Annotated in this window: 203 protein-coding genes, 1 tRNA gene, 2 pseudogenes and 1 riboswitch (1 of these 207 running past the window's edge); of the genes and pseudogenes, 111 read left to right on the top strand and 95 right to left on the bottom strand. The window is 61.4% G+C overall.

All coding sequences use genetic code 11. From position 1 onward, the window contains the following. Positions 1 to 491, top strand: the 3' end of a protein-coding gene (locus tag AD665_RS09465; protein WP_053191851.1) for a TerC family protein. Its footprint begins 1081 nt before the window's first position; the window shows 491 of its 1572 coding nt (coding positions 1082–1572); the start codon falls outside the window, past its left edge; its stop codon occupies positions 489 to 491. Here the strand turns inward: AD665_RS09465 and gcvA are convergent. Further along, positions 373 to 1338, bottom strand: a complete 966-nt coding sequence (gcvA, locus tag AD665_RS26780; RefSeq protein ID WP_024778174.1) for a transcriptional regulator GcvA — start codon at positions 1336 to 1338, stop codon at positions 373 to 375. The two genes, AD665_RS09465 and gcvA, sit on opposite strands and share 119 nt — an antisense overlap. 94 nt (positions 1339 to 1432) lie before the next feature. Here gcvA and AD665_RS09460 point away from each other — a divergent pair, with 94 nt between their 5' ends. The 3 genes from AD665_RS09460 (at position 1433) to AD665_RS09450 (ending at position 3143) form a co-directional block, all read left to right on the top strand. Continuing rightward, the gene (locus AD665_RS09460) at positions 1433 to 2041 is read left to right on the top strand and encodes a LysE family translocator (RefSeq protein WP_053191847.1); all 609 of its coding nucleotides are present in this window, start codon (positions 1433 to 1435) and stop codon (positions 2039 to 2041) included. A 67-nt stretch (positions 2042 to 2108) separates the two neighbouring features. Next, complete coding sequence (locus AD665_RS09455; protein ID WP_080392414.1) at positions 2109 to 2540, top strand: DUF3592 domain-containing protein; 432 nt, start codon at positions 2109 to 2111, stop codon at positions 2538 to 2540. Between the two features lie 15 nt (positions 2541 to 2555). Then, positions 2556 to 3143, top strand: a complete 588-nt coding sequence (locus AD665_RS09450; protein WP_024778171.1) for a hypothetical protein — start codon at positions 2556 to 2558, stop codon at positions 3141 to 3143. A 238-nt stretch (positions 3144 to 3381) separates the two neighbouring features. Here AD665_RS09450 and AD665_RS09445 read toward each other — a convergent pair whose 3' ends face one another. The 4 genes from AD665_RS09445 to AD665_RS09430 form a co-directional block, all read right to left on the bottom strand. Further along, positions 3382 to 3828: a MarR family winged helix-turn-helix transcriptional regulator gene (locus AD665_RS09445; RefSeq protein WP_024778170.1), complete on the bottom strand. Its 447-nt coding sequence runs from the start codon at positions 3826 to 3828 to the stop codon at positions 3382 to 3384. A gap of 134 nt (positions 3829 to 3962) precedes the next feature. Continuing rightward, positions 3963 to 5090, bottom strand: coding sequence for a hypothetical protein (locus AD665_RS09440; protein WP_024778169.1), 1128 nt, complete (start codon positions 5088 to 5090; stop codon positions 3963 to 3965). Beyond that, complete coding sequence (locus AD665_RS09435) at positions 5062 to 6426, bottom strand: cytochrome P450 (protein WP_024778168.1); 1365 nt, start codon at positions 6424 to 6426, stop codon at positions 5062 to 5064. Before AD665_RS09435 ends, AD665_RS09440 begins: the two co-directional genes overlap by 29 nt. Before the next feature lie 22 nt (positions 6427 to 6448). Next, on the bottom strand, positions 6449 to 6946 hold the full coding sequence (locus AD665_RS09430; protein WP_053191843.1) for a DUF1330 domain-containing protein: 498 nt from the start codon (positions 6944 to 6946) through the stop codon (positions 6449 to 6451). A gap of 142 nt (positions 6947 to 7088) precedes the next feature. Between AD665_RS09430 and AD665_RS09425 the strand changes: the two genes are divergently transcribed. From AD665_RS09425 to AD665_RS09380, 10 genes are all read left to right on the top strand, one after another. After that, the gene (locus AD665_RS09425) at positions 7089 to 9419 is read left to right on the top strand and encodes an efflux RND transporter permease subunit (RefSeq protein WP_160321679.1); all 2331 of its coding nucleotides are present in this window, start codon (positions 7089 to 7091) and stop codon (positions 9417 to 9419) included. After that, positions 9367 to 10152 (top strand): outer membrane lipoprotein-sorting protein, encoded by a 786-nt coding sequence (locus AD665_RS09420; RefSeq protein ID WP_033034363.1) that lies wholly within the window; start codon positions 9367 to 9369, stop codon positions 10150 to 10152. The genes AD665_RS09425 and AD665_RS09420 overlap by 53 nt, the downstream gene beginning before the upstream one ends. Before the next feature lie 15 nt (positions 10153 to 10167). Then, a complete protein-coding gene (locus tag AD665_RS09415; protein WP_053191839.1) occupies positions 10168 to 11274 on the top strand; it encodes a DNA alkylation repair protein in 1107 nt (368 codons plus the stop codon). A 30-nt stretch (positions 11275 to 11304) separates the two neighbouring features. After that, complete coding sequence (locus AD665_RS09410; RefSeq protein WP_024778163.1) at positions 11305 to 12333, top strand: methyltransferase; 1029 nt, start codon at positions 11305 to 11307, stop codon at positions 12331 to 12333. A 150-nt stretch (positions 12334 to 12483) separates the two neighbouring features. After that, positions 12484 to 14085: an NAD(P)-binding domain-containing protein gene (locus AD665_RS09405; RefSeq protein WP_053191837.1), complete on the top strand. Its 1602-nt coding sequence runs from the start codon at positions 12484 to 12486 to the stop codon at positions 14083 to 14085. 12 nt (positions 14086 to 14097) lie between these two features. Then, entirely contained in the window at positions 14098 to 14916 is an 819-nt protein-coding gene (locus AD665_RS09400) for an amidohydrolase family protein (protein ID WP_024778161.1), read from the top strand. A gap of 11 nt (positions 14917 to 14927) precedes the next feature. Beyond that, the gene (locus AD665_RS09395; protein WP_053191835.1) at positions 14928 to 16256 is read left to right on the top strand and encodes a coproporphyrinogen-III oxidase family protein; all 1329 of its coding nucleotides are present in this window, start codon (positions 14928 to 14930) and stop codon (positions 16254 to 16256) included. Positions 16257 to 16268: 12 nt separating this feature from the next. Next, complete coding sequence (locus tag AD665_RS09390; protein ID WP_053191833.1) at positions 16269 to 17552, top strand: ATP-grasp domain-containing protein; 1284 nt, start codon at positions 16269 to 16271, stop codon at positions 17550 to 17552. Next, positions 17542 to 18987: a pyridoxal phosphate-dependent decarboxylase family protein gene (locus tag AD665_RS09385; protein ID WP_053191830.1), complete on the top strand. Its 1446-nt coding sequence runs from the start codon at positions 17542 to 17544 to the stop codon at positions 18985 to 18987. The genes AD665_RS09390 and AD665_RS09385 overlap by 11 nt, the downstream gene beginning before the upstream one ends. Further along, a complete protein-coding gene (locus AD665_RS09380) occupies positions 18987 to 20255 on the top strand; it encodes a cation:proton antiporter (protein WP_024778157.1) in 1269 nt (422 codons plus the stop codon). Before AD665_RS09385 ends, AD665_RS09380 begins: the two co-directional genes overlap by 1 nt. Positions 20256 to 20407: 152 nt before the next feature. Here the strand turns inward: AD665_RS09380 and ychF are convergent, their stop codons facing one another. The 8 genes from ychF to AD665_RS09340 all read right to left on the bottom strand — a co-directional run bounded on the left by ychF (position 20408) and on the right by AD665_RS09340 (position 27315). Further along, positions 20408 to 21508 (bottom strand): redox-regulated ATPase YchF, encoded by a 1101-nt coding sequence (gene ychF, locus AD665_RS09375; protein ID WP_024778156.1) that lies wholly within the window; start codon positions 21506 to 21508, stop codon positions 20408 to 20410. 21 nt (positions 21509 to 21529) lie between these two features. Next, on the bottom strand, positions 21530 to 22114 hold the full coding sequence (gene pth / locus AD665_RS09370) for an aminoacyl-tRNA hydrolase (RefSeq protein ID WP_024778155.1): 585 nt from the start codon (positions 22112 to 22114) through the stop codon (positions 21530 to 21532). Between the two features lie 161 nt (positions 22115 to 22275). Then, positions 22276 to 22878 carry a 50S ribosomal protein L25/general stress protein Ctc gene (locus tag AD665_RS09365; protein ID WP_024778154.1) on the bottom strand — a complete coding sequence of 201 codons (603 nt, stop codon included), beginning with the start codon at positions 22876 to 22878 and terminating at the stop codon, positions 22276 to 22278. Between the two features lie 137 nt (positions 22879 to 23015). Further along, entirely contained in the window at positions 23016 to 23957 is a 942-nt protein-coding gene (locus tag AD665_RS09360) for a ribose-phosphate pyrophosphokinase (protein WP_003205529.1), read from the bottom strand. Positions 23958 to 24004: 47 nt separating this feature from the next. Further along, positions 24005 to 24079, bottom strand: a tRNA-Gln gene (locus AD665_RS09355). 37 nt (positions 24080 to 24116) lie between these two features. After that, on the bottom strand, positions 24117 to 24968 hold the full coding sequence (gene ispE / locus AD665_RS09350) for a 4-(cytidine 5'-diphospho)-2-C-methyl-D-erythritol kinase (protein WP_024778153.1): 852 nt from the start codon (positions 24966 to 24968) through the stop codon (positions 24117 to 24119). A 1-nt stretch (position 24969) separates the two neighbouring features. Beyond that, positions 24970 to 25587, bottom strand: coding sequence for a lipoprotein insertase outer membrane protein LolB (gene lolB / locus AD665_RS09345; RefSeq protein WP_024778152.1), 618 nt, complete (start codon positions 25585 to 25587; stop codon positions 24970 to 24972). A 3-nt stretch (positions 25588 to 25590) separates the two neighbouring features. Then, positions 25591 to 27315, bottom strand: coding sequence for a tetratricopeptide repeat protein (locus AD665_RS09340; RefSeq protein ID WP_053191828.1), 1725 nt, complete (start codon positions 27313 to 27315; stop codon positions 25591 to 25593). Between the two features lie 172 nt (positions 27316 to 27487). Here AD665_RS09340 and hemA point away from each other — a divergent pair, with 172 nt between their 5' ends. The 6 genes from hemA to AD665_RS09310 all read left to right on the top strand — a co-directional run bounded on the left by hemA (position 27488) and on the right by AD665_RS09310 (position 32861). Next, positions 27488 to 28777: a glutamyl-tRNA reductase gene (hemA, locus tag AD665_RS09335; protein WP_024778150.1), complete on the top strand. Its 1290-nt coding sequence runs from the start codon at positions 27488 to 27490 to the stop codon at positions 28775 to 28777. Beyond that, the gene (gene prfA / locus AD665_RS09330) at positions 28774 to 29856 is read left to right on the top strand and encodes a peptide chain release factor 1 (RefSeq protein ID WP_053191826.1); all 1083 of its coding nucleotides are present in this window, start codon (positions 28774 to 28776) and stop codon (positions 29854 to 29856) included. The genes hemA and prfA overlap by 4 nt, the downstream gene beginning before the upstream one ends. Before the next feature lie 11 nt (positions 29857 to 29867). Then, positions 29868 to 30698: a peptide chain release factor N(5)-glutamine methyltransferase gene (gene prmC / locus AD665_RS09325; RefSeq protein WP_053191824.1), complete on the top strand. Its 831-nt coding sequence runs from the start codon at positions 29868 to 29870 to the stop codon at positions 30696 to 30698. Next, positions 30692 to 31447: a molybdopterin-synthase adenylyltransferase MoeB gene (locus AD665_RS09320; RefSeq protein WP_053191890.1), complete on the top strand. Its 756-nt coding sequence runs from the start codon at positions 30692 to 30694 to the stop codon at positions 31445 to 31447. The genes prmC and AD665_RS09320 overlap by 7 nt, the downstream gene beginning before the upstream one ends. After that, a complete protein-coding gene (gene murI, locus AD665_RS09315; RefSeq protein WP_024778146.1) occupies positions 31440 to 32231 on the top strand; it encodes a glutamate racemase in 792 nt (263 codons plus the stop codon). The genes AD665_RS09320 and murI overlap by 8 nt, the downstream gene beginning before the upstream one ends. Before the next feature lie 111 nt (positions 32232 to 32342). Then, positions 32343 to 32861 (top strand): acyloxyacyl hydrolase, encoded by a 519-nt coding sequence (locus tag AD665_RS09310; protein WP_024778145.1) that lies wholly within the window; start codon positions 32343 to 32345, stop codon positions 32859 to 32861. A gap of 170 nt (positions 32862 to 33031) precedes the next feature. On the opposite strand, the gene AD665_RS09305 is transcribed toward AD665_RS09310, so the two are convergent. From AD665_RS09305 to AD665_RS09280, 6 genes are all read right to left on the bottom strand, one after another. Further along, on the bottom strand, positions 33032 to 33337 hold the full coding sequence (locus tag AD665_RS09305) for a YkgJ family cysteine cluster protein (protein WP_024778144.1): 306 nt from the start codon (positions 33335 to 33337) through the stop codon (positions 33032 to 33034). Positions 33338 to 33365: 28 nt separating this feature from the next. Further along, the gene (locus AD665_RS09300) at positions 33366 to 34124 is read right to left on the bottom strand and encodes an SDR family NAD(P)-dependent oxidoreductase (protein ID WP_024778143.1); all 759 of its coding nucleotides are present in this window, start codon (positions 34122 to 34124) and stop codon (positions 33366 to 33368) included. Positions 34125 to 34249: 125 nt separating this feature from the next. Continuing rightward, on the bottom strand, positions 34250 to 35704 hold the full coding sequence (gene phrB / locus AD665_RS09295) for a deoxyribodipyrimidine photo-lyase (protein WP_024778142.1): 1455 nt from the start codon (positions 35702 to 35704) through the stop codon (positions 34250 to 34252). 12 nt (positions 35705 to 35716) lie between these two features. Continuing rightward, positions 35717 to 36655 (bottom strand): MerR family transcriptional regulator, encoded by a 939-nt coding sequence (locus AD665_RS09290; protein ID WP_024778141.1) that lies wholly within the window; start codon positions 36653 to 36655, stop codon positions 35717 to 35719. Beyond that, complete coding sequence (locus AD665_RS09285; RefSeq protein WP_024778140.1) at positions 36655 to 37617, bottom strand: YbgA family protein; 963 nt, start codon at positions 37615 to 37617, stop codon at positions 36655 to 36657. Before AD665_RS09285 ends, AD665_RS09290 begins: the two co-directional genes overlap by 1 nt. A gap of 177 nt (positions 37618 to 37794) precedes the next feature. Next, positions 37795 to 38781 (bottom strand): NAD(P)/FAD-dependent oxidoreductase, encoded by a 987-nt coding sequence (locus AD665_RS09280; protein WP_024778139.1) that lies wholly within the window; start codon positions 38779 to 38781, stop codon positions 37795 to 37797. Between the two features lie 196 nt (positions 38782 to 38977). Here AD665_RS09280 and AD665_RS09275 point away from each other — a divergent pair, with 196 nt between their 5' ends. Both AD665_RS09275 and hemH read left to right on the top strand, forming a co-directional pair. Next, positions 38978 to 39877: a TIGR01777 family oxidoreductase gene (locus AD665_RS09275; protein WP_053191822.1), complete on the top strand. Its 900-nt coding sequence runs from the start codon at positions 38978 to 38980 to the stop codon at positions 39875 to 39877. Between the two features lie 13 nt (positions 39878 to 39890). After that, complete coding sequence (hemH, locus tag AD665_RS09270) at positions 39891 to 40916, top strand: ferrochelatase (protein WP_053191820.1); 1026 nt, start codon at positions 39891 to 39893, stop codon at positions 40914 to 40916. A 128-nt stretch (positions 40917 to 41044) separates the two neighbouring features. On the opposite strand, the gene AD665_RS09265 is transcribed toward hemH, so the two are convergent. Next, positions 41045 to 42319, bottom strand: a complete 1275-nt coding sequence (locus AD665_RS09265) for a uracil-xanthine permease family protein (RefSeq protein WP_053191818.1) — start codon at positions 42317 to 42319, stop codon at positions 41045 to 41047. A 2-nt stretch (positions 42320 to 42321) separates the two neighbouring features. Continuing rightward, positions 42322 to 42960: a uracil phosphoribosyltransferase gene (gene upp / locus AD665_RS09260; RefSeq protein ID WP_024778135.1), complete on the bottom strand. Its 639-nt coding sequence runs from the start codon at positions 42958 to 42960 to the stop codon at positions 42322 to 42324. A gap of 162 nt (positions 42961 to 43122) precedes the next feature. Here upp and AD665_RS09255 point away from each other — a divergent pair, with 162 nt between their 5' ends. After that, positions 43123 to 43680: a hypoxanthine-guanine phosphoribosyltransferase gene (locus AD665_RS09255; RefSeq protein ID WP_024778134.1), complete on the top strand. Its 558-nt coding sequence runs from the start codon at positions 43123 to 43125 to the stop codon at positions 43678 to 43680. A gap of 3 nt (positions 43681 to 43683) precedes the next feature. Next, on the top strand, positions 43684 to 44157 hold the full coding sequence (locus AD665_RS09250; RefSeq protein WP_024778133.1) for a WbuC family cupin fold metalloprotein: 474 nt from the start codon (positions 43684 to 43686) through the stop codon (positions 44155 to 44157). 115 nt (positions 44158 to 44272) lie between these two features. Here the strand turns inward: AD665_RS09250 and dauA are convergent, their stop codons facing one another. Continuing rightward, entirely contained in the window at positions 44273 to 46012 is a 1740-nt protein-coding gene (gene dauA, locus AD665_RS09245) for a C4-dicarboxylic acid transporter DauA (protein WP_053191816.1), read from the bottom strand. Between the two features lie 216 nt (positions 46013 to 46228). Between dauA and AD665_RS09240 the strand changes: the two genes are divergently transcribed. From AD665_RS09240 to AD665_RS09230, 3 genes are all read left to right on the top strand, one after another. Then, positions 46229 to 46714, top strand: a complete 486-nt coding sequence (locus AD665_RS09240; RefSeq protein WP_024778131.1) for a hypothetical protein — start codon at positions 46229 to 46231, stop codon at positions 46712 to 46714. A gap of 61 nt (positions 46715 to 46775) precedes the next feature. After that, positions 46776 to 47063: a PA4642 family protein gene (locus AD665_RS09235; protein ID WP_024778130.1), complete on the top strand. Its 288-nt coding sequence runs from the start codon at positions 46776 to 46778 to the stop codon at positions 47061 to 47063. Positions 47064 to 47249: 186 nt separating this feature from the next. Next, positions 47250 to 47711, top strand: coding sequence for a hypothetical protein (locus AD665_RS09230; protein WP_053191814.1), 462 nt, complete (start codon positions 47250 to 47252; stop codon positions 47709 to 47711). Between the two features lie 57 nt (positions 47712 to 47768). Here the strand turns inward: AD665_RS09230 and mqo (AD665_RS09225) are convergent, their stop codons facing one another. Beyond that, entirely contained in the window at positions 47769 to 49274 is a 1506-nt protein-coding gene (mqo, locus tag AD665_RS09225) for a malate dehydrogenase (quinone) (protein WP_053191812.1), read from the bottom strand. Between the two features lie 735 nt (positions 49275 to 50009). Next, on the bottom strand, positions 50010 to 50243 hold the full coding sequence (locus tag AD665_RS09220; RefSeq protein WP_053191810.1) for a hypothetical protein: 234 nt from the start codon (positions 50241 to 50243) through the stop codon (positions 50010 to 50012). Between the two features lie 201 nt (positions 50244 to 50444). On the opposite strand from AD665_RS09220, the gene AD665_RS09215 reads away from it, so the two are divergent. Then, on the top strand, positions 50445 to 51029 hold the full coding sequence (locus tag AD665_RS09215; RefSeq protein ID WP_024778126.1) for a YajG family lipoprotein: 585 nt from the start codon (positions 50445 to 50447) through the stop codon (positions 51027 to 51029). 67 nt (positions 51030 to 51096) lie between these two features. Here AD665_RS09215 and AD665_RS09210 read toward each other — a convergent pair whose 3' ends face one another. Further along, positions 51097 to 51303 (bottom strand): hypothetical protein, encoded by a 207-nt coding sequence (locus tag AD665_RS09210; protein ID WP_024778125.1) that lies wholly within the window; start codon positions 51301 to 51303, stop codon positions 51097 to 51099. 292 nt (positions 51304 to 51595) lie between these two features. On the opposite strand from AD665_RS09210, the gene AD665_RS09205 reads away from it, so the two are divergent. Continuing rightward, entirely contained in the window at positions 51596 to 51880 is a 285-nt protein-coding gene (locus AD665_RS09205; RefSeq protein ID WP_024778124.1) for a hypothetical protein, read from the top strand. A 74-nt stretch (positions 51881 to 51954) separates the two neighbouring features. Here AD665_RS09205 and AD665_RS09200 read toward each other — a convergent pair whose 3' ends face one another. Further along, positions 51955 to 53121, bottom strand: a complete 1167-nt coding sequence (locus AD665_RS09200) for a 1-acyl-sn-glycerol-3-phosphate acyltransferase (RefSeq protein ID WP_053191808.1) — start codon at positions 53119 to 53121, stop codon at positions 51955 to 51957. Between the two features lie 140 nt (positions 53122 to 53261). Here AD665_RS09200 and AD665_RS09195 point away from each other — a divergent pair, with 140 nt between their 5' ends. Genes AD665_RS09195 through AD665_RS09185 form a run of 3 tightly spaced genes read left to right on the top strand, consistent with a single transcriptional unit; the run spans position 53262 to position 54374 of the window. Further along, positions 53262 to 53444, top strand: a complete 183-nt coding sequence (locus AD665_RS09195) for a CPXCG motif-containing cysteine-rich protein (protein ID WP_033034358.1) — start codon at positions 53262 to 53264, stop codon at positions 53442 to 53444. A gap of 10 nt (positions 53445 to 53454) precedes the next feature. Next, the gene (locus tag AD665_RS09190; protein ID WP_024778121.1) at positions 53455 to 53715 is read left to right on the top strand and encodes a putative signal transducing protein; all 261 of its coding nucleotides are present in this window, start codon (positions 53455 to 53457) and stop codon (positions 53713 to 53715) included. A gap of 35 nt (positions 53716 to 53750) precedes the next feature. Beyond that, on the top strand, positions 53751 to 54374 hold the full coding sequence (locus AD665_RS09185; protein ID WP_024778120.1) for an SOS response-associated peptidase: 624 nt from the start codon (positions 53751 to 53753) through the stop codon (positions 54372 to 54374). A 58-nt stretch (positions 54375 to 54432) separates the two neighbouring features. On the opposite strand, the gene AD665_RS28120 is transcribed toward AD665_RS09185, so the two are convergent. Further along, positions 54433 to 55176 (bottom strand): methyl-accepting chemotaxis protein, encoded by a 744-nt coding sequence (locus tag AD665_RS28120; protein ID WP_392397197.1) that lies wholly within the window; start codon positions 55174 to 55176, stop codon positions 54433 to 54435. A gap of 114 nt (positions 55177 to 55290) precedes the next feature. Continuing rightward, a pseudogene (locus AD665_RS28115) lies at positions 55291 to 55485 on the bottom strand (HAMP domain-containing protein); the annotation flags it as partial. Between the two features lie 1303 nt (positions 55486 to 56788). On the opposite strand from AD665_RS28115, the gene AD665_RS09175 reads away from it, so the two are divergent. Then, on the top strand, positions 56789 to 57604 hold the full coding sequence (locus AD665_RS09175) for a M48 family metallopeptidase (protein WP_053191804.1): 816 nt from the start codon (positions 56789 to 56791) through the stop codon (positions 57602 to 57604). Positions 57605 to 57741: 137 nt separating this feature from the next. On the opposite strand, the gene AD665_RS09170 is transcribed toward AD665_RS09175, so the two are convergent. From AD665_RS09170 to AD665_RS09160, 3 genes are all read right to left on the bottom strand, one after another. Further along, complete coding sequence (locus tag AD665_RS09170; protein ID WP_024778117.1) at positions 57742 to 58326, bottom strand: TMEM165/GDT1 family protein; 585 nt, start codon at positions 58324 to 58326, stop codon at positions 57742 to 57744. 89 nt (positions 58327 to 58415) lie between these two features. Then, positions 58416 to 58536, bottom strand: a riboswitch (yybP-ykoY riboswitch). A 50-nt stretch (positions 58537 to 58586) separates the two neighbouring features. After that, complete coding sequence (locus AD665_RS09165; protein WP_024778116.1) at positions 58587 to 59585, bottom strand: methyltransferase; 999 nt, start codon at positions 59583 to 59585, stop codon at positions 58587 to 58589. 33 nt (positions 59586 to 59618) lie between these two features. Then, positions 59619 to 60584, bottom strand: a complete 966-nt coding sequence (locus AD665_RS09160) for a 2-hydroxyacid dehydrogenase (protein WP_024778115.1) — start codon at positions 60582 to 60584, stop codon at positions 59619 to 59621. 126 nt (positions 60585 to 60710) lie between these two features. On the opposite strand from AD665_RS09160, the gene AD665_RS09155 reads away from it, so the two are divergent. Then, positions 60711 to 61340, top strand: a complete 630-nt coding sequence (locus tag AD665_RS09155) for a LysE family translocator (protein WP_024778114.1) — start codon at positions 60711 to 60713, stop codon at positions 61338 to 61340. Positions 61341 to 61380: 40 nt separating this feature from the next. Here AD665_RS09155 and AD665_RS09150 read toward each other — a convergent pair whose 3' ends face one another. Both AD665_RS09150 and AD665_RS09145 read right to left on the bottom strand, forming a co-directional pair. Beyond that, the gene (locus tag AD665_RS09150; RefSeq protein ID WP_024778113.1) at positions 61381 to 61998 is read right to left on the bottom strand and encodes a CatB-related O-acetyltransferase; all 618 of its coding nucleotides are present in this window, start codon (positions 61996 to 61998) and stop codon (positions 61381 to 61383) included. Beyond that, positions 61995 to 62909 carry a glycosyltransferase family 2 protein gene (locus tag AD665_RS09145; protein WP_033034356.1) on the bottom strand — a complete coding sequence of 305 codons (915 nt, stop codon included), beginning with the start codon at positions 62907 to 62909 and terminating at the stop codon, positions 61995 to 61997. The genes AD665_RS09150 and AD665_RS09145 overlap by 4 nt, the downstream gene beginning before the upstream one ends. A 266-nt stretch (positions 62910 to 63175) precedes the next feature. Between AD665_RS09145 and AD665_RS09140 the strand changes: the two genes are divergently transcribed. The 5 genes from AD665_RS09140 to AD665_RS09120 all read left to right on the top strand — a co-directional run bounded on the left by AD665_RS09140 (position 63176) and on the right by AD665_RS09120 (position 72027). Next, complete coding sequence (locus tag AD665_RS09140; RefSeq protein WP_024778111.1) at positions 63176 to 64858, top strand: fatty acid--CoA ligase; 1683 nt, start codon at positions 63176 to 63178, stop codon at positions 64856 to 64858. Between the two features lie 333 nt (positions 64859 to 65191). Next, positions 65192 to 67051: a DUF1302 domain-containing protein gene (locus tag AD665_RS09135; RefSeq protein ID WP_024778110.1), complete on the top strand. Its 1860-nt coding sequence runs from the start codon at positions 65192 to 65194 to the stop codon at positions 67049 to 67051. 24 nt (positions 67052 to 67075) lie between these two features. Beyond that, positions 67076 to 68440 (top strand): DUF1329 domain-containing protein, encoded by a 1365-nt coding sequence (locus AD665_RS09130; RefSeq protein WP_024778109.1) that lies wholly within the window; start codon positions 67076 to 67078, stop codon positions 68438 to 68440. A 295-nt stretch (positions 68441 to 68735) separates the two neighbouring features. Next, positions 68736 to 71471, top strand: coding sequence for a winged helix-turn-helix domain-containing protein (locus AD665_RS09125; RefSeq protein WP_053191801.1), 2736 nt, complete (start codon positions 68736 to 68738; stop codon positions 71469 to 71471). A gap of 55 nt (positions 71472 to 71526) precedes the next feature. Beyond that, positions 71527 to 72027 (top strand): methylated-DNA--[protein]-cysteine S-methyltransferase, encoded by a 501-nt coding sequence (locus tag AD665_RS09120; protein ID WP_024778107.1) that lies wholly within the window; start codon positions 71527 to 71529, stop codon positions 72025 to 72027. 91 nt (positions 72028 to 72118) lie between these two features. Here AD665_RS09120 and AD665_RS09115 read toward each other — a convergent pair whose 3' ends face one another. Then, a complete protein-coding gene (locus AD665_RS09115) occupies positions 72119 to 72553 on the bottom strand; it encodes a Z-ring associated ZapG family protein (RefSeq protein ID WP_024778106.1) in 435 nt (144 codons plus the stop codon). A 148-nt stretch (positions 72554 to 72701) separates the two neighbouring features. On the opposite strand from AD665_RS09115, the gene AD665_RS09110 reads away from it, so the two are divergent. From AD665_RS09110 to zapE, 3 genes are all read left to right on the top strand, one after another. Continuing rightward, on the top strand, positions 72702 to 73331 hold the full coding sequence (locus AD665_RS09110) for an alpha/beta hydrolase (RefSeq protein WP_053191800.1): 630 nt from the start codon (positions 72702 to 72704) through the stop codon (positions 73329 to 73331). A gap of 24 nt (positions 73332 to 73355) precedes the next feature. Then, on the top strand, positions 73356 to 74711 hold the full coding sequence (locus AD665_RS09105; protein WP_053191798.1) for a tryptophan--tRNA ligase: 1356 nt from the start codon (positions 73356 to 73358) through the stop codon (positions 74709 to 74711). 89 nt (positions 74712 to 74800) lie between these two features. Then, positions 74801 to 75895 (top strand): cell division protein ZapE, encoded by a 1095-nt coding sequence (gene zapE / locus AD665_RS09100; protein ID WP_024778103.1) that lies wholly within the window; start codon positions 74801 to 74803, stop codon positions 75893 to 75895. A 180-nt stretch (positions 75896 to 76075) separates the two neighbouring features. On the opposite strand, the gene AD665_RS09095 is transcribed toward zapE, so the two are convergent. Further along, positions 76076 to 76972 carry a GlxA family transcriptional regulator gene (locus AD665_RS09095; RefSeq protein WP_173668656.1) on the bottom strand — a complete coding sequence of 299 codons (897 nt, stop codon included), beginning with the start codon at positions 76970 to 76972 and terminating at the stop codon, positions 76076 to 76078. Between the two features lie 244 nt (positions 76973 to 77216). Here AD665_RS09095 and AD665_RS09090 point away from each other — a divergent pair, with 244 nt between their 5' ends. Then, entirely contained in the window at positions 77217 to 78353 is a 1137-nt protein-coding gene (locus AD665_RS09090; RefSeq protein WP_024778101.1) for an acyl-CoA dehydrogenase family protein, read from the top strand. 176 nt (positions 78354 to 78529) lie between these two features. Here AD665_RS09090 and AD665_RS09085 read toward each other — a convergent pair whose 3' ends face one another. Next, a complete protein-coding gene (locus tag AD665_RS09085; RefSeq protein WP_053191796.1) occupies positions 78530 to 79570 on the bottom strand; it encodes an NADP(H)-dependent aldo-keto reductase in 1041 nt (346 codons plus the stop codon). 245 nt (positions 79571 to 79815) lie between these two features. Between AD665_RS09085 and rplM the strand changes: the two genes are divergently transcribed. The 8 genes from rplM (at position 79816) to AD665_RS09045 (ending at position 86329) form a co-directional block, all read left to right on the top strand. Beyond that, positions 79816 to 80244, top strand: coding sequence for a 50S ribosomal protein L13 (gene rplM, locus AD665_RS09080; protein ID WP_024781110.1), 429 nt, complete (start codon positions 79816 to 79818; stop codon positions 80242 to 80244). Between the two features lie 14 nt (positions 80245 to 80258). Beyond that, positions 80259 to 80651, top strand: a complete 393-nt coding sequence (rpsI, locus tag AD665_RS09075; RefSeq protein ID WP_003228056.1) for a 30S ribosomal protein S9 — start codon at positions 80259 to 80261, stop codon at positions 80649 to 80651. 257 nt (positions 80652 to 80908) lie between these two features. Beyond that, positions 80909 to 81502: a ubiquinol-cytochrome c reductase iron-sulfur subunit gene (gene petA, locus AD665_RS09070; protein ID WP_024781109.1), complete on the top strand. Its 594-nt coding sequence runs from the start codon at positions 80909 to 80911 to the stop codon at positions 81500 to 81502. Then, positions 81502 to 82713: a cytochrome b gene (locus AD665_RS09065; RefSeq protein WP_024781108.1), complete on the top strand. Its 1212-nt coding sequence runs from the start codon at positions 81502 to 81504 to the stop codon at positions 82711 to 82713. The genes petA and AD665_RS09065 overlap by 1 nt, the downstream gene beginning before the upstream one ends. Continuing rightward, the gene (locus AD665_RS09060) at positions 82713 to 83495 is read left to right on the top strand and encodes a cytochrome c1 (RefSeq protein WP_024781107.1); all 783 of its coding nucleotides are present in this window, start codon (positions 82713 to 82715) and stop codon (positions 83493 to 83495) included. Before AD665_RS09065 ends, AD665_RS09060 begins: the two co-directional genes overlap by 1 nt. A 147-nt stretch (positions 83496 to 83642) precedes the next feature. Next, positions 83643 to 84260 (top strand): glutathione S-transferase N-terminal domain-containing protein, encoded by a 618-nt coding sequence (locus AD665_RS09055; RefSeq protein WP_024781106.1) that lies wholly within the window; start codon positions 83643 to 83645, stop codon positions 84258 to 84260. Between the two features lie 16 nt (positions 84261 to 84276). Continuing rightward, complete coding sequence (locus tag AD665_RS09050; protein WP_024781105.1) at positions 84277 to 84690, top strand: ClpXP protease specificity-enhancing factor; 414 nt, start codon at positions 84277 to 84279, stop codon at positions 84688 to 84690. 691 nt (positions 84691 to 85381) lie between these two features. After that, entirely contained in the window at positions 85382 to 86329 is a 948-nt protein-coding gene (locus tag AD665_RS09045; protein WP_053191794.1) for an IS110 family transposase, read from the top strand. A 323-nt stretch (positions 86330 to 86652) separates the two neighbouring features. Here the strand turns inward: AD665_RS09045 and AD665_RS09040 are convergent, their stop codons facing one another. Next, positions 86653 to 87714: a zinc-binding metallopeptidase family protein gene (locus tag AD665_RS09040; protein ID WP_053191792.1), complete on the bottom strand. Its 1062-nt coding sequence runs from the start codon at positions 87712 to 87714 to the stop codon at positions 86653 to 86655. A gap of 259 nt (positions 87715 to 87973) precedes the next feature. Between AD665_RS09040 and AD665_RS09035 the strand changes: the two genes are divergently transcribed. Continuing rightward, the gene (locus AD665_RS09035) at positions 87974 to 88375 is read left to right on the top strand and encodes a hypothetical protein (RefSeq protein ID WP_024777662.1); all 402 of its coding nucleotides are present in this window, start codon (positions 87974 to 87976) and stop codon (positions 88373 to 88375) included. A gap of 59 nt (positions 88376 to 88434) precedes the next feature. Here the strand turns inward: AD665_RS09035 and AD665_RS09030 are convergent, their stop codons facing one another. The 13 genes from AD665_RS09030 to AD665_RS08970 form a co-directional block, all read right to left on the bottom strand. Beyond that, the gene (locus tag AD665_RS09030) at positions 88435 to 89040 is read right to left on the bottom strand and encodes an RraA family protein (protein WP_024777663.1); all 606 of its coding nucleotides are present in this window, start codon (positions 89038 to 89040) and stop codon (positions 88435 to 88437) included. Further along, on the bottom strand, positions 89033 to 89854 hold the full coding sequence (locus AD665_RS09025) for an IucA/IucC family C-terminal-domain containing protein (RefSeq protein WP_414860483.1): 822 nt from the start codon (positions 89852 to 89854) through the stop codon (positions 89033 to 89035). The genes AD665_RS09030 and AD665_RS09025 overlap by 8 nt, the downstream gene beginning before the upstream one ends. Positions 89855 to 89858: 4 nt before the next feature. Continuing rightward, a complete protein-coding gene (locus AD665_RS09020; protein WP_053191790.1) occupies positions 89859 to 91742 on the bottom strand; it encodes an IucA/IucC family protein in 1884 nt (627 codons plus the stop codon). Then, positions 91739 to 92521 (bottom strand): HpcH/HpaI aldolase family protein, encoded by a 783-nt coding sequence (locus tag AD665_RS09015; protein WP_024777666.1) that lies wholly within the window; start codon positions 92519 to 92521, stop codon positions 91739 to 91741. Before AD665_RS09015 ends, AD665_RS09020 begins: the two co-directional genes overlap by 4 nt. Next, positions 92515 to 94371 (bottom strand): IucA/IucC family protein, encoded by a 1857-nt coding sequence (locus AD665_RS09010; RefSeq protein ID WP_053191788.1) that lies wholly within the window; start codon positions 94369 to 94371, stop codon positions 92515 to 92517. Before AD665_RS09010 ends, AD665_RS09015 begins: the two co-directional genes overlap by 7 nt. Before the next feature lie 16 nt (positions 94372 to 94387). Continuing rightward, positions 94388 to 95758, bottom strand: coding sequence for a DHA2 family efflux MFS transporter permease subunit (locus AD665_RS09005; RefSeq protein WP_053191886.1), 1371 nt, complete (start codon positions 95756 to 95758; stop codon positions 94388 to 94390). Between the two features lie 32 nt (positions 95759 to 95790). Continuing rightward, a complete protein-coding gene (locus AD665_RS09000) occupies positions 95791 to 97002 on the bottom strand; it encodes a type III PLP-dependent enzyme (protein WP_024777669.1) in 1212 nt (403 codons plus the stop codon). After that, on the bottom strand, positions 96995 to 98779 hold the full coding sequence (locus AD665_RS08995; RefSeq protein ID WP_053191787.1) for an IucA/IucC family protein: 1785 nt from the start codon (positions 98777 to 98779) through the stop codon (positions 96995 to 96997). Before AD665_RS08995 ends, AD665_RS09000 begins: the two co-directional genes overlap by 8 nt. Positions 98780 to 98949: 170 nt before the next feature. Next, a complete protein-coding gene (locus tag AD665_RS08990) occupies positions 98950 to 100326 on the bottom strand; it encodes a diaminobutyrate--2-oxoglutarate transaminase (RefSeq protein ID WP_053191785.1) in 1377 nt (458 codons plus the stop codon). Between the two features lie 317 nt (positions 100327 to 100643). After that, positions 100644 to 103067 (bottom strand): TonB-dependent receptor, encoded by a 2424-nt coding sequence (locus AD665_RS08985; RefSeq protein ID WP_053191783.1) that lies wholly within the window; start codon positions 103065 to 103067, stop codon positions 100644 to 100646. Positions 103068 to 103134: 67 nt separating this feature from the next. Continuing rightward, the gene (locus tag AD665_RS08980; protein WP_053191781.1) at positions 103135 to 104079 is read right to left on the bottom strand and encodes a FecR domain-containing protein; all 945 of its coding nucleotides are present in this window, start codon (positions 104077 to 104079) and stop codon (positions 103135 to 103137) included. Then, positions 104079 to 104588, bottom strand: a complete 510-nt coding sequence (locus AD665_RS08975) for a sigma-70 family RNA polymerase sigma factor (RefSeq protein WP_024777674.1) — start codon at positions 104586 to 104588, stop codon at positions 104079 to 104081. Before AD665_RS08975 ends, AD665_RS08980 begins: the two co-directional genes overlap by 1 nt. A gap of 467 nt (positions 104589 to 105055) precedes the next feature. Continuing rightward, on the bottom strand, positions 105056 to 105577 hold the full coding sequence (locus AD665_RS08970; RefSeq protein WP_024777675.1) for an SgcJ/EcaC family oxidoreductase: 522 nt from the start codon (positions 105575 to 105577) through the stop codon (positions 105056 to 105058). Positions 105578 to 105762: 185 nt separating this feature from the next. On the opposite strand from AD665_RS08970, the gene AD665_RS08965 reads away from it, so the two are divergent. Genes AD665_RS08965 through AD665_RS08950 form a run of 4 tightly spaced genes read left to right on the top strand, consistent with a single transcriptional unit; the run spans position 105763 to position 110382 of the window. Next, positions 105763 to 106947: a sensor histidine kinase gene (locus tag AD665_RS08965; RefSeq protein ID WP_053191779.1), complete on the top strand. Its 1185-nt coding sequence runs from the start codon at positions 105763 to 105765 to the stop codon at positions 106945 to 106947. After that, the gene (locus tag AD665_RS08960; RefSeq protein WP_053191777.1) at positions 106944 to 107612 is read left to right on the top strand and encodes a response regulator; all 669 of its coding nucleotides are present in this window, start codon (positions 106944 to 106946) and stop codon (positions 107610 to 107612) included. Before AD665_RS08965 ends, AD665_RS08960 begins: the two co-directional genes overlap by 4 nt. Next, positions 107609 to 109921, top strand: coding sequence for an ATP-binding protein (locus AD665_RS08955; protein WP_053191775.1), 2313 nt, complete (start codon positions 107609 to 107611; stop codon positions 109919 to 109921). Before AD665_RS08960 ends, AD665_RS08955 begins: the two co-directional genes overlap by 4 nt. Next, positions 109918 to 110382, top strand: coding sequence for a response regulator (locus tag AD665_RS08950; protein WP_053191774.1), 465 nt, complete (start codon positions 109918 to 109920; stop codon positions 110380 to 110382). The genes AD665_RS08955 and AD665_RS08950 overlap by 4 nt, the downstream gene beginning before the upstream one ends. Positions 110383 to 110579: 197 nt before the next feature. Here the strand turns inward: AD665_RS08950 and AD665_RS08945 are convergent, their stop codons facing one another. From AD665_RS08945 to nirB, 3 genes are all read right to left on the bottom strand, one after another. Then, entirely contained in the window at positions 110580 to 111020 is a 441-nt protein-coding gene (locus AD665_RS08945) for a CBS domain-containing protein (protein ID WP_024777680.1), read from the bottom strand. 179 nt (positions 111021 to 111199) lie between these two features. Further along, positions 111200 to 111580, bottom strand: coding sequence for a nitrite reductase small subunit NirD (gene nirD / locus AD665_RS08940; RefSeq protein WP_024777681.1), 381 nt, complete (start codon positions 111578 to 111580; stop codon positions 111200 to 111202). Further along, positions 111580 to 114141, bottom strand: coding sequence for a nitrite reductase large subunit NirB (gene nirB, locus AD665_RS08935; protein WP_053191772.1), 2562 nt, complete (start codon positions 114139 to 114141; stop codon positions 111580 to 111582). Before nirB ends, nirD begins: the two co-directional genes overlap by 1 nt. On the opposite strand from nirB, the gene AD665_RS27350 reads away from it, so the two are divergent. Then, positions 114131 to 114304 carry a hypothetical protein gene (locus AD665_RS27350; RefSeq protein WP_155254733.1) on the top strand — a complete coding sequence of 58 codons (174 nt, stop codon included), beginning with the start codon at positions 114131 to 114133 and terminating at the stop codon, positions 114302 to 114304. The two genes, nirB and AD665_RS27350, sit on opposite strands and share 11 nt — an antisense overlap. A gap of 324 nt (positions 114305 to 114628) precedes the next feature. Here the strand turns inward: AD665_RS27350 and AD665_RS08930 are convergent, their stop codons facing one another. After that, a complete protein-coding gene (locus AD665_RS08930) occupies positions 114629 to 116200 on the bottom strand; it encodes a L,D-transpeptidase family protein (protein ID WP_024777683.1) in 1572 nt (523 codons plus the stop codon). 177 nt (positions 116201 to 116377) lie between these two features. Between AD665_RS08930 and AD665_RS08925 the strand changes: the two genes are divergently transcribed. Further along, positions 116378 to 117058 (top strand): murein L,D-transpeptidase catalytic domain family protein, encoded by a 681-nt coding sequence (locus AD665_RS08925; RefSeq protein ID WP_053191884.1) that lies wholly within the window; start codon positions 116378 to 116380, stop codon positions 117056 to 117058. 204 nt (positions 117059 to 117262) lie between these two features. Further along, positions 117263 to 118219 (top strand): class I SAM-dependent methyltransferase, encoded by a 957-nt coding sequence (locus tag AD665_RS08920; RefSeq protein ID WP_024777685.1) that lies wholly within the window; start codon positions 117263 to 117265, stop codon positions 118217 to 118219. Here the strand turns inward: AD665_RS08920 and AD665_RS08915 are convergent. The 4 genes from AD665_RS08915 to AD665_RS08900 form a co-directional block, all read right to left on the bottom strand. Beyond that, on the bottom strand, positions 118188 to 123308 hold the full coding sequence (locus AD665_RS08915; RefSeq protein ID WP_053191770.1) for a dermonecrotic toxin domain-containing protein: 5121 nt from the start codon (positions 123306 to 123308) through the stop codon (positions 118188 to 118190). The genes AD665_RS08920 and AD665_RS08915 overlap by 32 nt on opposite strands. Before the next feature lie 147 nt (positions 123309 to 123455). Beyond that, complete coding sequence (locus AD665_RS08910; protein ID WP_024777687.1) at positions 123456 to 124058, bottom strand: LysE family translocator; 603 nt, start codon at positions 124056 to 124058, stop codon at positions 123456 to 123458. Between the two features lie 51 nt (positions 124059 to 124109). Next, positions 124110 to 124946, bottom strand: a complete 837-nt coding sequence (locus AD665_RS08905; protein ID WP_024777688.1) for an AraC family transcriptional regulator — start codon at positions 124944 to 124946, stop codon at positions 124110 to 124112. 220 nt (positions 124947 to 125166) lie between these two features. Then, positions 125167 to 125592, bottom strand: coding sequence for a GlcG/HbpS family heme-binding protein (locus AD665_RS08900; RefSeq protein ID WP_024777689.1), 426 nt, complete (start codon positions 125590 to 125592; stop codon positions 125167 to 125169). Positions 125593 to 125808: 216 nt separating this feature from the next. On the opposite strand from AD665_RS08900, the gene AD665_RS08895 reads away from it, so the two are divergent. Next, positions 125809 to 126894 (top strand): aromatic ring-hydroxylating oxygenase subunit alpha, encoded by a 1086-nt coding sequence (locus AD665_RS08895; RefSeq protein ID WP_053191769.1) that lies wholly within the window; start codon positions 125809 to 125811, stop codon positions 126892 to 126894. Continuing rightward, the gene (locus AD665_RS08890; protein WP_024777691.1) at positions 126891 to 127841 is read left to right on the top strand and encodes a PDR/VanB family oxidoreductase; all 951 of its coding nucleotides are present in this window, start codon (positions 126891 to 126893) and stop codon (positions 127839 to 127841) included. The genes AD665_RS08895 and AD665_RS08890 overlap by 4 nt, the downstream gene beginning before the upstream one ends. 117 nt (positions 127842 to 127958) lie before the next feature. Here the strand turns inward: AD665_RS08890 and AD665_RS08885 are convergent, their stop codons facing one another. From AD665_RS08885 to AD665_RS08870, 4 genes are all read right to left on the bottom strand, one after another. Beyond that, positions 127959 to 128672 (bottom strand): GntR family transcriptional regulator, encoded by a 714-nt coding sequence (locus tag AD665_RS08885; RefSeq protein WP_053191767.1) that lies wholly within the window; start codon positions 128670 to 128672, stop codon positions 127959 to 127961. A 287-nt stretch (positions 128673 to 128959) separates the two neighbouring features. Continuing rightward, positions 128960 to 130834 (bottom strand): feruloyl-CoA synthase, encoded by a 1875-nt coding sequence (locus AD665_RS08880; RefSeq protein WP_024777693.1) that lies wholly within the window; start codon positions 130832 to 130834, stop codon positions 128960 to 128962. 140 nt (positions 130835 to 130974) lie between these two features. Next, positions 130975 to 132423: an aldehyde dehydrogenase gene (locus AD665_RS08875; RefSeq protein WP_024777694.1), complete on the bottom strand. Its 1449-nt coding sequence runs from the start codon at positions 132421 to 132423 to the stop codon at positions 130975 to 130977. Positions 132424 to 132530: 107 nt separating this feature from the next. Further along, positions 132531 to 133361: a p-hydroxycinnamoyl CoA hydratase/lyase gene (locus AD665_RS08870; protein WP_024777695.1), complete on the bottom strand. Its 831-nt coding sequence runs from the start codon at positions 133359 to 133361 to the stop codon at positions 132531 to 132533. 214 nt (positions 133362 to 133575) lie between these two features. Here AD665_RS08870 and AD665_RS08865 point away from each other — a divergent pair, with 214 nt between their 5' ends. Next, positions 133576 to 134061, top strand: a complete 486-nt coding sequence (locus AD665_RS08865; RefSeq protein ID WP_024777696.1) for a MarR family winged helix-turn-helix transcriptional regulator — start codon at positions 133576 to 133578, stop codon at positions 134059 to 134061. A 141-nt stretch (positions 134062 to 134202) separates the two neighbouring features. Here the strand turns inward: AD665_RS08865 and AD665_RS08860 are convergent, their stop codons facing one another. After that, positions 134203 to 135507: an OprD family porin gene (locus AD665_RS08860; RefSeq protein ID WP_053191765.1), complete on the bottom strand. Its 1305-nt coding sequence runs from the start codon at positions 135505 to 135507 to the stop codon at positions 134203 to 134205. A gap of 309 nt (positions 135508 to 135816) precedes the next feature. Between AD665_RS08860 and mhpT the strand changes: the two genes are divergently transcribed. Next, positions 135817 to 137028, top strand: coding sequence for a 3-(3-hydroxy-phenyl)propionate transporter MhpT (gene mhpT / locus AD665_RS08855; protein WP_024777698.1), 1212 nt, complete (start codon positions 135817 to 135819; stop codon positions 137026 to 137028). A 113-nt stretch (positions 137029 to 137141) separates the two neighbouring features. Here mhpT and AD665_RS08850 read toward each other — a convergent pair whose 3' ends face one another. Beyond that, the gene (locus tag AD665_RS08850) at positions 137142 to 137777 is read right to left on the bottom strand and encodes a hypothetical protein (protein ID WP_053191764.1); all 636 of its coding nucleotides are present in this window, start codon (positions 137775 to 137777) and stop codon (positions 137142 to 137144) included. A gap of 238 nt (positions 137778 to 138015) precedes the next feature. Between AD665_RS08850 and AD665_RS08845 the strand changes: the two genes are divergently transcribed. Then, entirely contained in the window at positions 138016 to 138867 is an 852-nt protein-coding gene (locus tag AD665_RS08845) for a CAP domain-containing protein (RefSeq protein ID WP_024777699.1), read from the top strand. A gap of 32 nt (positions 138868 to 138899) precedes the next feature. Here the strand turns inward: AD665_RS08845 and AD665_RS08840 are convergent, their stop codons facing one another. Continuing rightward, positions 138900 to 139793, bottom strand: coding sequence for an NAD(P)/FAD-dependent oxidoreductase (locus tag AD665_RS08840; protein WP_053191762.1), 894 nt, complete (start codon positions 139791 to 139793; stop codon positions 138900 to 138902). A gap of 143 nt (positions 139794 to 139936) precedes the next feature. Here AD665_RS08840 and AD665_RS08835 point away from each other — a divergent pair, with 143 nt between their 5' ends. Next, complete coding sequence (locus AD665_RS08835; protein WP_053191759.1) at positions 139937 to 140386, top strand: Rrf2 family transcriptional regulator; 450 nt, start codon at positions 139937 to 139939, stop codon at positions 140384 to 140386. A 63-nt stretch (positions 140387 to 140449) separates the two neighbouring features. Here the strand turns inward: AD665_RS08835 and mqo (AD665_RS08830) are convergent, their stop codons facing one another. From mqo (AD665_RS08830) to pedF, 10 genes are all read right to left on the bottom strand, one after another. Then, positions 140450 to 142093 carry a malate dehydrogenase (quinone) gene (gene mqo / locus AD665_RS08830; RefSeq protein ID WP_024777702.1) on the bottom strand — a complete coding sequence of 548 codons (1644 nt, stop codon included), beginning with the start codon at positions 142091 to 142093 and terminating at the stop codon, positions 140450 to 140452. 543 nt (positions 142094 to 142636) lie between these two features. Next, entirely contained in the window at positions 142637 to 144007 is a 1371-nt protein-coding gene (locus tag AD665_RS08825) for an ATP-binding response regulator (protein WP_024777703.1), read from the bottom strand. Next, complete coding sequence (ercA, locus tag AD665_RS08820; RefSeq protein ID WP_392396967.1) at positions 143991 to 145148, bottom strand: alcohol dehydrogenase-like regulatory protein ErcA; 1158 nt, start codon at positions 145146 to 145148, stop codon at positions 143991 to 143993. Before ercA ends, AD665_RS08825 begins: the two co-directional genes overlap by 17 nt. Before the next feature lie 131 nt (positions 145149 to 145279). Then, positions 145280 to 145351, bottom strand: a complete 72-nt coding sequence (gene pqqA / locus AD665_RS26770) for a pyrroloquinoline quinone precursor peptide PqqA (RefSeq protein WP_003243383.1) — start codon at positions 145349 to 145351, stop codon at positions 145280 to 145282. Between the two features lie 238 nt (positions 145352 to 145589). Next, positions 145590 to 147110 (bottom strand): acetaldehyde dehydrogenase ExaC, encoded by a 1521-nt coding sequence (gene exaC, locus AD665_RS08815; RefSeq protein WP_053191758.1) that lies wholly within the window; start codon positions 147108 to 147110, stop codon positions 145590 to 145592. Between the two features lie 295 nt (positions 147111 to 147405). Beyond that, positions 147406 to 149181: a PQQ-dependent alcohol dehydrogenase PedH gene (gene pedH, locus AD665_RS08810; RefSeq protein WP_024777706.1), complete on the bottom strand. Its 1776-nt coding sequence runs from the start codon at positions 149179 to 149181 to the stop codon at positions 147406 to 147408. 223 nt (positions 149182 to 149404) lie between these two features. Further along, positions 149405 to 150355, bottom strand: coding sequence for a quinoprotein relay system zinc metallohydrolase 1 (locus tag AD665_RS08805; RefSeq protein ID WP_053191756.1), 951 nt, complete (start codon positions 150353 to 150355; stop codon positions 149405 to 149407). 16 nt (positions 150356 to 150371) lie between these two features. Beyond that, positions 150372 to 151130 carry a quinoprotein dehydrogenase-associated SoxYZ-like carrier gene (locus tag AD665_RS08800; RefSeq protein ID WP_024777708.1) on the bottom strand — a complete coding sequence of 253 codons (759 nt, stop codon included), beginning with the start codon at positions 151128 to 151130 and terminating at the stop codon, positions 150372 to 150374. A 10-nt stretch (positions 151131 to 151140) separates the two neighbouring features. Continuing rightward, positions 151141 to 152016 carry a substrate-binding periplasmic protein gene (locus tag AD665_RS08795; protein ID WP_024777709.1) on the bottom strand — a complete coding sequence of 292 codons (876 nt, stop codon included), beginning with the start codon at positions 152014 to 152016 and terminating at the stop codon, positions 151141 to 151143. A 5-nt stretch (positions 152017 to 152021) separates the two neighbouring features. After that, positions 152022 to 152483: a cytochrome c-550 PedF gene (pedF, locus tag AD665_RS08790; protein ID WP_024777710.1), complete on the bottom strand. Its 462-nt coding sequence runs from the start codon at positions 152481 to 152483 to the stop codon at positions 152022 to 152024. 253 nt (positions 152484 to 152736) lie between these two features. Here pedF and exaA point away from each other — a divergent pair, with 253 nt between their 5' ends. Then, positions 152737 to 154611, top strand: coding sequence for a quinoprotein ethanol dehydrogenase (gene exaA, locus AD665_RS08785; protein WP_053191754.1), 1875 nt, complete (start codon positions 152737 to 152739; stop codon positions 154609 to 154611). Positions 154612 to 154752: 141 nt separating this feature from the next. Continuing rightward, entirely contained in the window at positions 154753 to 155394 is a 642-nt protein-coding gene (locus AD665_RS08780) for a pentapeptide repeat-containing protein (protein ID WP_024777712.1), read from the top strand. Between the two features lie 16 nt (positions 155395 to 155410). Here AD665_RS08780 and AD665_RS08775 read toward each other — a convergent pair whose 3' ends face one another. Beyond that, complete coding sequence (locus tag AD665_RS08775; protein ID WP_024777713.1) at positions 155411 to 156049, bottom strand: response regulator; 639 nt, start codon at positions 156047 to 156049, stop codon at positions 155411 to 155413. Then, positions 156046 to 157305: a HAMP domain-containing sensor histidine kinase gene (locus AD665_RS08770; protein ID WP_024777714.1), complete on the bottom strand. Its 1260-nt coding sequence runs from the start codon at positions 157303 to 157305 to the stop codon at positions 156046 to 156048. Before AD665_RS08770 ends, AD665_RS08775 begins: the two co-directional genes overlap by 4 nt. 374 nt (positions 157306 to 157679) lie before the next feature. On the opposite strand from AD665_RS08770, the gene AD665_RS08765 reads away from it, so the two are divergent. The 6 genes from AD665_RS08765 to AD665_RS08740 all read left to right on the top strand — a co-directional run bounded on the left by AD665_RS08765 (position 157680) and on the right by AD665_RS08740 (position 162899). Further along, positions 157680 to 158846, top strand: coding sequence for an ABC transporter substrate-binding protein (locus AD665_RS08765; RefSeq protein WP_024777715.1), 1167 nt, complete (start codon positions 157680 to 157682; stop codon positions 158844 to 158846). A 27-nt stretch (positions 158847 to 158873) separates the two neighbouring features. Further along, positions 158874 to 159863 carry a YVTN family beta-propeller repeat protein gene (locus AD665_RS08760; RefSeq protein ID WP_024777716.1) on the top strand — a complete coding sequence of 330 codons (990 nt, stop codon included), beginning with the start codon at positions 158874 to 158876 and terminating at the stop codon, positions 159861 to 159863. After that, a complete protein-coding gene (locus AD665_RS08755) occupies positions 159860 to 160591 on the top strand; it encodes an ABC transporter ATP-binding protein (RefSeq protein ID WP_024777717.1) in 732 nt (243 codons plus the stop codon). The genes AD665_RS08760 and AD665_RS08755 overlap by 4 nt, the downstream gene beginning before the upstream one ends. After that, on the top strand, positions 160588 to 161379 hold the full coding sequence (locus AD665_RS08750; protein ID WP_024777718.1) for an ABC transporter permease: 792 nt from the start codon (positions 160588 to 160590) through the stop codon (positions 161377 to 161379). Before AD665_RS08755 ends, AD665_RS08750 begins: the two co-directional genes overlap by 4 nt. A gap of 265 nt (positions 161380 to 161644) precedes the next feature. After that, complete coding sequence (locus AD665_RS08745) at positions 161645 to 162178, top strand: PQQ-dependent catabolism-associated CXXCW motif protein (protein ID WP_053191752.1); 534 nt, start codon at positions 161645 to 161647, stop codon at positions 162176 to 162178. A 55-nt stretch (positions 162179 to 162233) separates the two neighbouring features. Beyond that, entirely contained in the window at positions 162234 to 162899 is a 666-nt protein-coding gene (locus AD665_RS08740) for a response regulator transcription factor (protein ID WP_024777720.1), read from the top strand. A 143-nt stretch (positions 162900 to 163042) separates the two neighbouring features. Here the strand turns inward: AD665_RS08740 and nahK are convergent, their stop codons facing one another. The 4 genes from nahK to AD665_RS08720 form a co-directional block, all read right to left on the bottom strand. Then, positions 163043 to 165685: a hybrid sensor histidine kinase/response regulator NahK/ErcS' gene (gene nahK, locus AD665_RS08735; protein ID WP_231995034.1), complete on the bottom strand. Its 2643-nt coding sequence runs from the start codon at positions 165683 to 165685 to the stop codon at positions 163043 to 163045. Beyond that, entirely contained in the window at positions 165615 to 166775 is a 1161-nt protein-coding gene (gene nosP, locus AD665_RS08730; protein ID WP_053191751.1) for a nitric oxide-sensing protein NosP, read from the bottom strand. Before nosP ends, nahK begins: the two co-directional genes overlap by 71 nt. A gap of 310 nt (positions 166776 to 167085) precedes the next feature. After that, a complete protein-coding gene (locus AD665_RS08725) occupies positions 167086 to 168270 on the bottom strand; it encodes a porin (RefSeq protein WP_024777723.1) in 1185 nt (394 codons plus the stop codon). Positions 168271 to 168637: 367 nt separating this feature from the next. Beyond that, positions 168638 to 169912 (bottom strand): glucarate dehydratase family protein, encoded by a 1275-nt coding sequence (locus AD665_RS08720; protein WP_053191749.1) that lies wholly within the window; start codon positions 169910 to 169912, stop codon positions 168638 to 168640. Positions 169913 to 170229: 317 nt separating this feature from the next. Between AD665_RS08720 and AD665_RS08715 the strand changes: the two genes are divergently transcribed. Both AD665_RS08715 and AD665_RS08710 read left to right on the top strand, forming a co-directional pair. Continuing rightward, complete coding sequence (locus AD665_RS08715) at positions 170230 to 171126, top strand: LysR family transcriptional regulator (protein ID WP_024777725.1); 897 nt, start codon at positions 170230 to 170232, stop codon at positions 171124 to 171126. Between the two features lie 175 nt (positions 171127 to 171301). After that, on the top strand, positions 171302 to 171736 hold the full coding sequence (locus AD665_RS08710; protein ID WP_024777726.1) for a nuclear transport factor 2 family protein: 435 nt from the start codon (positions 171302 to 171304) through the stop codon (positions 171734 to 171736). Between the two features lie 156 nt (positions 171737 to 171892). Here AD665_RS08710 and AD665_RS08705 read toward each other — a convergent pair whose 3' ends face one another. After that, positions 171893 to 172816, bottom strand: coding sequence for a LysR family transcriptional regulator (locus tag AD665_RS08705; protein ID WP_024777727.1), 924 nt, complete (start codon positions 172814 to 172816; stop codon positions 171893 to 171895). Positions 172817 to 172942: 126 nt separating this feature from the next. Between AD665_RS08705 and AD665_RS08700 the strand changes: the two genes are divergently transcribed. Together AD665_RS08700 and AD665_RS08695 are read left to right on the top strand one after the other, a co-directional pair. Continuing rightward, positions 172943 to 173149: a tautomerase family protein gene (locus AD665_RS08700; RefSeq protein ID WP_003202537.1), complete on the top strand. Its 207-nt coding sequence runs from the start codon at positions 172943 to 172945 to the stop codon at positions 173147 to 173149. A 307-nt stretch (positions 173150 to 173456) separates the two neighbouring features. Then, positions 173457 to 174191 (top strand): SDR family NAD(P)-dependent oxidoreductase, encoded by a 735-nt coding sequence (locus tag AD665_RS08695; protein WP_024777728.1) that lies wholly within the window; start codon positions 173457 to 173459, stop codon positions 174189 to 174191. 121 nt (positions 174192 to 174312) lie between these two features. Here the strand turns inward: AD665_RS08695 and AD665_RS08690 are convergent, their stop codons facing one another. Then, positions 174313 to 176460, bottom strand: a complete 2148-nt coding sequence (locus tag AD665_RS08690; RefSeq protein WP_053191747.1) for a TonB-dependent siderophore receptor — start codon at positions 176458 to 176460, stop codon at positions 174313 to 174315. A gap of 419 nt (positions 176461 to 176879) precedes the next feature. Here AD665_RS08690 and pstS point away from each other — a divergent pair, with 419 nt between their 5' ends. The 4 genes from pstS to pstB all read left to right on the top strand — a co-directional run bounded on the left by pstS (position 176880) and on the right by pstB (position 180616). Then, positions 176880 to 177896, top strand: a complete 1017-nt coding sequence (gene pstS, locus AD665_RS08685) for a phosphate ABC transporter substrate-binding protein PstS (RefSeq protein ID WP_024777730.1) — start codon at positions 176880 to 176882, stop codon at positions 177894 to 177896. 103 nt (positions 177897 to 177999) lie between these two features. Then, a complete protein-coding gene (gene pstC / locus AD665_RS08680) occupies positions 178000 to 178968 on the top strand; it encodes a phosphate ABC transporter permease subunit PstC (RefSeq protein WP_033034292.1) in 969 nt (322 codons plus the stop codon). Further along, positions 178965 to 179837 (top strand): phosphate ABC transporter permease PstA, encoded by an 873-nt coding sequence (gene pstA / locus AD665_RS08675; RefSeq protein ID WP_024777732.1) that lies wholly within the window; start codon positions 178965 to 178967, stop codon positions 179835 to 179837. Before pstC ends, pstA begins: the two co-directional genes overlap by 4 nt. Next, positions 179837 to 180616 (top strand): phosphate ABC transporter ATP-binding protein PstB, encoded by a 780-nt coding sequence (gene pstB / locus AD665_RS08670; RefSeq protein WP_024777733.1) that lies wholly within the window; start codon positions 179837 to 179839, stop codon positions 180614 to 180616. The genes pstA and pstB overlap by 1 nt, the downstream gene beginning before the upstream one ends. Positions 180617 to 180821: 205 nt before the next feature. On the opposite strand, the gene AD665_RS08665 is transcribed toward pstB, so the two are convergent. Beyond that, the gene (locus AD665_RS08665) at positions 180822 to 182207 is read right to left on the bottom strand and encodes an aminotransferase-like domain-containing protein (protein WP_024777734.1); all 1386 of its coding nucleotides are present in this window, start codon (positions 182205 to 182207) and stop codon (positions 180822 to 180824) included. A gap of 138 nt (positions 182208 to 182345) precedes the next feature. Between AD665_RS08665 and AD665_RS08660 the strand changes: the two genes are divergently transcribed. From AD665_RS08660 to AD665_RS08585, 16 genes are all read left to right on the top strand, one after another. Continuing rightward, positions 182346 to 183512 carry an MFS transporter gene (locus AD665_RS08660; RefSeq protein ID WP_024777735.1) on the top strand — a complete coding sequence of 389 codons (1167 nt, stop codon included), beginning with the start codon at positions 182346 to 182348 and terminating at the stop codon, positions 183510 to 183512. 136 nt (positions 183513 to 183648) lie between these two features. Next, positions 183649 to 184320: a GntR family transcriptional regulator gene (locus AD665_RS08655; protein ID WP_024777736.1), complete on the top strand. Its 672-nt coding sequence runs from the start codon at positions 183649 to 183651 to the stop codon at positions 184318 to 184320. A 140-nt stretch (positions 184321 to 184460) separates the two neighbouring features. Beyond that, entirely contained in the window at positions 184461 to 185372 is a 912-nt protein-coding gene (locus AD665_RS08650) for a hypothetical protein (RefSeq protein ID WP_053191745.1), read from the top strand. A gap of 115 nt (positions 185373 to 185487) precedes the next feature. Then, on the top strand, positions 185488 to 186420 hold the full coding sequence (locus AD665_RS08645; protein ID WP_053191744.1) for a 4-hydroxyproline epimerase: 933 nt from the start codon (positions 185488 to 185490) through the stop codon (positions 186418 to 186420). Then, complete coding sequence (locus AD665_RS08640; RefSeq protein ID WP_053191742.1) at positions 186417 to 187535, top strand: NAD(P)/FAD-dependent oxidoreductase; 1119 nt, start codon at positions 186417 to 186419, stop codon at positions 187533 to 187535. The genes AD665_RS08645 and AD665_RS08640 overlap by 4 nt, the downstream gene beginning before the upstream one ends. A 128-nt stretch (positions 187536 to 187663) precedes the next feature. After that, the gene (locus AD665_RS08635; RefSeq protein ID WP_024777740.1) at positions 187664 to 187900 is read left to right on the top strand and encodes a 2Fe-2S iron-sulfur cluster-binding protein; all 237 of its coding nucleotides are present in this window, start codon (positions 187664 to 187666) and stop codon (positions 187898 to 187900) included. Continuing rightward, positions 187897 to 189153, top strand: a complete 1257-nt coding sequence (locus AD665_RS08630) for an NAD(P)/FAD-dependent oxidoreductase (protein WP_053191740.1) — start codon at positions 187897 to 187899, stop codon at positions 189151 to 189153. The genes AD665_RS08635 and AD665_RS08630 overlap by 4 nt, the downstream gene beginning before the upstream one ends. A gap of 177 nt (positions 189154 to 189330) precedes the next feature. Further along, positions 189331 to 190080: an AraC family transcriptional regulator gene (locus AD665_RS08625; protein ID WP_024777742.1), complete on the top strand. Its 750-nt coding sequence runs from the start codon at positions 189331 to 189333 to the stop codon at positions 190078 to 190080. Positions 190081 to 190311: 231 nt separating this feature from the next. Then, a complete protein-coding gene (locus AD665_RS08620) occupies positions 190312 to 191130 on the top strand; it encodes an ABC transporter substrate-binding protein (protein ID WP_024777743.1) in 819 nt (272 codons plus the stop codon). A 10-nt stretch (positions 191131 to 191140) separates the two neighbouring features. Next, a complete protein-coding gene (lhpI, locus tag AD665_RS08615; RefSeq protein WP_053191737.1) occupies positions 191141 to 192919 on the top strand; it encodes a cis-3-hydroxy-L-proline dehydratase in 1779 nt (592 codons plus the stop codon). After that, a complete protein-coding gene (locus AD665_RS08610; RefSeq protein ID WP_024777745.1) occupies positions 192912 to 193577 on the top strand; it encodes an amino acid ABC transporter permease in 666 nt (221 codons plus the stop codon). The genes lhpI and AD665_RS08610 overlap by 8 nt, the downstream gene beginning before the upstream one ends. Before the next feature lie 9 nt (positions 193578 to 193586). Continuing rightward, complete coding sequence (locus tag AD665_RS08605) at positions 193587 to 194237, top strand: amino acid ABC transporter permease (protein ID WP_053191735.1); 651 nt, start codon at positions 193587 to 193589, stop codon at positions 194235 to 194237. Next, on the top strand, positions 194230 to 194952 hold the full coding sequence (locus AD665_RS08600; protein WP_024777747.1) for an amino acid ABC transporter ATP-binding protein: 723 nt from the start codon (positions 194230 to 194232) through the stop codon (positions 194950 to 194952). Before AD665_RS08605 ends, AD665_RS08600 begins: the two co-directional genes overlap by 8 nt. Before the next feature lie 106 nt (positions 194953 to 195058). Further along, positions 195059 to 196087, top strand: a complete 1029-nt coding sequence (locus AD665_RS08595) for a trans-3-hydroxy-L-proline dehydratase (RefSeq protein ID WP_053191733.1) — start codon at positions 195059 to 195061, stop codon at positions 196085 to 196087. An 83-nt stretch (positions 196088 to 196170) separates the two neighbouring features. Then, a complete protein-coding gene (locus AD665_RS08590) occupies positions 196171 to 197088 on the top strand; it encodes a dihydrodipicolinate synthase family protein (protein ID WP_053191731.1) in 918 nt (305 codons plus the stop codon). Positions 197089 to 197344: 256 nt separating this feature from the next. Continuing rightward, positions 197345 to 197902: a DinB family protein gene (locus tag AD665_RS08585; protein ID WP_053191729.1), complete on the top strand. Its 558-nt coding sequence runs from the start codon at positions 197345 to 197347 to the stop codon at positions 197900 to 197902. A gap of 63 nt (positions 197903 to 197965) precedes the next feature. On the opposite strand, the gene AD665_RS08580 is transcribed toward AD665_RS08585, so the two are convergent. From AD665_RS08580 to AD665_RS08560, 5 genes are all read right to left on the bottom strand, one after another. After that, positions 197966 to 199030, bottom strand: a complete 1065-nt coding sequence (locus AD665_RS08580; RefSeq protein WP_231995063.1) for a 2,3-butanediol dehydrogenase — start codon at positions 199028 to 199030, stop codon at positions 197966 to 197968. An 81-nt stretch (positions 199031 to 199111) separates the two neighbouring features. Beyond that, positions 199112 to 200224: an acetoin dehydrogenase dihydrolipoyllysine-residue acetyltransferase subunit gene (locus tag AD665_RS08575; RefSeq protein WP_053191725.1), complete on the bottom strand. Its 1113-nt coding sequence runs from the start codon at positions 200222 to 200224 to the stop codon at positions 199112 to 199114. Further along, a complete protein-coding gene (locus tag AD665_RS08570) occupies positions 200224 to 201240 on the bottom strand; it encodes an alpha-ketoacid dehydrogenase subunit beta (RefSeq protein WP_024777753.1) in 1017 nt (338 codons plus the stop codon). Before AD665_RS08570 ends, AD665_RS08575 begins: the two co-directional genes overlap by 1 nt. 36 nt (positions 201241 to 201276) lie before the next feature. After that, positions 201277 to 202254, bottom strand: a complete 978-nt coding sequence (locus AD665_RS08565; RefSeq protein ID WP_024777754.1) for a thiamine pyrophosphate-dependent dehydrogenase E1 component subunit alpha — start codon at positions 202252 to 202254, stop codon at positions 201277 to 201279. Between the two features lie 2 nt (positions 202255 to 202256). Next, positions 202257 to 203339, bottom strand: a complete 1083-nt coding sequence (locus tag AD665_RS08560) for an ATP-NAD kinase family protein (protein WP_053191724.1) — start codon at positions 203337 to 203339, stop codon at positions 202257 to 202259. 347 nt (positions 203340 to 203686) lie between these two features. Here AD665_RS08560 and AD665_RS08555 point away from each other — a divergent pair, with 347 nt between their 5' ends. Then, entirely contained in the window at positions 203687 to 205567 is a 1881-nt protein-coding gene (locus AD665_RS08555) for a sigma-54-dependent Fis family transcriptional regulator (RefSeq protein WP_024777756.1), read from the top strand. A 10-nt stretch (positions 205568 to 205577) separates the two neighbouring features. Here AD665_RS08555 and AD665_RS08550 read toward each other — a convergent pair whose 3' ends face one another. The 3 genes from AD665_RS08550 to AD665_RS08540 form a co-directional block, all read right to left on the bottom strand. Then, complete coding sequence (locus AD665_RS08550; protein ID WP_033034297.1) at positions 205578 to 205895, bottom strand: hypothetical protein; 318 nt, start codon at positions 205893 to 205895, stop codon at positions 205578 to 205580. A gap of 119 nt (positions 205896 to 206014) precedes the next feature. Then, positions 206015 to 207226, bottom strand: coding sequence for a cytochrome c biogenesis protein DipZ (locus AD665_RS08545; RefSeq protein ID WP_053191723.1), 1212 nt, complete (start codon positions 207224 to 207226; stop codon positions 206015 to 206017). 98 nt (positions 207227 to 207324) lie between these two features. After that, positions 207325 to 207588 carry a DUF2790 domain-containing protein gene (locus tag AD665_RS08540; protein WP_024777759.1) on the bottom strand — a complete coding sequence of 88 codons (264 nt, stop codon included), beginning with the start codon at positions 207586 to 207588 and terminating at the stop codon, positions 207325 to 207327. Positions 207589 to 207819: 231 nt separating this feature from the next. Between AD665_RS08540 and AD665_RS08535 the strand changes: the two genes are divergently transcribed. The 3 genes from AD665_RS08535 (at position 207820) to AD665_RS08525 (ending at position 212809) form a co-directional block, all read left to right on the top strand. Beyond that, positions 207820 to 208560, top strand: a complete 741-nt coding sequence (locus AD665_RS08535) for a response regulator (protein WP_024777760.1) — start codon at positions 207820 to 207822, stop codon at positions 208558 to 208560. Then, positions 208557 to 209879, top strand: coding sequence for an ATP-binding protein (locus tag AD665_RS08530; protein WP_053191721.1), 1323 nt, complete (start codon positions 208557 to 208559; stop codon positions 209877 to 209879). Before AD665_RS08535 ends, AD665_RS08530 begins: the two co-directional genes overlap by 4 nt. Positions 209880 to 210235: 356 nt before the next feature. Beyond that, on the top strand, positions 210236 to 212809 hold the full coding sequence (locus tag AD665_RS08525) for a bifunctional diguanylate cyclase/phosphodiesterase (RefSeq protein WP_053191719.1): 2574 nt from the start codon (positions 210236 to 210238) through the stop codon (positions 212807 to 212809). Positions 212810 to 212945: 136 nt separating this feature from the next. Here the strand turns inward: AD665_RS08525 and AD665_RS08520 are convergent, their stop codons facing one another. The 3 genes and pseudogenes from AD665_RS08520 to AD665_RS27345 all read right to left on the bottom strand — a co-directional run bounded on the left by AD665_RS08520 (position 212946) and on the right by AD665_RS27345 (position 214740). Then, positions 212946 to 213992 (bottom strand): class I SAM-dependent methyltransferase, encoded by a 1047-nt coding sequence (locus tag AD665_RS08520; protein ID WP_024777763.1) that lies wholly within the window; start codon positions 213990 to 213992, stop codon positions 212946 to 212948. A gap of 275 nt (positions 213993 to 214267) precedes the next feature. Continuing rightward, positions 214268 to 214627, bottom strand: a pseudogene (locus AD665_RS08515) (dienelactone hydrolase); the annotation flags it as partial. Beyond that, a complete protein-coding gene (locus tag AD665_RS27345) occupies positions 214597 to 214740 on the bottom strand; it encodes a hypothetical protein (RefSeq protein WP_155514780.1) in 144 nt (47 codons plus the stop codon). The pseudogene AD665_RS08515 and the gene AD665_RS27345, both read right to left, overlap by 31 nt. Before the next feature lie 666 nt (positions 214741 to 215406). Between AD665_RS27345 and AD665_RS08510 the strand changes: the two genes are divergently transcribed. From AD665_RS08510 to AD665_RS08465, 10 genes are all read left to right on the top strand, one after another. Then, positions 215407 to 215853: a DUF411 domain-containing protein gene (locus AD665_RS08510; protein ID WP_053191717.1), complete on the top strand. Its 447-nt coding sequence runs from the start codon at positions 215407 to 215409 to the stop codon at positions 215851 to 215853. A 136-nt stretch (positions 215854 to 215989) separates the two neighbouring features. Continuing rightward, entirely contained in the window at positions 215990 to 217021 is a 1032-nt protein-coding gene (locus AD665_RS08505; RefSeq protein ID WP_053191715.1) for an alpha/beta fold hydrolase, read from the top strand. Between the two features lie 11 nt (positions 217022 to 217032). Further along, positions 217033 to 217995: a D-2-hydroxyacid dehydrogenase family protein gene (locus tag AD665_RS08500; protein WP_053191712.1), complete on the top strand. Its 963-nt coding sequence runs from the start codon at positions 217033 to 217035 to the stop codon at positions 217993 to 217995. A gap of 681 nt (positions 217996 to 218676) precedes the next feature. Further along, positions 218677 to 220248, top strand: coding sequence for a glycogen synthase GlgA (gene glgA, locus AD665_RS08495; protein WP_024780026.1), 1572 nt, complete (start codon positions 218677 to 218679; stop codon positions 220246 to 220248). A gap of 8 nt (positions 220249 to 220256) precedes the next feature. Further along, a complete protein-coding gene (treZ, locus tag AD665_RS08490; protein ID WP_024780025.1) occupies positions 220257 to 222059 on the top strand; it encodes a malto-oligosyltrehalose trehalohydrolase in 1803 nt (600 codons plus the stop codon). Continuing rightward, positions 222056 to 224134: a 4-alpha-glucanotransferase gene (gene malQ, locus AD665_RS08485; protein WP_053191710.1), complete on the top strand. Its 2079-nt coding sequence runs from the start codon at positions 222056 to 222058 to the stop codon at positions 224132 to 224134. The genes treZ and malQ overlap by 4 nt, the downstream gene beginning before the upstream one ends. Further along, positions 224131 to 226917, top strand: a complete 2787-nt coding sequence (locus tag AD665_RS08480; protein WP_053191708.1) for a malto-oligosyltrehalose synthase — start codon at positions 224131 to 224133, stop codon at positions 226915 to 226917. Before malQ ends, AD665_RS08480 begins: the two co-directional genes overlap by 4 nt. Positions 226918 to 226937: 20 nt before the next feature. Next, positions 226938 to 227279: a DUF2934 domain-containing protein gene (locus tag AD665_RS08475; RefSeq protein ID WP_024780022.1), complete on the top strand. Its 342-nt coding sequence runs from the start codon at positions 226938 to 226940 to the stop codon at positions 227277 to 227279. A gap of 211 nt (positions 227280 to 227490) precedes the next feature. Then, positions 227491 to 229659 (top strand): glycogen debranching protein GlgX, encoded by a 2169-nt coding sequence (glgX, locus tag AD665_RS08470; RefSeq protein ID WP_024780021.1) that lies wholly within the window; start codon positions 227491 to 227493, stop codon positions 229657 to 229659. Between the two features lie 254 nt (positions 229660 to 229913). Further along, complete coding sequence (locus AD665_RS08465; RefSeq protein WP_024780020.1) at positions 229914 to 230678, top strand: PIG-L deacetylase family protein; 765 nt, start codon at positions 229914 to 229916, stop codon at positions 230676 to 230678. The last annotated feature ends 8 nt before the right edge of the window (positions 230679 to 230686 follow it).

Raw genomic sequence — 230686 nt, 5'->3', positions numbered from 1 at the left:
TGTTGGCGGAGCACGAGCCAGATCTGGAAGCCATGGCCCGCAAGACAATCAACTTGCTGGACAGCTTTACGATTCTCAATGCGCTGGAGCAGATGCGTAAGGAATCGACGCACATCGCTTTTGTGGTAAACGAATTCGGTGATTTCGTGGGGCTGCTCACCATGACCGACATCCTTGAATCCATTGCTGGTGAACTGCCCGATGCCAGTGAAATCGAAGGCCCGAACATCGTGGCCCAGGAGGGTGGCTATCTCATCAACGGTGCACTGAACCTCAGTCATATTCGTGAGCAAACGGGCTTCCAGGCACAAGCCACCGATGACTACCAGACACTCGCAGGACTGGTCATGAGTTTGCTGGATCGCCTGCCGGTCATTGGCGATGAGCTCCATTGGCAGGCGTGGAGCCTACGGGTTGTAGAGGTCCAGGAGCGTCGGGTAACGAGAGTGTTATTGTGTCCTGATGGATATGAGACAGCATCCAGTCGATAAACACCTGGGTTTCGGCCGCTGCGTCTTGGGAGACACCGTAGTAATAACGGATCAGCGGCAGGCGCAAGGAGGGAAACGGGCAGGTCAGTCGCCCTGTGGATAAGTCCCTGCCCAGCAATGAGGTCGGACACAGCGCGACCCCCAGGCCATCGACGGCGGCTTGCAACACCAGGTGCATGTGGTCGAATTGCAAAGTCGGTTGTGTTCGCAACTGAGTGAGGCCCGCCTGCTTGGCCCAGTCCTGCCAGTCGCTGCAGCGGGTCCTGCCGGTCAGCAGCGTGTGCTGGAGCAGATCGGTGGGGCTGTCCAGCGACTGGCTTTGCAGCAGGGACGGGGCGGCTACCAGTATCAGGTCATCTTCCAGCAACGCATGGGGTTGAACGTTGGTGGACCATCCGGACTGTCCCCGGCGAACCACGACGTCGAATGCTTCGCGCGACAGATCCGGTGGCCGGGTGCTGGTGACCACTTCAGGGTGGATATCCGGATACTGCGCCATGAAGTCCGGCAGCCGTGGGATCAGCCAGCGTACCGCGAAGGAGGGCCGCACATTGATCGTCACTTTGCGCCGCGAAGCACTCCGGGTCAGGGCGGTCGCGGCGTGGGCAATCTGTGCAAGGGCCATGCTGACCTGTTCATAGAACGTCTGGCCGGCCGGCGTAAGCACGGATTGACGGATGCGACGCTCGAAAAGCAGCACCCCCAGGTGTTCCTCGAGCAGCTTGATATGCCGACTGACAGCGCTGTGGCTGACGTGCAGCTCTTCGGCCGCGCGGCTGAAACTCTGATGGCGAGCGGCAGCGGCGAAGGCACGAACGGCGTTCAAGGGAGGCAGGTCGGAAATCATGTGTCTGATTTTGTCACATCAGGGGCGCAATTAAAGCGTTTGTCAGCAATGCCCCGTCACACCACTCTGAGCATCACCTGCTTCGGAGTGATTCATGATTAATTACGGACTGTTTCTGATTCTGGCCACCCTGACCGTACTGAGCCCTGGCCCTGGGGTGATGCTGACGATTTCCAACGCCTTGCGCCATGGCTGGAGCGGTGCGTTGCCCGGCATCTTCGGTATCGCGCTGGGGGCATTTGTCGTGGCGGGTATTTCTGCCACCAGTGTCGGTTTGATCCTCGCCACGTCATCCACCGCGTTCAGTGTTCTCAAATATGTCGGTGCACTGTACCTGTTGTACCTGGGGATCAAGATGTGGCGCATGGGGCGTTTCATCCCTGAGCTCAACGTCACGCCGTCGCGTCCGTGGCAACGATTCGTCGCAGCGTTGTCGATCCAGCTATTGAACCCCAAGGCGGGTTTCTTTTTTCTCGCGGTATATCCGCAGTTCATCAAGCCGGGGGACAGCTACTACAGCCAGTTTTTCCTGCTGGTGTCCTCCTATGGCTTGCTTGTCGTACTGGTTCATAGCGGCTATGCGCTCATGGCCAACAGTGTGAGGGGCTGGCTGTCCACGAACCGAGGGGCACAGGTCGTTGGCAAGCTGTCGGGCATAACCTTTTTCTGTTTTGGTGTACTGATGGCTTCTGCCAGCAAATGAGCGGACTCGGATAAAGCTTCTTGCTATCCTGACGCCCCTCTTTCATGGACGAATACTGAGACCTGCCATGGCTAACGACACTTCCTCATCCGTCGGGAAGATATTGCTGGGCTTGCTGTTTGCCCTGATTGGCATCGGACTGTTGTGCATTGCTGTCAATCTCACCCTCGATCGCCGCGAATTTCTCTCCCGCGCGCAGACTGCCAATGGCATCGTCAGCCGCCTGAATGCCGGCGGTTCGCATCCTGAAATCGCCTTCACCAGCGTCAGCGGTGAAGCAATCTCCTATCCCCAGGGCGGAATGATCTTCGGCTATCAGCAAGGGCAGTCGGTACGAGTGCATTACCTGGCCGAACAGCCCGCCGGCAGCGCTGTCATCGATGATGCGGGTGCGCTGTGGGGACCTTCCGGGCTGCTGGGATGCCTCGGTCTGATGTTCGCGTTTGCTGGCTTGTCCAAAACCTGTTTTCGGCATGGTCGACGCGTTTCACTCAAATAAAAGGATTTCGAACGTATGAGCTACAACATCCCGATTCCGGTCAATGAGAGCCGTTGGGCGTACCAGACCGCGAGCGGTGGCGGTCTGACCGTGGCCGTGGTGGCGGGCAGTGGTGGTTCGATCATTCTGCGCTCGCCCCAAGGTGAAGACGTCAGCTACCGCTACGGTGGCGTCGGGGTAGGAGCCGGCTTTGGTGCCCGGCTGCCGCGCTTTGGCAAGGTCAATATCCAGATAAAAGGCAAGAGTGTAGGAGCGGCCGGCGCAGCCGAGGCGTTTCCCAGCTTCGGCAAAGTCTTTGTCAGTGATGCCTTGGCCGGACGCGACCTGACAAGTGATGACATCACCGGCCCCTGCCTCTACACCGAAGTGGGAGGTGGACTGGTAGTCGGTGGTTCTGCCATGGCCTTGTTGTTCGGGCTCGATCCCAAGTTGCTGGCCTTGTCAGTGGCCTTGAGTGCCAGCCCGGCCACATCGATCATTGCTTCCAGCACCGTCAACCGACAACTGATGCAGTCGGCCAAGGGAGCCGTGGTCATGGCGGGTATGAACGCCGGCGCGCAGGCCGGTGGTGGGGCGGCGATCTATATCGGCTATCTGTTCTAGTCAGCCATGGAAACCTGTGGGGAGCGAGCCTGCTCGCGATAGCGGCGCAACAGTCGGCACCGATTTAAACCGTCAGATGTTGCTCCACCAGTAGGTTTCTTTGGTCTGGTGTAAGGTTCCAACGTCGCCGTCATCCTGATCTATCGCACAACGTGGCTCCGGCCCGTATAACCATGCCAGGTGTGTTAGATGCGTGGAGGCGGCTGGAAAACAGGAAGGTTCAGCAGGAGTCCAATGCTTACTCGGCGTCTATAAGATGTCTGATCTGATCGACCACTCTGATCAGCGAAAGCTTGTCCTCTTTCTGAATGGCTTCGGATAACAAACGATCAGCAACCATCATCGACTGATGGACTTCCTTACGCAGCTCTTCCCCCTGATGAGTAAGGAACACTAAGGTTTGACGTCGATTCGAGGGTAGCACTTCTCGTCTGATCAGGCCGCTGCTCTCCATGCGCTTAAGCAATCCGGACACCGCCGAGACGTCAATTTCAAGCTGATGCGCAATGTCTCCCACAAGAATGCCCTCGTCCGTCCTGCAGAGTTCCAGAAGATAACTCTGCTGGGCGGATATGCCCTCGGGCAGGTACTTTCTGTAGAACTCGGAAATGCCTCGCCATCCACGATAGAAGTTGAAGCAGAACAGGTTGCGTAGTACGGGTTCAGCATTGCTATTGCGTGCCACTATTCGTACCTCTGAATGCAGTGGGCGATCGAGCAAAACGCGTTCAGGCTGGCCTCATGCCCTGAAAACCATCCTGTAGTGTGTCGTTGCCACGCGTAAAGCAGGGCAGAGCTAGAAACGAGCTGCCAGCATGATCAAAACGCATAGGATAGCCCAACGGACAGGTACCTTGCTCGGTACATCCCCCCGCTGTTGAGGAGCAGGCTCAGTTGCTCATCAATGCGCCGGCTGCCCTGAACTTTCAGACCCCATAAGCCATTCTGGCGATCCCGCACGGAGGACACCAGCAGGTTGGTGTCCGCGACGTCGTTGGCGATCCACCGGATTCCCAGCATCTCGCCACATGATGCAATGACGCTGTCGCAGCGCGTGTCGGTCAGGTGCTCGTACAGCAGGGATAGGTCACTGGCACCGTTGAAGGCTGAGACCCAGGTATATTCGAAGCCCGAGACACTGGCTCGATCAATCCCGTGTTCACTGTCCTGAAGCAACGCCTCGAGCTTCAGCAGCCAGGCGCCCAGGGTGACTTGAGTGTCGACGGCGAACCTGTTCACCTCGGGGTACGTCGGATCGGAACTGGCGGGGGAATGGCCCGCGTAAGGTTCGCGACTGTGACCCCGAAAGTAGCTGAGGCCAATATCCGCAGGGCCGGCTACCTGGGTGGCACGTACGGCAAAATCGGTCTGTCCGGAGCAGCGCAGTGGCGTGAAGATGGCCTGCTCATAAGCAGGATCCTGCGCGCCATGTTCACCGAAGATCAGCGCGTCCGGCCGCTCGCGATAGCAGGGTAGGGCATATAACGTCACGTTCCGCCCCAGGCCGCGATAGCCCACCGAGGCCATGGGTTGCGAGAGGCGAGCATCGCCATCCGGGTCGAATCTGAGGTCAACCTGATTCACCACATCGACCAGATGCCGGGACTCGGTGACCCCCCAAAACACGCGGCTCAGGCCAACCCCCAACTGCCAGGGCCCCGGTCGGTAGGACAACGAAAGTTCGCGCAAGTCCGCGGCGTCGTATCGGTCCAGTCCCGCCCACTGTAATTCTACCTCCATGTCCAACGACATCTGCTCGAGCAGCGGTTCATGGCGGTCCCACTTGAACTGCAGACCTGGAAAAGATGTGCGTGCCGACTCGTAACCGTTGCCCTGGAGTGTCAGCTTGTACTGCTCCTCCGTGCTGCTTGCGCAAGGGCTTAAGGTGATTGTCAGGCAAGTCAGCAGCAGCCCCAGGCTAAATCGCGACAGCAGTGGATTCGCCATTAGCTACGCGCCTGGTCAGAGAAGTCTTCAGGCCATTGCGAGTCCGTAGAACGAATGCCGGTTCAATTTCAGGCAAGTGCTCCGGGCGCACATTGAGCTCGTAGTGAGTCAGCACCTGCCGGAGCAGCGACTTCAATTGCAAGTGTGCCAAGCCGATGCCAATGCACTTCATCCGCCCGCCGCCAAAGGGGAAGAAGGCGTACTTGGGCCGGCTGGGCGCTGTTGCCGCGAAATGCTCGGGGTGATAGTCCAGGGGCCGCTCCCAGAAGGACGGGTCACGGTGAGTCACCCAAGGACTCATGATGATGTTGGTGCCTCCCGGCACCCGTTGGCCACCGAGTATGCACGGTTGAGCGGCCTTGCGATCGATTAGCCACAGCGGTGGCGACAGGCGCATGGATTCGTTAAAGCACTGTTCCAGCACGGGCGTGTCTTTCAGGTCGAGCCGGCTGCTGGTGGCGACTGAATTCAATTCATCGCGCACCGCCTGCTGCCAGCCCGGGTGTTTGGCCAGATCGCCCAGGGTCCACATCATGGCTGAAGCGACGGTGTCGAAGCCGGCCAGGAACACACCCATGATTTCCCGCAGGATGTGCTGATCGTCGAGGGCCTGGCCTTGTTCATCGCGGTAGTTGATCAAGTCGTCAAGGAAGCCGCCAGCAGATGCGGGGCTACTGCTGCGGTGCTGGGCAATGATTTCCAGCAGGACCGTGGCGATTTGCCCGGCGGCGGTGTGCAGCCGACGGTTGTTCGGCGTTGGCAACCAATCGGGAAGCGGAACCGGCGAGGACAGACGGATATTCATGTAGCGCAGGCTCAGGGTCCAGCCGTGGGAGATGCGCGCAATAGCCTGGGCCCCGATGCGGTGTCCGAAGAGAAAATGGGTCAACACGTCCATGGCGTAATCGACCATTTCGTGCTGCAGATCGATGTCGCCGTTGTGGTCCACGCGATTGGCCCAGTCGGCCACGCGTTCGTGAGCCAGGGCGTCGACATTCTGCGCGAGCGCGCGCAGGCGCGGCAGGGCGAACGACGGGATGACCGCCTTGCGCTGCTCCTTCCACTTCTGGCCGTCGGCGATGATCATGCTGCCACCCGCCAAGGGGCCGAAGGCTGCGGCGATATCGCTGCGACCGAAGTTTTCGCCTTGGAAAATGGTATCGAGATCGGCCGGGTCGAAGGCCAGGCAGAAGGAGGCCCCAAAACCGACGGGCAATCGTACGAGGGTGCCGTAGCGCTGCCGACACTCGTTCAAGAGTGCCAGCGGTTCGTTACGAAACCGCTCAGAACAGCCGAAAAGCATATGCCCGCGAGGGCCGGGCGCAAAAGCGTTCATCCTATCGTCCTTGATTGCAGCTTTAGGCGGCTTGGATCGGGGCCATGGCAAAGGCGCCACCGAATACCGCGCTGGAAGCCGCAGTCCGATTGCGGTAGTCGGGATCTTGCATCAGTTGTCCCACGGTGTCCGCTGACGGGAATTCGATGATCTCGAATCCGTCGAAGGACCACTGTTCACCGCGCTCTGTGACCGCGCTGATTACCACGCGCCCGCCATGTCGGGTCAGGGCTGGTTCGCGATCAGCGACATACCTGGCCAGGGCATCGGCGTTGTCTGAGGCATCAGGGGCCTGGAACTGAAAGGCCACCAGCATGGTGGGGCCCTGGACTTCGGCCCAGCGTGCCAGATCCTGTTTGACTCCGGTCACCTGAACCCCCGGTTGCCCATCCACTGCGGGGGAGAGTTGCAGGCGACGCACGTCCAGCTCTCCAAACATCGGCTGGGAAACCCGACCGTCCAGCACTACAGCCGAAACCGGGCTGGGCTGGTGTGCTTCGCTGATTACGTTCAGCTTCATGTCTTGCTCCTTAATGTGACGCCATATTTGACGTAAAAAAACTACAAGTTAAATGTTTGCACGTCAACTGTTGACGTGAAAGAAGTGTTTCTATAGCTTGCGCACCCATCGATCACATGGCCCTTTTGGAATGGATGTCAAAATGATGAGAACGATAGTGTCAGCGGTAGTGCGCTTGCGATGGGGGTTCCTGCTGCTGTTTCTAGGGCTGGCCTATTTGGCAAGCCTGGGGCAGAGCCGGCTCGGCTTCAGTACCGACTACCGAGTGTATCTTGCCCCGGATAACCCGGAGTTGATGGCGCAAGAGCAGATGCAGGCCACCTTTGACCGGTCGGACAACCTGTTTATTGTTGTGGCGCCGGAGTCGGGCGAGGTATTCAGCCAGTCGTCCCTCGAGGCGCTGCAGTGGATAACCCAGCGCGCCTGGCAGACACCTTATTCGGTGCGGGTGGACTCCCTCAGCAACTTTCAGAATATCGACGCCGACGCGGACAACATCCAGGTCGCCGACCTGGTGCGTGATGCCGCCACCTTGAACGAGCAGCAACGCCAGCGAATCCGCACCATCGCCTTGTCAGAGCCGCAGTTGGTGGGTCGCCTGGTGTCCAAGGCCGGCAATGTCGCCGCGGTCAACGTGGTGTACCACCTGGCCGGGGTTTCTCCTTATGAGAACAGTGAGGTGGTGGGTTTCGCCCGCCAACTGGCTGAGGAGGCGCAAGCCAGATTTCCCGGGATAAAAGTGCATCTGACGGGCATGGCGATGTACAACAATGCCTTTCTGGAAGCTGCCATGGGTGACGCCGCCAACCTGACCCCTTGGGTCTATCTGGTAATCCTGATTGCCGCGTTGATCATGCTGCGCAGTGTGCTGGCCACAGTGGCAGCAGTGGCCGTGGTGTATCTGGCCATGACCAGCGCCGAGGGTATTGCGGGCTGGCTGGGCATGAGCCTGACTTCGCTCTCGGCGTCTGCGCCACTGGTGATTCTGATGATCGCCGTGGCGGACTCGGTGCATGTGCTGTCGGTCACCCTGATGCATCTGCGCAAGGGGGCTACGCGCTTGGATGCATTGCGCGAGGCGCTGCACGAAACCCTCGTACCGGTCACTGTGACCAGCGTGACCACTGCTGTAGCGTTCCTGTCCCTGAACTTCAGCGAGATCCCGCCTTTCCGTGACTTGGGCAACATTGTCTCGATCGGCATCGCCCTGGCCTGGTTGTTCACTCTGTTTCTGCTGCCAGGCCTGGTCGCGCTGCTGCCGCTCAAGGCTGGCGTCAAGGGGGATCCGCTGGAGCATCTGATGACTCGCTTCGGCACCTGGGTGCAGTCACGCTCGCGGCGGTTGATGTGGCTGAGCATCCCTGTGGTAGTGGTGCTGGCCTCGTTGGCCGGGCGTAATGAGCTCAATGATCAGTATCTGCGCTGGTTCAGCCCGGAGACGGCTTTCCGTCAGGCCAATGACTACACCGAGCAGAACCTAACCGGTCTTTACACCATCGAGTATGCGCTCAAGTCCAAATCAAGCAGCGGCGTCAACGACCCGGTCTTCCTGGCTCAGGTGGAGGACTATACCGCTTGGTTGCGCCAACAGCCGGAAGTCGCCCATGTCAGTTCGCTCTCGGACGTGGTAAAGCGAGTCAACCGTAGTCTGACCACTGGCACCGAGGAGGCTTATCGGCTGCCGGAAAGCACCGAGGTGGCGGCGCAGAGTCTGCTGCTGTACGAGCAGTCCTTACCTTATGGACTCGACCTGAATAACCAGATCGATGTCAGTCGCACGGTCACCCGGAGCGTAGTGGCGCTACACGAACTGAGTACCCGGCAAATGCTCGACTTCGAGCGTCGCTCTATGTCGTGGCTGGCCAGCAACACACCGGCAATCGAGGCCAAGGCCGCCAGCACCACATTGATCTTTGCCCACATCGGTCAGCGCAATATCGAAAGCATGATGTGGGGGATCATCGCCTCGGCGGCGGTGGTCGCGGTCCTGCTGATGCTGTTGTTCCGCTCTTGGAAGCTGGGCCTGCTGTCCATGGTGCCGAACGTGATTCCGGCAGCCATGGCTCTAGGGATCTGGTGGATCTGCGTTGGGCAGGTTGGGTTCTCGGTGGCCATCGTCGCCTCCATGACGTTGGGGGTGGTGGTCGATGACACCATCCACTTCATGTACGCGGTGTTGCAGCGGGTCAAGTCCCACGGCCAGACGGTGGGTGAAGCGGTTGTCGAGGCTTTCACCAGCACGGCGCCTGCCTTATTGGTGACCTCGCTGACCTTGACGGCCGGGTTCCTGGTCCTGGCCACATCCGAATTCGCCTTGAACCGGGAAATGGGGCTGGTGACCGCCCTGACATTAGTGATTGCTCTGCTGGCGGATTTTTTCCTGCTGCCGGGGTTGCTTGAACTGACATTGGAGAAGAAGCGTGAAAGGACTGAAGAGCGTGAAGTACTTGGCGATGCTGTTCTGCCTCGTTGATGTGAGCGTGGCCGTGGCCGATGAGAAAGGTCAGGAGATCGCGAGGCAGGCGGACCAGCACAACGTCGGTTGGAAGGACATGTCGGCGGATCTGCAGATGGAGTTGCGTAATGCCTACGGCGCGGTAAGTACCCGTGAGTTGGCGGTGCAGTTCTTTGAAGTACATGCCGATGGCGACAAGAGTCTGGTGCGTTTTCTGAGCCCCGCGGATGTGCGTGGCACCACCTTGCTGACCCACGCCCATAGCCTGACCTCGGATGATCAGTGGCAGTTTTTCCCGTCGCTGCGTCGGGTCAAGCGGATTGCTTCGGAGAACAAGTCAGGCCCGTTCATGGGCAGTGAATTCGCATACGAGGACATGGCCAGCTGGGAGCTCGATAAGTACCAGTACCAGTATCTGGGGGACGAGATAGTTGATGGGTTGGACGCGTACAAGCTGGAAATGACCCCTGCGTACCCGCGCTCCGGCTACACCCGTCAAGTGACCTGGCTCGACAAGCAGTATTACCGGCCGCTCAAGGTGGAATACTACGACCGTAAGAATGCGTTGCTCAAAACCCAGACCTACAGCGGTTATGGTGTTTACCTGGACCGCTACTGGCGGGCCAGCGAGATGCGAATGGTCAACCACCAGACCGGCAAGCAGACCTGGATGCGCTGGAGCAACTACCGCTTTGGCAATGGATATAACGAGCTGACGTTCGATAAGAGCAGCCTCGACGCTCAGCGTTGATTCAAGGGATATGTCATGGACTTCAAGGATTACTTCGATCATCCGCTTGGCGTCGAGTTGGGCGGTCGCGCTGCCGCGCTGCTAGAGGGCTTCGATCAGCAGCGTTATAGCGCCTCGTTGCCGGCGGACCTGGGGCCGCTGGAGATGAAGGCACGAGTGAAGGCCATGGCTAACGCCCTCTGGGAGGGGTTGGGTCTGGAGTTTGTGTCGGCGGCCCAGGTGTTGGTCAGGATGCTTGATCCGATCCCCGGGACCCGCTTTGGTCGCATGACCGGGTTCCCTGTGTGGGTGATCGCGGATATTTTCGAAACCCGCGGTCTAGAGCACTTTGATGCCGCCATGCAAGCGATCAGGAAGGTGACTCAGCACTTCACTGGCGAGTTCGCCATCCGGCCTTATCTGGATGCCTATCCGGAGCCTACATTGCAGGTGCTGGCCGGCTGGGCCAGCGATGACAGCAACGATGTGCGCAGGCTGGTTTCCGAGGGCACGCGTCCGCGCCTGCCGTGGGCCACGCGGGTGCCGAGCCTGTTGGTTGACCCGGCGCCGGTCCTGGCTTTATTGGAGCTTCTGCGCAGCGATCGCAGCGAGTACGTACGTCGCTCAGTGGCAAACAACCTCAATGACATCAGCAAGGATCATCCCGGCGCTGTGCTCGATGTGCTGGAGCGTTGGCAGGTCGAGGCGCGTGGGCCGCACACCGATTGGATCATCCGCCATTCGCTGCGAACCTTGGCGCGTCGCGGTGACAGCCGGGCGCTGGAGCTGCTTGGGTATTCCATGGCCGCGCCGGTGCAGATCAAGCACTTCCAGGTCGGGCCTTCGCAGATCAAATCTGGAGAGCGTATTTCTCTGGACTGCGATATCCAGATCGACAGCACCTGCGAGCATGGGCTGATGATCGACTACGCCATTCTCGCGCCGGGCGCCCGAGGCCAGATCAACCGTCGTGTATTCAAGTGGAGCAAGCGCCAGAAGTTGGTCAAGGGGACGGTGAAGCTGCAGCGCGATCACAGTATCGAAAGCAGTTCGCTGAGAAGTTACTACCCCGGCGCACATGAGGTGCATCTGATCATTAATGGGCAAGTCGTGGCCCAAGGCTCCTTCGAGCTGGGCGTTTAATCACTCCATCAATTGGACAGGGAGGTTGATATGGTAGTACCACCAAGGGGCGAGAAGGTCCTCGATCCCGTAAGCCTGGCGCTCTATGGCTTCATGGGCAGCGCAATTCTGCTGCAGGGGCATCGACTGGGGATTTTCCGGGCGCTTGCCAGCGCTGATGCGGGGCCGGGGGCAGACGCTCTGGCAGACTCACTGGGACTGGACGGCGCCACACTGGAGCGGTTTTTACGCGGCGCGGTTGCCTGGGGGCTGGTCGAGGAGCAGGCAGGCGGCTATCGACTGTCGGCATCCGCCCACGGCGCGTTGGATCCTCAGTCGGCACAGTACCTGGGACCTTTGCTCGAACACTTTGACAGCAACACTCTGCCGCTGTTTCGCCACCTAGGCGATGCCGTGGGCAGCGGCCAGGCGCAATGGGCGAAACTGGCGCAAGACGCGTCGGCCCCCTTCGACTATCTGTTGGCCGAGGACCGTGGCGCTGCATTCCATGATGCAATGTGGAACCTCAGCCGCGAGCCGTCAGCAGAGTTGGTGAAGCTGAGGGTGGTGGACGACGTATCGAGCCTGGTCGACTTGGGGGGCGGCATCGGTACCTTCGCCATCGCTGCCGCGCAACGGCATGCCGAGCTCAGCGCAGTGGTATTCGACCTGCCTGCTGTGGAGCCCCATTGCCTGGCGCGGATCAGTGAGGTGGGGTTGGCTTCCAGGGTCAGCTTTGTGCCGGGTGACTTCTGGTCCGGTGAGTTGCCCCACGCGGATGCCTACTCCTTGGGGTTCATTCTCTCTGACTGGAACGACGAGCAATCTCTACAGCTATTGCGCCGGGTTCGCCAAGCGTTGAATCCCGGAGGACGAGTGCTGGTGCTCGATCGCTTGTTGGAAGCATCAGGCGCCGAGCCGTTTGCGGCAGTGATGCAGGACCTGGCGATGCTCTTGGAGACCGGTGGGCAACACCGCACGGAGACCCAGTTTCAAGCGCTATTACATGAGGCCGGTTTTACTCGCACCCAAGTGATCAGGTCCAGCGGCGAGAAACATGCGGTCATTGGTTATCTATAATTCCAAGCCGGTTCAGCTTTGATGTAAGTCCGTGGCCGTCAGGCCAGTTTTGTTGTTGATCTGAGAAACTAATTTATCCCGCATCGTAATAGCGTGGACGTCTACGTGCGCGCTGTTCCTGGCACTAAGTGAAACATAAGGAGAGTTTAAATGTCCGCTAAGAAGACGTATGGATACCTGGTTATTGGCGCTGGTCCGGGAGGGCTGCAGGCCGGTCATTGCTTGCAGCAACAAGGGCGTGATTATTTGATTGTAGAGAGCGGACGTCGCGCCGGCACTTCATTTGAACGATTTCCACGACACAGGAAGTTGATCTCAATCAATAAAGTCCATACCGGTTATTCCGATCCTGAAATTAACTTGCGTTGGGACTGGAACTCGCTGTTAAGCAGCGAAAGCACTGCGGCTCGGTTCACCGACTACAGCCAACGTTATTTTCCCGATGCCGATGACATGCCGCGTTATCTGGATGGTTTTGCCAAGGAACATCAGCTTAACGTGCGTACCGATAGCGCTGTGGTGAACGTGCGTCGCGATCAGGACTTCATCGTCACCTTGTCCACGGGCGAGGAACTGCGGGCCCGTGTGCTGATTGTCGCGACAGGCGTGCATCTGCCTTGGCTGCCGGACATCGAGGGGATCGAACACGCTGAGCACTATGTTGATATGGACATCGACCCGGTGCCGTTGACCAACAAGAAAGTGCTGATCCTGGGCAAGGGTAACTCTGGCTTCGAGACTGCCGATGCACTGATGGAGCATGCAGCGATGATCCACGTGGCGAGCCCGAATCCATTGCGCATGGCCTGGTCGACCCATTACGTGGGGCATTTGCGCGCGGTCAACAACAACCTGCTCGATACGTACCAGCTTAAATCACAGAACGCGATCCTCGATGTAGAACTGCATCGCATCGAGCGCGACGGCGACAAGTTCAAGGCCTACTTCGGTTACCAGCACGCCGAGGGCGAACAGGAAGTCATCGAATACGATCGCGTGATTGCCTGTACCGGATTTCGCTTCGACGATTCGATGTTTGACGAGTCTTGCCGCCCTGAGTTGTGCTCCCGGGGCCGTCTACCCGCGCAGCGGGCGGATTGGCAGTCACAGAATATTCCCGATCTTTATTTTGCCGGCACCCTGATGCAGTACCTTGACTACAAGAAGTACATGTCGGGGTTCATCCACGGCTTCCGTTACAACGTGCGCACCCTGTGCCAACTGCTGTTGGAGCGCTACGATGGTATCGCCTTACCGCAGGTGACCCATGAGTTGCAGGTGGCGCCGACATGCGAGCGCATAATCGAACGGGTCAACCAGTCTTCGGCACTCTGGCAGCAGCCGGGTTTCCTGCAGGATGTGATGCTGATTGATCGGCAGCAACAACGCTTGAGCTGGCACTTGGAACTGCCCCAGGACTACATCGCGCAACGCTTTGCCGCTGATGAGTATATGACCCTGACCCTGGAGTTTGGCCAGCGCAAGTTTGACAATCCGTTCAATGTTTCGCGCATTGCCAGGGAGAATATCAAGCGCGCTGAAGATTCGAACTTCCTGCACCCGATTGTCCGGCACTACCGCGATGGAAAGTTGTTGGCAGAGCATCACACTATTGAAGACCTGGCCGCTGAGTGGCGTGAGGCAGAACACATCGAGCCGCTGTTGGAGTTCCTGTCGAAGCAATTGCCGGTAGAGCACCGTAGTCCAGCTGTGGACGCTCAGAAACTGTGGAACGTGATTTCGACATTTTAAAGGGAATTAATAATGAACTTCGTAGACTTCCATGTTCACGCCGGAAAGTTCTCGCTGCTGCGTGACGATATTCAGGGCCTGTTGACCAAGTTTCCTTTTGAGGAAGGGGTCGATGTTCGTGAAATATTTTCCAATCCGTCGGCGTTGAAGGCTTATCTTCAAGAGCGCGGTGCGGTGCGTGCGGTGATCCTCGCAGAGTGCGGGCCGGGAACCAATTTTTCCATCGATAGCCAGTTGATTCTGGACTTCTGTGGCAACGATCCATTCTTTGTGCCGTTCGGCAATATCAATCCGTTGCACCACGCTGATCCACTCCAGGAATGGCACAAGGATTTCGAGCGCGGGATCAAGGGCTACAAGTTTTACCCCGCCGACCATGGGTTTGATCCGTACCTCGACTCGATGATGGCGGTTTATGAAATGTGTGCCGAGGTCGGCCAGCCCATCATGTTCCACACCGGCCTTACTGCGCAGCGCGACACCGAGCAGAAGTTCATCCGGCCGGGGGATTTTCGTCGCCTGGTGGAAACTTTCCCGCGACTCAAGGTGATCTTTGCGCATGGCGGCAAGCCCACCTGGTACGACGAGGCGCTGGAAATGGCCGTTCGTTATCCGGGAGTGTATCTGGACACCGCTCTGGTTCCGGCCGAGGTACTGGTGGACTGGCTGCACGAGCGTCCGGCGGTGCATAGCAAAGTGCTGTTTGGTTCCGATCTGCCGGTATGCGGCAGCTACTCGGCGGTGTGCCAGAAGATTCTCGATGCCGGCTTCGATCGCGAACTGTTGCAAGCCGTGCTTAGTGGAAACGCTGATCAAGTGTTGGCGGGATAAGGGGAAACTCCATGTACGAGGCCTATTATCCGCTGACCTATTACTTCTATCCGCTACTGGGGGACGCTGTGCATCAGCGTCTGCCCCAGGTCTTCGAGAGTCCGGTGGCCGCTGGGGTGGAAACCCTGCTCTATGTGCATATTCCGTACTGCCAGGACATGTGCCGGTTCTGTCCGTTTCATGTGCGAGTCGACAAGGACACTACCGTCTATGAGCGCTACACCAACGCCCTGTGCCAGGACATCCGCGCTGAGGCGGCCAGCGCGCGCGGCCGCTCCAGCAAACTGCGGGCCGTGTATTTCGGTGGCGGTTCGCCTTCTGTGCTGTCGCCCGAGCAACTGCAGCGGATTTTCAACGCTATCAGAGAGAGCTTCAGCCTCGACGCCGACGCCGAGATTTCCTTTGAAGGCGAGCCCAAGACCCTGGGCGATCCCTACCGGCTTGAGATTCTCAAGAACGAAGGCGTACAGCGCATCAGCTTCGGCTTGCAGACTTACGATCCGGAGTTGCGCAAGCACTTCAACATCGCCGCCACTCTGGACGATGTAGCCAATGTCCGTGAGCAAGGACGGCGATTCGGCTTCGATGAAATCAATGTCGACATGATGTACAACCTGCCGGGGCAGACCTTGGCTTCTCTGGATCGTGACCTGACACGACTGATCGACGACGGTTTTGACAGCATCGATTACTACAATCTGCACTACTTCGCGTTCCCGCCGAAGTTCAAGCGCCAGATGGAAGAGGGCAGCATTCCAGCCAAGCCTTCGGAGAAAATCATGCTCGCGCTGTTCGAGCAGTTGCGCCACCGCTTGGCCGAGGCTGGCTATGCCAATGTCGCCGACCAGATTTATACCCGTAAGGCAAAGGTCTGTGAGTACTTCCGCCTGCTCTGGGGCGGCGGCAATGGTGAACATCGTGCCGAGACGCTGGCCGTAGGCTCATCGGCCCGGGGTTATGTGGACGGCTTCAGCTACATGAAGCACAGCAACGTCAACAAGTATATGGACGCCATCGAGCAGGGGCTGCCGAGCATCGAGAAAAGCTCGGTAGCGCTGGATCGTCCAGAAAACCGTGGTGCGGTGATGTTTCCCAAGTTCCTGCGCCTGGACAAGGCCAACGAGCGTGCGTTGGCCACGGTCAACCCCGAGCTCATTGCCAATTGGATCGAACATGGCCTGCTCTCGGAGACTGCGGATGCGTTCGAGGTGTCCCAGCGTGGTCGTCTATGGACCAACAACATGACCACCGACTTGTTCGAAGCCACCCAGCGGCAGGTTGGCGGGCAGGTGCTGACGGTACTGGAGCACAAACCGGGTGCACGGACCGGCTCATTCTAAGGAAGGGATATCATGTCAGCACATCGTATTGGCGTTATTCATGCCTATCCCAGCCGGAGATTGCTGGATTGTCTGGGCGCCGCGGGTTATCGGGTAGTGTTGATCGGCAACGGACGGGCTCTGGCTGAACACCCGGCGGTCGAGGCTGTACTGCAGGTGCCGTTGTGGCCGACGGATGCTCTGTTCAGTGCCGCGGCCGAGTACCACGCGGCGCATCCTTTCAGTGCCCTGTTGCCTGTCAATGAGGGCACGGTAGTGGCGACCGCCCAGTTATCCGAGTATCTGGGCCTGCCGGGCATGTCGGTAGCCACGGCTGTCTGCAGTCGCAATAAGTACCTGGCCGCGTTGTTGTGGGAAACGCAGGGCGTACCGGTGCCGGCGACGCTGCCGTTGACCCTGGAAACCCCTTGGGAGCAGGTCTGCCAGCGGCTTGGGTCACGGGTGGTAGTCAAGCTCAGCGACTCGATGAACAGCCAGGGCGTGATTGCAGTCGGTGACGAACATCAGTATCGGCAAGCCCTTGCGACACTGCATGAGCTGATCAAGCAGACGACTGATGTAGATCCCCTCAAGGACCGTAATCGCTTTGCCTACGGTCATAGCAGTCTCCAGTTGATTGCCCAGAGCTTTTGTGAAGGACGGGAAGTCAGCGTCGATCTGTTGTTGCGGCCCGACGGTACGGATCAGGTTCTGGCGGTGTTGGAGAAAGAAGGCGGGCAAGGACCTTACTTTGCTGAATCGGCCTCTGTCTGGCCCACGTCGCTGGGAGCCGAGCAGGAGCATTCGATTGGTCAGCTTGCGGTGCGCGCTGCGCGGGCGCTAGGCCTGACCCAGGGTGCCGCCCACGTCGAAATCCGCTATCAGCATGGCGTGCCCCGGGTACTTGAAGCGGGGTTGCGCCCTGGGGGCGGCTTCACCGCGCAGACCATTGAGCTGTTGAGCGGAGTCGACGTGTATGCCGCTCAGGTTCGCCTGCTTCTGGAACAGATGCCATTGCCCGCAGCGGCGGGGGAGTATGGTGCGGTGTTGTTTGGCGGTGTAGTGATCGAAGCCAGCGGGACGTTGCTCGCTGTCGAAGGCATGCAGATCTTTGAGCAACTGGCGGAGTTGCGTGAGTTGGTGGTACTCGCCCGTCCCGGTGATTGGGTGCAGGCCATGCCGGACTCTGCTCAGCCCCACTACTGTTATTACCTTCTGGCGGGAGAGAGTCGTGAGGCACTGCTGGAGATTCACCAAGGTATTCAGCAGCAGGTTCGGTTGCAGGTTGTGGCGCAGGAGGTAGCTCATGACTGCTGAGCCGCTGGAGTTGGGCGTCAACTCGCACATTCTCGCCGCGGGCAAGCGGGTGTTGGAGTTGTTTGCCAGCGTCCAGGATGCGCCCGAGCAGTTCCCCCTATGGTCCGCAAGCGATTCGGTTGCCGCCCGAATCCAAGATCCAACCGCGATGCCCGAACACGGTCAGTCGCTGGACGATACCCTGGCGCAGGCCGTGGAGCTGATGCAGCAGGGTCTCTGCAACGTCAGCCACCCGTTGTACTTCGGTTATATTTCGCCGCGACCTCACCCTGCTGCGGTGCTGGGGGACTTCCTCGGCAGTGCGCTGAATCAGACCCCCGGGGCCTGGCGTGCAGGGCCATCGGCGACCATGGTCGAGGTCGAGGTGCTGCACGCCCTGCGTTCGCTGTTTGGCCTCGACCCGGTTGTCGGGCGTCTGCCCGGCGGGGTATTCACCGGGGGTGGTACGTTGGCCAATCTGATCGGGCTCAAGTTGGCCCGCGAGCAGATGCACCGCCAGCATCCGCAGACGCATCGGGCCGACGGCCCGGGGGCACGGATCTACATGTCCAGAGAGGGGCACTTCTCCATTGCCAAGGCCCTGGACGTGCTGGGTTTTGCCGCGGATGCGCTGGTGGAAATCGACACCGATGAGCAGGGCGCCTTGCTCCCGGAGCAACTGGAGCAGCGACTGGCCCATGACGTTGCGCTCGGCTACACGCCGATGTGCCTGATCGGCGTCCTGGGTACCACTGCAACCGGGGCGATTGATCCGTTGCGGCGCATCGGCGAGCTGGCTCGCCGCTACAACGCCTGGTTCCACATTGACGGTGCCGCCGGGCTGGCGCTGGCGGCGTTGCCCGAGGCCCGGCGTCACATGCAGGGATTGAACGATGCGGATTCCATCACCTTTGATCCTTGCAAGTGGATGTTCGCCTCCTTCGGCGTCGGGTGCCTGCTGGTGCGTAACGGCGAGATGCTGGGTAGCAGTTTCTGGGCCGGCGGACCTTACTGGGAGGAACGTGGTGAGCTCGACACTTTCAAGATGAACCTCTATGGCACTCGCCAATTTCGTTCATTGGGCGTGTGGTGCCTGCTGCAGCATCTGGGGCTGGAGGGTTATCGGCAGTTGCTGAGGAATATGACCGGCGCAACGGCGCACTTGCGGGCGCTGCTGAGCGCCGATCCAGCTTATTGCTTGATACCCGATCAGCAAATCATGCCGGTGGTCGCTTTTCGGCCTGTGACTGCCAATGCCGAAAGTGTGGCTCGTCTGGTTGTTCTTTGTCAGCAGCGAAACCTGGCTTACCCCAGCGTGCTGGAGTGGAAAGGCGAGGTTTATATCCGCGTTGCCATCAGTAACTATCAAACCTCCACGCTGGACATGGAACGGTTCAAGCGTGCCCTGGACGGGCTGGTGCACGAACTTGGCTTCTCGCTACCTAGGATCTTGTAATGAACAATTCCCACGAAAACTTACTAGTCATTGTGTTGGCGGCGTTGGTCGTCATCATCCTTTGCAGCCAGGTTGCCGGTAAAATCGCTCAGCGCTTTGGTCAACCCCTTGCTGTGGGTGAAATCACTGGCGGCATCGTTCTTGGTGCACTTCTGGGGGGACTGTGGCCGCAGGGCGGCGCGTATCTGCATGCCAACGCCGGACAGGTACTGACGGTCATGTCCCAGTTGGGCATCGTGCTGATGATGTTCCAGATCGGCATGGAGTTCGATTTCGAGCTGCTGCGCGAGCGTCGTCTCAAGCGGGCCCTGGGCTGGATCACCTTACTGGGCATTCCGATCCCTTATCTGACCGGGATGTTCTGCGCCTTCATCTATGCCCACTACTACCCGGTTCCTGATCTGTTGGGGTTGATGCTGATCTGCGGTATCTCCTTCTCCATCACCGCGCTGCCCATCCTTGGTCGCATTCTCCTGGAGCTGAAGATGGAAAACAGCGAGACAGGAGTGACCGCGATTGCCGCGGCTGGGATCAACGACCTGATCGGCTGGATTGCCCTGGGGGCGGTGGTGGTGTTCACCAGCGGTCAAGGCGCGGCGCAGACGCTGCTCAAACTGGCGGCTATTGCGCTGTTCCTGGTGGTGTTCTTCCGCTATGTGCGTCCTTGGCTGATCAAACGCCTGCAGGCTGATACTCAGCATGCCGCCGTGCTGAGCGATACGCACTTTGGCGCGATAATCGGCGGGGTGTTCGTGACCGCAGTCATTACCGCATGGTTGGGGGTGTTCGCCGTTGTTGGTGGCTTTCTGGTGGGCACCGCGTTGTATCAATGCAAAGCCTTGCTTGAGCAGTGGAACCTGCGGATGCGCCCTTTCGTGAACATCGTCCTGGTACCGATTTTCTTCTTCTACACCGGTATGAAAGTTGAAATTGGCTCCATGGTGACTGCTCAGGACATTCTTTGGTGCTTTGTGTGGGTCTTATGCGCTTGCTTGAGCAAGGGGCTCAGTTGCACCTTGGCCGCCAGGCTGGCGGGGTTCTCAATGACCGACTCCTTGAAAATCGGCACGCTGCTGAATACGCGTGCCCTCATGGAGCTAGTGGTGCTGAATATCGCCCACAGCCTTGGCTTGATGCCGCCCCAGCTGTTTTCAATTCTGGTCATCATGGCTCTGGTTTCAACGCTGATCACCTCGCCGTTGCTCAATGCCATCCAGAAGTACAGTGGTCGCTCGGCTTCAGTCCAGCCGGTGGGGCAGTATTCCTAGATCATCCAGGGATGAGGTCTTGCCGCGCCTCCGTTTCGACCTCGATTGCGGTGACTTCGGTATAGAAACGAGAAAGCCCCGAAATTCGGGGCTTTCACGGGTTCTTCAGGAGTCCGAGGTAATCTACGGAATCTCCTTAGGCTATGCGCGGTTCAGACGTTAAAGCGGAAGTGCATCACGTCGCCATCCTTGACGATGTATTCCTTGCCTTCCAGGCGCCATTTACCGGCTTCCTTGGCGCCCGCTTCACCCTTGTACTGAATGAAGTCGTTGTAGGCGATCACTTCGGCACGGATGAAGCCTTTTTCGAAGTCGGTGTGGATCACGCCAGCGGCTTGCGGTGCGGTGGCACCGACACGCACGGTCCAGGCACGGACTTCTTCGACACCGGCGGTGAAGTAGGTCTGCAGGTGAAGCATTTCATAGCCAGCGCGGATCACACGGTTCAGGCCAGGCTCTTCAAGGCCCAGGGCTTCGAGGAACATGTCTTTCTCTTCGCCGTCGTCCAGCTCGGCGATTTCCGCTTCGATCTTGTTGCAGACCGGAACCACTACGGCGCCTTCTTCTTCGGCGATGGCCTTGACCACGTCCAGGTGCGGGTTGTTCTCGAAACCGTCTTCGGCGACGTTGGCGATGTACATGACCGGTTTGGTGGTCAGCAGGTGGAAGCCTTTGATCACCAATTTTTCATCGGTGCTCATGTTCTTCATCAGGCTGCGCGCAGGTTTGCCTTCGGTGAAGTGAGCGATCAATTGCTCCAGCAGGCCTTTCTGGACCACTGCGTCCTTGTCGCCACCCTTGGCGTTGCGGGCGACTTTCTGCAGTTGCTTCTCGCAGCTGTCGAGGTCGGCAAAGATCAGTTCCAGGTCGATGATCTCGATGTCACGCTTCGGGTCGACGCTGTTGGAGACGTGAATCACGTTCTCGTCTTCAAAGCAGCGCACCACGTGGGCAATGGCGTCGGTTTCGCGGATGTTGGCCAGGAACTTGTTGCCCAGGCCTTCACCTTTGGAGGCACCGGCCACGAGGCCCGCGATGTCGACGAACTCCATGGTGGTCGGCAGGATGCGCTTGGGGTTGACGATGGCCGCCAGTGCGTCCAGGCGCGAATCCGGCATCGGCACGATACCGCTGTTCGGCTCGATGGTGCAGAAGGGGAAGTTCTCAGCCGCGATACCGGATTTGGTCAGGGCGTTGAACAGGGTGGACTTGCCGACGTTAGGCAGGCCGACGATGCCGCAATTGAATCCCATGGTGTTTCCCCTCGGTAAGAGTCAGGCCTTCTGGCTGTGCAGGTTTTTCATCGCGCGGTTCCATTCACCGGCGAGGATATCCGGCAGCACGCCGAGGGCAAAGTCGATGCTGGCATCGAGTTTTTCCTGTTCGGCGCGAGGCGCGCGACCCAGGACAAAATTTGAAACCATGCTGGCTACGCCCGGGTGGCCGATGCCAAGCCGCAGGCGGTAAAAGGTATTCTGATTACCCAGCTGCGCGATGATGTCGCGCAACCCATTGTGACCGCCATGGCCGCCGCCCTGCTTGAGCTTGGCAACGCCCGGAGGCAGATCGAGTTCGTCGTGGGCCACCAGGATTTCTTCAGGCTTTATGCGGAAGAAACCGGCCAATGCCGCCACGGCCTGGCCGCTGCGGTTCATGTAGGTGGTGGGAATCAACAGGCGAACATCCTGACCTTGATGCGAGAAACGTCCGGTCAGGCCGAAATACTTGCGATCGGCCGCCAGGCTGACGCCTTGTGCGTGCGCGATGCGCTCAACAAAAAGGGCCCCTGCGTTATGCCGGGTCTGTTCGTATTCGGTGCCTGGATTTCCCAGGCCAACGATCAGTTTGATGGCAGTCACGATAGGGGCCCTTCCTGGAGTGTGGATAACGTCGCGATCAGATGTAGCGACAGTGGACGAACAATGCGGATCTACCGTTAAGTAAACTTCGCGTTACCGCCCGCTGTCTCGCTACGTTCCAGTCCGCGATGTTTTCCGGTCACTCCGGCGACAGAGTGAAATTACTCTGCTGCGCCTTCTTCGGTAGCTTCTGGAGCAACACGTGGAGCGTGGACGTTGGCTACAGCCTTGTCATCACCGTGTGCCAGGGCAACGAACTCAACGCCTTTAGGGGCCTTGAGGTCAGACAGGTGAATGATCGTGCCGACTTCTGCGTCAGCCAGGTCGACTTCGATGAATTCAGGCAGGTCTTTCGGCAGGCAGGAAACTTCCAGCTCGGAAGTCACGTGCGAGATTTCGCCGCCTTTCTTGACCGGAGCAGCTTCGTTGATGAAGTGCACTGGAACGGTAGCGGTCAGTTTCTGGCCAGCCACGACGCGAATGAAGTCGGCGTGCATGATGAACTGCTTGGCCGGGTGACGCTGCATCGCTTTAACGATGACGTTCTGCTTCTTGCCATCAACGTTCAGCTCGATTACGTGGCTGAAAGCAGCCTCGTCTTCGAACAGCTTGGCCACTTCTTTGGCCAGCATGGTGATGGACTCAGGGGCCTTGTCACCACCGTATACAACGGCAGGAACCTGGCTGGCGAGACGACGCAGGCGGCGGCTCGCACCTTTCCCCAGGTCGGTACGCGCTTGGGCGTTCAGGATGAAATCAGTCATTTTGTATCTCCAAAATAGCCATTCCGGGTGACGTCTGCGACCGACGTCAAAGCGGATGGGCAAAAAAGCCCCGCCCCAACATGAGTGTTGGGGCGGGGCGCTTTTCGTCAACGGGATGTCATGTAAGGGCAGGGCCCTTAGCGGAACATCGCGCTGATCGATTCTTCATTGCTGATGCGGCGAACCGCTTCTGCAACCACCGGTGCGATATCCAGTTGACGGATACGTACACAGGCTTGTGCGGCAGCGGACAGCGGAATGGTGTTGGTCACCACCAGCTCGTCCAGCACGGAATTTTCAATGTTCTCGATTGCCCGACCCGACAGCACAGGGTGTGTGCAGTAGGCAAAGACCTTGGCAGCACCATGCTCTTTCAGGGCCTTGGCCGCGTGGCACAGGGTGCCTGCGGTGTCGACCATGTCGTCAACCAGGATACAGGTGCGCCCCTCGACGTCGCCGATGATATGCATCACTTCGGAGTGATTGGCTTTCTCACGGCGTTTGTCGATGATACCCAGATCCACGCCCAGGGATTTGGCAACCGCCCGTGCACGCACGACGCCACCAATGTCCGGGGACACGATCATCAGGTTCTCGAAGCGCTGATCTTCAATGTCATCCACCAGGACCGGGGAGCCGTAGATGTTGTCCACGGGAATATCGAAGAAACCCTGGATCTGGTCAGCATGCAGGTCAACCGTGAGCACACGATCGATGCCGACGACGGTGAGCATGTCAGCCACGACTTTCGCGCTGATAGCCACACGCGCGGAACGCGGACGGCGATCCTGACGGGCATAACCAAAGTAGGGAATAACAGCAGTGATACGAGTAGCCGAGGAACGGCGGAAGGCATCAGCCATCACGACGAGTTCCATCAGGTTATCGTTGGTCGGAGCGCAAGTCGGCTGAATAATGAAGACGTCTTTACCGCGAACGTTTTCATTGATCTCGGCAGTGATTTCGCCGTCGGAGAACTTACCGACAGAAATGTCACCGAGAGGGATATGCAGCTGACGTACGACACGCCGAGCCAGATCGGGGTTGGCGTTCCCCGTAAAGACCATCATCTTGGACACGCGCAGTACCTGAAGGCTGAGGGTATACCTGGATGAGTATAGGAAAATGGCAGGGGCGGCTGGATTCGAACCAACGCATGGCAGGATCAAAACCTGCTGCCTTACCGCTTGGCGACGCCCCTGTATCTGTTGCTGCGAGTGCCCAGCACTCGATTCCTTTTAGAGCAGACTTTGCAGCTTGCGATGCAACATCGAAACGTTGCTTCCTTTCGCTACAAACCCTGTAAGGGTCTCTGTCAGAAGGGCCGAGACTTTATCAGCTTCAGCTTTGCTTGGGAAGCCCCCAAACACACAACTTCCAGTTCCGGTGAGTTTTGCTTCGGTAAATTTACCTAACAAATTCAATGCGTTACGAACATCTGGGTAACGCCTTGCTACCACCGGTAAGCAGTCATTTCGACTGTTTCCCTTGGGAACGGGGCGCACTTTAATGGGAGGAGAGTTACGTGTCAACAGTGGATCTGAAAAAATTTCTGCTGTACTTACAGAGACTTGCGGTACCAGCACCAGGTACCAGGGTTCTTCGGGCTCGACGGGCGTGAGTTTCTCCCCTACGCCTTCGGCAAAAGCCGCGTGGCCACGCACGAAAACCGGCACGTCAGCCCCTAGCGTCAGGCCCAGCGCCGCCAGGCGGTCGACGTCCCAATCGAGCTGCCACAGGTGATTGAGCCCGAGCAGGGTCGTTGCCGCATTCGAGCTGCCGCCACCGATACCGCCGCCCATGGGCAGGATTTTTTCGATCCAGATGTCGATGCCCAACGAACAACCGGATTGCTCCTGGATTTTTTTTGCAGCCTTGACGATCAGGTTGCTGTCGTGGGGAACGCCTTCGAACTCGGTGTGCAGGCGAATGACACCGTCCTCGCGTACTGCGAAGGTGATTTCATCGCCGTAGTCCAGGAACTGGAAGATCGTTTGCAGCTCGTGATATCCGTCCGGACGACGACCCAGGATGTGCAGCATCAGGTTGAGCTTGGCTGGGGAGGGCAGGGTCAGGCGGGCAGCAGTCATGTCATTGCCCCAGCTTGCGCGGCTGCCATTGCTTGATCACCAGCGTGACATCGAGGTCGCTGCCGTGCAGCTTGATCCGCTCGGGCAGCCAGTAGCCGTTCTGCTGGGCATAGCTGAGATATTCGATCTGCCAGTCGTCCTGTTCCAGGTTGGACAGGCGGCTGTCGGCGTCGAGGGTCAGGCGGCTTTTGCTGTCCGGCGCCGGCAGCCCGCGCACCCACCAGGTCAGGTGGGAAACCGGCAATTTCCAGCCCAACTGCTCTTCAAGCAGGGCTTCGGGCGTGGGGGCTTCGTAGCGGCCCTGGTTGGCGACTTCCAGCGAAACCTGCCCCGGTCGACCGGTCAAGCGCGCTGCGCCGCGTCCCAGCGGGCCGGACAGGCGGATGTCGTAGTAGTCCTGGCGCTGCAGCCAGAACAGTGTGCCGCTGCCCGAATCCTTCGGCGCGCGGATGCCGATCTTGCCGTCGATCTGCCAGCCATCGAGGCCGCTCAGCTGTGCCTTGTGTTCACGCCACTGGGCCGGATTTCCATGGCCCTGGACGGATTCGCGGGCGCCGAAGCCCGCACAGCCGGCGAGCAGGGCGATGAAGCTGAAAACGATGAAGTGGCGCAAAAACATGTCTTAAAGGGTCTCTGATCCGGTCAGGCGTTTGATGGTACCGCGCAGGATGGGGCTGTCGGGCTGGTCCTTGAGGAACTTGCTCCAGATCTGCCGGGCCTCACGCTGTTTTCCGGCGGTCCACAGGACCTCGCCCAGGTGAGCGGCGACTTCCTGATCGGGAAAGCGCTCCAGGGCCTGGCGCAGCAGGCGTTCGGCTTCGTCGAGGTTACCCAGGCGGAAATTCACCCAGCCGAGGCTGTCGAGCACCGCCGGGTCTTCCGGGTTGAGCTGGTGGGCCTGCTCGATCAGTACCTTGGCTTCGGCATAGCGGGTGGTGCGGTCCGACAGGGTATAGCCAAGGGCATTCAAGGCCATGGCGTTGTCGGGGTCGCGCTGGATGATCAGGCGCAGGTCTTTTTCCATCTGGGCCAGGTCGTTGCGTTTTTCCGCCAGCATGGCTCGGGTATACAACAGGTTCAGATCGTCCGGGTATTGCTTCAAGGCCTGTTGCAGCACGTTCCAGGCCTTGTCGCTCTGATTGTTGGCCGACAGCGTCTCGGCTTCGATCAGGTACAGCTGAATGCCGTAGTCCGGCTGGGCGTCGCGTTGTACGGCCAGGCGACTCTGGGCCTCGGCAGTCTTGCCATTGCCGATCAGGATATCGGCCTGGCGCAACTGTGCCGGCAGGTAGTCATTGCCCGGGCCGACCTGGGCATACTCGATCAGCGCGCTTTCCGGGTCGTTGCGTTCTTCGGCAATGCGCCCCAGGTTCAGGTGCGCCGAATCGACATGGCTTTCCCGGGCGATCAGGTCTTCCAGATAGCCCCTGGCCTCGTCCCAGGCCTTGGCTTCCAGGCAGACCAGTGCCAGGGAGTAACGCAATTCGTCGTCTTCGGGGTACTGCTGGACCAGGCTGGAGAACTCCACCTTGGCATCGTCCATGCGGTTGTTTTCCACCAGCATGCGGGCGTAGGTGAGGCGCAGGCGCTTGTCGTCCGGATACTTCCTGATGCTTTTTTCCAGCAACGGCAGTGCTTCGTCGCCGCGGTTCAAGCCTTGCAGCAGTCGAGCGCGCAGCAGGATCGGCGCCACCTCGCCGGCTTCCGGCGGGTTGTCTTCCAGCAGGGTGAGGGCGCCCTGGGCATCGCCATCCTGTTGCAGCAACAAGGCCTTGCCGAAAATCAACTGTCCGTTGTTCGGATGGCGTTCCAACAAGCGGTCGAAGCTCTTCATCAGGCCGCCGCGGGTTTCCTGGTCCGTATCGGCAGCCGATAGGGCAAGGAAGTCGAAATGGGTATCACCCTTGCCCTGCAGGACTTTCTCCATATAGGTCATGGAATCGTCGTAACGCCCGGCGCGGGCCAGTTGTACGGCGGCGGCGCGTTGCGCTTCGAGGTCGTCCGGGGCGTTGCGGGCCCAGATCAGCGCGGTATCCAGCGCGGCCTGGTCGGCCCCCAGGTATTCGGCGATGCGGAACGCCCGCTCTGAGATGCCCGGGTCCTGGGTATTGATGGCCTGGGTCACGTAGTTGTCCAGCGCAATGTCGAAGCGATTGCGCTGGCCTGCCAGTTCGGCGCTCAACAGGCTGAAGATGGTTTCTTCGCTGAACGAGCCGTAGACCTTGGGTTTTTCAGGTGCCTGCGTGCTGTCTTCGACCGGCGGCGTACCGTCCGTCGAAACGGGGGCCATGGATTGGCAGCCGCTGAGCAAGGCAAGAGCGAGGAGCAACGCGGAAGATCTATTCATATAGGAAGAGGACGACTAACCTGCGGTCGGATCATCATGACACAAGCCTTCGGTCAAACATAACCGCCCCGTCGATTTACGAAGCGAGGGAGGGCGATAGAGATGCAGTGGTTGTTCTGGATCTGGCGAAGTAGGACAATTGCCGGCTTCACGTCACCATCAGCGACCTTGAATGGCCTTCCTTGCACTTGGTATCAACCACAAGACTGCTTCAGTAGACGTCCGCGAGCGCGTGGCCTTTACGCCTGAGCAGCTGGTGGAGGCCCTGCAGCAGCTCTGCCGGCTTACAGAGAGCCGTGAGGCTGCGATCCTCTCTACCTGCAATCGCAGCGAACTCTATGTAGAACAGGATCATGTTTCGGTCGATGCCGTGCTGCGCTGGCTGGCCGAATATCACAACCTGAGCCTTGAAGAGCTACGCGCCAGTGCCTATGTGCATGAAGACGATGCGGCCGTTCGTCACATGATGCGCGTCGCCTCCGGGCTCGATTCGCTGGTGCTGGGCGAGCCGCAGATCCTCGGCCAGATGAAGTCGGCCTATGCCGTGGCCCGCGAAGCCGGTACGGTCGGCCCGCTGCTCGGGCGGCTGTTCCAGGCCACGTTCAATGCCGCCAAGCAGGTACGTACCGACACCGCCATTGGCGAGAACCCGGTGTCCGTGGCGTTTGCCGCCGTCAGCCTGGCAAAACAGATTTTCAGCGATCTGCAACGCAGCCAGGCGCTGCTGATCGGCGCCGGCGAGACGATCACCCTGGTTGCCCGCCATCTGCACGACCTGGGGGTCAAGCGCATTGTCGTCGCCAACCGGACCCTGGAGCGAGCCAGTACCCTGGCCGAACAGTTCGGCGCCCACGCGGTGCTGCTCTCGGATATCCCGGCCGAGTTGGTACACAGCGACATCGTCATCAGTTCCACCGCCAGCCAGTTGCCGATCCTGGGCAAGGGCGCGGTGGAAAGCGCCCTGAAGCTGCGCAAGCACAAGCCGATCTTCATGGTGGACATTGCCGTACCCCGGGACATCGAGCCGGAAGTCGGCGAGCTGGACGACGTGTACCTCTATAGCGTCGATGACCTGCACGAAGTGGTCGCCGAGAACCTCAAGAGCCGGCAGGGCGCGGCCCAGGCGGCGGAAGAAATGATCACCATCGGCGCCGAGGACTTCATGGTGCGCCTGCGCGAGCTGGCTGCGGTGGATGTGCTCAAGGCCTATCGTCAGCAGAGCGAGCGCTTGCGCGATGAAGAGCTGCAAAAGGCCCAGCGCCTGCTGGCCAACGGCGGCAGCGCCGAAGAGGTGCTGGTGCAACTGGCCCGTGGCCTGACCAATAAATTGCTCCACGCCCCCAGTGTCCAGCTCAAGAAACTGACTGCCGAGGGTCGCCTCGATGCACTGGCCATGGCCCAGGAACTCTTTGCCCTCGGTGAGGGTTCACCGGATAGCTTTTCGGATAAGAAATCGCAATGAAAGCGTCACTGCTCAATAAACTGGACACCCTCCAGGACCGCTTCGAAGAACTGACCGCCTTGCTGGGCGATGGCGAAGTCATTTCCGACCAGAACAAATTCCGCACCTATTCCAAGGAGTACGCGGAAGTCGAGCCGATTGTCGCCACCTATAAACAGTTGCTCAAAGTGCAGGACGACCTCGCCGGTGCCCAGGCGCTGCTCAAGGACAGCGACCCGGACCTGCGGGAAATGGCGGCATTGGAAGTGCGCGAGGCCAAGGAGCAGTTGGTCGAACTTGAAAGCAATCTGCAACGCATGCTGCTGCCCAAGGATCCTAACGACGGGCGGAACGTCTTTCTGGAAATCCGTGCCGGTACCGGCGGCGATGAGGCGGCGATCTTCTCCGGCGACCTGTTTCGCATGTACTCGCGCTACGCCGAGCGGCGTGGCTGGCGCGTGGAGATCCTGTCGGAAAACGAAGGGGAGCATGGCGGCTATAAGGAAGTCATCGCCAGGGTCGAAGGCGACAACGTCTACGGCAAGCTGAAGTTCGAATCAGGCGCCCACCGTGTACAGCGTGTGCCGGCCACCGAATCCCAGGGGCGCATTCATACCTCGGCCTGCACGGTGGCGGTATTGCCCGAGCCGGACGAACAGGAAGCCATCGAGATCAACCCGGCGGACCTGCGGATCGACACCTACCGTTCCTCCGGCGCGGGCGGACAGCATGTCAACAAGACCGACTCGGCGATCCGCATCACCCACTTGCCTTCGGGCATCGTGGTCGAGTGTCAGGAAGAGCGCTCCCAACACAAGAACCGGGCCCGCGCCATGGCCTGGTTGTCGGCCAAGCTCAATGACCAGCAGACCAGCGCCGCGGCCAGTGCCATCGCCAGCGAGCGCAAGTTGCTGGTGGGCTCGGGGGATCGTTCCGAGCGCATCCGCACCTACAACTTTGCCCAGGGCCGGGTCACCGATCACCGGGTCAACCTGACCTTGTATTCCCTGGATGAAATCCTGGCCGGCGGTGTCGATGCGGTGATCGAACCGCTGCTGGCCGAATATCAGGCCGATCAACTGGCCGCGATTGGCGAATAAAAGGTGAACACATGACCATCATCGCCAGTCTGCTACGTGCCGCCGAGTTGCCGGATTCACCCACGCCAAAACTGGATACCGAGTTACTGCTGGCGGCTGCGCTGGGCAAGTCCCGCAGCTTCCTGCACACCTGGCCCGAGCGGATCGTGCCAAGCGAGGCCGCCCTGCTGTTTTCCGAATATCTGCATCGGCGTCGCTCCGGTGAGCCGGTGGCCTATATCCTGGGGCAGCAGGGCTTCTGGAAGCTCGACCTGGAAGTCGCGCCCCATACCCTGATCCCGCGTCCGGACACTGAGTTGCTGGTGGAAACCGCGCTGGCCTTGTTGCCGGCCGCTGCGGCCAGGGTTCTGGATCTGGGCACCGGCAGCGGCGCGATTGCCCTGGCCCTGGCCAGCGAGCGTCAAGCCTGGAAGGTCACGGCGGTCGACCGGGTGCTGGAGGCCGTCGCCTTGGCCGAACGCAATCGCCAGCGCCTGGGCCTGGTCAACGTCACGGTGCTGAGCAGTCACTGGTTCATTGCTTTGGATGGCGAGCGTTTCGAGTTGATCATCAGCAACCCGCCTTATATTGCCGCCGCCGATCCGCACCTGGCCGAAGGCGACGTGCGTTTCGAACCTTCCAGTGCATTGGTCGCGGGCCAGGATGGGCTCGATGATCTGCGCGAAATCATCGCCCAGGCACCGGATCACCTGGCGCCGGGCGGCTGGTTGATGCTCGAGCACGGTTACGATCAGGCCGGTGCGGTGCGGGATCTGTTGCAAATCCAGGGTTTTTCCGAGGTCCACAGTCGCAAGGACCTGGGCGGCCATGAACGCATCAGCCTGGGGTGCCTGCCGTGCTGAACGATCAGGAGTTGTTGCGCTACAGTCGGCAGATACTGCTGCAACAGGTGGACATCGGCGGCCAGTTGCGCCTCAAACAGAGTCGTGCGTTGATCGTCGGTCTTGGTGGCCTCGGTGCGCCGGTGGCGCTCTATCTGGCCGCCGCGGGCGTTGGCGAGCTGCACCTGGCAGACTTCGACACGGTCGACCTGACCAACCTGCAACGCCAGATCATCCACGACACCGACAGCGTCGGCCTGAGCAAGGTCGATTCGGCCATGCGTCGCCTTGCGGCGATCAACCCCGAGGTTCGACTGGTGCCTCATCCGGCGGCCATGGACGAAGACAGCTTGGCCGTGGCTGTGGCGGCGGTGGATCTGGTGCTGGACTGTTCCGATAATTTCTCGACGCGCACGGCGGTCAACGCGGCGTGTGTCGCGGCGGGCAAGCCGCTGGTCAGCGGTGCGGCGATCCGTCTCGAGGGCCAGCTTTCGGTGTTCGATCCCCGTCGTCCCGAAAGCCCTTGCTATCACTGCCTCTACGGCCACGGCAGCGAGGCCGAGTTGACCTGCAGCGAAGCAGGGGTGCTTGGGCCGTTGGTGGGCTTGGTGGGCAGTCTGCAAGCCCTTGAAGCCTTGAAGCTGCTGGCCGGTTTTGGTGAGCCGTTGGTGGGGCGCCTGTTGTTGATCGATGCCTTGGGTACGCGGTTCCGCGAATTGCGGGTCAAGCGTGACCCGGCGTGCAGTGTCTGTGGTGACCCACATGAGTGAGGCGCCGGTCGGCGTGCTCGACTCGGGTGTCGGCGGATTGTCGGTGCTGGGGGAAATTCGTCGGCTGCTGCCGAACGAATCGCTGTTGTACGTCGCTGACTGCGGGCATATTCCCTACGGCGAGAAAACGCCGGAATACATCCGACAGCGCTGCGCGATCATTGCCGATTTTCTCCTCGGCCAGGGTGCCAAGGCGTTGGTGGTGGCTTGCAACACCGCGACGGTCGCTGCGGTGGCTGATTTGCGTCGCGACTTTCCCCACTGGCCTATCGTCGGCATGGAGCCGGCCGTCAAGCCGGCCGCCGCCGCTACCCGCAGTGGCATTGTCGGCGTACTGGCCACCACTGGTACTTTGCAGAGTGCCAAGTTCGCCGCCTTGCTCGACCGTTTCGCCACCGATGTACAGGTCATCACTCAACCGTGTCCCGGGCTGGTGGAGCTGATTGAGGCAGGTGACTTGCAGAGTCCGGCCTTGCATCAGTTGCTGAAACATTACGTTGATCCATTGCTGGCAGCCGGCTGCGATACGCTGATCCTGGGTTGCACGCACTATCCGTTCCTCAGACCGTTGCTCAAGCAAATGATCCCGGATCACATCAGCCTGATCGACACGGGCGCAGCCGTGGCTCGACAACTTCAGCGCCTGCTGGCCGAACGTGGGTTGTTGGCAGAGGGGCCGGCCAGCGAAACTCAATTCTGGAGTAGTGCTGATCCGACACATTTAAGAAATATCCTACCGACGCTATGGCATTCGTCTGGCCTTGTGCGAAGCTTCAATCTGTAAGCAAAATGTGAAAATTCCGTAAATGCTGCTGAACTTCTGTTCTAGCGCGGATTTCTATAGCTTTGCCTGTAACAAAAAACTAACTATGTTCGTCGGAAAAGGATGTTTCTAATGAAGCGCTTATTCTGCTTTGCCGCATTTGCGGCTGCATTGCTGGGGCACACCTACACCGCACAGGCTGCGGGTGTGGAGTTCGGGGTCGGCCAGACCAGCGACTCGACCATGACTTATCGTCTGGGGATGCAATTCGATTGGGACAAGAGTTGGTGGCAAAGCGACGTAGGTCGTCTGACCGGCTACTGGAGCGGTGCCTACACCTACTGGGAAGGGGATAAGACGTCCAGTAACCATAGCCTGTCGTTTTCGCCCGTCTTCGTGTATGAATTTTCCGGTGAGAACGTGAAACCTTACATCGAGGCCGGTGTGGGCGTTGCGCTGTTCGACAAGACCGAGGTGGAAGATAACAAGCTCGGTACCGCTTTCCAGTTCGAAGATCGCATCGGCTTCGGCCTGCGCTTCACTGGCGGACATGAAGTGGGCATTCGCGCCACTCACTATTCCAATGCGGGCATCAAGTCGACCAACGATGGCGTGGAAAGCTACGCCCTGCACTACACGATGCCGCTTTGATACTGATGGAGCCCGCTTGTAACGGCGGTGGGGCATTGGCTGTGATGATGACTGTACCACCGCTATCGCGAGCAGGCTCGCTCCCACATTAGTGTTTCGAGGTGGCTGTCAGATCGATGGTCCCTCCAACCCCTGCTCGCGATAGCAGAGGATCAGTTGGCGCTCGTGCTCTACCGATACGCCGTCGTGATCCCGCGGCGTTCCTCAATGCATTCCGGTGCTCCCATTTCGAACTCCCGACAGATCAGCGGGCGTTTTTCGTAGATGGTGCACTTCATGCTGTCGCGATCCAGCGCAGCGCACCAGCCGTCATCAAGGCGCAGCATGACTTCCCCACCCCAATCGTCCGTGGCGATGAAGCGTTGCGGGACGCCGGTATCGGTGATCAGCAGCACTTCCAGTTGGCAGCAGCACGCCGCGCACGTTGAGCACGTAACGGTCGGTGCAGTGAGGTCAGCGAGAGGGATGGTTTCCATGGCGCGCAGTGTAAGGCAACCGGGCCGCTCACGGTCGACCCTTGATCGGTGACCTGGCGCTTACCTGGCAAGGATCGATGTCCGCCTGTGCGGTCTGGCCCGGTGTTGGTAACGGCCACAGCGCGGTCAGGGCCGTGACAGGGAGGAGCACTTCATGGGGGCGTTCGACCAACTGACTCAGGATGTAGGCGGCCGCTTCGTCTGCCGACCCTGGTGTGGCCGGAAAGTCCGCCAGGCTCCCGAGCGCGTTATCGAAGTCCGGTCGAACGAGCGTTATGTCGATGTTTTCGGAGGCGCGAGCCGATTCGAACAGATAACGCATTGCCCCGTTGCCGCCCTCGGTGTGGGACGGTGACAGGGAGGTTGCCGGGCTGATGATTCCCACCAGCAGGGGCGCGGTGCCGGCACGCAGCAATGGCGAGGCTGTTTCGATGCAAAGGCTTGCGACCATCAGGTTGCTGCGCACAATGTGTTCGATGAGAGACGCGTCGGGGAGCTGACTGTTGACGTACTCGGTAGTGCCGGCGTTCAGGATCAGCGTGTCCAGGGCCCCCCACTGCTGAGCGATTCGATCAGTGATGTCGCGTACCGTCTGGCCGTCGGTCAAGTCGCCGGGCATCGTCAGTACGTGGCCCGGATAACGTGCCGAGAGCGCTTCGCAGGATTGAGCCGAGCTTGAACTGATGGCCAGGTTTGCCCCGGTTTCGAGTATTGCCTGGGCCAAGGAAGCGCCGACTCCGTTACCAGCGCCCGTCAGCCAATACCGTCGTGGTGGTCTCTGACCCATTCCATACTCCTTTTAGTCGGGGCGACACGCCGCGACAGGTAGGGGACGTCTACGGCAGGCAAAGTCCTTCTGCCTGGTCCGACTATATCTCGTCTGGCTGGGCGTGCATCCGGATAGCGATAGTTTCATGTTCGCTGATCGCCCGGCTTTTCAATCATGGCCTGTTGTCGCGTTGGCAGATTCCTGAAAGCCCCCAGCGCACGCTCCCTGGATTGGCTGAGATTGACGATTGGAGCCGGATAGTCCGCCCTGTTAAACAACCCGTCCAAAGGGTTATGGACCTGTTGCTCATCAAGATCGTTCAGCTCAGGTAACCAGCGTTTGATAAACAGGCCCTTACGATCGAATTTTTCAGATTGACTCAATGGGTTGAAGATGCGGAACCAGGGCGCCGCATCGGTGCCGGTGGAGGCGCTCCATTGCCAGCCACCGTTATTGGCGGCCAGGTCTCCGTCGATCAGGTGTTGCATGAAAAAGCGCTCGCCTTCGCGCCAGTCGATAAGCAGATTCTTGGTGAGAAACATCGCGACGACCATCCGTAAGCGGTTGTGCATCCATCCTGTTTCCAGCAACTGGCGCATGGCTGCATCGATAATCGGCAGACCGGTGCGTGCCTGCTTCCAGGCAGTCAGTTCTTCAGGCGCATTGCGCCAAGCCAGGGCTTCGGTTTCCGGGCGGAATGCGCGATGACGGGACACACGGGGAAAGCCCACCAGAATGTGTTTATAGAACTCGCGCCAGAGCAATTCATTGATCCAGGTCACAGCACCGACATTTCCGCTCTCGAATTCACCCTGGTTGGCTTGCAATGCTGCGTGCAGGCACTGGCGCGGCGAGACTACGCCAGCGACCAGGTAAGCTGAAAGCTGGCTGGTACCGGGCCTGGCCGGGAAGTCCCGTTCGCTCTGGTAGAAGTCCAGGTGTTGATCGACAAAGGTGTCGAGGCGTCGCCGGGCTTCGTTTTCACCGGCGGGCCAGAGGGCGCGCAGGGAATCGCCGGGAAGAGCAAAGCCTTCTACCTGAGTCGGCACCGGGTCGCTGTGGATATTGGTTGGTGCCTGCCGGGACGGTGCGCGGATCAGCTTCGGCAGCGAAAGGTGCAGGCGGCTGTAGCAGACTTTGCGAAACTGGCTGAACACTTGGAAATAACTGCCGGTCCGGGTCAGTACGCTGCCGGGCTTGAACAGCAACTGGTCGAGATAGCTGTGAAAGTCGATGCCGTTGGCTTTCAGGCATTGGGCTGCTTCGGCATCGCGCCGGGTTTCATTTACCCCGTATTCTTCGTTCACATGAACGGCATTGATGCTCAGTTCGCGGCACAGGGTGAGCAGTGCCGACGGCGCCTGATCCCAGTGCGGCGCGGGGCGGATCAGCAAGGGGATGTTCAGTTCGGCCAAGGCTGCGCTCAACGAAGCCAGATTGCGAAGCCAGAAATCGATCTTGCACGGTGCGTCATCGTGGACACGCCATTGCCCCGGGCTCGTCAGGTACACCGCCACACAAGGCCCCGCGGCGGCAGCTGCGGCCAGCGCGGTATTGTCGTTCAGGCGCAGGTCGCTGCGCAGCCAGATCAGTTGCATGGGGGTTCCATTTCAAAGGAGTGCTCTGTGACTCAGCTCGCGGTAAGCCGATAGCGGGTCTTCGGCCCAGATGATGTCTTTCATCGAGCCGCCGGCGGGTGATTTGGCGTGATGGATCGAGGCTGCGGTGCCGGCAATGATGATCGGGCAGTCGACTCCATTAAGCAGCCTGGGCAGTTGGGACAGGTTCATGGCGTGGCTGGAATACAGGAGTACGCCGCGGGCCTTGAGGCGTTCGACCGCCAAGGCCAGTTCGCCTGCCGGTATCGGCCCGTCGAAGACCTCCACCGGGCAATCGGCGCTGCTCGCCAGCCAGGCGGTGAGCCACAGGCCGGGTTCCAGGGGAACGTCCGAATGGTTGACCAGCAGCAACGGCGCGCCGCGGAGCTGACGGTTGTTGTGGTAGATCCGACTGCCGAATTTGCTGCGCAGCCAGGAGTACAGGAACACCCGTTCCAACTGTGCGCCGAACTGACCCTGCCAGCGCAATTGCAACTCCTCCAGCAAGGGCAACAGCAATTGTTCGCACACGGTCCAGGGTGGGTACAAGCCCATGGCCTGATTGACCACGTCGTCGACCTGGCGCTCGGCCAGTTGCGTCACAGCCAGGGTGAGGGCGTGACGCTGACTCTGCCAATCGCTGTCCAGTGGCTCGGTGCAGGGTTGTGGAGTATCGAGCAAGGGCTTGATCTTGCTGACCGTCACGCCCCGGTCGATCCAGGTGAGGATGCTCTGGATTCGCTGCACATGTTCGGCGTTGAACAACCGGTGTCCCTTGGGCGTGCGTAACGGCACGATCAGGCCGTAGCGGCGTTCCCAGGCCCGCAACGTCACGGCGTTGACACCGGTTCTCCGCGCCACTTCGCGTATGGGAAGCCAGCCGTCCGCCAGGGCCTGGGCGAAATCGGCGCCAAGGTCTTCACGAGCGCTGGAGTCGGTATCGCCTTTCATCAGATGGCGTTCCGCAAACTGAGATTTTCCGGGTGCGGTTGCAGGTAGACTTGCTGCGCCAGGTAGGGATCGGGATGTTGGCGAAGGTGATGTTTGAGCAGTGTCAGCGGCACTACCAGCGGTACGATGCCGAGGCGGTACTGGGCGATGAGATGCTGAACTTCCTGCTTGTCCTCGGCATCGATGGCGCGCTTGAGATAACCGCTCAGGTGCTGCAACACATTGGTATGGGTGCGACGGGTGGCGCATTTTTTCAGGGCGGCCATCAATGCGCTGAAGTATCGCGGGCCCAGCTCATTGGGGTCGGTCTTGCCCATGCTGCCCAACAGGTTGCCGAGGATCTTGTATTGCACAGGGTTGTGAGCCATCAGCAGGTACTTATAACGCGAGTGGAACTCGATCAGGTCTCGCCGGGTCAGGCCCTTGCGGCGTAGCGGCTGCCAGGCAGCGTAGGCGAATACCCGGGTCAGAAAATTCTCTCGCAGTACCGGATCGTTGAGGCGGCCGTCTTCTTCCACCGGCAGGTCCGGGTGGAGGTCGCAGAATGCCTGGGCGTAGACACCGCGTCCGCCACCTGGCTGTGACACGCCGTTATGGTCATAGACTTTGACCCGCTCCAGTCCGCATGACGGCGATTTCTGCATGAAGATGTAACCACAAATGTCATCGAGTTCCGCAGCCATTTGCCGAGCGTAATCGATCAAAGGGCGGGTCACGTTGAGGTCCTGTGTCACCGTACCGACCACATCGGGTTGCTCGGGATTACCCACCAACCGGATCGGTTCTCTCGGAATGCCCAGGCCGATGGCGACTTCCGGGCAGACCGGCACGAAATCAAAATGCTCCGCGAGGAGACGGCTGCACAGCTGCGATTGCTTGTGCCCGCCATTGAAGCGAACTTCTGCTCCCATCAGACAAGCACTGATGGCAATTTTCGGGCGGATGGCGGTTGAGTCGGGCATGGGGACCTCTGGTGTATAAACTTGTACATAATGTGTTTGTTTGTACAATTTTATTCATCATAGATCCACCGCGGTACAAGTCAACCCGGTTTGCATGACAGGAACGGCCGCTGGCGTTATTTACGGGCAGGCTGCCGTCTCGTTCGACAGCAGCGGGTAGCACGAAGGGGGCGCAATCTACTGGAGGCTGGCGTGCAAGCGTCGCGCGGCTTCCTGGCCGCTGAGCCAGGCGCCTTCGACCCGGCCGGACAGGCACCAGTCGCCACAGACGTACAGACCCAGATCTGCATCGGCCAAGGCACCCCATTCATGGTTGCCGGCAGGGCGGGCATAGAGCCAGCGATGGGCCACGCTGAAACTCGGGGCGGGCATGGCGCTGTGCAGCAGTTCGGCGAAGGCACCGTGCAGATGTTCGATCACCGCTTCCTTGGGCAGGTCGATGTGCTGCCGGCTCCAGTCGCTGGAGGCGTGCAATACCCAGGTATCGAGATCGCTGTCGCGTCCCGGTTTGCTGCGGTTGCGCGCCAGCCAGTCGAGGGGGCTGTCCTGCACGAAGCAGCCTTCCATGGGCGTATCCAGCGCTTGTTCGAAAGCCAGGGCAACGGCCCAGGTGGGGTCCATCTTCACCCCGGCAGCCACCCCGGCCAGTTTCGGGACGGCCGCCAGTAATGCGGTGGCCTGGGGCGCGGGCGTGGCGATGACAACCTGGCCGAAGGGGCCATGGGTGAAGCCTTCCGCGTCCTGCAAGTGCCAGTGTTCCTGGCCGCGATAGACCTCGGTGATCCGGCAGGAGAACTGCACATGCAATTTGCCGAGCAAGGCGCGGGTGATGGCACTCATGCGTGGGGTGCCGACCCAGCGGGTCTGTTCGTCCGGGGAGGGGGTCAGTTGTCCGTCCTGGAAGTTGTAGAGTTGCGGGTTCCACTCCGCGGCCCAGCCGTTGGCTTGCCAACGCTGGACTTCGGTGACGAAGCGGCGATCACGGGCGGTGAAATATTGCGCGCCCATGTCCAGTGTGCCAGCGTCGCTGCGTTTGCTGGACATGCGTCCGCCGCTGCCATGGCTTTTATCGAAGAGTTGAACGATATGCCCGGCCTCCGTCAGGGCCTGGGCGGCTGAGAGTCCGGCGATGCCGGTGCCGATGATTGCGATGGGTACAGTCATGAGGGCCTCGTTTACCTTTCTGTACAGACTACGCCGTCGTTTAAACCTGTACAATTCGGGTTCTTGGTATAAGTTTTACCGTTCGCGTTTGGACAGGTTGACCTATTGTTAAACACAGACCCTGTCCGATACGAAAAATCCCTGCTTATAAAAATAGACTAGTGGGCCGGGTAAAACGCGCTGCGAGGAACATCTCATGCACATATTGCTGACCGGCGGTACTGGTTTGATCGGACGTCAGCTCTGCCGCCTCTGGTCGGAGCAGGGACATCGTTTGACGGTATGGAGCCGCCGAGCCGAAGAGGTGGCCAAAATCTGCGGCGCGCAAGTGCGGGGAATCGCCAAGCTCGATGAGATCGACGAGCCGGTGGACGCGGTGGTCAACCTCGCGGGCGCGCCGATTGCCGATCGGCCCTGGACCCATAAGCGCAAGATGTTGTTGTGGAGCAGTCGCGTCACCCTGACCGAAGTTTTGCTGGCGTGGATGGAGCGCTGCGAACAGAAACCCGCCGTGTTGATTTCAGGTTCTGCGGTGGGCTGGTACGGCGACGGCGGCGAACGGGAATTGACCGAGGAGTCGGGGCCGGTCAGCGAGGATTTCGCCAGCCAACTGTGCATCGCCTGGGAAGAAACCGCGCAACGGGCCGAGGCCATGGGCATACGCGTGGTGCTGATCCGCACCGGCCTGGTGCTGTCCGCCGAGGGCGGCTTTTTGTCGCGGCTGCTATTGCCCTTCAAACTGGCGCTGGGCGGGCGTATCGGTAACGGGCGGCAATGGATGCCATGGATCCACATCGACGATCAAATCGCGCTTATTGATTTTCTTCTGCACCGCGATGGCGCCAGCGGTCCCTATAATGCCTGTGCGCCGAACCCGGTGCGTAACCGCGATTTCGCCAAGGCCTTGGGGCACGTGTTGAATCGGCCCGCCGTGATGCCGATGCCGGAGCTGGTATTGAAAGTCGCACTGGGAGAATTGTCGTCGCTGCTGCTGGGCGGCCAGCGCGCCACGCCGGCACGGTTGCAGGCGGCGGGTTTCACTTTCCGATTCACGGATTTGCCTGCGGCACTGGACGATTTGTCCGGCCGCTTTTGAAATAGGACGTTGCATGACCGATCACGCGTTGCTTCTGGTGAATCTGGGTTCGCCTGCCTCCACTTCGGTGGCCGATGTACGCCGCTACCTCAATCAATTTCTGATGGACCCGTACGTCATCGACCTGCCCTGGGCGGTGCGACGTTTACTGGTGTCGCTGATTCTGATCAAGCGCCCCGAGCAATCGGCCCGTGCCTATGCCTCGATCTGGTGGGAGGAAGGTTCGCCGCTGGTGGTGCTCAGCCGCCGGCTGCAGCAGGCGATGGCTGCCCAGTGGACCCAAGGTCCGGTGGAATTGGCGATGCGTTACGGCGAGCCGTCCATTGAGTCGGCTCTGGTGCGCCTGGCGAATCAGGGGCACAAGAAGATCACGCTGGCGCCGTTGTATCCGCAGTTCGCTGACAGCACCATCACCACTGTGGTCGAAGAGGCCAAGCGGGTCGTGCGGGAAAAGAATCTCGACGTGCAGTTCTCGATTCTCCAGCCGTTCTACGATCAGCCGGAATACCTTGACGCTCTGGTTGCCAGTGCCAAGCCCTATCTGATGCAGAATTACGATCACCTGCTGCTGAGCTTCCATGGCTTGCCGGAACGGCACCTGACCAAGCTGGACCCGACAGGGTTCCATTGCTTCAAGGACGCCGACTGTTGCAAGAATGCGCCGCCGGAGGTCATTGCGACGTGCTACCGCGCCCAGTGCATTCGCACGGCCGAGCTGTTCGCCCGGCAGATGGGGCTCAAGGACGGTCAATGGTCGGTATCGTTCCAGTCCCGACTCGGCCGGGCCAAATGGATCGAGCCCTACACCGAAGCGCGCCTGGAGGAATTGGCCAAAAGCGGGGTCAAGAAGGTAATGGTGATGTGCCCGGCATTCGTGGCCGACTGCATCGAGACCCTGGAGGAGATCGGTGATCGCGGGCAAGAGCAGTTCCGCGAGGCCGGTGGAGAGGAGTTGGTGTTGGTGCCATGTCTCAATGATCAGCCGCAATGGGCCGAGGCGTTGAGCACGTTGTGCGAACGGGCGCCGATCGCGTTGTAACATTCACGGGCCCTATCGCGAGCAGGCTCGCTCCCACATGGGGTGGGTTGTGTACACAGATTTTGTGACCAACCGAGATCCAGTGTGGGAGCGAGCCTGCTCGCGATGGGGCCATGTCAGGCAACATCTCAGAGCAGCGGTTCATCCGCCTTCTTCTGCTTCCAACCATCGTTACCTGGCAGCAGCAGGTTCAGCCCGATCGCCACCACGGCGCACAGCGCAATGCCTTTGAGGCCGAAGTCATCCGGGCCGGTGCCGGTACCCACCAGCACGCCACCGATGCCGAACACCAGCGTCACCGAAACGATCACCAGGTTGCGCGCTTCGCCCAGGTCGATCTTGTGACGGATCAGGGTGTTCATGCCCACCGCCGCAATCGAACCGAACAACAGGCACAGAATCCCGCCCATGACCGGTACCGGAATGCTTTGCAGCAGCGCGCCGAACTTGCCGATGAAGGCCAGGGCGATGGCGAAGATCGCCGCCCAGGTCATGATTTTCGGGTTGTAGTTCTTGGTCAGCATCACCGCGCCGGTGACTTCGGCGTAGGTGGTATTGGGCGGACCGCCAAACAGACCGGCTGCGGTGGTGGCAATGCCGTCACCAAGCAGGGTCCGATGCAGGCCGGGCTTTTTCAGATAGTCGCGACCGGTCACGCTGCCCACGGCAATCACCCCGCCGATGTGCTCGATGGCCGGCGCCAGGGCCACCGGTACGATGAACAGGATCGCCTGCCAGTTGAACGCGGGGGCGGTGAAGGCCGGCAGGGCGAACCACGGTGCGGCAGCGATCTTGGCGGTGTCCACCACGCCGAAGAAAAACGCCATGGCAAAGCCCACCAGCACGCCGGAAATGATCGGCACCAGACGGAAGATACCTTTGCCGAACACCGCGACGATCAGCGTGGTGAGCAGGGCCGGCATCGAGATCATCATCGCGGTCTGGTAGTGAATCAGTTCAGTACCGTCGCCGGCCTTGCCCATCGCCATGTTCGCGGCAATCGGCGCCATCGCCAGGCCGATGGAGATGATCACCGGGCCGATGACCACTGGCGGCAGCATGCGGTCGATGAAGCCGGTGCCCTTGATCTTCACGGCCAGGCCCAGGAAGGTATAGACGAAACCGGCCGCCATCACGCCGCCCATGGTCGCCGCGAGGCCAAACTGGCCCTTGGCGAGAATGATCGGGGTGATGAAGGCAAAGCTCGACGCCAGGAACACCGGCACCTGCCGCCCGGTGACGATCTGGAACAGGATCGTTCCCAGACCTGCGGTAAACAGCGCGACGTTCGGGTCCAGCCCGGTGATCAGCGGCATCAGCACCAGGGCGCCGAAGGCGACGAACAGCATCTGTGCGCCGGACAGTACCTGGCGCCAGAGCGGATCGTTGAACTCGTCCTGCATGCTCAGGCGTCCTTCTGCTTGGTGCCGAAGATCTTGTCGCCGGCATCGCCCAGGCCCGGGATGATGTAGCCATGCTCGTTGAGTTTCTGGTCGATGGAGGCGGTATAGATGGTCACGTCCGGGTGAGCGTCCTGTACGACCTTGATGCCTTCGGGGGCGGCGACCAGGACCATGGCGCGGATATCGCGGCAACCGGCCTTTTTCAGCAGGTCGATGGTGGCGACCATGGAACCGCCGGTGGCGAGCATCGGGTCGATGATCATGGCCAGGCGTTCGTCGATTTCCGGTACCAGTTTTTCCAGGTAGGTGTGGGCCTGCAGTGTTTCTTCATTGCGAGCCACGCCCACGGCGCTGACCTTGGCACCCGGGATCAGGCTCAGCACGCCTTCGAGCATGCCGATGCCGGCGCGCAGGATCGGCACTACGGTGATCTTCTTGCCGGCGATTTTCTCCACCTGGACCGCACCGGCCCAGCCGTCGATCTCGTAGGATTCCAGCGGCAGGTCCTTGGTGGCTTCGTAAGTGAGCAGCGCACCGACTTCCTGGGCGAGCTCGCGGAAGTTCTTCGTGCTGATATCGGCGCGACGCATCAGGCCGAGTTTGTGTCTGATCAGCGGATGGCGGATCTCGAGGATGGGCATGGGGAAGACTCCGGCGGCGGGCAAAAAAACCGGGCTAGATTAATCTATCCCGAAGGCTTGTCCTATAGACAATACAGAACGTTAGTCCACAAACCCTTGATCTGGCCGGGCGGGATGCGTACCTTTGCCCGCTTTTCCGACCTGCCACCCCTGGAGAGCGCCATGTCCGCTGATCTCGAACACATCCGTAAAATCATGGCGGAGGCTGACTGCCTGTACACCGAAGCCGAAGTCGAAGCGGCCATTGCCCGGGTCGGTGCGCAAATCAACGACCAACTGGCCGATTCCAACCCGGTGGTGTTCTGTGTCATGAACGGCGGGCTGATCTTCTCCGGCAAGCTGCTGACCTACCTGAACTTCCCGCTGGAGGCCTCTTACCTGCATGCCACCCGTTATCGCAACGAAACCAGCGGCGGTGACCTGTTCTGGAAAGCCAAGCCGGAAGTCTCGTTCATCGACCGCGACGTGCTGATCATCGACGACATTCTCGACGAGGGACATACGCTGGGTGCGATCATCGACTTCTGCCGGCATGCCGGCGCCCGCGCGGTGCACACCGCCGTGCTGATCGATAAGGAACACGACCGCAAGGCCCGTCCCGATCTGAAAGCCGATTTCGTCGGCCTGCCCTGTATCGACCGTTACATCTTCGGTTATGGCATGGACTACAAAGGTTACTGGCGCAACGCCAACGGTATTTTCGCCGTCAAGGGCATGTGATCGATGACTCGGCCGGGGTTCCTGGATCAAACATTGTTCGATGAGCTGGCCGAGAAAGCCGCGGCCAGCCCTCGTGGGCGGCAGCACCACAACTTCCATCAGATGGACGAACCCTGCCACCGCATGGCGGTGGGGTTGCAACCTTCCACGTACATCCCGCCCCATCGCCACCTCAGTGCCGACAAGGCAGAAACCTTGCTGGTGCTCAGGGGGCGTCTGGGTGTGTTGATCTTTGATGACGCCGGTACGGTGACGGACAAGCGCATTCTACAGGCCGGAGGCGATTGCCTCGGCGTCGACCTGCCAGCGGGCGTGTATCACGGCTTGGTGGTGCTGGAAGCCGACAGCCTGATGTTCGAGTGCAAGGCCGGCCCCTACCGGCCCGTGGGCGAAGGCGAGCTGGCCCACTGGGCTCCCCGGGAAGGCGAGCCGGGCGTGGTTGAATACCACGCCTGGATGCGCGCGCAGTTCGACTGACGCACCGCCCCCCTGTGGCAAGGGGGGTTATCCCCGCGGGAGCGCAGGGCTTTTGTGGGAGCAAAGCTTGCTCGCGAAACAGGCGCCTCGGTTTCGAAGGCAGACCGCGTCAGCTTCATCGCGGGCAAGCCTTGCTCCCACAAGCCGCCAGCCAATGCTCACTCTTGATCCGTGCCTGCTCCAGAGTCTGCACATACGCCAGTTGGCGCTGTTCGCGATGGATGCCGGCGCGGCGTAGCTTCAGGCGCACTCGCGGGGTGGTCGCTACCAGGATCAGGCCGATATCGTGCTTGCGGTAGTCCTTCAGAATATTTTCAAATGCCGCCAGTGCGGTCATATCGAGCATCGGCACGGCGCTCATTTCCACCACCACGACGCGGACCCCCGGATCAAACCTGCGCAGCACATCCAGGGCCTTTTCTGCCGCACCGAAGAACAGTGGGCCGCGAATTTCGTAGCAACGCACATGTTCGGGCATGTCCTGTAAGGCTTGATGAAAGTGCCGCGGCAGCTCGGCGCTGTCGGTCAGCTCGCTCATGCGCTTGATGAACAGCCCGGCCGCCAGCAGCAGGCCGACAGAAACGGCCAGAACCATGTCGAACAGCACCGTCAGGCCGAGACAGGTCAGCAACACCAGTACATCGCTGCGCGGGGCGATGCGCAAGGTGTGCAGCGTATGCCCGGCTTCGCTCATGTTCCAGGCGACCATCACCAGTAGCGCCGCCAGTGCGGCCATCGGCAAATAGCTGAACAGCGGCGCCAACAGCACAATCGCCACCAGCACCACCAGGCTGTGGATGATCGAGGCCAGGGGCGAAAACGCGCCGCTGCGCACATTGGTGGCGCTGCGGGCAATCGCGGCGGTGGCGGTGATGCCGCCGAACAGTGGTGCCACCAGGTTACCCAGGCCCTGGCCCATCAGTTCGGCGTTGGGATCGTGTTTGCTGCCGGTCATGCCGTCTGCCACCACGGCGCATAACAGCGACTCGATGGCACCGAGCATGGCGATGGCGAAGGCGGGGCCCAGCAACTGGCGGATCAGGTCATAGGACAGCACCAATGGACGACCCTGGCCGTCAGGAAGATTCCAGGGCCAGTCGAAGCTCGGCAGGAACGGTGGAATCCCGGGGTGGCTGATGCCATCGACGACATAATTGAAGCGTTCACCCAGCGTCGCCACCGGCCACCCACCGCGTTCCAGCGCCAGCCCCAGCAGCGCCCCGACCAGCAGGGCGACCAGATGGCCTGGCACCCGCGGTACCCAGCGCGGCCAGACGATCAGGACGGTCAGGCACACTGCACCGATGAGACTGTCACCGAGGTGGGCACTGGGTAGGGCCACGATCAGCTCGCCCAGTTGTTCGATGTAGTGCCGGGCCTGACCGGCAGTCGTCAGGCCCAGCAGATCCTTCAACTGCAAGGTGGCGATGACCACGCCGATGCCGGCGGTGAAGCCGAGGATGACGGGGTAGGGGATGTACTGGATCAGCCGTCCGGCACGCATCAGTCCCAGGGCGATCAGAATCAGCCCGGCCAGCATCGTGCACAACAGCAGGCCGCCTGTCCCGTATTGTTGGGTGATGGGCAGCAGGATCACCACGAATGCCGCTGTCGGCCCGCTCACGTTGAAACGCGAGCCGCCGGTCAGGGCGATCAACGGAGCGGCCACGAGCACTGTGTACAAGCCGTGTTGCGGAGGGACGCCGACAGCGATTGCCAGGGCCATGGCCAGGGGGATGGCGATGATCCCGACCGTCAGCCCGGCCACCAGGTCGCCCCGCAGGCGTTCAAGGGTATAACCGGCCCGCCAGCTTTGGCGCCAGGCGGCGAATAGAGGTGGGGTGGAGAAGGACATGGGCACTCCTCAAAAATGAACGGGTAATGCCGAAATCCCGGCAGTACTCCCTGTGGTGAGGGAAATTATCCCCTCACCACAGGGAGTACTGTGTAATGTCAGGCTGATGGCTCTTGGAGTATGCCGTGCTCTTGGCGCGGATGTATTGACCCAGATCGTTTATTTTTGCGGGCCATGCTCATGCTAGAGTGCCGGGCCAAGACTCCGGAGCCTGTCATGACTGTATCGATCCGTCGCCGTGCTGCCTTGCTTCTGATTTCCAGTCTGCCGCTGGTGGCCGTTGCCACGCCGATGCACAGCCAGTTCCTGCCGCCCGATGACCTGGCGGTACGCCAGGAACAGCCTGAGCAGCAGCAATTGTTGCAAGTCACCGAGTACTCGGTGGTACTGGGTAATCAGCGTCAGTCCAACCAGCAACCGATACCGGTGACTTCGCCGTTGCTGGTGCGCCTCAAGGGCAAGCCGTTGAACAAGGGCGCCACCCTCAATCAGGTGATCCTCAGCTTCGATGGCGAAAGCAAGAGCTTGAAGAAACCGGTCTTCGACGAGACCAGCAAGACCCTGACCCTGTCTTATCCACAAACGCATTATCAGGCGGTCATCGATCTGCTGCGCAACGACACCGTGTATGTACAGTTCCTCAGCTACGCCAACGGCCATGTCTGGGCTGACCTACATACTGGAGCGGTACGTCCGCGTTGAGCGTCGGGGCCTGCCAGGGGTAAACTGCCCGCCCCGTGAATTGTGCGAGTTGGAGCCGGCAATGCGTAAAGACAAAAAACAAGTGATTGGTGACGAGATTGGCGATGAGCAGATCAAGCTGTTCCTCAATTTCGAACCGGTCGATGCCACCTCGCCGTCGTTGCACAAACTCATCAAGGGCTACCGTGGCCTGCGGGTCGATGATTTCGAGCGTTTCCTGACCTTCTTCGTCGAAGCTGGCTATGATCTCAATGGCAAGGATGAGCATGGTAACGATTTCGTTGCGTTGATCCAGGATCAGCGTAATGCCGAGGAATACATCGAGTTGTTCAACAAAGCGCGCGGTTGAGCCTGGAACGGGTTAACGTCTTTCGAGGCGTTTGATCGTTTCTCTTGGTTGTTCACATAGTCTTTTAAGAAGTGTCCGAAAGGTTATGTCACCATTCGGACTGTTCTGTTTCAGTTTGATTTCCATTACTTTTGCGTTGAAGCCGAATGGTTTCAATTCAATCGTTTTAATGGAGCTGTATTCATCATGGAAGATAAAAGCAAATGGATCGCCGGGGCGATGTTGGCCTTGCTCGGTTGCCTGGCAAGTTCGGTTTCCAATGCGTTCGATGAGATCGTCAATGTGGAAATATTCAATGCAACGTCGGCAATGATTGTTCCAGGTAGCGACTTCACCTGGACCCAGGACCCGGCCAATGCAGGTCACAGCTTTTCGGTAAGTCCCGGCGCAAGTCAGGAGCTGACCTATTACCTGCCACAATCGCGCGCCGAGCGTGAGTCTTTTACCTATACGCAAGGTCGTCGCAAGTGCCATTTCAGTTTCGGGCACATCGCTAAGGCTCCGGTGAGAGATGAGCAGACAATGCCTTATCGTCGTTGGGTCGATGCACAGCCCAAAGATGTCTGTGTCGCAGAGTTGTTTGAAGTTGATGATGACGACGATTACGTTCGTCACGGCGGAACACGCATCAGGTTCAGCATGAAATAAGCGCGGAAAATAAAAAGCCTCCATCATCGGAGGCTTTTTATTTATAACGAGACAGTGTCAGGCGTAACTTTGAGCCTTGCTGTCTTCAACCAGTTCCAGCGCGATGTTGTTCTGCGCGTTGATCTTGCGATACAGGGCCGCGTCGGTTTCCAGCACTTTTTCCCTGGCCGGGAAAATTTCCGCGAGCTTGGCAGCCCACGCTCCCTTGGCCTTGTCCGGGAAGCAGCGCTCGATCAGGTCCAGCATGATCGAAACGGTCACCGAAGCACCTGGCGATGCGCCAAGCAGGGCGGCAAGGGTGCCGTCCCTGGCTGCCACCAGCTCGGTGCCGAACTGCAGGACGCCACCTTTTTTCGGGTCTTTCTTGATGATCTGCACCCGTTGGCCGGCCACTTCCAGGCGCCAGTCCTCGGCTTTCGCCTCGGGGTAGAAGCGCCGCAGGGACTCCAGGCGCTGCTCCATGGATTGCATCACTTCGCTGATCAGGTACTTGGTCAGGTCCATGTTGTCGCGGGCCACAGCCAGCATCGGGCCGATGTTGCCGGCGCGGACCGACAGCGGCAGGTCCATGATCGAACCGTGTTTGAGAAACTTGGTGGTGAAGCCGGCGTATGGCCCGAACAGCAGGGATTTCTTGCCATCGACCACGCGGGTATCCAGGTGCGGCACTGACATGGGCGGCGAGCCCACCGCAGCCTGGCTGTAGACCTTGGCCTGGTGGTGCTTGACCACTTCCGGGTTGTCGCAACGCAGCCATTGACCGCTGACCGGGAAGCCACCGAAGCCCTTGCTTTCCTCGATGCCCGAGGCTTGCAGCAGCGGCAATGCCGCGCCACCGGCACCCAGGAATACGAATTTGGCATCGACGTCGCGGCTGCTGCCGGAGTTGACGTCCTTGATACTCACGGTCCAGCCGCTGCCGTTGCGCTTGAGGCCGGTGACGCGCTTGCAATATTTGACCTGGGTATCGGGGGCGCTGGTCAAGTGCTTGAGCAGTTGGTTGGTCAGGGCTCCGAAGTTGACGTCGGTACCATTCATGACGCGGGTGGCGGCAACGACTTCATCGGCCGGACGGCCCGGCATCATCAGCGGCATCCACTCGGCCATCTTGCCTTTGTCTTCGGTGTATTCCATGTCGGCGAAGGCATGATGCTGGCTCAGCAGTTCGAAGCGCTTCTTCAGGAAGGACACGCCTTTTTCGCCCTGCACAAAGCTCAGGTGCGGCACCGGGGCGATAAAGGATTTGGAGGAGCCGAACGTGCCTTTCCTGGTCAGGTACGTCCAGAACTGCTTCGACACCTCGAACTGAGTGTTGATGTGCACGGCTTTCTTGATGTCGACACTGCCATCGGCCGCCTGCGGCGTGTAGTTCAGCTCACACAGACCGGCGTGGCCGGTACCGGCGTTGTTCCAGGGGTTGGAACTCTCCGCGGCACCGGAATCCATCAGCTCGACGACTTCCAGCGAAATCGCGGGGTCGAGCTCCTTGAGCAGCACGGCCAGGGTGGCACTCATGATGCCGGCCCCTACCAGAACTACATCGACTGCTTCGTTATGCGCCATTTAACGCGTCTCCAAAATCTGCAGCACCAAATTGTCGGCATAGCGGCCAGGAGTGACGGGGCAGGTCGGTTGTGCCCCAGGTACCCATGGCCAGGATCGCCATGTCCGAATCTTCGCAATTTTTTGCAACTGCTACGGATGCATGCCGCCTGGCCTCAAGAGTCACATGAACTCATTTCAGCGCCGGGCAGGCAATTCGACTTATGGCCGAGACATCCGTTCGTGCAACCAAATCCGTAGTGGACAGGCTTCAGGCGCCGGTTCTTGAGCGATATCCGGTCCTGTGTCGTTGGGCTGTTTCAGACGCCAATGGTGCTTGTTCAGACGCAAAACTTTTCATTTGCTCGCCACACTCTTGTGAAGTTGTGAAAACCCGTTTTTTCACGCTCTTTTGAAGACGTGAACCTCAAAAAAGGGCTGTCCCAGCCAGGCACCGTGTCCGGATTGCTTGCCCCATGCAGTACATGACAGGCAAAACGGTCAGACAGCTCAGTGACCGAGCGTAATGACAGCTCCGCAGATTCGCGAAAAGTGGTGATTGGCCCGGAAACAGCAGGCGCGCCAGCTTCACTCGATCTGTGTGGGCGGCTCTCTGTGGGCGATGCGGGGTGCCGAAACTGGCGTATCAGCGGTGTTGCGAGGCCCGATCAGGAGACGTCCTTATAATCGGGGGGAGATTGTAACGAAGAAACGCAGGAAAATGGTCGTGTTTAATGACTTTTATTAGCCATTCGGTCAGATGGCCAACAACTGGCGACTGCGCGCGCGACTACGAAGCGGCTGTACCCGGGCGCTCGCGGGTAAAGGCTGATTCAGCCAGTTGAGGCGGATTTCCTCGATTTCCACCCAGCCTTCACCCATGGGTTGCAGGCTGCATTGCTTGAACGCCTGGCAGCGGCCGTTGCGATCCAGCAGGGCAAAGCTGCGATGCTGTGGGCGTGGGGTGAACAAAGAGATAAGAAGACGCATGGCCGGATTTCCGTGTCGGGGAGCTTGTGGACAGCCTGACAGCTAGCCATGACATGCCGGTGTAAGGACCGTGACAAAGGGGTGACAGGAACCGGCATTGGCGGCACATGTCAGAAATTTCAGTATTCATTCGGCTGGTTCGCCGCGATGGCGCACCGCTATACTGCGGGTCTGTCAGTGCCCGATTCTGGAGAGAAGAGCATGTTGCAACGCCTGTTGTTCGGTTTGATCGCTGTGACCAGTCTGACCCTTGTCGGCTGCGCCCACAGCCCGCAACAACTTAACCCGGAACCCAGGCTCAACGCCCAGCTGGCGCCTGTGGGGCATGGCCAGCCGGTGGTGGTACGGGTGGTGGACGGTCGACCGTCGCCGACGCTCGGTACCCGCGGCGGGCTGTATCCGGAAACCAGCGTGATCACGGTACAGGGCGCGCAGATCCTGCCCAAGCTGCAAGCCCAGGCTGAAGCCGCAGTGCGTTTGCTGGGCTTCACCCCTACCGCGAACGCTATGAATGCACCACAACTGACCGTAACCCTGGCCGAACTCAAGTATCAATCGCCCAAGGAAGGCATGTACGTGACCGAAGCCACCATTGGTGCGACTTTCCGTTCTGATGTGCAGAACGCCAATCGCCGTTACAGCGGTCGTTATGGGTCTTCGCTGGACCAGCGTTTCGGCATGGCGCCCAACCAGGACACCAACACCAAGCTGGTCAGCGATGTGTTGAGCGACGCCCTGACCCGACTGTTCAAGGACCCGACCATTGGTCAGGTGCTGGCTGAGTAAGATCCGGGGCGGACCCCCACCTGAGGGAGCGAGCAGGCTCGCTCCCTCAGGTTTTTTCGCGACTTTTCTAGGCAGCCTGTGAATACAGTTCCAGCATACTGATGCCCGTCAGCAGGTCAGTCTCCGGCAGGTCGGCATGTTGATGACCGCCGAGGACGCAATACACCAGCCAATGCGGGTCCTGTACGTTGAAGGACAGGCTGCCGACGAGGTTCTGCTGTTCGTCGCTGGGCGTGATGAGGTATAGGCGATCCTGGTTTTCGGCGTGGAGCATGACGGGGTCCGTGCAGGTTTGGAGGGCGACAGGGTGGCTTATCCAGATGACGAAACCGTGACGGTGAACGTGAGTCCGTAGCTCAGCCCCGCAGCAACGAAGCTCTGTGGGAGCAAGGCTTGCCCGCGATGAAGCTGACGCGGTTTACCAAGGATCGAGGCGCCTTCATCGCGGGCAAGCCTTGCTCCCACAGGTCGGAAAAAACAGGGCAGGGCGGTGGGCTTTCGGTAGAATTCGCGCCTTGCTCGCAGGTCCCGGGCGTGTCCCGTTTCGTTTCCCCTTGAGGTTTGTGATGTCGTTGCATCTGCTTTCGTTGTTCGCTCTCCACCCGGCCAAACTGATCAACCTGTTCGCCTTGTTGTTTGCCTGCCCTGGCGGTTGGGTGTTGCATGCGACGCGCCGCCGTGAACAACGGGCGCGAGCGAACCTGCAAGCAGGCAATCGCAATAGTGAAGAACGCTTCGAAGCGCTGCTGGATCTGGCGACCCAGCGCATGAACCGGTTTTTCTACCGGTTCGGTTTTGGCTGCCTGGCGCTGGCGTTGCTGGTGTCGTGGATCAGCACGCAGGTCGGTTGAGATGACCTGACCTGTAGCAAAGTTGCTCCTGTGGCGAGGGGATAAATCCCCTCGCCACAGGGCCCTGCGTCGTCTTACAACCCCAACCCCGCCTTGACCCGATACTGATTACGCACCGGCGTTGCATATTGCAGCACCAGGAATGGGCGGTGTTCCGCCGGGCACGCATCCAGCCGGCGTTGCCACTCTTCCTGGGCCTTGGCCATTTCATCGGCACCGAATACCTCGGCCGCCTTCGGCACCTGCAACTGCGGATCGGCGTCGGCCCATTGGGCGTAAGCCAGGTAATGCACCGGGAACAGGCGATAACCGCCGAGAATCTGCCGATCCATCTCCTGGGCCAACTGCTTGGTGTCCTCGAACAGCTCGGTGATCGGCGCAGCAAAGTTCACATGCACCCGGCCCTTGTAGCCGGTGATGCCCTTGGCAATGCTCACATCATCTTCGCCCGGTGCCTTGGTATAGGTGCCGGTGGTGGCGCGGATGTACAGTTCGCGAGCCTTGGCCTGGTCGCACGGGTCGTATTCGTAGCTGATCGACACCGGGGTGAGGTTCAGCGACTGGATGACCTCGCCGAATGGCTCGTCCTTGCGGCTCATATGGAACATCTTGAGGATGGCCGATTCGGTACGGTCGTCGCCGTCCTTGGCCCGCCCTTCGGCCTGGGCGATCCAGATCGAGGCGCAGTCGTTGCGGATCGAGTGGTTGATATACGCTGACAGCAACTGGTAGGCCGCCATCTTCTCCCGTCGCCCGGTGATGGAGCGGTGCACGATGAAGCTCTTGTTCAGGCGCATCAAGTCGCTGACAAAAGGTTTCTGCAGCAGGTTGTCGCCAATGGCGATGCGCGGGGTCGGCAGGCCGGCGTGATACACCGCATAGTTGACGAAGGCCGGGTCCATCACGATGTCTCGGTGGTTGGCGATGAACAGGTAGGCACTGCCGGACTTGAACTGCTCCACCCCTGTGTAGGTCACGCCGTCTGTGGCGCGCTCGATGGTGTGGTCGACGTAGAACTCCACTTTATCCTGCAAAGTGGCGACCGATGTCACGCTGGCGAACTCACGGCGCAATCTTTGCGCTATAAGAGGTTTGAGTATCCAGCCGAAGGCGCCGGCCAGGCGCGGGAAGCGGAAGTGGGTGAGGATATCTAGAAACGCCTTGTCGCCGAGCAGCCGGGCCAGCACTGCTGGGACTTCGCTGTCGTCGTAAGGTCGGATGGCATCGAATTCGCCCATCATGCTCTCTTGTTGGAAACGGCTAGGGTAAGTTAAAGGTTCGATCGAAAAAACGACGGGGCACGGCCTGGAAGATAAGCCAGACGAAAATAGCCCTGCAAATAGACCGGCGATTATACGCACAAGTCACCTGGGAGACCGCGATGCTGGAAACCGCTCTTTATGATTGTCCGTATTGTGGGGAAGAGGTTGAGACGACCGTGGATCTGTCCGGCGGGGATCAGGTCTATATCGAGGATTGTCAGGTGTGTTGTCGACCGATCAACTTTAACTTGCAGGTGCATGGCGAGGATTGGTTTCTCGAGGTCTCTAGCGAAAACGATTGATGGGGGCGCCATGCAAAGAATCTACGAGCTTGAAAACCTGATGGAGGGCGAGCTGCTGCAAGGCATGCTCGCCAGCGAGGGCATCACGGCGTATCTGGTGGGGCGTGACCTGGTGGGTGGAGCGGGCGAGTTGCCGATGCAGGGCCTGCTGGGGCTGACGGTGGACGACGAGCAGGCGCAATACGCCCGGGAACTGATCGTCGCGTACAATGCGGCGATGCCAGTGCCCGGCGATGAGCCGGAGAGCTATCCCGGCACGTTGGTCTGTTAGGCTGGCGGCCGTTCGATCAAGAGTCGTGTTACCCCATGTGTGGACGTTATGCCCTGTTTCGCTGGAACCCCGCTTTCGCGGCCTTGCCCGGCTTTCCTGCCGACCAGAAGGCCCAATGGAATATTTCGCCCAACGATTCGGTATTGATGCTGCGGGCCGGTGCCGAGGGGCAGCGCGAGTTGGCCCGTGCGCGCTGGGGCCTGACGCCCGCATGGCTGACTGATCTGTCCCGTACCCCGGCTCACGCCAGGGCTGAAACCGTGGCCGAGCAGCCGATGTTCCGTGAAGCCTTGCGCCTGCGTCGCTGCCTGTTGCCGGCCAACGGTTTTTACGAGTGGCGCGGCGGCACGCGCAAGCGCCCCTACTGGCTGACGCCGGGCGAGGGCTCGTCGTTGTGCTTTGCCGCGATCTGGGAAGCGTATCCAGTGCAGGAGCAGGTATGGCTGAGCACGGCGGTCATCACCCAGCCGGCGGCGGGGCAGCGCAGGCCGTTGATCCTGGACGAAGAGGGTCAACGCCTGTGGCTCGATCCCGAAACGCCCCTGTATGCCTTGCAAGGGTTGCTGGCAAGTGAACCGGCGCAACTGCGTGAGCGGGTGCTGGCCAACATGGTCAACGACCCGAAACTCAACGGACCGGAATGCCTGACCCCGGCTTGAGGCCTGTGGCGCCTTTACTGCCGCTATCGCGAGCAGGCTCGCCCACAGGGGTTCTCCGTTAAACCCTGAACTGATTGATCAGCCGCCGCTGCTGCTCTGCCAGTTTGGTCAAGCCAGCACTGGCCGCGCTGGACTCATCCGCGCCGCCCGCCACTTCGTTCGCCACTTGCCCGATGTTGATGACGTTGCGGTTGATGTCATCGGCCACGGCGCTTTGTTCCTCGGCGGCGCTGGCGATCTGGGTGTTCATGTCGTTGATCACCGACACCGCCTGGGTGATGGTTTCCAGGGCCTGGGCCGCTTTTGCCGCATGTTGCACGCTTTCATCGGTGCGGTGCTGGCTGTCTTCCATCACCCGTACCACGTCCCGGGTACCCTGCTGCAATTGCTGGATCATCGACTGGATTTCTTCCGTGGCCTGCTGGGTTTTCTGCGCCAGGTTGCGCACTTCGTCAGCCACCACGGCGAATCCGCGGCCCTGTTCACCGGCCCGGGCGGCTTCGATGGCGGCGTTGAGCGCCAGCAGATTGGTCTGTTCGGCGATGCCACGAATAGCGGTGAGAATTGCGTTGATGTTCTCGCTGTCCTTGGCCAGGGTCTGTACCACGCCCACTGCCTTGCCGATTTCAACGGCCAGGGCGCCGATGGACGTGGATGTATCCCGTACGATCTGCATGCCCTGGCTGGCTGCCTGGTCGGCGTGACTGGCGGCTTGGGCGGCCTGGGTTGCGTTGCGGGCCACATCCTGAGCCGTAGCGGTCATCTCGTGTACGGCGGTGGCGACCTGGTCGATTTCCGACATCTGCTTGTGCACGCCCTGGTTGGTGCGGATCGCGATGTCGGCGGTGTGCTCCGATGAGTCGCTGACGCTCTGCACCGAGGTCACCACCTGGGTGATCATCCCCTGCAGCTTGCTCAGGAACGTGTTGAAGCCCCTGGCAATCGCCCCCAACTCGTCGGCGCGATCGCTCACCAGGCGACGGGTCAGGTCACCTTCACCCTGGGCGATATCATCGAGCATTGCCACCATTTGCTTGAGTGGCCGGGCAATGCCATGGCCCACCAGCCAGATCACCAGCAAGCCGATACCGGCAATCGCCAGGCCCACCATCGCCATGCCGAAAATGTCGGACTGGCGCCGGTCGTTCAGATCTTTCTGCAGCGCTTGCAGGTCGGCCATCACCGCATTCAGCGGCAATTGCAGCATCAGCGTCCAGCGGGCGTTGGTCTCGCCAATGCCGAACGGCATATACACTTCGATGTGCCCGTGCTCTTCATCGATGTCATAACGCACCTCGCCCATACCGAGCTTGCCCAGGTTGTCCAGCTCACTGGCGTCGAGCAGGTCGCTGGCTTTTTCTCCAAGTTTGCCCGGATCCTTCGTGAACGCTACGAACCGGTTGTTGCTGGAGAGCAACGCCAGCTCCCCGGCGCCGTTGTACAGCTTGGCATCGGCGGCCACGAGCATGTCCTGGATGAAGTTCACCGACAGATCCGCGCCGGCGATGCCCTGGAATTTGCCATCGATGAGAATCGGCTCGATGAACGAGGCGAGCATGGTCATGGTGTCGCCGACGCGGTAGGGCGCCGGGTCGATGACGCAGGCTTTCCTGCTGTCTTGGGAGCACAGGTAGTACTCGCTGGCGCGGATACCGGTGGACAGCAACTTCTGATCAGTCACGTCGGCAAGTTTTTCCAGGCCCAGGGTGCCGTCCTGATTGCGGAACCACCACGGCAGGAAACGCCCGTTGGTTTCCATGCCCACGACGGGGCTGTTGACGTAGTTGGCGTCATCGTGGTCGATGGCGTTCGGTTCCCAGGCGATGTAGGCGCCAAGGACTTTGGGATTGCGCACGACGGTTTCGCGCAGCAGGCTGATCATCTGCTCGCGAGCAATCTTCAACTGCGGGTTGCCGTCCGTGCCCTTCATGCCCATCAGCGCGTTCGTGGTGGCAAGCCCCTTGGCGAGCTGCAATGGGGCTTCCAGTTCCCGTTGGATCAGGCTGGCCTGGGTTCGGGCCAGGGCACTGAGGCGTTGTTCAATGAGTTGTTCAAACTGCGCCTTGGTCCGTTGTTGCACCATGTCCTGGGTGCGGGCCCCGGCGAACAATGCGTACAGGACCAGGGCCCCGACCACGCTGAGCACGATGGCCCCGGCCAGGGCGGCCACGGAAAACTGGATCGACTTGAATTTCATAAAGGCTCCGGACGCGGGAATGACGTCTGAAGCTTGTATCGGCGTTCATAGGGCCTGGCATGAGGTGTTGTTCGTCGGGTGACTGTTTTTGAATCGTGAATGTCGCTAATGGAGTGGAGGTGGGGGCTGTCCGAAATAGCTGTAATCCATCGTTGTATATCTGGCGCCGATACAAATCACCGCATAGGATACGACCACGTTTCCAGGGAGCTTTAATATGCACAAGACGTTGATGGCAAGTGTCCTCGGCACGAGCCTGTTGCTTGCCGGTTGCCAATCGGTTAATACCACCAGCGGCGGCGCTGTGGGCGTTGAACGCAAACAGTACATGTTCAGCATGTTGTCGACCGATGAGGTCAACCAGATGTACGCCCAGTCCTATCAGAAGACCGTAGGCGAGGCGAACACCCAGGGTGTGCTGGACAAGACCAGCAAAGAAGCCAGGCGCGTCCAGGCCATTGCCGACCGACTGATTGCCCAGGCCCCGGTGTTCCGCCCGGACTCGGCGCAGTGGAAGTGGGAAGTGAACCTGATCAAGAGCGACGAGCTCAATGCCAACTGCGGTCCCGGCGGCAAGATCATTTTCTACACCGGGCTGATCGACTCGCTGAAGCTGACCGACGATGAAATTGCTGCGGTCATGGGCCATGAAATCGCCCACGCCCTGCGTGAGCATGGTCGTGAAGCAATGTCCAAGGCCTACGGCATCGAGATGGCCAAGCAGGGCGCTGGTGCCTTGTTCGGCCTGAGCCAGGACAGCCTGGCGCTGGCCGATACCGTGGCCAACTACGGCATGACCTTGCCCAACAGCCGTGCCAACGAAAACGAAGCCGACCTGATCGGCCTCGAACTGGCCGCTCGCGCCGGCTACAACCCGAACGCCGCCATCACCTTGTGGAACAAGATGAGCAAGGCCTCGGAAGGCGCACCACCGGAGTTCATGAGCACTCACCCTGCGTCCAGCAGCCGGATCGCTTCGTTGCAGGCGGCGATTCCAAAGGTGATGCCGCTTTACCAGAAGGCCAAGAAGTAACCTTTCTTATGCGGTGAGGCCACTGGCCTCATCGCGAGCAGGCTCGCTCCCACAAGGGATTTGCAGTGACCACATTTTTTGTGGACACCGGCGCCCAATGTGGGAGCGAGCCTGCTCGCGATGAATGATCACACGGTTTAAACCCAGCCACTGCTTTGCATTGCCTTGTACACCGCCACAATCGCCAGGATGAAGAATGCCGAGGCGGCCAGGCGGCGGATCAGGGTGAGCGGCAGCTTATCGGCGGCGAAATTGCCGGCCAGTACCACCGGCACGTTGGCAATCAGCATGCCCACGGTGGTACCGATGATCACCAGCCACAATTGCGGGTACTGCGCGGCGAGCATCACGGTGGCGATCTGGGTCTTGTCGCCGATTTCCGCCAGGAAAAACGCGATCAGCGTGGTCAGGAAGGGGCCGAACTTGCGCGCGGTGCTCGCTTCTTCGTCGTCCAGTTTGTCGGGAACCAGCGTCCACAGCGCGGTGGCGGCGAAGCTCGCTGCCAGGATCCAGTGCAACACCGCATTCGAGAAAATACTGCCCACCCAGGCCCCCACGGCTCCGGCTGCCGCATGGTTGGCCAGGGTCGCGGCGACAATGCCGGCGATGATCGGCCAGGGTTTGCGAAAACGAGCCGCCAGGACGAGCGCAAGCAATTGGGTCTTGTCGCCGATTTCGGCCAGCGCAACGATGGTGGTGGGTACGAGGAAAGAGTCCAGCATCAGGTGATTCCTAGAGGGGCGGGTCAACACGGCTATGACACGTACAGCCTCCCCGCCCCGGGTAAGGTGTGCGTGTCATAGGTCTTGTCAAACCCTGCGACCGGTTCCGGACGCTTGGGCCGCATACGCCATGGTCTGCTGACCAAGTATGTTGACGTATGCCGGGCGAGCAGGGTGCTCGCGGGAGACTACTCCCCTAGGACGCTGCGGATTCTGCCTAGGCAAATCCGATTGGGCAAGTGCTGTGTCTTAAAAAGCTTTCAACCGCGCTTGGCCCGGTAGATGCGAAAGCCCTGGCCCTCGGCCTTGATGGTGCACACGCCCAGATGTTCTTCGATCAGCGGCTGGTATTTGAGGAAACTGTTCGCAACCAAGCGCAATTCCCCACCGTTTTTCAGATGTTTGGCCGCTTTTCGCAGCAGGTTTTCCGTCGCGTAGTAATCGGTGTGGACGCCAACATGGAACGGCGGATTGCTCAGAATCGCGTTCAGGCCCATCGGCGCGGCATCGATACCGTCACCGGTCAGCACCTCAGCTTCCAGGCCGTTGGCAGCCAAGGTCAGGCGACTGCTGGCGGCGGCGAAAGCGTCCACATCCAGCAAGGTGACGGTGTTGTGCGGATAACGACGCTTGACGGCTGCCCCGAGCACACCGGCACCGCATCCGAAGTCCAGCAGGTGGCCGCTGGGCAATTTATCCAGGTGTTCGAGCAGCAGCGCACTGCCGCGATCCAGGCGACCGTGGCTGAACACCCCCGGCAGGCTGATGACCTTCAGCGGACCTTCCTCCAGGGGCAGCTCGTAAGTCTGGGCCAGGCTTTCCAGGGGCTTGGCCTCTGGAGCGTTGGCGACGGTGACCTGCCACAGCTGGCAATGCCGCGCGCTGTCGAGCTTGCGCGGTTTGCCGAACGGGTTGAGCTGCTTGGAAGCCCCTTCGATGCCGCTGCGCTTTTCCCCCACCAGATACACTTCACGACCGCCCAGGCGCGAGGCCACGGCATTGAGGATGTAGTCCGTCAGGTCCTTGGCCTTGGGCAGGAACACCACCGCACTGTCGAACCCACGGGAAGGGGCGTCTACGCCAAAGTGGCTGCGCTCGGGGAAGCGGGCGTCCAGTGCGGCCTGATCGCCTGCATGCCAGCACCAGCCATGGGCGTCGGGCAAGCGGCCGAGCAGGTCGTCGGCGGGCAGGCCGGCCAGCAGGACCGACCCCTGGAATAGTTCGGGCTGACGAAGCAGTACTTCACTGCGCGGATCCATGGTCTGCTCCTTGAAAAAAAGTGCGGCAGTTTATCAACTGACGACCCGTCGCGCTGTACCCCTGAAAAAGCCTTGGGCGTTTTCAGTCAGTTGGCCAACGATCCGTTGCCGCGCCTCGCGACTGCCCCAGGCGTTGTGAGGCGTGATGATCAGGCGGGGAATATCGCTGGCCAGCAGCGGATTGCCCTGGGTTGGCGGCTCCACGCTCAGCACGTCGGTGGCCGCGCCGCCCAGGTGACCGTTGCGCAGGGCGTCAGCCAGGGCCTGTTCATCGATCAGGCCACCACGGGCGGTGTTGATCACGAAAGCGCCGGGCTTGAGCGTCGCCAGTTCCCGCGCGCCGATGAAGTGGCGGGTATGTTCATTGAGTGGGCAGTGCAGAGTCAGGGCATCGACTTGCGACAACAGCTGATCCAGCGGCAAGCGGTCAGGACGGGCAGGACGTCCGGGGATCTGGCCCAACAGCACGCGCATGCCGAAGGCTTCCGCCAGCCGCCCGACGGCACTGCCCAGTTCGCCGTGGCCCAGCAGGCCCAGGGTCTTGCCTTGCAGTTCGACGATGGGATAGTCCAGCAGGCAGAATTGTGAGGCCTCTTGCCAACGCCCGTCGCCCACCGCCTTCTGATAATCGGCCAGTCGCGTCGCCAGGTTCAGCAACAGCATGATCGTGTGCTGGGCGACCGATGGCGTACCGTAGCCCTGGCAGTTACACACTGTAATACCGTGATGGCGAGCGGCCGTGAGGTCAACATTGTTGGTACCGGTGGCGCTGATCAGGATCAGCTTCAATTCGGGGCTGGCGGCCATGGCGGCGGCATCGATCACGACCTTGTTGGTGATCGCCACGGTGGCGCCCTTGAGTCGTTCGATCACCTGGTCCGGTGTAGTGCGCGCAAACAAGTGCAGCGTGCTGAAGCAGTTGCGCAGCGCCTCCAGGTCCAGGTCGCCAAGATCCAGGGACGGGTGGTCGAGAAAGACGGCGCGGACGGTGTTCGTCATCAACTGTACCTTTTGTGTCAGAAGCCGAAGGCGTAAGGTGGCGAGCCTATCAGATGAATTGCAGCCTTGTGGCGAGGGGATAAATTCCCTCGCCACAAGTTCGGGATTGAATTAGAAGGAGCCGCCATGTATCTCACCGAATTCCTCACTGTTGCTCTCATCCACCTGCTGGCGGTTGCCAGCCCCGGGCCGGATTTTGCCGTGGTGGTACGCGAAAGCGTGACCCATGGCCGCCGCGCCGGGACCTGGACGGCGCTGGGCGTCGGCACGGCGATTTTTCTGCACGTAGGCTATTCGTTGTTGGGCATCGGCCTGATCGTGTCGCAATCCATCGTGCTGTTCAACGCGCTGAAATGGGCCGCCGCGGCGTACCTTCTGTACATCGGCTTCAAGGCGCTGCGGGCGCAACCGGCCAAGCCGAGCGAGGAGAATCTGCACAAGGAAGTGGGCGAACGGACCGCCCGCGGCGCATTCACCTCGGGCTTCGTCACCAATGGCCTGAACCCCAAGGCGACGCTTTTCTTCCTGTCGCTGTTCACTGTCGTGATCAATCCTCATACGCCGCTGGCGATCCAGGCCGGTTACGGTGTGTACCTGGCGGTCGCAACGGCCGCCTGGTTCTGCATGGTGGCCATGCTGTTCAGCCAGCAGCGGGTGCGCGCCGGATTCGCCCGCATGGGCCACTGGTTCGATCGGACCATGGGTGCGGTACTGGTTGCCATCGGTGTAAAGCTGGCGTTTACCGAAGCGCATTGACTGTCAACGTCCCTGATCGTTACGCCTGAAAGGGTAACGATCAGGGACGTTGACGGGCATAGTCCAGGAAGGCCTCGATGTTATCGCTGCACAGCAATGCTGACACCGACTTGACCTCCTCCACCGGCCATTCCCACCAAGCCGATTCCAACAGCGCCCGTCGTACCGGCTCTTCGAAGCGCCAGCGAATGAACCGGCACGGGTTGCCGCCGACAACGGCGTAAGGCTCGACATCGCGAGTGACTACCGCTCCGGCGGCGACCACCGCCCCGTGGCCGATAGTCACGCCGGATAGAATCATGGCCTCGGCACAGATCCAGCAATCGCTGCCTATCACCACATCGCCCTTGGTTGGGTTGCTGCCGGGAATATGCCTGGCCTCGTCGATCATCAATGGGAACGGGAACGTGCTGACCCAGTCCATGCGATGCCCACCGCCCAGCAGGATCTTCACGCCTTGGGCAATAGACGTGTAGGACCCGACCTTGAGCACCGTGTCGTCGCCAAATTCGGTCACTTCGGGAATGCCGTAGGTGCCCACTCCGATCTGGTATTTCGGATAGCGCAGACGGATCTTTTCGGGAGACCTTTCGAGCTTTTCCAAACGTTTGAGGTGCTTGCGGACCTTGCGCTCCTTGAGCTTCTGCAAAAATTTCATGGTCGGGACCTTGTCGTGAAGCGTGGCCGGAGCAGCCTCTTGAACCGCTTGAAACTGGTTTTGTTCAGGTGACGCCACGGAATACTGCGCAGCAATTGCCAGGCCTCCTTCCGATCTTCGATCACCGCGTACTTCAACGCCTTGTGCACCAGCACCGTGCGGGCCGACTCGTAGGCCGGATAGTCTCGATAGGGTTCGATGGCTTGCAGGTCCGCCTTGAGCATCAGTCGGTACTTTCTCGACAGGTTATTGGGGTGGCGTCGATACCGCGTAACACAGATGGGAAGCTCATGGATTTCGTAACCCTGATGAGCGATCCGCAGGGTGATCTGGAAATCCTGGACCCGCAGCTGCGGATCATAGAATCCGGCGTCACGCAGTGCGCTCATTCGATACAGCGCAGTCGGCGCGCCGATGACGGCGGCTTCGCGCAGGATGTCATCGAAGGTATGTACCTGGACATGCTCGCGCTGTTGTTCCTTGATGACGTGTCCTTCGCTGTCCATGTAGATGATGAGGGCGCCGACGCAACCCACGTTCGGATGCTGGTCGAGATAATGGGCCCTGACCCGGATCGAGTGGGGCAGCATCACGTCGTCAAGATCGGGGGTTGAGACGTAGGTGCCCTTGGCATGCAGCAACCCATGATTGAGCGCCGCGCTGACACCCCGATTCGCCTGGGAGTGCAGCTGGAAGTCGTAGGTTTGCTGCAACTGCCGGAGCAGGGCGAGGCTGTTGTCGGTGGAGCCGTCGTCGACCACGATCACTTCGACGTTTGGGTAATCCTGGGCAAAGAGGCTATGCATCGCTTCTTCCAGGTATTGCTCGGCGTTGTAGCAAGGGGCCACGATCGACACCAGTGGCGGTGTCGACAGTTCAGGGGCTTGCTGGGGAGGCAGTTCAGTATTCATTGTGATTCGCAACGAAAAGGGTGGCATCTGGACGGCCCTGCCAGGTTCATCCGCCACCGTTGTTTGTAACAGGACTGACACCTATGCTCGCCTTTGGATCCAGTCCTGGCAAGGCTTGGCATGTCATGGCTGTAAATCCACCCGGAGTGGCTCAAGGCTATTATTGGTGCGCTGAATAAATCATTCCTTTGGCTGATTTGAACCGTGTATAAGGCCTCTAGAGTGCTTACTTCCAGTCACGACCATGCAGTCAGAAAAGGATTCTTATGTTGCAGACTCGCGTTATTCCTCCCGCCGAAGGCGCTTATCAATATCCACTGCTGATCAAGCGGCTGCTGATGTCCGGTGTGCGTTACGAGAAAACCCGCGAGATCGTCTACCGTGACCAGTTGCGCTACAGCTATCCGACGCTGATCGAACGGGTGGCACGGTTGGCCAACGTGCTGACCGAGGCCGGGGTCAAGGCGGGCGATACCGTGGCGGTGATGGACTGGGACAGCCATCGCTATCTGGAATGTATGTTCGCGATCCCGATGATTGGTGCAGTGATCCACACTATCAACGTGCGGCTCTCACCGGAACAGATTGTCTACACCATGAACCACGCCGAGGACCGCTTCGTGCTGGTCAATAGCGAGTTCGTCGGGTTGTACCAGGCCATAGCCGGACACCTGACCACGGTGGAGAAGACCCTGCTGCTGACCGACCTGCCGGAAAAAACTGCCGACCTGCCCAACCTGGTGGGCGAATACGAGCAGTTGCTGGCGGCCGCCAGCCCCGTCTACGACTTCCAGGACTTCGACGAAAACTCCGTCGCCACGACCTTCTACACCACCGGCACCACGGGCAATCCCAAGGGCGTTTACTTCACCCACCGGCAACTGGTGCTGCACTCCCTGGGCGAGGCGACCATCATGGGGGCCATCGACAGTGTGCGATTGCTGGGCACCAATGATGTGTACATGCCGATCACGCCGATGTTCCATGTGCATGCCTGGGGCCTGCCGTACGTGGCGACCATGCTCGGCCTCAAGCAGGTCTACCCCGGCCGCTACGATCCCGAGCTCCTGGTTCAGTTGTGGCGAAAGGAGAAGGTCAGCTTTTCCCATTGCGTGCCGACCATCCTGCAGATGGTGCTCAATGCCAAGGGTGCCCAGGGCACCGATTTCGGCGGCTGGAAGATCGTCATCGGCGGTAGCGCCCTGAATCGCAGCCTGTACGAAGCCGCCAAGGCCAGGGGGATTCAGCTCACTGCCGCCTATGGCATGTCGGAAACCGGTCCGTTGGTATCCTGCGCCCACCTCAACGAGGAATTGATGGCCGGCAGCGAGGACGAACGTGTCAGCTACCGGATCAAGGCCGGTGTACCGGGCCCCTTGGTGGACGCCGCCATCGTCGACGCAGAAGGCCGGTTCCTGCCGGCCGATGGCGAGACCCAGGGCGAATTGGTGCTACGCGCGCCTTGGCTCACCGAAGGCTACTTCAACGAACCGCAGAAGGGTGCCGAACTCTGGGCCGGCGGCTGGCTGCATACCGGTGACGTCGCCACGCTGGACAGCATGGGCTTCATCGACATCCGCGACCGTATCAAGGACGTGATCAAGACGGGGGGCGAATGGGTCTCGTCCCTGGACCTGGAAGACCTCATCAGCCGTCACGTGGCGGTACGCGAAGTAGCAGTGGTGGGCATTCCCGATCCCCAGTGGGGCGAGCGCCCGTTTGCCTTGCTGGTGATTCACGAAGGGCATCAGGTCGGGGCTCGCGAGCTCAAGGAGCACCTCAAGCCTTTCGTCGAACAGGGACATCTGAGCAAGTGGGCGATTCCGAGCCAGATCGCCCTTGTTACGGAAATTCCCAAGACCAGCGTCGGCAAGCTCGACAAGAAACGCATCCGCGTCGACATTGCCGAATGGCAGAGCAACAACAGCACCTTCCTGTCCACGCTTTGAGGTGATCTGCCGCGTCCGAAAGGGCGCGGCAGCCCCACCAAGCAAGCGCTTGCCTTGTCAAACAGCGAATTTCAGCCATCCTTGCCGTGCCGACAGATGTCGGTCTGGCAAAGGACTGTTCCAGATTGGTCGGGGGCTGCAAATCACACTTTAGAGGGATCAAGCCGTACTACCTGCTGGCTATAGTCCGCTCAAGGATTTTCAAGGATAGGGCACCTGCACGAACGGGCGATGCGACTTTGAATGAGTGCCGCAACCCTGCCGCTGGTCACCGAAGACGTTCCTTGGAAATACCCCCCTGCCATAACAATAAAGAACATGGAGTAGCGTCGAATGACCTCTGCAAACACGTTCTGGCGCCGGGCAAAATTGCCTCTGGCGGTCAGTCTCGCCTCTTCGCTCGCCGGGCCTGCGTTCGGCGTCAGTTTCAACATCGGTGAAATCGAGGGCCAGTTCGATTCGTCCCTGTCGGTGGGGGCGAGCTGGTCCACGGCCAATGCCAACAAGGACCTGATCGGCGTCAACAACGGTGGCAGGGGCCTGTCCCAGACCTCCGATGACGGTCACTTGAACTTCAAGCGCGGGGAAACCTTCTCGAAGATCTTCAAGGGTATTCATGACCTGGAGCTGAAGTACGGCGATACCGGCGTGTTTGTGCGGGGTAAGTATTGGTACGACTTCGAACTCAAGGACGAGAACCGTCAGTTCAAGGACATCAGCGACAGCAACCGCAAGGAAGGCGCCAAGTCCTCCGGCGGGCAGATACTCGATGCTTTCGTTTATCACAACTATGCCATTGCCGATCAACCGGGCTCCGTTCGCTTGGGCAAGCAGGTCGTCAGTTGGGGTGAAAGTACCTTTATCCAGGGTGGCATCAACTCCATCAACCCGGTCGACGTGTCCGCGTTCCGTCGTCCCGGTGCCGAGATCAAGGAGGGCTTGATTCCGGTCAACATGTTCTATGTGTCCCAGAGCCTCACCGATAACCTGTCGGCTGAAGCGTTCTATCAGTTGGAGTGGGACCAGACGGTTGTCGATAACTGCGGGACGTTCTTTTCCCAGCCGGATGTGATTGCCGATGGGTGTACGGATAATCTGCGGGTGTTGAACAAGCGTTCCACTATTCCCGGAGCAGCCCTTCCGACGCTGGATGCATTCGGCGTGGATGTCAACGAGGAAGGCGTTCTGGTGCGCCGTGGTCCTGATCGGGACGCTCGTGACAGCGGCCAGTGGGGCGCGTCCATGAAGTATATGTTCGAACCACTGGATACTGAGTTCGGTGCCTACTTCATGAACTACCACAGCCGCGCACCTATTTTCAGTGCCACGGGAGCGCCTTCACAGTTCTATACGACCCCGCTGGGACCATTAGCGGGGCTACGTCCTCTGATCGTTGCAGGGAATTCCAATTACTTCGTTGAATACCCGGAAGATATTCGCCTGTACGGTCTGAGTTTCTCCACGACCCTGCCTACCGGTACCGCGTGGAGCGGCGAACTGAGCTATCGCCCGAATGCACCGGTACAATTGAGCACCACTGACATTCTTTTCGCTGGCGTCCGTCCGATCGGGGGGCCGTTGGCTGACGCCTCGGTGCTCACGGGGGTGCCAGGCCAGGATCTGCATGGCTATCGTCGCAAGGAGATCACTCAATTCCAGACTACCTTTACCCATTTCCTCGATCAGGTCATGGGCGCCAGTCGTCTGACCCTGGTGGGTGAAATTGGTGTGACGCATGTCGGCGGTCTGGAAAGCAAATCTGAAGCCCGCTACGGTCGAGATCCCGTGTTCGGCCCGGGTCAATTGCCAAACGGTACCTGCGAAGCACTCAACGCCTCGACCGCCGCAGGCGGCGGCCAGACTGCCGGCAACGTCAACAGCAACTGCAACAACGACGGCTTCACCACCGCCACCTCCTGGGGCTACCGTGCGCGCGCCATCTGGGAATACCCGGACGTCTTCGCCGGCGTGAACCTCAAGCCCAACGTGGCCTGGTCCCATGACGTCAAAGGCTATTCGCCAGGTCCTGGCGGCAACTTCGAGGAAGGTCGCAAGGCCGTCAGCCTCGGGCTGGATGCCGAGTACCAGAACACCTACAACGCGAGCCTGGCCTACACCAACTTCTTTGGTGGCGACTTCAGCACCGTGGACGATCGCGACTTCCTGGCGCTCAGCGTCGGCGTGACCTTCTAAGCATCGTATTCAGGACGACACACTATGAAAATAACAAAGAGTCTGTTGCAGGCCGGCGCACTGGGACTGTCCCTGCTGGCCGCCAGCGTCATGGCCGCGGTGCCTGCGGGCGAGGCCGACAAACTGGGCAAGAGCCTGACGCCAATGGGCGCCGAGATGGCCGGTAATGCCGACGGTTCGATTTCTGCCTGGAAACCCATGGCGAAGAACGCCGGTAGCGTGGACAGCAAGGGGTTCCTCGCCGATCCGTATGCCAGCGAAAAACCGCTGTTCATCATCACCGCGCAGAACGTCGAGCAGTACAAGGACAAGCTAGCGCCGGGTCAGTACGCGATGTTCAAGCGCTACCCGGAAACCTTCAAGATGCCGGTCTACCCGACCCATCGTGGCGCCACCGTGCCGGATGAGGTGTTCGCCTCCATCAAGAAGAACGCGGTCAACACCAAGCTCGTATCCGGAGGCAACGGCCTGGAAAACTTCGAGACGGCCGTGCCGTTCCCGATTCCCCAGAGCGGCGTCGAGGTGATCTGGAACCACATCACCCGCTATCGTGGCGGCAGCGTGACGCGCCTGGTGACCCAGGCCACACCGCAACCCAACGGCTCCTACAGCCTGGTGTACTTTCGCGACCAGTTCGTGTTCCGCGACAAGATGAAGGATTTCGATCCGGCCAATCCCGGCAATATCCTGTTCTACTTCAAGCAGCAAGTGACCGCGCCGGCACGCCTGGCCGGTGGCGTGCTGCTGGTGCACGAAACCCTCGACCAAGTGAAGGAACCGCGTTCGGCCTGGGTCTACAACGCCGGCCAGCGTCGGGTGCGTCGGGCGCCACAGGTCTCCTATGACGGGCCGGGTACCGCCGCCGACGGTCTGCGAACCTCCGACAACCTGGACATGTACAACGGTGCGCCGGATCGCTATGACTGGAAGCTGGAAGGCAAGAAAGAGCTGTACATAGCCGCCAACAGCTACAAGATCGACTCGCCACAACTCAAGTATGCCGACATCCTGAAGGCTGGCCACATCAACCAGGATCTGGCGCGCTATGAGTTGCGTCGTGTCTGGCATGTCACCGCGACCCTGAAGGAAGGCCAACGCCACATCTATGCCAAGCGCGATTTCTTCATCGACGAAGACACCTGGCAGGCGGCGGTGATCGACCATTACGACGGTCGTGGCCAACTGTGGCGTGTTGCCGAGGCCCATGCCGAGAACTACTACGACAAGCAAGTGCCGTGGTACGCCCTGGAAACCCTCTACGACCTGCAATCCGGGCGCTACCTGGCCCTGGGCATGAAGAATGAAGAGAAATCGGCCTACGATTTCGGCTTCACTGCCACCACCGCGGACTTCACGCCGAATGCGCTGCGCCAGGAGGGTATCCGCTAAACCGCTTTACCCCGAGGCCGCATCCTCGGATAAACGCCCCGACTGGTTCGGGGCGTTTGTTTTTTGGCCTGAATGTGGCGGCAAGGCTTGCCCGCGATGGAGTTAACGCGGTTTGCCCTGGAACCGAGGCGCCTTCATCGCGGGCAAGCCTTGCTCCCACGGGATGTGTCGTCAGGAGATGTCGATTTGTAGTCTTTTTGTAGCCATTTGTAGCACTCCCTTCAATACCTCTTCGTTTACGGCTAGTCTGCGGACATCTGCAACGCCGCCACCTGCATTTAAACAAGAGCCGGCCATGACCGATCTGTCTTCACTTCCGGATTCTGCCCGCGCAGCCATCGCGGTACAGGACGGGCGCTTCTACCGACCGCCGTTGCCCGACGGGCACGTCGTGCGGCCGCGGTTGTGCGAGCGTTTAAGTGCGGGGCTCGGCGGCAGATTGCTGTTGGTCAGTGCGCCGGCGGGGTTCGGCAAAAGCTCCCTGGCAGTGGAGTTCTGCCAGAGCCTGCCGGTGCATTGGCAAAACCTCTGGTTGGGGCTCAACGTCAGGGACAATGACCCGGGACGCTTTCTGGAGCGGCTGCTCGAAGGGCTCCAGGCGCTTTTTCCGCAGCTGGGTGGCCGGGCAGCAGGGCTGCTGAAAATGCGTCAGCGCCACCAGCCCTTTGCGTTCGAAGAATGGCTCGACGGCCTGCTGGATGAGTTGACCAGTCACCTGACGCTCCGCAACCCCTTGCTGTTGGTGCTTGACGATTATCACCTGGCCCAAGGCGCCGTGCTGGATCGTTGCTTGCAGTTTTTCCTCAATCACCTGCCTGACGGTTTGCTGGTACTGGTCACCAGTCGCCAGCGCCCGAACTGGCATCTGGCGCGCCTGCGCCTGTCGCGGCAATTGCTCGAACTGAATGAACAGGACCTGCGCCTGACCCATGGCGAAGCCCTGACCTTGCTCGAGCATCACAGTAGCTCGCTGCGCGGTGAAGCCTTGGAAAACCTCATCCTGCGCAGCGAAGGCTGGGTCGCCGGGCTGCGTTTCTGGTTGCTGGCCGCCTCCGAAGCCGGTTCCGAGGGACGGCTGCCCCAGGCGCTGCACGGTGGGGAAGGGCTGATCCGCGATTATCTGCTCGAAGAAGTCATCGACTGCCTGCCCGCCGAGGTACAGGCGTTCCTCTACGACACCGCGCCACAGGATCGCTTTTGCAGCGAGCTGTGCGATGCGGTGCGCGAAGCCCATGATAGCGCCGAGATCCTGCAATACCTGGCAGCCCATCAGGTATTCCTGGTGCCCCTGGACGAACACGGTCACTGGTATCGCTATCACCATCTGTTCTCTGATCTGCTGCGCAGCCGCCCCAGCGCACCGGCCATGGTGCCGGCCGCAACCCTGCATTTGCGTGCCTGTCGCTGGTTCAACGCCCAGGGCATGATCGACGAAGCCGTGGAGCAGGCTTTGCGGGCCGGGCATCTGGATGTGGCGGCGAACCTGGTGCAGACCCTCTCCGAGGAGCAGCTGCTGGCCGAGCAGAACGTCGGCATGTTGCTGCGCTGGAAGATGGATTTGCCCGACAGCCTGCTCATCAGTACCCCGAGGCTGATCGTGCTTTACAGCTGGGCGCTGGGGCTGGCCTGTCAATTGGACGCCGCCGAAGAGCTGGCCGCCCACCTGAGCCGCTTCCTGCCGGCACCGTCGGCCACCGCGCAAAAGTCCATGCTTGCCCAATGGTTGGCCCTGAGTGGGATCGTCGCCCGCGGCCGGGGGGATCGTGAAGCCACGGTGCGTTATTGCACCGAAGCCCTGGAGAGCCTGCCGAGAAAACGCTACGGCCAACGACTGATGTGCCTGTCCACATTGGCGAACCTGGCGATTGCCGACGGTGACCTGTGGCGCGCCCGTGGTTTGAACCGAGACTCCCTGGAGCTGGCACAGCGGGTCGGCAATCCCTTGTTCGAAGCCTTGGCCCACTATGATCGCGCCCGGGTCCTGCAGGCGCGGGGAGAGGTCCTGCGGGCGCTGGATGAAGTGCGCCAGGGCCTGCAACGTTTACACAAACTCTCGCCCCAACGGCTTTATGCGGTACGGGCGCGGTTGATCCTGTACGAAGGGTTTCTGCTGACCTTGCGCATGCAGCCCCAGGCCGGATTGGCGCGGTTGCAGGCCGGCCTTACCGAAGCTCGGGCTTGCCGCGACATCAGCGTGCTGCTGGGTCATTGCGTGATCGCCCGTATCGAAGGCAATAGTGGCGAGTTCGCCCGGGCCTTTGCCGAACTGGCCGAAGCCGAACGCCTGATGCACATCTGGGATGTTCCGCCGATTTATTACCTGGCGATGATCACCCTGGTCAAATGCGAGCTCTGGCTGGCTCAGGGCCGCACCGAGCTGGCCGAAGCCTGGTTGGCACGGCTGGGGCGGACCTACACCGGCGGACAGGCTGCCGCACCGCCAGAGTTCCACCCGCAGTTGCCGCTGCACGTCGAGCTGCAACAGGCGTTGTTGGAGTCCATCCGGGGCCAGCCGATGCTGGCGGAAGGGCGGCTCAACGCCTTGCTTGAACATGGCCAGCAAACCGGCCGGCAGATGCTCTGCGTGATGGCCCTCAACCAGAAAGCCGCCTTGTTGCTGAGCGTCGGTCGTGAGCCGGAGGCCCGCAGCACCCTCGCCCAGGCTTTCGAAGCCGCCGCCGGTGGTGTATTGCAACCTTTCGAATGGCTGCTGGGCGACGAGCATCGTGAATGGCTGCGTGAGCAACTGCTGCAGGCTCCCTCCAGCACCTTGTGCCAGAGTCTGCTCGAACGCCTGCCGACATCAACGCAACCTGCCGACTCCCCGGCACCTGTCGAAAGCCTCAGCAGTCGGGAACGGGCGGTGCTGCAACTGATTGCCCAGGGCTGTTCCAACCAGGAAATCAGCGAGCAGTTGTTCATTTCGCTGCATACCGTCAAGACCCACGCCAGTCATATCAACAGCAAGCTCGGCGTGGAGCGTCGCACCCAGGCCGTGGCGAGGGCCAAGGAGCTGGGGTTGTTGGGCTGAGTCCAGCTGCGCAAAGCAACCTGCCACAGAAGCCAGCCAGTAAAGGAATGACTCGATGTTACCCCGGTACAAAACCATCCCATCGCCGGTCGGCCAACTGATCCTCGTCGCCCGAGGCGCAAGACTGGCCGCTATCCTGTGGGAAAACGAGCGGCTGAACCGCGTGCGCCTGGGCCCCTTGGAGGAAGACATCCATCACCCGGTGCTCAAGGAAACCGAGCGTCAACTGATGGAATACTTCGCCGGCCAGCGGCGCCGTTTCGAGCTGGAGCTGGACTTTGTCGGCACTGATTTCCAGAAGCGGGTCTGGCAGGCACTGCTGACCATTCCCTTCGGTGAGACCCGCAGTTACCGTGACATCGCCATCCAGATCGGTCAGCCGACCGCTGTTCGGGCGGTAGGGGCAGCCAACGGCCGGAATCCCATCTCGATCATCGCTCCCTGCCATCGTGTCATCGGCACCTCCGGCAGCCTCACCGGTTTCGCCGGTGGGCTGGCTGCCAAGCAATGGCTGCTCAGCCTCGAAGGTCAGCAGAGCCTTCAATTGGCGTTCTGACCTCAACGGACAGCCCTCACCGGAAAACCTGCGTCCATGAAAAAGCCCGCCCGATCACAGGATCGGGCGGGCTTTTGATATTACGTGCAGCTTACTTCTTCAAACCGTAATGCTCATCGAGCATGCCGGGCGAATTCGGTGCCTTGGGCGCGTAGTCCCGAGGTGGTTCCTGATCCCTTGGTGGAGTCAGGCGTTCCCGTGGAGCCTGCGCCGAGTCGGCGTGCAGGGCGGCCAGCAGGCGCTGGCGAGTCTGTTCGTCCAGGGCCAGGCGGTTGGCACCCTCGGACAAATGATCCTGAACATCCTGGTAGCTCTGGGTGAGTTTCTTCACCAGAGAAGCGGTGGCGTTGAAGTGGGTCACCACCTCATTCTGATAACTGTCGAAACGTTCCTGAATGTCGTCCAGCTGACGTTGCGTGCTGTTGGGCACTGCGTTGGGCAGCAGTCGGGCAAGCAGGAATCCAATGGCGACACCGGCAACCAGGGCAAGAGTCGGCAACAACCAAACTAAGAGCGAGTGTTCCACGAGTCCTTCCTCTATAAACGGCTTTGCTTTACGTTAACGGCTCGGACCTGCGCTGTATACCGCGAAGAACATCGCAATCATGCCAGGCACAGACTTTTAGCTAGACGAGTCGACCCTATCCGGGGTCACGGAGTTCTTTCCCTTGCTTATGCGCGAAACCCCTGTAGTCATCGAAGGCCCGGTGGGCCAACTGGAAGCCTTGTACCTGGACAGCGAGGCGCCCCGTGGCCTGGCGCTGATCTGCCATCCGAATCCGGTGCAGGGCGGGACCATGCTCAATAAAGTGGTTTCGACCCTGCAGCGCACTGCCCGGGATGCCGGCCTGGTCACATTGCGTTTCAATTATCGCGGCGTCGGCGCCAGTGCCGGTAGCCATGACATGGGGACCGGTGAAGTGGACGACGCCGAGGCCGCCGCCGCATGGCTGCGGGAAAAACACCCGCAACTGCCCTTGAGCCTCTTCGGTTTTTCCTTCGGCGGCTTCGTTGCTGCCAGTCTGGGTGGGCGGCTCGAAGCCCAGGGGCAATCGCTCAAGCACCTGTTCATGGTGGCCCCGGCGGTGATGCGCCTGGACGAGCAGTCGCCTTTGGCGAAGAGCGGCGCGTTGACGGTGATCCAGCCGGAAAATGATGAAGTCGTCGATCCCCAACTGGTCTACGATTGGTCCGATGCGCTCCAACGCCCCCATGAGCTGCTGAAAGTGGCAGAATGCGGACACTTTTTTCATGGCAAGCTGACCGATCTCAAGGATCTGCTCCTGCCGCGCCTTTCGAATTGACAGCAGTCTGACAAGCGATAATTCATGACGACTCGTACCCGTATCCTGACCGGCATCACCACCACTGGCACCCCGCACCTGGGCAACTATGCCGGCGCCATCCGCCCGGCGATTCTCGCCAGCCGCGACAGCAATGCCGATTCGTTCTACTTCCTGGCCGACTACCACGCCCTGATCAAGTGCGATGACCCGCTACGCATCCAGCGCTCGCGGCTGGAAATCGCCGCGACCTGGCTGGCCGGTGGCCTGGACGTGGATCGCGTGACCTTTTATCGCCAGTCCGATATCCCCGAGATCCCGGAACTGACCTGGCTGTTGACCTGTGTCGCCGCCAAGGGCCTGCTCAATCGCGCCCATGCCTACAAGGCCTCGGTGGACAAGAACGTCGAGGCCGGCGAAGACCCGGACGCCGGCATTACCATGGGCCTGTACAGCTATCCGGTGCTGATGGCCGCTGACATCCTGATGTTCAACGCCCACAAGGTGCCGGTCGGTCGCGACCAGATCCAGCATGTGGAAATGGCTCGGGACATCGGCCAGCGCTTCAACCACTTGTTTGGCCAGGGCAAGGAATTTTTCACCATGCCCGAAGCGCTGATCGAAGAAAGCGTCGCTACGCTGCCGGGGCTCGATGGTCGCAAGATGTCCAAGAGCTACGACAACACCATTCCGTTGTTCAGCAGCGCCAAGGACATGAAGGACGCGATTTCGCGGATCGTCACCGACTCCCGAGCACCGGGTGAGGCGAAGGACCCGGACAATTCGCACCTGTTTACACTGTTCCAGGCCTTCGCCACCCCGGCCCAGTCAGCCGAGTTCCGCAGCGAGCTGTTGCAGGGCCTGGGCTGGGGAGAAGCGAAGAGTCGTCTGTTCCAGTTGCTCGATAGCGAGTTGGGTGAGTCCCGCGAGCGTTATCACCAGTTGATCGAGCGGCCGGCGGATCTTGAAGACATCCTGCAGTTGGGCGCGAAAAAAGCCCGGGCCGTGGCGACGCCGTTCCTTGCCGAACTGCGTGAAGCCGTTGGCCTGCGTTCATTCGTCAGCCAGGTTCAGGTGGCGGCCGGCACGAAGAAGAAAGCGGTCAAGGCGGCGCGCTTTGTCAGCTTCCGGGAAGACGACGGCAGTTTCCGCTTCCGCCTGTTGTCGGCGGATGGAGAAGAGCTGCTGTTGTCGAGTCGTTTTGAAGATGGCAAAACGGCTGGTCGAGTGACCAAAGTCCTGCAACTTGGCGAAGTGTACGAAGTACACAGTGAAGAGCTCAGCTTTCGCGTCTGGATGCTCGGTGAGTATATCGGCGAAAGCCCGGTATTCGCTGACAGTGCGGCAAGAGACGCTGCTATTGAAGCGCTGCACGCTGCGCTGAAACCCGCCCAGGAATAAATCAACGGCACGACCCGATAAGGGCCGATTGCCATTCTTACGGGCCGTCGCTACAGTGACGGCCCGTTTTTGTTGCCTTGCTAACGAATATGACGCCCCTAGAACGATATCAAGCTGATCTGAAACGCCCGGAGTTCTTCCACGACGCAGCCCAGGAAACGGCCGTGCGGCACTTGCAGCGCCTGTACGACGACCTGATCGCCGCGTCGAGCAACAAGCCGGGCTTGTTGGGAAAACTGTTCGGCAAGAAGGAGCTGGCGCCGGTCAGGGGCCTGTACTTCTGGGGCGGTGTGGGGCGTGGCAAGACCTACCTGGTGGACACTTTCTTCGAGGCACTGCCTTTCAAGGAAAAGACCCGTACGCACTTCCACCGCTTCATGAAGCGTGTGCATGAAGAGATGAAGACCTTGGGTGGCGAGAAGAACCCATTGACCATCATCGCCAAACGTTTCGCCAATGAAACGCGGGTGATCTGCTTCGATGAGTTCTTCGTGTCCGACATCACCGATGCCATGATCCTCGGCACCCTGATGGAAGAGCTGTTCAGGAACGGCGTGACCCTGGTCGCCACGTCGAACATCGTGCCGGACGGCTTGTACAAGGACGGTCTGCAACGGGCGCGCTTCCTGCCGGCCATTGCGTTGATCAAGGAACACACCGAAATCGTCAACGTCGACAGCGGCGTCGACTATCGCTTGCGCCATCTCGAACAGGCGGAGCTGTTCCATTACCCACTGGATGCCGCTGCCGAAGAAAGCCTGCGCAAGAGCTTCCGCGCCTTGACGCCGGAATGCACCCAGGCTGTCGAGAACGATGTGCTGATGATCGAGAATCGCGAGATCCGCGCAGTCCGCACCTGTGACGATGTGGCCTGGTTCGATTTCCGTGAACTGTGCGATGGCCCACGCAGCCAGAACGACTACATCGAACTGGGCAAGATCTTCCACGCCGTACTGCTCAGCGGCGTCGAACAGATGAGCGTTACCACCGACGACATCGCCCGTCGCTTCATCAACATGGTCGACGAGTTCTACGACCGTAACGTGAAGCTGATCATCTCGGCCGAAGTCGAACTCAAGGACCTCTACACTGGGGGGCGCCTGACGTTCGAATTCCAGCGGACCCTGAGTCGCCTGCTGGAAATGCAGTCCCACGAGTTCCTGTCGCGGGCGCACAAGCCTTAGGCTGATTCGGAAAACACAAAGGGCCTGCGATTGCAGGCCTTTTTTATGGCTGATCCACCGCATAACCCTGTGGGAGCGAGCCTGCTCGCGATGGCGGTGGGTCAGCTTGCTACGATTCTGAATGTGCCGCCGTCATCGCGAGCAGGCTCGCTCCCACAGGGGGGCGTGGGGTCCGAAGCCTTACGCCGCCTGCTGGAATTGCTGCCGGTACTGGTTCGGCGACAGGTCTGTGTGTTGGCGGAACAGCCGTGCGAAGAAGCTCGCGTCGTCGTAGCCGACTTCGTAGCTGATGGTCTTGATGCTCTTGCGGCTGCCGGAGAGTAGACCCTTGGCGGTTTCGATGCGCAGCCGCTGCAGGTAATGCAGCGGTTTGTCACCTGTAGCGGTCTGGAAGCGGCGCATGAAATTGCGAATGCTCATGCCGTGTTCCCGGGCGACGTCCTCGAAACGGAACTTGTCGGCGAAGTGCTCTTCGAGCCAGTGCTGGATCTGCAGGATGATCACGTCCTGGTGGAGCTTCTGACCGCCGAAACCGATCCTGCCCGGTGAATAATTGCGCTGCACTTCATACAGGATGTCCCGCGCCACGGCTTGGGCCACGTTGGCGCCGCAGAAGCGTTCGATGAGGTAGATGTATAGGTCGCACACCGAAGTCGTGCCGCCTGCGCAGAACAGGTTGTCGGCGTCGGTCAGGTGCTTGTCCTGGTTCAGGTGTACTTGGGGAAAACGCTCCCTGAAGGCGTTGAAGAAGCGCCAGTAGGTCGTGGCTTCCTTGCCATCGAGCAGCCCGGCCTCGGCAAGCCAGAACACGCCAGTGGCCTCGCCGCACAGTACGGCGCCGCGAGCGTGCTGTTCCCGCAGCCAGGGCAGGACCTGGGGATAGCGTTGGCAAAGGGTGGGGAAGTCATCCCAGAACGCCGGCAGGATAATCACATCGGTGTTTTCCAGGCCACCATCCACCGGCATGATCACTTCGCTGAAGCTGTTTACCGGTTTGCCATCAGGGCTGACCAGGCGGATCTCAAACGCCGGTGTCAGGCCCTGGCCCAGTTGTTTGCCGTAGCGCAGGCTGGCCAGGTGGAAGAAGTCCTTGGCCTGCATGAGGGTGAAAGCGAAAACCCGGTCGACTGCGAGGATACTGACGCGCCGCAAGGGCGTGGAGGGTTGCATAGACATAATTTCATCTTGTTTTTATAGGGGAAAGTGGTCACCAGACGGCTGGATCGTCTTATTTTTTGTCGGATGTGTCCAGTGTCCTATGGCACATCCCAGGCTTAGGCTCTGTCGGATAACCCCATCCAACAGTAACCGAAGGTGCGCCATGATCCCGAGAACCCTGTTCAGTCCCGAGCACGAACTGTTTCGCGACAGCGTGCGAACGTTCCTGGAAAAAGAGGCTGTGCCGTACCACAGCCAATGGGAGAAGCAGGGGCATGTTGATCGTCGACTCTGGAACAAGGCCGGGGAGGCGGGGATGCTGTGTTCGCATCTGCCGCAAGCTTATGGCGGGCTCGACGCGGACTTTCTCTACAGTACGGTGGTGATAGAGGAGATCGGCCGTCTGGGGCTGACGGGTATCGGCTTTTCACTGCACTCCGATATCGTTGCGCCATACATCCTGCATTACGGCAGCGAAGCGTTGAAGCATAAATACCTGCCGAAACTGGTCTCCGGCGAAATGGTCACGGCCATCGCCATGACCGAACCCGGGGCAGGTTCCGACCTGCAAGGAGTGAAAACCACAGCGGTACTGGACGGCGATGAATACATCATCAATGGTTCGAAGACCTTCATTACCAATGGCTTTCTCGCTGACCTGGTGATCGTGGTCGCCAAGACCGATCCGAAAGCCGGCGCCAAGGGAACCAGCCTGTTCCTGGTGGAAGCGGGCACGCCTGGTTTTGAGAAGGGCAAGCGCCTGGAGAAAGTCGGAATGAAGGCTCAGGACACGTCGGAACTGTTCTTCCAGGATGTCCGCGTGCCGAAGGAGAACCTGCTAGGTCAGGCCGGAATGGGGTTTGCCTACCTGATGCAGGAATTACCCCAGGAGCGCCTGACTGTCGCGATCGGTGGCCTGGCCTCGGCCGAAGCGGCGCTGCAGTGGACGCTGGACTACACCCGCGATCGCAAGGCTTTCGGTAAATCCATAGCGGACTTCCAGAACACCCGCTTCAAACTGGCGGAAATGGCCACCGAGATCCAGATCGGCCGGGTCTTTGTCGACCGCTGCCTGGAATTGCACCTGCAGGGCAAGCTCGACGTGCCGACGGCAGCGATGGCCAAGTACTGGGGCACGGACCTGCAATGCAAGGTGCTCGACGAATGCGTGCAGTTGCATGGCGGCTACGGCTTCATGTGGGAGTATCCGGTGGCCCGGGCGTGGGCGGATGCGCGGGTGCAGCGGATCTATGCGGGGACCAATGAAATCATGAAGGAGATCATTGCGCGGTCGCTTTGATTGCGTTGTGCTCTTGGGGTGATCGTTCCCACGCTCTGCGTGGAAACGCCGCCAGGGACGCTCTGCGTTCCGCTCTGGTGACGCGGGCGTCACCAGATGCATTCCCACGCAGAGCGTGGGAACGATCAGCAACCCTTGTGGGAGCGAGCCTGCTCGCGATTGGGTCGATGGGTCAATCAAGGAGCAGGATTCGGCTGATCCCTGTGAATCGCCTCGATCCCCGCCAGCACTTCGTCCGACAGCTTCAGGTCGAAGCTGGCGACATTGCTGTCCAGTTGTTCAAGGGTGGTTGCGCCGATGATGTTGCTGGTCACGAACGGTTGTTGCGTGACGAACGCCAGGGCCATTTGCGCCGGATCCAGGCCGTGTTCACGGGCCAGCGCCACATAACGGCTGCAAGCCGCTTCCGATTGTGGGTTGAAGTAGCGCATGAAGCGGCTATAGAGCGTCAGGCGGCCCTTGGCCGGCCGTGCACCGCCCTCATATTTGCCCGACAGGAAGCCGAACGCCAGCGGTGAATAGGCCAGCAGCCCGCACTGCTCGCGAAGGGCGACTTCCGCCAGGCCGATCTCGAAGCTGCGGTTGAGCAGGTTGTACGGATTCTGGATCGACACCGCTCGCGGCCAGCCACGGGCTTCGGCCAGGGCGAGGAATTTCATGGTGCCCCATGGCGTCTCGTTGGACAGGCCTATATGGCGGATCTTGCCGGCACGGACCTGTTCATCGAGGGCCTCGAGGGTTTCCTCCAGTGGGGTGAAGTCCTCATCGGCCTTGTGTGTGTAGCCCAGTTGCCCAAAGAAATTGGTGCTGCGCTCCGGCCAGTGCAACTGGTAAAGATCGATCCAGTCTGTTTGCAGGCGCTTGAGGCTGGCGTCCAGCGCTTCGACAATGTGGCGGCGGTTGTGCTTGAGATGCTTGTCGCGGATGTAATCGATGGTGTTGCCGGGGCCGGCGATCTTGCTCGCCAGGATCCAGTCGGCACGGTCTCCACGGCTTTTGAAATAGTTGCCGATGTAGCGCTCGGTGGTGGCATAGGTCTCGGCCTTGGGCGGGACCGGGTACATCTCGGCGGTGTCGATGAAATTGATGCCGGCACCCTTGGCGCGTTCGATCTGGGCGAAAGCCTCGGCCTCGCTGTTCTGTTCACCCCAGGTCATGGTTCCGAGGCACAGGGCGCTCACGTTCAGATCGGTACGGCCTAGCTGGCGATAGTCCATCGGGTACTCCTTGGGCAAAACAATCATAAAAGCAGGTTGAAATATTTTTCGCAATCTGCATAATTGCGCACCTCTTTCTGCAGTGGAAGTGATGCGCCGCCGCCGAAGAATCTTGCCGTTGAACGGACGCGCCGACCCGAGCCCCCGAAAGCGTCTGTATCCGGCTGCCTTTGACTTGTCAAAGTACGCACTATTCAGTAAGATCCGCCGTCTAATTTACAGGGCGGCCCCTGAGGCTATAAAGAATGAAAACTTTTACTGCTAAACCGGAAACAGTACAGCGCGACTGGTTCGTCGTCGACGCTGCTGGTCAGACCCTGGGTCGTCTGGCCACCGAAATCGCGAGCCGTCTGCGTGGCAAGCACAAGCCTGAGTACACCCCTCACGTTGACACCGGTGACTACATCGTCGTGATCAATGCTGAGCAAGTACGTGTTACTGGCGCTAAAACCACTGACAAAATGTACTACTCCCACTCCGGTTTTCCGGGCGGCATCAAGTCGATCAACTTTGAAAAGCTGATCGCCAAAGCCCCTGAGCGCGTGATCGAGACCGCGGTTAAAGGCATGCTGCCTAAGAACCCGCTGGGTCGCGACATGTATCGTAAGCTGAAGGTTTATGCGGGCGCTGCTCACCCTCATACTGCTCAGCAGCCCCAAGAACTGAAGTTTTAACGGAATAGTTCATTATGTCGGCGACTCAAAATTACGGCACTGGCCGTCGCAAGACTGCAACCGCACGCGTTTTCCTGCGTCCGGGCACTGGTAACATCTCCATCAACAACCGCTCCCTGGATAACTTCTTCGGCCGCGAAACTGCCCGCATGGTAGTTCGTCAGCCGCTGGAACTGACCGAGACCGTCGAAAAATTCGACATCTACGTCACCGTTATCGGTGGTGGTGTAAGTGGTCAGGCTGGCGCAATCCGCCACGGCATCACTCGCGCTCTGATGGACTACGACGAGACCCTGCGTAGCGCCCTGCGCAAAGCTGGCTTCGTTACTCGCGACGCTCGCGAAGTTGAACGTAAGAAAGTCGGTCTGCGTAAAGCGCGTAAGCGTCCGCAGTACTCGAAGCGTTAATTTTCGCTTCCGCTTTCAAAAGGCGCCCAGTTCCTCACGGAGCTGGGCGTTTTTTTATGGGCGAAATAAATGCTCTGTGACAACTTGCCACATTCGTAGACCCCCTATACTACAAGGCTTGGCGGTATGGTCGCTTGGTAATTACCTTGTCAGAATTGGGGGTTTTCATTACCATTCGGCAAAATTTTTATAAGTTCAGATTTTTACTTAGTAGACGCCTGATCTAACAGGCCACAAAGCTGATGGGAGAGGACTGAATGAGCAATGACGGCGTGAATGCAGGCCGGCGTCGCTTCCTGGTAGCAGCCACATCCGTGGTGGGTGCTGCAGGAGCGGTGGGGGCTGCGGTCCCGTTCGTGGGGTCATGGTTTCCCAGTGCCAAGGCGAAAGCTGCAGGTGCACCGGTGAAAGTGAATGTCAGCAAGATCGAGCCAGGCCAGCAGATGATTGCTGAGTGGCGCGGCCAGCCGGTGTTCATCGTCCGCCGTACAGAGGAAATCCTGGGGAATCTGAAAAAGATCGAGGGCCAGCTGTCCGATCCCTTTTCCAAGAACTCGGTCCAACCGGAATACGTCAATCCTGAAGTGCGTTCGATCAAGCCGGAAATCCTGCTGCTGATCGGAATCTGCACGCACTTGGGTTGCTCGCCAACGTTCCGTCCCGAAGTGGCCCCTGCCGATCTGGGCAAGGACTGGGTAGGGGGCTATTTCTGCCCTTGCCACGGCTCCCACTACGACCTGGCGGGTCGCGTCTACAAATCGCAACCTGCACCTCTGAACCTGCCAGTTCCCCCGCATTCCTATGAGTCGGATGAGATCATTGTCATCGGCGTCGACACGGAGAAAGCGTGATGAGCAAACTTATGGATTGGGTTGATGCGCGCTTCCCCGCGACCAAGATGTGGGAAGACCATCTCAGCAAGTACTACGCTCCGAAAAACTTCAACTTCTTCTATTTCTTTGGCTCCCTGGCATTGCTCGTTCTGGTCAACCAGATCGTTACCGGTGTCTGGCTGACCATGAGCTACACCCCGTCGGCTGAAGAAGCGTTCGCTTCCGTCGAGTACATCATGCGTGACGTCGAGTACGGCTCGATCCTGCGTCTGCTGCACTCAACTGGCGCTTCGGCGTTCTTCATCGTGGTTTACCTGCACATGTTCCGTGGCCTGCTCTACGGTTCGTACCAGAAGCCCCGTGAGCTGGTATGGGTCTTCGGCATGTTGATCTACCTGGCGCTGATGGCCGAGGCCTTCATGGGTTACCTGCTGCCGTGGGGCCAGATGTCCTACTGGGGGGCCCAGGTGATCATCTCGCTGTTCGGCGCGATTCCGGTCATCGGTAACGACCTGACCCAGTGGATCCGTGGTGATTACCTGATCTCGGGCATTACCCTGAACCGCTTCTTCGCCTTGCATGTGGTAGCCCTGCCGATCGTGATCCTCGGCCTGGTGGTGCTGCACATCCTGGCGCTGCACGAAGTCGGCTCGAACAACCCCGATGGTGTGGACATCAAGAAGCACAAGGACGAAAACGGCGTACCGTTGGATGGCATCGCCTTCCACCCGTACTACACCGTGAAAGATATCGTCGGCGTAGTGGTGTTCCTGTTCATCTTCTGCTCGATCGTGTTCTTCTTCCCGGAGATGGGCGGCTACTTCCTTGAGAAGCCGAACTTTGAACAGGCGAACGCATTCAAGACCCCTGAGCACATTGCCCCGGTCTGGTACTTCACGCCGTTCTACGCGATTCTGCGGGCGATCCCGGACAAGTTGATGGGTGTTATCGCCATGGGCGCGGCCATCGCCGTGCTGTTCGTCCTGCCGTGGCTGGACCGCAGCCCGGTCAAGTCGATGCGCTACAAAGGCTGGCTGAGCAAGATCTGGCTCGTGGTGTTCTGCATCTCGTTCATGATCCTGGGTGTACTGGGCGTGCTGGCACCAACACCGGAGCGTACGTTGCTGTCGCAGGTCTGTACGTTCCTGTACTTCGCCTACTTCATTCTGATGCCGTTCTATACCAGGCTCGAGAAGACAAAACCGGTTCCGGAAAGGGTGACTGGCTGATGAAAAAGCTATTTGCTGTACTGATTCTTGCTGCCATGCCTGTCTTGTCCTTCGCGGCCGAACACGGTGGTCCAGAGCTGGAAAAAGTCGATATCGACGTTTCCGATAAAGCCGCCATGCAGGACGGCGCGCGTACGTTCGCCAACTACTGCATGGGTTGCCACAGTGCCAAGTTCCAGCGTTACGAGCGCGTGGCCGATGACCTGGGCATCCCCCATGAGCTGATGCTCGAGAAACTGGTGTTCACCGGCGCCAAGCTGGGGGACCACATGACCGTCGGCATGCAGCCGGCAGATGCCAAGACCTGGTTCGGCGCTGCGCCGCCGGACCTGACCCTGGTCGCCCGTGTGCGCGGTACCGACTGGCTCTATGGCTACCTGCGTTCGTTCTATGAAGATCCTGCGCGTCCATGGGGCGTGAACAACAAGGTCTTCCCGAATGTCGGCATGCCGAACGTCCTGGTCGGCCTGCAGGGGCGTCAGGTGGTAGGCTGCAAACAGGTGCAGATCGTCGAGAACGGCAAGAAGCAATTCGACCCGTTGACCGGCACCGCCCTGACTCATGAAGCCTGCGATCAGCTGACCATCGTGCCGAACAGTGGCGCCTTGACGCCTGAGCAGTTCGACGAGAAGGTCAAGAATCTGGTGACGTTCCTGGCCTACTCGGCCAACCCGGTGAAGCTGCAACATCAGCGCATCGGTACGTATGTATTGCTGTACCTGGCGTTCTTCTTCGTATTCGCTTACCTGCTCAAGCGTGAATACTGGAAAGACGTGCATTGATAAAGCTGTAAGCTGTTGCTGTTAATCGTGCGCGCCCAAGGGCGTCTCTGAAGGTGTAACGAGCCTGGTAAGCCAGGTGTTACGGGAGACGCCCTCTGGGCGCGCTTGTTTTTCTTTCTAAAATTTCAACAAGCGAGGAGGATCGCCATGGGCGTGACCAATCGGTTGGCCTGTTACTCCGACCCCGCCGACCACTATTCCCACCGGGTACGTATCGTACTGGCAGAAAAGGGTGTCAGCGCCGAGATCATCTACGTTGAGGCTGGCCGTCAGCCGCCGAAGCTGATTGAAGTGAACCCCTATGGCAGCCTGCCCACGCTGGTCGATCGTGACCTGGCATTGTGGGAGTCGACGGTGGTGATGGAATACCTGGATGAGCGCTACCCGCATCCGCCCTTGCTGCCGGTATACCCTGTGGCGCGTGCCAACAGCCGCCTGCTGATCCATCGCATTCAGCGTGATTGGTGCGGGTTGGTGGATCTGATCCTGGATTCGCGGACCAAGGAGCCGGCGCGGGTCGTGGCGCGCAAGGAATTGCGTGAAAGCCTGACAGGCGTATCGCCGCTGTTCATCGATAAGCCGTTTTTCCTCAGTGAGGAACAAAGTCTGGTGGATTGCTGCCTATTGCCCATACTCTGGCGTTTGCCGATTCTGGGTATCGAATTGCCGCGGCCAGCCAAGCCGCTGCTTGATTATATGGAGCGCCAATTTGCGCGTGAGACTTTCCAGGCGAGTCTGTCTGGTGTCGAACGCGACATGCGCTAAGGCTTAGGGAGCCGCTATGAACTCCAGTCGACCTTATCTGGTCCGCGCGCTCTACGAGTGGATTGTGGACAATGATTGCACCCCGCACATGCTGGTCAATGCCGAGTATCCATCGGTACAGGTTCCGCAGGGGTTTGCCAATGACGGGCAGATTGTCCTGAACGTATCGCCGGCAGCCGTACGCCATCTGCATATGGACAACGATGCCGTGAGCTTCGAAGGCCGCTTCGGCGGTGTGCCCCACACGCTGTATGTGCCTATTGCTTCGATCCTGGGGATTTATGCCCGGGAGAATGGCCAGGGCATGGTGTTTGAGCTGGAAACGCCGATGGATGGCGAGGAAGAGTACGAGGTGGATGATGACCTGCCGCCACCGGATGATGAGCCGCCGCGGCCTAGTGGTCGGCCTAGTCTTAAGGTGGTGAAGTAAGGATTAGTGTACATATCCGTTTCTTTGGTAATGGCTGCTTATGGTTCCGCCCTTACGGCGGGTCACTTTTGGCAAGCGCCCCAAAAGTAACCAAAAAGTCTTTGCCCCACCACTGGGCACCTCGCCAAGGCTCGGTGTTCCCTCGCTCCGGCATTGCTCCGTGGGCCCGCCGCGAAGGGCCATTCATGGCCCAGCGCGGCTATCCCGGCATCCATGCCGTGATGCCCACTGCGCAACGCCTGCGTTCGGCCCTTGTGGTTTACGGGGCATCTAAGATCAAAAGCCAAAGCCAAAGCGAGGCGGTCTGGCTTTTCCGGCTGAACCTGAATCCACTTGTAGGAGCAAAGCTTGCTCGCGAGGCGACCTGGCAGCCGACTTGTCTTTTCCGGCTGTCCCCGATCAATTGTGGGAGCGAGCCTGCTCGCGATGGCGTCAGGTCAGCAGCATTGATGTTGGTTGACACATCGCAATCGCGAGCAGGCTCGCTTGTATGGTAGGACTTGAAGGGAGGAGGAGGGACAAGGCTCGATTCTGACTGTTAGCAGCAGTACAGACCGTGGGAGATTTCGCCCCTCCTCCTTTCACCCAAGCGCCGATAAAGAATGCATCTGGCCTAGACCGACGATAGGAACAAGCCTGCGCCTCTGGGTGAACCCTTCAAGTGTTCAAACCTTAGCCCGGAGGATTTTCAATGGCAATGCCCATCGCCATCACCCAGCCAATCGTAGGTGTCGATGTCGCCAAGGATGAGTTGGTGATTTATCACGCCGAATCTGACCGGCTCGAAACAATCCCCAACACCAAAGCTGCGATCAAGAAATGGCTCAAGGCGTTGCCCGCGCCAGTGGATGTTGCCATTGAAGCGACCAATACCTATCACCAGGAATTCGCCGATCTGGCCTATGCGCAAGGCTGTGTGATCTACATAATCGACGGTTACGAGCTCAGTCATTACCGCAAGGGCGTGAAAGTGCGCGCTAAAACAGATGCCTTAGATGCTCGGTTGTTGGCTCGTTATTTAAACAACGAGGGCCATCTGTTGCACCCTTGGGTCCCGCCATCACCCCTTTATTGCCGACTTATAAGCCTTTTCCGGCGCCGCGCAGCTCTGGTTCAGGCGCGTGTCAGCCTCAAGCAAAGCTGGGCGAACGAGCCGTTGCTCGAAGCGGCTTTCAAAAGCCAGATAAACGCTATGCAAAGACTGGAAACCCTGCTCGAGAAAACCATTCAGACGCAGTTGGAACAAGCCGGTTTGGGTCATCAGCTCAAGCGTTGCATGAAAGTCGAAGGCATCGGCTTGTTGAGTGGTGCCCGTTTAATCGCATCGTTTCAGCGTGGGGACTTCAGGAATGCCGATGCTTTCATCGCTTTTCTGGGCTTGGACTTGCGCATCGCGGACTCAGGGAAAAAGAAGGGGCGCCGTTGCTTGTCTAAACGAGGTGATCCAGAGGCGCGTCGCTTGATGCACAACGCCGCGATGTCGGCGAGCCGCACCGCGGCGTGGAAGGGATTTTATGAGGCCCTAAGGGCTCGAGGATTTAGCACAACCCAAGCACTGGTAGCACTGGCCCGCAAGCTTGCGCGAGTGGCATTCGCTCTGTTGAAGAACCAGAGCGAATACCTACCAAAAGGCATTTAGGGGCTAGCCCTGCACCATAGAATCTCCCACAGAGAACCTGCGGTGGGACTCAAATCCTGCTGGCACCTTGGCCCATTGTGGGAGCGAGCCTGCTCGCGATAGCGGTGGGTCTGCCCGCTCCAGTGTTGAATGTGTCGCCGTCATCGCGAGCAGGCTCGCTCCCACAGAGAACCTGCGGTGGGACTCAAATCCTGCTGGCACCTTGGCCCATTGTGGGAGCGAGCCTGCTCGCGATAGCGGTGGATCTGCTTGCTCCTGTGTTGAAGGTTCCGCCGTCATCGCGAGCAGGCTCGCACACCATAGGGTTCACTGGCCGCAGGGCCTCATCGATTGAGCAGGAACTCCAGCAACGTCGCCGCGCAGGCTTCAATGCTGCCTTCCAGGATCAGCTCATACCCATGGGTGTTTTCCGTGGGTATCGCGATACAACCTCCCATGGCCGACACGCCACTGCCCATGACGGCGCTGGCATCACTGGCAAAGTCCACCAGGAAGGCGAATTGCGGCTCCAGGCCGCTGCGTTCGCCGGCACGGTACAACTGGTCGACGATATTGCGGCTGTAGCAGCCTTTTTCGTCCCCCGTATTGATGATCGGGTTGACGCTCAACCGGGTTCCATACTCTTGCACTACCGGCCCGACCTCGACGGCAACGGTCACCTCGCCCGGCAGGTGGGCGGCGGCATACAGTGCTCCGGCATTGGACTCCTCTTCCAGGGTGCTGAACACGAAATACACTTCACCGGTCAGTTCCGCCCGGCGCTCGGCCAACAGCGCGGCAGCCTGCAGGGTCGCGACCATCGGCGCACGGTCGTCGAGAAAGTGCGCGGCAATGGCATCGCCCACCCGAAACGGCCGGCGCCAGTGCTGGCTCAGCACCACCCGCGTGCCAGGGCGCACACCGTGCCTGTGCAATTGTTCCCGGGAACAACGGGTGATCACGTGGACATCTTCCCAGTGCACATTCCCGGACAGGACATCCGCCCCCTGATGGGTTTCGGCCGTGCTGTGCATGGAGCCGAACGACAACACACCCGGGATGAAATCCCGATCGCCCAGGATGTCCACCGGGCACACGCCGAAGTTGATCGGGTTAGCACCTCCCAAGGCCACTACCCGAAGTGTTCCATCGGGTTCGACGCGTTTGACCAGCATGGCGATTTCGTCCAGATGCGCCATGACCCTGACCGGCGTTTGGCGGCCGCTACCGCTGACGGCTCCCTTGATCAAGCCGATCACGTTGCCGGCCGGGTCGACCCAGGTCTTGTCGCAATGGGGTTCCAGTTCCCGCAGGCAGATTTGCCGGACTTCGTCTTCCTGTCCGCCGGGTCCGCGGGCCATCAGCAACTCTTCCAGCAACGGTAATGTAGACAGATTCGCTTGCATCGATCGGACTCTCCTTATGCTTGCCACGGGGCCGTCGCGGTGCCGATGACGGAGCGGACCGTAACGTGCCTGTCTTTCTTGAGGGTGCCCGTGTTGGAAAAATTTGATCGGATCGGCGGATAAACAGACGAGCGGGCCATGCCAGGTGACAGACCGGCGGCCATATGACAGGGTTGACCCCAATATCGCCAGGCATCACATTGCCTGGACCGCCGATGGACTCAACGGCAGTTTCGTCGTACCCGGATTTGTGGAGCCCATGACCGCGTCGATTCCGATCCGCCCCCCCTGCCCGCCTGGCGTCTGCGACTGCGGGCGCGATGCATTGCTGGAAACGGCGGGCAGCGACTTGCGCATCCTTTGCCTGAACCGTCAGGAAGAAAAGCGCCTGCTCGAACGGCTGGAAAACATCCAGGACCTGGCCGAGCTCGAACGGTTGCAACAGCGGCTTTACGAAAACCTGGGCATCCGCTTGACCATCGAGCCGGGCTATAACGAAGTCCGGACCATGCGCGGTATCGCCATCGAGTTCCAGGAACAACCCGGTCTCTGCCGCAAGATTCGCCAATCGATCCCGGCCGCCATTCGCCGCGGGCTGGAAAAACGCCCGGAAATCGCCTGGCGCTTGCTGGACGCCCACGACTTGTTCCGCGACGCCTGACGCTCAGCGCTAGTGACCTGTACGGTTGATTTGAGTGCGCGAATCAACCACACAGGCCACTAAATCCGTTGCAGAAACTCGGTTCTTTTCTGCCGATCCGCCTGTTCTTTCGTCAGTAGTTTGGGCAGCAGATCGATGGCCTGTTGCACCCCGAGGATGAACACACCGTCGTCATCGCCGATGGCAAGGTCGCCCGGATGCACAGTGACACCCGACACCCGGATCGGCTGATTGACTTCGCCGCCGAGCCCAAGGCTGCGGGTTGTGAAAGCGCTGACACTGCGACTGAACACCGGCAGGCGATGGGCCCGCAGGGCGGCCACATCGGTCACCGCGCCGCACACCACGACGCCGGCCAGGCCTTTGATCAGGCCGGCCAGGGTGCGCAATTCTCCCCAGCAAGCGCAATCGGGGTCACCCACGCATTCCACCACCAGCACATCCCCCGGCTCGCTCAACAACAAGGCTTCGCGCAAGACACTGCCGTCGGGTGTGAAGAGCCTGACCGTGACCACCCTGCCGAGCATGCGCAGGTTATCGAACAGCGGGCGAATACCCCGCAGGTAACCGCTGTCGGTGAAGTGCCCCAGGGTGGACGAAGCGATACCCCGGTACTGTGCCAACAGCGACTCAGTGAGCTCCGCTGGCGTGATTGAATCATTCATGTCTTGTTCTCTTGCGCAGCAACGGGCAGGCCGAACAGTATTCGACCGGGTTGCTTGCTTGGTAATAGAAACAGCACGTGCGCCGCAATCGCCGACAGCCTCCATCGGCAAGGGGCATGGGGGCGCGACGAAAATGCTGCAACGGGTTGTAATCCAGGCCGAACAGCCCAGGATCGGCCTGGTTCAGCAGCCAGTCGAAGTCGGCATCGATGCGCCGGCGCGTGGACGGGTCCCGCAAGCTGTCCATGCGTTTTTCATACAGCGAATAGACCCGCACCGCCGTGTTTTCCCAGAGGATGCGTCGGGAGATGCCGCTGACCTGGGCGAACCGATCCCACAATGGCTTGAGCAGCCCGGCGAACAGGCTGCCGACCACCGCTTCACGCCAGGCCTGCCGCTCGCCGACGGCATAGGTCCAGGGCTCCAGGTCCAGCAATGGCATCGACGAGGTCCAGCGTCCCTCGTCGTGACCGTATTCGATGACGCTGTTGTCCAAGGACATCCGCAGCCCCTTGTCACAGGCCAACAGCGCATACAGGCAAGTGTTGGTGGTGAGGAACGACATTCGCTTGCTCAGCAGCGAGGCGGTGATTGCCCGGGACGGTGAGCCAAGGACCGGCGTCAGCTCGTCCAACAGCCGCAGGCACACACCGCCATTCAACAGCTCATGGGCCGCCAGGGAACGCGACGAATCGCGTTCTCCTGCCGGTTTCAGCCGCAAGGGACCGCTGAGCACGGCCCATTCGCCGGCCGTAAACCGGCAGGCATCGGCGGCGAATGCCGGTTTAATCCCGAGCATGCGAGTGACCGCCATGCCCTCAGGCCTCCAGCGACAGCCGGCGGAACGGGTTGACCACCTCGCCCTTGCCGAACGGCATGCTGCCCGGCCCACCGGCCCGCTCGATCATGGGCGTGAGCAACAGCTTCTGCGGCCAGTTCGGTGCGTCGAACAGTTGCGCCTTGAGCATCGCCCGGGTCTCGGCGTCGAAGTCGATGGTCTCGATCAACTCGTCCAGCACGTCCCGCAGGGCCTGCCACAAACAGCTCACCGGCATCGAATAGACCTGCGCCAGGGTGTCCATGATTGCGCGCATGTTGACCTGGATGCCCAGGGTCTGCAGCCAGAACAACAGGTCTTCAGGACGCGCGTGGTACAGCGTGTTGGCGTGGCCTTTCTTGATGCGGTACACCGGGTCCGCCATGCCGTTGCGCTCCAGCCACGGCACGAAGATCCGCAGCGAATCGTGGTCGCGCAGCAGCAAGCCTTCGGCATGGCCGTCCTTCCACACCAGCACAGCGTTCTGGCCGTGGACTTCCCCCAGCATGCCGAGGCGGAACATGCGCAGATTGATGTCGAAGAAACTGCGGGCCAGTTCGCGGAACAGGGTCATGACCGACTCGGCGTCCGCCGGCAGGTTGCGATACCGCATCCAGTCATCGAAGAAGTGGCGGTTGCTGCCCGGCAGCGGCGTGCCCAGGGCGGCCATGGGCAGCAGGCGGGTATCGGCATCGTTGAGCAATGCGCTCGGGTAACCCCGAACCATAGCCGACAGATGCCTCGGTGCCTCATCGAACAGCGTGGCCTCGGGTGGCATGAACGCCCACCACTTGCCCTCGTTGCACAGGTGCAGCGAGTGACGCAGGGTCGCGTCTTTGTCCAGGACCTCGTGGAGCAAGGCTTCGCTCAGGCCGCCGTTGATCATCTTCACCGCTGGCAGGTAGCGCGATGCGCCCAGGGAGTGGATGGCCATTGGCAACTTGAGGTAGTCGGCGCTGTCGAAGCACGGCGTCATGGAGCGCAGCGATGAGGTGGCGAAGAAATCACCCTCATTGAAGCTCAGGCGCTGGCAGTCGCCCTTGGCAAATACCGCACCCAGCTGTTCGTCGAGGACGTGGTCCCACTGCCAGGGGTGGACTGGCAGCGCGATGTGGCTGTCGGCCAGGCCCCGTGACTGCATTTCCCCGGCGAGCCGGGCCTGCAGAGGTTCAGGCAACAGATAACGTGCCGGATAACACTGCGCCAGGTCTCCCACGCCTTCACCGCATTGCAGAAGCGTGCGGTCCACCGCCACCCAGTTCAAGGCTACCGGCCGGGCGAACTCGGCCTGGTAACGCAGGTACTCCTCGTCGTCGAGCCCTTGCTTGGCCTTGGCCAGCGGGTGATAGGGACGGTCGCGCAGCGAGGCCCACTGTTCCATGGTGCGCAAGAACGTCGCCGGATCCTGGGCCATCAACTCACGGTCATCTACCGCATGGGACAAGGACAGTGCCGTCTGCTTGACGCTGGTGCGCAGCACATCGAGAAACAGCGCCAGCCCTTTATCGTTGTCCTTGAAGCGTTCGGCCATCGCGCTGAACACCCGCTTCATGAAGTCTTCCGGGGAGAGCACGGTCCATTGTTCCTCCTGCCGGGCCAGCACCGCTGTACCCGGCACTTTTTCCCACTGTTGGGTGATACCCGCACGCAGGGCAATGCTGATGAAGCGCTGTTCGGTCGGGTCGTAACACCAATCCCAGATGCACTGTTGCGGGGTCAGCCCGTCGAGCACCGGCGCTGTCGGGTGGGCCTGCTGCCAGTCGCCGATGCGTGCCAGGGGCAACGGCTCGCTGCCGAAGAAATGTTCGGCCAGCAAGCAATCCACCAGATCCTGCATGACGATATCGGCGGCTTGGGCCAGGGCTTGTGAGGTCAGGCGAGTCATCTTGATTCATGTCCTTCTGAAGAAAGTGTGGCCAAGCGGCCCTGGAGGGCGCGAAACGCGATGCCGCGCTCGTCGCCCAGTACAAAGGTGTTCACCCCTCGGGCACGCCAGCGGGCGTGGTCGTCGGGTTGGCGGGGAATGGCGCAATAGGGAATGCCGGCATCGCGGGCCGCCTGCCAGGTGTCCAGCAGCGCCTGTTGCACCGCCGGCGTGTTGATCTGCCAGGGCGTGCCAAGAGACTGGGACAGGTCCGCCGCGCCTTCGAGGATCATGTCCAGGCCGGGCACCGCCGCGATGTCCGCCGCACGCCGTACGCCTTCGGCGCTTTCAATCATCGCCACCACCATGATTTGCTCGTTGGCCAGTCCCACGTACTCGGCCAGGCTGTGTTTGCCAAACGAACCGGGGCGCCCGGCATTCAGGCTGCGCCGCCCCAACGGCTGGTACTTGCACGCGGCAATCGCATCGGCCAGTTGCTCCGGGCTTTCGATCATCGGCAACACGATGCCCTGGGCGCCGCCGTCGAGCAGGCGCAGCAGGGTTTTCGGATTCAGGTCCGCCACCCGCACCAAGGGTGTGACGGCGTAGGCTTCGGCCATGCGGATCATGTGCTCCACGGTTTCCGGGTTGATCAGCACATGCTCCATGTCGATGATCACGAAGTCGTAACCGGCCTCGGCGATCAACTCGATCGCCATGGCCGACGGAATCGAACTGATCAGGCCATAGGCGGCCTGTCCCGCAGCGAGCTTGAGCTTCAGTTGATTGGTTCTCAGCATGTCTGCGGCCTGAAGGGGTGCAGCGGATTGGGCACCGACTTGAAGCGCCGCTCCCCGTCGCCCAGCAGGCGGCGCTTGGTCAGTTCCTCCACCTCATAGGACGGTGCGAACACGTCGAACAACGCAAAGCGCTCGCGGTGTTGCGGGTGCGCAGCCTGGTAAGCCGTGATGACGTCGGCGGTCATCTGCCAGAAGCGGGTCTCATCCAGCTGATAGTGCTGGCGCAGGAAAATCGCCATTTCCGCCAGGCAAATGAAGAAGAAACAGTCGCAGGAGAAATCCCGTACCGCATTCACGTCATCGGTGAGGATGAACGAGTTGCGGTTCAGCTTTGCATGGCTGGCGGGCAATGGCACCAGGGTCGGGCACAGCTGCGGCCGCGCCAGGTGCGCCGGGGAGTAGCGCACGCCGTCGTGGAAGTCCTTGAGGGCAATGCGTTGCGGCCAACCGTCCTTGGTGATCAGCACAATGTTCTGACCGTGGGACTCCATACCGATGCCCTCGGCGTAAAGCATATGAATGATCGGCGGCACCGTGACTTCCAGCAGCCGCTGGCTCCAGGCCTGCAAACCGTACTGGGCAATCCAGGCATCGATGAACGGCAGTTGCTCGCCCTGGCCATAGCGGTTTTCCACATGGCTCAGGCCGTTGAATGGCACCGCTTGCTCATCGGGCTTGAGGTAGGCATGGATGCTTTCACGCCAGATAGCGCCGAGAGTGCCGTAGGCTTGAGACGCGCGGGTGACCGGTAGGTGGTCGTAGCTGAAGCTGACCCCGGCCACTTCACCGAGGATGACGAAATCCAGGGCACGGGCGGTGCTGTCGGTGGCGATCAGTTGCTGCAGCCAGTCGGTGATGATCGGGCCGTTCATCACCGTATGCCGTGCCAGAATCCGCGTGCTGGAGGTGTTGGTCATGCTCATCGCCAGCTTGACATAAGGGCGCTCGGGCGCGCTGGCGTTGGCCAGGGTGCGGATCGATTGCTGGACCTTGTACTGGTCCTGCGAGGTGCCCAGGTAAATCAATTCGCCGCTGAGCAGCTCGGGGTAGAACGTCGGGACAATGGTGTTTTCCCATTGCCATGGGTGGACGGGAAGCACCCAGTAAGCGTCCGGCGACTGACCGCGGCCTTCGAGGATCGTGGCCAGCTGTTGCAGGCGCGTCTCCCCTGCTTCCTGGCGGATGAACGCGTCGAAATCCATCTTGCTGGAATGGTTCATCGCCCCGCAGGACTTGGCCACGGCCAGCCAGACAATGGCGATGGGGCTGGCGAACTCCGGCCCGTAGCGGGTGTTGTCGTGCAGGGAGAAACCGATCCGCGATTTGTAGCACGGGTGGTAGCTGTGGGCGTCCATGAAGTGCTGTTCCAGCGCATCCACGTCCAGCCGATGGGGAGCACGCGGTCCACGGTAGCCTTGGCTGCGCGATTGCAGATCCTTGAGCTGGGTCTGCTCCAGTTCCTGGATAAAGCGCGGCAGATGGGTGCTGCCCTCGAACTCGCCAAGCAGTTCGGCCAACGCCTGGTGCAGGTCAGGTACCCGGGAATGGCCTGCGGCATCGACTCGCTCAAGGCTGGCGTGATCCAGGCGGATCAGCTCAAAACTGCTGCTGCGCAGGCCATTACAATGGTATTGCACCGGTTGTTGCGCGGCATCGATGCCTTGCACCATGAAACGATACCGGCCGTCCGCAAGCGCCTGGCACTGGTACGTCAGCACGTCCTCGTACAGCAGGGTTTGCAGCAGTTGACCGACCACCCTTTGTTGGACTTTTACCCGGACATCGGCATCGGTACCCGCCAGCCAGACACCTGGGGCGGTGGGCTGAGGGGCTTGTTCAAAAATCGTCATGGGAGTTCCTTATCAATTAACGTTGTTCGAGCGCCACGGACCGCACTTCGGGCGCCCGTTCCGGCATGGGGAAACGCCAGGCGCAGGGCAAGGCGAGCAGGATCAGCACGCCGGTGGCGATGAACACCTCGCTGACGGCGCCCGAGGCTCGCAACGCAGAACCCGCTTCGGCGCCCAGGCGCATTTCCAGCCAGAGCGAGGCGATCACGATGGCCAGCGACGACACGAGGCGCCGGGAGATGTTGTTCATCGCCGCGCCCTGGGTGACCATCGGCTCCGGCAAGGCGTTGAGCCCGGCGGTGGTCACCGGCATGTAGGAAAGCCCCAGCCCGGCACCGCGCGCCATCATCAAGACGAACACCGTGGCGAGGGTGGCCTGCGGGCCGAGCATGCCCAGGGCCAGGGTCGAGGCGCCGGTCAGCAGCATGCCCACCGACACCACGGCCCGTGGCCCGTGCCGGTCGAGCAACTTGCCGCCCATCTGGCCGAACAGACTGGCGAACCCGGCGGTGCACAGCAGGGCGAACCCGGTCCAGATCGCGCTGTAGCCCAGCACCATCTGCACCAGCAGCGGCACCAGCACCAGGCACTCGAACATGCCCACCGACTGCACCACGGCGATGATCACGCTCAGGCGGTAGCCGCGCAGGTTGAAGATCCGCAGGTTGAGCAGCGGCTCCGGACGGCTCAACTCGACGCGCACGAAGGCGATCAGGCACAACCCGCCCGCCGTCAGCATCGCCAGGTTGAGCGGATCCAGCAGGCCGTCGGCGTGGCGCAGACGACTGGTGGCGACCATCAGCAAGCCAATACCCGAGGCGATCAGCAGATACCCGGCGAAATCGAACGGCTTGCGCTCCGGCGGTTCGGAAGCCGGCAACACGCCCAACCCCAGGATCAGCGCCACCAGCCCGATGGGCACGTTCATCAGGAACAGCGAGCGCCAGCTGAACCACTCCAGCAGCAGGCTGCCGCATAATGGCCCTACCGCCGGAGCGAGCATGACCACGGCACTCCACAGCCCCGTGACCCGGCCCCGCTCATCCTTGGCATACACCGAAAAAATGATCGCCAGGGACAACGGGATCATCAGCCCGCTGGCGATCCCCTGGACCACCCGCGCCGCAATCACCAGCACTATCGAGTCAGCCACCGCGCCCATCAGCGAACCGCCGATGAACAGCGCCACGCCCCACAAGTACAAGCGCTTGCGGCCGAGGCGCTGGCTCAGGAAGCTGGTCAGCGGCATGGTCATGCCCATGGCGGTCATGAAACCCGCGACGATCCAGGTCGCCATCAGTGGTCCGATGGCGAACGCCGCCATGAACGCCGGTAACGCCGGGTTGAGCGAGCTGTTATTGAGGCTGACCGTGAGGGTGCCCAACATGACGTTGATCACCACCCAGTGACGCGGCACCGTCACAACCGCGCTCCAGTCGCAGTGGCGCCGACAAACTGTTGCAGCGGACGCGGATGACACAGGAAGTCCGCGTGGGAGATGTTGTAGCCATAGGCACCGGCCATGGGCAGTACCAACAGGTCCCCCACCTCGGCCCCTTGCAACTGGCGGCCGCGACTCAGTACATCCTTGGGCGTGCACAGCTGGCCGACCACGGTCCAGGCCTGCGCGGTGTCCGGCTGCGGCTTGCGCCGACGTGGCAGGTGAATGACCGGATGATCGTGACTCTGGGCCGCCGGCAGACGGAACTGGTGGGTCCCCCCCCGACAGACCAGGAAGTGCTCGCCATGGCTGGTCTTGGTGTCCAGCACTTCGATCACGTAATAACCACAGAATGCGCTGATGAAGCGGCCGGGCTCGAAGCGCACCACCGGTGGCTGCTCATGCTGCGCCAGGGACTTGCCCAGGTGCCGGCACAGACGCTGCCAATCGAAGCGCTGCCCGCTCAGGTAGTCGACGCCAATGCCGCCGCCGACGTTCAGGTGAGTAGGCTGCTCATCCCCGGTCGCCAGCGCTTTCCATTCGTTCCAGCGCTGCAGGTAGAAGTCCAGGAGCTGCTCGTGACGCTCCACCGAGTTCTGGTGGGACATTGCATGCACATGGAAGCCTTTGAGGCTCAGGTGACTGAACGCTTGCACCCGTCGCACGGCTTCCGGCAGTTCCGCTTCGTCGATGCCGAAGGGCGTCGCGGTGCCGGCCATCGCCAGTTTGCTCGACAAAATCGACGGCAACTGCGGGTTGATGCGGATGAACACTGGCTGGACACGGCCGGCCTGTTGCGCCAGACGCTGCAGACGGTCGATTTCATTGAGACTTTCCAGGTGGATCGCCTCGACCCGGTTCTCCAGGGCGGCCCGCAGGTCCGAGTCGAGTTTGCCCGGCCCGGAGAACACGTAGGGCTTGCGCGTCGGGCACGCCACGACCCGCTCGATCTCGCCGCCCGAGGAAATCTCGAAACCGCTGACCAGGGGGGCCAGGGCCGCGAGCATCGGCGCCTCGCTGTTGGCCTTGATCGCGTAATACAACTCCACACCAGCGGGCAGCGCGGCCATGACCTCGCTGACATGGCGGGTCAGCGCCTCAAGGTCATAGACAAACAGCGCCAGCGGATCCTCGCTGTTGCGTCGGGCCGCATCAATGGCGGCCATCACTGTTTCGGGCAGATCACGCATAACGCACCTCCTCGCCCCAAGGCGAACGCAGGCTGACGTAACCGGCCTGACGATCGGCCTTGGCGGCCAGGCGCACCTTCAGATTGGTTTTGCAGGAAATCGATTCGCCGGCGATCAGCGCGTCCAGTTCCGGCGCAGGCCGTACCAGCTCCTGACGAATGCTGCGCAGTTGGCGCGTCACCCGTTCCCACATCAACGGGGCCAGGTGCGGACGCTCCCAGCTCAGGGCCAGCACCGCTTCGGACAGATTGTTGATCAGCAGGCAGTAACTGATGCGACTCCAGCCCTGCTCACGGCTGTAGACCAGCGACTGGCGCACCCGGGGATGCAGGCCAACGTCTATGCCGGACATGCCCAGTTCCTCGGTCAGCTTGACCCCTTCGAAGTCCCGCAGCAGCAGTTGCTGTGGCTGGCCGTCGTCGTGAATCAGCACGCTGTTCTGCAGATGGGGTTCCATCACCACGCCGTGGTTGAAAAACAACGCCAGCACCGGACGCAGCAGCAGCGCCTGGTAGCGGTCGAACCAGTCGAGCAATTGCCCGTCATCCAATGTCCGGCCGTTAAAACCTTGCAGGAATTCATGGACCAGAGGCTGGGAATGAATATCCCGAGCAAACAGCGTACCGGCCATGATGCTCACGTCCGCGCCGCCGCGACGGCAGAAGTTCTCGCGCAGGATCGCGCCGGTCTGCTCGCGGAACCAGTGGCTGTCGGCTTCGCTCGCATACTTGGGCGCCCAGCTCAAAGAGCCCGGCTCGGCCACGGTGGACAGGCCACCCAGGGTTTGCGGCTGGGTCTGCTGCAAGCGCTGGAACAACTGGTCGATGATCAGGGTGCTTTCCAGCTCATACCAGGCGTTCTTGCGCACGCAGTTGGTGATGCGCACGTTCAGCGAGCCCTTGATGAAGTAGTCATGCCCTTCGATGTACCAGGTGCGCATGGAGGCCGTCGGGCTGGCCAGCGCGCCAGTGGTGCCCAGGTCCCGCAATTCGCCCAATTCCAGTTGCTGTTGTACCCGTCGGTCCTGCACGAACAGCTGTGCCTGGACCGGATGCAGACAAATGATCGCCCGGCCCGGCCGGGCACGACGCTGGTCGGCGAATCCGGCCAGCACTTGTTCTTCGGTCAGTCCGTTGGCGGAGATCCGCAGCCCTTCGCGCGGGACCTCGAACAGGTGCAGCGCTGTCCGGGCCTGGAACTCGGGAGCGTAGGTTTCCTGGGCCAGGTGGGCTGGCCAGAGCCGCGCCTTGGGCGCCGGATGATTCGGATGACCGAACCACAGCCCCTGCTCGCTGGCCAGGTAGTTGCTCAGCGGCGCCGGACCATCACCGTCGATATTGTGGGCGACGATGGCGGCGGTCAGGGACTGGCTTTGCAGCACCTGTTCGAGCAACTCGTCGTTGCTGGCGCGGGTCATGTGCTCACAGGCGCCGAGCAGTTGCGCGACGAACTCGGGGAACGCCAGGTTGCTCCACGACGTATCGCCCTGCCGCGCATACACATCGGACAGGTAGCGATGGCTGCCGAGACGATCGCGACGATCCACCAGCACGAAGAACTGTTGGCCGTTGGGCAGGCTGATGGTCAGGGGAATCCCCTTCGATTGCAGCCCTTCCAGATAACTTCCAGGTGCAATGCCGCGCATATCCTGGGGCCAGTGATAATCCAGGCAGTTTTCCGGCAGCGCGAACTCCTTGATCAAACAATTGAGCAAGGCGCGAGTACTCGCCAATTCACTGACGCGGTGGGATAAAGCAGTACGATCGGGATATTGCATAGTTGCTCCTCGTAACTTGCGGGTTACGGATGACTTCATGTCTGGGCAAGTTCGTTTGTTCAGCGCCAAGACAATAGGTGCCCGCCTCCCCAACTTCGGGAAAATTGTTTAGCGCTGTTTATCAAGTGGCCGATATAACTTATATCGCCACGTATATATCGAATGATTGTTTAACGACGTTCTTGTGAAAGTGCAGCCTGCAGCGCTTGTTCAAATCGCTCCATTACCAAGGCGCATTGCTCGTCATCGATGATCAGCGGCGGCAACAACCGGATCACGTTGCCCTGTCGTCCTCCCCGCTCCAGCAACAGCCCGTGGTCGAAGCAATGCTTCTGGATGGCCACGGCGAGGGTGGGGTCGCCCGGATAGCTGCTCAGGCGATCAGGGGCCTGGCGCTCGTCGACGATCTCGATCCCCAGCATCAACCCGCGTCCTCGCACCTGCCCAAGGGCCGGATAACGGCGCTGCAACTGCACCAACTGAGTCTTGAGCCAGGCGCCGCGACGTTCAGCCTGGGCGGGCAGGTCCTGCTGCTGCAAAACGTTGAGCGTCGCCAGGCCCGTGGCCATGGCCATCTGATTGCCTCGGAATGTCCCGGTATGGGCGCCCGGCTGCCAGGCATCGAACTCACGCTTGAGGCCCAGCACGGCCAACGGCAATCCACCGCCTACGGCCTTGGACATGACAATGATGTCAGGCTCGATCCCAGCGTGCTCGAAGGCGAACATCTTGCCCGTGCGACCAAAGCCAGCCTGCACTTCATCAATGATCAGCAGAATACCGTGCCGCTGGGTGACTTCGCGGATACGGCGCAACCATTGCGACGGCGCGCAGTTGACACCGCCCTCGCCCTGCACCGCCTCGAGGATCACAGCCGCCGGCAGCGACACTCCGCTTTCGACGTCCTCGATGAACTGGGTGAAGTAATAGCCCAGCGCTTCGATCCCGGCTTCGCCGCCGATGCCCAGCGGGCAGCGATACTCATGGGGGTACGGCATGAATTGCACGCCCGGCATCAAGGACGCCACAGCGTCTTTCGGCCCGGTGTTACCTGTCACCGACAACGCACCGTGGGTCATGCCGTGATAGCCGCCGCTGAAGCTGATGATGCTGCTGCGCCCGGTGAACGTCTTGGCCAGCTTGAGCGCCGCCTCTACCGCATCCGCCCCGGACGGCCCGCAGAATTGCAGGCAGTAGTCATGGCCTTGCCCTGGAAGCAGGCTCAGGAGCTTTTCACTGAAGGCGTCCTTCTGCGGCGTGGTGAGGTCCAGGGTGTGCATCGGCATGCCTGAGGAGATGAAGTAATCGATGCTGGCCATGACGTCAGGATGGTTATGCCCCAATGCCAACGTCCCGGCCCCCGCCAGACAGTCGAGGTAGGTCTTGCCTTCCACGTCCGTCACCCAGACGCCATGGGCCTTGGCGATGGCCAGGGGCAACTTGCGCGGGTAACTGCGAACATTGGATTCGAACTGGCCTTGGCGGCGCAGATAATGTGCATTGTCCTTCTGCAAAGAATCGATGCGTACAGCGCTTTCATTCAACATGAGAATCAATCCTGATTAAGTCCCGATATGCAAATTATTCTCATTCGCTGATGAGTGCAATATTTAATTTCAAATAAATTGGGCATTTTTCGCGGTCTATTTTTATTAAATGACGCGCAGGGGAAATTCACCGAAATGAATTGGAGTATTCAGGAATAAACATAGGGACAAGGCACTTTAATATCAGTACCGAAAGCAGTGTTAATCAGCTTTTATATCGAATTACAGGCCTCAAATAATTGCAGATTAATATCAACCAATATCAGAACGATACATCACAATAGGTAAATAGCTCCGTCCGTGGAGCTGTACACCGTTCAGAAATCCACGGTAGCCGACAGAAGGTAGGTGCGCGGGGTCGACAATGTCAGACCGGGCTCGCTGTCATCCGAAGCCCCGGCTGAACTCCAGTAGCGTTTGTCCGCCACGTTCTCGACGTTGGCACGCAGGGTGATGTTCTTTTCATCGACCTTGAAGCCGTAGCGCGCACCGACGTCGAAGCGTACCCAGGAATCGATTTCCTTGGTGTTGGACTGGTCCAGGTACTGCGAGCTGGAATAGATGCCGCGGCTGGTCAGGGTCAGGCCCTGCACAGTCGGAACGTCCCACTCGGCGCCGAGGTTGACGTTGTATTTCGGCGTGGCCGGCGCGCGGTTGCCGTCGTAAGTGCCGCCGGTGGTGTTGGTCAGTTCGCTGTCGATGTACATCACGCCACCGAGCAGGCGGGTACCTTTGAGGGGTTCACCGAAGACGCTCAGTTCCACGCCGGTGTTTTCACGCTTGCCATTCGGACCGAAGACACGTGTCGTGGCGTCGGTCGCGTAGGCCGGCTGCTTGATCCGGAACAGAGCGGCAGTCAAGGCGAACGGACCGGCGTCGTACTTGGCCCCTACCTCGACCTGGCGACTGATGAATGGCGGGAAAATCTCATCCTCGTTGATCGAGGTTGACGGCGCGATCTTGCCCTGGCTCAGGCCTTCCATGTAGTTGGCATACAGCGACAGTTTATCGGTGGCCTTGAACAGGATGCCGCCCGATGGCGAGACTTTTTCCTCATCGTAGGCAGTGAGGCCTTTGACACCATTCGACCAATCGTCAACCTCTACCCGCTGCCAGCGGGCACCGAGGGTCAGCAGCAACCGATCATCAAAGAAACCCAATGTGTCGGACAACGCTACTCCGCTGAAGTGGTTCTCGGTATAGACCTTTGGGTCCGAACGCGTGGGGGCGTTCGGGGTTGGCGTTTCAACGGGGTCATATAGATTGCTTGGGGAGGCCGCATAACGCGCGCCGCCATTGGTAAAGTCCATATAAAAATAACTGGCAGCCAGGTTGACCTCATGGCTCACCGGCCCTGTATGGAACCAGTTTCGCACCCCTACGTTAGCCGTCTGGACATTCTCATCTCGGGTAAAGTCTCGCGGGGCAACGCTGAAATCACCAGCGGCATTAGTGACGATAACGCCGTGCCGAAGAAAATCATGATTACTCCTGCGTGCACCGACGCCGCCGTACAGCATGGTCGAATCACTGACATCGTACTCGGCGTTCACCATGCCGAAGGTGTCCTTGGTCCGTGCCTTGCTCCAGGACTGGGCATAGTTGCTGCGCACATCGCTGGCATGGGGAACCGGCGCGGCGGCGGCAACCTGCACACGTTCCTGCGGCGCATCGGTATCGCGCTCGGTGTGGCCGATGTCCGTGGAGAGACGCAGCCGTTCACCGCGAAAATCCAGGCCAACCACGGCCATCTCGCGGTCCACGCTCTGGTGATCCCATTCGGTGTCCCCGGACTGTTTCACGCCGTTGAAGCGAATGCCGAACTTGTTGTCCTCGCCAAAGCGTCGGCCGACATCCACGGCACCGCCGAGCTGGTTGTTGGACGCGTAGCTGCCGGTGAACGAGGTGATGGGCTTGTCGGTGGCGTGCTTGGGCACCACGTTGATCCCGCCGCCTACGCTGCCTCGCGGCGAGATGCCGTTGATGAGCTGGCTCGGTCCCTTGAGGATGTCGACGCGTTCAGCCATTTCCATGTCGATCGTATAGGTCGGCAGGATGCCGTAGAGGCCGTTATAGGCCACATCGCTGTTGAACAGACTGAAGCCGCGAATGGTGAACTGCTCATACCGCCCGCCTGCCGGGTTGGTCGCACGCACCGAGGGGTCGCTGTTGACCAGGTCGCCCAGGGTTCGGGCCTGTTGATTCTTGACGGCCTCACTGGTGTAGGTGGTCATGCTGAACGGCGTTTCCATGAAGTCACGCGAGCCCAGCAAGCCTTGGGAGCCACGACGTGCGACCTGGCCGCCGGCATACACTTCGCCCTCCTCCGAACTCGCGGTGCCGAGAATCGAGGTGGGCGCCAGTTGCAGGCTGCCCCCCTCCGGCGCCGGGGCCAGGATGTAGGCCTGTTCACCCACCGATTGCAGTTGCAGGCCGGAGCCTTGCAACAACCGGGCAAACCCCTCCTCCACCCCATATTCGCCCGAGAGTCCGGCGCTGTTGCGACCACTCACCAGCGCCGGATCCACCGACAGGTTGACACCCGCCAACCCGGCGAAGCGGGTCAGTGCCGCGCTGAGGCTGCCGGCCGGCACCTGGTAGCTGCGCCGGGCCGCTTCTTCGGCATGGCTGGATGAGATGAAGAACGGGCTGGCGCTCAGGCTCAGCATGAGACTCAGGTTCAACAGCGGACGCCAGCCGGCAAGGGCCGGGCGAACATGCAAAGGGACTACTGCGGACATTGGAAGGAGCTCTCGTTTTTGTGCACTTGCCTTGAATGACAAGCGAGACAAAAAAAGGGGACAGGCTTCAGGCGATATTTTTTCGAAGCGTCAGAGTGACCCAATAACGGGTGCGCATCTGGATATCCAGGGGCAAGCTGGCCGAAAGTAAAGCGAGGACTTTATCGGTGTTTTCCAGGCGGAAACTGCCGGTTACCCGAAGCGACTCCAGGGCGTCGTCCCAGCGCAGCACACCGGGACGATAGCGGCCCAGTTCACGGAGAAAGTCCCCCAGCGGCTGGTTCTGCGCCACGAGCACCCCTTCGCGCCAACCCGGTTGCGTGACGTCGAGCCCGACCACTGGCCCTGCGCCTGCTGCGTGGAGGCTGGCCTGCTGGCCCGCCTCCAGCCGCAGCACAAGTCCGTGCAACGGTTGCAGCTGTGCCGAACCGCTGACCACCGACACCCGGCAACCTTGCTCACCCAGGCGCACGCAGATTTCACCCCGGCTGACGGTAATCAGCCCATAGGGCGCCTGGACAGCCAAGGGCGTGACGCCACTGACCTTGAGGGCCATTTCGCCTTGCACCAGCCTCAGGCGCCGGGCCTTGAGGTCCAGGTTCACGGCGCTGTCGGTGTTCAGTTGCAAGAGGCTGCCATCGACCAGCGACCAGCTCCGCTGTTCGCCGGTGGCGGTGTGCAGGTCGGCGCGCCAGGCGTCCAGTGGCAACGCCCGGCCCAGCATCCAGGCCGTTGGAACCAGCGCGGCGACACCCAGTGCGCGCTTGAGTACGGCACGCCGGGGCAAGGACGGACGATCCAGGGTCGCCATGCCCAGCGAAGGCGGCACCCCGGCGAAGCGCTGACGAAGTCGCTGAGCCTTCTGCCAGGCCGCTTCGTGGTGAGCGCTGCTGTCGCGCCAGCGTTGCAGGCCGGCGGAGTCGAACTCGTTGCCGCCGAACTCCATCAGGGTCAGCCAGCGGGCAGCCGCCCGGGCGATGTCCCGAGCCTCGGACGACGGGGCCGGGCGCATCAAAAGTCCACCAGCAGGCAATGCTCATAGGCTTGGGCCATGTAGCGCTTGACGGTGCGTTCGGAGACCTGCATGCGCTCGGCGATTTCCCGGTAGCCCAGGCCTTCGAGCTGACTCCACAAAAAAGCCCGCCGCACCTGGGGTGGCAGGCCATCAAGCAATTCATCCAGGGCGTGCAGGGTTTCGAGCAGCAGCCAGCGTTGCTCCGGCGACGGTACGCACGCTTCGGGCAGGCTTGCCAGGGCATCGAGGTAAGCCTGCTCCAGATTGCGACGGCTATAGAAATTGCTCAGCAGCCGCTTGCCCACTGTGAGCAGATAGGCCCGTGGTTCATGCAGGTCCGCCAGGGGTTGGGCACTGGACAATACCCGCAGGAAAGTATCCTGGCGCAGATCCGCCGCATCCCAGGCATTGCCCATGCGCCGCCTCAACCAGCCTTCCAGCCAACCGCCATGGTCACGGTACAACGCGTGAAGGGAGTGCTCCGCCGGCGTAGCTGCATCAAACATGTCAAGAAGCCCTGCGCATGGAATATCTTAAATGAGACTGATTCTAATTAATGTTCTCGAGCTAATCCAAGTCCTTTGTGCGGCGAGATGTGTAAATAAAGGCGAAACCGAGGGCTCTAGGCCAACCATCTCTTGTGGGAGCGAGCCTGCTCGCGATAGCGGTCTGCCAGTCAACACCAATGCAAGCTGACCCACCGCCATCGCGAGCAGGCTCGCTCCCACAGGGGAATTGCGGGCCTTCAGGACTTTCGCAGGCGCCGCGCAATACTGTGGGGCGGCGGCCAGACGCTGGGATTGGATTCAACCGGGACATGGTGGGAGCGAGCCTGCTCGCGATGGCGGTGGGTCAGTCAACATCGATGCAAGCAGGTCTACCGCTTTCGCGAGCAAGCCCGCTCCCACAGTGATCTTTCTGACACACAAAAAAAGCGCCCTTGGGATCAAGGGCGCTCGGGTGGCGTGGGATATCAGTGGCTGGCGTGCAGGACTTTCGGCACTTCCGGCATGGCCGAAGAGTGGTGGTTGATGATCTTCCATTGCCCGTTCAAGCGCTCGTAGAGGTAGGTGTAGCGTGCCTGGACGTCCTTCTTGCTGCCATCGGCATTGGTCAGGGTGAAGGTGTAGACCCCACTGTCCATCGCCGCATCGGGCCCCAGATGACGAATTTCCCGGTAGTTGATCTGCCCGACCGGCTTGCCCGCCAGGAAGTGTTCGAAATAATCCTGGATCTGCGCCGGCGTGGTGCGCACTTTGTTGGAAAGGGTCGGCTGCAGGATCGCATCCGGCGCATAGAGGCTGGTCATCGCGCTGGCATTGCCGGTCTGCAGCGTCTTGTTCCATTGGTCGAACAGCGCAGCGATCTCCCGGTCATTTACGTTCTGGGGTTGTTCAGCCACGGTGCGATACACGAAAGGCGTGGCATCGGCGGCGTGAACAAAAGGCGTAGTCAGTACAAAAAAAGTGGCGAGGGCCAGGGTTTTCATTTTCATCGTAGCGTTCCTTTCGGTATTAATAGCGTCGGTTTCAATGACCCCACTTTGCCGCTCGCAGCAGCTCCCGCCATCGGCCAACCGGTGCTGATCGACTATGCCGATCGGCAGATAGGCCCGGCGCCGATGACGCGCTCTAATACCGACGTCGCGACCGGACCGGTCCCTTTCACGCTGGAGCCCTCATGCAAAGCCCACCCCATGATCCTGGCAGCGCCCTGGCCATCCGTAGCCAGTACCGTCAGTCTCAAAGCCGCGCCGCGCGCCTGGGCCTGTTGTTGGGCACCGGTCACGAACTGACCCGATTACCCCTGGCGCAGATGCGCCAGCGCGTCGTGCAAAGGGCCTGCGCGTTCATCGCCATGGACCATGGCCTGCTGCTGGAATGGACGCCAGATCACCCGGCAAGCGCCCTGGCCTGCCATGGCAGTGGCGAGCGACTCGATTGGCTCGCCAGCCTCGCTCATTCGCCGCTACCCGGTCCGCAATGGCTCGAATACCCCGACAGCCCCCTGCCCCAGGTTCTGCGGGTCCCGCTGCGGGCCGCCGACGGTACGGTGTTCGGTGTCTTGTTGCTGGGCAACAGCGTGGCCATCAGCACACCTGACCACGAAGACATCGAATCCTTGCAACTGCTGGCGACCCTGCTGGCCGCGCACCTGGAGAATCATCGGCTGCTCGAAGCGCTCCAGGCCCGCGAGCGCACCATGTCCGAACTGGTCCACCGGTTGTTCACTGCCCAGGAGGACGAACGCAAGCGCGTGGCTTATGACCTGCACGACGGTCTGGCGCAGAACCTGGCCGGCCTGCATCAGCGCCTGCAGGGGTTTGCCGGGCGTTGCCCGGTGTTGCCGCCAGACCTGGCGAGCGAATTGCAGACCATCCTGGCGTTGGCCCAGGGCTGTGTCGGTGAGGGTCGGCAACTGATCGGCGGCCTGCGCCCCCATGTGCTGGATGATTTCGGCCTGTGCAAAGCCGTCGACAAGGAAGCCGATCGCCTGCGCGAGGCCGGCCTGACAGTGAATTGGGTCGAACAAAGCAACATACGCCTGCCAGGCAATATCGAAATCGCCCTGTTCCGCATCGCCCAGGAAGGCATCAACAACATTCTCAAGCACGCCCGGGCCGGCCACGTGAGCCTGGGACTCTCGATCGGCAACGGCCAGGCCGCCCTGCGGGTGGAAGACAATGGCCGTGGCTTTGCCCTGGAGCCCCCTATCGAAACCAACGGCACTCGCCACCTGGGCCTCGCAGCCATGCAGGAGCGGGCCATCCTGCTGGGAGGCCACCTGACGTGTTTCAGCCAGCCCGGCGATGGCACCCGATTGCTGGCCAGCGTACCGCTGCCCCTCCACGGAGCACATCCATGACCTCTCCTTTACGACTGCTGTTGGCCGACGATCACGAAGTCACCCGCGCCGGGTTCATCGCCCTGCTGGCCGGCAACGCAGGGTTCGAGGTCGTCGGCCAGGCCCGCGATGGCCAGGAAGCCCTCGACCTGTGTGAGCAGCTGCAACCGGACATCGCCATTCTCGACATCCGCATGCCGGTGCTCAACGGCCTGGGGGCGGCGCGCATCCTGCAGCAGCGCCAACCGGGCATCAAAGTGGTGATCTTCACCATGGACGACAGTCCCGACCACCTGGAGGCGGCCATCGGTGCGGGAGCTGTCGGTTATCTGCTCAAGGATGCCAGCCGTGACGAGGTACTGGACGCGCTCAAGCGGGTCGCCCGGGGCGAAGAGGCACTGAACAGTTCGGTCAGTGCGCGCCTGTTGCGGCGCATGACCGAACGTGGCGCCGGCGGCGCAGCACAACTCCAGGCCCTGACCGCACGGGAACGCCAGGTACTGGGCTTGGTGGCCGGCGGCTTCAGCAACCGTGAAATCGGCGAAAAGCTCGGCATCGCCCCCGGCACTGCCAAGGCCCACGTGGAACGGGTCATCGGCAAGCTTGGGGCCGCCGACCGGACCCAGGCCGCCGTGCGCGGCATCGCTCTGGGATTGGTGGCACAACCCGCCGGACAATGGCCATGAAATACCTCGCTTCCCGCCGCTGGGCCGATCTGCCACTGCGGGGCAAGGCATTGGTGGTGATCTCACTGCCGCTGGTGATCCTGCTGCTGTCACTGGTGCTGATTTACATCACCGAACGCCAGACCGCCCGGGCCGAAGAAGATGTTCGTCGGGTATTGCGCGTCCAGGGCGATATCCAAACGGTGCATACCCTGCTGGCAGAAGCGGCAGCCAGCGTGCGTGGCTACCTGCTGACCCGGCGCGAGGACTTCCTGCCCAGCTATGAACAGGCCACGCAGTTGATCGAGGCCGCACTGCAACGCCTGGACCACAACGTCCGCGACGCCAGGATGCGCGAACATCTCCAGACCATCACCCCGCTGATCGACGAGAAACTCAGCGGACTGGTGGAACTGCGTAGCGGCAAGGGCGACGACACCGAGGCAATCACCGCGCTGCTGATCAAGAACAAGCAAGTGCTGGACGTGCTGCGTGAACAGATCAACGCCATGCGTATCCGCGAGGATGCTCTGCTCGCCGAGCGCAGCGCCGCCGCCTCGGCCACTCGCATGCGGTTGCTGTTCGCCACTCTGCTCGCCGCGCTGTGCGGACTGTTCGGCGCAATTGTCGCGGTGTTGTTCCTGTCCAAGGGCATTGTCGCCCGGGTGCAGCAGGTACAAGGCAATGCCCGGCGCCTGGCGTTGGGCCAACCCTTGCGGCCGCAACCGCCGGAACAGGATGAAATCGGCCAGTTGGGCACTCGCCTGGTGGAAGCCGGGCAGTTGCTGGCCGAACGCGAGCGGGCCCTGCGCGACAACGAAGAACGCCTGCGGCTGATCATCGATGGCGTAAGGGACTACGGGATCTTCGCCCTGGACGCCAAGGGGTATGTGATCACCTGGAACGCCGGCGCGGAACGGATCAAGGGCTACACCGAGCAGGAGATCATCGGCCGGCATTTTTCCCTGTTCTACCTGGCCGAAGAATGTCCGGCGCATCCGGAGATGGCCTTGCGCGAAGCCACCCGCGACGGGCACTACATGGAAGAAGGCTGGCGTTGTCGCAAGGACGGCAGCCGCTTCTGGGCCAGCGTGGTCATCACCGCCCAATACGACAGTACCGGCGCCTTGCGCGGCTTCTCCAAGATCACCCGCGACATCACCGACCGGCGCGCCGCCGAGATCGCCCTGAGCACCGCCCGCGAAGAAGCGGAAAGTGCCAGCCGGGCCAAGAGCGAGTTTCTCTCGCGCATGAGCCACGAACTGCGCACGCCATTGAATGCCATCCTCGGCTTCGCGCAACTGCTGGACATGGACTCCACGGCCGGCCAGCGTCCCCAGGTCAGCCACATCCTGCGCGCAGGCCAACACCTGCTGGCATTGATCAACGAAGTGCTGGACATTGCCCGGATCGAAGCCGGCCGCTTGCCGCTGAACATCGAGCCCATAGCCCTGGCAAGCGTTCTGCACGAAGCCCTGACGCTGGTTTCCCCCATGGCTGCCGACGCCGGCATTCGTCTGGTCGAACTGCCGTCGCTGCCCGAGGGCAGCGGCGTGCTGGCCGATCGGCAGCGGCTGGTCCAGGTGCTGCTCAATCTGTTGTCCAACGCCATCAAATACAACCGGCCCGAGGGTGAAGTACGCATTGAAGTGACCGTCCAGGACAAACGGGTGGACATTGCCGTGAGCGATACCGGACGCGGCATTGCCCCGGAACAACTCGACCAGTTGTTCAAGCCGTTCGAACGTCTGGGCGCCGATCCGCAGGTCGAAGGCACCGGCCTCGGCCTGTCCCTGAGCAAGAGCCTGCTGGAGATGATGCAGGGCAATCTTCAGGTGCGCAGCGTACCCGACCAGGGTTGCTGTTTCACCTTGCAGTTGCCGGGCGCCCAAGTCATTACCACTCATTTGCCACCCATCGCGGCCCTGAAGGTCACCCGCCCGCCCGTTGAATACCACGGCAGGATTTTGTGCATAGAGGACAACCTCTCGAGCCTGGCGTTGATCGAAACCCTGATGCAGCGCCGCCCCGGCATCCAACTGCTGTCGAGCATGCAGGGCCAGATGGGCCTGGACCTGGCGCGCCAGCATGCGCCGCAACTGATCCTGCTGGATGTGACGCTGCCGGACCTGGAAGGCCTGGAAGTCTTGCGCCGCTTGCGCCAGTCCCCGGCCACCGCATCCACCCCGGTGCTGATGATCACGGCCGATGCCAGCGACCTGACCCATCGCGCCCTTCAGGATGCCGGTGCCACGGCGATCCTGACCAAACCCATCCATATCCAGGCCTTCCTGGCCCACCTTGAACGTTATTTACCGGAGCCTGCATGAATCGCGACTTGCGCATCCTGATCATCGACGACCAGCGCCCCAACCTGGACCTGATGGAGCAACTGTTGGCCCGCGAAGGGTTGCACAACGTGCTGAGCAGCACCGAGCCCCTGCGCACCCTGGATCTGTTCAACAGCTTCGAGCCGGACCTGGTGATCCTCGACCTGCACATGCCGGCGTTCGACGGTTTCGCCGTGCTGGAACAACTCAACCGGCGCATTCCGGCCAATGATTACCTGCCCATCCTGGTACTGACCGCCGACGCCACCCGGGACACCCGCCTGCGTGCCCTGGCCCTCGGTGCCCGGGACTTCATCAGCAAACCCCTCGATGCCCTGGAAACCATGCTGCGCATCTGGAACCTGCTGGAAACCCGCGCGCTCTACAAGGCGCTGCGCGAGTTGATTCCTGCCGAGCAGATCGAGTTGTTGCGCCAGCATCGGCCCGGGCCAAGCCAGTAGGCGCTGTGGGCTGTGGGCTGTGGGCTGTGGGCTGTGGGCTGTGGGAGCAAGGCTTGCCCGCGACTGCGGTAGGTCAACCAGCAAAAATGTCGACTGGTCTGCCCCTATCGCGAGCAAGCTTTGCTCCCACAGGGTTTGCGCTGGCTGCCTGTCATCAAGGCAAGTCCTTGCTCCCATAGTAACCTGTGGGTACGGTCTCAATGACCGCGAATGTAATGCTCCAACTGCCGAATCAGATCCGCTTGTTCGACGATGGCCTGCTTCACCAGGTCGCCAATCGAGAGCAGGCCGATCAACTGCCCTTTATCCAGCACCGGCAAGTGCCGCAGATGGCTGTCGGTCATGACCTCCATGCAGCGCTCAATGCTCTGTTGGCTATCGGCAGTGACCACCGGCGCGCTCATGATGGTGCGCACCGGAGTCCCCACTGAAGAGCGGCCGTGCAGCACCATCTTGCGCGCATAGTCCCGCTCGCTGAACACCCCCACCACCTGGCCATCCTCGATCACCGGCAACGCGCCGACGTTCTTCTCGGCCATGATCCGCAGGGCTTCGAGCACCGTCTGCTCGGGCGCGATGCTATGGACCTGCTGGTTCTGCACACTCTTGAGTTTCACCAGTTGAGCGGCGGTTTTCATTGCTAATTCCCGGTTTCAATTGACGGCACGCTGAGACGCATGCCGCTTGGTCAATGATCCCCTTGTGGGAGCGAGCCTGCTCGCGATGGCGTGCTGTCAGCCAACATTGATGCTGCCTGACACACAGTTATCGCGAGCAGGCTCGCTCCCACAGGATTCCCACAGGCCCCTCGGCCTTGTCATGCCTCTTCGCTAATCTCCACCACATCACCATTCAACCGCACCGGCCACACCCGCAGGCGCTGTTCCGGGTATTCCAGGCAGTGGCCGTCTTCCAGGCGGAAGTGTTGTTTGTACATCGGCGAGGCAATCACCAGATCACCCTTGATGCTGCCCAACAGGCCGCGGCCGATGACATTCGCACCCGACTTGGGATCCCGATTGTCGATGGCGTACAGCGGCTTGTCCTGCTGTTCAGGCAGGTACAACAGCGCCACCTGGCTGCCGTCGTGCCAGGCCACCACGCCGGAGTTCGGGACCAGGTCTTCGCGGCTGCACAGGGCACGCCATTGCACCTGGGCTTCGGCGGTTGGGATACGAACGACGTTTGACTGGCTCATCAGAGCACCTCCTCGGTGACGGGAATCAGGTGAAGTTCGCCGGCGTGAACCGGTCGACGCTGGCCGCGTTCGCGGACGAAATGAACATCCGGATCGCCGCGCTTGTCGTTGACGAACGTGCGGAAACGCTTGAGTTTTTCCGGATCGTTGAGGGCATTGGCCCATTCGCATTCGTAGCGGTCGACCACCAGTTGCATCTGGGCTTCAAGCTCGGCCCCCAGGCCCAGGCTGTCGTCGATGATCACGTCCTTGAGGTAATCCAGGCCGCCCTCCAGGCTTTCACGCCAGACCGACGTGCGTTGCAACTTGTCGGCGGTGCGGATGTAGAACATCAGGAAGCGATCGATGTAGCGGATCAGGGTTGCGTCATCCAGGTCGGTGGCAAACAGCTCTGCATGCCGCGGACGCATGCCACCGTTGCCGGCGACATAAAGGTTCCAGCCCTTCTCAGTGGCAATCACGCCGACGTCCTTGCTCTGGGCCTCGGCGCACTCGCGCGTGCAACCGGACACCGCGAACTTGAGTTTGTGGGGCGAGCGCAGGCCCTTGTAGCGATCCTCCAGGGTCAGCGCCATTTGCACGCTGTCCTGCACGCCGTAACGGCACCAGGTGCTGCCCACGCAGGATTTCACCGTGCGGGTGGACTTGCCGTAGGCATGACCTGTTTCGAAGCCGGCCTCGATCAGCTCGGCCCAGATGTCCGGCAACTGGTGCAGTTGAGCGCCGAACAGGTCGATGCGCTGGCCACCGGTGATCTTGGTGTAGAGGTCGTATTTCTTCGCCACCACACCGATGGCGATCAGTTTGTCGGCGGTGATTTCGCCGCCGGCGATGCGCGGCACTACCGAATAGGTGCCGTTCTTCTGCATGTTCGCCATGAAGGTATCGTTGGTGTCCTGCAACGGCACCAACGACGGATCCATGATCGGCTGGTTCCAGCACGAAGCCAGGATCGAGCCCACCGCCGGTTTGCACAGGTCGCAACCGGTGTGCCCACGGCCGTGCTTGGCCAGCAATTCGTCGAAGCTGATGATCCCTTCCACCCGCACCAGGGCGTACAGCTCCTGACGGGTGTAGGCGAAGTGTTCGCACAGGCTCTTGTCGACACTGACGCCACGAGCGACCAGCTCATGTTCGAACACCTGCTTGACCAGCGCTGCGCAACCACCGCAACCGGTACCGGCCTTGGTGTCGCACTTGAGTTGCCCCAGATCTGTACAGCCGCCATCGATGGCCGAGCAGATGGAGCCTTTGGTGACGTTGTGGCACGAGCAGATGGTCGCCGCCGCAGGCAACGCGGCCGGGCCGAGGGTCGGTGCGCCTTCGGAGGTGGGCAGGATCAGGCTGGCGGCATCCTTGGGCAAGGCGATACCGCTCTGCATGTACTGCAGCAGGGTGTCGTAGTAGCTGTTGTCACCCACCAGCACCGCGCCGATGACTCGCTTGCCGTCGGCGTCCACCACCAGTCGCCGGTAGCTGGCGCTGGTTTCGTCGATGAACTGGAAACTGCGCGAGCCCGGCGTGTGCCCGTGGGCGTCGCCGATGGAGCCAACGTCGACGCCGAGCAGCTTGAGCTTGGTGGACATGTCGGCGCCGGTGAACGGCTCGCCGTTTTCACCGCTCAATTGCGCCGCGACGCTACGTGCCATCTGGTAACCCGGTGCGACCAGGCCGAAGATGCTGCCATTCCAGGCCGCGCATTCGCCGATGGCATAGATGTCCGGGTCGCTGCTCAAGCATTGGTCATCGATCACCACGCCACCGCGTGGGCCGATCTGCAGGTCGCTGTAGCGAGCGAGGGCGTCCTGGGCACGGATACCGGCGGAAAACACAATCAGGTCGGTTTCCAGGAAGTCGTCGTTGCCGAAGTTCATCCGATAGCGGTAGTGCTCACCGGCACTGATGGATTGGGTGCCCTTGGACAGATGCACGCCAACGCCAAGTTTTTCGATGCGCGCCTTGAGGGCAAGGCCGCCTTGCTCGTCCAGTTGCACCGGCATCAGGCGTGGGGCGAATTCCACCACGTGGGCTTCCAGGCCGAGGGTCTTGAGGGCATTGGCCGCTTCCAGACCCAGCAGGCCGCCGCCAACCACCACACCACGACGGGCACTGGTCGCGGCGGCGCGGATCGCGTCCAGGTCTTCCAGGGTCCGATAAACCAGGCGAGAGTCGCCGTCGGCGCCTTCGATGGGTGGCACGAACGGGTAGGAGCCGGTGGCGAGCACCAGTTTGTCATAGCCGATGCGCTCCTGGCCGGTGACAACCTGACGGGCCTGGCGATCGATCTCCAGCACCGGTACGCCCAAGTGCAGCGTGACGCCGGGGGTCTGGTACAACGAGGCTTCGCCGAGGGCCAGGGATTCGGCGTCGCGGCCAGAGAAATACTCGGACAGGTGCACGCGGTCATAGGCACGCATCGGCTCTTCGCTGAACACATGCAGACGGTAATGGTTGAGGGCACCGCGTTCGATCAGTTGTTCGACGCAGTGATGACCGACCATGCCATTGCCGATCACGATCAGCGTTTGCAGCTTGTTCAGGGAAGCAACGTTGGAATTCATAGAAAGCACCCGACAAAAGCCCATCACGATTTTGAAAGCAAAAAAAAAGACGCCTGAAACCTTGCGGTTCCAGGCGTCTTTGCCTGTTCTGTGCGGTATCGACCTGACGACTGCGCCGGATCTACCGTTATCCCCCGGCCTGCTGGCGCTCGATCTTCGTTGACCGATGGGGTTGCCCGCTCGATTGTATTCGCGGCGGGCCTGAAGGCTCTCTTGCAGCGAGCGTGCCAACCCTGCTGCTTGCGTCGATTCCAAAGACCCGCACTGGCTTTAACCTTGCGGGTGCAGGCTCGCTCGCCAAGACGACCCTCCGCTTACCTTGGAAACTCAAAGTCTGCGACGCCGGGGCAATTGCCTTCCCATGGTGCGATCCGATACTGCCGGCTTCATAAAAGTGCAGCGCCTCTGGCGGGGGATCAGTCAGTACAGAGGTTGGATGGGCGGGCCTCATCGCGAGCCTGCTCGCGATAGCGGCACTGAGCCTGGCTCAGAGCGATCGGCCGCGGGCTGCGGACAGCTTCACATCCCGCCCATAGATATCCGGGATGTACACCGCCTGGCCCTGGCCGTCCGCTTGCACCGTCCAGTAACCCAGCAGGATCGGCATGGGCCTGGCCAGCCTGAACTCATGGGTCTGCCCGTCGGCCAATAGAGTGTCGGTGCGCAAGCGTTCGGCCGGGGTCACCAGCAGGTCCCGCAGGTGCATCACCTGCTCGATTCGTACACATCCCGAACTGAACGCCCGCGGCCCCTTGCTGAACAGTGCCTGGCTGGGCGTGTCGTGCAGGTACACGGAAAACGGGTTGGGGAAGCGGATCACCAGTTTGCCCAGCGGATTCTTCGGCCCGGCATCCTGGCGCAGCATCAGGTCGCCCGGATGATCCCAATCGATGTTCTCGGCCATCAGCGGCTGGCCGTTGCGATCGATGATCCTGAGGTTCTGGCGACTGAGGAACTCGGGATCGCGGCGGATCTGCGGCAGCTTGTCTTCTTTGAGGATGGTCGGGGGGATGGTCCAGGTGGGATTGAGGGTCAACCTTGTCACCCGGGATTTGAGCAGCGGGGTTTCCCGCTCCGCACGACCCACCTGGGTGCGGGTTTGCCAGACCGGCGCGCCACCCTGGTACACCGTCAACTGGGCGGCCGCCACGTTGACCAACACACTGTCAGGTTCCAGGTCCTGGGCCAGCCAACGCATACGCTCCAGATTGATTCGCAATTGCTCGCGACGCATGGCAGGGCTGACATTCAGCTCAGTGACGGTCCACGGTCCCACCACGCCGTCGGCCTGCAGTGAATGCCGCAATTGGAAACTTTTCATCGCCTCCACCAGGCTGGGGCTGTAATGCTCATCGCCCTCGGCCGGCGGCGCACTCAGGTAGCCTTCGCTGAACAGCCGTCGTGCCAGGACGGGTACCCGGGCGTCCTGCTTGTCCGGCTGCAACAGGGCACCTGTGGGCACCGGTTGCCATTCGGCCAAAGGCTGTTGTCGCTGCTGGGCATAAAGCACCCGCAAGTTGCGATAAAGGTCCAGGCTCGGGCGCGCCTGGTCAAAGGCTGCGGCCAGGTTGTTCAGGCCTGGCCCGGCAATGGCCAGGATCATCGCCTGGCGGTCCTGGGGCTGCGCATTGGCCTTCCACACCGGCTCGAGGCGGTCCTGGGACAAATAGCCGAAACGCAGTTCGTGCAAGGCTTGCAGATAGCGTTGGCTGATGGCGATATCGACACAGTCCGGACTTGGGGAAGTGTTGTCGGCCGGCAAGCTGTAGCGGGCCGGGTCCAGTCCGTCATCGGCCAATTGCTGCAACTGGACCCGTAAAGCCATCAACCGCTCGTCGTCCGACCAGACCTCCTGGCCGGCGTTTTGCTGATAAAACGCCTGCAAGCTCAGCATCGTCGGGAAGTCGACACCCGCCGCCAGCGCCGGGCATGCAACCGATAGCTGTGCCAGCGTGGCCTGTACGGGTGCCTGTTCACCAAACGGAACGTCACCGGCTGTCGCGACCAATGGCGAAGCGAGCAATAAAAGGCTCAAGTAACATACGGGCTTTTTGAACAACTGCTTTACTCCAATCCATGGCCGTCTCGTTGACGGTTGACTTTGTGACAGGTACGACCCGCCATCATGATGCAAACGAACAATTACGGACGGGATGCCGCAAACAAACACCAGCCTGTGGACCCGCGTGGACTTTTCTCATCCTCGCTGAAGCTTATTCGCCAATTCTGCCTGGCCATGGCAGCACTGGGCGCGGTATGCGCTCCGGCGCTGGCCGAGCAGGCGAATTCTCAAACGCTTTACAACAGCCTCGCCCACGCCGCGCCGGAACTCAATCCCCTGGCACTCAAAAGTGCCTTGAGCGCCATGCAATGCGCGGTCGCCAACGGTGCCCGCCAGGCCCGCCATCTGGCGGTGATCGACTATTCGCAGCCGTCCACGGCCCGGCGCCTGTGGATCTTCGATCTGCAGAAGAAGAAGCTGGTGCTGCGCGACCTGGTGGCCCACGGGCAGAAATCCGGGGAGAATTTCGCCACGCAATTTTCCAATCGCCTGGGCAGCTACCAGTCCAGCCTGGGGCTGTTCCGCACCCAGGAGAGCTATCAAGGCACCCACGGCTATTCGTTGCGCATGGATGGCCTGGAACCTGGCTTCAATGACCAGGCCCGTGATCGAGCCATCGTGATCCACGCCGCCGACTATGTGAATCCGTTGTGGAGCCAGCGCCAGGGCCGTATCGGACGCAGCCAGGGTTGTCCTGCCGTGCGCCCCCAGGTGGCGCGTCAAGTGATCGACAAGCTCAAGGGCGGGCAATTCATGTTTTCCTGGTACCCGGACCCAAGCTGGCTCAAACGTTCGGCCTATCTCAACTGCCAACCGCAGCAGGTGGCGAGCATTCTGGCTACCAGTGGTGGCTGACGGCCCACCGGACAGAAGCCTGCTGTGAGGATTCTGTGGGAGCACAGCTTGCTCGCGATAGCGACAGACCAGTCAACATTGTTGCTGACTGACTTACCGCAATCGCGAGCAAGCTGTGCTCCCACAGATCCCATCGCTCCCAGGGATTGCGCCTAATCAGCGGGTGGTTAAAATGCCGGCCTTTCGAATCGCCGGCATTGCCTGATGAACCCAGAAGCTCTTCAAACCCTGCAGACCCACCTACTGACCGCCCTGGCGTCCGTGCCGGAAGAAACCCGTCGCCTGTTCCATGGCCGCGGGCGCTGCTGGCCGGGGCTGGAACAGATCACCGTCGACTGGCTCCAGGGTGTGATGCTGGTTTCCTTGTTCAAGGAACCGGAGCCTGCGCAGTTGGGCAACCTGCTGTCGACACTGCTTGCCGTCACTGCCGCACCGGCATGGCAACACAGCAAGGCCCATACCCTGGCGGTGCAACACCGTTATCTACCGCAAAGCCTCACCCAATGGCTGGTGGGCGAACCCATCGACGAATGGACCCTGACCGAAGGCGGCCTGCGGTACCGGATCGACCTGGGCAAGAAGCAGAACAACGGCCTGTTCCTTGACATGCGCTATGGTCGTGACTGGGTCCGAGCCAATGCTGCCGGCAAGCGCGTGCTCAACCTGTTCGCCTACACCTGCGGTTTCTCGGTGGCGGCGATCGCCGGTGGCGCGCAGCACGTAGTCAATCTGGACATGTCCCGCGCGGCCCTGAGCCGGGGCCGCGACAACCATCGCTTGAACGGCCATGACCTGGGCCAGGTGAGTTTCCTCGGCCACGATCTGTTCAAGTCCTGGGGCAAGGTGATCAACAGCGGACCGTATGACCTGGTGATCATCGATCCGCCGACCTTCCAGAAAGGCAGTTTCCTGCTGACCAAGGATTACCAGCGGGTGCTGCGTCGACTGCCGGAGCTGCTGGCCGCCGACGGCACCGTCCTGGCCTGCAGCAATGACCCGGCCACCGGCCCGGACTTTCTCATCGACGGAGTTACCCGCGAAGCCCCTGGGTTGGCCTTCAGCGAACGCCTGGCCAACCCACCGGAGTTTCCCGACATCGACAGTCAGTGCGGTTTGAAGGCCCTGGTCTTCAAAGCGGCAGCACCGGCCACCAGGCATTGACCAGGCCCATGGTCACCCGACGCACCAAGGCTTCGATTTCCCGGCTCTTGACCGAACGGTAGATGGCCATGGTGCGGCGCAGTTGATCCTCGGTGAGGGTCACCGGCCGGCCGGCGGCCCAATCCACATCCGCGACGGCTTCGAGCCCGATCCGGCGCCAGACCGTTCGCCCGCCTTCCGTGACCGGCTCCAGGGCGCTGGGCAACTCGGGGTCCGGGTGTGCCAGGTTGTCCAGCATCACCTGGGGCCAGCGGGATGGATTCACCGGCCCGCTGAAGGCATTCACCAGGTCGTCATCTAAGTTTTCCCAGATCGCCAGCCCTTCAGCCCAACGGGGCGACATCAATCCCAGGTAAGGCCGCCACAGCATCTCGCCCGGGCTCGGGGTCTGATCGTTGCTGTTGAAGGTGTCCTGGGCATCGCTGAGCCAGTCGATGAACGCGTCCCGGGTCATCTGCGCTTCAAGTTGCGAGGGGTTGGGAAATCGCTCCATCAGCACGTATTCCCAATTGGACAGGTGATCCGTCAGGAAGCCGGCAAAAGGCGCACCGTGTCGGGAAAGGCGCGCGCGCATGACCGACTGGAACATTCTGAAATGCAGTTCCAGCTCGGGGAGGTCCGGCTGTTCCCTGTCCAGGGTACGGGCCTGAAGACGGCTACGCAGTTGCCGCAGTTGCTGGTCGAAGTCGCCGATCAATGTCGGCAGGCGGTCATAGGCGCCTGGATAGCCCATGTAATGCTGCAGGACAGCGGCCGCCCTCTGACGAACGCTGAATGACAACCCGGCAGTCGTCCCGCTATCGGCATCGCGCACGAGCGTAGAGAACCAGTCGATGAAGCTACGCATCCCCGGATCGTCGCGGGCGACCTCCAGTGCCCGCTGGAGCGAGGGCGAAATGTACAACCAGTCATCGACGGTATATCGGAAAGACTCGGGGAAGATCGCCCGAAGGGCGTTGACCTGGACACTGGGCAACGGGTTGTCGTCAAGCCAGACCCCGAGGGAGTCCTGGTCGCTCAAGCGGGCGAGCACAGGCATCAGGTCATCTTGAATGCCGGTGATGCGATTGCCGCTGAGATCGACGACGAACGTATCGGAAATGAACACCTCGGAATGCCTGGCCAGCACCGACAATGCGATCGGTGGCACCCGATCGAGCCCGGTCCGGCTCAACTCCAGGGTCATCAGGTTCACCAGCTCTGGCAGATCAGGCAGGTCCCGGCAGCTGTTTTCGTTCAAGCGCAGTTCCTGCAAAGCCGTGGCGGTGCGCAGGAACGCGCTGCCCTCTTCATCCAGGCGCAAGCCGCAGCGCGCCAGGTTCAGCGAGCGCAAATCCGGCAGCGAAGAGGTCAGGGCCTGCAACTGTTCGGGCGTGAAACTCAGGTTGTCGGCCCATATGACTTCACGCAGGGAGGGTAATCCGGCCAGGCTGCCGATGGCGGCAATCACCTCGGCATCGGTGCCCGCCTGTGCGCTGCCGATCCCCGACAGGTCCAGGGTCCATAAAGGGATGTAGGGATCGGTACCCAGCAAAGGCGTGAATACATTCGCGTCCAGGTGCAGCGGGTTACGGCTCAACGACAGATCCACCAATGCCCGTAGCTGCGCCACCGCAACGGGGACAGCGGTGAGATGATTGTCCTGCAGGTTCAGCGAATCGACGCCGGGGAACATCCGCAGGAAATCCGAAGGATCCTCCACCAGCCCCAGGTTGGTCAGGATCATCGTCTCGATATGTTCCAAGCGCACAGTCACCGGAGGCAGCCGGCCGAGGTTGACGTTTTCGATCCGCACCACCAGTTCACTGCCCTCGCTGCCCGGATCAGGTGCGCGCTGCCAGGCACGGCGGATAATCCGGGCAACGCTCCGACGTTGCGCCAACAGTGCCTCACGGCCCAGCGTTTGCTCGACGGGATGGTGAAATCCTTCCTGCTCTTCCCACTGGCGCAACCCTTGGTCCAGGGTGGTCCAGTCGTTCTCCAGGCGGTTGATCAAGTCATCGAAGCGAACGCCTTCGAGTTGGGCCTGCTCGACCAGGCCAAACCGCAACCGTCTCAGGGCATCCCCCGCGTGAGCGGGATACAGCCGCTCAAGCCGCTGGTTCAAGCTACCGCTCCAGTCTTGCAGCGGCAGCCGGCCACGGCCGCTGAGTGGATAGACCAGGTGTCCGTTCAACCACAGCGGACGCGACCCAAGGCTGCCCAGGCGGCGCATCGCCAGGTAGGGGCGCAACGCTTGCCGGTCATCCATGGCTTGTACCAGCAATTGGTTGCGTAGCTTGTCCGCCTCCCAGATATTCAAGCCCAATGCCCTGCGGGCATCGTCCGGCATCGCCCTGAGCAGCGCATCTTCCAGGGCCATGGCGCTCGCCAGTTCCTCGCCGGTTTCGTCAAAGGGGTGATACCGGTCACCTTCCTGGCGGATGACTTTGAACGGACCATCCTGCCCCACCTCAATCGGATCCGGCAGCTCGCGCAGCCACAGGCGCAGGTGCAGCCGCCCCCGCAGCGAAGGAGTATTGGCCAGCAGGTTGATGACGATGCGGTCTCGATCGACCGTGCTTTCACCTCGCGCCAAGGCGCGCAAGGCCCGACTCAGGCGCAGTTCACGCAAGGCTTCGGCCCCCTGCTTGCCGAGTGCTCCAGTCACCCGTCCTTCCAGCAACCGTTGTCGATCCTGACCTGATACGTTGCGGACTAGCTCGTTGGCAATGGACTCAGGCAAACCCGGGAACGCCCGGATCAAGGGAACGGCCAGCGGGTCAAGCGCGATTGACTTTGCCATGGCCAGGGTCACCCGCTTGCCATCGCGTTCCAGCCGCGCGGCCCAGCGCGCGGCCAACAAGCGACTGCGCTCCAGCGGGCGCAAGCCGAGGCTGTTCTGGCCCAGCAGCGCGGTCTGCTCATCCACGTTCAGCCCATCCAGGATTCGAGCGGCCCAGTTATCCCGCGCGAGATCCGCTCGCATTAACAGGATAGAGCGCGTGTCGGCCGCATCGCCCACAGGGTAAATTCGCATCCCATCGTGGTAGCGCAACGTCATGTCTTCCGGCCAGCCCGGCAGCTCCGCGAGGGTCTGGACGATGCGAAAATGCATGCCCTGCGGGGCTTCGCCACGGCGTAGACGGTCGATGGTGTGCCGCACCCATTGCCAGTTCCGTGCCTCATCCAGGGCATCGGCCAAGATGGCGGGCATCGGCTGCGCCTCGACTTGCAGGTAGCGCAAATGCGCCTCGCTGATGCCAACCTGGCGTTGCACGCTGAGGACCGTAGGGTTGTCCAGTTCGGCAGGTGTCTCGGCAAACGTGCGCAGCAACTCCAGATTACCGCGCTGCAACGGGTTGCGATGCGCCCACTGCCAGCCACGGGCGCGGCTCCATTCCAACGGCGGCGTGACGCCCCTGTGCCCCGACGGCAGGCGCAGGCTCAGATTGTCCTGTGTGCCTTGTACTTCGAAATAACGATCCTCGATCCGCACCCAGGCCGCGTCGGTCGTGCGCCAGACGCCCCAGGCGTCCTGCTCGGCCTCCATAGGCGGCAGGCGCCGCGCTTCGAAGGGACGGACGTCGCCATTCCACAACCGGGTGCTACCGTCCGCCACGGGCATGGGTTCAATGGCTGCGCCTATGAACCCCAGGTAGGCGCCTTGAGCGACCCCGAAGAGCACATTGAAGATATGTTCGATCCCTTCTTGCGCATGGCCTTCGTTGAACGCCTGGATACCTTCGAAAATCTCATACACCAGGCGTACCCCACCGACTACCGCTGCTCCCATGCCGATGGGCATACAGAACGGGAAAAAGGTTGCCGCAAGCATCAGCGAACGTTCGACCAGACCTTCCCAGTACTCGAGCCGCGCCAGCAACGCCCGCCAATCCTGGTCCCGGGTCGACACCATCAGTGCCGAGGCGTTGCCCAACGCATGGCCCCGCCACTCATGGTAGGCAGCGTGCCAATGATCCTCGCGCACCTCATTCAGGCCCCAGGCGACCCTGGGCACGGGGATCCGAATGCGACGGGGATTGCCGCTCTCACCCTGCTCGCCCTCACGCCAACCGGTGATGCAAGCATGGATTTCCTGGAACAGATTGGGGTTGTCGGTGATCGTCCACTCCACCTGATCGTGCAGGGCTTCCCCCAGGCGCGCCTGCAGGCGCAGCGGGAAGTATTGCGTCAGGCTCTGGCGATAACTGCGTTTACGGACCCGATCGGTCAGTTCCGCCGATAACGCCTGCAAGCTTGCGAACTGCTTGAGCGGAGCCACGGTATCGTGGGGCATGTGCAGGACGACCGGACGAACACCGCTGGCGTCACTCGCCAGTCCCCAGTACACCCGGGCACCGAACAATGGCGCGGACAGCAGCTCCAGCGCCTTGACCTCGCAGGCCAATGGCATCACGGGCCGCGCTTCCAACTGGACACCGGCATGGGCCAATAGCCGTTCACCGGTGCTATCCAGGCGTCCGGCCAACTTCGCCTCGTAGGCATCATGAGCCAACAGGCTGCGTGCATACGCCATATAGGCCTTTGCTACGGCCGGAGTCTCACCGGCGATGCGGGGCAGCCGCTGTTCGAGCTTGCGCCGATATGCCCCACCGACGTCCACCTGCCGACAGAGGCTGGCGAAACTGGCCGGAGTCATGTCCAGGGGCGCACGGTTCGTTGGGGGATCCCCCCGGTTGAACTCTCCCGGCCTGCCCTGAATGAACAACTCGCCCTTCTTGTCGAAATCGCCCCCGACAACCGCGTCGGCGGGAGGAAAGTTGCCCATGGCCGCTTCGATCACCGACAACGAGGGATCGGTCACGAAAGGTCCACGCCTGACCCGTGCCCGGCGTATCGCATCGACGACTCTGCTGCCGCCGTTCACCCGGCTCCAGCCTTGGAGCTGCGGCTGCACCTTGAGCAGATCGAGGGTAAAGGCATAGGGCGATGGCAGGTCGGTGAGCAACGCATTCAGCGCGTCGCTGTCGCGCTGCAGTCGCCGGGCAAGCACCTTGAAGCGTTCCTGCTGGGGCCGTGCGGCCCGCTTCAACCAGGCAGGCAGCCGGGCCTGGATGAACTCGACATGGGTATCGAGGGTAGACATGGTGGACCTCCATCCTTGGGGGCAGTTGGGAATCGAGATGCGCTCAACCGGGCGCGAACCCGATGCTCCAAGAAATGGCCGTTTTTTAAAACCGCGCAACCGTTGCAAGGGGTTGCGGGCTTTGGTAGCCACGGAGGTCACTTCCCCTCAGACCAGCAAGGTCAGCCACGCCGATGCCAGCAGCAACAGCGCCATGGCCCGATTGAACCGCCTCATCGCCACGGCGGAACGGCAGAACCTGGCAGCACCGAGGCCCAGGTAAGCCCAGACGGTCATGCAGGGAATCGAGATCGCAAAAAACGCCAGGGACAGCCACAGGACCCGCACGCTGCGGTCGGCTTCGGCGCCGGCAAATACGCTGACCACTGCCAATGCCATCATCCAGGTCTTCGGGTTAACCAACTGCAAGCCGGCCGCCCCGGCCAGACCGAGCCTCGGGCCTTCAACGGGTTGGTCGGGATCGATGGCCTGGGCCGGCGCGCTGAAAATCTGCCAGGCCATCCAGCTCAGCCAGGCGATGCCGGCCCAGGACAGTGCTGTTTGAATCGTCGCGTGGCGGGCCAGCACGTCCCCCAGCCCCGTGCCGACCAGCAGCACCAGCAACGCCGCCGCGGCGCAGGCCCCGAGGATGATCGGGACTGTGGTCGGCAGGCCGAAGCGCGAGCTGTGGCTCAATACCAGGATATTGGTCGGGCCCGGGGTGATGGAGGCAACAAACGCGAACAAGGCAAACGGCAGTAACTGGTCCATGGAGCAATTTCTCGGTGAAGGATCAGCCTTATCCTCCCCCGTGGACCTTGCTCAGTCTGGAACAATTGAGCAGCGCTTGCGGTAGTCCGCCGGGCTCAAGCGATAGGCGCGCTGGAACCAGCGGCCCAGGTGGCTCTGATCGGCAAACCCGAGCTGTGCGGCCACTGCCACGGCGCTTTCACCGCTGGCCAGCAAACGCCGCGCCCGGGCCAGTCGCAGCTGGATCAGATACGCGTGGGGTGCCAGGCCGAACGCAGCCTTGAATGCACGGGTCAGGCGGAACCGGTCGACGCCGGTGACCTGCGCCAAGTCATCCAGGCCAATGTCTTCGCTCAGGTGGCTGTGCAGATAATCGCGGGCCTGCTGCGCAACCAACGGCAGGCGTGGGTCGGGGTTGATCCGCGCCCGCCAGTGCAAGTGCTGGGTCAGGTTGGCCAACAGGGTGTCGAGCGCCGTCTGGCGGACGATGCGGATTTCCTGGTCGTGCAGACTCTGGAACGCCAGGGCCGTCGCGCTCGCCAAGCGCGCATCGTCAGCCAGGGTGGCGGCGAACCCCAGCTGCGCGTTGTCTGGCGCCACGTCGAACAACGAGCGCACCTCTCGCTCCAGCCAGTGGGGCTCCAGGTACAAGGTGCGATAGGTAAAACCGCCGACCTGGGGCGCATTTCCATCGTGGAGCTCACCGGGCTCGAGCAGGAAGACCTTGCCCGGCGTGCTGTTGTGCTGCTGGCGGCGGCAATGAAACTGCTGCACCCCCTCCTCGGTCACGCCGACCAGATACGCGTCATGCCAATGGGGATCGTAGGCATGCCCTTCGAAATGTGCGCGCACGGTCTCGATACCGGACGTGGCGTCCTGCTTGAGATCGATCCAGTTGCGCGCTGTCATGGGTTCCCCTGCCTGATTTATCCGCTTCGGCAGATTAACTGCTCAGGGCAAGGACTGTCTGGAAGATTTGTGCAGCGAATTCTGAAGGCCTTGCACAGATCCCTGTGGGAGCGAGCCTGCTCGCGATAGCGGTCAATCAGTCAACCCTGCAGTGACTGATGCACCGCTATCGCGAGCAGGCTCGCTCCCACACTGGACACACTGGCGTTCCCCAACCCGATCAAGGATCAGGAACAAGGGTCGGCAACACCGCTTCCAGCGCCAGTCGCGCCAGTTCGGCATCCTGCTCGGACTTGACCCCGGATACGCCGATGGCTCCGATGCATTGGCCGTCGTGGCGAATGCTCACACCGCCTTCGAGCATGCCGTGCAAATGTGGAGCACTGAGGAAGGCGTAGCGACCTTCGTTGATCATGTCCTCGAAAAATTTGCTGTCACGCCGGCTCATGGCGGCGGTGCGGGCTTTTTCGGTAGCGATGTAGGCCGACAACGGCGAGGCACCGTCCAGTCGCAACAAGCCCAGAGGATGGCCGCCATCATCCACCACACAGACCGATACGGCCCATTGACGCTGATGCGCCAGCTCCTTGGCTGCCACCAGCAGCTGTGCGACGTCTTGTTCGGTGAGTACTGCCTTGGTTTTCATGAATCACTCCGTTGTGCCACGCAAGAAGCCCTGTCGCAGTATGTCCTCCACGGCAGTTCGAGCCAACCCGTTCGAAATCCTGCCCGTCGGGCGACCGCCTCAATGGATCCATTAAAGATGAAATACTGCTCTACTTGTCGATAATACGTTGACAGGAAAACTAGTTAAGAGACTTAATGGATCCACAGAAAAACAAAATCAGCCTGGAGACCCGTCATGTACCCCAAAAATGCCTGGTACGTTGCCTGCACCCCCGATGAAATCACCGAGAAGCCACTGGGCCGCCAGATCTGCGGCGAGAAAATGGTTTTCTACCGTGGGCATGCAGGCAAGGTCGCTGCCGTCGAGGACTTCTGCCCCCACCGTGGCGCCCCGCTCTCCTTGGGTTACGTCGAAAACGGCAACCTGGTGTGCGGTTATCACGGCCTGGTGATGGGCTGTGACGGCAAGACGGTGGAGATGCCAGGGCAACGGGTGCGCGGGTTTCCCTGCAACAAGATCTTCGCCGTAGAGGAACGACATGGGTTCATCTGGGTCTGGCCCGGCGACCAGGCTTTGGCAGACCCGGCGCTGATCCATTATCTGGAATGGGCGGAAAACGATGAATGGGCCTACGGCGGCGGCCTGTTCCATATCCAGTGCGACTACCGCCTGATGATCGACAACCTGATGGACCTGACCCACGAAACCTACGTGCATGCCTCGAGCATCGGCCAGAAGGAGATCGACGAGGCGCCCCCCGTAACCACGGTCGAAGGCGACGAGGTCATCACCGCCCGGCATATGGAGAACATCATGGCCCCGCCCTTCTGGCGCATGGCCCTGCGTGGCAACAACCTGGCCGACGACGTGCCGGTGGACCGCTGGCAGATCTGCCGTTTCACCCCGCCCAGCCATGTCATGATCGAAGTCGGCGTCGCCCACGCCGGCAACGGCGGCTATCACGCCGCGCCGCAGTTCAAGGCATCGAGCATCGTGGTGGATTTCATTACACCGGAAACCGAAACGTCCATCTGGTATTTCTGGGGCATGGCCCGGCATTTCCAGCCCAAGGACGAAGCCCTGACCGCGAGCATTCGCGAAGGTCAGGGCAAGATTTTCAGCGAAGACCTGGAAATGCTCGAACGCCAGCAGCGCAACCTGCTGGAGCATCCGCAACGCAACCTGCTCAAGCTCAACATCGATGCCGGTGGCGTGCAGTCGCGCCGGGTGCTGGAACGCTGGATCGCCCGTGAGCGCGAGTCCCAGGCGGGGTTGATTGCCAGTACCCACCAGCCACAACCCGCGGAGCAAAGACCATGATCGAAGTTCAGGTCGCGGCGCGGCACAACGAAGCCCTGGACATCTGCAGCTACGAGCTGACCCGTGTCGACGGCCAGCCCCTGCCGGCATTCACGGCCGGCGCCCATATCGACGTGCATTTGCCTGGCGGCGTGATTCGTCAGTATTCGCTATGCAACCACCCCGAGGAACGGCACCGTTACCTCATCGGCGTGCTCAAGGATCCAGCCTCGAGGGGCGGTTCGAGCAGTCTGCACGAGCAGATTCTACCCGGCGCGCGGCTGCTCATCAGCGAACCGCGCAACCTGTTCCCCCTCGCCATCCAGGCCCGACGTCATTTGCTGTTTGCCGGTGGCATCGGCATCACGCCGATCCTGGCCATGGCCGAGCACCTTGCGCAGAATGGTGCGCCGTTTGAATTGCATTATTGCGCCAGGTCGCTGGAGCGCGCAGCTTTTGTCGAGCGCCTGCGCCAGTCCCCGTATGTCGACCGGGTGTTTCTGCATTTCGATGAAGCGCCTGAAACCGCACTGGATACCGCTCGGGTGCTGGCGGCGCCCAGTGAAGACGTGCACCTCTATGTGTGCGGCCCCGGTGGGTTCATGCAGCATGTGCTGGACACCGCCAGGGCCCAGGGCTGGGAGGACGCCTGCCTGCACCGCGAATACTTCGCCGCCGCCCCCACCGATACCAGCTCCGATGGCAGCTTTGCCGTGAAGCTGGCCAGCAGCGGCCAAGTGTTCGAAGTGCCCAAGGACCGCAGCGTCGTGCAGGTACTGGAAAGCCATGGCATCGAAGTTCCGATCTCCTGCGAACAAGGCGTCTGCGGCACCTGCCTGACCCGCGTACTGGAAGGCGTGCCGGAACATCGCGACATGTTTCTGACCGAGGCCGAGCAGGCTTGCAACGATCAGTTCACTCCGTGCTGCTCCAGGTCGAAGACGCCGTTGCTGGTGTTGGACCTTTAGTCTCTGAACAACACAAGTCCCTGTGGGAGCGAGCCTGCTCGCGATGGCGCTGGATCAGTGAAAGATCTGTAACTGATACACCGCCATCGCGAGCAGGCTCGCTCCCACAATGGGTATTCACTCGGAACGCAAGATCACCTTCATCCGCTCATCCGCCAAGGTCGAGCCGAACACCTCGGCGTAACGCAGGGTGGCGTTGGCATGTTCGCGCATGATCGCCTCGGCCCGCGCGCCCTGGCGATGGATCAGCGCGTCGAACACCGAGTGGTGTTGCATGTGGGCATAGTTGAAGCGCCGATACTCGCCGGCCATGTTCTGCCGATCCACCGCCAGGGCGGTGACTGAGGCGAATGGCAGATGATCGTTGCGAGCCAGCGCATCGGCAATGGCCGGGTTGTGGCTGCCCTCGACGATCACCTGGTGAAAGCGCATGTTGAGGTCGTGATAGACCTCCAGGTCCTCCTCGGTCACGTAGCCCTTGGCGAACAGTTCGTCGCCCTGCACCAGGCATTGTTCGAGGATGGCGCGGGCCTCTGCGTCGAGGCCTCGTTCGGCGGTCTGACGCGCGGCCAGGCCTTCCAGCACGCCGCGCACTTCCACTGCGCCGGCAATGTCCTCGGCACTGACCGAACGCACCTGGAACCCACGCCCGCCGAAGCGCACCAGCAACCCCTCCTGCTCCAGCGTCCTGAACGCCATACGAACCGGCATCCGCGAAACACCGAACCGCTGCGCCGTGGGAATCTCCATCAACCGCTCACCGGCTGCCAACTCGCCAGAGGCAATCATTCTGCGCAACGCAACCAGCACCATTTGGCCGGGCTTACTCATCCGGGGTACTTCCAGGGAAAAGAGACCGCCATAGTAAAAGCAAAACCCCGTGGGAGCGAGCCTGCTCGCGATGGCGCTGGGTCAGCCACTACAGCGTTGACTGATAATCCGCTATCGCGAGCAGGCTCGCTCCCACAGGGGATTGGGGCCGGACGCGGAATGTGTGTCCCCTGCAGAACCCGTGTGGGAGCGAGCCTGCTCGCGATGGCGGTGGGTCAGCCACTGTAGCGTCGACTGGTAGACCGCTATCGCGAGCAGGGCTCGCTCCCACAGGTTCCAGGGTGGATCTAGGCGACTGTTGCCCGCAGGATCGACTCATCTTCGCCGCGGTATAGCGCCTCGACTTTCGCCGCCCGCCATTGCAACACCGCCCGCTGGTTGATGGAGCCCTTGTCGGTGATTTCGCCGCGGTCGATGGACGCCGGTTCATCGAGCAAGGCAATCCACTCGACCCGGCTGGCATTGCCGCTGGCACCGTGGTTGAGGCGTTGCAGCCAGTCGGCGAACCAACGACGGACCGGGGCGCTGGCGAGTACCTGGGCATCGCTGGCGTCCGCGGGCAGCTCCGACAGGCGTCGGCATTCGGGAAGCCGCGGGAATACCAGGGCCCCCAGGCACTCGCGATCCGGCGCGGTCACCACCAGGTCCTGGACGTAGGGCGTGCCTTCCAGAACTGCACGGTTGCGCAGCGGCCCGACGCTGACGAACACGCCGGAGGACAGCTTGAAGTCCTCGGCAATCCGCCCATCGAACATCAGCCCCAACTGTGGATTAGCCGAATCGGCCAACTTGATCGCATCGCCCGAGCAATAGAAACCGTCCTCATCGAATACCTCGGCCGTCTGCTGCGGCGAGCGCCAATAGCCGGGCATGATGTGCGGCCCGCGGAAGCGGCCTTCGAACTTGCCGTCCACCGGCACCAGTCGCACTTCGCAACCCGGCGCCGGCAGGCCGATATAGCCTGCCATGGACAACGGCCCGGTGGTAAAAGTGCAGGACGGGGACGCTTCGGTCATCCCCAGCCCGGCCATCATCCTGATGCGCTCACCGCAATGCTGCTCGGCCACTTTGTCCAACCGGTCCCAGGTGCTCTGCGACAGACCGGCGGCGGCAAAGAAAAACAGGCTGACGCGCTCGAAAAAGCGCTCGCGCAACTCGCCATCGCGCTCCAGGGCACTGACCAACTCTTCCCAGCCCTTGGGCACGGTCAAGTACGCGGTCGGTGAAATCTCCTTGAGATTGCGCAAGGTTTCGGCGAACCCCTGGGCGGTGGGCTTGCCGTCATCCAGGTAAAACGTGCCGCCGTTGTACAGCACAATGCCGACGTTGTGACTGCCGCCAAAGGTATGGTTCCACGGCAACCAATCCACCAGCACTGGCGGTGCTTCGCCGAACACCGGAAAGGTCTGCAACAGCATCTGCTGGTTGGCACAGAGCATGCGCTGGGTGGTGATCACGGCCTTGGGCAGTTTGGTGGAACCCGAGGTGAAGAGAAACTTGGCGATGCTATCGGGGCCCGTGGCGGCAAAAGCGCGCTCGGCCTCGGCACCGCCGAGTTGCACCAACAGGCTGGCGAAACTTGCCCGGGAGCGCCCCGCCATCTCGCCATCCACCGTGATCAACGGCACATTCGCCGGCAATACCGCATTGACTGCACGTTCAAACGGCGCAGCCTGGCTGACGAACACCAGGCCCGGCTGCAGCAAGTCGCAGACATGCCGCAGCTTGGCAAAATCCTGGGACAACAAGGAATAGGCCGGCGAAACCGGGCAATAGGGAATGCCGGCGTACATCGCACCAAAGGCCATCTGCAGGTGTTCGATGTCATTGCCTGAAAGCAATGCCAGGGGTTTGTCGGCAGACAATCCATAAGCCAGCAGGCCCTGGGCGATAGCGCGAACGCTGTCGAGCATTTCGGCATAGCTGATGCGACGCCAGTCACCCCCTTTCTGCCGAGCGGCAATGAAGGTCTGCTGCGGACGCACCTCGGCCCAATGCACCAGCCGATCGAGCAAGCGCGTCGGCAACGGCGCCAAGGCTTCCAGGGAGCGCATGTGCAGGATGCCCTGCTGCTCACTGACCTCAACCGCGGGATGACCAATCGACACTTGGCGATAATGCCCCGTGCCGGCTTGGGAGGACGATCTGAACTCGGAACTCACGTACATTTCCTCCACCAAGGCACGCTCGGGTCGCGATGCGAGCGGAACGTGGCAGCGTCTGGCTGCGACCTTGTTATTGTTATGTCTGGCCTGCATCGGGGCGACGTTTCGAGACTCTGCCGCCCGCGATGCGATGGATATCAGATCGGGTAATGCCGGGGACCGTTCTGCAGTGTCACCCAGCGCAACTGGGTAAAATGCTCGATGGACGCCTTGCCGCCAAAACTGCCGTAACCGCTGGACTTGACCCCGCCGAAGGGCATCTGCGCCTCGTCGTGCACGGTCGGACCGTTGATATGGCAGATGCCCGATTCGATCCGTTGGGCCAAGGCCAGTGCCCGGCTGGTGTCGCGGCTGAAAATGGCCGCCGACAGGCCGAATTCGGAATCGTTGGCCAGGCGGAGCAAGGCTTCGTCACCGCTGCCGCGCAGCAACACCGCCACCGGACCAAAGGACTCTTCACGGTACAGGCGCATGTCCGGCGTCACCCCATCGAGCAGGGTCGGTTGCAGAATGCTGCCCTCCAACTGGCCGCCCGCCACCAGCGTGGCGCCTTTGGCCAGGGCATCGTCGATCATGCCCTTGATGCGCTGACCGGCACTGACGTCGACCAGAGAGCCCAGCACCGAATCACCGCTGGCTGGATCACCGGCACGCAACGTGGCGATTTTCGCTTTCAGCCGGGAAACGAAGGCATCGGCCACGCTCGCGTCCACGATCAGACGCTCGGTGGACATGCAGATCTGGCCCTGGTTGAAGTACGCCCCGAAGGCAGCCGCTTCCACCGCGGCGTCCAGGTCGGCGTCATCCAGCACGAGAAACGGTGCCTTGCCGCCCAGTTCCAACAGCGCCGGCTTGAGGTGACGGGCCGATAACTCACCTACGATACGCCCGACGTGGGTCGAACCGGTGAAGTTGACGCGGCGCACCGCCGGGTTAGCGATCAGTCGCTCAACGATCACCGCAGCGTCCGCAGGCGCATTGCAGATCACGTTGACCACACCATCACCCAACCCGGCGTCCTGCAGCACCTGGCCGATCAAGCGGTGCACCGCCGGGCTGATCTCCGACGCCTTGAGCACCACGGTGTTGCCGCAGGCCAGGGGCATGGCGATCGCGCGGGTGGCGAGAATCACCGGGGCATTCCATGGTGCAATGCCCAGCACCACGCCGCAGGGCTGGCGCAGGGCCATGGCAAAACTGCCGGGCACGTCCGAAGGAATGATCTCGCCGTTGATCTGAGTGGTCATGGCGGCGGCTTCGCGCAGCATGTTCGCCGCCAGGTGCACATTGAAGCCATACCAGTTGGCCATGGCGCCGGTTTCGCCGGCGGCGGCGATGAACTCAGCGCTGCGGGCCTGCAACTGCTCGGCCGCCCGCAGCAGACGGCTGCGACGTTCGTTGGGGGCCAGCGCGGCCCAGGCGGGAAACGCGGCATGCGCGGCGGCCACGGCCGCGTCGGCGTCTTCCACCGTGGCGGCGGCCACACGGGACACCACTTCTCCAGTCACCGGATTGCAACGCTCGAAAGTCCGACCGTCACGGGCGGGGCACGACTGGCCGCCGATCAACAGGGGCACGTCCAGCATGGTGATTCCTCTTTATTGTCTTTATCGGGAATACGTTCACGGTAGCGCCAAGGGCCTTTGACGAACAGCCTGCGGGCGCTTCTGGAGCCACCCGCTGCGCCTTCGTCTCAGCGCTTGTAGGCCTGCAGGCCCGGCTTGATGCTCTTGTCGTCGAGGAACTGCTTCATCCCTTGTTCGCGACCGCCCTCTTTGTCCAGCAGGCGCGACTGGTCGAGCTTGGCGTACAGGTAATCTTCGTTTTGCTCCCAGGTCAGTTCGCGGCAACGCTTGAAGCCGTGCTTGGCCGCCCGTAGTACCACCGGGTTTTTCTCCAGCAGGTTGCGCGCCAGCTCTATCGTGACTTCACGCAACTGCGCCAGGGGTACGCTTTCGTTGACCAGCCCCATCTCGGCGGCTTTCTGCCCACCGAAGGTCTTGCCGGTCATGATGTAGTACAGCGACTGGCGATGCCCCACGGTATCGGCCATGGCCTTGCTGACGAGGTTGCCGGGCGGGATGCCCCAGTTGATTTCCGACAGGCCGAACGTCGCTTCGTCGGCGCAGATCGCCAGGTCGCAGGCCACCAGCGGGCTGAAGCCGCCACCGAAGCACCAGCCGTTGACCATGGCAATGGTCGGCTTGGCGTACATGCGCAGCAACTTCCACTGCCATTGGGAGGCTTCGCGGCGGATCTTCTCCTGAAGAATTTCCGGGCCTGCGTCCACCTCGCGGAAATACTCCTTGAGATCCATGCCGGCGGTCCAGGCATCACCGGCTCCGGTCAGCACGAGTACGCCGGCGGCTGGATCCTGTTCCAGGGTTTCCAATACGTCGATCATCTCGCGATTAAGGGTCGGGCTCATCGCATTGCGTTTTTCCGGGCGATTGAGGGTGACCCAGGCGATGCCTTCCTCGACGTCGACTTTGACCGTTGTCCAGCGACCTTCGTAATTGCTCATGACACGTGCTCTCTAGTTCTCGGCTGAAGATGAGCAAAAGCTAAACCGCAAAACTAGTTATGTCAATTAACTATTAATCGATTTACCCAAGTATGTCCGTTCACAAAAATGACGCGCTCGGTCAACGAATGTTTAATCGACCGTAGCCATCGGGGCATAACCTCGGCAAACTGGATAGCCTTGTTAATAATTTACCTTGAGGATGCTTTTTTCGATGGCCAAGTCTTCCAAGCTTGCCGAACCCGCCGGGATCGTGACTGACGGCGGCACTGCGCCGGCGCCGCTGGACTCCGCGCTGGATGACCTGATCGGTTACGCCCTGCGTCGCGCCCAACTGAAACTGTTCCAGAACCTCATCAGCCAACTGGCCGTTCATGATCTGCGGCCGGCACAGTTCTCGGCGCTGGCGATCATCGACCAGAACCCCGGCCTGATGCAGGCCGACCTGGCCAAGGCCCTGGCGATCGAACCGCCGCAAGTGGTGCCGCTGTTGAACAAGCTGGAAAGCCGTGCGCTGGCCGTGCGGGTGCGCTGCAAGCCCGACAAGCGCTCCTATGGGATATTCCTGAGCAAGACCGGCGAAACCCTGCTCAAGGAACTCAAGCAGATCGCCGCCCAGAGCGACCTCGACTCCACGGCTGCCCTCTCCGGTGCGGAGCGGGAAGAATTGTTGCGGTTGTTGAAGAAGGTCTATCAGTAGCAGGATGCTTTTGTGGTGCTGGAGGTGTGGGAGCAAGGCTTGCCCGCGACAAGGGCGATGCGGTCTGTCAGAAATCGAGGCGCCTGTTTCGCGAGCAAGCTTTGCTCCCACAGATATTTTCACCACAAGAAAGTTTGGCTGTTACCAAATGGGCACGCTGTACGTCACCAGGAACCGAGTCTGGTTCTCATCGCGAAACGCCGCGCTGCCCGGAAAGTCATTGCGGTAGATCGACTTGCGCGCCAGCAACCCGACACCCTTCAACGGACCGCTCTGGATCACATACCCCAGCTCCATCTGAAACTCACGCTCCTTGCGGTCATCGGCACCAAGGGCGGCCAGGTCAATGTGGTCACCGCGCACATAACGCAAGCGCGTTCTCAGCCCGGGCACCCCGACTGCGGCGAAGTCGTAGTCGTGGATAGCCTGCCAGGTGCGCTCCCGGGCATTGAGGAAATCCGAACTCATGGTCATCTCGCTCAAGCCCATCAACTCGGTGCCGGACACATAGGGCGTGGCGGTATCTCCACTGGCGTGCATGTAGCCCACGCTGACCCGATGGCCGCCCCAGCGATAGCCGACCAGCGCCGAAACATTGCGATTGTCCACCTTGCCGGCCTTGGCGGCACCGTCCTCACGACTGAAAAAGCTGCGCACATCCGTAGTCAAGACGCCGTCACCCAAGGTCAGGTTATGCAGCAACGCCAGGGTGTCCTGCTGATAGAGATCCGCCACCTCGGCGTGATAGGCGCGCAAGCTGAGGTCTTTGTTGATCTGGTAATCGCCGCCGGCATACACCATGTGGGATGCAGTGGCCGCGCCGTTGAAGCGGCGATTGGGTGAGGCGATGCTCATTGGCTGGTAGTCGGTGGAGTCGCGCCGGTTGATGCGATCGATGTAGCCGGTGTTCAGCGTCAGCCCTTCAATGTCCTTGGAACTGAGCGTCGTGCCGCGGAAGGTCTGCGGCAGCAACCGTGACGGGCTGGCGAACGCAAACGGCAAGAAAATCGACACATCGCCGGTCTTCACCAGGGTCTGACCAAAGCGCAGCTTGCCGGTCAGGGCCAGGCGTGAGTACTCGTCCGCAGCGCGCTTGTCGCTGCTGGACACCGGCAGCAGTTCGGTACCGCTGCGATCGGGCGAAGAGTCGAGCTTGATCCCCAGCAGTCCCCGGGCGTCGACGCCGAAACCGAGGGCGCCGGGCGTGAAGCCCGACTCCATGTTCATGATCGCCCCTTGGGCCCATTCCCTGGTCGCCGTCTTGGCGCCGTCGTCCTTGTAATCGCGGTCCATGTAGTAGTTGCGCAGGGTCAGGGTGCCGTGGCTGTCGTCGATCAATCCCGCGGCCGACGAAGTGGCCGAAGACAGGCTCAGCCCCAGGACCAGCAGATGAGCGAGACGTGTAGCTGGGGATGCTGCACAAGCCCCCCGGACAAGGTTCGGCATGTTCGAAGTCCTTTTATTGTTGTTGTTTTTTAGCGGTCCCCTACGGTTTGAGGGAGCCCGGAGCAGGAGAATGGAAACCGAGTCCCCTCCCCGTCAATCCGCAATGACCGATAATCGAACATTAATATCATTAACCATTTTTTCGATTCTTCCTAAATTAGATCCCAACCTACTGTTTTTATTAGTGATCTACGCTCAATAACGCCACAAATCGACACCATTCATTTTTTAGTTAGGTTTGTTAATCTGAATTCTCCTTTCCGGCTGGCTGAAAGCCAGTCCCTGACAAAAACAATAAGAGGACTTGTCATGAACCATCCGGCGCGTCGTGCGACGCTGACCATCGCCTTGTGTTTCATCGTTGCTCTGATTGAGGGTTTCGACCTGCAATCGGCCGGCACCGCGGCTGCCGGCCTGCGGCAGACTTTTGTGCTGGACCCGAAAATGATGGGCTGGGTGTTCAGCGCGGGAATCATCGGGCTGCTACCCGGGGCCTTTTTCGGGGGCTGGATTGCGGATCGCATCGGCCGCAAGAAGATCCTTGTCGGTGCTGTGCTGCTGTTCGGTGTGTTCTCCCTCGGCACCGCTCATGTCGAGCAGTACTCCAGCCTGCTGATGGTGCGTTTCATGACGGGCCTGGGTCTTGGCGCCGCCCTGCCCAACCTGATCGCCCTGTGCGCCGAGGCCGTGGGCGAACAGCGACGGGGCACGGCCATCAGCGTGATGTACGCGGGCGTACCGCTGGGGGGGGCGTTGGCGGCCGTGGTCGCGATGCTGTTTGGTGAACATTGGCAGATGACTTTCCTCATCGGCGGCCTGGCGCCACTGCTGGTGGTACCGCTGATGCTGCTGTGGCTGCCGGAGTCCAGCGCCTTTCGCCAGGCGCGGGATGTCGGAGCTGAGGCCCGCGGTTCTACTGGCCAGGCGCTGTTCGGGGACGGGCGGGGACGCACCACCCTCGCGCTGTGGATGAGTTATTTCTTCACACTGACGGTCATGTACATGCTGCTCAACTGGCTGCCGTCGTTACTGCTGGAACAAGGTTTCAGCAAGCCCCAGGCCGGGTTGGTACAGATGCTGTTCAATATTGGCGGAGCCCTAGGCTCGTTGCTTGGCGGCCTGCTGCTGGACCGTTGCGATGGGGTCAGGGTGGTGCTGTTCGTCTATGCCGGGTTGTTGAGCGCCCTGGCCGGGGTTGGCTTGTCGGTCGGTATCATACCGATGGCCATCGCCGGATTCTGCGCCGGCCTGTTTGTCATGGCCGCGCAACTGGTGCTGTACGCCCTGGCGCCTCCCTCTTATCCGACAGCCGTACGTGCCACCGGCGTCGGCGCGGCGGTTGCCATCGGCAGGCTGGGTTCAGTCGCAGGCCCCTTGGCTGCCGGACAGATCCTGGCTGCCGGAGCGGGAACTACGGGGGTATTATTGGCGACTTCGCCAGGGTTGTTGATCGCGGCGTTGGCCGCAATCAGTGTGATGGTTCGCGCAATGCCGCCAAGTGGGGCGCAGGCAGTGCGTTGATTGCCTCAATCTTCGTTGTGAAGGTCCTTCTGTGGCCAGGGAGCCTGCTCCCTCGCCACAGGTGATTTCACACTCACATGTCTCGCTTTATACACATCCAGGCTTGCGACTGTTCAATCCGTAATGCTGGCCGCCAACACGCTGAGTGTGCGGCGCTGGGGATTCCAGACACTCAGGCACCAAACGCCCCACCACTGCAGACCGTCGTCGAAATAGTCACTCCAGGGATCCCGTGCGGGATCGGGTTCGTCGCTGGCCAGCCAGTTGACGTTGAAATTATCGACCCAGTTCAGTACCTCCACCTCGACACCGGCTTCAAGCCCGAGCAGGTCGAGCCACTCCCTGAACAGCACTTCTGAGTCGCCGTCGCTGAAGCGGGTACCGTAAGGCGGCTCGCAAAAGGCCTCATACAAGGCGAACGGTGGCGGGTTATGCGCATGCTTGTCGGCGTCCATGAGTTGCGCGATCTCTTGCCGGTTCAGAGGCTTCGCCATGGCCATGTCCAGGTCCCAGGCCATGTCGGGAGGCGTCGCGCCGGCGCAGCGGGGATCGAGGATCATCTGGCGATGTCGCTCCAGCCACAGATGCTTGATGGCGAGGAATAATTGATCCACGGCCTGGCGGTGATACGCAGGGGTGATCGCCTCACCGGCGTCAAGGGCGCACACGAGAAAATCGAAGGCGCACCCGGCCTTTTCCATCCGCTGACGCAGCGATGCGCTGGCCTGCTGCTCAATCGTTTTCAACATGACGGCCTCCCTTATCCCTTCACGTACACCACTGGCGCCGGGCTGTTCTTCCGGATTTTATGGCTTTGAAACGACAATCGTGGACTTATTCGGCAGAAAACTGATCCCACTACATGAGGATTGTCCCAACCAGTACCAGACGGTACTGTTCCGGGATTTCAAAAGAGCGTGAATACCGTTGCCCCAGTGGGGCAAAAAATTGCGCATCATAGGCGCCGTCCGCTCAAGGGAGATTTACATGCGTGCCATTTCATCCATCCTGCGCCTGGCCGTGCTGTCACTGGGGCTGGCGTTCACCGTCGGTGCCGTGGCTACCGAAGAGACGCAACTGATCGAGTCCATCAACCTGTATCGCAGCCAATCCCAGAGCTGCTCGGACCAGGCATCCCTGGAATTGCCGCCGTTGGCGATGGACTCGCGGCTGATCCTGTCGGCCAACGGCATTGGCGACCTGCAGCAAGCGCTGGCACGCACGGCCTATCCGATGGTCAATGTTCAGGCAATCAGCCTGTCCGGGCCGCGCAACGCGCAATCGGCGATGAAAGCCATACAGGAAAGTTTTTGCCAGGTGGTGCTGGACCCGCAGTTTGTCGACATCGGCGTCAGCCGCCTGGATCGCGAATGGCGCATTGTGCTGGCGCGCCCCTTGTTGTCGGCACGCCTGGCGGACTGGCAAACCGAAGGCCAGAAGCTGCTGAAGCTGATCAATAGCGCTCGTGCCCAGCCACGCCGGTGCGGGAGCGAGGCGTTCGAGGCGACCACGCCACTGTCCTGGAACGCCACCCTGGCCCTTGCCGCTGTGACGCACACCCGAGCCATGGCGAACAACAACTTCTTCGACCACAAGGACCGCGATGGCCGCATGCCAGGTGACCGCGCCGAGCTGGCCGGCTATCTGGGCCAGTTGATCGGCGAGAACATCGCCGCCGGACAGGACACTGCCCTGAAAGTGGTGGACGGTTGGCTGGCCAGTCCGGGACATTGCGCCAACCTGATGAATCCGAAGTTTCGCGAACTGGGTGCAGGTTACGCCGTGGACCCGAAGAGTGATGCGGGCATCTACTGGACCGCCATGTTCGGCACTCAATAGAGCTCCAGTGGGGCCGCGTTGCGGCCCTGGCCTCACTCCTTCGCAAATATCAATGACCGATGCACCCCCGATCCTGCCCTCACCCCATCGCCGACGGAGAGCGCGACCGACCCGAATGGCATCGCCGCGTCGCCGCAGGCAAACACCCCCGGTACGCTGGTTTCGCGGGTGAGATCGGTCTGGATAAAGGCCCCGAGCGGGCCGTCTTCCAGATCGCAGCCAAGGGACGCAGCCAGCGAGCCGGCCACACGGGTGCGTGGCAGGACAAACAAACCATCGATCGCCACTACCTGGCCATCTGCCAGGGCGACATTGGCCCGTTCCCCCTCAATGCGTTCGATACGTTCAGATACCAGGGTAACGCCCCGCTGCCCGAGACTCGCCCGCTGTGGCGCGTCTGGCTCGAAGGCGCCATTGAGAAAGAACGTGGTGGGCCCCCAGTCCGGAAGCATCAGCGCATGGTGCAACGACATTTCTGAAGTCGCCAATACGCCAATAGGTCCTTGCTGCAGTTCATAACCGTGACAGTAAGGGCAATGGAAAACGCTCTTGCCCCAACGCTCCGCCAGCCCTTCAACCTCGGGCAGATCATCGATGACTCCCGTGGCCAATAGCAGACGCCGGGCGCTGTAGCATTGGCCCTGGGCGGTTTCCAGGGTGAAGCCACCTGCCTGGGGAGTGGCACTGATAGCGGTGTCCGAAAGCCATTCTACGGTCGAGTAGGCCATGAGCTGGGCACGGGCATCATCAACGATGTCACCGGGCGCCCGGCCGTCCTGGCCAAGAAAGCCGTGGGAGGTCGCGGCGAATCGGTTGCGACGCAGGCCGGCATCGATCAGCAACACCTTGCGCCGGGCGCGGGCCAGTTGAAGCCCTGCGGACATACCGGCGTAACTGCCGCCTGCAATGATGACGTCGTAGTGCATGATCGATCTCCAAGGGAAGTGTCGACGAATGGAAAGTCTCGACACATCGTAAGTTCCTTGAAAAGCGCCTGTCAACGATCTCGTAACTTTTACAATTACAGGCGATACTCGCACCTGCCGAAGCCACAGAAACCACGCCCATCATGAGAACCGACACTCGCCTGTCCCGCATGCTCCACGTCCTGATCCACATGGACCGTCACCAACAATCCGCCACCTCGGACACCATCGCCCAGATGCTGGGCACCAATCCGGTGGTGGTGCGCAGGACCATGGCGTTGCTCAAGGAACAGGGCTATGTCACCTCGGAAAAAGGTCATCGGGGCGGCTGGACCCTGAGCAAGCCCCTGTCGGACATGACCTTGCTCGACATCCACCAGGCCTTGGGCAGTACCTCGATTTTTTCCATCGGCCTGTCCACTGACCACCCCCAATGTCTGGTAGAACAAGCGGTCAACGGGGCATTGACCGACGCCTTCGATGAGGCCCAGGCATTGCTGCTCAAGCGCTTGGGCAGCATTACCCTGGCGCAGTTGGCGGAGGATTTTGACCGACGCTTTCGGGACGCGCCCGCGACCGCGGCGCACCGCTGATTTGCCAATAAAAAACGCCGCTCAATGAGCGGCGTTCTTGTATATCACCAGACCGTATCCGGCTTACAACGCCATGTCGGCCGCCGGGTTGCCGTCGCTTTTGACAGCAGGCTTTGCCGGTGCCGCAGGGACGCCTGGCTTGCCGATCGCCGGCGGCGGATCCAGTTGCAGGACCTGGCTGGTGTAAGCCCACTCCTGCGCCACGCGCTCAGGGCTCTCGTTGAGCTTGGTGCCGTAGCTTGGCACGATCTGGTGCAGTTTTTCCTGCCAGGCCGGGCTGGCGACCTTGTCCTTGAAGACCTTCTCCAGCACGCTCAGCATGATTGGGGCGGCGGTCGAGGCGCCTGGCGATGCACCCAACAGGCCGGCGATGCTGCCGTCCTGGGAGGCAACCACTTCAGTGCCGAGCTTCAGGACGCCGCCCTTCTCCTCGTCACGCTTGATGATCTGCACACGCTGGCCGGCCTGCCACAGGCGCCAGTCTTCCTGCTTGGCTTCCGGGAAGTACTCCTTCAGCGCATTGAAACGATCCTCATCCGACAGCATAAGCTGGCCGGCCAGGTATTCGACCAGTGGGTACTGCTCGATACCGACCTTGGTCATCGGCCAGACGTTGTGAGTCGTGGTGCTGGTCAGCAGGTCGAAGTACGAACCGTTCTTCAGGAACTTGGTGGAGAAGGTCGCGAACGGGCCAAACAGAATCACACGCTTGCCATCGAGCACGCGGGTGTCCAGGTGCGGAACCGACATCGGTGGCGCACCAACCGAAGCCTTGCCATAGGCCTTCGCCATGTGCAGTTGGGCGACGGTCGGGTTTTCGGTGACCAGGAACGAACCACCCACCGGGAAGCCGGCGTATTCGCGGGCTTCCGGGATGTCGGACTTCTGCAGCAGGTGCAAGGCTCCGCCGCCAGCACCGATGAACACGAACTTGGCGTCGGTCTCGGTTTCGGTACCGTCCTTCAGGTTCTTGTAGGACACGCGCCAGGTGCCGTCTTCATTGCGAGTGATGTCTTCCACTTCGCTGGACAGTTTCAGCGAGAAGTTCGGCCTGGTTTGCAGGTAAGCGGCAAACTGGCGGGTGATTTCACCGAAGTTCACGTCGGTACCCAGTGGACTCCAGGTGGCCGCGACTTTCTGGCTCGGATCACGCCCTTGCATCATCAGCGGAACCCACTTGCTGATCTGCGCGGGGTCTTCGGAGTACTGCATACCGGCGAACAACGGGCTGGCCTGGAGGGCTTCGTAGCGCTTCTTCAGGAAAGCGATGTTGTCGTCGCCCCACAGGAAACTCATGTGCGGCGTGGAGTTGATGAACGAGCGCGGGTTCTTCAGCACGCCGTTCTTGACCTGCCAGGACCAGAACTGACGGGAGATCTGGAAGGCTTCGTTGATCTCGATGGCCTTGGCGATCTCGACCTTGCCGTCCTTGTCTTCCGGCGTGTAGTTCAGCTCGGCCAACGCGGAGTGACCGGTACCGGCATTGTTCCAGCCGTTGGAGCTTTCTTCGGCAACACCGTCCAGGCGCTCGACCATTTCCATGGTCCAGCCCGGCTCCAGCTCATTGAGCCAGACGCCGAGTGTCGAGCTCATGATGCCCCCACCAATGAGCAGGACGTCCACTTTATTTGCCTCGGCGGCGTGCGTGGTCGCAAGACCCATCGCCATCGCCAGGCCCAGCAGCGCCGTGTGTGTTTTCTTCAACATGTGTGTATCCCTAGGATGGAACGCCATTCCACCCTCCGGTCTGTTCAAGGACAAACCAAGCCCATGGCCGGGAAAACCAGCATGACGGGTTCGAATGGACTGGAGGATGGACCTACAGGACCGCGCGAAACGGCGGCCTCAAGTTTTATGTCTCTCCGGCACTGACTTCTTGTAGGTCTTGGCTTCAGCTGGGTGAGGGACACTGCAAAACGTCTAGTGGCCTGTATGGTTGATTTGAGTACACAAATTAGCCGCACAGGCCACTCGATCGGGGCAGGCGTGGCCGTGCCCGATTGTCGCAGCGGGGGGAGTTTACAGAATGAAATAACCAGACCGAAGCCTCTTTTTTCATTCGGGACGAAAACGCCGACCAAATGGCGGCGTTTTGATGGCGGTCTTCAGCTCGAAAAAATTTGAGGGTTACTTGCAAAACCCTGTGGGAGCGAGCCTGCTCGCGATAGCGGTGGGTCAGTTTACATTGATGTTAGACATGCCGCCGCCATCGCGAGCAGGCTCGCTCCCACAAGGTGTTTGCGGTGGAGGCTAGCCCAGCAACTGGCTCAACACCGCCCGCAACTTGCCCGGCTTGACCGGTTTGTTGAGCAGCGGCGCATTCAGTTTGCGCAAGGCCCGGCGGCACTGGTCGCTGCGGTCGGCGGTGATGATCACGGCCGGGATGGTCTGGTGGAAACGCTCACGCAGGTGCTTGACCACCTCGCAGCCGACCACACCATGATCCAGATGGAAATCCGCCAGGATAAGCTCTGGTGCTTGGCCTTGCAGCACTTCGATAGCGGCCGCTTCGTCGGTGGCGGTCAGCACGTCGCAGCCCCACTGCCCCAGCAGTGCAGCCATGCTTTGCAGGATGCTGAGTTCATTGTCGATCACCAGCAGCCGGCGTCCGGGCAACGGGTTGCCGGTAATCGCCTGGACGGGCGTCTCGGACAACGGCAGCGGTTTTTCATCCGACAGCGGCACGTCGATGCTGAACACCGAGCCGCGCCCTGGCCGGGAACGCACCTGGACCCGATAGCCCAGGATATGAGCGATGCGTTCGACAATCGCCAATCCCAGTCCCACACCTTTGCGGTCCGCCGCCCGGCCCACGTCCAACTGATTGAATTCGAGAAAAATCGACTCCAGGCAGTCGGCGGCAATACCGCGCCCCGTGTCCCAGACTTCCAGGCTCAAGCGCCCTCCCCGGCGCCTGGCGGTCAGGAGAATGCCGCCCTGGTCCGTGTAGCGGCAGGCGTTGCTGAGCAGATTGCGCAAGATACGCGTCAGCAGACGCAGATCGGTCATGACCACTTCTTCGCCAAAACGCGCGCGCAACTCCAGCCCCGCGGCGCCCGCCACCGATTGAAACTCGGAAACCAACGGCGCCAGCAACTCGTCCAGTCGATAGGACGCGATGTCCGGGCGAACCGCAGCCTGGTCCAGCCGGGAGATATCCAGCAGATCGGTGAGTAGATCTTCCGCGCCCTCCAGGGCCTGGTGAGTGCGCTCCACCAGGACCTGCTCAGGGTTCGGCAACTGACGCTCGCGCAGCGTGGCGATCAGCAGGCGCGCGGCGTTGAGCGGCTGGAGCAGGTCGTGACTGGCGGCGGCCAGGTACTTGTCCTTGCTGCGGTTGGCGGCCTGTGCGGCGTCGCGGGCGTCGCGCAACTGTTGCTCGACGAGCTTGCGCTGGGCGATCTGCTGCTGGAGGTTGTGATTGGCTTCCAGCAGTTCATCGGTGCGCTCGGCCACCCGCTGTTCCAACTGGTCGTTGAGTTGTTGCAGGCGCTGGCGGGCCAGCTCCAGATCCTCCAGACGCGCCGCCAGCTCGGGATAATGGCTCTTGCGCGTCGAATGATTGCCCAGCCCCAGCAGCCCGGCCAGGGCTCTTTGCTGTTCGTCAGAGGGCTTCGCCATAAACGACCTCGACATCCCGCTGGCTCGACTCCCGAGGGTTGGTGAGGATGCACGGATCATGCATCGCATGCTGCGACAGGAAAGGAATATCCGAAGTACTCACCCCGTGCAGTCCCAGGGTTTCGTGGAAACCGATGGTGCGCTTGAGCGCAATCAGGTGTTCCACCAATCGAGTGCGGATCTGCCGATGATTCAATCCACGGCAGTCGATGCCCAGCGTCTCGGCGATTACCTTGAAACGGTCCGGCGCCGAGGTGTAGTTGAATGCCACGACATGCTCCACCAACACCGCGTTGCACAACCCATGGGGCAGGTCCAGAAAGCCCCCCAGGCTGTGGGACATGGCGTGCACGGCACCGAGAATGGCATTGGAGAACGCCAGCCCGGCCTGCATGCTGCCGAGCATGATCTTTTCCCGCAGGGCGACGTCGCCCGGGTTAGCGATCATCTGCACCAGGTTGCTGTTGATCAGCCGCATCGCCTCCAGCGCATGGGGGTCGGTGAGCGGGCCATGACCGGTGGAGACGAAAGCCTCGATAGCGTGCACCAGCGCGTCGATGCCCGTACAGGCCGACAGGAACGGGTCCATGCTCAGTGTGGTTTCCGGGTCGATCAGCGAGACGTCCGGCACGGCGGCCTTGCTGACAATGGAAAACTTCATGCGCTCCTGCTGGTTGGAGATGATCACGAACTGCGAGACATCGGCCGAAGTTCCGGCAGTGGTGGGAATCAGGATCAGCGGTGGGCTGGGCACATGCAGGGTGTCGACGCCTTCGAACTCGAGGATATTGCGGCCATGGGCGACGACGATCCCGATGGCTTTGCCGCAGTCCATGGGACTGCCGCCACCGACTGCGACGATGACGTCACAGTGGTTTTCCCGGTACAACTCGGCACCGAGCATCACTTCCTCGACCCGGGGATTGGGCGAAACGTCGCTGTAGATGCAGTAATCGATACCCAGGGCCTGGAGACTTGACTCGACATCCCCCACCCAGCCGGCGGCGATGACGCCGGGATCGGTGACCACCAACACCTTGCGGGCGCCGAAGGTCTGGGCGTAATTACCGACATTGTGCCGGCAACCGGCGCCGAACATGATTTCAGGTGAAACGAACTTGCGCAGCGGGCTGAGGCTCATCTTTACAGGTGCATGGCTCATTGGTAAGCCTGTTCTTATTGTGTTGGATACCCAGAGCCTAAAGCATCCCGCCGCGAATGCAATCAGACCAATGGGTAGCCCGGCCTGAACGCATCAGGCCGGGCCGACACTCATCGATTGGCGAAATACATCGTCACTTCGAAGCCGATACGCAGGTCGGTGTACGCGGGTTTAGTCCACATGGGTCTTTCCTCTTCTTGTACCGGGCGATTCCGGCAAGGTCATTAATGCACAGGGTGCCGTGGGTTCGAATGCTACTTTCGAAGCGGTGGATGGGGTGCGTTGGTAGCAGGTCCTACACATCAAATGTGGGAGCGAGCCTGCTCGCGATGGCGGCAGGTCGGCCAACACAACTGTCGACTGATCCGGCTTCATCGCGAGCAGGCTCGCTCCCACAGGGTTCAGCGCTGTTTCCGAAAGTTAGAAAAAGCCCAACGGGTTGATGTCATAGCTCACCAGCAGGTTCTTGGTCTGCTGGTAGTGATCGAGCATCATCTTGTGGGTTTCACGACCCACGCCGGACTTCTTGTAGCCACCGAACGCGGCGTGCGCCGGGTACAGGTGGTAGCAGTTGGTCCAGACGCGCCCGGCCTTGATCGCCCGGCCCATGCGGTAGGCGCGGTTGATGTCGCGGGTCCACAGGCCGGCGCCGAGGCCGAACTCGCTGTCGTTGGCGATCGCCAGGGCTTCGGCCTCGTCCTTGAAGGTGGTCACGCCCACCACCGGGCCGAAGATTTCCTCCTGGAACACGCGCATTTTGTTGTGGCCCTTGAGCAGGGTCGGCTGGATGTAGTAGCCACTCGACAAGTCGCCCTCCAGACGCTCGGCCGCGCCGCCGGTCAGCAGTTCGGCACCCTCCTCGCGGGCGATGTCCAGGTACGAAAGGATCTTGTCGTATTGCTGTTCGGACGCCTGGGCGCCGACCATGGTTTCGGTATCCAGTGGGTTGCCACGTTTGATCTTGGCGATTTTCTTCATGACTTCGGCCATGAACGGTGCATAGATCGACTCCTGCACCAGCGCGCGGGATGGGCAGGTGCAGACTTCGCCCTGGTTGAAGAACGCCAGCACCAGGCCTTCGGCCGCCTTCTCGATAAACGCCGGCTCGGCCTGCATGATGTCTTCGAAGAAGATGTTCGGCGACTTGCCGCCCAGTTCCACGGTGGACGGGATAATGTTCTCGGCGGCGCACTTCATGATGTGCGAGCCCACCGGGGTGGAACCGGTAAAAGCGATCTTGGCGATACGCTTGCTGGTCGCCAGGGCTTCACCAGCTTCGCGACCAAAACCATGGACGATGTTCAATACACCGGCCGGCAGCAGGTCGGCGATCAGTTCTGCAAAAACCATGATCGACAGCGGCGTCTGTTCCGCTGGCTTGAGCACGATGCAGTTGCCCGCCGCCAGGGCTGGCGCGAGCTTCCAGGCCGCCATCAGCAGCGGGAAGTTCCATGGAATGATCTGCCCGACCACACCCAGCGGTTCATGGAAATGGTAAGCGGTGGTCAACTCGTTGATCTCGGCCGCGCCGCCTTCCTGGGCGCGGATGCAACCGGCGAAATAACGGAAGTGATCGGCCGCCAGCGGTACGTCGGCGTTGAGGGTTTCGCGCACGGCCTTGCCATTATCCCAGGTTTCGCTGACAGCGAGGATCTCCAGGTTCTGCTCGATACGGTCGGCGATCTTCAGCAGCACCAGGGAGCGGTCCTGTACCGACGTCTTGCCCCAGGCATCGGCGGCGGCATGGGCTGCGTCCAGGGCCTTGTCGATGTCAGCGGCGCTGGAGCGCGGGAATTCAGCGATCACCTGGCCATTGACCGGTGATGTGTTGGTGAAGTATTCGCCATGCACCGGTGCGACGAATTCGCCACCGATGAAGTTGCCATAGCGCGGCTTGAAGGAAACGACGGCGCCTGGGGTTCCGGGTTGTGCGTAGATCATGATGGGCCTCTGCCTGGTCGATGCCTGTCACGGGACAGGCGATAGGCCGATGGTAGAGAGCCCCGCCTGCCGGACGAATGCGTCGTTGGCAGGAGGGGCTCTCGTTATTTGGTCGTAGATTTGTGGGTTGGAGTGCGGAAAGCTGGAATCGGCGCTGTTGTTCTGTGGGAGCAAGGCTTGCCCGCGATGAAGTTGACGCGGCTCATCCTGAAACCGAGGCGTCTCCATCGCGGGCAAGCCGTGCTCCCACAGGTTGCTGTCTCACCACAGAGACAGCGCCCTGCTCTGCTTCAACTCAACGCTTGGCCACCAGATCCTTCGGCAGCTTGAAGGTCCAGAGCATCCCGCCCTGGTTGAAGTCCTTCACCCGCTTGGCCACTTCACCGCCCCACAACGGCACGGCGCCGCCCCAACCCGAAACCACGGAGACATACTGCTCGCCGTCCATTTCCCAGGTAATCGGCGAGCCGAGTACGCCGGAGCCGGTCTGGAATTCCCAGACTTTCTCCCCGGTCTTGGCGTTGAAGGCCTGGAGGAACCCTTCAGGCGTGCCGGTGAAGACCAGGTTGCCCTTGGTGGTCAGCACCCCGCCCCACAGCGGCGCGTAGTTCTTGTGGCGCCAGACTTCCTTGCCGGTCTTCGGATCGATGGCCCGCAGTACGCCGATGTAATCCTCGTTCAGCGGCTTGATGGTGAACCCGGCCCCGAGAAACGCCGCGCCTTTCTTGTAGGCGATGCCCTCGTTCCAGATGTCCATGCCCCACTCGTTGGAAGGCACGTAGAACAGTCCGGTGTCCTTGTTGTAGGCCATCGGCATCCAGTTCTTCGCGCCGAGGAACGCCGGAGCAACGAACACCGAGCTGCCCTTGGCTTCGCTGCCCGGCGCGCCGGGCCGGCTGGCCTCGTTGTAGATCGGCCGACCGTCCTTGTCCAGGCCGGTGGCCCAGGTGATCTTGTCGACGAACGGGAAGCCACGGATGAACTTGCCGTTGGTGCGATCGAGCACGTAGAAGAAGCCGTTACGGTCAGCGGTGGCCGCTGCCTTGATCTCCTTGCCGCCTTCCTTGTAGTTGAAGGAGATCAGCTCGTTGACGCCGTCATAGTCCCAACCGTCGTGGGGCGTGCTCTGGAAGTGCCACTTGATGGTGCCGTCGTCCGGATTAAGGGCAAGTCGCGACGAGGAATAAAGGTTGTCGCCAGGACGCAGGTGGGAGTTCCACGGGGCCGGGTTACCGGTGCCGAACAGCAGCAGATTGGTTTCCGGATCGTAGTAGCCGCCCAGCCAGGGCGCAGCGCCGCCGGTTTTCCAGAGGTCTCCCGGCCAGGTCTTGCCGGCCTCGCCACCGGAGATGCCGTTCTCGATGGCCTTGCCGTCCTTGTAGACGTAGCCCATATGGCCTTCCACGGTCGGACGGGTCCACAGCAGGTCACCGTTTTTCGGATCGAACGCGCTGATCTGGCCCACCACGCCAAACTCGCCGCCCGCCACGCCGGTGATCAGCTTGCCGTTGACGACAATGGGGGCGGCGCTGATGGAGTAACCTTCCTTGTGATCGGCGACCTTCTTGCTCCATACCACCTTGCCGGTGTCCTTGTTCAAGGCGACCAGCTTGGCATCGAGGGTACCGAAGAACACCAGGTCACCGTACAACGCCACGCCACGGTTGATCACGTCGCAGCAGGGACGGATGTCATCGGGCAGGCGCGCGTCGTACTGCCAGAGCTTCTTGCCGGTACGCGCGTCCACCGCGAACACCCGCGAATAGGATCCGGTGAGGTACATCACCCCATCCTTGATCATCGGCTGGGCCTGCTGGCCGCGCTGTTTTTCGCCGCCGAAGGAGAACGCCCAGACCGGCCGCAGTTCCTTGACGTTATTGACATTGAGGGTATCGAGCGGGCTGTAGCGCTGGCCCTGGACACCAAGGCCGTTGGTGACGATCTGTTGCGGGTTCTTCGGGTCCTGGAGAATTTCCTGATCGGTCACGGCGGCCAAGGCCGAACCGGACAGCAGCATGGCACTGAGCAGCAGGCTCACGGCGAAGGGTTGGCGACGTGCGGGATGAGTCATGACGGCTACCTCTGCGGTTATTGTTATACCCGGGAATTTTTCCCGGTCTGGCACAGATTCTTGGGCTCGGGGCCGTTGCCAACAATTGCACGCTGTGTTGAGTTTTCTAGTTCCTTGGTACATGTAAGACACACACACAATCCCTTGTGGCGAGGGAGTTTGCTGTGGGAGCAAAGCTTGCTCGCGATGAAAACACCTCGGTTTCAAATAGACCGCGGTGTCTTCATCGCGGGCAAGCCTTGCCCCCACAGAGAGGGACTTCCACCCGCTTCATCCCCACCCGCTCATACCGCGGATAAAGATGACTGACACTGCGAATCAGCTCATAGCGGCTCAGGCTGATCCCGGCAAAGCGCTCGGGAATGGGGCTGCGGATCATCTCGGCCATGTCATCGCCACGGGCCGCGCCGTCGCGCATCAATTGATCGAGCCAGCCCAGGTAGTCGCGCATCTGCGCAAAGGGCCCGGCATCGCTCGCCACCGGGCCATGGCCGGGGACGATCAGTTTCCAGGGCAAGGCCTGCAGGGTGTCCAGGTCATTGAGCCAGACCTCCAGTCCCGGGCTGTTTGGCGTGGTCAGGGCACGCTCGTAGAACACCAGGTCACCGGCGAACAGCACGCCGGTGGTTTCGTCCAGGATCGCCAGGTCAGCCCCGGTGTGCCCGGCCAGTTGCAGTAGTCGCAACGAATGATTGCCCACCTTCAGCGTACCCGGAGCCAATACCTGGGTCGGCAACACCACCTCGGTGCCACGCATCCAGTCACCTACCAACCGGTACATGTTTTCCGCCATGGCATCGCCCTGTTGGCGGAGCAGGTCCGTGGTGCCTGCAAGCGCACCGATAGGTACGTCGCTGAAAGCCCGGTTGCCCAGCACATGATCTGGATGATGATGGGTCAACAGTACCTGGACCACCGGTTTGCCCGTGGTCGCCGCAATGACTTGGCGCAGGGCCTCCCCGTAACGCTTCGACGGTCCGGTATCGATCACCACCACGCCGACATCGGTGACGATGAAGCCGGTGTTGACGATGTTGCCACCGTTGGCCTTGGCGAAATTCTCGGTGCTGCCTTCCAGCAGCCATGTGCCCTCGGCAATCTGCCGGGGCTTGAGCGAATAATCCGCGCAGGCCCACGCCGGCAGGCACAAGCAGATCAATAACATCCAGCGCATGGCGCGCTCCTTGGGGTCAGGGGATCGCCGCCTCGAATTGATTGCCACCGTTGTCGCGCAACATCAGGCGGGTCTGCCCGGGGCCTTGTACGTCGAAGCCCAGGTTGGGGTTTTCGCTGACCGCCGGGAACAGCTCAAGGCGCGCCAGCACTTGGCCGTCGGCGTCCAGCAATTGAGCCTGGTTGAGGAAAAACTCAGGAATGCCGCTTACCAGGCCGTTGTCCATCGGATGGGCCACCTGCAAGCGCAGGCGGCTGATGTCGCCTCGTGGATAACGGGCGCCGAGTACTTCGCCCAAGTGCTCTTCCCAGCCCGGCTGGGTTCGCACCACGCTCGGCGCCGTACAGCCACCGCCGGCCGCGTCGATCAGGGTCGAGCCGACGTGCCACAGGCCGTCGCGGGTCTGCACGGCGGCGCGCAATGGTGTGGCCTGCTCGATGCGTATGCGGATCGACAGCCAGGGCAACACCCGCTCCCCCGGCTGGAAATCGACGATCCTGGGCAGCGGATTGAGCTCAGCCCAGGCCAGCATCCGGACCACGTCACCGGTAAAGGCGCGGGCATCGATTTCCAGCGGCACCTGACGCGCATCTTCGGCAAAGGGCGGCGCCAGCAGCCGGACCCGTTCGTCGAACACGAACGGTGCGTCACCCAGCAGTTGCTTGTGATAGAACGCCCACATCACCGACGGAACCGGATCCTTTCCCGGCTCGACCGCCGCCAGCGTCATCATCGGCAAGCCGACCCCCAACAGACAGCACGCGAGCCATTTCATCCCTGCGCTCCTATTGGTACATTTCCGGCACGTCGTAACGCAGGCCGTAATGGGCGTAGACCGCCTTGAGGCTGCCGTCGCGGATGAGACCTTCCAGCGCCTCTTCCACTGCATAGGCCAGCTGCCGGTTGCTCTCATGCACCGCCATGCCGATTTCCCAACGCTGCTTGCCCATGTTCGGGTAGGCATTTTCCGCCAGGGCCAATTGCGGATCGGCCGCCTCGTGGACCTGCCAGTCGACCTCCCCGCGCATGGCCATGACGGCGTCGACTTCCCCGGCCTGCATGGCTTTGAACGCCTGGCCGACGCTGGGGTAGTGACGGGTTCTGGCGCTGAGCATGCCGTTGAATACCGACGTCAGATAGAACGAAGGCACGCTGTCCACTTCAACCCCGATGGGGTGCTGCTGGAACACCGCAACGCTGCCCACCGAATCCAATCGCCGGTGGTCATAAGCCACCTGCCAGCATTCCTGCTGGTAAGGGCCGAACATCACTACCTGGGCGTTCTCCAGTTCACCGATATCATTGCGTCTTTGCACGTAATCGTGGTCGTAGGGTACGCGCATCATCAGATCGGCCAGTTGACGGTCATGCAGCGGACTGCTGCGCCAGATGTAATCGCGCAAATCGTCATCAAGCTTCTCGCCGGGTGGCGCCCATATCAGTTTCAGGCGCACACCCAGCGTCTTCGCCAAGGCCTGGGCCAGTTCCACATCAACGCCCCTGGGCTGGCCGTCGGCTTCGAAGCTGTATGGCGCGAAGTCCTTGTAGACCGCAACCTTCAACTCACCGGCGGCGATCATCTGATCGTAGCTGCGCACTTGCGCCTGTACGGCCTGGCTACACAGCAGTACGCCGCAGATCACCCACACGAACAGACGCATGGCGATCACTCCTCGACATGCACGCTGTCAAGATAGGTGCGCACCGCCCATAAGGCCTCCTGGCTCAGATAGTCGGCCATTTTGGGCATGTAGACCCGGCCGTCGCGTACCGCTCCGTGACGCACCCGTTCAACGAACCACTCGTCCCCGGCCTCGGCGGCGTCCAACAGACGCAGGTCGGGGGCGATGCCGCCAGACTTGGCTTCCAAGCCATGACAGGCTGCACAGTTCTGGTTATAGGCCGATGAGCCGATTTCCAGGGCCCGGTCATGTTCAGGGGAGTTACGATAGGGGTTTGTCGTAGCCCAACCGTCGCCGTCCACGGCTACGCCGGCGTCCTTGATCGGGGTCAGTCCCTTGGTTTCCACTGCCTGGGGCACTACGTTGCCATGGGCCCATACAGAGCCTGCGCCGGTCAGCCCCATCAGCAGCGCGGTAGCGATGATGGCGTTGCGTTTTGTTGTCATTGTTATGCCCTCTGGATTGCACGCTGACCTCTCTACAGAGGCCGTGCCGTCATCTTAGGAACCGTGCCACGCAAGCCGAATGCTGCTTTGGTGGCCGGGTCCTAGTTCCTTGGTAGCAGGCCATCCGACGCAGGTCGCAAAGACTGGCGGTTCGGGAAGTCTTCCCGGCAAAGGCGGGATCTTTTCCGTATCGGCCAGGCCCCGGTGCGACCCAACCTAGTCAGGCCAAAACCTTTCACTGGGAACCCCCACCATGACAATAAAAACGCTACCCGCCCCCTGCACCCTGGCTGTCGCCATGCATGCCTTGCTGCTGGCCGGCAGCCTTTCGTTGAGCCCCCTGGCCAGCGCCGCTACGTCAGGGGTGAGTTGGGAAGACATTGCCAACGATCACCTGACCACCAAGGACGTGCTGCAATACGGTATGGGCACCAACGCCCAGCGCTGGAGCCCGCTGGCCCAGGTCAACGACAAGAACGTGTTCAAGCTGACCCCGGCCTGGTCCTACTCATTCGGCGACGAGAAGCAGCGCGGCCAGGAATCCCAGGCCATCGTCAGCGACGGCGTGGTCTACGTCACCGGTTCCTATTCGCGGGTATTCGCCCTCGACGCCAGGACCGGCAAGCGCTTGTGGACCTACAACCACCGGCTGCCGGACAACATTCGCCCGTGCTGCGACGTGGTCAATCGTGGCGCGGCCATCTATGGCGACAAGATCTACTTCGGCACCCTGGATGCGCGCGTAGTCGCCCTGGACAAAAACACCGGCAAGGTCGTATGGAACAAGAAGTTCGGCGATCACGCCGGCGGCTACACCATGACCGGTGCCCCGGTGCTGATCAAGGACAAGACCAGCGGCAAGGTGCTGCTGATCCACGGCAGTTCCGGCGATGAGTTCGGCGTGGTCGGGCAGTTGTTCGCCCGCGATCCCGACACAGGCGAGGAAGTCTGGATGCGCCCGTTCGTCGAGGGCCACATGGGCCGCCTCAATGGCAAGGACAGCACCCCCACCGGCGATGTAAAGGCGCCCTCCTGGCCCGACGACAAGACCACCGAAACGGGTAAGGTCCAAGCCTGGAGCCACGGTGGCGGCGCGCCTTGGCAGAGCGCCAGTTTCGACTCCGAGACCAACACCATCATCGTCGGTGCGGGCAACCCGGGCCCTTGGAACACCTGGGCCCGGACAGCCAAGGACGGCAATCCCCACGACTACGACAGTCTCTACACCTCCGGCCAGGTCGGTGTCGACCCGAGCACTGGCGAAGTGAAGTGGTTCTACCAGCACACGCCCAACGACGCCTGGGATTTCTCCGGCAACAACGAGCTCGTGCTGTTCGACTACAAGGACAAGGACGGCAAGATCATCAAGGCCACCGCCCATGCCGACCGCAACGGTTTTTTCTACGTCGTGGACCGCAACAACGGCAAGCTGCAGAACGCGTTCCCCTTCGTCGACAACATCACCTGGGCCAGCCACATCGATCTCAAGACCGGTCGCCCCGTGGAGAACCCCGGCCAGCGTCCGGCCAAGCCATTGCCTGGCGAAACCAGGGGCAAGCCAGTGGAGGTCTCGCCGCCGTTCCTGGGCGGCAAGAACTGGAATCCCATGGCGTACAGCCAGGACACCGGGCTGTTCTACGTCCCGGGCAACCAATGGAAAGAGGAATACTGGACCGAGGAGGTGAATTACAAGAAAGGTTCGGCCTACCTCGGCATGGGGTTTCGCATCAAGCGCATGTACGACGATCACGTCGGCAGCCTGCGGGCGATGAACCCCACCACCGGCAAGGTCGTCTGGGAGCATCAGGAGCCTCTGCCACTGTGGGCCGGCGTATTGGCGACCAAGGGCAACCTGGTGTTCACCGGTACTGGTGACGGCTTCTTCAAGGCGTTCGATGCCAGGACCGGCAAGGAGCTGTGGAAATTCCAGACCGGCAGCGGCATCGTCTCTCCGCCCATCACCTGGGAACAGGACGGCGAGCAGTACATCGGCGTGACTGTCGGTTATGGCGGCGCCGTGCCGTTGTGGGGCGGCGACATGGCGGAGCTGACCAAGCCCGTGGCACAGGGTGGCTCATTTTGGGTGTTCAAGATTCCAGGCTGGGACAAGGCCATGGCGCAGAAGTAGCGCGCCCCCCTCAAAACTCAATCCCATCCCCCTGTAGGAGCGAGCCTGCTCGCGAAGCGGTGCGTCAGTCGACATCCATGCAGGCTGATCCACCGCTTCGCGAGCAGGCTCGCTCCCACAGAGCTGACCGAGTTTACTGCCATGAATTACTTACCCCTTGCATTGCTGCTCGCCCTCAACGCCCACGCCGACGACACCGATACTCCCCTGACCATTAACGGCTGCGTCATCGCCGAATCCAGCCAATGCCCCGGCGCCGATTTACGCGGTGCTCAACTGGCTAATCAGGACCTGCGCAAGATGAACCTCAGCGGCGCGGACCTGCGGGGTGCCGATCTGCGCCATGCGCGGCTGGATCTGGCGAACCTGGAGAAAGCCCGTTTACAAGGCGCGAACCTGACCCGCGCCAGCCTGCAACAAAGCAACCTGCGCCTGGCAGACTTCACCGACGCCACCCTCAAGGCTATTCAGGGCTGGGGGCTGTTCGCCCAGGGCGCGCAGTTCCAGGACGCCGACCTGAGCGCCGCGTACCTGCAGTTCTCCCGACTGTCGGGCGCGCGCCTGCACGGCGCCAACCTGCAAGCCGCCGACCTGGAAATGGCCTGGCTGAGCAAGGCTGACCTCAAGGACGCCGACCTGCGCGACGCCAACCTGCAGGAAGCCAAGCTGGGGGAAAGCAACCTGGAACAGGCTAACCTGAGCGGATCACGTCAGCACTACGGGAATTTCCAGGGGGCTAACATGGAGGGTTGTACCGGGTGTCCAACGTCTTGGGCCGAGTAACTCACAGTGCCCACAATCACCGCGCCACCCGCACCACGCCCATGTCGATCCCCAAATGCACCAGCTCTGCATGGGAACTGACCTGCAGCTTGCTCTTGAGCAACGTCAGGTGATTGGACACCGTCTTGGCGCTGATGCACAGCTGCTCGGCGATCGTGCGCGCGGGGGTGCCCTTGGCGAGCATGACGAAGATTTCCAGCTCGCGCTGGGTCATGCATTGCAGGCGCGGGTCGGCGTCGTGCCGGGAGCTGGCACAGGCCAGTTGGGTCGCCAGGGATTGTTCGATGTAGGCATGGCCGGCCAATACCCGCCGCACCGCCTCCACCAGCACCTGGGGCGCCGAATTCTTGGTCAGGTAACCCGCGGCGCCGGCGTCCAGCGCCTGGCGCACCAGCGGCAACTCATCGTGCATGCTGAAGAACAGCACGCGCAGTTGCGGCAGGCGTTGGCGCAGGCGCCGGGTGGTTTCCAGGCCACTGATGCCGGGCAGGCCGAAATCCATGATCACCAGGTGAGGCACTTGCTCTTGCACCTGGCTCAGGGCCTCTTCGCCCGTGGCCGCCTCTCGGACCTGCAAATCGGGCATCAAGGCCCGCAGAAGGCTCGCGAAACCCTGCCGAACCACGGCATGGTCATCCACCAACAAAATGTTCATCGCGCCTCCAGGGGGATGTTCAAGGCCAGCGCCCAGCCGGCACCGGGGCGACAGATGACTCGCAGCTCGCCGCCCAGGCTGCGAGCCCGTTCGGACATCGAATGCAGGCCGACTCCCGGTCGGGGCGGCGGCGTCGCCCCCAGGCCGTTATCGCGTACCAGCAGCCGCAGACGTCCGCCGCGCTGACGCAGACGAATCCGTACCCGGGTGGCGCTGGCATGACGGGCAACATTGGTCAGCGCCTCCTGGACCAGGCGATACAGATGGGTCTTGTCTGGACCGGACAACGCCGGCAACGCGGCATCGATCCGCAGCTCGCAGGCAATGCCATGGGTGTCCTGGCATTGCCTCACCAACAATCCGATGGCTTCGTCCAGCGGCAAGTGCTGCAACACCACCGGGTACAGGTCGTGCACCAGCGCCCGAAAACCCTGTTGCAAGTGCTCGCAGTGATCTTCGAGCTGGCAGACCGTCTGTTCCAGTACCGACGGCTGGTCGGTGACCAGGCGCAGCAGGCAGGCCCGGGCACGGATACCAGCCACGTATTGGCCCAGATCATCGTGCAGGGCCTGGGCCAAATGGGTCCGTTCCTGTTCCTGCACAGCCAGCAGTGCCTGGGTGAGCCGGGTGTTATCGGCCTGGGATTGGGCCAGGGCGGCAGTCATTCGATTGAAGTGCCCCGCCAGTTGCCGCGCCTCCGGGATGCCTTCGGCGGGCAGGCGCACCCGCAGATCGCCGGCCGATACCTGGCGCAGTGCGTCGAGCAGCTCATCCAGCAAGTGCATGCCCCGACGCACCGCCCAGCGGATAACCAACAGACTGAGCAACAGGGCCAGGGCGCAGACGCCCAGCAGTTGCACCAGCGAATCGAGGATTTCCTCGATTTCATCCCGTGGATCGACGGCGATCCAAGCCCGACGACCGTCGCCCAGGCTCACCACTTGAGGCGCAGGGCCATCGACGAGCAGTTGGCGGCCGAGCCAGGCCTTCAGTCCGCTGTCGATACCCGTCGGGGGGCGATCCCCCGGCGCCTGCCAGCGCACCCGTATATGGCGCAAGCTGCCGGTCAGGCGCTCCTGGAGCCTGGTCGGATCGCGCTCGGCGGTCTCGCGCAGGTATTGCACCACGGAACCGGCCGATTGCAGCTCGCGCTTTACGTCGGTCATGGCCTGATGCAGCAACAGGCTCGCACAAGCCAGCGTGACCAGGCCGAAGAAGACCGTCACCCACAGATTGATCCGCCACAGGGCCGACATGCTCAACACCCCATCACTGAATCGACACAAAGCCCTTGTGGGAGCGAGCCTGCTCGCGATGACGGCGGCACATCCAACCTTTCTGCCGGCTGGACCACTGCTATCGCGAGCAGGCTCGCTCCCACAGGGGGGCCGCGGTGACCGCCGGACAACCGATCAACCCCAATCAGACTCAGGATCAGCAACAACGGCAGAAGCAACGCTTTGAAAGTCTGCACGGTCTGTCCGCTCCCTGATGAATGACGATTGCCTGCATCCTAAAACCCCGACGTCGACGGCGAGCTACTACCTTGGTACTGCCCCGGCGGTACTTTCTGCATATTCCCCCCTGATCAAGGGCTTCCTATGCTGGCGTCACCTGCAATGGAGGTGTTATGCGCCGGCTCGCCAGTTTCACCTTGATCGCTCTGATGGCCGCCGCCACGGTCCAGGCCGAGGACGTCGCGCCGTTGCAGGTGCGCATCGGATACCTGGGTTACCGTCCCGATCCGGGGCCCCTGCTGTCCAACGTCATCACCGAGCCCACCGACGCAGGCTTGCGCGGCGCCGAGCTGGCGATCATCGACAGCAACAGCACCGGACGTTTTCTCAAACAGGATTACCGCCTGGAAAGCGCCAGCGTCGACAGCCCCGAAGCCTTGCTCGAGTCCGCCCGCGCGCAACATGAGCAGGGCCTGCGGCTGTTCGTGGTCAACGCCCCGGTCGCCAGCCTGCGCCAGCTCAGCGCCGCCCTGCCCGACAGTTTGCTGTTCAATGCCGGCAGCCCCGACGACAGCCTGCGCACCACCGACTGCCTGGGCAACGTGCTGCACAGCCTGCCGGACCGGGCCATGCTCGCCGACGCCCTGGTGCAATTCAGCGTCGTGCGCAAATGGCAGAAGGCGTTGCTGATTGTTGGGCAGACGCCCGAGGACCAGGCCTATGCCAGCGCCCTGCGCCGGGCCATGAAACGCTTCGGCCTGAAGACCGTGGCCGAGAAAACCTGGCAGTTCGACAATGATCAACGCCGCAGCGCCCAGGCCGATATGCCGCTGTTCACCCAGACCGCGGAATACGACGTGGTGCTGGTGGCCGATGAGCGCGGCGACTTCGGCGAGTACCTGCCCTACCAGACCTGGTACCCGCGTCCGGTGGCCGGCACACAGGGGCTGACCCCCACCGGTTGGCACAAGACCGTCGAAACCTACGGTGCGGCGCAGCTGCAAAAACGCTTTGAGGCCTTGGCCGGGCGCTGGATGAACGACCGCGACTTCGCCGCCTGGATCGCCGTGCGCAGCGTCGCCAGCGCAGTGAGCAAACTGCGCCAGGCCGACCCGTTCGCCATCCGTCAACTGGCCTTGAGTGATCAGTTGCCGCTGGATGGTTTCAAGGGGCGCAAGCTCAGCTATCGCCCCTGGAACGGACAACTGCGCCAACCGATTCCCCTGGTCCAGCCACGGGCCCTGGTCAGCACCTCGCCCCAGGACGGTTTCCTGCACCCCAGCAATGAAATGGACAGCCTGGGCTACGACCGGCCCGAAGTGAGCTGCCGCTACCCCTGATCGAAAACAACAATAAGGAAAACCGCCATGCGCCGCCCGCTGTTTCAACCGATCCTGCTGCGCCAGGTTCTCGCCCTCGGCGCGGTCTTGCTCGCCACCGGCCCTGCCGCCGCCAGCACCGCCTGGGTCTCGAACGAGAAAGACAACAGCCTGAGCCTGATCGACATGCAGAGCCTGGAAGTGGTCGAAACCCTGCCGGTGGGCCAACGTCCGCGGGGTCTGCTGCTGTCCCACGACAATCGCCTGCTGTACATCTGCGCCAGCGATTCGGACCGGGTCCAGGTGATGGACGTCGCCACCCGCAAGATCATAAAGGAGCTGCCGTCCGGCAAGGATCCGGAGCAGTTTGCCCTGCACCCCAACGACCGCTGGCTCTACGTTTCCAACGAAGACGACGCGCTGGTGACCGTCATCGACACCCAGACCTCCGAAGTGCTGAGCCAGATCGGCGTCGGTGTCGAGCCCGAGGGCATGGCCGTCAGCCCCGACGGCAAGTGGACGGTCAATACCAGTGAAACCACCAACATGCTGCACTGGATCGACACCAGCACCCAGACCCTGGCCGACAGCACGCTGGTGGATCAGCGACCACGCTTCGTCGAGTTCAATCGCGACGGCACCCAGCTCTGGGCCTCGGCGGAGATCGGTGGCACCGTGACGATTCTCGATGTCGCCACCCGCAAGGTACTCAAGACCCTGACCTTCCAGATCAAAGGCGTTCATCCGGACAAGGTCCAGCCGGTAGGCGTCAAGCTCAGCGCCGACGGCCAACTGGCCTTTGTCGCCCTGGGCCCGGCCAACCATGTGGCGGTGATTGACGCCAAGACCTTCGAGATCCTGGATTACCTGCTGGTAGGCCGCCGGGTCTGGCAGCTGGCATTTACCCCGGACCAGCGTCAATTGCTGGCAACCAACGGCGTCAGCGGCGATGTCTCGGTGATCGACGTGCAGAGCCGCAAGGTGCTCAAGTCGGTGAAGGTCGGGCGCTACCCCTGGGGTGTGGTGGTGACGCCATGAGCGCCCTGGAGGTCAGCGACCTGAGCTTTGCCTATGGGCCGCGCGAAGCCCTCAAGCAGATGAGTTTCAGTGTCGCCACTGGGCGCTTCGCTGCGTTGCTGGGTCCCAACGGCGCCGGCAAATCCACGCTGATCGCCCTACTCACGCGCCTCTACGATGTGCAGCGTGGCGAGATCCGGGTCGGCGGCCATTCCATGCAACATTCTCCACGGCCGGCCCTGCAACAGCTGGGCGTGGTGTTCCAGCAAAGTACCCTGGACCTGGACCTGAGCGTCGAACAGAACCTGCGCTATCACCTCGCCCTGCACGGTTTGTCGCGACGCGAAGGGATGGCGCGGATCGATGCCGAGCTGGCCCGTCAGCAATTGACCGAGCGACGCCATGAACGGGTCCGCGACCTCAACGGAGGGCATCGTCGCCGGGTGGAAATCGCCCGGGCGCTGCTGCACGAACCCCGCCTGTTGCTGCTGGACGAGCCCAGCGTCGGCCTCGACCCGGCCAGCCGCCTGGCCCTGGGCCGGCACATTCGCCAACTGTGCGACGAACAAGACATCAGTGTGCTCTGGACCACCCACCTGCTGGACGAAGTACAACCTTGCGACGACCTGCTGATCGTGCACCAGGGCCGCCTGGTCGCCAGCGGCCGCGCCGAGGACGTGAGCCAGGAACATGGCGGCACCCTGGGGTCGGCCTTCACTCGCTTGACCACCTCGGGAGTCCATGCATGAACGCGTATTGGCAATGTTTCAGCGGCATCGTCATGCGCGAATGGCTGCGCTTCGTATTGCAGCGCACACGGCTGCTGAGCGCCCTGGTACGTCCGCTGCTATGGCTGCTGGTGTTCGCCGCCGGTTTTCGTGCAGCACTGGGCATCGCGATCATTGCGCCCTATGACACCTATATTCCCTACGAGGTGTACATCGTGCCAGGCCTGGCCTGCATGATCCTGCTCTTCAACGGCATGCAGGGTTCGCTCTCGATGGTCTACGACCGGGAAATGGGCAGCATGCGGGTGCTGCTGACCAGTCCCCTGCCCCGTGCCTTTCTGCTCACAAGCAAACTACTGGCGACTTCGTTGATCTCATTGCTGCAGGTCTACGCCTTCCTCGCCATCGCCTGGCTATACGGCGTCCAGCCGCCAGCAACAGGCATGTTACTGGCACTGCCGGCATTGCTGCTGGTGGCGCTGATGCTCAGCGCCCTGGGCCTGCTGCTGTCCAATGCGATCCGGCAACTGGAGAACTTCGCCGGGGTGATGAATTTCGTGATCTTCCCGATGTTCTTTCTGTCCTCCGCGCTGTATCCGCTGTGGAAGATGCTCGAAGCCAGCCCGTGGCTGTACTGGCTGTGTGCGGTGAACCCGTTTACCCATGGCGTGGAGCTGGTGCGTTATGCCTTGTATGGCCAGTTCAATCTGTTGGCGATGACGGTGTGCGCGGGGTTGACCCTGGCGTTCGCCCTGCTGGCGGTGTGGACGTTCAACCCGCAGCATGCGGCGCTGCGCAAGGCCGGTTGATCCAAACCGATACGATCCCGTTGAAGGAAAACATCCCCCTGTGGGAGCCGAGCTTGCTCGCGATGACGGCGGCACAGCCACCATCGCGGCAAGCTGATCCACCGCCATCGCGAGCAAGCTCGGCTCCCACAGGGTTCGCGGGCGTAAAGACCATTGTGCAAAGGCCAGAAATTACGACTTTAGTACTGCTTTCCCTGTCCATGGTCGCATTCCCAAGACCGCGACCCTGTCATGTAATGGACGCATAACAACAAGGACCAATCCTATGCTCCGTTTACTGGCGGTCGTCTTGCTGGGCCTGTCGTTGAATGTCGCGCAGGCCGACACGGCACTGTTTTCCCCCCAGGGCTATCGCATCGACCGGTATCGCAGTCCCACCCCCGACGCAGTGGAAGGCGCCCGGACGGTCGATACCCCGGCGTTGCAGCAATTGCTCGAACAGACCCCCACCCCGGTGTTGATCGACGTCTACCGTCGGCCCTGGGTCCAGGGACGCTTCATCGACAACGAGCCCCACACCAATCTCCCCGGCAGTCTCTGGCTGGCCAATACCGGCGACGGCGAGCTCGACCCGACCTGGCAGGATTACTTCGCTCACCACCTGCGCCAGGCCACCGCCGGGCGTGCGGATCAACCGTTGGTCTTTTATTGCCGCTCCGATTGCTGGCTGAGCTGGAACGCGGTAAAACGCGCCGCAGCCATGGGCTATAAGCATCTGTATTGGTACCGCGACGGCGTCGATGCGTGGGAGGCTGCCCACCTGCCCCTTCAAGCTGCACGGCCTGAACCGTTTCCCTGATCTTGAACGTGCGTGCAACTGCTCCAGCCAAAACACAATAATGAGGTGAATGGCCATGTATAAAATCCTGATAGCCGACGATCACCCACTGTTTCGCGAAGCCATCCATAACGTCATCAGCGACGGTTTTCCTGGCAGCGAGGTCATGGAAACCGCCGACCTGGACAGCGCCCTGGCCCTGACTACCGAGCACGACGACCTGGACCTGATCCTGCTGGACCTGAACATGCCCGGCATGCACGGCCTCAATGGCCTGATCAACCTGCGCAACGAGGCCCCGACCATTCCCGTGGTGATCGTCTCGGCCGAACAGGACAAACAGATTGTCTTGCAGGCCATCACCTACGGCGCGGTGGGGTTCATCACCAAATCCTCGCCACGTTCGCAGATGACCGACGCCATCGAACAGATCCTCAACGGTAACGTGTACCTGCCACCGGACATCATCCGTACCCAGAAGAACCCGGTAGGCCGGCGCCTGAACGAAACCCCGGCCTTCCCGCCCGAACTGCTCCAGGCCTTGACCCGCAAGCAACTGCTGGTGCTCGAGCGCATGACCAAGGGCGAATCGAACAAACAGATCGCCTACACCCTCGACATCGCCGAAACCACGGTCAAGGCCCACGTCTCGGCGATTCTGCGCAAACTCAACGTGCACAACCGGGTGCAGGCGATTCTCAGTGCGGGGGATATTGATTTCGGGGCGTATCTGCGGCGTTGATGTTCTGCGTCCTTGCGGGGGAGAAACTTTGTGGGAGCAAGGTTTGCCCGCGATGAAGGCCAAGTGTTCTTTCTGACACTCCAGCGCCTGCATCGCGAGCAAGCCTTGCTCCTACAGTTGCTTTGCCACAAAAAGTGTTCGGCTCAGGGACGGTTGGATTGGCCCAGCAAATGACTCATCGCAATCTTCAGCTTCATCGGCCGCACCGGTTTATGCATCAGGGTGTGCCCGCGCTCGCGGATCTGTTGCTTGAGTTCATTACTGTAGTTGGCGGTGATCAACATCGCCGGGATCGCTGATTCGCGGCCAGCGTTGATCCGGGCCACGGCGTCGACGCCGTTCTGGTCGTTGTCCAGGTGATAGTCGGCGATCAGCAGGTCCACCTCGGTGTGCTCGTTGTCCACCTGGCGCGCCAGGTCCTGCTCCGATAGTGCGGTCACCACATGGCAACCCCATCCCTCGAGTAAGGTACGCATACCCGCACAGATCGCCGCGTCGTTATCCAGCACCCAGATTCGCGCCCCGCGCAAGCGTTCGAGCATTGGCTCACTCATGTCCACGCATGGCACAGGCTTGGGCGCGGTGGCACTCAGCGGCACGTCGATGGCGAACATCGAACCCTTGCCCGGCCACGAGCGCACCTGGATCCGGTGTCCGAGGATGCCGGCGATCTTCTCGACAATCGCCAGGCCCAGGCCCAACCCGCGGTCCTGGTCCGGACGCTGTACATCGCCGCGCTTGAACTCCTGGAAAATTTCCTCCAGGCGATCCTCGGCGATGCCAATGCCGGAATCCCAGACCTGGATCGACACCCGCTGCCCCTGGCGCCGGCACCCCAACACCAGGCGGCCGCTGGGGGTGTAGCGGATGGCGTTGCTCAACAGGTTGCGCAGGATCCGGGCGAGTAGCTGCATGTCACTGCGCACCAGTACTGAGCAAGGCACGAAGCGCAGCACCAACCCCTCACTGCGGGCGACCTGGGCGTATTCGGCGGCCAGGTTGCCAAGTAACTCGCTGAGGGCGAACGGCGCTATGTCCGCCTTGATCACTCCTGCATCGAGCTTGGAAATGTCCACCAGAGTACCCAACAGGTTCTCCACGTCCTGCAAGGAGTTGCTGACGTTGCGCACCAGATGCGCATTCGCCACTGGCTCACGACGTTCGAGCAAGGCGCTGGTGAATAGCCGCGCGGCGTTGAGCGGTTGCAACAAATCGTGGCTGACCGCCGCCAGGAACTTGGTCTTCGACAGGTTGGCCTGCTCGGCCTCGCGCTTGGCTTCACGCAGGCGCAGCTCCACGCGGCTGCGCTCGTCGATTTCGCGCAGCAACTGTTCGTTGAGGGTGGTCAGTTCAGCCGTGCGCTCCTGGACCCGCTGTTCCAGGTTCTGATAGGCCTGGTGCAAAGCCTCGGCGGTACGTCGCCGTTCGGTGATGTCGCGGATCAGCACGAAAATCCCCACCACTTCGCCGTTGGCCAAGCGATTCGGCACGTAGGAGCGCAACATGTAGCGCTCCTGGTTGTTGATGTTGGTTTCGGCGAATTCGAACGTCACGCTCTCCCCGGCCAGGGCCCGGGCCACATAGGCCTCCAGGCGCTGATAGTGCTGCTCGCTGTGGGCTTCGCGCAGGCTCTGGCCGAGCATCACGCCACGGGGCCAGCAATACCACTGTTCGTAGACCTTGTTGGTGAACTCATAGACCAGGTCGGCATTGAGGTAGGCGATCAGTGCCGGCACATGGTCGGTGATCAGCCGGATCCAGCGCTCGCTTTCACTCAACGCCTCAGCGTGCTGATAGCGCTCGGTAATATCGGTGAAGGTATTGACGTAGCCACCGGTGGGCAGCGGATGGGTGCGGATTTCCAGGACCCGGCCATCGGAGAGGCGCTGCTCGCGTTCATGAATCAATCGACCATTGCTGTCGCGGCTGGCCGGGGTCAATAGTTGCAGTTCGCTGTCGGCAATCACTTCGTTGAACGGCCGGTGGGCCGCCACCGGGGCCAGGCCGCTGAGCTCCAGGAAACGTCGGTTCCACAACTCCAGCACGCCCTGGGCGTTGACCATCGCCACGCCCTGGGAGAGGTTGTCCACCGCACGCTGCAACAGGTGGGATTTCTGCGCGATGGCCTGCTCGCGGCGCACGGTCTCACTGAGTTTGACGTCGGTGATGTCGGTGAACAGGATCACCCGGCCACCTTCCTGGGTCGGCCGTTCGCTGACCTGCAACCAGCGACCGTTCTGCAAGCGATACAACACATGCTCATCATCCTGGCCGCGATTTTCTTCGCTGAACAGTCCATTGGCGGTCATCAGCCGCTTGACCTCGCCCAGCCGCATCCCGGCCATGATGCGCACCCGGCTGTGGGCCCAGAATGCCTTGAAACGGCTGTTGAACAGGACGATGCGTTGTTGTGCGTCGAACAGCACGAACGCATCGGAAATGCTCTCGATGGCGTCGATCAGGTACCGATGGGCCGTTTCCGCCCGCAGCCGCGCCTCACCAAGTAAATGGTTGCCGGCCTTGAGCTCGGCCATGGCCTGGTTCAGTGCATCGGTGCGCTCGCGCACCTGCTCGGCCAGCACCACCGAATGCTGGAACGCCGCGTACGGGTCGCTGCCCCGGGTCACGCCGGACTCCACCCGCTCGATCAGCGCTGCGTTGATGCGCTGCAACTTGTGGTTTTCGTGTTGCAGTCCGGCAATCTGCGCCTGCAGATCAGCGATGGCCGGGGACGCGATGTCGGGCAATGGCAACTCCGGTAAAGGTCTGGTTGATATGCATGCCATTGAACTGTTCTCCGTAGGTGTTGAAACCCATCACCCGTTGTTTGCGCAGGAACTGGCCGATCTGCTCCAGGCCACCGCGATCTTCCAGCTCCAGGCGCCTGAGGAAACAGTCGCAGCCGATCGTCAGCAACAGATCACCGAGACGCGCCTGCAAGCCGTCAAAGAGGTTTTCCAGGTTGTTCAGCAAGGGGCCCGGGGCCATCGCCGTGAGGACGATGCCGTTCTCCACCGCGCAATAAAAACTCAAGCTCAGGTCTGGGTGCACCTGCTGGACGGCCCGCACGTAATACTGGTCGTTGATGCGCACCGCCAACGGATGGGCGGCGAACACCCGGTAGTCGAGGGCACTCACCGGCACGCCGATATGCCGGGCGTATTCCTCGGCGGCGGGTTCGGCATTGAGTTCATAGACCCGGCGCGAAGCGCTGTCGGCGCCGGTCACCACCAGTTTTTCTTCCCGGGGCAGGATGTGGTGGGTGGTGAACACCTCGAATTCCAGCCAGGTATTGATCAGCACCACCACGGCCGCACCGCTGTGGAACTGGCCTTCGAAGTACACGTGGGTATGGGTCAGGTAATTGTCGTCGCCGGCCGAGCCGCCAAAATGCGGGATGTCCCCAAGGGCAGCGCTCAATGCCGCCAATACCATCTCTTCGCGGCTGGACAGACCATCAAGCAAGGTCAATGCGAAACTGTGGCCCTTGATCGGTGCCAAGGCGTTGCTGCGGCAGCCGCTCGCCAGTCGCTCGACCATCTGCTGGGCATCGATCAGGCTGAAGTGCCCCATCTCACCTATCAGTTCGGCGGCAATGGAAAAATGCCGGTGATCGAACCCCACCGCCGTCACGCAGTTGCGGCCATAGCCCTGGGCGGTGATTTCCCCTGCGCTGGTGCAACCCACCAGGCGAATCCCGCCGAAACTCTGCGACAGCGCCTGGCCAAGAGCCGGCAGATCGTACTCGGCGGAACAGAAAAACAGCACGAAGCCCAGGTACGGATGCAGCAACTGCCGCGCCAGTTCCTGGGCCACCTGCTCGACATCCATTGCCTGGGACATCGCGCTTACCACGCCTTCGCTCTGGGCCTGCATCTTCGCCTCCGTGACAGGAGCCTTGAGTGTACGAAGCCGCGCCGGCCCCACGAATGCTACTTGGGTAGCGGGTGTGCGCTTCCATGGGATGAGAACGGTGGCGGCCCGGGCCGCGATGCGCACGGCTGGGGCCACCACAAACTCTCGAACACCGAATCCCTTTGTGGCGAGGGGATTTATCCCCGCTGGGTCGCGAAGCGGCCCCGGAAAATAGTTCAGTCGACACAAAGCTGGGGTGACTGAAAAGGGGCCGCTTCGCAGCCCAGCGGGGATAAATCCCCTCGCCACAGGGGTTGTGTTGCCTTAGGTATTACCAGGTCAACACAGCCCCCACCGCAAACGTATCGGTGTCCTCGTTCTGGGCGCTGGTGTCATGGCCGTTGATTTCGAACTGGTTGTACTCGGCCACGAGCTTGAGGTTGTCGTTGACGTCATGGAACAGCGCAATGCCGCGGGTTTCGTAATCAGCGCCGCTGCCTACTACGCCGTTTCCATCGTCATCGGTCTTGCCGTAGGACAACGCCAGGCGGTTCTTGCCCAGCTTGTAGGAGCCTTGCAGCAGATAGCCCTTGCTGTCGACGTTGCGCAATGTCGCTTCGCCGGCGTTGTTGGTGAAGAACGGGTTGATGCCCTTGGCCTGGAATCCGGAGCCGGTGAGAGACAGGCCACCCATCTTCGCTTGCACGCCATAACCCAGGCCTTTGGAGGTCACCGACTCGACGGTGGAGTCGGTGTTGTCCGAGGTCTGGTAGCTGCCGTTGAGCCAGCTGTAGATTTTCGCGCCACCGAGGTCGAACTGGTAAGTGATCTCGCTCTCGGTGCGCGGGTTCTCCTGATAAGCCTTGCCCGTGGCGCTGCTGTCATTGGTGTCCACCGGATCCATGATCCCCACCGCCACCCGTAGCCCGTCCATGACCGGGGTGCGATAGGTGATCTGCGAGGTCGGGAATGGATAGGGATAGCCGCTGCCGATGTTGCCGAACGACACACCGCCACCGTCCACCAGCCCCAGGGTGTCGCTGACCTGGCCGTAACCGGCGAGCAATTCGTCGAGCAGGATATTGGAGCGGGCGAACAGGCCGAAGTCCTTGCCGATCAACACCTCGCCCCACTCCGGGTTGGCGACGGTGCCATAGAACTGGCGCACATCAATGGCAGTATCGGTACCGTTGGTTTCGCTGTCGTTGATGGTCACCCAGAACGACGCGCGGGCGCCGAGTTTGAGGTCATCGACCTGCTTGCTCATGTTGAAGCCCAGGTAGTTGGGCAGGAAACCCATCTTGACCCGCGCCTGGCGCCGGTCGTACTGCTCCCCCGCCCGGTCCACGTCACTGTTGACGTAGAAGGCGTTGATGTAGCCATCGGTGGAAAAGGTGGTCTGATCCTTGTCGTACAGCATGATTTCGGCCTGAGCCAAAGGCGTCAGGCCAAGGGTCGAAAGGCTGGCGATGACCGCAGGCATAAAACGGCGACGGGTATTTTTATTGTTGTGCATGGCGCGCTCCGCAACAGGGGACGGGATGTCGGAGGCGATTATCGAAAGGCTGAGGGCCCCGCCATACGCTGCCTTGGAGGCAATTGGCGAGTGCTTTGGAAGCGCCGGCCCGGCGCGGCAGTTTGGGTGTACGACTGCCATGCCTATGGGCGCGGTACTTTGGGTGTGAGCCGATTGATCGGTGGGCGAACAATGAAACCTGTGGGAGCCGAGCTTGCTCGCGATGGCGGTGTGTCAGCTTGCATTTCTGTTGAATGTAGCGCCGTCATCGCGAGCAAGCTCGGCTCCCACAGGGTTTCCCACGGGGCTGTGGCAGCGAAGCTCCTGTGGCTAGGAAGCTTGCTCCCACAGGCCCCCTCGCACCCACTCAGAACCTCGGCTTGACGGTCTTCCAGTCCGGCCGGTAGCGCTGCATCTGCCGCACATCGTCGCGCTGGCGAATGCCGCAGCGCAGGAACTGTTCATGCAGCATGCCCAGTTGATCCCGGTCCAGCTCCAGCCCGAGCCCCGGTGCCCGGGTGATCTTCACGCAGCCATCGACAATCGGCAGCTTGCCCCCCTTGATCACCTCCTCATCCGGCTCCTGCCAGGGGTAATGGGTGTCGCAGGCGTAGTCCAGGTTCGGCACCGCGGCGGCCACGTGGGCCATGGCCATCAGACTGATGCCCAGGTGCGAGTTCGAATGCATCGACACGCCCAGGCCAAAGGTGTCGCACATTTTCGCCAGCGCCTGGGTGTCCCGCAGACCACCCCAGTAATGGTGGTCGGCCAACACGATCTGCACGCTGTTCAGCGCCACGCTGCGGCGAAACTCGTCGAAATCGGTGACCACCATGTTGGTCGCCAACGGCAGGCCGGTGCGCTTGTGCAGCTCGGACATGCCCTCCAGCCCCGGTGTCGGATCTTCGTAATACTGCAGGTCGTCGCCAAGCAGTCCGGCCATGCGAATGGAGGTTTCCAGCGACCAGTTGGCATTCGGGTCGATGCGCAACGGGTAGCCAGGAAACGCCTGCTTCAGCGCCTTGATGCATGCCACTTCATGCTCCGGCTCCAGAGCGCCGGCCTTGAGTTTGATGCTCTTGAAGCCGTAGTCGGTGATCATGCGCCGAGCCTGGGCGACGATCTGCTGTTCATTGAGCGCCTCGCCCCAGCTGTCCGGTGGATACGGCGAATCGATGTGCTCGGCATACTTGAAGAACAGGTATGCGCTGAACGGTATCTCCTCGCGAATCGCCCCACCCAGAAGATCCACCAGCGGCACGTTCAGGTAGTGGGCCTGCAGGTCCAGGCAGGCCACTTCGAATGCCGAGTAGGCATTGCTCACTGCCTTGCTCGCATGGGAACCCGGTGCCAGTTCAGCGCCTGCGACGCTGGCGGGCCGTTGAGCGGCGACGGTGGCCTGGACGATGGCCCGCAACTGGTTGAGGTTGAACGGGTCCAGGCCGATCAGTTGGTCCTGCACTTGCTGCTGGATCGCCAGAGCCGGCGCATCGCCGTAGCTCTCGCCCAAACCGATGTAGCCGTTGTCACTCTCGATCTCAATGATCGAGCGCAGCGCAAACGGCTCATGAATGCCGCTGGCGTTGAGCAATGGCGGATCGCGAAAGGCAATGGGGGTGACGGTGACGCGTTTGATCTTCATATAGCGGCTCCCGATAGGCCAGGGTTCAGGGTTTGGTTGTTTTCCGGCGGATTGGCTTGCGCGGCGGTTTCGCGCTTGTCGGAGAATGAGTCGGGTGTGTCACGCCGCGGCGAGGTACGGCGAAAAAGATCACCACGGCGGCGACCAGCGAGGTCATTGCCTGGCTCGCGCCAGGGAACTGTCATACATGGAGTCCAGTGCGTTATCCAAGGGAGCCTCCCAGTCGTTGTTTTTGTGGGGAACGGCTCGATGATGGACGGGGTACATTGTTCCCGTCTAATCTAACTTGGCACTTGATTGATACCTGGATTGAATCAATGTTTGAACTCGCCCAACTGCGCTGCTTTACCACCGTCGCGACGGAACTCAATTTCCGCCGCGCCGCCGAACGGCTGAACATGACCCAGCCGCCCTTGAGCCGGCAGATCCAATTGCTGGAGCATCACCTGGGCGTCGAACTGTTCACCCGCAGCACCCGCAGCGTTGCCCTCACTGCCGCCGGCCGGGCTTTTTTCATCGAAGCGCAGAACCTGCTGGAGCAGGCGCAACAAGCCGCCACGGCCGCCCGGCGCTTTGCCCAAGGCGACATCGGCTCGGTCACCATCAGTTTCGTCGGCAGCGCGGTGTACGAGTTTTTGCCGAAAGTCATCGCCGAAGCACGGCTGAAACAGCCTCAAGTCAAAATCGTCCTGTCGGAAATGAACACCTACCAGCAGCACGAAGCCCTTCGCGCGAGGCGCATCGACCTGGGCATCGTCCGCTCGCCGCTGCTGGAAACCGGCTACGCCACCGAATGCCTGGTGCGCGAGCCCTTTGTCCTGGCGGTGCCTGCCGGTCACCCGCTGGCCAGCGCCGAATCCGTCAGTGTCCAGGACCTTGATGGCCAACCATTCCTGATGTATTCCCATACCGCCTACCCACCCTTCAACGAATTGCTCACCGGCATGCTCCGCTCGGCCCGGGTCGCACCGCAATTCGTGCAATGGCTGGGGTCATCACTGACCATCCTGGCACTGGTCAACGCCGGCATGGGCCTGGCGCTGGTGCCACGCTGTGCCACCAGCGTGGTGTTCAGGCAGGTGGTGTTCCGCGAGATCGATCTGGGCGAAGGCGTACAGAGCGAGTTGCATCTGGTGTGGCACGAAGACAATGACAACCCGGCGTTCACCATGTTGCTGGAAGGGATTCGGGGGGCGGTTCGCGAGGGATTCTGATCCGTAGCCTGCCGAAGCAGGCTTGTCGAGCACACATGTGTGGCGGTTCACGGCGAATTTCAGTGAAAAGGCTGCGACTCAGCTGTTTCCGTCACACCAAAGTAGTTGTACGATGACAGATGAGTGTATTTCAAACGCTCATTTCTCATATCTAACAACAACAAGGACACACTCCATGAAAAAAGCGACATTGGTGATGAGCTTCTTCTGCCTGTTCGGCGGCTACGCAGCCACAGCCGCTGCTTCGGCCGAGCAAGACGTGGCACAGGCTGTCGACCATCTGACCCAGGCCATGCTGCACAAGGACATCCCCCAGCTTCAGGCCTTGGCTGCCGAGAGCCTCACCTACGGTCACTCCAGCGGTAACATCCAGGACAAGAAAGCCTTTATCGCCGACATCGAAACCGGCAAGAGCGCGTTCAAGACTCTGGAAATGAAGAATCAGAAAATCATCCTGTCAGGTGACACCGCCCTGGTGCGCAACCACTTCTCGGCACAGTCAATCAAGGGTTCCGACATCGTGCCGACTGAAATCGAGAACTTTCAGATCTGGCAGAAGCAGAAGGACGGCAAGTGGCTGCTGATCGGGCGGCAGGCGTTCAAGTTCTAATCACTTCCACAGGGTTTGTCGGTAGACAATGAGCTTGCGGTCAACCCTGAACCCAATGTCGGAGCGAGCCTGCTCGCGATGGCGTCCTTCAAGTCAGCTCAGTATCGACTGACTTACCGCTATCGCGAGCAGGCTCGCTCCCACAAGGGAGTGTCCTCAGCTGCCAGCCCACTGCTCCCGATGCTGCAACAGGAAATCGACGAAGGCGCGAACCCGCTGGGGCATGTATCGGCCATGGGGGTAGAGCAAAGTGAAGGGGCGTGACCGGCCACTGAAAGGTTGCAGCACTTCCACCAGGCTCCCGTCCGCCAGTTCCTGTTCGACGATGAACCGGTAGGTCTGGAACAATCCCGCACCATGCCTGGCCAGCGTCACCCCGCCCAGCACATCATCCGAACAGCAATAGTTGCCTTGGCCGAACACCTCTCGCTCTTTGCCATCGACATTGAACAGCCAGGAAATTCGTCGACCGCTGCTGGGCAACTCGAACTGAATGCATTCGTGATCGTCCAGGTCTTCGAGGGCTCGTGGCGTGCCGGCCTTGCGCAGATAGTCCGGCGCGGCGACCACTACCAGCCTGGCGTCCTCCAGTAACCGGGCGATCAAGGAAGAGTCCGGCTGGGCCCGGACCCGAATCGCCAGGTCATAGCCCTCGGCGACGAAGTCGATGTTCCGATTGCTCAGGTGCACGTCCACGCTGACTTGCGGATACAGCGCACGGAAGGCCGGAAGCAAGGGCAGGATCCGGTGATGACCATAGGTAGTAGGCAGGCTGATGCGCAGTTGCCCTGACGGCATCGATTGCGCCCCCATCATCTCCTGTTGCGCCTCCACCAACTGGGTCAGCGCCTGCCGACACTGCTCGAAATAGGTCTTGCCGGCATCGGTCAGGCGGATGCTGCGGGTGGTGCGCACGAACAGACGTGAGCCCAGGCGCTCCTCCAGGCGAAAGATCGAACGGCTTACCGCCGCCGGGGTAACACCCGCCACTTGGGCCGCCGCCGTGAAGCTGCCCGCTTCGGCCGCCAGGCAAAACAGTTCTATGCTGCCCAACTGCAGGTCTTCAAAATGTCGCTTCATGATTCGTTACACCGTGTATCAACTGAAGATCGCAGATGCCTGTTTATCAGTCCGTAGCGTATAAATACAGTGGCTTCGGTTCGCAGGAAAGCCTGCGTACCTTCTCTCAACCAGCAGGAGTGCAACATGCCTTTCGTCAATGTGCGGATCACCCGTGATGGCGTCACCCGCGAACAGAAAGCCCAGGTGATTTCGGAGATCACCGAAACTCTCCAGCGTGTACTGGGCAAGGATCCGCACCTGACCCATATCGTGATCGAGGAGGTCGATACCGATAACTGGGGTTACGCGGGCATGACGACCACGCAGTACCGAAGTCTTCCCAAGGAGTGAGCACCTGCTTCTATCGAGCCCGGCCTGATTGACCGGGCTTTTTTATGTCTGTCGGCCCTGTTTCCCCTGTGGGAACGAGCCTGCTCGCGATAGCGGTGTGTCAGCTGAAAATTGTTTTACTGAGAGACCGCTGTCGCGAGCAGGCTCGCACCACAAGGGGCTTGGGTTGAATGAGAGATTGATTACATCAAGTATCAACTCAAGTACCGTCAGCCCCGTTTATCAATCTCCAGCGCACTAATACTCTGATCTCAACCACCGCCCCAACGGCGCAGCGGTTCAACCCAATGTGATCAGGAGTCAAATCATGAGTCTCAATAAAACCGTCATCATCACCGGCGCCTCAAGTGGCATCGGCCTGGGTCTGGTCAAGGCGTTTCTGGACCGGGGTTATAACGTGGTCGGCAATGCCCGCTCCCGCTCGGGACTGGACGATGCCGCTGGCCAGCTCGATCACTCGGCCCGTTTCATCGGTGTGGCCGGCGATATCGCCGCCCCTGCCACGTCGACCCAGCTCATCGCCCAGGCCATCGAAGCGTTCGGGGCTGTTGACGGTCTGGTGAACAATGCCGGGTTCTTCCTGCCCAAACCCTTCGTCGACTACAGCCCTCAAGACCTGGAATCGTTGCTGGACACCAACCTCAAGGGACTTGTCTACGCCAGCCAGGCGGCTGCCGCGCACATGATCGGTCGCCGACAGGGTTTTATCATCAACATTTCCGCCGCTGTGGCCCTGCAGCCGAACATCCAGGTGCCGGCCGCGCTGCCGGTGTTGATCAAGGGTGGCGTCAACCAGATGACCCGAGCCCTGGCCCTCGAGTTGTCGCCGTACAACATCAAGGTCAACGCCGTCGCCCCTGGCATCATCGATACACCGATGCATGACCCGGCTCATCGCGAATTCCTCAACCACCTGGCCCCGGCCGGCCGTGTGGGCACCATCGGGGAAATCGCCGAGGCCGTGCTGTATCTGGCGGGTGCCGACTTTACGACCGGCGCGGTACTGCCGGTGGATGGCGGGATGAGCACGGGTAAGTGGTAGGCATCGCCACAGCCCCATTGTGGGAGCGAGCCTGCTCGCGATGGCGGTGTGTCAGCTGGAAATTATTGACTGACAGACCGCTATCGCGAGCAGGCTCGCTCCCACAGGGAGTGCACTTGCTTTAGAGGGTATAGGAAATGCCCGCCTGCACCGTTCGCGGTGCGCCCGGGTAGGCGTAGACGTTGCCGAAGGCGCCTTCTTCGTAATCAGCGTCGAACAGGTTTTTCAGGTCCAGGTTGAGGCGGATCCGTTCGTTGACCTTGTAGTAGCCAAGCAGGTCGACGACGGTGTAGCTGTCCATCGAGAACGCATTCGCCGCGGTCTGGCCGGCCCGCTCATCCACGTATTTGACCCCTGCTCCCAGGCCCAGCCCCTTGAGGCCACCGTCCTGGAGCTCGTAGACGTTCAACAGGCTGAAGGTGTTCTTCGGCACGTTGAGCAGGCGGGTGCCGCTGGGGATGCTGATGTCCTTGGTCACCTCGGCATCGACATAAGCATAGCCGCCGATCATGCGCCATTCCGGCGTCAGGTTGCCGGCCACGTTCAGGTCGAAGCCACGGCTGCGTACTTCGCCTGCCGCCACACTGAAAGTCGAATCCACGGGATCGGTGGTGAGCACGTTACGTTTTTCAATCTGGTAGATGGCGGCATCGACACTCAGCTGACGATCCAGCGCTTCCCATTTGACACCCACTTCATAGGACTTGCCCTTCTCCGGCTTGAAGCCGTTCCCTTGTCCCTCACGGCTGGCACCGGTGTTGGGTTTGAAAGAGCGGGCGGTATTAGCGTAGACGGCCACCGTGTCAGTCAGGTCGTAGGTCACTCCCAGGCGCGGGGTTACGGCACTGTCAGTCACGTTCCAGTTTTTGCTGCCAGCCGGGGTCTGTGGGACGAACGTTTCGTACTTGTGCTCAAAGCGCTCGAAACGCGCCCCCGCCAACAGCTTCAAGCGCTCGGTGAGCGCCACCTGATCCTGGACGAACACGCCGAACGTCTTGAGGTTTTCCTGATCATCGGTAGGCGTACGGGTCAATGCCGGGCGAGGCTGACCATACACCGGATTGAAGATATCGATCGGGTAGGCACCCGCTCCTGCGGCGGAACGCTGGATGATGGACTGATAGTCGTAGTCCTCATACTCGACCCCGGTCAACAGCGTGTGCTCGAACCCGCCGGTCGAAAAGTGCCCGGTGAGGTTGAGCTGTGTGTCCCGGTCGGTCCACTCCAGTTTGCGGTAGCTGAAATTGCGGCCCAGGGTACGCCCGTCGGCCGCGATGCCGTTGCCTTCCACCGCGTTGCCCTGCAAGGTGCCGTCGAGCCACTGGGTGCCGCCGGCCAGGGTCCAGTCGTCGTTGAGCATGTGCTCGAAACGTACCTGCAGCATGTTGTTGTCGTTGTGCAGTTTGCCGGCGTCTTTTTCGCCGAAGAAGGTATCGCGGGAGGCCGTGCCACGCTGGCCGCCATAATGCGTCAGGCCACGGTCCAGCGGATGGTTGTTGCGCATGAAATCGCCCTCGAGCGTCAGGCGGGTGGTGTCGTTGACCTGCCAGGTCAGCACCGGCGCGACGCCATAGCGCTCGGTCTCGACATGGTCGCGGAAGGTGTCGCCACCCTCGCCGATCACGTTCAGGCGATAGGCCAGGCGCCCTTCTTCATCCAACGGGCCGGACGCATCCAGCGTACCGCGACGCATGCCCTGGTCGTTGAACTGACTGCCCAGGGTCACCGTGCGTTCGGCCAGCGGTTGCTTGGACACCACGTTGAATGTACCGCCCGGATCGCCACGACCGTACAGCATGGTCGCCGGGCCGCGCAGCACTTCAAGCCGCTCGATGGTGTTGGCGTCGGGCATGTTCGGGTAGCCACGGTTGATCGGGAATCCGTTGCGGTAGAACTCTCCGGTGGTGAAGCCGCGCACCGTGAACGTGGTAAGGCCCTGACCGCCGAAATTGTTGGCCCGCCCCACTCCGCCCGCATAATCGAGCGCATCCTGCAGGCGGGTGGCGCCGAGGTCTTCCACCACGTCGCGGGACACTACGCTGATGGATTGCGGGGTTTCATGGAGGGCGGTGTCGGTGCGCGTGGCGCTGGCCGAACGGGTGGCGTGATAGCCATTGACGGGGCCCTGTGCGGTTTCAGTGTCCGAAAGGCCCACGATATCCGTGGCCTGCAACTCCAGCGGCGCCCGGTCCGGGGCAATGGGCTCATCAGCCCAGGTTGAAACGGAACAAGTCTGGAGCACACACAGTGAAACGAGAATCCGACGCATCGAAGCACAACCTTAATGGGAAGACACCGACCGTCTCCGGACGGTCGACAAGAATGTGTCGCGAAAGATACAGCAACTCATTACCGTTTGATATCTATTCCCATTAACATCTCTTTGCTATATGCGGCCACCCTCCGCTGAGTACAAGCAATGCCTCCTCTATCCGCTGGGAAACCGTCATGTGAGCAAGCTTGCCTCATCGTTTCTGCATGCCTGATGGCCATCCCAATGGCTCTATACCGTTACAGTCGAGCATTTCGGCGAGCAGACGAGTGAATGTGATCGACTCACATTTATTTCAAAATATTGCCAAAAACACCGAAACTGTCATTAGACAGAAATATTTAAAGAATTAAATCGTCACTTCTCCGATAGGTGGGTATCCCCCACTTAACTCCTTTCATTGAGGTGCTGTCGTGATGTTGCTGACTAAAAAAAGCCTGTCTGTCCTGCTGGCTTCCCTCTGCATGAGTAGCCTTGCTCATGCGACCGATGTTAACGGTGCAGGCTCCAGCTTTGTCTATCCGGTTTTGTCCAAGTGGTCGCAGGACTACAGCAAAAGCTCCAGCAACCGTATCAACTACCAGTCGATTGGATCGGGTGGCGGTATCGCTCAGATCAAGGCTGCAACAGTAGATTTCGGTGCGTCCGACGCCCCGCTGTCCGCTGATGACCTCAAGGCTGGCGGTCTGGGCCAGTTTCCCAGTGTCATTGGCGGTATCGTGCCGGTGATGAACATTGAAGGCGTCGCGCCGGGCCAATTGAAGCTCGACGGTGAGACCCTGGCGAGAATCTTCCTGGGTGAGATTTCTACCTGGAACGACCCGGCTATCGTCGCACTGAACCCGGGCATGAAACTGCCCGACAGCAAGATCACCGTCGTTCACCGTTCCGACGGCTCTGGCACCTCATATAACTTCACCAACTATCTCTCCAAAGTGAGTGATGGCTGGAAATCGAAAATCGGTTTCGGCACTACTGTGCCGTGGCCCGTTGGAGTGGGCGGCAAAGGCAACGAAGGTGTTTCCGCCTACGTGAAGCAGATCAAAAACTCAATCGGTTATGTTGAGTACGCCTATGCCCTGCAGAACAAGATGACGCATGCGCAGTTGAAGAACGCCGCCGGGAAATTCATACAACCCAATTCCAAAGCGTTCCAGGCGGCTGCCGATACTGCGGACTGGGCTAACGCCAAGGACTTCAACCTGATCATGACCAATGCGCCTGGCGATGGCGCATGGCCGATCACGGCGACCACTTGGATCATCATGTACAAACAGCCCAAGAATGCCGAGCAAAGCCAAGCGGCCTTCAATTTCTTCAAATGGTCGTTGGAAAATGGCCAGCAACAGGCATCGGCACTGGACTATGTCGCCTTGCCTGACTCCCTGGTGAAGCGGATCGAAGGTTATTGGAAGTCTGACTTCGCCCGTTGATCCGGCAACACTTAAAACACCCCTTCCTCAAGCACGTGTTGCCTGGCGAAGGGGTTTGTTTGTGAGCAGACGAATTATGAACGACACAGTCCATCCTCTGGCCATGACCACTCACACGAACGACGTTGCGAGTGATCGGCGTGCAATGCGCGATCAACGTCATGATCTCTGGTTCAAACGGTCAATGCTGGGCGCCGCAGTGCTGGTGCTGTTGCTACTGGCGAGCATTGCTGCCTCGACACTTTGGGGCGGAAGTCTTGCCTTCAAGACCTTCGGCCTTGACTTTCTTACAAGTACTGAATGGGATGCTGTCAACAACCACTTTGGTGCTCTGGTACCGATCTACGGCACCCTCGTAACGTCTCTTCTGGCGCTGCTGATCGCAGTTCCCGTCAGCTTTGGCATCGCGATTTTTCTCACTGAGGTAGCGCCGCCCTGGCTGCGGATGCCTGTTGCCTCGGCGGTTGAACTGCTTGCGGGGATTCCATCGATTATCTATGGCATGTGGGGCTTATTCGTTTTCGGCCCGTTCATGGCAGAACATCTATCACCCTGGATCAACGACTATCTGGGTGAACTTCCTTTGGTGGGTTCGCTGTTTCAAGGCCCTCCGTTAGGCATCGGCATGCTGACAGCGGGCATCGTGTTGGCAATCATGATCATGCCCTTCATCACCTCCGTCATGAATGAAGTGTTTCGTACCGTTCCCACAACACTCAAGGAGTCTGCGTATGCACTGGGCAGCACCACCTGGGAAGTGGTCTGGGACATCGTTCTGCCTTATACGCGGTCCGCGGTTGTCGGGGGAATTTTTCTGGGACTCGGACGCGCATTGGGCGAGACCATGGCGGTGACTTTCGTGCTGGGTAATGCTCAACAATTCTCCGCCTCATTGCTGATGCCAAGCAGCTCCATTGCGTCAGTCATCGCCAACGAGTTCAGCGAAGCCTATACCGACCTGCATCGTTCCGCGCTGATTGCGCTGGGCTTCTTGCTGTTTGTCGTCACCTTTATCGTCTTGGCGCTAGCCCGACTCCTGCTTATGCGGCTTTCACGCAAGGAGGGTCTATGACTGGCAACGAACGTCTCTACCAAATCCGAGCTTTCAAGAATCGACTTGCAATGGTGCTCAGTTGTGGTGCTACTGCTTTCGGCCTCATCTGGCTGGTCTGGATTCTACTGACCACGGTAATCAACGGATTCCAGGCGCTCAACCTTCGTCTTTTTACACAGATGACGCCGCCGCCCGGTACGGAAGGTGGGCTGGCAAATGCTTTCTACGGCAGTGCCCTGATGTCGGCTATCGCCCTGCTCATCGGAACGCCTATTGGTTTGATGGCAGGAATCTGGCTAGCGGAGTTCGCCCGACATTCGCGCCTGGGCAACACTGTCCGTTTTATTAATGACATTCTGCTGTCGGCACCGTCCATTGTGCTGGGTCTGTTCATTTACACCGGCGTGATCCTGCCATTGAACCTGCTGACGAACCATCAGGTCGGTTTCTCCGCGATCGCCGGTGCCCTGGCCTTGGCCCTTTTAGTGATTCCAGTGGTGGTAAGAACCACTGACGAAATGCTTCAGTTACAACCCTCAACCATGCGCGAAGCCGCTCTGGCGCTGGGTGTCCCGCAATGGAAGCTGACTCTGCAAATCGTATTGCGAGCGGCAAAAGCCGGTGTGGTTACCGGCGTGCTTCTCGCACTCGCCAGAATCACCGGTGAAACAGCACCGCTGTTGTTTACAGCGTTCGGCAACCAGTTCTGGAGCAGCAATCTGCTCAAACCGATAGCCAGCGTGCCCGTAGTGATTTTCCAGTACGCCATGAGCCCATTCGATGACTGGCACTCTTTGGCCTGGGCTGGCGCATTAGTGCTGACCTCATTTGTACTGATACTCAGCTTACTGTCCCGATGGATCCTTTTACGCAATAGGTCGACCTGATGAATAGCCGTGACCTTGCCAACGAAAGAATTAAAATTCGCGTTCGTGGCCTGGAATTCTTTTACAACAACCAGCGCTCTCTGAAATCCATTGATATGGATATTCCAGAGAAACGCATCACTGCAATCATTGGGCCTTCGGGCTGCGGGAAGTCGACGCTACTGCGGGTATTCAACCGCATCTACGCCATGTACCCAAAGCAGGAGGCGCGCGGCGAGGTGCTGCTTAACGGTGAGAATATCCTCGAGCCTGGTTACTCGATGAACCGGCTACGTAGCCATATAGGCATGGTGTTTCAGAAACCGGTGCCGTTTCCGATGTCCATTTACGACAACGTTGCCTACGCCGTGCGCCATCATAAACAACTCTCCCGTCGTGAGATGGATGCATGCGTAGAGCAGGCCCTCAAAGGTGCAGCACTCTGGGACGAGGTTAAGGACAAGCTCAAACAGAGCGCACAGAGCCTGTCGGGTGGCCAGCAACAGCGCCTGTGTATCGCACGCACCATTGCGTTGCAACCTCAAGTATTACTTCTGGATGAACCGACCTCTGCCCTTGATCCGATCTCCACTGGGCGCATCGAGCAACTGATCACTGAGCTGAAAGAGCAATACACCGTTATCATCGTGACCCACAACATGCAGCAGGCCGCACGGGTGTCAGACTCCACCGCCTTTATGTTCATGGGCGAATTGATTGAACATGATGTGACCGATAGGATCTTCACCACGCCAAAAGTGAAACAGACGGAAGACTACATTACCGGTCGATTCGGATAACAAACCCTTCCTCGTGCAGTACATTCGTCAGCTCTCAGCTCTCAGCCCCTAGGCTCTGGACGAAAAGCCTTGAGACGAAGGTCAGGCAAGGCGAAAACAGCCTCGGAATGCTCATGTACTCCAGTACACTGCGCTTCCTCGGCTGTTGTCGCAGCTTGCGGGAACAGTCCGATATTCCGCCCCACTCTCACACAGCCTCATTCTGCTATTCAGCCAGCGACGCCTCTTCGATCCGCCGGAAAAACGTCTGCGCACGAATGTCCTGGACGAACGCCACATTCAGCCGCAGCCAGTCACACGTTTCACTCGCTGGCATGAAACTGGCGCCTTGGGAGAGTTGGACCTGAGCCTCACGGGCGATCTGCTGCACCCGCCCGCTCTCCACATGCCGAGGCCTGGCCCACACGAACAGGCCACCGGTCGGCTCGGCGAAAACCTCCCAGTGCGCCTGGTCAAGCTGACGCAGCGTGCTCGCCATCTGCTTGTTCAAACGCTGACGCAGGCGTTGCAACAACTTGCGATAGGCCCCGTTGGCCAGCAAAGTCGCCACGACATTTTCCGCCAGCAGCGAGCAGCCGATGCCGGTCACCATTTTGACCTCGGCCAGCCGGTTGATGATGTCGGGTTGGGCGACGACATAACCGATGCGCAGCGAACTGGACAACGTCTTGGAAAAGCTCGCCAGGTAGATCACCCGGTCCAGGCCGTCCAGGGTCGCCAGGCGGGACGTCGGCCCGTTCTGGAAGTCGGCGTAGATGTCGTCTTCGATGAGGCGCAAATCATGCTGGCTAGCCAGTTGCAGCAGACGATATGCGACGCTCGGCGCAAGGCTGGTGCCGGTGGGGTTCTGGTACATGCTGTTAATGAAGAAATAGGCGGGTTTGTGCTGGCCGAGCAAGCGCTCGAGGCTGTCGAGATCCGGGCCCTGGGTGCCTCTTGGGACGGCCAGGGTTCTGACGCCATGCAGTTTCAGCAGATTGAACAGGTTGTAGTAACCAGGGCTTTCCACCAGGACCAGGTCACCAGGCTTGAGGAGCGTGCGCACCAGCAGGTCAAGGCCGTGGCTGGCGCCTTGGGTGGTGAGGATCTGCGCAAGATCGGCGTGTATGTCGATCAGGCTCAGGCGTTTCTGAATGTGCTGGCGTAGAGGTACAGAGCCCAGGGGCGTGCTGTAGTTGAACAGTGCGTGGCTGTCGCTGCGCACTACCTGACGGATCGCCTGGCCCAGATCGGTGTCGTCGCGCCAGGTGTCGGGCAGCCAACCGCAGCCAAGCTTGAGCTGCGTCGATTCGTTGTCGAATAACGTCCACGCCCCCTCACCTGTCTCAGCATCCGGCCCCACGGGCCGGGACACTTGTTGGGCGACAAAGAAACCCGATCCATGCCGGGACTCCAATACACCGCTGGCGACCAGTTGATCGTAGGCCTTGATCACACACGACAAGCTGACGTCATTTTCCTGGGCCAATTGCCGGATGGAAGGCATTCGTGCCCCGGGGCGGATGCGATGGCTGCTGATCCAGCCAACGAGCTGAGTCATCAGTTGCCGGGTCATGGGCTCGGCGGCATTGCGGTCGATGTTCAGGTCCATGCTGGGAGACTCTTGAAGTGTTCGCCGATTTCGAGCAAACAGTTAATCACAAAACCCCTAGGCCTGTTCCTTGTTCCCGTGAAGCCAGGCGGTAATAGTCCGCTGGACGACTACTCATCGGACTTCCGGGGAATACGCTTGAACGCACAGCATCGACATTCGTGGGGACTGGCTTTCGGTCTTTGCCTGATCACCCTCGCGGTCAACTTGCAGGCGCCGCTGTACACCACCTACGCCCAGGCGTCCGGCTACGGGGCCGGCGCAACAGCGGTTGCGTTCTCGTGTTATGTGCTGGGGGTGCTGCCGGTGCTGCTGGCCTTCGGCGGGCTGGCCGACCGGGTCGGACGCCGGCCCCTGATACTGCTGGCGCTGGGTTTGTCGATGCTGGCGACGGTCATCACTTCGATCTGGCCGAACCTTGTCGCGCTGGGTCTGGCGCGGCTGATGATGGGCGTGGGCACGGGCTTGGCCTCGGCGACGTCGACGGCCTATATGACCGAACTGATGGCGGGCAGCGATACCCGCTCTGCTGCCAATCGGATCACCGCCAGTACGTCCCTTGGCTTCGGCCTGGGGGCGGCCTTGACCAGTCTTTTCCTGTTCGCCCATCAAAGTGTCGTGCCCGGCAGTTTCTTGCTGCAATTACTCCTGGCCAGTATCGCGCTCATCGTGGTTTCCAGGCTGCCCGACCCTGCCGCCAGAACGCCTCGGGCACCGATGCTGCGCCTGCCGCTGTTCCCCAGCGGCAGCTTGCCCTACGGCTTCTCCATGTTGCTGGCCTGGGCAACCTCGGGCCTGGTCATCGCGATACTGCCCTCGGTGTTGGCACGCCACGACCTGCAGCAATGGTCGGGCCTGTCGACCTTCACCGTGATCAGTTGCGGGTTGCTGTTCCAGCCGTGGGTGCGCCGCATGCAACCGGCCAGGGCCACCGGGTTTGGCTTGCTGGTGCTGCCCTTGAGTTATGTGCTGCTGGCCTGGGGGGCGAGCACCGGTTCGCTGATCGCGGTGCTGCTTGGGGCGCTGGGAGCCAGCAGCGCATGCTACGGTTTTCTCTACCTGGGCGGGTTATCGGCGATCACCGCAATGGCCGGCCTGGAAAAGGCCCGGGTCAGCGCCGGGTTCTTCCTGTTTGCGTACGTCGGGTTCAGCATTCCGGTGGTGGTCACAGGCCTTTTGGCTGACCGATTCGGCGCCGATGTGGCGTTGGTCCTGTTTGGGGTGGCGCTGTCGCTGGGTGCGTTGGTGACGGGATGGGTCATCGTGCGGACAGAGGCGTATGTCACCCGCATGTCCCACGGCTGACACATCCCCCTTGTGGCGAGGGGATTCATCCCCTCGCCACAAGGGTTCACTCGTCTGGAGGGTAGCGTCAAGATCCGAGACACCACCTCCGCCAAGTCGTATACCATATCCCCAACTCAGCCACCGACCCGCCGCCGTGACTTTATCCAAGTTCAACCTGCCCGACCTGGGCAACACCCCTTCTACTTCGGAAATCATTACCCGTCACCTGCGCGAAGCCATCGTGGCCGGGCATTTTGCCGAGGACGAGCCGATTCGCCAGGACGATATCGCCCGTCAGTTCAACGTCAGCAAGATCCCCGTGCGCGAAGCCCTCAAGCGGCTGGAGGCCGAGGGGCTGGTGATGTTCCAGCGTAATCGCGGCGCGATGGTCACGCGGATTTCCGAGGTGGAGCTGGCGCAGATGTTCGAAGTGCGGATGCTGCTGGAGGATAAAGTGCTGCGCCTGGCGATTCCCAACATGACCGAAGACACGTTCGCTCGCGCCGAGGCAATCTGCCGCGAGTTCATCGGCGAGGACGACGTCGGGCGTTGGGCCGAGCTCAACTGGCAGTTGCACGCCTGCCTCTACGAGCCGGCACAACGCCCCTTCCTGGTCGGCCTGATCCGCTCGGTCCACGACAAGCTGGAGCGTTACCTGCGCATGCAGATGAGCCTGTCGGCCGGCAAGGAACGCGCCGATCACGAGCACCGGGAAATCCTCGATGCCTGCCGTGCCGGTGATGTTGAACGGGCGGTGAAACTGCTGGATGAGCACATTGCCGGCGTCTGCAAGACGCTGTTCGAGTTCCTGCCTTCCAGCCATTGAAGCTGATCGCTAAAAGACAATGCCGGGGCTCTGAGCGACCCGGCATTTTTTTTGCGCGCATACATATGTACCACCAGGGTCCTGCCATGCGGCGCCAGAATCGGTGACTTCTTAATCAGAGATAGAACGCACCTTCAATCATGACCGACACCATTGTAGACACCCTGACGGTGACAGCCTCGATCACCAATGAACATTGGGCTGGCACCGACGACACCCTGTATGTGTCCATGGGCCCCCTCAGCCAGATGCAATTATTCTGTGAAGCCCCGCGAGTCGGACAGACCATCACGGTGGAAATCGACCTGCCCAGACTGTTCGGCCGCCCCCGGATCTCATTGTCCGAAATCGACGGCGTGACCTTCTACCAGAGGCCCGAAGCCCACCCGATCGCCACCGATGACTGGGAACTGGAATCCGTGCTGATCAAGGCCAATGACATCTACACCAACCTGTCCTTCAAACAGGTGCACCGTTGGCTCAGGAATTCCTCCTCGCACTTGCTGGCCGTATGGTCGGGCCATGTGCATTTTTCCGACTGGATGAATTCCGACCATCGATCGGTTGATCTCAACGCTCAGACCTACCCGATCAGGTGGATGCCCTTCATCGGCGATCTCATGCACTGGCGTTGCTATGACCCGTCGAAAATCGACGGCGTCGGTCAACTGGTGGGTATGTGGGATGGCAAGTTGATCGGCAATCAACTGAAATCGCAGACCAGTGAAATGCTCTCTCCCAACGACCAGTCCAATAGCTACACCTGGGTCTATACCCCCGAGAATTCCATTATCTATAAACGCTGGGAACACGCGGATCGGGCCAACTACATCAGGCATAGCCAACTCGGCAGTGGCAGGCCCGTCATGTGCGCGGGGGAATTCAGGATCAGGGAACATCGCATGGAACATGTGATTGCCATGGTCAACGATGCCTCCGGGCACTACCGCCCCGACGGAGGTGCCTGCCTGCGCTACGTGGCGGAAAAGTTCGAGGCCCTGGGCATCAATACAGAACACATCGAGTGGCAGTGGAGATACGCGTCCGACTGATGAGTGCCGCGCCGCGCTGTGCCGATTTCGTCATGGGCAACAGATAAAACCATCAAGCCGCTACCCCCTGTTGCGGGCCACGCTTGCGCTCACTTATCTGAACGGAAGTGGTCCCATGAAGCGCATCACTGTGATCGATTCCCACACCGGCGGTGAGCCGACCCGACTGGTCATCGACGGTTTTCCCGATCTCGGCCAGGGCAGCATGGCCGAGCGCAGGCAGCGCCTGGCCTCGCAGCATGATGCCTGGCGTGCCGCCTGCGTGCTGGAACCCCGGGGCAGCGACGTGCTGGTGGGCGCGCTGCTCTGTGAACCGGTCGACCCAAGTGCCTGTGCGGGGGTGATCTTCTTCAACAACAGTGGTTACCTGGGCATGTGCGGCCACGGCACCATCGGCCTGGTGGCCTCGCTGGCTCACCTGGGGCGGATCGGCCCGGGCGTGCATCGCATCGAAACCCCGGTGGGCACCGTCCAGGCCACCTTGCATGAGGATCGTTCGGTCAGCGTGCGCAACGTGCCCGCCTATCGTTACCGTGAGGCGCTGCGCCTGGAAGTACCCGGTATCGGCCCTGTGGAAGGCGATGTGGCCTGGGGCGGCAACTGGTTCTTCCTTATCGCCGACCACGGCCAGCGAGTGGCGAGCGACAACCTCGACGCATTGACTGCCTACACCTACGCCGTGCAGCAAGCGCTGGAGCAGCAAGGCTTTCGTGGCGAGGACGGCGGGCTGATCGATCACATCGAACTGTTCGCCGACGACCCACAAGCCGACAGCCGCAACTTCGTACTCTGCCCCGGCAAGGCCTACGATCGCTCCCCTTGCGGCACCGGCACCAGCGCCAAGCTGGCGTGCCTGGCTGCGGACGGCAAGCTGCAACCCGGCCAGACCTGGCGTCAGGCCAGCGTGATCGGCAGCGAGTTCGAAGGCGCTTATGAGCAGGCGGGCGAGCGCATCGTGCCGACGATTCGCGGCCGCGCCTATATCAGCGCCGAAGCCACGCTGATCATCGAAGCGGATGACCCGTTCGCCTGGGGCATTCGCCTGTGACCGAGGGCCTGATCGCCGACGTGATCGTCATCGGTGCCGGCATCATCGGTGCAGCCTGTGCCCGGGCCTTGTCCCTGCGTGGATTGAAGGTGGTGGTGCTCGACGCCGGCTGGCACGGCGCGACGGCGGCCGGCATGGGGCATCTGCTGGTGTTGGACGACAATCCGGCTGAACTGGCCCTCAGTCAATACTCCCTGCAGCGCTGGCGCGAGTTGGCGCACGTCCTGCCCGAAGACTGCGCATGGCGCAATAACGGCACCTTGTGGTTGGCGGCCAATGCGCAGGAAATGGCGGTAGCCAACAGCAAGTACCTGAATCTGCTGGCTCATGGAGAAGACTGCGAACTGATCGGACGCGGGGCCTTGCGCCAACGCGAACCCGAGCTGCGCGAAGGCCTGGAAGGTGGCCTGCTGATCAAAGGTGACGGCATCCTCTATGCGCCCGCTGCGGCCCGCTGGATGCTGAGCGGCCCGCACATCCGCCAGCAGCGGGCACAAGTCGCCGAAGTGGACGGCCCGCGTGTACGTTTGGACGATGGTCGCTGGTTGAGGGCCGAGGCGGTGATTCTCGCCAACGGCATCCAGGCCACCGAGCTGTGCCCGGAGCTGCCGATCGAGCCAAAGAAAGGCCATCTGCTGATTACCGATCGCTACCCCGCCGCTATTACCCACACCCTGGTCGAACTGGGTTATGTCACCAGCGCCCACAACGCCAGCGGTCCGTCGGTGGCCTGCAATATCCAGCCCCGTCCCACCGGGCAACTGTTCATCGGCGCCTCGCGGCAGTTCGGCACCGTCGACCCGCAAGTGGAAGGCTGGATGCTGGCGAAGATGCTCAAGCGCGCCGTCGACTACATGCCCGGGTTGGCACAACTCAACGGCATCCGCGCCTGGACCGGCTTCCGCGCCGCCAGCCCCGATGGCCTGCCGCTGGTGGGACAGCACCCGCAACGCAAGGGCCTGTGGCTGGCGGTGGGGCATGAAGGACTGGGAGTCACAACGGCCCCCGCGACGGCTGACTTGCTGGTGGCGCAGTTGTTCAACGAAGCCTCGCCACTGGCCCCTCAGGCCTATCTGCCGCAGCGTTTTCTGGGAGAACCTGTGTATGTCAGCTAAATCCCCGTTGGGGCGCGTAGCGGCCCTGAAGTCTGGCTACTCGATGTGTCAGGGTAATCCAGAGGGGCTGCTGCGCAGCCCAACGGGGATAAATCCCCTCGCCACGGTTTCATATTGGAATCCTCCCGATGCCTGAATTATTCCTGGACGGCCGCCCCCTCACGGTCACCCACGGCACCAGTGTCGCCGCCGCCCTGGCCCTGGGCGCGGACGGTTGCAGTCGCACCTCGGTCAGCGGCCAGCGACGTGCGCCCTTGTGCGGCATGGGTATTTGCCAGGAATGTCGGGTAACAATCGACGGCCAGCGCCGCCTGGCTTGCCAGACCCTGTGCCGCGACGGCATGCACGTGCAGACCCGACCATGAACGAAACCACCGACCTGCTGATCATCGGCGCCGGCCCCGCCGGCATGGCCGCCGCCCTGGCTGCGGCCAGCCGCGGCGCGTCTATCGTGCTGCTGGACGACAACCCGTTGCCTGGGGGGCAGATCTGGCGCGACGGCCCCCAGGCCAGTCTGCCCAGCGCGGCACGCCGCCTGCGTGAGCGGTTGCAGACCTGCGCCAATGTGCGCTGCCATGCCGGCACCCGGGTGATCGCTTGCGCCGCCGATAAAACCCTATTGGTAGAGAATGCCGAGCGCGGTTGGCAGATCACCTACCAGCGCCTGATCCTGTGCACCGGCGCCCGGGAGTTGCTGCTGCCCTTCCCCGGTTGGACCCTGCCCGGCGTTACCGGTGCCGGCGGCTTGCAGGCACTGATCAAGGCAGGCCTGCCGGTGCGGGAGGAACGCCTGGTGATCGCCGGGAGTGGGCCGCTGCTGCTGGCCAGCGCGGCCACGGCCAGGCACCAGGGTGCCCGCGTGCTACGGGTGGCCGAGCAGGCCGGCCGTGCCGCCGTGGCCGGTTTCGCCGCGCAATTGCCGCGCTGGCCGGGCAAATTCCTGCAAGGGTTCGGCCTGTTCGACCGGCATTATCGTACCGGCAGCCATGTGCTGGAGGCCTTGGGACGGGAGCGACTCGAAGGCGTCCGTCTACTGCAACAGGGCAAGATCGTCGAGTTGGCTTGTGATCGATTGGCTTGTGGCTTCGGGCTCATCCCCAATATCCAGCTCGGCCAGGCCCTGGGCTGCGAGCTTGCCGAGAATGCCCTCGCGGTGGATGCGTGGCAGGCAACGAGCCGCCAGGACCATTACGCCGCGGGCGAATGCACCGGTTTCGGGGGCAGCGAACTGGCGCTGGTGGAAGGCGCCATCGCCGGTCACGCGGCGGTCGGCGATACCGCGCTCGCCCAACGCCTGTGGCCGCGTCGGGAACGCTGGCAGGGTTTCGCCCGGACACTGAACAAGGCCTTCGCCCTCGATGGGCGACTCAAGTCTCTGGCCCGTGCCGACACCTTGGTCTGTCGGTGCGAAGACGTACCCTATGGCGACCTGATCGGCCACGTGAGCTGGCGCGAAGCCAAGCTCGCCAGCCGTTGTGGCATGGGCGCGTGCCAGGGCCGGGTCTGCGGCGCCGCCCTGGAGTATCTGTTCGACTGGACGCCACCCACCCCACGCCCGCCGTTCAGCCCGGCGCGGATCGAAACCTTGCTGGGGCTGGAAGAAACCCCGCCCACATAGGCTGCATAAGCGCGGCTGCTTGTGGGAGCGAGCCTGCTCGCGATAGCGCTTTATCAGATACCGATAGGTTGCTGACACACCGCTATCGCGAGCAGGCTCGCTCCCACATGAGTTGGCCGATCATTCAGCTGCTACTCTTGCGCAACCCTTGCCACCACCCGAGATGATGCCAACCCCATGTATCCCTCGCTCACCTCCTTCCCCCCCTGCGACCTGGACACCCTGCTCCACAGCCTGCAATCCATCGCACCGCTGCTCGACACCCTCGCGGACGTGGTGTTCTTCATCAAGGACACCCAGGCCCGCTACGCCTTCGTCAACCAGACCCTGGCCCGGCGCTGTGGCTTCAAGCACAGCAGCGATCTGTTGGGCCTCACCGCTGAGCAAGTATTCCCCGAGCGTTTCGGCCCGCTGTACACCGAACAGGATCGACGGGTGCTGGCCAGCGGTCGGGAGCTGGCCGACCAACTCGAACTCCACCTGTACTACGGCAATCAACCTGTGTGGTGCCTGACCCATAAAATCGCCCTGCGCGAGCCCAACGGCCAGATCGTCGGCCTGGCCGGCATCTCACGGGATCTGCAACTGCCTCAGTCCAGCCACCCGGCGTTCCAGAAACTGGCGGCGGTGGATGCCTACATCAAGAGCCACTTCTCCCGCCCTATCAGCCTTGCCGAACTGACCGCCATCGCCGGATTGTCGGTGGCCCAACTGGAGCGGCACTGCAAACGCATCTTCCAGCTCACGCCCCGGCAAATGATCCACAAGGCCCGGCTGGAAGAAGCCTCGCGCCTGCTGCTGGACCAGGACCTGCCCATCACCGACATCGCCTTGCGCTGCGGCTACACCGACCACAGCGCGTTCAGTCGCCAGTTCCGGGCCCTGACCAGCCTGTCGCCGAGCCAATATCGGGAAAACCGGCACTGAATTCTGTTCCCTTACAGGGCGCCGGAGCGCCCAGTGCTCCCATCTGTAACACCTGACTGAAACGGCCATTGGCACCTTTCGCGCCCACGCTTCTTATTACTGCTTTGTAATCAATGGATTACCCATGAAAGCGAGAAGTTCGCCAGACAGGCACGCCGATTGCTTATCTAATATCGTATACGAAATCCTCAATACGATATCTCACCGCATTTATTCGACAGCGAGGCATTTATGAAAAACCCTGCATTGGCCGTAGCGTTAAGTGTCGTCCTGGCACCTCTGTTCATCACCCCCGCCTATGCCGACAAGCTCGATGACATCATCGGCTCCGGCAAGCTGCGCTGCGCCGTGACCCTGGACTTCCCGCCGATGGGTTTTCGTGACGAAAGCAACAAACCGGCGGGCTTCGACGTGGACTACTGTCATGATCTGGCGAAGGTCCTGGGGGTAGATGCCGAAGTGGTGGAAACGCCGTTCCCGGACCGGATCCCGGCGCTGATTTCCGGGCGTGCCGATGTCATCGTCGCCTCCACCTCCGACACCCTGGAGCGAGCCAAGACGGTTGGCCTGACCGTGCCCTACTTCGCCTTCCAGATGGTGGTGCTGACCCGCGACAACACCGGCATCAACAGCTTCGCCGACCTCAAGGGCAAGGCCGTGGGCAATACCAGCGGCACCTACGAAGCCATCGCCCTGGAGAAAGACCAGAAGAACTGGGGCAGCGGCAGTTTCCGTGCCTACCAGTCGCAGAACGACACGCTGCTGGCCGTCGCCCAAGGGCACATCGACGCGACGGTGGTGACCAATACCGTGGCGGCCGCAACCATCAAGTCGGGCAAATACAAAAACCTGAAGATCGCCGGTGACGCGCCTTATGTCATCGACTATGTGTCCCTCGGCGCCAAGCGTAGCGAGTTCGGCCTGATCAACTACCTCAACCTGTTCGTCAACCAACAGGTGCGCACCGGCCGTTACAAAGAGCTGTTCGTCAAATGGGTCGGCACCGATATCCCGCCGGCCGACCTGACCGTTCCCCAGGTCTATTACTGAGGATCGCGGCATGCCAAGTACGCCTGTCCGCGTCATGGGCCGCAGTCTGGTGGAGGGTGCCGCCCAGGGCGCCCTGCTCTTTGCCGATGTGGGCTTGAGTTTCTGGGGCGGTGTGGATCCGTCCAGCGGTGAAATCATCGACCGGCATCACCCGCTCAGCGGCGAGCGTCTGGCCGGGCGCGTGCTGGCAATTCCCAGCGGACGCGGCTCATGCACCGGCAGCAGCGTCTTGATGGAGCTAATCAGTAACGGCCATGCACCCGCAGCGCTGGTGCTGGCCGAAACGGACGAGATCCTGACCTTGGGCGTGCTGGTGGCGCAGTTGATTTTCCAGCGTTCCCTGCCGGTCGTGCAGATCGGTCGTGAAGCCTTCGACAGCTTGCGCGGCCAGGGTTTTGTGCGCGTCGAAGGCAATTGCCTGACCTTGTCCGGCCGTCGCCCCAACGATCATTGGTATGGGGCCGACATCCCCTTGCAGCCGCCCACGCCGTCTACGGTCAACCTCACCGAACAGGACCGGGCACTGCTCGACGGCAGCCATGGCAAGGCCGCCCAGGTAGCCATGCAAATCGTACTGCGCATGGCCGAAATCCAGGGAGCCACGCAGCTGTTGGACGTGACCCAAGCCCACATCGACGGTTGCATCTACACCGGCCCGGCCAGCCTGCGCTTTGCCGAGCAACTGGTGCAGTGGGACGCAAAAGTGCGCGTACCCACCACCCTCAATTCCATTTCCGTGGACCAGCGCCGCTGGCGTGAACTGGGCGTAGACCCGACCCTGGGTGAACCGGCCAGTGCCCTGGGCGATGCCTACATGGCGATGGGCGCGCAGTTGAGCTTCACTTGCGCGCCGTATCTGCTGGACACCGCGCCCAAGGCCGGCGAGCAGATCGTCTGGGCCGAGTCCAACGCGGTGGTCTACGCCAACAGTGTGCTCGGGGCTCGCACGCAGAAGTACCCGGACTTCCTGGATATCTGTATCGCCTTGTGCGGCCGGGCACCCTTGACCGGCTGTCACCTGGACGACCCGCGCAAGGCCAGGCTGATCGTCGACGTGCAGGGATTGGGCGACGTCGACGACAGTTTCTATCCGCTGCTGGGCTATCACATCGGCAGCCTGACGGGCCGGCGTATCCCTTTGATACGCGGTCTGGAGCACGCCGCGCCCACTCTGGATGACCTGAAGGCCTTCGGCGCTGCTTTCGCCACCACCAGTGCCGCGCCATTGTTCCACTTCGCCGGGGTGACGCCGGAAGCCCTCGAGCCGGTCAATGCCGTGGCAGCAGACTGTCCGACGCAGGTGGAAACGGTCGATGCTGCGGGCCTGCTTGCCAGTTGGCGCGAACTCAACAGCGCCCGGGACAACCGGGTGGACGTGGTCTCCCTGGGCAACCCGCACTTTTCCCTCAGCGAATTTGCAACCCTGGCTTCGCTCTGCGCCAGCCGGAGCAAGCACCCGGGCGTGGTGTTGGCCATCACCTGCGGCCGAGCAGTACTGGAGCAGGCCCGCCTGGCAGGTCACCTGGACGCCATCGAAGCCTTCGGCGCGACGCTGGTGACCGACACCTGCTGGTGCATGCTGGGCGAACCGGTCATCCCACCCGCTGCCATCACCCTGATGACCAACTCCGGCAAATACGCTCATTACGCGCCCGGTCTGGTGGGACGCGGGGTGCACTTCGCCAGCCTCGCGGCCTGCGTCGACGCCGCGTGCAACGCCTCCGCCACTGGTCAGCCGCCGCTCTGGCTGCAACCTGCCACCCGCCAGGGGAACCCCTTCCATGTTTGACTACAGCTTCCAATGGCGCCCGGCCCTGCGCGCGTTGCCCGACATGCTCGCCGGGGCCTGGGTCACGTTCGAGACCGCGGCGCTGTCGATGATCTTCGGCGTGCTGATCGCCCTAGTGCTGACGGTCATGCGCCAGGCGCGTCATCCAGTGCTGCGCGGTATCGGAAACGGTTGGGTGTCCATCGCCCGCAACACACCGTCGCTGTTCCAGATCTACATCCTCTACTTCGGCCTCGGCTCCCTCGGCCTGCACGTCAGTTCCTGGCTGGCCTTGCTGGCCGGGATCACCTTCAACAATGCCGGCTACCTGGCGGAGAACTTTCGCGGAGGCCTCAAGGCAGTGCCCGGGACGCAGATGCGCGCCGCCCGCTCTCTAGGCATGAGCGCGTTCCAGGCCTATCGGATGATCATCGTCCCGCAACTGCTGCGCATCGTGTTCTACCCGCTGACCAACCAGATGGTCTGGGCAGTGCTGATGACCTCACTGGGGGTGGTGGTCGGCCTGAACAACGACCTTACCGGGGTGACCCAGGAATACAACGTCAAGACGTTCCGCACCTTCGAATACTTCGCCCTCGCGGCCGCGCTGTATTACCTGATCGCCAAGCTCATCGTCGGGCTCGCCCGACTGTTGTCCTGGCGCCTGTTCCGCTACTGAGGGTTGGTCATGTTTGCAACAAGCCTCACCGTTAACGACCTGTTGTTCTTGCTCGAGGGGGCCTGGGTCACGCTGCAGTTGACCGCCTGGTCGATCCTGCTCGGCACCCTGGCCGGGTTGCTGTGCGGCCTGCTCCGGGCGCTGTTGCCCCGTGCCAGCCTGCCACTGGCCTGGATCCTGGACGTGTTTCGCAGCGTGCCGTTGCTGATCCAGTTCGTGCTGTTCAACTCGCTCAAGAGCATCGTCGGCCTGAACCTCAGCGCCTTCGCCGTCGGCTGCATCGTGCTCGGGGTCTACGCCGCCGCGTACTTCACCGAAATCGTCCGTGGCGGGGTGCTGGCGGTGCCGCTGAGCACCCGACGGGCCAGCCGCTCCCTGGGCTTGAGCTACCTGCAGGACCTGCGCTTCATCGTCCTGCCGATTGCCACGCGCGTAGCCTTTCCCGGCTGGCTGAACCTGATACTCGGGGTGATGAAGGATACCGCGCTGGTGATGTGGATCGGCATCGTCGAACTGCTGCGTGCTTCGCAAACCATCGTCACGCGCATTCAGGAACCCCTGTTGGTGCTGTGCATCGCAGGCCTCATTTACTACGTGATGAGCCTGGTGGTTGCCCGCCTTGGCGCACGTCTGGAAAGAAGGTGGCAGGAAAATGATTGAGATCGAGAACGTGCACAAGTCCTTCGGTGACCTGGAAGTCGTCAAGGGTGTGAGCCTCACCGTGGACAAGGGTGAAGTGGTGTCGATCATCGGTGGCTCGGGTTCCGGCAAGTCGACCCTGCTGATGTGCATCAACGGTCTGGAGCCGATCCAGCAAGGCAGCATTCGCGTGGACGGCGTCGAGGTGCATGACCGCGCCACCGACCTCAATCACTTGCGGCAGAAGATCGGCATCGTCTTCCAGCAATGGAACGCCTTCCCGCACCTGACCGTGCTGGAGAACGTGATGCTGGCGCCGCGCAAGGTGCTGGGCAAGAGCAAACAGGAGGCCGAGGCCCTGGCGGTGAAACAGCTGGAGCACGTGGGCCTGGGGGACAAGCTCAAGGCCTTTCCGAACAAGCTCTCCGGCGGCCAGCAACAGCGCATGGCCATCGCCCGGGCCCTGGCGATGTCGCCGGACTACATGCTGTTCGATGAAGCCACCTCGGCCCTGGACCCGCAACTGGTGGGGGAAGTACTGGACACCATGCGCATGCTCGCCGAGGACGGCATGACCATGGTGCTGGTGACCCACGAGATCCGTTTCGCCCGGGACGTGTCCGACCGCGTGGCGTTCTTTTGCAATGGCCGGGTGCATGAGATCGGGCCGCCGGACCAGGTGATCGGCAACCCGATGCAACGGGAGACGGCGGCGTTTCTCAAGTCGGTGAAATAGCCAATGACCCCTTCGCGAGCAAGCCCGCTCCCACATGGGATTTGTACCCTGTGGGAGCGAGCCTGCTCGCGATGAGGCCGGAACGGACAACACAAGGAACAGCCCAATGCGCTCATCAAAAATCATCCACATCGTCAGCTGCCACGCCGAAGGCGAAGTCGGCGATGTGATAGTCGGCGGCGTCGCCCCGCCCCCCGGTGCCACCGTGTGGGAACAGTCGCGCTGGATCGCCCGGGACCAGACCCTGCGCAACTTCGTCCTCAACGAACCCCGTGGCGGCGTGTTCCGCCACGTCAACCTGCTGGTGCCGGCCAAGGACCCTCGGGCGCAGATGGCCTGGATCATCATGGAGCCGGTCGACACGCCGCCGATGTCCGGCTCCAACTCCCTGTGCGTGGCCACCGTGCTGCTGGACAGCGGCATCCTGCCCATGACCGAACCCCAGACCCGCCTGGTGCTCGAAGCCCCTGGCGGGTTGATTGAAGCCCTCGCCGACTGCCGCGACGGCAAGGTGCAACGGGTGGAGATCAAGAACGTGCCCTCCTTCGCCGACCGTCTCGACGCCTGGATCGAAGTCGAGGGCCTGGGCTCGCTGCAGGTGGACACCGCCTATGGCGGCGACAGTTTCGTCATCGCCGACGCCCAGCGCCTGGGCTTTGCCATCCGCCCTGACGAGGCCGCCGACCTGGTAGCCGTCGGGCTGAAAATCACCCGGGCCGCCAATGAGCAACTGGGTTTCGAGCATCCGCTGAACCCAGACTGGTCGCACATCTCGTTCTGCCAGATCGCCGCGCCCATCGTCATGGAAGCCGGTGTCGCGACCGGCGCCAACGCCGTGGTGATCCAGCCCGGCAAGATCGACCGCTCCCCCACCGGCACCGGTTGCTCGGCGCGCATGGCGGTGCTGCAGGCCAAGGGGTTGATGCACGTGGGCGAGCGGTTCATCGGGCGCTCGATCATCGGCTCCGAGTTCCATTGCCGCATCGACTCGCTGACCGACGTGGCCGGGCGCCCGGCGATCTATCCGTGCATTGCCGGACGGGCGTGGATCACCGGCACGCATCAATTGCTGCTGGACCCGGCTGATCCATGGCCGCAGGGCTATCGGCTTTCAGATACGTGGCCTGGCGCATGATTTTCTCGACTTTGCACATTCCCTTTGTGGCGAGGGGATGAATCCCCTCGCCACAAACCATTAACCACCGGAGACAACCACCCATGAGCAAACGCATCAACTGGAGCGGCGTATTCCCCGCCGTTACCACCCAATTCAACGAAGACTTCTCCATCAACCTGGACAAGACCCATGAGGTCATTTCCAACGTCATCCGTGACGGCGTCTCGGGCCTGGTGGTCTGTGGTTCGGTGGGGGAAAACACTTCGCTGAGCGCCGAAGAAAAAATCGCCGTGACCGAAGTCGCGGTGGACGCCTCCCGCGGCAGGGTGCCGGTGATCTGCGGCGTGGCCGAGTTCACCAGCGTGCAGGCGGCCAAGGTCGCCAACGCGGTGCGCAAGGTCGGCGTTGACGGTGTGATGCTGATGCCAGCATTGGTCTATGGCTCCAAGCCGTTCGAAACCGCCGAGCACTTTCGCTATGTCGCCCGGCATGCCGACGTGCCGCTGATGGTTTACAACAACCCACCGATCTACAAGAACGACGTGACCCCGGATATCCTGATTTCCCTGGCCGATTGCGACAACGTGGTGTGTTTCAAGGACTCCTCCGGCGATACCCGACGCTTCATCGACGTGCGCAATGAAGTGGGTGATCGCTTTGTGCTGTTCGCAGGCCTCGACGACGTGGTGCTGGAAAGCCTCGCCGTGGGCGCCGAAGGCTGGGTCTCGGGCATGTCCAACGTGTTCCCGAAGGAAGGCGAAACCATCTTCCGCCTGGCCCGCGCCGGGCGTTTCGCCGAAGCGATGCCGATCTACGAATGGCTGATGCCGATCCTGCACCTCGACGCCCGCGCCGACCTGGTGCAATGCATCAAGCTGTGCGAAGCCATCGCCGGCCGCGGCAGCGCCCTCACCCGCCCACCACGCCTGGCCCTGCCGGAAGAAGACCGGGTGTATGTGGAACAGATCATGGCCAAGGCCCTGGCGAATCGACCGGCGCTGCCGGATGTGGGGCTCTGACCCGAGGCAAATGAACTCCCCCGTGGGAGCGAGCCTGCTCGCGATAGCGGTCTGTCTGGACGGCTATGCTGAATGTACCGCCGTCATCGCGAGCAGGCTCGCTCCCACACTGACCGAGGTGTATGGAGGACTATCAGCCAGCACATAAACCCACTGTGGGAGCGAGCCTGCTCGCGATAGCGGTCTGTCTGGAACGGCTATGCTGGATGTACCGCCGCTATCGCGAGCAGGCTCGCTCCCACAAGGAAGGCTTACCATGAATTATTTCCTCGCCCAGGCCCTGAACAACCAGTGGGCCAACCACCGCCTGCTCGGCACCTGTGCGCAGTTGAGCGAGGACGAATACCTGACGCGACGCACGGGGTTCTTTCCGTCCATACAAGCCACGCTCTGCCATATCCTGGAGGTGGATCGTTATTACCTCACCGCCCTGGAGGGTGATCGTGACGGTCAGATCAAGAACTTCTCCGAGACATTGGCCTTTGCCGAGCTGGTTCGAAGCCAGGCCCGCACCGACCGGCGACTGGTGGCGTTCTGCGAATCCCTGCGGGAGAAAGACCTCGCCCGGTCCGTCGAATTGGTACGCGCCGACGGTGCGGTGGTGCCCGAGCGAATCGACCGGTTGCTCCTGCACCTGTTCGAACACCAGATTCACCACCGTGGACAGGTCCACACGATGCTCAGCGACACCGACATCGAGCCGCCACAGCTCGACGAGTTCTTCCTCGACTGCGACCACAAGTTTCGGCAAACGGAAGAACAGCAGTTGCAACTCGACGAGGGCCGCGTCTGGCGAGCCTATCTAGCGGATTGAGCCCACGGCAAAAAATGCGATGGTCGCTACCGGCCATCGCCAATCGCCCACATCAGGCTGAGCTCAGATCCGGGCCGGTGACACAATGATTTTCACGTTGTGTTCCTTGTTGTTGACCAGTTCCTCGAATCCCTGCCCGACAATCTGCTCCAACTGGATGCGCCCGGTTACCAATGGAGAAATGTCCAAGCGGCCATCAGCAATGAACGCAATGACATCGGCAAATTCGCCGTTGTAGGCCAGCGCGCCGAGCACCTGCTTCTCGGTAGACACCAGTTCGAAGAAGTTGAATTCGCTCGGTTCCTCGAAAATCCCCACCAGCACGCATTTGCCGGCCTTGCGGATCAGGTCGATGGCCAGCTTGGCGGTGTGCTTGTTGCCGATGCACTCGAAGCTGACATCGGCGCCCAGCCCCCCGGTCAGGCGGCGCACTTCAGCCAACGCATCGCACTGGTTGGGATCGATGACATGACTGGCGCCGACTTCCAGGGCCTTGGCCTTGCGTGCACCGGACATTTCCAGGGCAATCACCTGGGCCGCCCCGGCGGCCTTGGCACACATGATGGTGCACAGGCCAATGGTCCCGGCGCCCACCACCACAACGTTCTGGCCCAACAGGCTGCCGGCTTTCTTCACCGCGTGCATGCCCACCGCCAACGGCTCGATCAGCGCGCCGGCCTCTGCAGGAAAATCGGCAGGCAACTTGTAGAGCAAATTGGCCGGCACATTGACCAGTTCCGCGAACGCACCATTGTTCATCAGGCCGGTGAACGCCAGGTTTTCGCAGATGTTGTAAAGCCCGTGGGTACAGTAGTAGCAGGTGCCGCAGTGCTGGCAGGCATCCGCCGCCACCGGCTCGCCAACGCTGAAGCCCTCGACTCCGGCACCCAGTTCGACGATTTCGCCACAAAACTCGTGGCCGAGGATGCACTGGCCCTTGATACCGGTCAGCGGGTGTGGCGCGTCCACCGGGATGAACACCGGCCCGGCCACATACTCATGCAGGTCGGAGCCGCAGATGCCGCACCACTGCACGCGGATCTGCACCCAGCCGGCGGGCGGCGAAACGGGCAACGGTACATCTTCGACACGGATATCGTTGCGGCCATGCCAGACGGCGGCGCGCATGCTGCGGGTAGGCGTGATTGAAGCGTTCATAGCGTTTCTCCAGAATACTTGGGGGCGACGACTCGCGCGTCGCCCGTTCGATCAGTGCTGTTCAATGAACCCAAGGATCAATCGATTGACTTGCTCGGCCGCTTCCATCTGCACCATGTGGCCTTGGCCGCTCAGCACCTCCACCTGGGCGTCCAACCCCTCGCCATGGGCCGCCGGGATGATCGCGTCATCGCTGCCCCAGACCACCAGGGTCGGCACGTGACCGGCCTGCACCACTTCGCGCAAGTCCACCTGTTGGCGACCATCGGCGAACAAGGTCGTCGACAGCTGCCTCAATGCAGCGTCCACGCCCTCCAGGCGCTTGTACTTGAGCATGTCATCGAGCATCTGCCGGTTGACCAGCTCGGCGTTGGAGAACAACTGCACCAACTGCGGCTTGAGGGCGTTGCGATTGGAGGCGTCGACAAAGCCTTGCAGGTAGTCGCCGTTGATCTCAGGGCCGAGGCCAGCACTGCCGATCAGCGTCAGGGAGCGCACCCGCTGGGGCATCAAGCGTGCGGTGTTCAGCGACACGGCCCCGCCCATGGAATGGCCCACCAGGTGTGCGACGCTGATGTCCAGGTGATCGAGCAAGGCCAACACCGCGCCGCTCAACTCGTCCAGGTCGCCACGTTGCAGGGTCTTGCCGGACTCGCCATGACCCGGCAGGTCCAGGGCGATCACCCGGCGGCCGGCCGCCAAGGCCTCATGGTTGAACAGCCAATTGTTCAGGTCCCCGCCAAAACCGTGGACCAACACCAAGGGCATGCCGCCTTCGCCACGTTCAAAGTAGCGAATCACCCGGCCATCCAGCTCGACCTTCTGCGGTTTCGCGCCGGTGTCTTCATCACCGGTGTCGCCCGGCACGAAACTGGACTGGAACTGCTCGATGACCGCATCGATCTCGGCGTCGCTGGCCTCGCCGTCGACGACAATGCCCAGCAAGGCGCCGACCGCCAGGGTTTCATCCTGCCGCGCAACCTGCCGGCGCAACACACCGGAGAACGGCGCTTCGACACTGCTGGAAATCTTGTCGGTCTCCACGTCCAGCACTTCGTCGCCCTTGGTGATGGCCTGGCCCTCTTCCTTGAGCCAGGCATCGACCCGGCCTTCGGTCATCGACAGCCCCCATTTGGGCATGGTCAGGGTATGAATCTGGCTCATCAGCGCTTGCTCCACTCGATCACGTTGAGCACGGCTTGTTCGATCTTCGCCGCGTCAGGGATGTACAGGTCTTCCAGGGAATCGGAGAACGGCACCGGCGTATGCGGCGCGGTGACCATCTCGATCGGCGCCTTGAGTGCGCCGAAGGCTTTCTGCGCCACCAGCGCCGCGATGTCGGTGGCCATGGAGCAGCGTGGGTTGGCCTCATCGATGACCACCAGGCGCCCGGTCTTGTCCACGCTTTCGAGGATGCTGTCCTCATCCATCGGGCTGGTGGTGCGCAGGTCGATGACCTCGCAATCGATACCGCGCCCGGCCAGGCTGCGTGCCGCATCCATGGCGGTGTTGACCATGCGGCCGTAGGACACGAGGGTCACGTCCTTGCCGTCGCGCAGGAAGTTGGCCTCGCCAAACGGGATGGTGTAGAGCTCTTCGGGCACTTCACCCTGCATGCCGTACAGCAATTTGTGCTCGCAGAAGATCACCGGATCGTTGTCGCGGATCGCCTGGATGAGCAAGCCCTTGGCATCGTAGGGCGACGATGGGCATACCACCTTGAGCCCGGGGATGTGCGTCCACAAGGACGTGAGCATCTGCGAATGCTGGGCCGCGGCGCGCAGGCCGGCACCGACCATGGTGCGGATCACCAAAGGCGTGGAAGCCTTGCCACCGAACATGTAGCGAAACTTCGCCGCCTGGTTGAGGATCTGGTCCAGGCAGCAGCCGGCGAAGTCGACGAACATCAGTTCGCACACCGGGCGCACGCCGCAGGTCGCGGCCCCGACCGCCGCACCGACGTAACCGATTTCCGACAGCGGTGTGTCGAGCACGCGACCGGGGAACTGGTCGTAGAGGCCCTTGGTGACGCCGAGCACACCGCCCCAGGCGTCGTTTTCACCGGGCGCGCCGGCGCCACCGGCCACGTCCTCGCCCATGATGAACACGCTGGTATCGCGGTGCATTTCCTGGGCCAGGGCTTCGTTGATTGCCTGCTGATAGCTGATTTTTCTCGCCATGATGGAATTCTCTGTTCTTGTTTTATGAAGGGGCGTTCAGGGGTAGGAGACGTAGACATCGGTGAGCAGGTCCGCTGCCGCAGGCTTGGGATCGGACTTGGCCTTGCGCACCGCGTTTTCGATCAGCAGCTCCACTTCCCGGTCGACCTGGTCCAGTTGCTCGACCGAGAGCAACCCGGCCCGGGTGGTGCGCTCGCGGAACTGCATCAGGCAGTCCTGGTGTTCACGGAAATGCTTGACCTCATCTGGTGCCCGATACGTCTGCGCATCGCCCTCGAAATGGCCGTAATAGCGGGTCAGCTTGACCTCGATCAGCGATGGCCCTTCCCCGGCCCGGGCACGCTCGATGGCCGCCCCGGCGGCTTCGTGAACGGCGAAGAAGTCAAAACCGTCCACCGTCACCCCCGGCATGCCGAACCCGGCGGCGCGATCGGCGATGTGATCGCAAGCCACCGACCAATTGGATGCAGTGGCTTCCGCGTAACCGTTGTTCTCGGCAATGAACAGACACGGCAAGTTCCACACCGAAGCCATGTTCATGGCCTCGAACACCGCGCCTTCGTTGGAGCCGCCGTCGCCGAAGAACACCACCGCGACACTGTCGGTGCCCTTGAGTCGGGCTGCCAGCGCGGCGCCCACCACCAGCGGCGCACCGGCACCGACAATGCCGTTGGCGCCGAGCATGCCCTTCTCGAAATCGGCGATGTGCATGGAACCGCCCTTGCCTTGGCAGACCCCGGTTTTCTTGCCGTAGATCTCGGCCATCATTCCGTAGACATCCACGCCTTTGGCGATGCAATGGCCGTGGCCACGGTGGTTGGAGGCAATGCAATCGTCATCGCCCAGGTGGGCCATGACCCCGGCGGCGGACGCCTCTTCGCCGGCGTACAAGTGGACAAAACCGGGAATCTCGCCGGTGGCGAACTCCACGTGCAGGCGCTCTTCGAACGCGCGGATGGTGCGCATCACCTGATAGGCGTGCAGCAGTTGATCGTGGGTGAGCGGTGTCGACATTTTTATTCTCCAGGGGTGTCTTGAAGGCTGACTTGCAGGTTCAGGGGGTGTTGCGGATGTTCGCGGCCGATGCCCAACAGGCGCTGTTGCGCGACGTAGGCCAGCACCGCGTCGACATCGATGCTCAGCGGGCCGCCAGCATCGAGGGTGACCGTGGGTCGGTCCTGCGGGTTGAATTCGATTTCCCGTTCGCCATCCAGGGCCAGCGTGCCGCTGGACAGCGCCAGCGGATGGGCCACGCCGGGCTCCAGGCGTCCGGCCGCGAGCACGCCGCAGCCCTGCAACAGGCCAGGGGCCAGCGGCACCAGCAGCGCCTCAGGCGATTGCGGGTCCAGGCGCATCCAGGCACCGCCCGGCTCCTGCCGCGTCACCGGCAGCCACAAGCCACACAAGGCCGACAGGCCAATGGATTGCGGCTCGGCAAAGGTCACGAAGACTTCGGCCAGATCCGCCGCCCGGCTGATTGCACGGGCGCCGACAAAGCGCAGCGGCGAAACCGCGACGTCCACCAGGGCGATTTCCCGCAGACCGCGACGGGCCTCGCACACCAGCAAGCGCTTGTTGCGCCGCAGGCCGATCTGTTCGGGGATCCGGCCACTGGCGTACAAACCGCCGGCGAGCCCCGCCGTGGTGGCCTCGCGCAATTCGGGAAAGGCGTTATTGGTACCGGTGGAAAGCGTCAGCAACGGAATGTCGCCCACTTCGGCGGCCACGGCCTTGTGGGTGCCATCGCCGCCGAGCACGGCGATCAGCGCCACCTCGCGCTCGGCCATCAGGCGTGCGGCCCTGCGGGTGTCTTCGACGGTCTGGCGCAAGGTCAGGTCGAGAAACTCCAGGGCCGGCCAATGACTGTCGCGCGCCTGGCGGCTGTGACTGTTCTTCAGCACGGCAGCGGCGATGCCGGTCAAGTCGGTGGGCATCAGCACCTGTTCGACGCCGGTGGCGCCGAAGGCCGCCAGCAGGCGCTGGATCACCGAGACCTTGTCGGTGCTGGAAAACAGCCCGGCATTGGCCGTCAGGCGCCGCACGTCACGTCCCGAGGCAGGATTGGCGATGATCCCGACGGTCAGGGGACGATGACTCATGGCACCACCGTGGATGTGACTGGAGAATGACCTGGGCAGAAAGACATGGCATACCTCGTTTTTATTCTTGGAAGACCCGTCGCCGTGCGGGCTCTGGGCATAGAGCAAGGCCGGTGCCAGGCATGGAGAAAAGCCGGCGGATACCCGGGCCAGAGCCTTCCAAGCCAGATGAGCGACGAGCCGGCACAGGGCTCTGTGAGACGCCACATGTCAGCCTGCACGAGCCGACGGCGAGACCGTGAGACGTGGCGTCTCAAGTCGCTCCCCCCTACTGCCAGGCTTGTCTGTGTCCAGTGAACGGCGCTTAATGAGCGCACAACGATAAGAAGCTGAACCGGAGGCCAATCATGCTTTCCGCTCACTCCCGGGCCCATGTGGATTGCGTCAGCCGCGTCGTGAAGAACGCGAGCCAGTTGCCGCAGTTGCCTGTCCCGGACCTGATCCTCGACTCCTGGCGTCGATCCATGGAGCAGCATCACCTCGACCCCGGCTCGCTGCAGGGCCCGCGCATCCTGTCCGAAGATGTGCTCAAGCAATGCCGCGAGCGCTCCGAGCTGTTCCTCAATATCGCCAGCGAAGAAGTGGCGCGCCTCCATGGCCGGGTACGGGATGCCGACTACTGTGTGCTGCTGACCGACGCCCAGGGCCAGACCATCGATTACCGTGTCGAAACCGCCATTCGCAATGACTGCCGCAAGGCCGGGCTCTACCTGGGCACCTGCTGGTCGGAGGGCGAGGAAGGCACTTGCGGCGTGGCCGCGGTGCTCACGGCCAAGACCCCGGTGACGGTGCACAAGCGCGATCACTTCCGCGCAGCGTTCATTGGCCTGACCTGCTCCGCCGCGCCAGTCTTCGACCCCCAGGGGGAACTGCTCGGGGTGCTGGACGTGTCGGCGGTTCGCTCACCGGACGACCGCCGCTCGCAGCACTTGATCCGCCAGATGGTGGTGCAGAGTGCCCGGGAAATCGAACAGGCATTTTTCATGAGCAGCGCCCAGGGCTATTGGGTGCTGCGGGCCCATCGCAACGCCGGTTACGTCGACAGCCAGCCCGATTACCTGTTCGCCTGGGACGACGACGGTTGCCTGCAAGCCCTGAACCCCGCTGCACGCCAGTACCTGCTGCAACAGTACGGCCAGTTGCCACAGCACATCAGCCAGGTCTTCGACCAACAATGGTTGCACCGTGCCCGGGACGAGAGCCTTTACCCCTTCAGCCGTCAGGGCACCGAGTCGTCCCTGCACGGCCGCTTGAGCGCGCCACGGCATCGGGCGCAGCCGCATGCGCGGGTGGCGATGACCCCGGTCGACATCGATCCACGCCTGGCCGACAGCCTGCGCCTGGCGGTGCGGGTCAAGGATCGCAATCTGCCGGTGTTGATCCAGGGCGAAACCGGCTCCGGCAAAGAGGTATTCGCCCGCCAATTGCACCAGGCCAGCCAGCGCCGCGAGCGCCCGTTCGTCGCGCTGAACTGCGCCGCGATTCCTGAAAGCCTGATCGAGAGCGAGTTGTTCGGCTATGTGGCCGGAGCTTTCACCGGTGCATCGAGCAAGGGTATGCAGGGCCTGTTGCAGCAGGCCGACGGCGGCACGCTGTTCCTGGATGAAATCGGTGACATGCCGCTGGCCTTGCAGACCCGCCTGTTGCGGGTGCTGGCGGAGGGAGAGGTGGCGCCACTCGGTGCGTCACGCCGCAAAGCCGTGGACATCCAGGTGATCTGCGCCACTCACCGCGACCTGGAAGCCCTGGTCACCGTCGGCGAGTTTCGCGAGGACCTGTACTTCCGCCTGGGCGGTGCCCGCTTCCAACTGCCGCCGTTGCGCGAGCGCAGTGACCGGCTGACGCTGATCAACCGCATCCTCGAAGAAGAATCGACTCGCTGCGGCGGCGCCGTGCAGTTGAGCAGCGCGGCCCTGGAATGCCTGCTCGGTTACCATTGGCCGGGCAACATCCGTCAGTTGCGCCATGTGCTGCGCTACGCCTGCGCGGTATGCGACAGCCGCGTGATCCAGCGCGCTCACCTGCCCGAGTCGTTACACGGCGCGCAAGTCACCGCCCTTGCGCCTGAGCCGAGCGCCAGCCCGGAACGCCAGGCCCTGCTCGATGCCCTTGTGCGCCATCGCTGGAAACCCACTGCCGCCGCCCGGGCCCTTGGCATTTCCCGGGCCACCCTGTACCGAAGGGTCCATCAGCACGGCATCGACATGCCTGGCCGAAGCCCGGCATGAGCGGGATCGGCTAGCGGCGCGCCAACTCGTGACGTACGCATTGCTCGTAGTAGGTCTGCTTGACTGCGGCGGGCTTGAGGCGAGAGGCGCTGTCGTAGGTCTGTTCGGTGATGCCCAGGGCGGTCATGCGCATCCACGGCCGGGGAAACTTGCGCGCTTGCAGCTTTTTCCGGGCGCCGTACAGGGAGACACCGGAGAGCTTGGAAGCTTGTGCGCCTGCCGCGATGTCCGCCCCCCAGCGACATACGGACTGCTGGTTTTGCGTCAGCGCCCGCGCCTGGGTTTCGAGCGATACGCAGGCCAGGAAGGATGTCACTACGACCCACATGGCCACGCCCCACATAGAAAATCGCATAAGTTTGTCGTCCAACATTCTGAAATAAAAGAAGTTTGACAACCTTTGAATGGACTAGGGGCCAGTACTCGACTGGCCCTTCGCCACAGTTATTACTGGCTCGCCTTGGCCTCCTGCAGCAACTGTTGGATCACCTGCTCCTGCTCGCCATAGCGGCCTTCACCGAAGTGGCTGTAGCGCACCTGCCCCTTGGCATCGATGAAGTAATGCGCCGGCCAGTACTGATTGTTGAACGCGCGCCAGATCGCATACTGGTTGTCGATGGCCACCGGGTAGTTGATGTCCAGCTTGCGAACCTGCTGGCGCACGTTGTCGATGATCTTCTCGTAGCCGTATTCCGGGGTGTGAACGCCAATTACCACCAACCCGTCCTTCTCATACTTCTTGGCCCAGTCATTCACGTGGGGAAGCGTGTGCTGGCAGTTGATGCAGTCGTAGGTCCAGAAATCCACCAGCACCACCTTGCCCTTCAGCGCTTCGCTGTCGAGCGGCGGCGAGTTCAGCCATTGCACCGCACCGTCCAGCGAAGGCATGGCGCCCTGGGCCTCGAGGTTCGGCATCGGGTTGGCGCTGGCCTTGCTGATCACGTAGTCGATTGCCTGGGGTACCTTTTCCAGTACGCTTTGCTCCAGGCTTGCGGCGCCTTGGGAAGAAGTGCTGGCCAACAGTCGATCATCGGCGCCGGTACCGATCGCCACGGCAGTCAGCAACACCACCACACCGCTGCCACGACGCAACCAGGCTGTCACCGGCAACGACAGCTTCAGCCGTGCAACCAAACCACGTCCGGCGAAGATCAAGGTTCCCAGCGACAAGGCACTGCCCAGGCCGTAGGCCAGCAGCAACAGGCTGGTCCCGGCGCTTGCGCCCTGCAGCATGGCCCCGGTCAGGATCACACCGAGTATCGGCCCGGCACAGGGCGCCCAGAGCAGCCCGGTGGCGACACCGATCAATACCGATGCCAACGGCCCATCCAGTCGCCCGGCACCCGCATCGACGCGATTGCCCAGCCTGACCAGCGGCCGCGCCAACCAGGTGCCAACCCGGCTGAAGATCAGGGACAAGGCGAACAGCACCATCACCCCCAGGGCGACCTGCCGTCCCACGCTGCTGGCACGCAGCACCCAGTCACTGCTGACCACCGCCAGGCTCGATACCAGGGCGAAGGTCAGGACCATGCCACCGAGGGTCAGCAACATCGAGCCCGGCGTACGGTTGGCCCGGGCGAACAGAAACGGCACCACGGGGAGAATACAAGGGCTGAGGATCGTCAGAATCCCGCCGAGGAAAGCGATCAGAAGCATGGCATCACCTCATGGGCAGTCAGGCCGGACCAGGCCTAAACCACAAATATTTATCGATTTAAAACAATCAGTTATATGACTTTATTGATATTTAACTTTCAGTTTTCGTTGCTGCAGTTGTCAGCCAACTTGCGATATTCCAGTGCCTGGCGGTGCCCCGCCGAATCCAGGTAGGTCATGTGAGCATTGACGACGCCGCAGGAAGGACCGCTGTCTTCGGAGATGGAGAGCACTTTCTGGATGTCCAGGTGATTGCCGTAGGCGTAGGTCTGCGTCTGGACATTGCTTTCGGCCCGGGCCGACAGGGTGCAGATGTTCAGCGCGGCGAACAGGCAGGCGGCGTAGATGGCTTTGGTGTTCATGGCGGTGTCCTCGGTTCATTCAATGGGTGTGTTTGCTGTCGAGGCCGGGTGTGTTGCCTCGTTGGATGCCATTGAATGCCGCTGAGGTATCGCGCCTGTATCGAGCCGGGGGCTTTTTGCATCGCTGTGTATCCGTCGCGCGCCAGATACACTGCAATACAAACCGTCGGGAGCCAGGCCCGCCGCGCCCTGTATTCTGACCACAACAAAACGCCAAGAGGGCTGGACACCATGGATCATGTCGATCATGTGTTGATAGTGGATGATGATCGCGAAATCAGGGAACTGGTGGGCAACTACCTGAAAAAGAATGGACTGCGTACCACCGTCGTCGCCGATGGCCGGCAGATGCGCGCCTTTCTGGAAACCACGCCGGTGGACCTGATCGTGCTGGACCTGATGATGCCGGGCGATGACGGCCTGGTCCTGTGCCGGGAACTGCGCGCCGGCAAGCACAAGGCCACGCCGGTCCTGATGCTCACCGCCCGCAACGACGAAACCGACCGCATCATTGGCCTGGAAATGGGCGCCGACGATTATCTGGTCAAACCCTTTGCCGCACGTGAGCTGCTGGCCCGGATCAACGCGGTGTTGCGCCGCACCCGCATGCTGCCGCCCAATCTGGTGGTCACCGAAAGCGGCCGCCTGCTGGCGTTCGGTCGCTGGCGCCTGGACACCACGGCGCGTCACCTGCTGGACACCGACGGCACCATGGTCGCCCTGAGCGGCGCGGAATACCGGCTGTTGCGGGTGTTCCTCGACCACCCACAGCGGGTGCTCAACCGCGACCAACTGCTGAACCTTACCCAGGGTCGGGACGCCGATCTGTTCGATCGCTCCATCGACCTGCTGGTCAGCCGCCTGCGCCAGCGTCTGCTGGATGATGCCCGCGAGCCGGCCTATATCAAGACCGTGCGCAGCGAAGGCTATGTCTTCTCCTTGCCAGTGGAAATTCTCGAGGCATCGACATGAGTCTGCCGCTACGCTGGCCGCGCACCCTCGCCTCGCGGCTGTCGCTGATTTTCCTGATCGGTCTGATCCTGGCCCAGGGCTTGTCGTTCGGCGCCCAATATTACGAACGCTACCAGACCGCCAAGTCCACCATGCTCGGCAATCTGGAAACCGATGTCTCGACCTCCGTCGCCATCCTGGATCGCCTGCCCGCCGCTGAACGCCCGGCCTGGCTGCCCACACTCACCCGGCGCAACTACGGCTACCTGCTGAATGAAGGTCAACCCGGCCAACCGATAGAACGTGGCAACGCGCCGATATCGGTGAGTTCGATCGAAGACGCCATCGGCCAGGCCTATCCACTGACCTTTATCGACATTCCTGGACCACAGAAGCATTATCAGGCTCATTTGCGCCTGAGCGATGGCAGTCCACTGACCATCGACGTCCGTCCGGCCATGATGCCCCTCTCCCCCTGGCTGCCGGTGGTGCTGCTGGGACAGTTGGCATTGCTGATCGGCTGTACCTGGCTGGCTGTGCGCATCGCCGTCGGCCCCCTGACCCGGCTGGCCCAGGCCGTGGAAACCCTCGATCCGAACGCCCACAGCGTACGCCTGGATGAGCAAGGCCCGACCGAAGTGGTCCATGCGGCCAAGGCGTTCAATGCCATGCAGGACCGTATCGCCGCCTATCTGAAGGAGCGCATGCAGTTGCTGGCGGCGATATCCCACGACCTGCAGACCCCCATCACCCGCATGAAGCTGCGGGCGGAATTCATGGATGAGGGCATTGAGAAGGACAAACTCTGGAGCGACCTGGGTGAGATGGAGCATTTGGTGCGCGAAGGCGTGGCCTATGCCCGCAGCATCCATGGCGCTACCGAGGCCAGCTGTCGAATCAGCCTGGATGCGTTTCTCGACAGTCTGGTGTTCGACTACCAGGACACCGGGCAGGATGTGCAGTTGTCCGGAAAGAATGCCGCCGTCATCGACACCCGCCCCCATGCCTTGCGTCGGGTGCTGGTGAACCTGGTGGACAACGCGCTGAAGTTCGGTGGCGCGGCCCGGATCGAGGTGCAGGCCGATCGCGATGGCCAACTGGCGATCCAGGTCCTGGACCGCGGCCCCGGCATCAACGAGCAGGAGCTGGCCGAAGTGCTCAAGCCGTTCTACCGGGTGGAAAGCTCGCGCAACCGTGAGACCGGCGGAACCGGACTGGGACTGGCCATCGCCCAGCAACTGGCGACGGCCATGGGCGGCTCACTGACCCTGAGCAACCGCGAAGGCGGCGGCCTGTGCGCCGAACTGCGCCTGAGCCGCGACGCCTCGCTCGGCAATTGACCTTGGGCTGACCGGTCTACCGCTATCGCGAGCAGGCTCAGTTTGCAGGGATGTTGAATGTGCTGACGCCGTCGCGGGCAAGCCCGGCTCCCACAGATTCCTCGGGCGCCCACAGAATCGCATGGGGACCCGAACGAACGAGACATCGTGATGGAACCCGCCAAGCAGGTCCTGGGCGCACTGCTGCCGGGCCATCGCAAAGACAGGGAATAGGCGCGTTATCAGCTGTCGTCGCGCCCCACGCCGATACTTGACCGTCTTATCAAGTTACCGGGTGTCAGGTCAGTTAAGTTAATTGGCCTGACAGCCGATACAGAAGCGTGCGGGATATTTCGCGTTTAGCTGATGACTTGTTTATGACTGAAGATGCAGGCAACGACTCCACCGACCTTTCCCCGGGTAAGCCGACCCGAAGTTTCACCCGACGCACCTTCCCGGCCATCATGCTCCTGCTGTTTGTCATGTCCGCACTGGCGATTGCCGTGCTGCTCAACATCACCGGGGCCCAGGACAAGCGTGCCCGGGAACAGAGCCTGTTTTTTGCCCAGCGCGCCATCGACGGCATCCGCACCGGCATCGGTCGCGACCTGAGCGACTACTCCAAATGGAGCGACGCTTACCGGCATCTGCACGTGACGGTGGATAAGGCTTGGGCCTACGACCAGGAAAATATCGGCAGCAGCGTCTATTCGCTCTACGGTTACCAGGCTGTGTTCGTCATTTCTCCCACGGGGAAGACGGTTTATTCGGTGATCAACGGCGAAATGAGCGACGCCGAGGCCGGCACCTGGTTGACGGGCGACCTGCAAGGCCTGGGAAAGACCGCCAGCGCTTCGGAAAACCGGGATGAAGTGATCGTCAAGTTGTTGCATCACGAAGGGGCGCCTGCATTCGTCGCCGCGTCGGCCATCACCACCGGCACCGACAACAGCGTGCCCGAGATTCCTGGACCGCCCAGCCTGCTGCTATTCGTGAAGGTACTTGACCCGGCGTCGCTGGAGAGTCTGGCCCGGGACTTCTCTCTCCCGGATGCCTATATCGCCCACAAACCGGGCCCGGACGGAACGGCCGAATTATCACTCGGCGAAAATATCCATGAGGCCCTGGCATGGCGGCCACCAACCCCCGGCAACGATCTGCGCAAGGTACTGTTGCCCTTGCTGGTGCTGGCTCTGCTGATCCTGGGGATCCTGGCCCTCGCTGTGTTGCGCCATGCCCTGACGATGCTTCGCGCCCAGGAGTACCAGTACGACAGCCTCCTGGCCCACCGCAAGGCGCTGGAACGCAGCGAAGAACGTTTTCGCGACATTGCCGAGGTGTCCTCCGACTGGTTGTGGGAGGTCGATTCCGCCGGGACATTGACCTATCTGTCGGAACGCTTCGAGCAAGTGACCGGATTCAGTCCTTCCGAGTGGCTGGGCAAGCCCCTGCACCGACTACTACACCCTCACGGCGGGTCGATTTCCATTGCCCAGTGGTTACTCGGCGGCGCCAACAACGCGTCATCGAGCCCGCTGTTGTGCGAGTACACCGCGCGCAATCAACGCATACGTACCTGCAAACTCTCGGTCCGGGCCATTGATGCCGGCGCTCTGGGGTTTCGAGGTACCGCCACCGATATCACCGATGAGCTGCGGGCATTGGCCCAGATCAAGCACCTCTCCCTGCATGACCCGCTGACCGGGCTGGCCAACCGCAACCGGCTGTTCGATTGCCTCAGCGAGTACCTGGACCCAGCCAGCGGCGTTTCGTTGGCGGTGCTGAACCTGGACATGGACCGTTTCAAGCCGGTCAACGACTCCCTGGGCCACGCCGTGGGCGACAAAGTGTTGAAGGAAGTGGCCCATATCCTTCAACAGAACGTACGCGACTCCGATCTGGTGGCCCGCCTGGGCGGTGACGAGTTTGTCATTGTCATGCCCGAACCAGGCAATGCTGACGACCTCGATCAACTCTGTGGACGCCTGATCGACTGCATGCAGCGCCCCATGCATCTGGACGGCAACACCCTGTACCTGGGAGTGAGTATCGGCGTGGCCTGGGCGCACCCCGGTGATAGCCGGGCCGATGAACTGTTGCGCCAGGCCGACATTGCCTTGTATGCGGCCAAGGCAGCCGGTCGCAACACCTGGCGCGTCTACGTGGAAGCAATGGGTAACGTGGCCCGCGACCGTCGGCGCTATGAACAGCAACTGCGCGACGCCATGCACCGGGACCAGCTGGAACTGCGTTACCTGCCCCGTTTCGACGTCAACGCCGAGCAGTTGTACGGCTTCGAAGCCCAGACGTTCTGGCACCATCCAGAAAAAGGTGAACTGGGGGGGGCCGACTTCATTCCGGTTGCCGAAGCGTCAGGTCAGTTGGAAGAGTTGGGGGCCTGGATGTTGATCAACGTCTGCGAGGAAGCGGCGAGCTGGCCGACACCCGTCAACGTATCCATCGCGGTTTCGCCGAAATGGTTCGGCAGTAGCTTCTTGCTTAATCAAGTGCAGACAGCTCTTGAGACAAGCAACCTGGCTCCCCATCGACTGGTCCTGGAAGTGGCCGAGGGCATTCTGCTGGTCGACCACAAGACAGTGGCCGACACCCTGCATGCCCTCAAGGATCTGGGGGTGCGTATCAACATCGATAAGTTCGGCACCAACATCGCCTCTCTACGCGAAGTCTTGAACCAACCGTTCGACGGCATCCGCTTCGATCGCAATATCCTCTCGCAACTGGGCCTGGAGCATGATCACGAAGGTGTCCTGGCGATGATCCGACTGAGCCGCAGCGTGGGATTGATGGTCACCGCCGAAGGTATCGAAAACGCCAGACAATTCAGACAATTGCGCAACGTCGCCTGCGACCATGTCCAGGGCCCCTACTTCGGCTCGGCGCTGGCCCGCTCGGAAATGGCCTCGTTCTTCACCACACCCCGGTGGCTATAAAGCAGCACCGATAGCCCTTTGTGCGAGCCTGCTCGCGAAGGCGTCAGCACAGCCACCTTCGCCATCAGCGGATAGACCGCTATCGCGAGCAGGCTCGCTCTCACAGGAGTCCGAGTGAGTACGTGCCCCCGCGCGACTACTTGCGAGCCTCCAGGATCAGGTTGAAAGGCGTCTCCGCTGCCCGACGGAAGTGTCTGAAACCCGCCTCGGCAAATATCTCCCGCAACCTCGTCTCTCCGGCCTGCGCACCCAGGCCCAGCCCCACTTCCTGGGACAGCGAGTTCGGTGTACAGATAAACGTGGAAGCGGCATAGAACAGCCGGCCGACGGGGGTAATGTTCTCGTCCAGCGTGTCTTTGGCGTAGGGCTCGACTAGCAGCACCGTACCGTCTGCCTTCAGCGCCTGAAAGGCGTGCTGTGCTGCACCGACCGGGTCCCCCATGTCGTGCAGGCAGTCGAAATAGCAGATCAGATCGTAATCATCCCCCGGGAAGCTCTTCGCGGTACTTTGGACAAAGCTGACGCGGTCGTCGACGCCACCCTCTTCGGCACGCTGCGTCGCCGTGGCAATGGAGGGTGCGTGATAATCGAAACCTACAAAGCGCGAAGCCGGAAAAGCCTTCGCCATGACGATTGTCGATGCGCCATGCCCGCAGCCGACGTCCGCCACCTTCGCGCCGGCGGTGAGCTTATCGACGACCCCCTCCAGCGCCGGCAACCATTGCGACACCAGATAGGATTTGTACCCGGGCCGGAAAAATCGCTCGGTACCGTGGAACATGCAGGGATGGTGGTCCCCCCAGGCCAGGCCTCCATCTCCGCGCATGGCCGCCACCAGCTTATCCTTGTCGTGGAACATGGAGGCAACCACCATGACCCCGCCCGCTACGTAAACCGGTGAGTCCTCGATGGCCAGCGCCAACGCCTGTTCTTCAGGCAAGACGAACTGGCCGTCCTGATGTTCCATGTACCCGGATGCTGCGTGGGCGCTGAGCCATTCCTGGATCAGTCGTGGATTGCAGCCTGTCCTGGACGCGAGTTCCTGAGAAGTGACCGGCCGGCTATCCGCCATGGCTTTATACAACCCAAGCTCATCGCCAAGCATCACGTTGGCGAGCATTGCCGAAGCGCCCATGTCGGACACCAGCCTGCCCATGAACTCGTTAAGTTTTGCCTCGTCCATTACGTACCCTCCTGTGAGAAGGCCACCGTCGACACGGGCATGCAGGACCTGAAAACTGTAGCGGTGGTCGGATGGATTGGCACCCGGCTGCGCGCTGCCGCATCACCGAGTGGGGAAACGCCTGGCGAACGCGGGTGCACGCGCCTGGCTACCCCCACGATGATCTGCGCGGGGGCTTTCAGTCTAATCCTGGAGAAGCGCTCATGGTGCCTGACGCGACACTCGGTGTGCTCGTTCTTCGCGAGCAGGCTCGCGCCCACAGGCGTCCGGGTTATCTATAGGCTGAACCGCTCTTCCGTCAGCCGGTGGGCACGTGCCTCCGGACTGCCTGATGGTTGCGCGAGAAACTCGGTAATCAGCGATGTAATCTGCTGCTGTATCACCCCACGCGGACGACCGTTGTTACCGTCGCGGCAAATGATGCCATCGCCAGGTACATCCTCTTCCAGCAACGCCTGCGCGCCAGGTTTGCACATCGACAGGAAGCTGAAATGGCTGGCATCGCTGATTTCGATGTAACGGTTGGACGCCGGCGCCAGGCGTTTTGCCAGGTTGGCGGACTCCAACTGGGCGGGAAGATCATGAGACGGTACGCCGGCGGCGATCACCAGCGTGGGTACTGGTAACGTTGCCAGGGGCCATTGTGCGTGTCCGGCAGGGTCGAAGCGTAGAAACCGACAGGGCTTTCATCCGCGAGCGCGATGGTCGTCATGCAGGTCAGAAGCAAGGCGCCGAAAGTTGTTTTCAATGTTTTTATCTTCCCTGATCAGAAAAAGCGCGGAAACTTTAACGCGCTATCAGGCGCGGTCTGCACCCCATTGGCGGTGAAGATAAGTCCCACGGGCATTAAAGCCCATCTGACATTCCCGCACATAGTTTTGATAACCAGCTCAACGGGCAATTTGAAGGAGCGACACGTTCGTATTTCGCGAGCCTGCTCGCGAAAGCGCCGGGTCAGCCTGCATCCATATTGGCTGGGCCACCGCCATCGCGGGCAAGCCCGGCTCCCACAGGGCTGGGCGGCGTATGCGGGTGCTGCGTATACCCCGAATCCAATGTGGGAGCGAGCCTGCTCGCGATAGCGATGGGTCAGATTGCGGGGATGTCGACTGTGCCACCGTCATCGCGAGCAGGCTCGCTCCCACAACGGGCTGGCGTAGTTACCGGATGTTGTGACCAACCCGCAATCAGGGTGGGAGCGAGCCTGCTCGCGATAGCGGCGAAACAGCTTGCATCAATTTTGAATGTCCCTGCCCATCGCGAGCAAACCCAGTGCCCATAGGGTCCGGCGGCCTGTGCATTCAGCTTGATGCCCCCACCTGACAATTCTGTCATCTGTCTCTCAGCAGCCTGTCAGCTCACAACCGCTACTCTGGTATCCTCCCCCCAACCCGCTCCACACGAGACCGTTTTCATGGCCAATCCCCTGCACCTGCTCGCCCTGAGCGCCCTGTTCGTGACCACCCTGGCCCAGGCCGCCGCGCCTGCCACCATCGATGTGCACCGCGACGCCAACTGCGGCTGCTGCAAAAAATGGATCGCTCATCTGCAAGAGAACGGCTTCAAGGTCAACGACCATGTCGAAACCGACATGAGTTCAGTGAAGCAGCGCCTGGGCGTGGCGCCGAACATGCGTTCCTGCCATACCGCCGAGATCAACGGCAAATTCGTGGAGGGTCACGTCCCTGCCGATCAGGTACGAGCGTTGAGCCAACGTGATGACCTGCTCGGCGTGGCCGCACCCGGCATGCCCATGGGGTCGCCCGGCATGGAAATGGACGGCATGAGCGACGCCTATCAGGTAATTGGCTTGAAAAAAGACGGAACGCAAACCGTGGTGGCGGATTACCCGGCTCACTGACAGGGGAACGCTGCGCTGCGTCATGGTGCATTTTCTCCTGGGTGGGTTGAACATTCCGGCCTGTCGGTTGCCTGTGGTTAATGTCGCTATAACCGGACCGTTCCAGGAGCGGCCGGCTGCCACAAGGAGATTGACCATGCCGCGCCCCAACTTTCGCTGGTTACCCAGCCTGTTCCTGATCGCCACCCTGCCGCTGCTCGCCCACGCCGAGAACCCTCCGGAGGGGGCGGCCTACGGGCCAGAGCTCCAGGGGTTCGAATACCCCTATACCCTCAAGCACTTCGCATTCCAGTCCCAAGGCAAGCCCCTGCAGATGGGCTACATGGATGTACCGGCCCAAGGCAAGGTCAATGGCCGCAGCATCGTGTTGATGCACGGCAAGAACTTCTGCGCCGCCACCTGGGGCGACTCCATCAAGACCCTTAGCGAGGCCGGTTACCGGGTGATTGCGGCTGATCAAATCGGCTTCTGCACGTCCAGCAAACCGGATCACTATCAGTACAGCTTCCAACAATTGGCCACCAACACCCAGGCCCTGCTCAAGGCCCTTGGCGTACAGAAGGCAATCATCCTGGGGCACTCCACCGGCGGTATGCTCGCCACCCGTTATGCCTTGCAGTTTCCCGAGCAAGTAGAGCGCCTGGCGATGGTCAACCCCATCGGCCTGGAGGATTGGAAGGCCCTCGGCGTGCCCTACCCCACCGTCGATCAATGGTACGCACGGGAGCTGAAACTCAACGCCGACGGCATTCGCAATTACGAACGCACGACTTACTACGGCGGCCGCTGGAAGCCGGAATTCGAGCGTTGGGTGGACATGCTCGCCGGATTGAACAAGGGGCCCGGACATACTCAGGTCGCGTGGAACTCGGCGCTGATCTACGACATGATCTTCACCCAGCCGGTCTACTACGAATTCAAGAACCTGAAAGTGCCAACTCTGTTGCTGATCGGCACCGCCGATACCACAGCCATCGGCAGCGACATCGCCCCGCCGGCCGTGAAAGCCAGACTCGGCCGCTACGAGGTGCTGGGCAAGCAGGCCGCTCAAATCATTCCCAGGTCGACCCTGGTGGAGTTCCCTCATCTGGGGCACGCTCCGCAGATGGAAGAACCGGAGCGCTTTCATGAAGCATTGCTGAGCTGGCTGAACAAACCCTTTTCCTGACGAGGTGCTCCATGGCAGTGCAAATAGCGGTCATCGACGATTGGCAAGACGTGGCACGGGACGTGGTGGACTGGTCGGTGCTGGATAACATCGGCCAGGTCACATTGCTTCATGATTACCCTGCCGACCGCGATACGCTCGCTGAGCGCCTGGCACCCTTCGAAGTGATTTGCGTGATGCGCGAGCGCACATCATTCGACGAAAGCCTGCTGCGTCGCCTGCCAAATCTCAAACTGCTGCTCACCGGCGGTATGCGCAACGCCGCCCTCGACCTCAAGACCGCTACCGAGCTGGGCGTTCAGGTGTGCGGCACCGAAAGCTACAAGCACGCCGCCCCCGAACTGACCTGGGCGCTGGTGATGGCCTTGAGCCGCAACCTCGTCCAGGAAGCCAATGCCCTGCGTGCGGGCCTGTGGCAGCAGGGCCTGGGCGGCGATTTGTATGGCAAGACCCTGGCTATCCTGGGCTTGGGCAGCATCGGCAAGCGAGTGGCACAGTTCGGCCAGGTATTCGGCATGCGGGTGATCGCCTGGAGCCAGAACCTCAGTGCAGAACAGGCCGCCGAGGCGGGCGTGACCTACGTGAGCAAACAGCAGCTGTTCGAGCAGGCAGACATACTCTCGATCCATCTGGTGCTCGGCGAACGCACCCGAGGCCTGGTGGACGCCCAGGCGCTGGCCTGGATGAAACCCGAGGCGCTGCTGGTCAACACCGCTCGGGGGCCGATTGTCGATGAAAACGCGCTGATCGATGCCCTTCGGCACAAGCGCCTGGCCGGCGCCGCCCTGGATGTATTCGCCCAGGAACCCCTGCCTGCCGATCACCCATTCCGGACGCTGGATAACGTACTGGCCACACCGCACGTGGGTTACGTCAGCCAACAGAACTACCGGCAATTCTATTCGCAGATGATCGAAGACCTGCAAGCCTGGGCCGCCGGGGCACCGATCCGCTTACTGACCCCGACCGCATAGTCGACAGATCGCTATCGCGAGCAGGCTCGCTCCCACAGTGGTTCTCCAGTGTGCGCAAGATCCGAGATCACGCCAAATCTCCTGTGGGAGCGGGCCTGCTCGCGATAGCGATTCAGCAACTGACACCTTCATAGCTGACAGCGCGCAATCGCCGAAATCCGTTCCCCAGAACAGTGCCAGCCGTTGATGAATAGAGGCCATCAAAACGCCTCCATTTCTCACGCCCTCCAATGGTGCAACACGTCACCCTATCGCGCACGTCGATGAAACCGCTCCTGCCCCCCTACCGCATTTTTATTTCAAACACGTGCACTTCGTCGGCGGGTATCTCCCTTTGTCCTGTAAGACATTGCCGACAAAAAACGTGATTGTCCGACAAATCGACGAAGCGCACCGCACCGCTCTAGGTTCTGACCTAGACTGCCAATCCGGGTGGAAAACCGACCGGTCATCCAGAGGAAAAAAAGTCGAAACTTTTCGTGACGGCGACGGGTCAGGTTAGAGGTAGGGCAACAGCGGGTGGTGCAGTCCTTGCACAGCCCTATTACCTGATTCGCTTCGCCGCATTGGGCAGCGCTTTGCTCTCCTTGCGTAGCGCTTGTGCGCCTGGCCGCAGGATTCGGCCAATGAAACAACAGCTCTGGCGCTTGCCGGAAACAGATCGAGAAACAGGAGATATTTATGATCAGTGCTGCCTTGGAACCCCAGCAAGTCCGTTCACAACTACCGCCGGCGACTGAATCGCCGATGGCACCGGTGCTATCCACCGGAGGCAAGGCACTGCTCCCCGTCGTCCGCCAGAATCCCAACCGCAAGAAAGTTCTGTTCGTCACCTCGGAAATCGCCGACCTGGTGAAAACCGGCGGCCTGGGCGACGTCTCATCCGCACTGCCCCGGGCAATGGCCGGCCTGCATGATGTCCGGGTGCTGATCCCCGGTTATCCGCAAGTGATGAACAGCGGCAATCCGATCCACATCATTGGTGAACTCGGCGGCCATGCCGCACTGCCTCCCTGCAAGATCGGTCGCATGGACATGGCTGACGGCCTGGTGATCTACGTGCTGATCTGCCCCGAACTCTTTGCCCGCGAAGGCTCGCCCTACGGTGCCAACAATGGCCGCGACTGGCCGGACAATCACATCCGCTTCGCACGCCTGGGCCTGGCCGCGGCAGACATCGCCGCCAATCTGGCCCAGATCCACTGGTGCCCCGACCTTGTCCATGCCCACGACTGGCCGGCCGGGCTGGCACCCGCCTACATGCACTGGCGCGGACAGCGCACCCCGACCCTGTTCACCATCCATAACCTGGCGTACCAGGGCGTCGTCAGCCTGGCCTCCTGCCCTGAACTGGGCATTCCCGAGCACGCGCTGCAACAGGAAGGCATGGAGTTCTACGGCAAACTGTCGTTTCTCAAGGCCGGCATGGCCTATTCCAGCCATATCACCACGGTCAGCGCCACCTATGCCCAGGAAATCACCACCCCGGCGTTCGGCTGCGGGCTCGATGGTTTTCTCGCGGCCAAGACCCAACAAGGCTTGCTCAGCGGGATTCCCAACGGCATTGATGAAAGCTGGGATTCGGCCACCGATACACACCTGTTCCGCAATTTCGCCATCGGTGATTGGGAAGGCAAAGCGGTGAATGCCGATCATGTGCGCGAACTGTTCGGTCTCGATGAGTCCAACGGCCCGTTGTTCGCCGTGGTGTCGCGCCTGGTGTATCAGAAAGGCCTGGACCTGACCGAAGCCGTCGCCGAGTTCATCGTCGAATCCGGCGGCCAGATCGCCATCATCGGCCGTGGTGAACCGGAAGAGGAACAGGCCATGCGCGAGCTGGCGCTGCGCTTCCCCGGCCGGATCGGCGTGCGTATCGGCTTCAACGAAACCGACGCACGACGGATGTTCGCCGGCAGCGACTTCCTGCTGATGCCTTCGCGCTATGAACCCTGCGGCTTGAGCCAGATGTATGCCCAGCGCTTCGGCTCGCTGCCGGTGGCGCGCAATACCGGCGGCCTGGCGGACACCATCGAAGACGGCATTACCGGCTTTTTGTTCGCCGAGTCCACCGTGGACAGCTACAAACTGGCATTGAGCCGGGCATTCAAGGTCTTCGCTTTCCCCGACCTGCTCAACGCCATGCGTTGCCGGGCGATGTCGGCGCCTTTCAACTGGAGCAAGGCGGTCGAACCCTACGCCGAACTCTACGAACAACTGGTGGCGAAATCCCTGGGTAAATCGGCCAGACAATGAGGTGATCGATGCCGTCAAGGACGCCTGATACCTGGACCCACGGCGCGATCATGCTTGATGCCGAGCACACTCGCTTCGCACTGTGGGCCCCGGATGCGTTTTACGTCAGTGTCGAACTCGACACTGGCGATTCAATACCGCTGCTGCCCCAAGCCAACGGCTGGTTCATGATCCAGACCCGCTGCCCCGCTGGTACTCGATATCGCTACAACATCGATGGAGAACTGGAGGTACCCGACCCCGCTTCACGTGCCCAGGCCGGGGACATCGACCGCCCCAGCGTGGTGGTCGATCCCCACGCTTATGCGTGGCGTCACACCCAATGGTCCGGCCGCCCCTGGTACGAAGCAGTGATCTACGAATTGCATGTTGGCGCCCTCGGTGGCTTCGAGGGGGTCGAGCAGCAGTTGGCACGCTTGGCCGGGCTGGGTGTCACCGCCATCGAGCTGATGCCCCTGGCGCAGTTTCCAGGTGATCGCAACTGGGGTTACGACGGTGTACTGCCCTATGCGCCCCAGGCGTCGTATGGCACGCCGGAACAGCTCAAACACCTGATCGACAGCGCCCATGGCCACGGCCTTGCTGTGATCCTGGACGTGGTCTACAACCACTTCGGTCCCGATGGCAACTACCTGCACCGCTACGCCAAGGGCTTCTTTCGCGAAGACAAGCACACCCCCTGGGGCGCGGCCATTGATTTCCGGCGCCGCGAGGTGCGGGATTTCTTCATCGACAATGCGCTCATGTGGTTGCTGGAATACCGCTTCGACGGTTTGCGCCTGGATGCCGTGCACGCAATTGAAGATCCGGACTTTCTCCAGGAACTGGCCGCCAGGGTGCGCCAACAGGTCGACCCGGCGCGGCATGTCTGGCTGACCGTGGAAAACGAACACAACCAGGCCAGCCTGCTCGAACAGGGTTACGACGCCCAGTGGAACGACGACGGCCATAACGCCCTGCATGTGTTGCTCACCGGGGAAACCGACGCTTATTACGCCGACTATGCCGAACAGACAACGGAGAAACTGGCACGCTGTCTCAGCCAGGGTTTCGTGTTCCAGGGTCACATCAACCGCCACGGCGAGCCCCGGGGCGAATCCAGTGGCCACCTGCCCGCCAGCGCGTTCGTGCTGTTCCTGCAGAATCATGACCAGATCGGCAACCGGGCCCTGGGCGAGCGCCTGCACCAATTGACCCCGCCCCAGGCCCTGCAGGCGGCGACGGTGCTTCTTCTGTTGAGTCCGATGATTCCGTTGCTGTTCATGGGTGACGAAGTGCTCGCCGAACAGCCGTTCCTGTTTTTTACCAGCCACCACGGTGAGTTGGCTGAGTTGGTGCGTGAGGGTCGGCGCAACGAGTTCAAGGCCTTCAGTGCCTTTGCCGACCCCGAGAAGCGCAAACGCATTCCCGATCCCAACGCGACTGCTACGTTCGATGCCTCACGACCGAACCTGGAGTCCCGTGGACCGGAGCAGCAAGCCAGCGAAGCGCTGTACCGTCAGTTGCTGAAAATCCGTCGCGAAGAGATCGTCCCGCGCCTGCCCGCGATCCAGGCATTGGGAGCCGACGTGCTGGGCCACGGCGCGATCAGTGCGCGTTGGCGGATGGAGGACGGCAGCGTACTGCGCATCGACCTGAACCTCAGCGAACAGCCGGTTGAACATAGCGCCCCGGAACAAGCGCGCATTCTTTTCGAACATCCGCGGCAAGCCATGGGTCTGTTGGAACAGGGCGCCCTTGCGCCCTACAGCGCGCTGGTCACTCTGACGCAAGCGGCAACGTTGCCCAACATTACTGGAGAGCGCCCATGAGCGATGCGCAACTGGAAATCCTCGCCGGCCGCGCGGGCCTGGCGGTGGACTGGATCGACGCCAATGGCCGGGCCCAGAAAGTCTCGCCGGCGGTATTGCGCTCGGTGCTGACGGGCCTGGGCCATCCGGCCAGCAGTGCCCAGGAAATCGACGCCAGTCTTCTGCAACTGCAGGAAGATCAACAGAATCATCGTCTGCCCCCCTTGATCACCGCCGACGTCGGTGCCAACGTCGACCTGAGCCGCTATTTCGAAGGCTCGACGCCCTGCGAAATCCAGCTCGAGGACGGCGCTACGCTGAACCTGAAGCTCGATGCCGACGCGAAGCTACCGGGAATGGTTCCGGTGGGCTATCAGCAGGTCCGCATCCAGGACCAGCATTTCACCCTGGCCGTCGCGCCTGCCCGCTGCTACAGCGTGGCCGAGGCCGTCGACGACCCGACGCCCAGGGTTTGGGGCTTGAGCGCACAGCTGTATGCGCTGCGTCGCCCCGGCGACGGCGGTTTCGGCGACACCCAGGCGCTGGAAGAACTGGCACGGGTGGCTGGCGAGCGCGGTGCCGATGCTCTGGCTATCAGCCCGATACACGCGATGTTCAGCAGCGACACCGGTCGCTATAGCCCCTATTCGCCGTCGAGCCGGCTGTTCCTCAACAGCCTGTATGCCGCGCCGGGCACGATCCTGGGTGAGCGGGCCTTGCGCACCGCGATCGACGCCACAGGCCTGGTCAATCAACTGCGCCACCTGGAAGAACAGCCCCTGGTGGACTGGCCGGTAGCCGCCGAGGCCAAGCAGAAGATCCTCCGTGCCCTGTACGATGGCTTCAGTCAGGGCGAACATCCGCTACATGAAGACTTCAGCAGCTTCCGCCACACCAGCGGCGAAGCCCTGGAAAACCACTGCCGCTTCGAGGCCCTGCAAGCGGAACGCGCGGCTCGGGGTGAAAGCCTCGACTGGCGTCAATGGCCCGAAGAGTGGCGCAACCCGCGCAGTGCGGCGCTGGCTCGTTTCGCCGAGGAAAACGCCGACGAAATCGGCTACTACGCCTTTTGCCAATGGCTGATTGCCCGGTGCCTGGAACGGGCCCAGAGCGCCGCCAGATCCAGCGGCATGGGCATCGGCCTGATCGCTGACCTCGCGGTGGGTGCCGACGGTGCCGGCAGCCAGGCCTGGAGCCGCCAGGATGAACTGCTGGCCTCGCTGACCGTGGGGGCGCCACCGGACATCCTGAATCGTTCCGGCCAGGGCTGGGGCATCTCGGCGTTTTCGCCGGAAGGCCTGGTCCGCAATGGCTTTCGCGCCTTCATTGAGATGTTGCGGGCCAACTTTGCCCATGCCGGCGGCTTGCGCATCGATCACGTCATGGGCCTGCAACGGCTGTGGGTGATTCCCAACGATGCGCCGCCGTCCGATGGCGCCTACCTGTATTATCCGGTGGACGATTTGCTGCGCCTGTTGGCCCTCGAATCCCATCGCCACCGGGCCATAGTGCTCGGCGAGGACCTTGGCACGGTACCTGATGGCCTGAGGGAGAAGCTCAGCGCCCGCTCGATCCTGGGCATGCGGGTACTGTTGTTCGAACAAGACAACACCCGCTTCAAGCCCATTCTCGATTGGCCGGACAATGCCCTGGCGACCACCAGCACCCATGATTTGCCGACCCTCAACGGCTGGTGGCATGGTCATGACATCGACTGGAATGCCCGGCTGGACCTGATCGACTCCCACACCGAAATGGATTGGCGCCGGCACCGCGAGCGTGAACGCGAGGGCCTGCGCGACGTGCTGAACCAGGACCCGCAGAATTTTCGCGAAGAACATCACGAGACTGATCAAGTACTGGACGCCAGCGTGCGTTTCCTCGGCCATACCCGTGCCCCGCTGGTGCTGCTGCCGCTCGAAGACGCACTGGGCATCGATGAGCAGGCCAATCTGCCCGGCACCACCGACACTCATCCCAATTGGCGCAGGCGCCTGCCCGGCGAGAGCCAGGCGCTACTGGATGGCCCGGACGCCGCTCGGCGCCTGGAAATACTCGCCTGTGCAAGGCTTCAGGCGAACGAGCGTGACCGATGAAACAGACGTCGACCCACCCCCTGCGGGCAACCCTGCGCTTGCAGTTCCATAAAGGCTTCACCCTGGACGATGCGGTACCGCTGGTACCGTACTTCGCCTCGCTGGGCATCAGCCATGTATACGCCTCCCCCCTGCTCAAGGCCCGGGCCGGCTCGATGCACGGCTACGACGTAGTCGACCCGACCCTGGTCAACCCCGAACTCGGTGGCGAAGCCGCGCTCAGGCGCCTGGTGGCGGCCTTGCGCGAGCATCGGATGGGCCTGATCCTCGACATCGTGTCCAATCACATGGCCGTCGGCGGTAACGACAACCCCTGGTGGCTGGACCTGCTCGAGTGGGGGCGCCTGAGCCCCTATGGCCAGTTCTTCGATATCCAGTGGCACTCTCCCGATCCGCTGATGGAAGGCCAGTTGCTGCTGCCGTTCCTGGGCAGCGATTACGGCGTGGCATTGCAGGAAGGAACGCTGAGGCTGCGCTTCGCCCCTGCACTGGGCCGCTTCTACGTTGAACATTACGAGCACCACTTTCCCATCTGCCCGATGCAGTACGGCGAACTGCTCAAACCCGCCGACACCTTGCCGGCCGAACAGGCCGAATCCCTCAAGTCCCTGGCGGAACGCTTCACCACGCTGAACTACCAGACCGATGCCCATACCCTCGCCCGCCCCCTCCAGCAGGAACTGAGCGAGCTGGCCGGGCAAGCCGACATCCTGGCGGCCATCGAAGACAACCTGCGCGGCTACGATTCCGAAGCCCCCGAGGGCTTCGAACGCCTGCATCAACTGTTGGAGCGCCAGAGCTACCGCCTCGCCAGCTGGCGCACAGCGGCGGACGACATCAACTGGCGGCGGTTTTTCGATGTCAACGAACTGGGCGGCCTGCGGGTCGAACGCCCAGCGGTGTTTGAGGCCACTCACGCAAAGATTTTCCAGCTGATCGCCGACGGACTGGTGGACGGGCTGCGGATCGATCACATCGACGGCCTGGCCGATCCTCGCGGTTACTGTCGCAAATTGCGCAGGCGCGTCGATGCGCTGTCACCGTCGCGACACCTGCCGATCTTCGTCGAGAAAATCCTCGGCAATGGCGAGACGCTGCGCCGGGACTGGAACATCGATGGCAGCACCGGCTACGAATTCATGAATCAGGTTTCGCTGCTGCAGCATGATCCGAACGGTGCCGCTCCCCTCGCCGAGTTCTGGAGCCGACACAGCGAACGCCCGGCGCACTTTATCGAGGAAGCCCGACTGGCCCGCCAGCAGATTCTCAACGGCTCCCTGGCCGGGGACTTCGAAAGCGTTGCCCAGGCCCTGCTGCAAGTCGCCCGGGACGACGTGATGACCCGCGACCTGACCCTCGGTGCGATTCGCCGGGCATTGCAGGAGCTCATCGTGCACTTCCCTGTGTACCGCACCTATATCAGCGCCTTGGGCCGTGGCGCCGAAGACGAAAGCTTTTTCCGCCAGGCCCTGGAAGGCGCCAGGCAGACTCTCGGCGAAGCCGACTGGCCGGTACTCGACTGCCTGGCCGACTGGCTCGGTGGCATGCCCTGGCGGCAACGTCCGCGAGGAAACCAGCGCAAGCGGCTACGCCATGCCTGTGTGCGCTTCCAGCAACTGACCTCACCCGCTGCCGCCAAGGCGGTGGAGGACACCGCCTTGTATCGCAGCGCGGTACTGCTGTCGCGCAACGACGTGGGCTACAACACCGAGCGTTTCAGCGCTCCGGCGCAGGAGTTCCATGACGCTTGCCTTGAGCGACAGATGCATTTTCCCGACAATCTGGTCACGACTGCCACCCACGACCACAAGCGCGGCGAAGACACCCGGGCGCGATTGGCGGTGCTCAGCGAACGTCCTGACTGGTACACCGCATGCGTCGAGCAATGGCGCATTCTCTCGCCGTCGCTGCACAGTGATCCCGCCGCGCCCTCGGCAGGCGATGAGCTGATCATGTACCAGGCGCTGCTCGGAAGCTGGCCGCTGGACCTTGATCTCAACGATCACCAGGCACTCTCGAACTACAATGAACGCCTGTGGCAGTGGCAGCGAAAGGCGTTGCGTGAAGCAAAGCTTCAAAGCAGTTGGGCGGCCGTCAACGACGCCTATGAACAGGCGACCCAGATGTTCCTGGAACGACTGCTGCTGTGCGATGAAGGATTGCCGCTGCGCAGTGCCATCGCCGAGGCTGTCCAGCTCATCGCTCCGGCGGGCGCCCTCAACAGCCTGGCACAGACCTTGTTGCGCATGACGGTACCCGGTGTACCGGACCTGTACCAGGGCGCCGAATTCTGGGATTTCAGCCTGGTCGACCCGGACAACCGTCGCCCGGTGGACTTCGACACCCGCCGTCAGGCACTGCAAGTCGGCAATCCTCCTGCCGAGCTGATAAGCGACTGGCGCGATGGCCGGGTCAAGCAGGTCCTGATCGCCAAGACCCTGGCCTTGCGGGCCGAATACCCGCAGCTGTTCCAACGGGGCAGCTATGAGCCGCTACCCGTGATCGGCGAACACGCCGATCGGGTCCTGGCGTTCATGCGCGAGCACGAGCAACAACGGGCCATCGTGGTGGTGCCGATCCACGCCGCTCGCCTGCTGGGGGACGGTAGCGAACCCTGGGTGACCGCTTCTAACTGGGGCGATACCCGCGTTTCGTTACCGTTCGCCGTGGAGGATGGAAAACTGAAGGGACTTTTTACACGTGCAGCAGTCACACCCCAAGGGGAGTTGATGGTCAGCACCGCGCTGGGGGATTTCCCGGTCAACGTCTTTATCCCATCTTGAGTCATGTCAGGAGCATTGCGATGAGTACCGACGATAAACGCATTCGTGAATTCGCCTATCAGATCTGGGAATCCGAAGGTAAGCCTACCGGGCAGGAAGAGCGTCATTGGGATATGGCGCGCAAACTCGCCGAGGCCGAAGCGCTGGCGCCGAGCAAGCCACCCAAGGCTGCCAGCAAACCGGCCGCCAGCAAGGCCAACGGCATCAAGCCTGTGGCGGCCAAGAGCACCACGGCCAAGGCTGCCCCAAAAAGCACCACGCCCAAGGCCAAACCAGCGGCTAAACCCGCTGCGGCGGCACCAGCAGCTGGCAAGCCAGCTGAGAAGAAGCCACGCGCGGCACGCAAGCCACCGGCGGTTTGATCCTCGGGCTCAGGCTGGCACACCCCCCTGTGGCGAGGGGATTCAGCGAGACGTCGCACCGCCCGCTTTGTAGGAGCTGGCGAAGCCGGCGATCTTTTGATCTTTGCGCTTGAGACTCAAGTGGCAGAGGAAAGATCGCAGCCTCGCTTCGCTCGACAGCTCCTACGCCACCCGCTTTGCCGTATCTGTTTGTCTTTTGCAGGAGCAACCCATGACCCGTCCAAAGAAAACCACCCCGCCGCCTGTTATCGAGGCATCGCGGATTCGTGAAGGGCTGCCGTTCCCGCTCGGCGCGACCTGGGATGGCCTGGGGGTCAATTTCGCGTTGTTCTCAGCCAACGCCACCAAGGTCGAACTGTGCATTTTCGATGACAACGGCGAGGTCGAACTCGAACGCATCGAACTGCCGGAGTACACCGACGAGATCTATCACGGCTATCTGCCCGATGCCCATCCCGGGTTGATCTACGGCTACCGGGTCTACGGTCCGTACGATCCTGAGAACGGTCATCGTTTCAACCCCAACAAACTGCTGATCGACCCCTACGCCAAACAATTGGTGGGCCAATTGAAATGGTCCGAGGCACTGTTCGGCTACACCATCGGTCACCCCGATGGCGACCTCAGCTTCGATGAGCGCGATAGCGCCCCGTTCGTACCCAAGTGCAAGGTCATCGACCCTGCCCATACCTGGGGCCATGACCATCGCGTCAGCGTACCTTGGGACAAGACCATCCTGTACGAGACCCATGTACGCGGCATCAGCATGCGCCACCCCGCCGTACCCGAGAACCTGCGCGGCACCTTTGCCGGGCTGATGGTCGACGACGTGCTTGAACACATTCGCAAGCTGGGAGTGTCCTCGGTCGAGCTCTTGCCCATCCATGCGTTCGTCAACGACCAGCACCTGTTGCATAAAGGCATGACCAACTACTGGGGCTACAACAGCATCGCATTCTTCGCCCCTGACCCGCGCTACCTGGCCAGCGGCAAGATTGCCGAATTCAAGGAAATGGTCGCGCACCTGCACGATGCCAATCTGGAAGTCATTCTCGACGTGGTCTACAACCACACCGCCGAAGGCAACGAGCAGGGCCCGACCCTGTCCATGCGCGGTATCGACAATGCCTCCTACTATCGGCTGATGCCCGATGACAAACGCTACTACATCAACGACTCGGGCACCGGCAACACCCTGGACCTGAGCCATCCATGCGTGCTGCAGATGGTCACCGATTCCCTGCGTTACTGGGCCACGGAGATGCATGTCGACGGGTTCCGCTTCGACCTTGCAACCATCCTCGGTCGGTATCACGACGGCTTCGACGAGCGCCACAGCTTCCTCGTAGCCTGCCGCCAGGACCCGGTGCTGCGCCAGGTAAAAATGATCGCCGAGCCTTGGGACTGCGGTCCCGGCGGTTATCAGGTGGGACGCTTCCCACCGGGCTGGGTCGAATGGAACGACAAGTTTCGAGATACCGTGCGCGCATTCTGGAAAGGTGACGACGGCCAGCTCGCCGACTTTGCCGGTCGCATGACCGCCTCGGGCGAGATGTTCAATCAGCGCGGGCGCCGTCCCTATGCCTCGGTGAACTTTGTCACCGCCCACGACGGTTTTACCCTGCATGACCTGGTGTCCTACAACGACAAGCACAACGAAGCCAACGACGAGAACAACCAGGACGGTAGCAACAACAACCTGTCCTGGAACCACGGTGTCGAAGGACCGACGGATGATCCGCAGATCAACGCCCTGCGCCATCGACAGATGCGCAACTTCTTCGCGACCCTGCTGTTGGCCCAGGGCACACCGATGATCGTCGCCGGGGATGAGTTCGCCCGCACCCAGAATGGCAACAACAATGCCTATTGCCAGGACAGCGAAATCGGCTGGGTCAACTGGGACTTGAGCGAAGACGGCGCGGCACTGCTCGAGTTCGTCAAGCGCCTGATCAAGTTGCGCCTGGCCTACCCGATCCTGCGGCGTGGACGGTTCCTGGTGGGTAATTACAACGAGGACATCGGCGTCAAGGACGTAACCTGGCTGGCACCGGATGGCAGTGAGATGACCATTGAACACTGGCAGGACAGCCATGGTCGCTGCCTGGGGATGCTGATGGACGGCCGTGCCCAGGAGACTGGCATCCGCCGCAAGGGCGGTGATGCGACGTTGCTACTGGTGGTCAACGCGCACCACGACATCGTCAATTTCCGCCTGCCTGAAGTGCCCGAAGGCAGTTTCTGGACTTGCATGGTAGACACCAACCAGCCAACGGTGCGGGGCCGGGAGCGTTTCGATTTCGATTCCGAATACTCCGTCACGGGCCGCTCGTTGCTGTTGTTCGAATTGCAGCGCGAAGAGGAAACACGGGATCGGTGATAAACGGTAACAGAGCATCAAGAGCCGCAAGGACGCGGCTCTGGAGCTGTGTCCCCCCGTTGCGCAGTCCAGTTCGAATAAAAAATTGCAGTTCAGATACACAAGTGACGCGACGAATCGAGCGTCATGGTCAATACTTCGCAGGCGGTATTCCAGGATTCGGAACACTGCAGATCACAGCCAGCCCCTTCGGGGCGCCCGGGCAATCGGCCCGATGCGTGGCTGAAAGATTGAATACGACAAGGACGTACCCCATGAAACTTGCCTCTCGCTCGCAAGGCCGGCAGCACCCGCAAATCTGGAACAGCTCGCCCCAGTTGGCCGATATTCCCATCATCAGCACCCAGACACTCATCCCTGCCGGCACCCGTGCCGTTATCCTCTCCCCGCACCCTGGCGATGAAATCGGTGCGTGCGGCGGGTTGCTCCAGTTGCTTGGCAACCTGGACTATCCGATGTTGCTGATCTCGGTCACCGACGGGGACCTCAACCACTCCCCTTCGCCGCTGTGGACCGATGAGCGCCTGCGCATCTATCGGCCCCATCCCCAGGAAAGCGTGGATGCCCTGCATCGCCTGGGCGTGTCGGACCACGGTCTGCAGTGGGTACGCGGCGGCTTCCCGGAAAAAGCCCTGACCGAACATGAGGCACAACTGACCGCCTTCATCGGGCATTACCTACGACCCGGCGATGTGGTATTCAGCACCTGGCGCAAGGACGGCGACAGCGATCACGAAGCCGTCGGCCGCGCCGGAGCCCTGGCAGCCGAAAGCGTGGGAGCGACGTTCAACGAGCTGCCGGTGTGGGCCTGGCACTGGCCGGTTCGCGAGCAGAACAAGATTCCCTGGCACCGCGCACGAAAACTGCGCCTGGACGTCTGGACCACCGCCCGCAAACGCCACGCGATGCACGCCTACGCCAGCCAGCTCAACGGCGAACCCGCCAGCGGCATCGCACCGCTGGTGCCGCGGGTCATCCTGGATCGCATGGGGCTGCCGTACGAGATCGTGTTCATCTAGACCCCGAC

The sequence above is a fragment of the Pseudomonas corrugata genome, from assembly GCF_001269905.1.
GTDB classification, from domain to species: Bacteria; Pseudomonadota; Gammaproteobacteria; order Pseudomonadales; family Pseudomonadaceae; genus Aquipseudomonas; species Aquipseudomonas corrugata.
This window is presented reverse-complemented; position numbering and strand designations above follow the sequence as displayed.

Coding starts and splice junctions, on each gene's coding strand:
- AD665_RS08945 (WP_024777680.1), bottom strand. CDS start 111,020: ATGAAAACCGCCGCTCAACTGGTGAAACTCAAGAGTGTGCAGAACCAG.
- AD665_RS08885 (WP_053191767.1), bottom strand. CDS start 128,672: ATGAGTAAGCCCGGCCAAATGGTGCTGGTTGCGTTGCGCAGAATGATT.
- AD665_RS08605 (WP_053191735.1), top strand. CDS start 193,587: ATGTTTGCAACAAGCCTCACCGTTAACGACCTGTTGTTCTTGCTCGAG.
- lhpI (WP_053191737.1), top strand. CDS start 191,141: ATGCCAAGTACGCCTGTCCGCGTCATGGGCCGCAGTCTGGTGGAGGGT.
- AD665_RS08590 (WP_053191731.1), top strand. CDS start 196,171: ATGAGCAAACGCATCAACTGGAGCGGCGTATTCCCCGCCGTTACCACC.
- AD665_RS09310 (WP_024778145.1), top strand. CDS start 32,343: ATGAAGCGCTTATTCTGCTTTGCCGCATTTGCGGCTGCATTGCTGGGG.
- rplM (WP_024781110.1), top strand. CDS start 79,816: ATGAAAACTTTTACTGCTAAACCGGAAACAGTACAGCGCGACTGGTTC.
- AD665_RS09110 (WP_053191800.1), top strand. CDS start 72,702: ATGCGCGAAACCCCTGTAGTCATCGAAGGCCCGGTGGGCCAACTGGAA.
- AD665_RS08920 (WP_024777685.1), top strand. CDS start 117,263: ATGAACCCAGAAGCTCTTCAAACCCTGCAGACCCACCTACTGACCGCC.
- AD665_RS08530 (WP_053191721.1), top strand. CDS start 208,557: ATGAGTCTGCCGCTACGCTGGCCGCGCACCCTCGCCTCGCGGCTGTCG.
- AD665_RS09300 (WP_024778143.1), bottom strand. CDS start 34,124: ATGGGTCAGAGACCACCACGACGGTATTGGCTGACGGGCGCTGGTAAC.
- ispE (WP_024778153.1), bottom strand. CDS start 24,968: ATGACTGCTGCCCGCCTGACCCTGCCCTCCCCAGCCAAGCTCAACCTG.
- AD665_RS08535 (WP_024777760.1), top strand. CDS start 207,820: ATGGATCATGTCGATCATGTGTTGATAGTGGATGATGATCGCGAAATC.
- AD665_RS09285 (WP_024778140.1), bottom strand. CDS start 37,617: ATGCCCGACTCAACCGCCATCCGCCCGAAAATTGCCATCAGTGCTTGT.
- treZ (WP_024780025.1), top strand. CDS start 220,257: ATGCCGTCAAGGACGCCTGATACCTGGACCCACGGCGCGATCATGCTT.
- AD665_RS08995 (WP_053191787.1), bottom strand. CDS start 98,779: ATGCAATATCCCGATCGTACTGCTTTATCCCACCGCGTCAGTGAATTG.
- AD665_RS09450 (WP_024778171.1), top strand. CDS start 2,556: ATGAGCTACAACATCCCGATTCCGGTCAATGAGAGCCGTTGGGCGTAC.
- AD665_RS09090 (WP_024778101.1), top strand. CDS start 77,217: ATGATCCCGAGAACCCTGTTCAGTCCCGAGCACGAACTGTTTCGCGAC.
- AD665_RS09200 (WP_053191808.1), bottom strand. CDS start 53,121: ATGATGGGCGAATTCGATGCCATCCGACCTTACGACGACAGCGAAGTC.
- AD665_RS09400 (WP_024778161.1), top strand. CDS start 14,098: ATGAACTTCGTAGACTTCCATGTTCACGCCGGAAAGTTCTCGCTGCTG.
- AD665_RS09275 (WP_053191822.1), top strand. CDS start 38,978: ATGCACATATTGCTGACCGGCGGTACTGGTTTGATCGGACGTCAGCTC.
- AD665_RS08610 (WP_024777745.1), top strand. CDS start 192,912: ATGTTTGACTACAGCTTCCAATGGCGCCCGGCCCTGCGCGCGTTGCCC.
- mqo (WP_053191812.1), bottom strand. CDS start 49,274: ATGGCGCATAACGAAGCAGTCGATGTAGTTCTGGTAGGGGCCGGCATC.
- AD665_RS09250 (WP_024778133.1), top strand. CDS start 43,684: ATGACTCGGCCGGGGTTCCTGGATCAAACATTGTTCGATGAGCTGGCC.
- nirB (WP_053191772.1), bottom strand. CDS start 114,141: ATGAATTCCAACGTTGCTTCCCTGAACAAGCTGCAAACGCTGATCGTG.
- ercA (WP_392396967.1), bottom strand. CDS start 145,148: ATGAGCCTCAGCCCGCTGCGCAAGTTCGTTTCACCTGAAATCATGTTC.
- AD665_RS08705 (WP_024777727.1), bottom strand. CDS start 172,816: ATGAAGCGACATTTTGAAGACCTGCAGTTGGGCAGCATAGAACTGTTT.
- phrB (WP_024778142.1), bottom strand. CDS start 35,704: ATGCAACTGATCTGGCTGCGCAGCGACCTGCGCCTGAACGACAATACC.
- AD665_RS08565 (WP_024777754.1), bottom strand. CDS start 202,254: ATGTCGACACCGCTCACCCACGATCAACTGCTGCACGCCTATCAGGTG.
- AD665_RS09055 (WP_024781106.1), top strand. CDS start 83,643: ATGGGCGTGACCAATCGGTTGGCCTGTTACTCCGACCCCGCCGACCAC.
- AD665_RS08550 (WP_033034297.1), bottom strand. CDS start 205,895: ATGTGGGTCGTAGTGACATCCTTCCTGGCCTGCGTATCGCTCGAAACC.
- AD665_RS08620 (WP_024777743.1), top strand. CDS start 190,312: ATGAAAAACCCTGCATTGGCCGTAGCGTTAAGTGTCGTCCTGGCACCT.
- pstS (WP_024777730.1), top strand. CDS start 176,880: ATGTTGCTGACTAAAAAAAGCCTGTCTGTCCTGCTGGCTTCCCTCTGC.
- AD665_RS08970 (WP_024777675.1), bottom strand. CDS start 105,577: ATGAAAATGAAAACCCTGGCCCTCGCCACTTTTTTTGTACTGACTACG.
- AD665_RS08650 (WP_053191745.1), top strand. CDS start 184,461: ATGACCGACACCATTGTAGACACCCTGACGGTGACAGCCTCGATCACC.
- prfA (WP_053191826.1), top strand. CDS start 28,774: ATGAAAGCGTCACTGCTCAATAAACTGGACACCCTCCAGGACCGCTTC.
- AD665_RS09030 (WP_024777663.1), bottom strand. CDS start 89,040: ATGAATGATTCAATCACGCCAGCGGAGCTCACTGAGTCGCTGTTGGCA.
- AD665_RS09395 (WP_053191835.1), top strand. CDS start 14,928: ATGTACGAGGCCTATTATCCGCTGACCTATTACTTCTATCCGCTACTG.
- upp (WP_024778135.1), bottom strand. CDS start 42,960: ATGCCCATCCTCGAGATCCGCCATCCGCTGATCAGACACAAACTCGGC.
- AD665_RS08760 (WP_024777716.1), top strand. CDS start 158,874: ATGCGCCGCCCGCTGTTTCAACCGATCCTGCTGCGCCAGGTTCTCGCC.
- AD665_RS09405 (WP_053191837.1), top strand. CDS start 12,484: ATGTCCGCTAAGAAGACGTATGGATACCTGGTTATTGGCGCTGGTCCG.
- nirD (WP_024777681.1), bottom strand. CDS start 111,580: ATGAGCCAGTCAAACGTCGTTCGTATCCCAACCGCCGAAGCCCAGGTG.
- AD665_RS09210 (WP_024778125.1), bottom strand. CDS start 51,303: ATGCTCCACGCCGAAAACCAGGATCGCCTATACCTCATCACGCCCAGC.
- AD665_RS08625 (WP_024777742.1), top strand. CDS start 189,331: ATGTATCCCTCGCTCACCTCCTTCCCCCCCTGCGACCTGGACACCCTG.
- AD665_RS08715 (WP_024777725.1), top strand. CDS start 170,230: ATGTTTGAACTCGCCCAACTGCGCTGCTTTACCACCGTCGCGACGGAA.
- pedH (WP_024777706.1), bottom strand. CDS start 149,181: ATGACTCATCCCGCACGTCGCCAACCCTTCGCCGTGAGCCTGCTGCTC.
- AD665_RS09255 (WP_024778134.1), top strand. CDS start 43,123: ATGTCCGCTGATCTCGAACACATCCGTAAAATCATGGCGGAGGCTGAC.
- AD665_RS08635 (WP_024777740.1), top strand. CDS start 187,664: ATGCCTGAATTATTCCTGGACGGCCGCCCCCTCACGGTCACCCACGGC.
- AD665_RS08740 (WP_024777720.1), top strand. CDS start 162,234: ATGTATAAAATCCTGATAGCCGACGATCACCCACTGTTTCGCGAAGCC.
- AD665_RS08745 (WP_053191752.1), top strand. CDS start 161,645: ATGCTCCGTTTACTGGCGGTCGTCTTGCTGGGCCTGTCGTTGAATGTC.
- zapE (WP_024778103.1), top strand. CDS start 74,801: ATGACGCCCCTAGAACGATATCAAGCTGATCTGAAACGCCCGGAGTTC.
- AD665_RS08710 (WP_024777726.1), top strand. CDS start 171,302: ATGAAAAAAGCGACATTGGTGATGAGCTTCTTCTGCCTGTTCGGCGGC.
- AD665_RS08845 (WP_024777699.1), top strand. CDS start 138,016: ATGCGTGCCATTTCATCCATCCTGCGCCTGGCCGTGCTGTCACTGGGG.
- pstA (WP_024777732.1), top strand. CDS start 178,965: ATGACTGGCAACGAACGTCTCTACCAAATCCGAGCTTTCAAGAATCGA.
- AD665_RS08965 (WP_053191779.1), top strand. CDS start 105,763: ATGCAAAGCCCACCCCATGATCCTGGCAGCGCCCTGGCCATCCGTAGC.
- AD665_RS09265 (WP_053191818.1), bottom strand. CDS start 42,319: ATGCAGGACGAGTTCAACGATCCGCTCTGGCGCCAGGTACTGTCCGGC.
- AD665_RS09025 (WP_414860483.1), bottom strand. CDS start 89,854: ATGGCGGTCACTCGCATGCTCGGGATTAAACCGGCATTCGCCGCCGAT.
- AD665_RS08900 (WP_024777689.1), bottom strand. CDS start 125,592: ATGAAAACCAAGGCAGTACTCACCGAACAAGACGTCGCACAGCTGCTG.
- AD665_RS08545 (WP_053191723.1), bottom strand. CDS start 207,226: ATGCTTCTGATCGCTTTCCTCGGCGGGATTCTGACGATCCTCAGCCCT.
- AD665_RS08700 (WP_003202537.1), top strand. CDS start 172,943: ATGCCTTTCGTCAATGTGCGGATCACCCGTGATGGCGTCACCCGCGAA.
- AD665_RS09425 (WP_160321679.1), top strand. CDS start 7,089: ATGATGAGAACGATAGTGTCAGCGGTAGTGCGCTTGCGATGGGGGTTC.
- AD665_RS09170 (WP_024778117.1), bottom strand. CDS start 58,326: ATGCTGGACTCTTTCCTCGTACCCACCACCATCGTTGCGCTGGCCGAA.
- AD665_RS08850 (WP_053191764.1), bottom strand. CDS start 137,777: ATGTTGAAAACGATTGAGCAGCAGGCCAGCGCATCGCTGCGTCAGCGG.
- AD665_RS08480 (WP_053191708.1), top strand. CDS start 224,131: ATGAAACAGACGTCGACCCACCCCCTGCGGGCAACCCTGCGCTTGCAG.
- AD665_RS09215 (WP_024778126.1), top strand. CDS start 50,445: ATGTTGCAACGCCTGTTGTTCGGTTTGATCGCTGTGACCAGTCTGACC.
- pstB (WP_024777733.1), top strand. CDS start 179,837: ATGAATAGCCGTGACCTTGCCAACGAAAGAATTAAAATTCGCGTTCGT.
- AD665_RS08795 (WP_024777709.1), bottom strand. CDS start 152,016: ATGCGTCTGTTCGTGTGGGTGATCTGCGGCGTACTGCTGTGTAGCCAG.
- AD665_RS08510 (WP_053191717.1), top strand. CDS start 215,407: ATGGCCAATCCCCTGCACCTGCTCGCCCTGAGCGCCCTGTTCGTGACC.
- AD665_RS09010 (WP_053191788.1), bottom strand. CDS start 94,371: ATGACGATTTTTGAACAAGCCCCTCAGCCCACCGCCCCAGGTGTCTGG.
- AD665_RS09125 (WP_053191801.1), top strand. CDS start 68,736: ATGACCGATCTGTCTTCACTTCCGGATTCTGCCCGCGCAGCCATCGCG.
- hemA (WP_024778150.1), top strand. CDS start 27,488: ATGGCCTTCCTTGCACTTGGTATCAACCACAAGACTGCTTCAGTAGAC.
- AD665_RS09175 (WP_053191804.1), top strand. CDS start 56,789: ATGCACAAGACGTTGATGGCAAGTGTCCTCGGCACGAGCCTGTTGCTT.
- lolB (WP_024778152.1), bottom strand. CDS start 25,587: ATGTTTTTGCGCCACTTCATCGTTTTCAGCTTCATCGCCCTGCTCGCC.
- AD665_RS09460 (WP_053191847.1), top strand. CDS start 1,433: ATGATTAATTACGGACTGTTTCTGATTCTGGCCACCCTGACCGTACTG.
- mqo (WP_024777702.1), bottom strand. CDS start 142,093: ATGTTGAAGAAAACACACACGGCGCTGCTGGGCCTGGCGATGGCGATG.
- AD665_RS09035 (WP_024777662.1), top strand. CDS start 87,974: ATGACCGCGTCGATTCCGATCCGCCCCCCCTGCCCGCCTGGCGTCTGC.
- pstC (WP_033034292.1), top strand. CDS start 178,000: ATGACCACTCACACGAACGACGTTGCGAGTGATCGGCGTGCAATGCGC.
- AD665_RS08600 (WP_024777747.1), top strand. CDS start 194,230: ATGATTGAGATCGAGAACGTGCACAAGTCCTTCGGTGACCTGGAAGTC.
- AD665_RS09105 (WP_053191798.1), top strand. CDS start 73,356: ATGACGACTCGTACCCGTATCCTGACCGGCATCACCACCACTGGCACC.
- AD665_RS09385 (WP_053191830.1), top strand. CDS start 17,542: ATGACTGCTGAGCCGCTGGAGTTGGGCGTCAACTCGCACATTCTCGCC.
- AD665_RS08585 (WP_053191729.1), top strand. CDS start 197,345: ATGAATTATTTCCTCGCCCAGGCCCTGAACAACCAGTGGGCCAACCAC.
- AD665_RS08890 (WP_024777691.1), top strand. CDS start 126,891: ATGATCGAAGTTCAGGTCGCGGCGCGGCACAACGAAGCCCTGGACATC.
- AD665_RS08690 (WP_053191747.1), bottom strand. CDS start 176,460: ATGCGTCGGATTCTCGTTTCACTGTGTGTGCTCCAGACTTGTTCCGTT.
- AD665_RS08720 (WP_053191749.1), bottom strand. CDS start 169,912: ATGAAGATCAAACGCGTCACCGTCACCCCCATTGCCTTTCGCGATCCG.
- AD665_RS08525 (WP_053191719.1), top strand. CDS start 210,236: ATGACTGAAGATGCAGGCAACGACTCCACCGACCTTTCCCCGGGTAAG.
- AD665_RS08505 (WP_053191715.1), top strand. CDS start 215,990: ATGCCGCGCCCCAACTTTCGCTGGTTACCCAGCCTGTTCCTGATCGCC.
- AD665_RS08765 (WP_024777715.1), top strand. CDS start 157,680: ATGCGCCGGCTCGCCAGTTTCACCTTGATCGCTCTGATGGCCGCCGCC.
- AD665_RS09435 (WP_024778168.1), bottom strand. CDS start 6,426: ATGAACGCTTTTGCGCCCGGCCCTCGCGGGCATATGCTTTTCGGCTGT.
- AD665_RS08560 (WP_053191724.1), bottom strand. CDS start 203,339: ATGAGTCATCGTCCCCTGACCGTCGGGATCATCGCCAATCCTGCCTCG.
- murI (WP_024778146.1), top strand. CDS start 31,440: ATGAGTGAGGCGCCGGTCGGCGTGCTCGACTCGGGTGTCGGCGGATTG.
- AD665_RS09280 (WP_024778139.1), bottom strand. CDS start 38,781: ATGACTGTACCCATCGCAATCATCGGCACCGGCATCGCCGGACTCTCA.
- AD665_RS09440 (WP_024778169.1), bottom strand. CDS start 5,090: ATGGCGAATCCACTGCTGTCGCGATTTAGCCTGGGGCTGCTGCTGACT.
- AD665_RS09230 (WP_053191814.1), top strand. CDS start 47,250: ATGGAAGATAAAAGCAAATGGATCGCCGGGGCGATGTTGGCCTTGCTC.
- AD665_RS09340 (WP_053191828.1), bottom strand. CDS start 27,315: ATGAATAGATCTTCCGCGTTGCTCCTCGCTCTTGCCTTGCTCAGCGGC.
- AD665_RS08800 (WP_024777708.1), bottom strand. CDS start 151,130: ATGAAATGGCTCGCGTGCTGTCTGTTGGGGGTCGGCTTGCCGATGATG.
- AD665_RS08725 (WP_024777723.1), bottom strand. CDS start 168,270: ATGCACAACAATAAAAATACCCGTCGCCGTTTTATGCCTGCGGTCATC.
- AD665_RS08865 (WP_024777696.1), top strand. CDS start 133,576: ATGGCCAAGTCTTCCAAGCTTGCCGAACCCGCCGGGATCGTGACTGAC.
- AD665_RS08950 (WP_053191774.1), top strand. CDS start 109,918: ATGAATCGCGACTTGCGCATCCTGATCATCGACGACCAGCGCCCCAAC.
- AD665_RS09455 (WP_080392414.1), top strand. CDS start 2,109: ATGGCTAACGACACTTCCTCATCCGTCGGGAAGATATTGCTGGGCTTG.
- AD665_RS09020 (WP_053191790.1), bottom strand. CDS start 91,742: ATGACTCGCCTGACCTCACAAGCCCTGGCCCAAGCCGCCGATATCGTC.
- AD665_RS09130 (WP_024778109.1), top strand. CDS start 67,076: ATGAAAATAACAAAGAGTCTGTTGCAGGCCGGCGCACTGGGACTGTCC.
- AD665_RS09415 (WP_053191839.1), top strand. CDS start 10,168: ATGGACTTCAAGGATTACTTCGATCATCCGCTTGGCGTCGAGTTGGGC.
- AD665_RS08645 (WP_053191744.1), top strand. CDS start 185,488: ATGAAGCGCATCACTGTGATCGATTCCCACACCGGCGGTGAGCCGACC.
- AD665_RS09145 (WP_033034356.1), bottom strand. CDS start 62,909: ATGAATACTGAACTGCCTCCCCAGCAAGCCCCTGAACTGTCGACACCG.
- AD665_RS09190 (WP_024778121.1), top strand. CDS start 53,455: ATGCAAAGAATCTACGAGCTTGAAAACCTGATGGAGGGCGAGCTGCTG.
- AD665_RS08925 (WP_053191884.1), top strand. CDS start 116,378: ATGGCAGCACTGGGCGCGGTATGCGCTCCGGCGCTGGCCGAGCAGGCG.
- glgA (WP_024780026.1), top strand. CDS start 218,677: ATGATCAGTGCTGCCTTGGAACCCCAGCAAGTCCGTTCACAACTACCG.
- AD665_RS08475 (WP_024780022.1), top strand. CDS start 226,938: ATGAGTACCGACGATAAACGCATTCGTGAATTCGCCTATCAGATCTGG.
- AD665_RS09410 (WP_024778163.1), top strand. CDS start 11,305: ATGGTAGTACCACCAAGGGGCGAGAAGGTCCTCGATCCCGTAAGCCTG.
- AD665_RS09135 (WP_024778110.1), top strand. CDS start 65,192: ATGACCTCTGCAAACACGTTCTGGCGCCGGGCAAAATTGCCTCTGGCG.
- AD665_RS08520 (WP_024777763.1), bottom strand. CDS start 213,992: ATGGACGAGGCAAAACTTAACGAGTTCATGGGCAGGCTGGTGTCCGAC.
- exaC (WP_053191758.1), bottom strand. CDS start 147,110: ATGATCTACGCACAACCCGGAACCCCAGGCGCCGTCGTTTCCTTCAAG.
- AD665_RS08840 (WP_053191762.1), bottom strand. CDS start 139,793: ATGCACTACGACGTCATCATTGCAGGCGGCAGTTACGCCGGTATGTCC.
- AD665_RS09065 (WP_024781108.1), top strand. CDS start 81,502: ATGAGCAAACTTATGGATTGGGTTGATGCGCGCTTCCCCGCGACCAAG.
- AD665_RS08870 (WP_024777695.1), bottom strand. CDS start 133,361: ATGAGCAATTACGAAGGTCGCTGGACAACGGTCAAAGTCGACGTCGAG.
- AD665_RS09430 (WP_053191843.1), bottom strand. CDS start 6,946: ATGAAGCTGAACGTAATCAGCGAAGCACACCAGCCCAGCCCGGTTTCG.
- AD665_RS09185 (WP_024778120.1), top strand. CDS start 53,751: ATGTGTGGACGTTATGCCCTGTTTCGCTGGAACCCCGCTTTCGCGGCC.
- AD665_RS09160 (WP_024778115.1), bottom strand. CDS start 60,584: ATGACGAACACCGTCCGCGCCGTCTTTCTCGACCACCCGTCCCTGGAT.
- AD665_RS08595 (WP_053191733.1), top strand. CDS start 195,059: ATGCGCTCATCAAAAATCATCCACATCGTCAGCTGCCACGCCGAAGGC.
- hemH (WP_053191820.1), top strand. CDS start 39,891: ATGACCGATCACGCGTTGCTTCTGGTGAATCTGGGTTCGCCTGCCTCC.
- AD665_RS08955 (WP_053191775.1), top strand. CDS start 107,609: ATGAAATACCTCGCTTCCCGCCGCTGGGCCGATCTGCCACTGCGGGGC.
- AD665_RS09380 (WP_024778157.1), top strand. CDS start 18,987: ATGAACAATTCCCACGAAAACTTACTAGTCATTGTGTTGGCGGCGTTG.
- AD665_RS08665 (WP_024777734.1), bottom strand. CDS start 182,207: ATGGACCTGAACATCGACCGCAATGCCGCCGAGCCCATGACCCGGCAA.
- AD665_RS08895 (WP_053191769.1), top strand. CDS start 125,809: ATGTACCCCAAAAATGCCTGGTACGTTGCCTGCACCCCCGATGAAATC.
- prmC (WP_053191824.1), top strand. CDS start 29,868: ATGACCATCATCGCCAGTCTGCTACGTGCCGCCGAGTTGCCGGATTCA.
- AD665_RS09165 (WP_024778116.1), bottom strand. CDS start 59,585: ATGGATCCGCGCAGTGAAGTACTGCTTCGTCAGCCCGAACTATTCCAG.
- AD665_RS08570 (WP_024777753.1), bottom strand. CDS start 201,240: ATGGCGAGAAAAATCAGCTATCAGCAGGCAATCAACGAAGCCCTGGCC.
- AD665_RS08555 (WP_024777756.1), top strand. CDS start 203,687: ATGCTTTCCGCTCACTCCCGGGCCCATGTGGATTGCGTCAGCCGCGTC.
- AD665_RS08500 (WP_053191712.1), top strand. CDS start 217,033: ATGGCAGTGCAAATAGCGGTCATCGACGATTGGCAAGACGTGGCACGG.
- AD665_RS09005 (WP_053191886.1), bottom strand. CDS start 95,758: ATGTTGGGCACCCTCACGGTCAGCCTCAATAACAGCTCGCTCAACCCG.
- petA (WP_024781109.1), top strand. CDS start 80,909: ATGAGCAATGACGGCGTGAATGCAGGCCGGCGTCGCTTCCTGGTAGCA.
- gcvA (WP_024778174.1), bottom strand. CDS start 1,338: ATGATTTCCGACCTGCCTCCCTTGAACGCCGTTCGTGCCTTCGCCGCT.
- AD665_RS08915 (WP_053191770.1), bottom strand. CDS start 123,308: ATGTCTACCCTCGATACCCATGTCGAGTTCATCCAGGCCCGGCTGCCT.
- AD665_RS08910 (WP_024777687.1), bottom strand. CDS start 124,058: ATGGACCAGTTACTGCCGTTTGCCTTGTTCGCGTTTGTTGCCTCCATC.
- AD665_RS08465 (WP_024780020.1), top strand. CDS start 229,914: ATGAAACTTGCCTCTCGCTCGCAAGGCCGGCAGCACCCGCAAATCTGG.
- AD665_RS08780 (WP_024777712.1), top strand. CDS start 154,753: ATGAATTACTTACCCCTTGCATTGCTGCTCGCCCTCAACGCCCACGCC.
- AD665_RS08575 (WP_053191725.1), bottom strand. CDS start 200,224: ATGAGCCAGATTCATACCCTGACCATGCCCAAATGGGGGCTGTCGATG.
- pedF (WP_024777710.1), bottom strand. CDS start 152,483: ATGACAACAAAACGCAACGCCATCATCGCTACCGCGCTGCTGATGGGG.
- AD665_RS09235 (WP_024778130.1), top strand. CDS start 46,776: ATGCGTAAAGACAAAAAACAAGTGATTGGTGACGAGATTGGCGATGAG.
- mhpT (WP_024777698.1), top strand. CDS start 135,817: ATGAACCATCCGGCGCGTCGTGCGACGCTGACCATCGCCTTGTGTTTC.
- AD665_RS08835 (WP_053191759.1), top strand. CDS start 139,937: ATGAGAACCGACACTCGCCTGTCCCGCATGCTCCACGTCCTGATCCAC.
- AD665_RS08985 (WP_053191783.1), bottom strand. CDS start 103,067: ATGTCCGCAGTAGTCCCTTTGCATGTTCGCCCGGCCCTTGCCGGCTGG.
- AD665_RS09050 (WP_024781105.1), top strand. CDS start 84,277: ATGAACTCCAGTCGACCTTATCTGGTCCGCGCGCTCTACGAGTGGATT.
- AD665_RS09040 (WP_053191792.1), bottom strand. CDS start 87,714: ATGCAAGCGAATCTGTCTACATTACCGTTGCTGGAAGAGTTGCTGATG.
- AD665_RS09140 (WP_024778111.1), top strand. CDS start 63,176: ATGTTGCAGACTCGCGTTATTCCTCCCGCCGAAGGCGCTTATCAATAT.
- AD665_RS08875 (WP_024777694.1), bottom strand. CDS start 132,423: ATGCTGGACGTGCCCCTGTTGATCGGCGGCCAGTCGTGCCCCGCCCGT.
- AD665_RS08975 (WP_024777674.1), bottom strand. CDS start 104,588: ATGTTTGATGCAGCTACGCCGGCGGAGCACTCCCTTCACGCGTTGTAC.
- AD665_RS09060 (WP_024781107.1), top strand. CDS start 82,713: ATGAAAAAGCTATTTGCTGTACTGATTCTTGCTGCCATGCCTGTCTTG.
- AD665_RS08755 (WP_024777717.1), top strand. CDS start 159,860: ATGAGCGCCCTGGAGGTCAGCGACCTGAGCTTTGCCTATGGGCCGCGC.
- AD665_RS09205 (WP_024778124.1), top strand. CDS start 51,596: ATGTCGTTGCATCTGCTTTCGTTGTTCGCTCTCCACCCGGCCAAACTG.
- AD665_RS08980 (WP_053191781.1), bottom strand. CDS start 104,079: ATGCGCCCGGCCCCGTCGTCCGAGGCTCGGGACATCGCCCGGGCGGCT.
- AD665_RS09290 (WP_024778141.1), bottom strand. CDS start 36,655: ATGAAAGGCGATACCGACTCCAGCGCTCGTGAAGACCTTGGCGCCGAT.
- AD665_RS09305 (WP_024778144.1), bottom strand. CDS start 33,337: ATGGAAACCATCCCTCTCGCTGACCTCACTGCACCGACCGTTACGTGC.
- AD665_RS09365 (WP_024778154.1), bottom strand. CDS start 22,878: ATGACTGATTTCATCCTGAACGCCCAAGCGCGTACCGACCTGGGGAAA.
- glgX (WP_024780021.1), top strand. CDS start 227,491: ATGACCCGTCCAAAGAAAACCACCCCGCCGCCTGTTATCGAGGCATCG.
- malQ (WP_053191710.1), top strand. CDS start 222,056: ATGAGCGATGCGCAACTGGAAATCCTCGCCGGCCGCGCGGGCCTGGCG.
- AD665_RS09015 (WP_024777666.1), bottom strand. CDS start 92,521: ATGCTGAGAACCAATCAACTGAAGCTCAAGCTCGCTGCGGGACAGGCC.
- AD665_RS09085 (WP_053191796.1), bottom strand. CDS start 79,570: ATGGACTATCGCCAGCTAGGCCGTACCGATCTGAACGTGAGCGCCCTG.
- nahK (WP_231995034.1), bottom strand. CDS start 165,685: ATGGCATGCATATCAACCAGACCTTTACCGGAGTTGCCATTGCCCGAC.
- AD665_RS08905 (WP_024777688.1), bottom strand. CDS start 124,946: ATGACAGCGCGCAACTGGATCGATCTCAAGCAGGACGCCACGTCCGGT.
- nosP (WP_053191751.1), bottom strand. CDS start 166,775: ATGCAGGCCCAGAGCGAAGGCGTGGTAAGCGCGATGTCCCAGGCAATG.
- AD665_RS09240 (WP_024778131.1), top strand. CDS start 46,229: ATGACTGTATCGATCCGTCGCCGTGCTGCCTTGCTTCTGATTTCCAGT.
- AD665_RS08540 (WP_024777759.1), bottom strand. CDS start 207,588: ATGAACACCAAAGCCATCTACGCCGCCTGCCTGTTCGCCGCGCTGAAC.
- AD665_RS09045 (WP_053191794.1), top strand. CDS start 85,382: ATGGCAATGCCCATCGCCATCACCCAGCCAATCGTAGGTGTCGATGTC.
- AD665_RS09155 (WP_024778114.1), top strand. CDS start 60,711: ATGTATCTCACCGAATTCCTCACTGTTGCTCTCATCCACCTGCTGGCG.
- AD665_RS09150 (WP_024778113.1), bottom strand. CDS start 61,998: ATGAAATTTTTGCAGAAGCTCAAGGAGCGCAAGGTCCGCAAGCACCTC.
- AD665_RS09000 (WP_024777669.1), bottom strand. CDS start 97,002: ATGCGTGATCTGCCCGAAACAGTGATGGCCGCCATTGATGCGGCCCGA.
- AD665_RS08960 (WP_053191777.1), top strand. CDS start 106,944: ATGACCTCTCCTTTACGACTGCTGTTGGCCGACGATCACGAAGTCACC.
- AD665_RS08630 (WP_053191740.1), top strand. CDS start 187,897: ATGAACGAAACCACCGACCTGCTGATCATCGGCGCCGGCCCCGCCGGC.
- AD665_RS09220 (WP_053191810.1), bottom strand. CDS start 50,243: ATGCGTCTTCTTATCTCTTTGTTCACCCCACGCCCACAGCATCGCAGC.
- AD665_RS08750 (WP_024777718.1), top strand. CDS start 160,588: ATGAACGCGTATTGGCAATGTTTCAGCGGCATCGTCATGCGCGAATGG.
- AD665_RS08860 (WP_053191765.1), bottom strand. CDS start 135,507: ATGCCGAACCTTGTCCGGGGGGCTTGTGCAGCATCCCCAGCTACACGT.
- ychF (WP_024778156.1), bottom strand. CDS start 21,508: ATGGGATTCAATTGCGGCATCGTCGGCCTGCCTAACGTCGGCAAGTCC.
- AD665_RS08990 (WP_053191785.1), bottom strand. CDS start 100,326: ATGTTGAATGAAAGCGCTGTACGCATCGATTCTTTGCAGAAGGACAAT.
- dauA (WP_053191816.1), bottom strand. CDS start 46,012: ATGTCCTTCTCCACCCCACCTCTATTCGCCGCCTGGCGCCAAAGCTGG.
- AD665_RS09390 (WP_053191833.1), top strand. CDS start 16,269: ATGTCAGCACATCGTATTGGCGTTATTCATGCCTATCCCAGCCGGAGA.
- AD665_RS08805 (WP_053191756.1), bottom strand. CDS start 150,355: ATGCGCTGGATGTTATTGATCTGCTTGTGCCTGCCGGCGTGGGCCTGC.
- AD665_RS08695 (WP_024777728.1), top strand. CDS start 173,457: ATGAGTCTCAATAAAACCGTCATCATCACCGGCGCCTCAAGTGGCATC.
- AD665_RS28120 (WP_392397197.1), bottom strand. CDS start 55,176: ATGTCGGAAATCGACCAGGTCGCCACCGCCGTACACGAGATGACCGCT.
- AD665_RS08775 (WP_024777713.1), bottom strand. CDS start 156,049: ATGAACATTTTGTTGGTGGATGACCATGCCGTGGTTCGGCAGGGTTTC.
- AD665_RS08770 (WP_024777714.1), bottom strand. CDS start 157,305: ATGTCGGCCCTGTGGCGGATCAATCTGTGGGTGACGGTCTTCTTCGGC.
- exaA (WP_053191754.1), top strand. CDS start 152,737: ATGACAATAAAAACGCTACCCGCCCCCTGCACCCTGGCTGTCGCCATG.
- AD665_RS09195 (WP_033034358.1), top strand. CDS start 53,262: ATGCTGGAAACCGCTCTTTATGATTGTCCGTATTGTGGGGAAGAGGTT.
- rpsI (WP_003228056.1), top strand. CDS start 80,259: ATGTCGGCGACTCAAAATTACGGCACTGGCCGTCGCAAGACTGCAACC.
- AD665_RS08580 (WP_231995063.1), bottom strand. CDS start 199,030: ATGCGCGCCGCCGTCTGGCATGGCCGCAACGATATCCGTGTCGAAGAT.
- AD665_RS08825 (WP_024777703.1), bottom strand. CDS start 144,007: ATGGCGAAGCCCTCTGACGAACAGCAAAGAGCCCTGGCCGGGCTGCTG.
- AD665_RS09120 (WP_024778107.1), top strand. CDS start 71,527: ATGTTACCCCGGTACAAAACCATCCCATCGCCGGTCGGCCAACTGATC.